This window comes from Solibacillus isronensis (genome assembly GCF_900168685.1).
Lineage (GTDB): Bacteria > Bacillota > Bacilli > Bacillales_A > Planococcaceae > Solibacillus > Solibacillus isronensis_A.
This window is the reverse complement of record NZ_FVZN01000012.1, coordinates 1-230,686: the sequence shown is the minus strand read 5'-3', so window position 1 is coordinate 230,686 and position 230,686 is coordinate 1. Positions and strand designations below refer to the sequence as shown.

At 36.3% G+C, this 230,686-nt stretch carries 221 protein-coding genes and 12 pseudogenes (1 of these 233 cut by a window edge); 121 read left to right on the top strand and 112 right to left on the bottom strand.

Going from position 1 to position 230,686, the window contains the following annotated elements; genetic code table 11:
- The 3 genes from B5473_RS06075 to B5473_RS06065 all read right to left on the bottom strand — a co-directional run.
- Window positions 1-260 carry the 5' portion of a sensor histidine kinase gene (locus tag B5473_RS06075; RefSeq protein WP_254865254.1) on the bottom strand. It extends 1,048 nt beyond the left edge of the window, so only the first 260 of its 1,308 coding nucleotides appear in the window; the start codon lies at window positions 258-260; the stop codon falls past the left edge of the window.
- A 123-nt stretch (window positions 261-383) separates the two neighbouring features.
- Window positions 384-1,094 carry a cytochrome c biogenesis CcdA family protein gene (locus B5473_RS06070; RefSeq protein ID WP_065217282.1) on the bottom strand — a complete coding sequence of 237 codons (711 nt, stop codon included), beginning with the start codon at window positions 1,092-1,094 and terminating at the stop codon, window positions 384-386.
- A 203-nt stretch (window positions 1,095-1,297) separates the two neighbouring features.
- Window positions 1,298-1,915, bottom strand: coding sequence for a YdhK family protein (locus B5473_RS06065; RefSeq protein WP_065217281.1), 618 nt, complete (start codon window positions 1,913-1,915; stop codon window positions 1,298-1,300).
- 220 nt (window positions 1,916-2,135) lie between these two features.
- Between B5473_RS06065 and B5473_RS06060 the strand changes: the two genes are divergently transcribed.
- Entirely contained in the window at window positions 2,136-4,061 is a 1,926-nt protein-coding gene (locus B5473_RS06060; protein ID WP_065217280.1) for a penicillin-binding transpeptidase domain-containing protein, read from the top strand.
- Window positions 4,062-4,738: 677 nt separating this feature from the next.
- Window positions 4,739-5,608 (top strand): stage II sporulation protein P, encoded by an 870-nt coding sequence (gene spoIIP / locus B5473_RS06055; RefSeq protein ID WP_079524082.1) that lies wholly within the window; start codon window positions 4,739-4,741, stop codon window positions 5,606-5,608.
- A 242-nt stretch (window positions 5,609-5,850) separates the two neighbouring features.
- Here spoIIP and B5473_RS06050 read toward each other — a convergent pair whose 3' ends face one another.
- The 4 genes from B5473_RS06050 to B5473_RS06035 form a co-directional block, all read right to left on the bottom strand.
- Window positions 5,851-6,480: a nitrite reductase gene (locus B5473_RS06050; protein ID WP_065217279.1), complete on the bottom strand. Its 630-nt coding sequence runs from the start codon at window positions 6,478-6,480 to the stop codon at window positions 5,851-5,853.
- Window positions 6,481-6,567: 87 nt separating this feature from the next.
- Window positions 6,568-8,985, bottom strand: coding sequence for a heavy metal translocating P-type ATPase (locus B5473_RS06045; RefSeq protein WP_079524081.1), 2,418 nt, complete (start codon window positions 8,983-8,985; stop codon window positions 6,568-6,570).
- Between the two features lie 72 nt (window positions 8,986-9,057).
- Complete coding sequence (gene copZ, locus B5473_RS06040) at window positions 9,058-9,264, bottom strand: copper chaperone CopZ (protein ID WP_079524080.1); 207 nt, start codon at window positions 9,262-9,264, stop codon at window positions 9,058-9,060.
- Window positions 9,265-9,333: 69 nt separating this feature from the next.
- Entirely contained in the window at window positions 9,334-9,666 is a 333-nt protein-coding gene (locus B5473_RS06035; protein WP_139377697.1) for a metal-sensitive transcriptional regulator, read from the bottom strand.
- A 256-nt stretch (window positions 9,667-9,922) separates the two neighbouring features.
- On the opposite strand from B5473_RS06035, the gene B5473_RS06030 reads away from it, so the two are divergent.
- Entirely contained in the window at window positions 9,923-10,252 is a 330-nt protein-coding gene (locus tag B5473_RS06030; RefSeq protein WP_065217275.1) for a four-helix bundle copper-binding protein, read from the top strand.
- Between the two features lie 435 nt (window positions 10,253-10,687).
- On the opposite strand, the gene B5473_RS06025 is transcribed toward B5473_RS06030, so the two are convergent.
- The 37 genes and pseudogenes from B5473_RS06025 to B5473_RS05850 all read right to left on the bottom strand — a co-directional run bounded on the left by B5473_RS06025 (window position 10,688) and on the right by B5473_RS05850 (window position 46,299).
- Window positions 10,688-11,104, bottom strand: coding sequence for a hypothetical protein (locus tag B5473_RS06025; RefSeq protein WP_079524078.1), 417 nt, complete (start codon window positions 11,102-11,104; stop codon window positions 10,688-10,690).
- Window positions 11,105-11,232: 128 nt separating this feature from the next.
- Entirely contained in the window at window positions 11,233-11,520 is a 288-nt protein-coding gene (locus tag B5473_RS06020; protein WP_065217272.1) for a hypothetical protein, read from the bottom strand.
- Entirely contained in the window at window positions 11,514-11,849 is a 336-nt protein-coding gene (locus B5473_RS06015) for a hypothetical protein (protein ID WP_139377696.1), read from the bottom strand. The genes B5473_RS06020 and B5473_RS06015 overlap by 7 nt, the downstream gene beginning before the upstream one ends.
- A gap of 93 nt (window positions 11,850-11,942) precedes the next feature.
- Window positions 11,943-13,106: a glutathionylspermidine synthase family protein gene (locus B5473_RS06010; RefSeq protein ID WP_176142033.1), complete on the bottom strand. Its 1,164-nt coding sequence runs from the start codon at window positions 13,104-13,106 to the stop codon at window positions 11,943-11,945.
- 55 nt (window positions 13,107-13,161) lie between these two features.
- On the bottom strand, window positions 13,162-13,401 hold the full coding sequence (locus B5473_RS06005) for a hypothetical protein (protein ID WP_065217269.1): 240 nt from the start codon (window positions 13,399-13,401) through the stop codon (window positions 13,162-13,164).
- Between the two features lie 5 nt (window positions 13,402-13,406).
- The gene (locus tag B5473_RS06000; protein WP_139377695.1) at window positions 13,407-13,958 is read right to left on the bottom strand and encodes a hypothetical protein; all 552 of its coding nucleotides are present in this window, start codon (window positions 13,956-13,958) and stop codon (window positions 13,407-13,409) included.
- A 99-nt stretch (window positions 13,959-14,057) separates the two neighbouring features.
- On the bottom strand, window positions 14,058-14,243 hold the full coding sequence (locus tag B5473_RS05995; protein WP_065217267.1) for a hypothetical protein: 186 nt from the start codon (window positions 14,241-14,243) through the stop codon (window positions 14,058-14,060).
- Window positions 14,244-14,446: 203 nt separating this feature from the next.
- Window positions 14,447-14,857, bottom strand: a complete 411-nt coding sequence (locus B5473_RS05990; protein WP_065217266.1) for a hypothetical protein — start codon at window positions 14,855-14,857, stop codon at window positions 14,447-14,449.
- 22 nt (window positions 14,858-14,879) lie between these two features.
- On the bottom strand, window positions 14,880-15,353 hold the full coding sequence (locus tag B5473_RS05985; protein WP_065217265.1) for a hypothetical protein: 474 nt from the start codon (window positions 15,351-15,353) through the stop codon (window positions 14,880-14,882).
- Between the two features lie 2 nt (window positions 15,354-15,355).
- The gene (locus B5473_RS05980; RefSeq protein ID WP_065217264.1) at window positions 15,356-15,790 is read right to left on the bottom strand and encodes a hypothetical protein; all 435 of its coding nucleotides are present in this window, start codon (window positions 15,788-15,790) and stop codon (window positions 15,356-15,358) included.
- A 147-nt stretch (window positions 15,791-15,937) separates the two neighbouring features.
- On the bottom strand, window positions 15,938-16,285 hold the full coding sequence (locus B5473_RS20415; RefSeq protein ID WP_176142032.1) for a hypothetical protein: 348 nt from the start codon (window positions 16,283-16,285) through the stop codon (window positions 15,938-15,940).
- A gap of 187 nt (window positions 16,286-16,472) precedes the next feature.
- Window positions 16,473-16,646 carry a hypothetical protein gene (locus B5473_RS20620; RefSeq protein WP_156732651.1) on the bottom strand — a complete coding sequence of 58 codons (174 nt, stop codon included), beginning with the start codon at window positions 16,644-16,646 and terminating at the stop codon, window positions 16,473-16,475.
- 578 nt (window positions 16,647-17,224) lie between these two features.
- Window positions 17,225-17,833 (bottom strand): hypothetical protein, encoded by a 609-nt coding sequence (locus B5473_RS05970; RefSeq protein WP_079524074.1) that lies wholly within the window; start codon window positions 17,831-17,833, stop codon window positions 17,225-17,227.
- 81 nt (window positions 17,834-17,914) lie between these two features.
- Window positions 17,915-18,403, bottom strand: coding sequence for a hypothetical protein (locus tag B5473_RS05965; RefSeq protein WP_079524073.1), 489 nt, complete (start codon window positions 18,401-18,403; stop codon window positions 17,915-17,917).
- Window positions 18,404-18,405: 2 nt separating this feature from the next.
- Entirely contained in the window at window positions 18,406-19,077 is a 672-nt protein-coding gene (locus tag B5473_RS05960) for a hypothetical protein (protein ID WP_079524072.1), read from the bottom strand.
- An 8-nt stretch (window positions 19,078-19,085) separates the two neighbouring features.
- Window positions 19,086-21,182: a M23 family metallopeptidase gene (locus B5473_RS05955; RefSeq protein ID WP_176142031.1), complete on the bottom strand. Its 2,097-nt coding sequence runs from the start codon at window positions 21,180-21,182 to the stop codon at window positions 19,086-19,088.
- Window positions 21,183-21,404: 222 nt separating this feature from the next.
- A complete protein-coding gene (locus B5473_RS05950; protein WP_079524070.1) occupies window positions 21,405-23,306 on the bottom strand; it encodes a hypothetical protein in 1,902 nt (633 codons plus the stop codon).
- 12 nt (window positions 23,307-23,318) lie between these two features.
- The gene (locus B5473_RS05945; RefSeq protein ID WP_079524069.1) at window positions 23,319-26,090 is read right to left on the bottom strand and encodes a hypothetical protein; all 2,772 of its coding nucleotides are present in this window, start codon (window positions 26,088-26,090) and stop codon (window positions 23,319-23,321) included.
- 4 nt (window positions 26,091-26,094) lie between these two features.
- Entirely contained in the window at window positions 26,095-28,107 is a 2,013-nt protein-coding gene (locus tag B5473_RS05940; protein ID WP_254865253.1) for a VirB4 family type IV secretion system protein, read from the bottom strand.
- Window positions 28,108-28,136: 29 nt separating this feature from the next.
- Window positions 28,137-28,925, bottom strand: a complete 789-nt coding sequence (locus B5473_RS05935; protein WP_079524068.1) for a hypothetical protein — start codon at window positions 28,923-28,925, stop codon at window positions 28,137-28,139.
- Between the two features lie 106 nt (window positions 28,926-29,031).
- Window positions 29,032-30,228 carry a reverse transcriptase domain-containing protein gene (locus tag B5473_RS05930; RefSeq protein ID WP_079524067.1) on the bottom strand — a complete coding sequence of 399 codons (1,197 nt, stop codon included), beginning with the start codon at window positions 30,226-30,228 and terminating at the stop codon, window positions 29,032-29,034.
- Between the two features lie 739 nt (window positions 30,229-30,967).
- Complete coding sequence (locus B5473_RS05925) at window positions 30,968-32,671, bottom strand: SNF2-related protein (RefSeq protein ID WP_079524066.1); 1,704 nt, start codon at window positions 32,669-32,671, stop codon at window positions 30,968-30,970.
- A 78-nt stretch (window positions 32,672-32,749) separates the two neighbouring features.
- Entirely contained in the window at window positions 32,750-33,874 is a 1,125-nt protein-coding gene (locus B5473_RS05920; RefSeq protein ID WP_079524065.1) for a hypothetical protein, read from the bottom strand.
- 219 nt (window positions 33,875-34,093) lie between these two features.
- Complete coding sequence (locus B5473_RS05915; protein WP_079524064.1) at window positions 34,094-34,972, bottom strand: hypothetical protein; 879 nt, start codon at window positions 34,970-34,972, stop codon at window positions 34,094-34,096.
- Between the two features lie 56 nt (window positions 34,973-35,028).
- Window positions 35,029-37,284, bottom strand: coding sequence for a DNA polymerase III subunit gamma/tau (gene dnaX, locus B5473_RS05910; RefSeq protein WP_079524063.1), 2,256 nt, complete (start codon window positions 37,282-37,284; stop codon window positions 35,029-35,031).
- 32 nt (window positions 37,285-37,316) lie between these two features.
- The gene (locus B5473_RS05905) at window positions 37,317-38,153 is read right to left on the bottom strand and encodes a ThiF family adenylyltransferase (protein ID WP_079524062.1); all 837 of its coding nucleotides are present in this window, start codon (window positions 38,151-38,153) and stop codon (window positions 37,317-37,319) included.
- The gene (locus B5473_RS05900; RefSeq protein WP_079524061.1) at window positions 38,150-39,262 is read right to left on the bottom strand and encodes a hypothetical protein; all 1,113 of its coding nucleotides are present in this window, start codon (window positions 39,260-39,262) and stop codon (window positions 38,150-38,152) included. Before B5473_RS05900 ends, B5473_RS05905 begins: the two co-directional genes overlap by 4 nt.
- Window positions 39,263-39,611: 349 nt before the next feature.
- On the bottom strand, window positions 39,612-40,136 hold the full coding sequence (locus B5473_RS05895) for a DUF3916 domain-containing protein (protein ID WP_079524060.1): 525 nt from the start codon (window positions 40,134-40,136) through the stop codon (window positions 39,612-39,614).
- 44 nt (window positions 40,137-40,180) lie between these two features.
- Window positions 40,181-40,390, bottom strand: a pseudogene (locus B5473_RS21190) (colicin E3/pyocin S6 family cytotoxin); the annotation flags it as partial.
- A 580-nt stretch (window positions 40,391-40,970) separates the two neighbouring features.
- Complete coding sequence (locus tag B5473_RS05885; protein WP_079524058.1) at window positions 40,971-42,188, bottom strand: hypothetical protein; 1,218 nt, start codon at window positions 42,186-42,188, stop codon at window positions 40,971-40,973.
- The gene (locus B5473_RS05880) at window positions 42,185-42,655 is read right to left on the bottom strand and encodes a hypothetical protein (protein ID WP_079524057.1); all 471 of its coding nucleotides are present in this window, start codon (window positions 42,653-42,655) and stop codon (window positions 42,185-42,187) included. Before B5473_RS05880 ends, B5473_RS05885 begins: the two co-directional genes overlap by 4 nt.
- A 12-nt stretch (window positions 42,656-42,667) precedes the next feature.
- On the bottom strand, window positions 42,668-42,994 hold the full coding sequence (locus tag B5473_RS05875) for a hypothetical protein (protein ID WP_079524056.1): 327 nt from the start codon (window positions 42,992-42,994) through the stop codon (window positions 42,668-42,670).
- Between the two features lie 30 nt (window positions 42,995-43,024).
- A complete protein-coding gene (locus B5473_RS05870; protein WP_176142030.1) occupies window positions 43,025-44,161 on the bottom strand; it encodes a hypothetical protein in 1,137 nt (378 codons plus the stop codon).
- Window positions 44,154-44,627: a hypothetical protein gene (locus B5473_RS05865; protein ID WP_079524054.1), complete on the bottom strand. Its 474-nt coding sequence runs from the start codon at window positions 44,625-44,627 to the stop codon at window positions 44,154-44,156. Before B5473_RS05865 ends, B5473_RS05870 begins: the two co-directional genes overlap by 8 nt.
- Window positions 44,628-44,640: 13 nt before the next feature.
- Window positions 44,641-44,970: a hypothetical protein gene (locus B5473_RS05860; protein ID WP_079524053.1), complete on the bottom strand. Its 330-nt coding sequence runs from the start codon at window positions 44,968-44,970 to the stop codon at window positions 44,641-44,643.
- 66 nt (window positions 44,971-45,036) lie between these two features.
- Complete coding sequence (locus tag B5473_RS05855) at window positions 45,037-45,933, bottom strand: 5'-3' exonuclease (RefSeq protein ID WP_065217232.1); 897 nt, start codon at window positions 45,931-45,933, stop codon at window positions 45,037-45,039.
- A gap of 12 nt (window positions 45,934-45,945) precedes the next feature.
- Complete coding sequence (locus B5473_RS05850; protein ID WP_079524052.1) at window positions 45,946-46,299, bottom strand: hypothetical protein; 354 nt, start codon at window positions 46,297-46,299, stop codon at window positions 45,946-45,948.
- A gap of 435 nt (window positions 46,300-46,734) precedes the next feature.
- Between B5473_RS05850 and B5473_RS05845 the strand changes: the two genes are divergently transcribed.
- From B5473_RS05845 to B5473_RS05830, 4 genes are all read left to right on the top strand, one after another.
- The gene (locus B5473_RS05845) at window positions 46,735-47,691 is read left to right on the top strand and encodes a hypothetical protein (RefSeq protein WP_079524051.1); all 957 of its coding nucleotides are present in this window, start codon (window positions 46,735-46,737) and stop codon (window positions 47,689-47,691) included.
- 14 nt (window positions 47,692-47,705) lie between these two features.
- Window positions 47,706-48,083 (top strand): hypothetical protein, encoded by a 378-nt coding sequence (locus B5473_RS05840; RefSeq protein ID WP_065217229.1) that lies wholly within the window; start codon window positions 47,706-47,708, stop codon window positions 48,081-48,083.
- A 47-nt stretch (window positions 48,084-48,130) separates the two neighbouring features.
- Window positions 48,131-48,598 (top strand): hypothetical protein, encoded by a 468-nt coding sequence (locus B5473_RS05835; protein WP_079524050.1) that lies wholly within the window; start codon window positions 48,131-48,133, stop codon window positions 48,596-48,598.
- Window positions 48,599-49,073: 475 nt separating this feature from the next.
- On the top strand, window positions 49,074-49,313 hold the full coding sequence (locus B5473_RS05830) for a hypothetical protein (protein ID WP_079524049.1): 240 nt from the start codon (window positions 49,074-49,076) through the stop codon (window positions 49,311-49,313).
- Window positions 49,314-49,601: 288 nt separating this feature from the next.
- Here the strand turns inward: B5473_RS05830 and B5473_RS20615 are convergent, their stop codons facing one another.
- Window positions 49,602-49,751, bottom strand: coding sequence for a hypothetical protein (locus tag B5473_RS20615; RefSeq protein WP_176142029.1), 150 nt, complete (start codon window positions 49,749-49,751; stop codon window positions 49,602-49,604).
- 633 nt (window positions 49,752-50,384) lie between these two features.
- Between B5473_RS20615 and B5473_RS05825 the strand changes: the two genes are divergently transcribed.
- From B5473_RS05825 to B5473_RS05800, 6 genes are all read left to right on the top strand, one after another.
- A complete protein-coding gene (locus B5473_RS05825; protein WP_079524048.1) occupies window positions 50,385-50,651 on the top strand; it encodes a CD3324 family protein in 267 nt (88 codons plus the stop codon).
- Between the two features lie 269 nt (window positions 50,652-50,920).
- Entirely contained in the window at window positions 50,921-51,685 is a 765-nt protein-coding gene (locus tag B5473_RS05820; protein WP_079524047.1) for a hypothetical protein, read from the top strand.
- Window positions 51,686-51,724: 39 nt separating this feature from the next.
- Window positions 51,725-52,081: a GNAT family N-acetyltransferase gene (locus B5473_RS05815; RefSeq protein WP_176142028.1), complete on the top strand. Its 357-nt coding sequence runs from the start codon at window positions 51,725-51,727 to the stop codon at window positions 52,079-52,081.
- A 106-nt stretch (window positions 52,082-52,187) separates the two neighbouring features.
- Window positions 52,188-53,045, top strand: coding sequence for a hypothetical protein (locus tag B5473_RS05810; RefSeq protein ID WP_079524045.1), 858 nt, complete (start codon window positions 52,188-52,190; stop codon window positions 53,043-53,045).
- 134 nt (window positions 53,046-53,179) lie between these two features.
- Window positions 53,180-53,587, top strand: coding sequence for a hypothetical protein (locus tag B5473_RS05805; protein ID WP_079524044.1), 408 nt, complete (start codon window positions 53,180-53,182; stop codon window positions 53,585-53,587).
- Window positions 53,588-53,713: 126 nt separating this feature from the next.
- Window positions 53,714-54,055, top strand: coding sequence for a hypothetical protein (locus B5473_RS05800; protein WP_079524043.1), 342 nt, complete (start codon window positions 53,714-53,716; stop codon window positions 54,053-54,055).
- A gap of 1,093 nt (window positions 54,056-55,148) precedes the next feature.
- Here the strand turns inward: B5473_RS05800 and B5473_RS05795 are convergent.
- Both B5473_RS05795 and B5473_RS05790 read right to left on the bottom strand, forming a co-directional pair.
- Window positions 55,149-56,722, bottom strand: a protein-coding gene (locus tag B5473_RS05795; RefSeq protein WP_139377693.1) for an IS3 family transposase whose coding sequence is annotated in 2 segments (ribosomal slippage) — window positions 55,149-56,083 and window positions 56,083-56,722 — 1,575 coding nt in all. Because the reading frame shifts where the segments join, the coding sequence is not laid out codon by codon here.
- A 45-nt stretch (window positions 56,723-56,767) separates the two neighbouring features.
- Window positions 56,768-57,196, bottom strand: coding sequence for a hypothetical protein (locus B5473_RS05790; protein ID WP_079524042.1), 429 nt, complete (start codon window positions 57,194-57,196; stop codon window positions 56,768-56,770).
- Window positions 57,197-57,304: 108 nt separating this feature from the next.
- Here B5473_RS05790 and B5473_RS05785 point away from each other — a divergent pair, with 108 nt between their 5' ends.
- Window positions 57,305-57,715 carry a hypothetical protein gene (locus B5473_RS05785; protein WP_079524041.1) on the top strand — a complete coding sequence of 137 codons (411 nt, stop codon included), beginning with the start codon at window positions 57,305-57,307 and terminating at the stop codon, window positions 57,713-57,715.
- A gap of 123 nt (window positions 57,716-57,838) precedes the next feature.
- On the opposite strand, the gene B5473_RS05780 is transcribed toward B5473_RS05785, so the two are convergent.
- The 22 genes from B5473_RS05780 to B5473_RS05675 all read right to left on the bottom strand — a co-directional run bounded on the left by B5473_RS05780 (window position 57,839) and on the right by B5473_RS05675 (window position 86,411).
- Entirely contained in the window at window positions 57,839-58,474 is a 636-nt protein-coding gene (locus tag B5473_RS05780) for a hypothetical protein (RefSeq protein WP_139377692.1), read from the bottom strand.
- A 29-nt stretch (window positions 58,475-58,503) separates the two neighbouring features.
- Window positions 58,504-58,779, bottom strand: a complete 276-nt coding sequence (locus B5473_RS05775) for a hypothetical protein (RefSeq protein ID WP_079524039.1) — start codon at window positions 58,777-58,779, stop codon at window positions 58,504-58,506.
- A gap of 101 nt (window positions 58,780-58,880) precedes the next feature.
- Window positions 58,881-60,155, bottom strand: a complete 1,275-nt coding sequence (gene ltrA / locus B5473_RS05770) for a group II intron reverse transcriptase/maturase (protein WP_079524038.1) — start codon at window positions 60,153-60,155, stop codon at window positions 58,881-58,883.
- A 562-nt stretch (window positions 60,156-60,717) separates the two neighbouring features.
- Entirely contained in the window at window positions 60,718-60,978 is a 261-nt protein-coding gene (locus tag B5473_RS05765) for a hypothetical protein (RefSeq protein WP_065217216.1), read from the bottom strand.
- A 142-nt stretch (window positions 60,979-61,120) separates the two neighbouring features.
- Window positions 61,121-62,239 (bottom strand): DNA polymerase III subunit beta family protein, encoded by a 1,119-nt coding sequence (locus B5473_RS05760; RefSeq protein ID WP_079524037.1) that lies wholly within the window; start codon window positions 62,237-62,239, stop codon window positions 61,121-61,123.
- 107 nt (window positions 62,240-62,346) lie between these two features.
- Window positions 62,347-62,820, bottom strand: coding sequence for a single-stranded DNA-binding protein (locus B5473_RS05755; protein WP_176142027.1), 474 nt, complete (start codon window positions 62,818-62,820; stop codon window positions 62,347-62,349).
- A 47-nt stretch (window positions 62,821-62,867) separates the two neighbouring features.
- Window positions 62,868-63,068, bottom strand: a complete 201-nt coding sequence (locus B5473_RS05750) for a hypothetical protein (protein ID WP_065217213.1) — start codon at window positions 63,066-63,068, stop codon at window positions 62,868-62,870.
- 232 nt (window positions 63,069-63,300) lie between these two features.
- Window positions 63,301-65,172, bottom strand: coding sequence for a group II intron reverse transcriptase/maturase (ltrA, locus tag B5473_RS05745; RefSeq protein ID WP_079524035.1), 1,872 nt, complete (start codon window positions 65,170-65,172; stop codon window positions 63,301-63,303).
- Window positions 65,173-65,910: 738 nt separating this feature from the next.
- Window positions 65,911-67,074 (bottom strand): toprim domain-containing protein, encoded by a 1,164-nt coding sequence (locus tag B5473_RS05740; RefSeq protein WP_079524034.1) that lies wholly within the window; start codon window positions 67,072-67,074, stop codon window positions 65,911-65,913.
- A gap of 923 nt (window positions 67,075-67,997) precedes the next feature.
- A complete protein-coding gene (locus B5473_RS05735) occupies window positions 67,998-69,482 on the bottom strand; it encodes a hypothetical protein (RefSeq protein WP_079524033.1) in 1,485 nt (494 codons plus the stop codon).
- A 930-nt stretch (window positions 69,483-70,412) separates the two neighbouring features.
- A complete protein-coding gene (locus B5473_RS05730) occupies window positions 70,413-71,240 on the bottom strand; it encodes a hypothetical protein (RefSeq protein ID WP_176142026.1) in 828 nt (275 codons plus the stop codon).
- Between the two features lie 500 nt (window positions 71,241-71,740).
- Window positions 71,741-73,600, bottom strand: a complete 1,860-nt coding sequence (locus B5473_RS05725) for a hypothetical protein (protein ID WP_079524031.1) — start codon at window positions 73,598-73,600, stop codon at window positions 71,741-71,743.
- Window positions 73,601-73,613: 13 nt separating this feature from the next.
- Window positions 73,614-75,032 carry an AAA family ATPase gene (locus B5473_RS05720; RefSeq protein ID WP_079524030.1) on the bottom strand — a complete coding sequence of 473 codons (1,419 nt, stop codon included), beginning with the start codon at window positions 75,030-75,032 and terminating at the stop codon, window positions 73,614-73,616.
- 101 nt (window positions 75,033-75,133) lie between these two features.
- A complete protein-coding gene (locus tag B5473_RS05715; RefSeq protein WP_079524029.1) occupies window positions 75,134-75,970 on the bottom strand; it encodes a hypothetical protein in 837 nt (278 codons plus the stop codon).
- The gene (locus B5473_RS05710; protein ID WP_079524028.1) at window positions 75,942-76,571 is read right to left on the bottom strand and encodes an NYN domain-containing protein; all 630 of its coding nucleotides are present in this window, start codon (window positions 76,569-76,571) and stop codon (window positions 75,942-75,944) included. The genes B5473_RS05715 and B5473_RS05710 overlap by 29 nt, the downstream gene beginning before the upstream one ends.
- 365 nt (window positions 76,572-76,936) lie before the next feature.
- Window positions 76,937-77,251, bottom strand: coding sequence for a hypothetical protein (locus B5473_RS05705; RefSeq protein ID WP_079524027.1), 315 nt, complete (start codon window positions 77,249-77,251; stop codon window positions 76,937-76,939).
- 23 nt (window positions 77,252-77,274) lie between these two features.
- Window positions 77,275-78,435, bottom strand: coding sequence for a hypothetical protein (locus B5473_RS05700; RefSeq protein ID WP_079524026.1), 1,161 nt, complete (start codon window positions 78,433-78,435; stop codon window positions 77,275-77,277).
- Window positions 78,435-79,307, bottom strand: a complete 873-nt coding sequence (locus tag B5473_RS05695; protein ID WP_065217421.1) for a S1 RNA-binding domain-containing protein — start codon at window positions 79,305-79,307, stop codon at window positions 78,435-78,437. The genes B5473_RS05700 and B5473_RS05695 overlap by 1 nt, the downstream gene beginning before the upstream one ends.
- A 158-nt stretch (window positions 79,308-79,465) precedes the next feature.
- Window positions 79,466-83,050: a type IV secretory system conjugative DNA transfer family protein gene (locus B5473_RS05690; protein ID WP_065217420.1), complete on the bottom strand. Its 3,585-nt coding sequence runs from the start codon at window positions 83,048-83,050 to the stop codon at window positions 79,466-79,468.
- A gap of 289 nt (window positions 83,051-83,339) precedes the next feature.
- Window positions 83,340-84,419: an RNA-guided endonuclease TnpB family protein gene (locus tag B5473_RS05685; protein ID WP_065217419.1), complete on the bottom strand. Its 1,080-nt coding sequence runs from the start codon at window positions 84,417-84,419 to the stop codon at window positions 83,340-83,342.
- 4 nt (window positions 84,420-84,423) lie between these two features.
- The gene (tnpA, locus tag B5473_RS05680; protein WP_065217418.1) at window positions 84,424-84,822 is read right to left on the bottom strand and encodes an IS200/IS605 family transposase; all 399 of its coding nucleotides are present in this window, start codon (window positions 84,820-84,822) and stop codon (window positions 84,424-84,426) included.
- Between the two features lie 161 nt (window positions 84,823-84,983).
- Window positions 84,984-86,411 carry a hypothetical protein gene (locus tag B5473_RS05675; protein ID WP_065217417.1) on the bottom strand — a complete coding sequence of 476 codons (1,428 nt, stop codon included), beginning with the start codon at window positions 86,409-86,411 and terminating at the stop codon, window positions 84,984-84,986.
- A gap of 959 nt (window positions 86,412-87,370) precedes the next feature.
- Here B5473_RS05675 and B5473_RS05670 point away from each other — a divergent pair.
- The 3 genes and pseudogenes from B5473_RS05670 to B5473_RS05660 all read left to right on the top strand — a co-directional run.
- Entirely contained in the window at window positions 87,371-88,585 is a 1,215-nt protein-coding gene (locus B5473_RS05670) for a hypothetical protein (protein ID WP_065217416.1), read from the top strand.
- Complete coding sequence (locus B5473_RS05665) at window positions 88,585-89,199, top strand: hypothetical protein (protein ID WP_065217415.1); 615 nt, start codon at window positions 88,585-88,587, stop codon at window positions 89,197-89,199. Before B5473_RS05670 ends, B5473_RS05665 begins: the two co-directional genes overlap by 1 nt.
- A 143-nt stretch (window positions 89,200-89,342) precedes the next feature.
- A pseudogene (locus B5473_RS05660) lies at window positions 89,343-90,230 on the top strand (IS3 family transposase); the annotation flags it as partial.
- 526 nt (window positions 90,231-90,756) lie between these two features.
- On the opposite strand, the gene B5473_RS05655 reads toward B5473_RS05660, so the two are convergent.
- Window positions 90,757-91,164 (bottom strand): hypothetical protein, encoded by a 408-nt coding sequence (locus tag B5473_RS05655; protein WP_139377690.1) that lies wholly within the window; start codon window positions 91,162-91,164, stop codon window positions 90,757-90,759.
- Window positions 91,165-91,276: 112 nt separating this feature from the next.
- Between B5473_RS05655 and B5473_RS05650 the strand changes: the two genes are divergently transcribed.
- On the top strand, window positions 91,277-91,798 hold the full coding sequence (locus B5473_RS05650) for a hypothetical protein (protein ID WP_065217413.1): 522 nt from the start codon (window positions 91,277-91,279) through the stop codon (window positions 91,796-91,798).
- 454 nt (window positions 91,799-92,252) lie between these two features.
- Here B5473_RS05650 and B5473_RS05645 read toward each other — a convergent pair whose 3' ends face one another.
- Window positions 92,253-92,840 (bottom strand): N-acetylmuramoyl-L-alanine amidase family protein, encoded by a 588-nt coding sequence (locus tag B5473_RS05645; protein WP_065217412.1) that lies wholly within the window; start codon window positions 92,838-92,840, stop codon window positions 92,253-92,255.
- Between B5473_RS05645 and B5473_RS05640 the strand changes: the two are divergent.
- A pseudogene (locus B5473_RS05640) lies at window positions 92,829-93,278 on the top strand (IS3 family transposase); the annotation flags it as partial. The gene B5473_RS05645 and the pseudogene B5473_RS05640 sit on opposite strands and share 12 nt — an antisense overlap.
- A gap of 159 nt (window positions 93,279-93,437) precedes the next feature.
- Here the strand turns inward: B5473_RS05640 and B5473_RS05635 are convergent.
- Window positions 93,438-94,169, bottom strand: a complete 732-nt coding sequence (locus B5473_RS05635) for a hypothetical protein (protein WP_065217411.1) — start codon at window positions 94,167-94,169, stop codon at window positions 93,438-93,440.
- Between the two features lie 1,263 nt (window positions 94,170-95,432).
- On the opposite strand from B5473_RS05635, the gene B5473_RS05630 reads away from it, so the two are divergent.
- From B5473_RS05630 to B5473_RS05480, 31 genes are all read left to right on the top strand, one after another.
- Window positions 95,433-96,227 carry a hypothetical protein gene (locus B5473_RS05630; protein WP_065217410.1) on the top strand — a complete coding sequence of 265 codons (795 nt, stop codon included), beginning with the start codon at window positions 95,433-95,435 and terminating at the stop codon, window positions 96,225-96,227.
- Window positions 96,228-96,336: 109 nt separating this feature from the next.
- On the top strand, window positions 96,337-97,359 hold the full coding sequence (locus B5473_RS05625; protein WP_065217409.1) for a hypothetical protein: 1,023 nt from the start codon (window positions 96,337-96,339) through the stop codon (window positions 97,357-97,359).
- A 127-nt stretch (window positions 97,360-97,486) separates the two neighbouring features.
- Complete coding sequence (locus tag B5473_RS05620; RefSeq protein WP_065217408.1) at window positions 97,487-98,830, top strand: hypothetical protein; 1,344 nt, start codon at window positions 97,487-97,489, stop codon at window positions 98,828-98,830.
- A gap of 45 nt (window positions 98,831-98,875) precedes the next feature.
- Window positions 98,876-99,850, top strand: a complete 975-nt coding sequence (locus B5473_RS05615) for a hypothetical protein (protein ID WP_065217407.1) — start codon at window positions 98,876-98,878, stop codon at window positions 99,848-99,850.
- A 5-nt stretch (window positions 99,851-99,855) separates the two neighbouring features.
- Complete coding sequence (locus B5473_RS05610; protein WP_065217406.1) at window positions 99,856-100,644, top strand: hypothetical protein; 789 nt, start codon at window positions 99,856-99,858, stop codon at window positions 100,642-100,644.
- A gap of 7 nt (window positions 100,645-100,651) precedes the next feature.
- Entirely contained in the window at window positions 100,652-101,482 is an 831-nt protein-coding gene (locus B5473_RS05605) for a hypothetical protein (protein WP_079524023.1), read from the top strand.
- Window positions 101,469-103,373, top strand: coding sequence for an ATPase, T2SS/T4P/T4SS family (locus B5473_RS05600; protein WP_079524022.1), 1,905 nt, complete (start codon window positions 101,469-101,471; stop codon window positions 103,371-103,373). The genes B5473_RS05605 and B5473_RS05600 overlap by 14 nt, the downstream gene beginning before the upstream one ends.
- Window positions 103,370-105,427 carry a hypothetical protein gene (locus B5473_RS05595; RefSeq protein ID WP_079524021.1) on the top strand — a complete coding sequence of 686 codons (2,058 nt, stop codon included), beginning with the start codon at window positions 103,370-103,372 and terminating at the stop codon, window positions 105,425-105,427. The genes B5473_RS05600 and B5473_RS05595 overlap by 4 nt, the downstream gene beginning before the upstream one ends.
- Window positions 105,428-105,503: 76 nt before the next feature.
- Entirely contained in the window at window positions 105,504-105,962 is a 459-nt protein-coding gene (locus tag B5473_RS05590; RefSeq protein ID WP_079524020.1) for a hypothetical protein, read from the top strand.
- A gap of 54 nt (window positions 105,963-106,016) precedes the next feature.
- The gene (locus tag B5473_RS05585) at window positions 106,017-106,385 is read left to right on the top strand and encodes a hypothetical protein (RefSeq protein ID WP_079524019.1); all 369 of its coding nucleotides are present in this window, start codon (window positions 106,017-106,019) and stop codon (window positions 106,383-106,385) included.
- 12 nt (window positions 106,386-106,397) lie between these two features.
- Complete coding sequence (locus tag B5473_RS05580) at window positions 106,398-106,961, top strand: hypothetical protein (RefSeq protein WP_079524018.1); 564 nt, start codon at window positions 106,398-106,400, stop codon at window positions 106,959-106,961.
- A 2-nt stretch (window positions 106,962-106,963) separates the two neighbouring features.
- The gene (locus B5473_RS05575) at window positions 106,964-107,959 is read left to right on the top strand and encodes a hypothetical protein (RefSeq protein WP_079524017.1); all 996 of its coding nucleotides are present in this window, start codon (window positions 106,964-106,966) and stop codon (window positions 107,957-107,959) included.
- A gap of 16 nt (window positions 107,960-107,975) precedes the next feature.
- On the top strand, window positions 107,976-108,569 hold the full coding sequence (locus tag B5473_RS05570) for a hypothetical protein (RefSeq protein WP_079524016.1): 594 nt from the start codon (window positions 107,976-107,978) through the stop codon (window positions 108,567-108,569).
- Window positions 108,570-108,653: 84 nt separating this feature from the next.
- Window positions 108,654-109,766, top strand: a complete 1,113-nt coding sequence (locus B5473_RS05565) for an S-layer homology domain-containing protein (RefSeq protein ID WP_079524015.1) — start codon at window positions 108,654-108,656, stop codon at window positions 109,764-109,766.
- Window positions 109,767-109,771: 5 nt separating this feature from the next.
- Complete coding sequence (locus B5473_RS05560; protein WP_176142025.1) at window positions 109,772-112,978, top strand: DUF5704 domain-containing protein; 3,207 nt, start codon at window positions 109,772-109,774, stop codon at window positions 112,976-112,978.
- Between the two features lie 174 nt (window positions 112,979-113,152).
- Complete coding sequence (locus B5473_RS05555) at window positions 113,153-114,145, top strand: GGDEF domain-containing protein (RefSeq protein ID WP_079524013.1); 993 nt, start codon at window positions 113,153-113,155, stop codon at window positions 114,143-114,145.
- A gap of 11 nt (window positions 114,146-114,156) precedes the next feature.
- Window positions 114,157-114,564, top strand: coding sequence for a hypothetical protein (locus B5473_RS05550; protein ID WP_079524012.1), 408 nt, complete (start codon window positions 114,157-114,159; stop codon window positions 114,562-114,564).
- A gap of 116 nt (window positions 114,565-114,680) precedes the next feature.
- Window positions 114,681-114,920, top strand: coding sequence for a hypothetical protein (locus tag B5473_RS05545; protein ID WP_079524011.1), 240 nt, complete (start codon window positions 114,681-114,683; stop codon window positions 114,918-114,920).
- Window positions 114,921-114,931: 11 nt separating this feature from the next.
- On the top strand, window positions 114,932-115,450 hold the full coding sequence (locus tag B5473_RS05540; RefSeq protein ID WP_079524010.1) for a hypothetical protein: 519 nt from the start codon (window positions 114,932-114,934) through the stop codon (window positions 115,448-115,450).
- 43 nt (window positions 115,451-115,493) lie between these two features.
- Window positions 115,494-116,240 carry a hypothetical protein gene (locus B5473_RS05535; RefSeq protein ID WP_079524009.1) on the top strand — a complete coding sequence of 249 codons (747 nt, stop codon included), beginning with the start codon at window positions 115,494-115,496 and terminating at the stop codon, window positions 116,238-116,240.
- A 299-nt stretch (window positions 116,241-116,539) separates the two neighbouring features.
- Window positions 116,540-117,661 (top strand): hypothetical protein, encoded by a 1,122-nt coding sequence (locus B5473_RS05530; RefSeq protein WP_079524008.1) that lies wholly within the window; start codon window positions 116,540-116,542, stop codon window positions 117,659-117,661.
- Between the two features lie 860 nt (window positions 117,662-118,521).
- The gene (locus tag B5473_RS05525; protein WP_139377689.1) at window positions 118,522-120,495 is read left to right on the top strand and encodes a DnaB-like helicase C-terminal domain-containing protein; all 1,974 of its coding nucleotides are present in this window, start codon (window positions 118,522-118,524) and stop codon (window positions 120,493-120,495) included.
- A gap of 132 nt (window positions 120,496-120,627) precedes the next feature.
- Window positions 120,628-121,134 carry a hypothetical protein gene (locus B5473_RS05520; protein ID WP_065217388.1) on the top strand — a complete coding sequence of 169 codons (507 nt, stop codon included), beginning with the start codon at window positions 120,628-120,630 and terminating at the stop codon, window positions 121,132-121,134.
- 211 nt (window positions 121,135-121,345) lie between these two features.
- Window positions 121,346-121,618: a hypothetical protein gene (locus B5473_RS05515; RefSeq protein WP_065217387.1), complete on the top strand. Its 273-nt coding sequence runs from the start codon at window positions 121,346-121,348 to the stop codon at window positions 121,616-121,618.
- Between the two features lie 250 nt (window positions 121,619-121,868).
- On the top strand, window positions 121,869-123,071 hold the full coding sequence (locus tag B5473_RS05510) for a DNRLRE domain-containing protein (protein ID WP_079524007.1): 1,203 nt from the start codon (window positions 121,869-121,871) through the stop codon (window positions 123,069-123,071).
- A 305-nt stretch (window positions 123,072-123,376) separates the two neighbouring features.
- Window positions 123,377-126,751 (top strand): RHS repeat-associated core domain-containing protein, encoded by a 3,375-nt coding sequence (locus B5473_RS05505; protein WP_079524006.1) that lies wholly within the window; start codon window positions 123,377-123,379, stop codon window positions 126,749-126,751.
- The gene (locus B5473_RS05500; RefSeq protein WP_065217384.1) at window positions 126,742-127,038 is read left to right on the top strand and encodes a hypothetical protein; all 297 of its coding nucleotides are present in this window, start codon (window positions 126,742-126,744) and stop codon (window positions 127,036-127,038) included. The genes B5473_RS05505 and B5473_RS05500 overlap by 10 nt, the downstream gene beginning before the upstream one ends.
- A 627-nt stretch (window positions 127,039-127,665) precedes the next feature.
- Window positions 127,666-130,638: a DNA polymerase III subunit alpha gene (locus B5473_RS05495; protein WP_079524005.1), complete on the top strand. Its 2,973-nt coding sequence runs from the start codon at window positions 127,666-127,668 to the stop codon at window positions 130,636-130,638.
- Window positions 130,639-131,181: 543 nt separating this feature from the next.
- The gene (locus tag B5473_RS05490) at window positions 131,182-131,739 is read left to right on the top strand and encodes a matrixin family metalloprotease (protein WP_065217382.1); all 558 of its coding nucleotides are present in this window, start codon (window positions 131,182-131,184) and stop codon (window positions 131,737-131,739) included.
- 23 nt (window positions 131,740-131,762) lie between these two features.
- Window positions 131,763-132,335: a hypothetical protein gene (locus tag B5473_RS05485; protein WP_065217381.1), complete on the top strand. Its 573-nt coding sequence runs from the start codon at window positions 131,763-131,765 to the stop codon at window positions 132,333-132,335.
- Window positions 132,336-132,370: 35 nt separating this feature from the next.
- A complete protein-coding gene (locus tag B5473_RS05480) occupies window positions 132,371-132,808 on the top strand; it encodes a hypothetical protein (protein WP_065217380.1) in 438 nt (145 codons plus the stop codon).
- A 129-nt stretch (window positions 132,809-132,937) separates the two neighbouring features.
- Here B5473_RS05480 and B5473_RS05475 read toward each other — a convergent pair.
- Window positions 132,938-133,459 (bottom strand): annotated as a pseudogene (locus tag B5473_RS05475) (DNA/RNA non-specific endonuclease); the annotation flags it as partial.
- Window positions 133,460-133,691: 232 nt separating this feature from the next.
- On the opposite strand from B5473_RS05475, the gene B5473_RS05470 reads away from it, so the two are divergent.
- The 6 genes from B5473_RS05470 to B5473_RS05435 all read left to right on the top strand — a co-directional run bounded on the left by B5473_RS05470 (window position 133,692) and on the right by B5473_RS05435 (window position 138,021).
- The gene (locus tag B5473_RS05470; RefSeq protein ID WP_176142024.1) at window positions 133,692-134,051 is read left to right on the top strand and encodes a hypothetical protein; all 360 of its coding nucleotides are present in this window, start codon (window positions 133,692-133,694) and stop codon (window positions 134,049-134,051) included.
- Window positions 134,052-134,244: 193 nt separating this feature from the next.
- Complete coding sequence (locus B5473_RS05465) at window positions 134,245-134,736, top strand: hypothetical protein (RefSeq protein ID WP_065217378.1); 492 nt, start codon at window positions 134,245-134,247, stop codon at window positions 134,734-134,736.
- A gap of 111 nt (window positions 134,737-134,847) precedes the next feature.
- Window positions 134,848-135,369 carry a hypothetical protein gene (locus tag B5473_RS05460; RefSeq protein WP_139377686.1) on the top strand — a complete coding sequence of 174 codons (522 nt, stop codon included), beginning with the start codon at window positions 134,848-134,850 and terminating at the stop codon, window positions 135,367-135,369.
- 676 nt (window positions 135,370-136,045) lie between these two features.
- Window positions 136,046-136,348, top strand: a complete 303-nt coding sequence (locus tag B5473_RS05450) for a hypothetical protein (RefSeq protein WP_065217375.1) — start codon at window positions 136,046-136,048, stop codon at window positions 136,346-136,348.
- Between the two features lie 683 nt (window positions 136,349-137,031).
- Entirely contained in the window at window positions 137,032-137,766 is a 735-nt protein-coding gene (locus tag B5473_RS05440; protein WP_065217373.1) for a PadR family transcriptional regulator, read from the top strand.
- Window positions 137,767-137,832: 66 nt separating this feature from the next.
- Window positions 137,833-138,021 (top strand): hypothetical protein, encoded by a 189-nt coding sequence (locus B5473_RS05435; protein ID WP_065217372.1) that lies wholly within the window; start codon window positions 137,833-137,835, stop codon window positions 138,019-138,021.
- A 473-nt stretch (window positions 138,022-138,494) separates the two neighbouring features.
- Here the strand turns inward: B5473_RS05435 and B5473_RS20840 are convergent.
- Both B5473_RS20840 and B5473_RS05425 read right to left on the bottom strand, forming a co-directional pair.
- Window positions 138,495-139,320 (bottom strand): annotated as a pseudogene (locus tag B5473_RS20840) (AraC family transcriptional regulator).
- A 112-nt stretch (window positions 139,321-139,432) separates the two neighbouring features.
- Complete coding sequence (locus B5473_RS05425) at window positions 139,433-140,008, bottom strand: recombinase family protein (RefSeq protein WP_079524004.1); 576 nt, start codon at window positions 140,006-140,008, stop codon at window positions 139,433-139,435.
- Window positions 140,009-140,156: 148 nt separating this feature from the next.
- On the opposite strand from B5473_RS05425, the pseudogene B5473_RS05420 reads away from it, so the two are divergent.
- A pseudogene (locus B5473_RS05420) lies at window positions 140,157-142,439 on the top strand (Tn3 family transposase); the annotation flags it as partial.
- 160 nt (window positions 142,440-142,599) lie between these two features.
- On the opposite strand, the gene thyX (B5473_RS05415) reads toward B5473_RS05420, so the two are convergent.
- The 5 genes from thyX (B5473_RS05415) to B5473_RS05395 form a co-directional block, all read right to left on the bottom strand.
- Complete coding sequence (gene thyX, locus B5473_RS05415) at window positions 142,600-143,295, bottom strand: FAD-dependent thymidylate synthase (RefSeq protein WP_059040594.1); 696 nt, start codon at window positions 143,293-143,295, stop codon at window positions 142,600-142,602.
- 86 nt (window positions 143,296-143,381) lie between these two features.
- Window positions 143,382-143,879 (bottom strand): DfrD/DfrG/DfrK family trimethoprim-resistant dihydrofolate reductase, encoded by a 498-nt coding sequence (gene dfr / locus B5473_RS05410; protein WP_059040595.1) that lies wholly within the window; start codon window positions 143,877-143,879, stop codon window positions 143,382-143,384.
- A 232-nt stretch (window positions 143,880-144,111) separates the two neighbouring features.
- The gene (locus B5473_RS05405) at window positions 144,112-144,495 is read right to left on the bottom strand and encodes a DUF6262 family protein (RefSeq protein ID WP_059040596.1); all 384 of its coding nucleotides are present in this window, start codon (window positions 144,493-144,495) and stop codon (window positions 144,112-144,114) included.
- Complete coding sequence (locus B5473_RS05400; RefSeq protein ID WP_079523970.1) at window positions 144,488-146,524, bottom strand: tyrosine-type recombinase/integrase; 2,037 nt, start codon at window positions 146,522-146,524, stop codon at window positions 144,488-144,490. Before B5473_RS05400 ends, B5473_RS05405 begins: the two co-directional genes overlap by 8 nt.
- Window positions 146,524-147,612 carry a tyrosine-type recombinase/integrase gene (locus tag B5473_RS05395; protein ID WP_254865247.1) on the bottom strand — a complete coding sequence of 363 codons (1,089 nt, stop codon included), beginning with the start codon at window positions 147,610-147,612 and terminating at the stop codon, window positions 146,524-146,526. Before B5473_RS05395 ends, B5473_RS05400 begins: the two co-directional genes overlap by 1 nt.
- 140 nt (window positions 147,613-147,752) lie before the next feature.
- On the opposite strand from B5473_RS05395, the pseudogene B5473_RS05390 reads away from it, so the two are divergent.
- Window positions 147,753-148,454 (top strand): annotated as a pseudogene (locus B5473_RS05390) (Tn3 family transposase); the annotation flags it as partial.
- A gap of 265 nt (window positions 148,455-148,719) precedes the next feature.
- Window positions 148,720-151,452 (top strand): ATP-dependent DNA helicase, encoded by a 2,733-nt coding sequence (locus tag B5473_RS05385; RefSeq protein ID WP_079524002.1) that lies wholly within the window; start codon window positions 148,720-148,722, stop codon window positions 151,450-151,452.
- Window positions 151,453-151,540: 88 nt separating this feature from the next.
- Here B5473_RS05385 and B5473_RS05380 read toward each other — a convergent pair whose 3' ends face one another.
- The 12 genes from B5473_RS05380 to B5473_RS05330 all read right to left on the bottom strand — a co-directional run bounded on the left by B5473_RS05380 (window position 151,541) and on the right by B5473_RS05330 (window position 160,825).
- Entirely contained in the window at window positions 151,541-151,792 is a 252-nt protein-coding gene (locus tag B5473_RS05380; RefSeq protein ID WP_079524001.1) for an AbrB/MazE/SpoVT family DNA-binding domain-containing protein, read from the bottom strand.
- Window positions 151,793-151,863: 71 nt separating this feature from the next.
- Window positions 151,864-152,796, bottom strand: coding sequence for a hypothetical protein (locus B5473_RS05375; protein ID WP_079524000.1), 933 nt, complete (start codon window positions 152,794-152,796; stop codon window positions 151,864-151,866).
- Between the two features lie 21 nt (window positions 152,797-152,817).
- The gene (locus B5473_RS05370) at window positions 152,818-153,555 is read right to left on the bottom strand and encodes a hypothetical protein (RefSeq protein ID WP_079523999.1); all 738 of its coding nucleotides are present in this window, start codon (window positions 153,553-153,555) and stop codon (window positions 152,818-152,820) included.
- Between the two features lie 13 nt (window positions 153,556-153,568).
- Window positions 153,569-154,597, bottom strand: coding sequence for a conjugal transfer protein TrbL family protein (locus tag B5473_RS05365; RefSeq protein WP_254865252.1), 1,029 nt, complete (start codon window positions 154,595-154,597; stop codon window positions 153,569-153,571).
- A complete protein-coding gene (locus B5473_RS05360) occupies window positions 154,597-154,848 on the bottom strand; it encodes a hypothetical protein (protein ID WP_079523998.1) in 252 nt (83 codons plus the stop codon). The genes B5473_RS05365 and B5473_RS05360 overlap by 1 nt, the downstream gene beginning before the upstream one ends.
- A 21-nt stretch (window positions 154,849-154,869) precedes the next feature.
- On the bottom strand, window positions 154,870-155,367 hold the full coding sequence (locus tag B5473_RS05355) for a hypothetical protein (protein ID WP_176142023.1): 498 nt from the start codon (window positions 155,365-155,367) through the stop codon (window positions 154,870-154,872).
- Window positions 155,368-155,399: 32 nt separating this feature from the next.
- A complete protein-coding gene (locus B5473_RS05350; RefSeq protein ID WP_079523996.1) occupies window positions 155,400-156,482 on the bottom strand; it encodes a peptidoglycan DD-metalloendopeptidase family protein in 1,083 nt (360 codons plus the stop codon).
- Between the two features lie 14 nt (window positions 156,483-156,496).
- Complete coding sequence (locus B5473_RS05345; protein ID WP_079523995.1) at window positions 156,497-158,371, bottom strand: VirB4 family type IV secretion system protein; 1,875 nt, start codon at window positions 158,369-158,371, stop codon at window positions 156,497-156,499.
- A gap of 11 nt (window positions 158,372-158,382) precedes the next feature.
- On the bottom strand, window positions 158,383-159,057 hold the full coding sequence (locus B5473_RS05340) for a hypothetical protein (protein WP_254865251.1): 675 nt from the start codon (window positions 159,055-159,057) through the stop codon (window positions 158,383-158,385).
- Window positions 159,047-159,514: a hypothetical protein gene (locus B5473_RS20835; RefSeq protein ID WP_254865250.1), complete on the bottom strand. Its 468-nt coding sequence runs from the start codon at window positions 159,512-159,514 to the stop codon at window positions 159,047-159,049. The genes B5473_RS05340 and B5473_RS20835 overlap by 11 nt, the downstream gene beginning before the upstream one ends.
- Window positions 159,445-159,669 carry a hypothetical protein gene (locus B5473_RS05335; RefSeq protein ID WP_079523993.1) on the bottom strand — a complete coding sequence of 75 codons (225 nt, stop codon included), beginning with the start codon at window positions 159,667-159,669 and terminating at the stop codon, window positions 159,445-159,447. Before B5473_RS05335 ends, B5473_RS20835 begins: the two co-directional genes overlap by 70 nt.
- Before the next feature lie 214 nt (window positions 159,670-159,883).
- On the bottom strand, window positions 159,884-160,825 hold the full coding sequence (locus B5473_RS05330; protein ID WP_079523992.1) for a replication initiator protein A: 942 nt from the start codon (window positions 160,823-160,825) through the stop codon (window positions 159,884-159,886).
- A gap of 276 nt (window positions 160,826-161,101) precedes the next feature.
- Between B5473_RS05330 and B5473_RS05325 the strand changes: the two genes are divergently transcribed.
- Window positions 161,102-161,422, top strand: coding sequence for a helix-turn-helix domain-containing protein (locus B5473_RS05325; RefSeq protein WP_079523991.1), 321 nt, complete (start codon window positions 161,102-161,104; stop codon window positions 161,420-161,422).
- A 116-nt stretch (window positions 161,423-161,538) separates the two neighbouring features.
- On the opposite strand, the gene B5473_RS05320 is transcribed toward B5473_RS05325, so the two are convergent.
- From B5473_RS05320 to B5473_RS05310, 3 genes are all read right to left on the bottom strand, one after another.
- The gene (locus B5473_RS05320) at window positions 161,539-163,056 is read right to left on the bottom strand and encodes a primase C-terminal domain-containing protein (protein WP_176142022.1); all 1,518 of its coding nucleotides are present in this window, start codon (window positions 163,054-163,056) and stop codon (window positions 161,539-161,541) included.
- Between the two features lie 499 nt (window positions 163,057-163,555).
- Window positions 163,556-163,900 carry a hypothetical protein gene (locus B5473_RS05315; protein WP_070778459.1) on the bottom strand — a complete coding sequence of 115 codons (345 nt, stop codon included), beginning with the start codon at window positions 163,898-163,900 and terminating at the stop codon, window positions 163,556-163,558.
- Entirely contained in the window at window positions 163,897-164,730 is an 834-nt protein-coding gene (locus B5473_RS05310) for a ParA family protein (RefSeq protein WP_079523989.1), read from the bottom strand. The genes B5473_RS05315 and B5473_RS05310 overlap by 4 nt, the downstream gene beginning before the upstream one ends.
- Before the next feature lie 280 nt (window positions 164,731-165,010).
- On the opposite strand from B5473_RS05310, the gene B5473_RS20610 reads away from it, so the two are divergent.
- Window positions 165,011-165,181 (top strand): hypothetical protein, encoded by a 171-nt coding sequence (locus tag B5473_RS20610; protein ID WP_176142021.1) that lies wholly within the window; start codon window positions 165,011-165,013, stop codon window positions 165,179-165,181.
- A 43-nt stretch (window positions 165,182-165,224) separates the two neighbouring features.
- Here the strand turns inward: B5473_RS20610 and B5473_RS05305 are convergent, their stop codons facing one another.
- Both B5473_RS05305 and B5473_RS05300 read right to left on the bottom strand, forming a co-directional pair.
- Window positions 165,225-165,494, bottom strand: coding sequence for a hypothetical protein (locus B5473_RS05305; RefSeq protein WP_079523988.1), 270 nt, complete (start codon window positions 165,492-165,494; stop codon window positions 165,225-165,227).
- Window positions 165,475-165,711: a hypothetical protein gene (locus B5473_RS05300; protein ID WP_079523987.1), complete on the bottom strand. Its 237-nt coding sequence runs from the start codon at window positions 165,709-165,711 to the stop codon at window positions 165,475-165,477. Before B5473_RS05300 ends, B5473_RS05305 begins: the two co-directional genes overlap by 20 nt.
- 217 nt (window positions 165,712-165,928) lie before the next feature.
- Here B5473_RS05300 and mobQ point away from each other — a divergent pair, with 217 nt between their 5' ends.
- From mobQ to B5473_RS05280, 4 genes are read left to right on the top strand one after another with little or no spacing between them, the layout of a single operon-like run.
- Entirely contained in the window at window positions 165,929-167,989 is a 2,061-nt protein-coding gene (gene mobQ, locus B5473_RS20830; protein ID WP_079523986.1) for a MobQ family relaxase, read from the top strand.
- Window positions 167,990-168,018: 29 nt separating this feature from the next.
- Entirely contained in the window at window positions 168,019-169,983 is a 1,965-nt protein-coding gene (locus B5473_RS05290; RefSeq protein WP_254865249.1) for a VirD4-like conjugal transfer protein, CD1115 family, read from the top strand.
- 18 nt (window positions 169,984-170,001) lie between these two features.
- On the top strand, window positions 170,002-170,226 hold the full coding sequence (locus tag B5473_RS05285; RefSeq protein ID WP_023559429.1) for a hypothetical protein: 225 nt from the start codon (window positions 170,002-170,004) through the stop codon (window positions 170,224-170,226).
- On the top strand, window positions 170,216-171,829 hold the full coding sequence (locus B5473_RS05280) for an ArdC-like ssDNA-binding domain-containing protein (protein WP_254865248.1): 1,614 nt from the start codon (window positions 170,216-170,218) through the stop codon (window positions 171,827-171,829). The genes B5473_RS05285 and B5473_RS05280 overlap by 11 nt, the downstream gene beginning before the upstream one ends.
- A 69-nt stretch (window positions 171,830-171,898) precedes the next feature.
- Here the strand turns inward: B5473_RS05280 and B5473_RS05275 are convergent, their stop codons facing one another.
- Window positions 171,899-172,060, bottom strand: coding sequence for an IS3 family transposase (locus tag B5473_RS05275; protein WP_226320904.1), 162 nt, complete (start codon window positions 172,058-172,060; stop codon window positions 171,899-171,901).
- Window positions 172,060-172,197 (bottom strand): annotated as a pseudogene (locus B5473_RS21185) (DNA/RNA non-specific endonuclease); the annotation flags it as partial. The gene B5473_RS05275 and the pseudogene B5473_RS21185, both read right to left, overlap by 1 nt.
- A 499-nt stretch (window positions 172,198-172,696) precedes the next feature.
- Here B5473_RS21185 and bcrA point away from each other — a divergent pair.
- The 10 genes and pseudogenes from bcrA (at window position 172,697) to B5473_RS20825 (ending at window position 181,110) form a co-directional block, all read left to right on the top strand.
- Window positions 172,697-173,236, top strand: a complete 540-nt coding sequence (gene bcrA / locus B5473_RS05270; RefSeq protein ID WP_079523985.1) for an efflux transporter transcriptional regulator BcrA — start codon at window positions 172,697-172,699, stop codon at window positions 173,234-173,236.
- A gap of 11 nt (window positions 173,237-173,247) precedes the next feature.
- Entirely contained in the window at window positions 173,248-173,565 is a 318-nt protein-coding gene (gene bcrB / locus B5473_RS05265) for a quaternary ammonium compound efflux SMR transporter BcrB (RefSeq protein WP_079523984.1), read from the top strand.
- Window positions 173,566-173,582: 17 nt separating this feature from the next.
- On the top strand, window positions 173,583-173,927 hold the full coding sequence (gene bcrC / locus B5473_RS05260) for a quaternary ammonium compound efflux SMR transporter BcrC (RefSeq protein ID WP_003725292.1): 345 nt from the start codon (window positions 173,583-173,585) through the stop codon (window positions 173,925-173,927).
- A 199-nt stretch (window positions 173,928-174,126) separates the two neighbouring features.
- Window positions 174,127-174,702 (top strand): annotated as a pseudogene (locus tag B5473_RS05255) (recombinase family protein).
- 150 nt (window positions 174,703-174,852) lie between these two features.
- A complete protein-coding gene (locus B5473_RS05250; protein ID WP_003725288.1) occupies window positions 174,853-175,209 on the top strand; it encodes a glyoxalase superfamily protein in 357 nt (118 codons plus the stop codon).
- Between the two features lie 1,288 nt (window positions 175,210-176,497).
- Entirely contained in the window at window positions 176,498-176,956 is a 459-nt protein-coding gene (locus B5473_RS05240; protein WP_079523983.1) for a JAB domain-containing protein, read from the top strand.
- 459 nt (window positions 176,957-177,415) lie between these two features.
- Window positions 177,416-178,084 (top strand): restriction endonuclease, encoded by a 669-nt coding sequence (locus tag B5473_RS05235; RefSeq protein WP_079523982.1) that lies wholly within the window; start codon window positions 177,416-177,418, stop codon window positions 178,082-178,084.
- A 33-nt stretch (window positions 178,085-178,117) separates the two neighbouring features.
- Complete coding sequence (locus tag B5473_RS05230; RefSeq protein ID WP_079523981.1) at window positions 178,118-179,539, top strand: competence protein CoiA; 1,422 nt, start codon at window positions 178,118-178,120, stop codon at window positions 179,537-179,539.
- Between the two features lie 589 nt (window positions 179,540-180,128).
- Window positions 180,129-180,587: a JAB domain-containing protein gene (locus tag B5473_RS05225; RefSeq protein WP_079523980.1), complete on the top strand. Its 459-nt coding sequence runs from the start codon at window positions 180,129-180,131 to the stop codon at window positions 180,585-180,587.
- Window positions 180,588-180,759: 172 nt separating this feature from the next.
- Window positions 180,760-181,110, top strand: a complete 351-nt coding sequence (locus tag B5473_RS20825; protein WP_079523979.1) for a DUF6075 family protein — start codon at window positions 180,760-180,762, stop codon at window positions 181,108-181,110.
- A 72-nt stretch (window positions 181,111-181,182) separates the two neighbouring features.
- On the opposite strand, the gene B5473_RS05215 is transcribed toward B5473_RS20825, so the two are convergent.
- The 3 genes from B5473_RS05215 to B5473_RS21140 form a co-directional block, all read right to left on the bottom strand.
- Window positions 181,183-182,643 (bottom strand): Msr family ABC-F type ribosomal protection protein, encoded by a 1,461-nt coding sequence (locus tag B5473_RS05215; protein WP_079523978.1) that lies wholly within the window; start codon window positions 182,641-182,643, stop codon window positions 181,183-181,185.
- A 107-nt stretch (window positions 182,644-182,750) separates the two neighbouring features.
- Entirely contained in the window at window positions 182,751-183,935 is a 1,185-nt protein-coding gene (locus B5473_RS05210) for an MFS transporter (protein WP_217349712.1), read from the bottom strand.
- Window positions 183,936-184,324: 389 nt separating this feature from the next.
- Window positions 184,325-184,369 (bottom strand): erythromycin resistance leader peptide, encoded by a 45-nt coding sequence (locus B5473_RS21140; protein ID WP_106408210.1) that lies wholly within the window; start codon window positions 184,367-184,369, stop codon window positions 184,325-184,327.
- A 314-nt stretch (window positions 184,370-184,683) separates the two neighbouring features.
- Here B5473_RS21140 and B5473_RS05205 point away from each other — a divergent pair, with 314 nt between their 5' ends.
- Window positions 184,684-185,289 carry a recombinase family protein gene (locus B5473_RS05205; protein WP_079523976.1) on the top strand — a complete coding sequence of 202 codons (606 nt, stop codon included), beginning with the start codon at window positions 184,684-184,686 and terminating at the stop codon, window positions 185,287-185,289.
- Between the two features lie 358 nt (window positions 185,290-185,647).
- On the opposite strand, the gene B5473_RS05200 is transcribed toward B5473_RS05205, so the two are convergent.
- From B5473_RS05200 to B5473_RS05185, 3 genes are all read right to left on the bottom strand, one after another.
- Window positions 185,648-186,403 carry a hypothetical protein gene (locus B5473_RS05200; RefSeq protein WP_079523975.1) on the bottom strand — a complete coding sequence of 252 codons (756 nt, stop codon included), beginning with the start codon at window positions 186,401-186,403 and terminating at the stop codon, window positions 185,648-185,650.
- 88 nt (window positions 186,404-186,491) lie between these two features.
- Window positions 186,492-187,430, bottom strand: a complete 939-nt coding sequence (locus B5473_RS05195; protein WP_079523974.1) for a hypothetical protein — start codon at window positions 187,428-187,430, stop codon at window positions 186,492-186,494.
- Between the two features lie 783 nt (window positions 187,431-188,213).
- A complete protein-coding gene (locus B5473_RS05185; RefSeq protein WP_079523972.1) occupies window positions 188,214-189,626 on the bottom strand; it encodes a restriction endonuclease subunit S in 1,413 nt (470 codons plus the stop codon).
- Window positions 189,627-189,974: 348 nt separating this feature from the next.
- Between B5473_RS05185 and B5473_RS20605 the strand changes: the two genes are divergently transcribed.
- The 7 genes and pseudogenes from B5473_RS20605 to B5473_RS05155 all read left to right on the top strand — a co-directional run bounded on the left by B5473_RS20605 (window position 189,975) and on the right by B5473_RS05155 (window position 196,536).
- On the top strand, window positions 189,975-190,112 hold the full coding sequence (locus B5473_RS20605) for a hypothetical protein (protein ID WP_176142020.1): 138 nt from the start codon (window positions 189,975-189,977) through the stop codon (window positions 190,110-190,112).
- Window positions 190,113-190,261: 149 nt separating this feature from the next.
- Entirely contained in the window at window positions 190,262-191,677 is a 1,416-nt protein-coding gene (locus B5473_RS05180; protein ID WP_079523971.1) for an MFS transporter, read from the top strand.
- A gap of 583 nt (window positions 191,678-192,260) precedes the next feature.
- Window positions 192,261-192,344 (top strand): annotated as a pseudogene (locus tag B5473_RS21045) (MLS leader peptide); the annotation flags it as partial.
- 48 nt (window positions 192,345-192,392) lie between these two features.
- Complete coding sequence (locus B5473_RS05170) at window positions 192,393-192,476, top strand: 23S rRNA methyltransferase attenuation leader peptide (RefSeq protein ID WP_001814874.1); 84 nt, start codon at window positions 192,393-192,395, stop codon at window positions 192,474-192,476.
- A 124-nt stretch (window positions 192,477-192,600) separates the two neighbouring features.
- Window positions 192,601-193,338, top strand: a complete 738-nt coding sequence (erm(B), locus tag B5473_RS05165; RefSeq protein ID WP_001038790.1) for a 23S rRNA (adenine(2058)-N(6))-methyltransferase Erm(B) — start codon at window positions 192,601-192,603, stop codon at window positions 193,336-193,338.
- Window positions 193,339-193,692: 354 nt separating this feature from the next.
- Window positions 193,693-194,247: a recombinase family protein gene (locus tag B5473_RS05160; RefSeq protein ID WP_000576156.1), complete on the top strand. Its 555-nt coding sequence runs from the start codon at window positions 193,693-193,695 to the stop codon at window positions 194,245-194,247.
- Window positions 194,248-194,250: 3 nt separating this feature from the next.
- The gene (locus B5473_RS05155) at window positions 194,251-196,536 is read left to right on the top strand and encodes a Tn3 family transposase (RefSeq protein WP_439848467.1); all 2,286 of its coding nucleotides are present in this window, start codon (window positions 194,251-194,253) and stop codon (window positions 196,534-196,536) included.
- 109 nt (window positions 196,537-196,645) lie between these two features.
- On the opposite strand, the gene thyX (B5473_RS05150) is transcribed toward B5473_RS05155, so the two are convergent.
- The 5 genes from thyX (B5473_RS05150) to B5473_RS05130 form a co-directional block, all read right to left on the bottom strand.
- On the bottom strand, window positions 196,646-197,341 hold the full coding sequence (thyX, locus tag B5473_RS05150) for an FAD-dependent thymidylate synthase (protein ID WP_059040594.1): 696 nt from the start codon (window positions 197,339-197,341) through the stop codon (window positions 196,646-196,648).
- Window positions 197,342-197,427: 86 nt separating this feature from the next.
- Window positions 197,428-197,925: a DfrD/DfrG/DfrK family trimethoprim-resistant dihydrofolate reductase gene (gene dfr / locus B5473_RS05145; protein WP_059040595.1), complete on the bottom strand. Its 498-nt coding sequence runs from the start codon at window positions 197,923-197,925 to the stop codon at window positions 197,428-197,430.
- A 232-nt stretch (window positions 197,926-198,157) separates the two neighbouring features.
- Complete coding sequence (locus tag B5473_RS05140) at window positions 198,158-198,541, bottom strand: DUF6262 family protein (protein ID WP_059040596.1); 384 nt, start codon at window positions 198,539-198,541, stop codon at window positions 198,158-198,160.
- Window positions 198,534-200,570 (bottom strand): tyrosine-type recombinase/integrase, encoded by a 2,037-nt coding sequence (locus B5473_RS05135; protein ID WP_079523970.1) that lies wholly within the window; start codon window positions 200,568-200,570, stop codon window positions 198,534-198,536. Before B5473_RS05135 ends, B5473_RS05140 begins: the two co-directional genes overlap by 8 nt.
- Window positions 200,570-201,658, bottom strand: a complete 1,089-nt coding sequence (locus B5473_RS05130) for a tyrosine-type recombinase/integrase (protein ID WP_254865247.1) — start codon at window positions 201,656-201,658, stop codon at window positions 200,570-200,572. Before B5473_RS05130 ends, B5473_RS05135 begins: the two co-directional genes overlap by 1 nt.
- 140 nt (window positions 201,659-201,798) lie before the next feature.
- On the opposite strand from B5473_RS05130, the pseudogene B5473_RS05125 reads away from it, so the two are divergent.
- A pseudogene (locus B5473_RS05125) lies at window positions 201,799-202,500 on the top strand (Tn3 family transposase); the annotation flags it as partial.
- On the opposite strand, the gene B5473_RS05120 reads toward B5473_RS05125, so the two are convergent.
- Complete coding sequence (locus B5473_RS05120; protein ID WP_079523968.1) at window positions 202,477-203,361, bottom strand: hypothetical protein; 885 nt, start codon at window positions 203,359-203,361, stop codon at window positions 202,477-202,479. The pseudogene B5473_RS05125 and the gene B5473_RS05120 sit on opposite strands and share 24 nt — an antisense overlap.
- Window positions 203,362-203,596: 235 nt before the next feature.
- On the opposite strand from B5473_RS05120, the gene cas5c reads away from it, so the two are divergent.
- The 17 genes from cas5c to B5473_RS05040 all read left to right on the top strand — a co-directional run bounded on the left by cas5c (window position 203,597) and on the right by B5473_RS05040 (window position 218,471).
- Complete coding sequence (cas5c, locus tag B5473_RS05115) at window positions 203,597-204,325, top strand: type I-C CRISPR-associated protein Cas5c (RefSeq protein WP_079523967.1); 729 nt, start codon at window positions 203,597-203,599, stop codon at window positions 204,323-204,325.
- Window positions 204,326-206,176 (top strand): type I-C CRISPR-associated protein Cas8c/Csd1, encoded by a 1,851-nt coding sequence (gene cas8c, locus B5473_RS05110; RefSeq protein ID WP_079523966.1) that lies wholly within the window; start codon window positions 204,326-204,328, stop codon window positions 206,174-206,176. It abuts the gene before it with no gap.
- Window position 206,177: 1 nt separating this feature from the next.
- On the top strand, window positions 206,178-207,032 hold the full coding sequence (gene cas7c / locus B5473_RS05105) for a type I-C CRISPR-associated protein Cas7/Csd2 (RefSeq protein ID WP_079523965.1): 855 nt from the start codon (window positions 206,178-206,180) through the stop codon (window positions 207,030-207,032).
- Window positions 207,033-207,445: 413 nt separating this feature from the next.
- On the top strand, window positions 207,446-207,811 hold the full coding sequence (locus tag B5473_RS05100; RefSeq protein WP_176142019.1) for a hypothetical protein: 366 nt from the start codon (window positions 207,446-207,448) through the stop codon (window positions 207,809-207,811).
- A 166-nt stretch (window positions 207,812-207,977) separates the two neighbouring features.
- Window positions 207,978-208,145 carry a hypothetical protein gene (locus B5473_RS20600; RefSeq protein ID WP_176142018.1) on the top strand — a complete coding sequence of 56 codons (168 nt, stop codon included), beginning with the start codon at window positions 207,978-207,980 and terminating at the stop codon, window positions 208,143-208,145.
- 467 nt (window positions 208,146-208,612) lie between these two features.
- Entirely contained in the window at window positions 208,613-209,509 is an 897-nt protein-coding gene (holA, locus tag B5473_RS05095; RefSeq protein WP_079523963.1) for a DNA polymerase III subunit delta, read from the top strand.
- Window positions 209,510-209,523: 14 nt separating this feature from the next.
- Complete coding sequence (locus B5473_RS05090) at window positions 209,524-210,408, top strand: hypothetical protein (RefSeq protein WP_079523962.1); 885 nt, start codon at window positions 209,524-209,526, stop codon at window positions 210,406-210,408.
- Between the two features lie 87 nt (window positions 210,409-210,495).
- The gene (locus tag B5473_RS05085; RefSeq protein ID WP_079523961.1) at window positions 210,496-211,098 is read left to right on the top strand and encodes a hypothetical protein; all 603 of its coding nucleotides are present in this window, start codon (window positions 210,496-210,498) and stop codon (window positions 211,096-211,098) included.
- 226 nt (window positions 211,099-211,324) lie between these two features.
- Window positions 211,325-213,127, top strand: coding sequence for a hypothetical protein (locus B5473_RS05080; RefSeq protein ID WP_079523960.1), 1,803 nt, complete (start codon window positions 211,325-211,327; stop codon window positions 213,125-213,127).
- Between the two features lie 169 nt (window positions 213,128-213,296).
- Entirely contained in the window at window positions 213,297-214,085 is a 789-nt protein-coding gene (locus tag B5473_RS05075; RefSeq protein ID WP_079523959.1) for a hypothetical protein, read from the top strand.
- Between the two features lie 280 nt (window positions 214,086-214,365).
- Window positions 214,366-214,632 (top strand): hypothetical protein, encoded by a 267-nt coding sequence (locus B5473_RS05070; RefSeq protein ID WP_079523958.1) that lies wholly within the window; start codon window positions 214,366-214,368, stop codon window positions 214,630-214,632.
- Between the two features lie 603 nt (window positions 214,633-215,235).
- Complete coding sequence (locus B5473_RS05065) at window positions 215,236-215,436, top strand: DUF2187 family protein (protein WP_079523957.1); 201 nt, start codon at window positions 215,236-215,238, stop codon at window positions 215,434-215,436.
- A gap of 12 nt (window positions 215,437-215,448) precedes the next feature.
- Window positions 215,449-215,931, top strand: coding sequence for a hypothetical protein (locus B5473_RS05060; RefSeq protein WP_065217365.1), 483 nt, complete (start codon window positions 215,449-215,451; stop codon window positions 215,929-215,931).
- Entirely contained in the window at window positions 215,916-216,278 is a 363-nt protein-coding gene (locus B5473_RS05055; RefSeq protein WP_065217364.1) for a hypothetical protein, read from the top strand. The genes B5473_RS05060 and B5473_RS05055 overlap by 16 nt, the downstream gene beginning before the upstream one ends.
- 600 nt (window positions 216,279-216,878) lie before the next feature.
- Window positions 216,879-217,295: a hypothetical protein gene (locus B5473_RS05050; protein WP_079523956.1), complete on the top strand. Its 417-nt coding sequence runs from the start codon at window positions 216,879-216,881 to the stop codon at window positions 217,293-217,295.
- Window positions 217,296-217,307: 12 nt separating this feature from the next.
- Window positions 217,308-217,769: a hypothetical protein gene (locus B5473_RS05045; RefSeq protein WP_079523955.1), complete on the top strand. Its 462-nt coding sequence runs from the start codon at window positions 217,308-217,310 to the stop codon at window positions 217,767-217,769.
- A 36-nt stretch (window positions 217,770-217,805) separates the two neighbouring features.
- Window positions 217,806-218,471, top strand: coding sequence for a hypothetical protein (locus B5473_RS05040; RefSeq protein ID WP_079523954.1), 666 nt, complete (start codon window positions 217,806-217,808; stop codon window positions 218,469-218,471).
- A gap of 32 nt (window positions 218,472-218,503) precedes the next feature.
- Here the strand turns inward: B5473_RS05040 and B5473_RS05035 are convergent, their stop codons facing one another.
- On the bottom strand, window positions 218,504-218,707 hold the full coding sequence (locus B5473_RS05035; protein WP_079523953.1) for a hypothetical protein: 204 nt from the start codon (window positions 218,705-218,707) through the stop codon (window positions 218,504-218,506).
- A gap of 110 nt (window positions 218,708-218,817) precedes the next feature.
- Between B5473_RS05035 and B5473_RS21040 the strand changes: the two genes are divergently transcribed.
- The 20 genes and pseudogenes from B5473_RS21040 to B5473_RS04935 all read left to right on the top strand — a co-directional run.
- Window positions 218,818-219,294 carry a M23 family metallopeptidase gene (locus B5473_RS21040; protein WP_139377682.1) on the top strand — a complete coding sequence of 159 codons (477 nt, stop codon included), beginning with the start codon at window positions 218,818-218,820 and terminating at the stop codon, window positions 219,292-219,294.
- A 13-nt stretch (window positions 219,295-219,307) separates the two neighbouring features.
- Window positions 219,308-219,757: a lysozyme gene (locus tag B5473_RS05025; protein ID WP_079523951.1), complete on the top strand. Its 450-nt coding sequence runs from the start codon at window positions 219,308-219,310 to the stop codon at window positions 219,755-219,757.
- A gap of 214 nt (window positions 219,758-219,971) precedes the next feature.
- Window positions 219,972-220,175, top strand: coding sequence for a DUF6366 family protein (locus B5473_RS05020; RefSeq protein ID WP_065217360.1), 204 nt, complete (start codon window positions 219,972-219,974; stop codon window positions 220,173-220,175).
- A 64-nt stretch (window positions 220,176-220,239) separates the two neighbouring features.
- Entirely contained in the window at window positions 220,240-220,902 is a 663-nt protein-coding gene (locus B5473_RS05015; RefSeq protein WP_231918733.1) for a hypothetical protein, read from the top strand.
- Window positions 220,903-221,029: 127 nt separating this feature from the next.
- Complete coding sequence (locus B5473_RS05010; protein ID WP_065217358.1) at window positions 221,030-221,356, top strand: DUF1827 family protein; 327 nt, start codon at window positions 221,030-221,032, stop codon at window positions 221,354-221,356.
- A 20-nt stretch (window positions 221,357-221,376) separates the two neighbouring features.
- The gene (locus tag B5473_RS05005) at window positions 221,377-221,658 is read left to right on the top strand and encodes a hypothetical protein (RefSeq protein WP_065217357.1); all 282 of its coding nucleotides are present in this window, start codon (window positions 221,377-221,379) and stop codon (window positions 221,656-221,658) included.
- 48 nt (window positions 221,659-221,706) lie between these two features.
- A complete protein-coding gene (locus B5473_RS05000; RefSeq protein ID WP_065217356.1) occupies window positions 221,707-221,922 on the top strand; it encodes a hypothetical protein in 216 nt (71 codons plus the stop codon).
- A gap of 57 nt (window positions 221,923-221,979) precedes the next feature.
- Window positions 221,980-222,657, top strand: coding sequence for a hypothetical protein (locus B5473_RS04995; protein ID WP_065217355.1), 678 nt, complete (start codon window positions 221,980-221,982; stop codon window positions 222,655-222,657).
- A 55-nt stretch (window positions 222,658-222,712) separates the two neighbouring features.
- A complete protein-coding gene (locus B5473_RS20770; protein WP_065217354.1) occupies window positions 222,713-222,922 on the top strand; it encodes a hypothetical protein in 210 nt (69 codons plus the stop codon).
- Entirely contained in the window at window positions 222,895-223,059 is a 165-nt protein-coding gene (locus B5473_RS20765) for a BRCT domain-containing protein (RefSeq protein WP_079523950.1), read from the top strand. Before B5473_RS20770 ends, B5473_RS20765 begins: the two co-directional genes overlap by 28 nt.
- 204 nt (window positions 223,060-223,263) lie before the next feature.
- A complete protein-coding gene (locus B5473_RS04980; protein ID WP_065217353.1) occupies window positions 223,264-223,710 on the top strand; it encodes a hypothetical protein in 447 nt (148 codons plus the stop codon).
- 125 nt (window positions 223,711-223,835) lie between these two features.
- Window positions 223,836-224,471 carry a hypothetical protein gene (locus B5473_RS04975; protein WP_065217352.1) on the top strand — a complete coding sequence of 212 codons (636 nt, stop codon included), beginning with the start codon at window positions 223,836-223,838 and terminating at the stop codon, window positions 224,469-224,471.
- Between the two features lie 62 nt (window positions 224,472-224,533).
- The gene (locus tag B5473_RS04970; protein WP_065217351.1) at window positions 224,534-225,370 is read left to right on the top strand and encodes a hypothetical protein; all 837 of its coding nucleotides are present in this window, start codon (window positions 224,534-224,536) and stop codon (window positions 225,368-225,370) included.
- A gap of 380 nt (window positions 225,371-225,750) precedes the next feature.
- Window positions 225,751-226,173 carry a hypothetical protein gene (locus tag B5473_RS04960; protein WP_079523949.1) on the top strand — a complete coding sequence of 141 codons (423 nt, stop codon included), beginning with the start codon at window positions 225,751-225,753 and terminating at the stop codon, window positions 226,171-226,173.
- 171 nt (window positions 226,174-226,344) lie between these two features.
- On the top strand, window positions 226,345-226,470 hold the full coding sequence (locus B5473_RS21035) for a hypothetical protein (protein ID WP_269454599.1): 126 nt from the start codon (window positions 226,345-226,347) through the stop codon (window positions 226,468-226,470).
- Complete coding sequence (locus B5473_RS04955; RefSeq protein ID WP_079523948.1) at window positions 226,451-228,613, top strand: type IA DNA topoisomerase; 2,163 nt, start codon at window positions 226,451-226,453, stop codon at window positions 228,611-228,613. The genes B5473_RS21035 and B5473_RS04955 overlap by 20 nt, the downstream gene beginning before the upstream one ends.
- 221 nt (window positions 228,614-228,834) lie before the next feature.
- Window positions 228,835-229,104 (top strand): hypothetical protein, encoded by a 270-nt coding sequence (locus B5473_RS04950; RefSeq protein WP_065217346.1) that lies wholly within the window; start codon window positions 228,835-228,837, stop codon window positions 229,102-229,104.
- A gap of 28 nt (window positions 229,105-229,132) precedes the next feature.
- A complete protein-coding gene (locus B5473_RS04945) occupies window positions 229,133-229,519 on the top strand; it encodes a hypothetical protein (RefSeq protein ID WP_065217345.1) in 387 nt (128 codons plus the stop codon).
- A gap of 462 nt (window positions 229,520-229,981) precedes the next feature.
- A complete protein-coding gene (locus B5473_RS04940) occupies window positions 229,982-230,260 on the top strand; it encodes a DUF1871 family protein (RefSeq protein ID WP_065217344.1) in 279 nt (92 codons plus the stop codon).
- Window positions 230,261-230,475: 215 nt separating this feature from the next.
- A pseudogene (locus tag B5473_RS04935) lies at window positions 230,476-230,686 on the top strand (helix-turn-helix transcriptional regulator); the annotation flags it as partial.

The following is a 230,686-nucleotide window of genomic DNA, read 5'->3' as shown; positions in this document are numbered from 1 at the left end:
TCTACAAAAAGTTGGTACTTTTCTTGCAACATATAGGATTTATCGGAACTACCAATAATGCTTCCTGTCCGGTCTATTATCATTACTTTACGATTTTCATTTTTTTCCATTAAAACTATATGTTTTATCGTTGTATCTGAATAATGTTCAATAAGAACATCTCTATGATTTGCACCATTTGCCAATAATAATGAGAACTCTTCTTCTACCCTATTACTAATCATATTTTGATGAAGGTAATACATCAGAAGTGATTCCATTATTAGCACTACTATGAAAAAACAACCCGCTAATTTTGTAGAAATTCTATTCACTTTTATTTTTGCTCTCCCTACATCAAAAAAATCTTAAAACATAAATAGATTATAAGCTAAATTAACTTTCTAAAATCCTGTGAATCCACCGAAAAATGGCGTTAATAAAGCAATAATTTTTGTCATCCAATCAAAATACAATAAAATTCCCATTATTATCATAATAAAGCCACCTAACTTCATAAAAATGTCACTACGTTTTTGAAGAAATTTCATTTTCCCAATAAATAGAGACATTATTAAAAATGGTATCGAAAAACCAAGTACATAAAATAACATATACCATATGCCTCTATCTGGATCCGAAATACCTAAAGCAATAACTCCTGCCAAAATTGGTCCAGTACATGGTGTCCAACCTGCAGCAAACCCCATACCGATAATAATTGTTCCTAAATATCCCTTTGGTCGTGATTTAATTAAAAATTTTTTTTCCGATTGAAGAAAATCAAATTTGAGGAATCCGAGAATTACTAAACCAAAAATAACAATAATAATTGCGCCAATTTGTCTAAGTAAATCTTGATACTGAATGAAAAGTGTTCCAATAATAGAAGTTGAAAATCCTAACGCCATAAAGATTACAGAAAAGCCTAGTAAAAAAAATAAAGTATGTAATAATGCTTTCCGATTTAATATGCCCTTTTCTTCCTTGAGTTCGTTAAAGGAGATTCCCGTAATATAAGATAAAAATGCCGGGTAAAGAGGTAGTGAGCATGGAGAAATAAAAGATAAAAGTCCTGCTCCAAATGCAAGAAATAGATTTAATTGAGTAACCACATATTTTCACTAATCCTTTCTCAAACCGTATTTATTATTTAGTAATAGGTGATGATAGTATAAGTAATAAATATGGAGAAATTATGCAGATAATTAATTTATAATTGTTTAGTATAGATTAATAGATACGAAAAAACCTAACATAGAAATATGTTAATTTAAAATAAAAAGATGTCCACCTATTGATGGACACCTTTATGACTTTATTTAGTAGATAGTTCTTTTTCTGTTACCCATTTGTGATTTTTTACTTGTTCTCCAGTTGCTGAAGTATAATCAACCATATAAACAGTTGTTTCTTCAGCAGAATCTATTATAGCAGCTGCTCCTTGCATTCCTTCCATATGATCAGCATTAAGTGTTACTTCTGATCCCGGTTCCAAAGGTGCTTCACCAGCATCCTCTGTTTCTTCATGAATAACCCACTTATGATTTTTAACAGGTTCTCCTCCTGTAGTAGGTGTATAGGAAACAGTATATACAGTTGTATCATAAGCTCCTACAATTGTTGCTTCAGCGTTTTTCATACCAGGCATGTGATCAGCTTGAATAATTGCTGTACGTCCTACAGAAAATGTAGGATTTTGAGCTTCTTTCAAATCTTTTGGAACTTCACCTGACCCAGAGTGATTCATTGTAGCGTGATCCATGCCTGTCTCACTTTCATTATCAACTCCGACATCCTGTTCCTTTAACATTTCGTTTGTTTCTTCTTGTGTGGATTCATTTTGAGAAGTATTTTCATTCCCTTCCCCGCTACATGCAGAAAGTGCTAAGGCAGCAGAGATAGAAATAATTCCAATCATAAATTTATTAGCCATTGTAAATCCCTCCTATATTATTATGGTATTTACCCCCGGTTTCCTAAACTAAACGTGGACTGTTGGACGGATGCATACTTGCTTTGCCCATTTATGAGAACTTACTAGCAAAATCAGGGGTTATAATCCCGAACGGGTCAATACCCTCGAACATTAACAAACAATTGAATATAATTTAGTTTAAATTCATAACGTGTAAAAAAAGAGGTGTTAACTTCGAATGAAGTGGGTATCTACCAGTTCAAAAAAACGCTTAAGTTTAATAATTTCTGGATTAATCTTTTTTGGTATAGTCGTTGTTATCAGACTGTTTTATGTTCAAGTTATACAACATGATGAACTAACAGAACTTGCGAAAGAAAACTGGGATAGAGAAATTCCGTTTGCTTCGGAAAGAGGGGAAATTGTAGATCGTAATGGTGAAGTTATTGTTACAAATGAACTTGCGCCGACCCTTTATTTTATGCCTTCACAAAACGATAATATTGAAGAAGCAGCAAAACAAATTGCCTCGGTGTTAGATTTAGATACTCAAAAATTGTATGAGAAAATGAACAAACGCGTTTCTATAGTAAAACTTGCGCCAGAAGCAAAAAACATTACGTATAAGCAAGCTGTAGAAATTCAAGGTCTTAATATAGACGGGCTGTATAGTGGAGTAGATTATATAAGACAATATCCATATGGAAATTTATTATCTCGATTTATTGGATTTACTGGGTATGATACTCAAGGACTTGCGGGTATTGAATATCAATATGATAAAGTATTAACTTCTAAAGATGCAGCGATTCGACTATTTACAGATGCAAAAGGAAATCCTTTACCTCATGTTGATGACGAACGGCGTAATGGTGAACAAGGAGCAACCGTAGAACTAACCATTGATTTGGAAGTGCAAATGGTTGTTGAAAGAGAATTATCACAAGCGATGGAAAAATATGATGCTGACCAAGCTTTAGCCATTGCGTTAGATGTTAATACTGGAGAAATATTAGCACTGTCATCTTTTCCTACTTTTAATCCTGCTAATTTTGAAGACGTAGACCAATCAATTTATAACCGAAACTTACCTGTATGGATGACATATGAACCAGGTTCTACATTTAAAATTATTACACTAAGTGCAGCACTTGAAGAAAATGTTGTAGATTTAGAAAAAGATATGTTTTATGACAAGGGATATACAATGGTAGAAGGAACAAGGCTTCGTTGTTGGAAACGTGAAGGACACGGCAGTGAAACATTTTTAGAAGTTGTAGAAGATTCATGTAACCCAGGTTTCATTGAAATGGGTCAACGTGTTGGTTCTAAGAAGCTCTTACAATATATAAAAGATTTTGGCTTTGGTAAAAGTACTGGTTCGAACATTACTGGTGAATCCTCAGGGATTTTATTTTCTGAAGAAGGTTTTGGACCAGTGGAACACGCGACGACCTCGTTTGGTCAAGGGATTGCCGTTACACCAATCCAACAAGTCCAAGCCGTTGCGGCTGCAGTAAATGGTGGGAATTTATATACTCCGTACGTTGTATCAAAAGTAGTTGATTTAGAAACTGGTAATACCGTACTTGAAAATAAAACAGAATTGAAACGTACGGTGATTAGTGAAGAAACTTCTGCAAAAGTTCGCGCTGCATTAGAATCGGTTGTTGCAAATGGTTCTGGTCGAGCAGCATTTCGTGATGGTCTTCGCATTGGAGGGAAAACCGGAACCGCACAAAAAGTAATAGATGGTCGTTATAAAGACGGAGAATATATCGTATCATTTATTGGATTTGCACCTGCCGATAATCCAAAAGTGGTTGTATATGTTGCTCTCGACAATCCGAAAAGTTCCACTGTTTTTGGAAGTACAATTGCTGCGCCAATTGTTGGACAAATTATAGAAGATATCGCACCAAAGGTTGGTATTCAAGTTAACCGTGAAGGTCAACTTGAAAAACAATACCGTTGGGGAGACCCGTTGACGGAGAGAGTTCCAAATTTAATAGGATATTCTGTTGATGAAATCAAAGAATTACAGTATTCCTTTAAAATTGAAATACATGGTGAAGGAAAAATAGTAACATCACAATTACCAGAGGCAGAAAATATTATTGAAAAAGATGGTACCATTCATCTTTTTTTAGATGATGACAATTAATTTATAGTTGTTAGGTTTATTTAGGCAGACCTAATTTAGAGAGACGGGATTTAGCAAGAAATACTCATTGAAATGTGCGAACTTTATTACGTTTCTAACTTCAAAACTAATGCTATTAGTTGGTATCCTATAACAAGTATTACTATATCTATATGAATCAGATTTCTAGTTTATAGTAATGCCATCCAAACCATTATATATTTAAATTTATATAGGAAATAAATGCCAAGTGATTTGCTGCAACTTAAGCCTAAGAACAAACCCCCTAAAAAGATTGCAGACTATATGGCGACAAAAATAAAAGGTTTCGTCGGTGAGCGGTTTTAGTATTCGGATAATTCGTCTTAAATCGTTTGCTACTCAGCACTCTGGCACGATTATGAGCGAAACACTTGCATATGCAGTTATTTATCCGGTTCTAAATTTTAAATATTCGCGGCATTTTCACTTTTCAATATGCTCGTGATGGTTTCTATACAAGCCAAATATAATGCAACCAACCTTTTCTGGAGTTTTAATTGATATGCCCAAAAGAGGTGTACTTTATTTTATAGAGGCTAATTCAATCTGTTGGCAATTTAATTCATATAAATAGATCACGTAACAATCAAGCATAATTGATTGTTTTGAATAATAGTTTTACCTCATTCATATAGTGGTTTAGAGGTGAGTTAAACGTGCCAAATAAATTAATTGCTTTTTTGGGATTTATTTTACTATTATTTTTTTCGCCGTTTGTTCCAGTAATTCTTTTTAGTTCCCTTCCTCAAAATTCAGACATTATTGTAAATCAACCTGAAATTAACCAAGAAAAAAAAATAGTTGGAGAAAAATTCGATAGTAGTAATCAACTTGTCTCTTCGTCAAGTAAGACAACCATTTTGAAAACTAACGACCAAATTGAAACTAAAAAAGCATTAATTCTTTTCACCCATTCACACGAAGCTTTTATTCCTATTGTAAAAAATGTAAGTGGTCAAACAACTGTTTACCATCCACAGTCGAACATTACAGCATTTGAAGATGTAATAAAAAATTATTTTGAACTTAATTCAATCAATGTAGAAATTCTTGCAGTGGATACAATGGATAAAATGAAAAAAACAAATCGTAGTTTCTCAGAAGCATACGATGTTGTTCGTCCATACCTAGTAACTCAACTTCAAAACAGCAATTATGATATAATTATTGACCTTCATAGAGATTCCACAAAAAGAAAATTATCAACACTAAAATATAAAAATGAGAATTATGGAAAACTTTATTTTGTTGTAGGTGAAAATAATCCGAATTACATAACAAATAAAACCTTCGCCGAGGAAATTTCATCTTCTTTAAACGAATATATACCTGGAATTTCCCGTGGTGTTATCAGTAAAAAAGGGGAGCATGTAGACGGTATCTATAATCAAGATCTTGCAAAAAACATGATATTAGTTGAAATGGGGGGGATAGAAAACACGCAAGATGAAATTAATCGTACAATATCTGTCCTTTCTAAAGCCATCTCCACTGTCTTGCAAAAATCATCTTTAAAGGATTTATAACTATATTGTATGATTATCATATTTAAAAAGGTAAGGACTTGAAATGATTTGAGTGGATGACTGTGTTTTAAAACATGAAGTTTGGAGAGTATTTATTCTTTGTAAATTTCCTAAAGCAACAGGCACAAAAGAAGTAAAGGAGTGAGACCTATTAGTCACGACTAATAATTCTCACTCCTTATTTATAATAACCTTTTGAATTAGGGAAGTTAGCACAATTCCCTATTAAAAAGTAGAATTCATTAAACCTTATATCTATTCAAGAAATCATTTCCACCCATACGTTTTAAAAACTTATGGAATGCTTCTCGCTTTTTCCCTAATTCCGAATATTCTATAATAATTTTTTCTACGGTATCATACAATTCTTCCGGTGTAAGATTCTCAACCATCAATGAACCAACTTCTGCGTCTTTCCCTTTTGCCTTTCCACCTACATACAAATTGTAATGGTCTCTAATCTTCATAACACCGATGTCGCTTAACATAGGTTCCCCACAACCAACAGCACAACCTGTATAAGCAACTTTTAGGGTAAATGGAACAGGCTTTCCTGCAATACGACGATTTAATTCCTTTGCAACCGGCATTCCTTCTTCTTCGTCCCCTTTGCAGAAATTGCAGGTTCTTAGACTTTTTACAAAGTTGCCAACTGGATAACAAGCTAATCCTACATTCTGAAATTCCTCTATAATTTCTTCAATTGAATCTCTCGAGACTTCTATATAGAGTTGCTGGAAGGTAGTTAACTCAAGTTCTTCGTCCTCATTCATATATTTTAATATGGTAACAAGTTGTTTTGAGTTAAGTTTTGCTCCAAATCCTATTCCTCCATTAATAGCAATCTTTACTTTTATACCGCTATCCTCCATATGGTTTTACCACCTTCCTTAAACGTTTTCCACAATAATTAGGGTTATATCTGCCGCTAAATATAGCGACAGATGATATTGATTATTTTATTTTTGTAAATTAACTCTTTGTAAGCGTAATGCGTTCAATACTACTGACACCGAACTGAATGCCATCGCTGCGCCAGCTACCCATGGCGCAAGTAACCCTATTGCAGCAATTGGAATACCAATCGTATTATAAGCAAATGCCCAGAATAAGTTTTGTTTTATATTACGCATTGTTTTCCTACTCATTATGATTGCATCCGCTATACTATTTAAATCGCCTCGAATAAGTGTAATATCTGCAGCTTCCATGGCAACATCCGTACCTGTACCAATAGCCATTCCTATATCGGCTGTTGCAAGCGCAGGTGCGTCATTAATACCATCACCAACCATTGCTACTTTTTTGCCCTGTTGTTTCAGTTTATTTACTTCTTCTGCTTTTCCCTCAGGGAGAACTTCTGCAATAACTGAATCAACACCTACTTCTTTACCAATGGCTTGGGCTGTTCGTTCATTATCACCAGTCATCATGATTACTTGAATGCCCATTTCATGTAAGCGATGGATCGCTTCTCTAGATGTATCTTTTATTGTATCTGCTACAGCAACTAGACCTGCATAATGCCCATTAATACCTGCTAGCATTGCAGTTTTCCCATTACGCTCTAATTCTTCCATCGTAGGGAGAACGGATTGTATATTAATTCCATATTGCTGCATGAGTTTACGTGTACCAATAATCACACCTTGACCTGAAACTGTTGCTTGAACACCATATCCAGGAATTGCTTCGAAAAATTGAATGTTACCAAGATCAATACCTTTTTCTTGAATCCCTTGAACAATCGCTTGTGCTAATGGGTGCTCTGATTGTTTTTCTGCTGCACCGATTAGTGACAAAAATTTTTCTTCGTCGTGACCATCAGCTACTAAAACATCTGTTAATACAGGTTTACCATGTGTAACAGTACCCGTTTTATCTACTACTACAGTGTCAATGCTTTGTGTTTGTTCTAAATGTTCTCCACCCTTAAACAAAATTCCAAATTCTGCTGCACGACCGCTTCCTGCCATAATGGAAGTTGGTGTTGCTAAACCAAGCGCACATGGACAAGCAATTACAAGAATGGCAATTAACACTTCTAGTGCTGGTGTAAACTCGCCGGGTTTAATCCATATAATCCATACTAAGAACGTAAAAATTGCAAATCCTACTACGATGGGTACAAAAATACCTGATATTTTGTCGGCCATACGTTGTATAGGTGCTTTTGAACCTTGTGCATCTTCTACCACTTTAATAATTTGGGCTAATGCTGTATCACGTCCAACTTTTGTTGCTGTCATTTTGATGAAACCATTTTTGTTAATGGTTGAGCCGTATAACAAGTCACCTGCTTTTTTATCCACTGGTAAGCTTTCACCAGTTAACATTGATTCATCAATAGCACTTGTTCCTTCCACTACTTCACCATCAACAGGAATTTTCTCGCCCGGCTTCACTAAAATAATATCTCCGGTTACCACTTCTTCTAACGGTATTTCTTTTTCAATTCCATCACGTACTACAATAGCTGTTTTTGCTTGAAGACCCATTAATTTTTTAATTGCTTCTGATGACCGTCCTTTTGCCTTTGCTTCAAATAATTTGCCTAAAACAATAAGTGTAATTAATACTGCACTTGTTTCAAAGTATAAGTGTGGCCCGTGGTGTGCTCCAGCAGTTACAATTGCTTGATATACACTATAAAAATAAGCTGCCGAAGTCCCCATCGCTACAAGTACATCCATGTTAGCACTGCCATTTCGAAGTGACTTATATGCCCCTACATAAAACTGTTTACCGATAATAAATTGTACCGGTGTTGCCAATAACATTTGAATCCACGGATTCATTAAGAAATCAGGTACATATAAGAATGATGTAAACGAAAAGTGTCCGACCATCGTCCATAATAGTGGTAATGATAAAATCGCTGAAAATATAAATTTACGTTGTTGGTCTTTAATATGCTTTTCACGGTGATCTCCTTGCCCTCTTTCATCTTGCTTTTGGTGTGCACCGTAACCTAGCTTTTCAACTTTAGAAATTATATCTGAAATCGTGACTTCTGAAGGATTAAATTCAATTGTTGCCTTTTCAAGTGCTAAATTGACATTCGCAATTGCAACACCTTCCATTTTGTTTAATCCCTTTTCTATACGAGTTGCACACGCAGCACAAGTCATACCAGTAATCTCGAATTCCGCTTTTTGTTTGATAACCCCGTAACCAAGTGCTTCGATCTTCTTTTCAAAGTCAGCTTCACTTAGCTTTGAAGGATCATATTTAATCGATGATTTTTCAAGTGCTAAGTTAACGGTTGCTTGCTCGACACCTTCCATTTTATTTAATCCTTTTTCAATCCGCATTGCACATGCAGCACACGTCATTCCGGTAATTTGAATGCTAGCTTCTTTTGATATTCTACTCACGAATTTCCCGCCTCCCATATACCATATAGGGGTATATATTTTTGAAAATGAGAGAGTGCTGTGAAAGCACTCTTATTCTACATCGTATCCTTGATCATCAATCGTTTCTTTAATCGTTTCAATAGATACTTGCGTTTCATTAAATGAAACTTCTACTTGTGCAGCATCTAATTTTACTTTTACTTCGTTAACTCCTTCTAATTGACCAACACGTCCTTCGATCGCCTTTACACAATGCCCACATGACATTCCCTGTACATTTAATGTTACATTTTGCATTTATTATTTTCTCCTTTAAATAAAATTTTATTTATTCAAATTTTAAATACCAGAGGTATTTTTAAGTTTTTATTTTTTCATTAACTTTTGAATTGTTACCACTAATTCGTCGAGTACCGCTTCATCACCTTCTGAAAGGCGATCAACTACACATCCCTTTAGATGACCTTCTAAAAGAATTTTGGCTACACTATTTAATGCAGATTGTGTGGCAGAAAGTTGTGTAATTACATCATCACAATAAACATCTTTATCTATCATTCCTTTGATTCCTCGAATTTGGCCTTCGATTCGATTTAATCGACTTGTTAAATCTTTCTTTACACGTTCCGGGTGATGACTTTTCCTGCATGTTTCATCAGATCCAGTATGACCTTCCACATCTTTCACTGAGTTTTCCATTATCATAACCTCCTTACTTTAAACACAATATAGCATACCCCCACACCGTATGTAAAGTGGGGAGATAAAACAAAACGTTCACTTTCTTTATTATTCCATTCCTTATCGCTTTTTAGTTTCAACAATTTAAGAAATTTTACTCTTTTTACTTTCTATAAAATTTTTTCACCTTCTACAAAAAAAAAATTTTATTTCGGTTATTTTAAAGCCTTTTTGGGGTAATATAATACGGTATTAATCAAAGGAGGGAAATATAATGGCACATGAACAATATCAGTCTGTAATTGATTCACTTCATGAATGTATGATTGCGTGTAATCATTGTTATGATGCTTGCTTAAAAGAGGAAGATATGAAAATGATGGCGGAATGTATTCGTCTTGATCGGGAGTGTGCAGATATTTGCGCTTACTTCGAACAAGCGATAGGAAGAGGTACGCCGTTTATTTCACAGTTCGCAGAATTGTGTGCAACAATTTGTGAGGCATGTGGTAATGAATGTAAAAAACATAATCACGAGCATTGCCAAAAGTGCGCTGAGTCTTGCTTTAAATGTGCAGAAGCCTGTCGAAAACTCATTGCTTAAATTCCCCCTATAAAAAAGGAGGGTATTTTCTACGGGATACCTCGTTTTTAATGATTAGAACGCCAACCTTTTAAAGGTTGGCTTATTTTAATGTTTTGTACCCGATGGTATATATCAGTCAGAAATAAAACATCACCAAAAGGAGGACTTCTTTTGACAAGCACTACAAATGATAGAATCATTAATAATTACAGGTGTCCTTTTCCTATAACCCCATTTTAAGCAAAGAGTTTGTGCGTGCAGAATCGGGCCTTGAGGTCATAGACCATTATGTCCACCGTTATCCTGATTCCGGACTATAAAGACCACCTGTATGTTGTTTTTTAGATGGATCCTTAATTAGGTGTTTATCATATAATTAATCAATTGTTATCCCCCCCCTGCTTACTATAACCACTACCGCCTGTCGAAGTAGTGATGTCCATGTTGCAAACTTTAGTCTAAAAATTCTAGATAATCGTTTGGCTTTATAATTATTTCTGTACCTTCTTTGGCATTAGCCCTGCCCTCATTAAATTTATTTTGTTTTAATTTCCCCATAACCAGGCTCGGATGGCCAATCAGTTCATCATCCTTAAAAGTGAAATATTTAAAGTAACGTTCAAAGACGACTAGCGTAAAGTAATAATTATCTTCATTCATATTGAAGTACCATACGCGCGGTAATCGAACAATTTTAGTGATTGTTCCATGTACAAAATATAGCACATCTAATGCTAAATTCTTCATAACTTTTGTGTGAGCTGTTTGTTGGTCTACAATTAATTCACTAATTGGAATTTTAAAGCCATTAATCGATATGATTACTGAGGCTAATAGATCCGGTTCACCAGTTAAAAATAGTTTTTTCAAACCTTTTAATGTAGTTAAAGTTTTAGGCTGCTTGGGACCATCATTAGGTACTTTTAAAGTTCTTCCAGTTACCTCTTGCTCGTTTGGTCGGCCACGGTCCTGGGCAACATATTCAGGATCCAGTTTATTTAAGTTAGCCTTACAACAATCGGTTCTACCTGAGTAATCATTTCTTTCTGCAGCTGCATTATTTTCCCTACACTTTCAGTAAAGGTCATTGGTGCAGCGAAAGCACATCCCTCTAAATGTACTGATGCCCCCTTACCACTCGTTTTAAAGAAAGCAACTTTGTTACTTTCCTTTACGAAATGGACCGGTGCTCGACAATCCATACAGAAAATAGGGGTTTGTTGAGACATTTCCTGAAAGTCCGTGGCATTAACAACCGTATTATCTGCTAATTTTGCGGTTAACATGATTCTCTCTCATTCCTCCCGATTCGGGCTTTACAGTGATTGATTTTTTCGATATTAGCAAACGATACAGGTTGTATTTTGCCTGGATATTGACTTTCTACTAATTCGAGTACCTCTGTTTGTAAGTGACCAGTACGATACGATAGTTTACCAGCAACTATTTCCCCATACTTTGTAAAAATGGTATACAATTTTTTATCCAATGGATCACTTAGTATGTCATACACCGTTAAAGGTTGTAACGTCACTATATTTGGTTCTGAAGAATCTTTTAAGCGTGTTTGAATGGATTCTACGTAGTGTGACTGCATATCTTGTACGTTTAGCACACATCTATTAATTTTCATAACAATCTTTTTGTGAAATTCGATTACCACAAATGTTCACACTTGTATTACCTGACCAAAATTTTGGTCAACACATTAAGATTTAATGCCAATCGGCAAAAAAAACGCATCATTTTCCGTTAATGTAGCATCTGCGCGGCAACCGATCGCCCCCACAGTCCCATTAATAATAAAGCTGCAGAATAAATAATGTACTTCTTGCTCACCTTGATTTGTCTGTATTGTAACTTTAGGCTGCTCGACATACTTTTGATAAAACAACAGGTATTCACTAGGGTTTTCATGCTTCGATTGAGCGAGCGTATTCCCTTTCCCATCTAAAATCTTTACAGTAGCCCCTTCACTAGCGAAAATAGACTTTTCAACATATGGCTCGTTGTTAGCTAGGAACGTATCCGCCTCTAAATAGGATGGTAAGAAGTATTCCTCAATCCATTCATGCTCTTCTTCCGTAAAGAACGCATTTTCTTCATGTAAGCCCCAGATAACGCTCATAACAGCCTTGTTTTCCATTAAAAAGGCACTTGGAGGGTTAATGATAAAAAGCTTCTTAGAAAGCACTAATTCAATTAGCCAAAGCCCTATTGGATTCTTTTCACTATCTTTTTCTTTTAACATATATTCAATGAAACCTGTTGGACGATATAAAATATCAACCTTCTTCCCGGTATCATCATATACACCCTCACCTTTTACGATTTTCAGCTGTTCGAACGGTACAAAACGGGCACCACCTACAGAATCTTGTAATAAAAGCGTTGTGTGAACATCCTCTCGGGAATTGGCACATGCCGTAAATACAATGTTAGGGAACGAAGCATATTTATTTGTTCGTACAGCTAGATTGACCGCCTTTTCTAAATAACTAAGAAGTCCCTCGTTTGGATCACGCAACCCGAAATGTTCACATACAGCCCCATTGACGCTATAGGCTTCTTTAAGGAACGTCGATGTATCAGCATTAATTTCAATGCATTTAAAGGAATTACCGCTAGGGATAAGGTCAATACGAGCAATTACAGTTGGGACAGGTAAGGTTTTCATTCGCACAAAATTAATTGTTTCAATTGGATAACCCATATCGCATAACACATTGGGGTGAACAGTTTGCAAGAGCGCGGTCACTTTAAAGAAAATAGCGGTGATTCGTTCCGAAGCTAATCGAAGGGCAGAAACTCGTTCCTCTGTAATCGGCATAACATCATATAACGCATATTCGTGGTCCTCTGTATCAGGCAAGAAACAGGGAATTTTATTATAAAGTTGTTCTCGCTTCAACCGCTGTTGAGCGAGATCATAATGTGATTTCATAACCATAATCTATTTGCACACCTCGGTAATGTTCAATTTCAGCTAAATGTGGCTCTTGTAATACCGTATATTGCTTAAAGTAAGCAGACGTATCACTATGCCATTGTTCATGATATTCATTCCATTCATTAATATTGGCAGCATGGACAACTGGCTCATTAACATGCCCTAAATTACCTGTAACGGTAACGCCAATTAATACAAGTTTAGTTCGAGTAGCCATAACGATTACTTCCCTTCCAGGTACATGATTTCAAGTACTTTTTTAGATGGTTTCAATGAATAGATACTGTCATTGAAACCGCAAATATGATTAAAAAACATCGTATGTAATATTGAACTTCCTACAAAATAATTTATTTCCCGATTTGTAGGAGCTGGCACAAAGCCCTCATTGTTCAGCTTTTGCAAGTAATAAGGAATATCTTCGGTAATACGCGTAATTAAGCCTTTTTCATCAAATTCACCGCTTAAATGACGCTTTATGTAAATATCGAATGTCTCAATAACAATCGTTTTTAATTGCGCTAACGAATAGGAAGAAACGAATGATTTAAATGATTCATCCACTTTCCACTGAAGTTCAGGGAGCTTTATATTGAAAGCATGTGCTTCATGCTCAATCATAGCCATAAATTCATATGCTGCGATTTCAAGCCACAAATCATAGGTACTATCAATGAAGTTTTCCTCGTCCTTTAAATTTAAATAACAGATACGGACAGTAAATGCCGATACGTCGTCAGTTGGTAGAACATTCACCTTATGCCAATTCTCCAATATATCAAGCTTATGAGTTCGTCGCTTTTGACCGCGCTTGCGCCCTGCAGCGTTCGACTGGGTAATTAAAATTTTCCGCCTAGTTAAGTGTTTTACGATCTATTTTAAGTAGGCTTTATTTGGTGTGATGATGCCATGCTTGGAAGCAGTCGGACCAATCATCATAACATCCTCTGTTGCGGCCGTATTCATAAGAGCCGATAAGTACACTTTATCTTTATAGGTTAATTCACGCTCTAATACCGGCTTTAATTCGTACTGGCAATAATTAAATGCTACGTTCATTGTGCCCTCCCCATTCCAATGCGATATAGTTACTTATTTCTTTATGGTTATCAATCAGGTTCGGTTGATTTTCTTGTAGATACCAAGCCCTCACCAAAAATGCGATAGCAAGACAACCCAACCCGATATAACCGATATATTTTCGTTTCATAAATACCTCACTTCTGTTAATGTCTAGGATCCGATGACTTGCTGATCCCGGTTTAATAAAATGCTGCAGCCATATCAACCAATGTTTTCATTTTTAATATGCCAACCATGCCATACCCGAAGAAAATAACCGCCTTCCCTACAAAGTACGTTAAAATCCCTTTAGACTGTTCCTCGTTATAAACCATAATGCTATCGACTGAATAGAAAAATGACAGCAAGAATAAAATCAGGAACGGTGTAAAGTAACCAATAACAGTGTTATTAGTACCTACAATGAGGAATACCACGACTAGAACAATGATTTGTACAGCTATAAAGACAGTACGAACGCCCTTTGTTCGCTCATACGGTTCTGTATTTCGATTGAAAATAAGCTTCAAGATTAAAGCGATTAACCAAATTGCCCCAAGTGATAGGCTATATAGTGTAAAAAATGATGCGTTTTCCTGTAATACGTCCAAAAATCAAACCAACCTTCAACTATTAAATTTTAGCTATATAGTGTTCGAAGCCTGTATGAAGCGTTACACCTGCATATCTAACCGGTGTTGTAGCTTTAAATACCTTCACTAACAATAAGAAATTCACAATATGGTCTACATATAGCTTTTTGTTCAATTCACTATCATTTATTCGAGCACATGCATTACTGAAAGGTATACTCAATTCCCATGTAATCGCGTAATAATAAGCTAAATCCTCTTTATTCTTGCTTTCGCTCAGACTACTTGAAACCTCTGCTAATTGCGTTTGCATAGCCATGTTCTTGCTCATAACCTCTGAATGTATCTGTTGGAGCTCACTTGTCGTTAATGATAATAATTCAGCTTTCACCTCTGAAGCGTCAAAACGAGCCTTACGTTCTGCCAGTCTCTTGCAAAGACGATAAAATGCCTGGTGAAATGTTTCTGCGTCCGTCAATTTCCCACTAATACGCGGATTTAATAATGTAACCAATCCTAATACCTCCTATCTGCATAACGCGAAGCGAACTGTACAGCTTTAAAATCCGCGCCTATGTTCCGAGTTGAGGGATTCACACTATATGGTTGAGGAATACGCGTCCATTCAATACCCCAATGCTGACATGCATCACATGAAATTAAACTAAAACCGAGTAACGTATCGTAATAATCTGTATCGGTAATAAACTTCTTTAATTGCCGTTCAAACAGTCTGTCTTTTTGAACACTGGGCGCCATTAGATTTATTTCGAAACGGCGTACATTTTTAGAAGGGCACTTATCATTTACGCAACAAGCTGCGCGGCTATATTCAAACAGATGATCATACACGCTTATAATTGTAATAAAGCGGTGGCTATCTGAAATATTCATCCAATCATAATCCAAGCGTTTGTAGTGTTTTAAATTATGAATTCTTAATTTACACATAAGGCTTACCTCCACTAATCAATAAAAAAAGCACGCAATAAACCCGTTAAGGTCTATTGCGTGCTTCGCGATAGATAATACAATTTTATATAATTATTAGATACTTTTGCTTAAAAGTATTACTAATAAGCTTAGAAACCTATTTTATTATAACTTAAAGTCCGATGAATTTCCAAAGAATTTTTCATCGTTAAATAAATGTTGAAGATTGTTCATTTCTAAAGCTTCTGTTCCAAATTCATAGTTCGTTTGTTGAATATGCTCACACAACGTAACCAGCTCTTTGTAATCGAAACCCGATGCATTCAATTTATAGATTTCTTCAAATTGAGCATTTAAGAATGTAATGCTCTTATAATACGGTTTCGTTCCTTCAAGAACATTCTGATCGATATATGAAACATCGTTAAATTCAATTTCCTTACGTACTTTCCCCTCAATAACCACAAAGCTTGAAATGCCTACATGTATTCGAACTGTTTTTTTTAAAGGCAACCATTTAAAACTAAAAATAAGACTAAAAATGATTAAAGCTATGTAAAAGAAATTTATTTCTAAGTAAAGTCTAATTCCAAAAACGCCAGCGATAAGAATAAGAAAGTAGATCGTTAATATCACTTTATTCGACTTGTTTTGTTTCTTGTCTTTAAACTCAAAATCCCTTTTTATAGACATAGGCTATTTATGAAAATTTCAGCGTTTTTCCTGCTGCGTTAGGATTAACATTATTAGATTCGAATAAATGAATAATATTAGATTTTTTGCTATTTGAAATAAACTCATACTCTCTATTATCATCTACCCGTCTTGAAGTTTGAACACCGATAATTTTAAATTTGCGCTCTTTTTGTACCATAATTCACATGCCTCCGAATTCGATTGTTTCTTAATTTTTACAATGATTCTTCTCTTTAAAATGACTGCTAAAAACAGAAAGAACCTAAAACGATAGACGTATCCCGTCTATTGCTCAAGGTTCTTCCTTAGCTTTAAAATAAGTTACTTAATGTTACTTGTGTTTCTATATGCTTTATTCAATATTAATAAATAGTTATTAAAAAGTAAACAAAAACCCCTATAAAATTAAAAATTATTCTTTTTTTAAATACAAGTTTGGAAAATATTATAATTAATGCATTAGTAGCACTTAATTGTTAAATCTAGCCTATCTCTACATATTCTAAGTTTAGTATTTATATAGTCTTATTTTAAGGATAAAATTATTATACCTCACATAGTAATACAGTGTAATATTATTTCTAATTATGTTATATTTTTTGAGACTGTTGTGAAGAAGAAACCTAAATTAAATGAATTAAAACGTATGTACTTAATTAGAAGGGAACTTGCAAAACATGTTAATACAAAATAAATAAAACGCCCTCCAAATTGATTTGTGGAGGGCGTTTTTATGATTCAAAATAACTTCTAAAATTACTTAAATTGTTTTGGTAAGTGCTTACTGCAATAGTAATAACGAATGCCTTTACTTTGAATACGCTTCGCTTCGTCATCTGTTAATGTAGAACCACAAACCAAACAAGGCTCAGCCTTAACGACAGGAACGCTATTGGCAGCTCTTACAAGCTCGTCAAACGATTGATCAACCACTGAACTATTACTTTCTACTTTAAATGGCGTTTCAGTGTTCACAAATGCTTGAATAGTTGGATTGCTGCCCCACTCTCGACTACTAGCAATGTCTCGCCAACCCATCATAAATTTATCGCAACAATCTCTGAACGCGTCTGATTCAGCCGATGATATAGCATTTTTAATACTTGCAGGTTCAACCTTTTGTAAAGTTGCGACACCGATTCCTTGTCTTACAGCATCTAAGAGCTGTATTTCACCTCTAACCGTAACGATCATATGTTGAGTATCAATTACAGGATCGCTAATTACTCGCCAATTCCACATCTCCCCAGCAACTTGTTCAAAACGTAACATATAAACTTGTGAAGGGATATATGGGCGGCGCCCTTGATTTAATGAAGCTTTTCCAAAGCTGGCTTGTAATTTCTGTACTACTTCCTCATACATAATAAGTCACTCTCCTAATTACTCTATTTTACAGGAATCTAAGGCAAATGAAAAAGCACATCGAAAACGATGTGCTAAAAATCAAGAAGTTAATAATCGGACAATACTCGGTCCAACCTGTAGTAAAAAGAATAGAACGGGAACACCGATGAAAATACCGTAACTGATCCGTTTCCGACCAGGGATGCGTGTCGCATGATGTAGGGTAACGACTGCAATTAAAAATACGATAACTAGCAACGGATAAACAATCAACTTAATTCCTTCATAAAGACTAGATCCGACATATTTAACAGTTGAATCAAATTGTTTTAATTGCGTAAGTTCGGTTTCAGGTAACAATCTGTCAATCATATAGTGATAAGCGAGTACAGGTGCATAAATACTGAACATCACTAAGATCGGACCAAATACCGTTGTCACAAAGGCGAGACGCTTTTTGTGAGGGTTTTTAAAAGCATACAGGAACATAAAGATACCAAACAAGAACATCAGTCCTCCGATGAAAACACCCGCCAATTGCCCGTAATACAGTACGTTTAATATTGGCTCTGTTGCATCTACTTTCACTTTTACTCAACCTCACTTTCTATCGCGTCAATCATATCCCAAATCGACGTATCTATATAATATTGCTTGTATTTCACTTGCTCTTCGTTTTCTGTTTCACCTGTGTAATCGCTAATGCTTAACTGATCAGTTTCCTTTTTAACTATAAAAACAATGTTTACAGGTGTATCAAGTGCGCTGTAATAAATATTTATGCGAACGCGTTGCTTACCGCCCATCATTTTATTACCGCCAACAACCTCAATTTTATCAATCGTACCGTTGCGACTTAAACGAGTCATTGCTTCTTCATATAATGCAAAGATTTTATCCAATTCGCCGGTCTCATTACGTTCTGAAAAATCGCTAGCAATCATTTCAGGTGTCATTACGCTTGTCATCATGTCATCATCCATGCGATTAGCACTCATAAAAAACATATTGATCACGCTATCTAAATCTGAAATGTTAAAATCAACGGTTGTTATCTCACCGTCGTTTAGATCGGCCATTTGTTGCCATGTATCGCTATCTTTCCCGCCTATATCGCCTTTAGGAATAGCCGGGAAGAAAATAGCTTTAATTAATACCCCTAAAATTAAAATACCGATAGCCAAGCAAACCCATTTGATCCACGCATTACGTTTCAACAAGCGACTGATTTCTTTTCGTATTTCATCAAATATTATTTTCAAATAAACACCTAATTTCCTTTCAACTCGCTCATTGCAGGTAGTAAAGAGAGCGGGTTCATGTTCGTTTTCCCATAACTAAACTGACCTTTATATACTTCAAAGTGTAAGTGTGGACCACTGCCGCGCCCTGTAAAGCCCATGTACCCTATAATTTCACCTTTTTGAACAGGCTGATTAATATGAAGACCTGAAGCATAGCCATTTAAATGAGCATAGTTTGTATAATAGGTTTGGCCGTTTAGATTGTGCTTGACGACCACATACAAGCCCCAGTTCGTTTTGTAGTTCTTCTGTTCAATTTTATAAATGGTTCCTGCCATAGCTGAAACAACCGGTGTACCTGTACTGTTGGCTATATCAATGCCCCAGTGCATTTGCGGTTTATTTGTTCCATAAATACCCGGAAGAACTCGGTAGCCATACTTACTTGTAAACCTTCCGACAGTCGGCCATGTGACGTCACCGGCTGTAACAGGTATCGGGGTCGCTGAGTCACCAAATGCCACGCCATTACTCATTCCGGATTGGAAAGCTAAATGCATGGCGTATGCTTCCGATGCGTACCGTTGCGCGGCTGGATACATATAATTAGCCGGTCCTCCGTTATATGAAGCGAATGCTTTCTTGATAGCAGCTTCATTACCGCTGACATAACCAAGTGATTTAATGTAAGTTGCTGCAAACATCATGGCATCTCGTAAGTTCCATGGATCCGCTTTGCCATCACCATCACCATCCATGCCCTTACCACCATATTTTTTAATATTGGACAGGCTATAAATGACATCTATATTGCTCGTAATATCACCAACGCTAGTAGAGGTAACCAAACCAGAATTTCTTATCGACCAGCCAACCCACGTAAGCGGAACTACCTGGAAATGGCCTCTAGCACCAGCACTAGATTTCAAATTCCTATCTGTTGCTACTGGATTACGAGAAAAGGAGGTTTCAATACCATGAATAGCGGCAATGGCACTCCAATCAACACCTGTTTTCTTTGCAATTTCTTTGTAAATCTCTTCATATTCAGCTGGGTACCATCCTCGGTTATTTACACCGTTATACCCAACAACACCGCCCCATGTAGCACTCGCTAATTGTTTAACATAGAGGGTAATACAAGCATCCAATCCCTTTTTATCTTCATTCATACATTTCGTAAATTTGGTGTATTCAATGTCGGGCTCTGGAAACGCAGGATCGGCAGCCTTACCAATTTCAAAAGCAGTTTCTAAATCTTGTGCTTTCACTAGTTTAGTATGCTCTCCCTTTTCGGCATCTTTCATTAAGATACGTACTAATTTAGCAGAGTCCATCATGACTGTTGGCATGGACTCTACTAATAAATAGAGAACCGTCTCTGTCACGACGGTTGTTGTACAATCACCGCTACTGTGAGTTGAAGTGCTTGTCACAGCGCTTTCTTCATATTCAAGCGTCACATCTGAGTAACCCATACTTACTTTGTCAGCAACAGATCGCTTCGGTAATACTTTTTTATTAACTGTCGGACCAGAAGTGGTTGTCGATGTATTTCCTTCTTCATCAACAACTGTACAGACCGATGTAGAGGTAGTCTTTATGTATTCTTCTATAGGAACAGCTTTCTCTAATATCTCCGGCTGATAAGCCTTAGATTTTTTAAAGTAATACTTTAATTCTTTATTTTGTATCTCTTTATATTTCTCTATTAAAGCCGCTTTGTCGCTGGCATCGTCGCGTTTATATTTGGCATGCCAGGGTCTAAAAATAGAATCCATTGTATCAAAGTAATAATGAATGGTCGGAACCGCATAACTCGGCTTTATGGCACCGGCTAATTGTTCAATCCAACCTGCAGTAATCCCCGGATATGGGTCGCCACTTTGCATGTTTGAGAAATAATCATTTAAAGTTGTTGAAGCATTTCCACCGATATTTTCTTGGAATGTAGTTTTCACTGTTTCATCGAAAATAACTTCGGCGGCAGTACGCTCGTTACCGCGCTGGAACAAGTCAAAGGATGAAACACTCTGTAAAACAAGTAATACCAGGACAATGACTACGAGTGCTACAAGGACATAAGGCCCCACGATTGCTAGTAACCATTTAAACAAGCTCATAATTACTTTGGTTAAAAATGAAACAATAAATTTACCGAAACGAAAGATAGATTTACCGTTTTTAGCTAGGAATTTCCCGGTATTAAACGCACTCTTCCCCTTATTACCTATGGAATCGGTAACATCGGTACTATGGTTATTATCACCATTTTTAGAACTCATAATTTCACCTCTCAATAAATAAACAATGCGAGTAGCATCTGACTACTCGCATTGTATTAATTAGGCTTTTCCATTAGATAAATCGTGCATTGCTGATCTATTTAATTCTGAGCTGATAAAATGCTCAGGAGAATAAGCACTTGAATTAAATGCGGTGTCTGTATGGCGTGTGCCGTCGTTGCCCATAATAGCAGCCTGTGAATTTGGTTCATAAAGCGAACTATTAAGTCCTTCTGTATTACCAGAAAGAGAGTAGTCTTGCACGCGTGTTTCACCGTCTTTTAAGTTTGGATCGGCAGCACCTAATGGAGAAACGAGCTTATCTTCTTCACCATTGTTCATATAGAATCCGCTACCTTCATTCGTTTGTCGGAACTGTAATGTAGCATCGGGATATGTCGCCGCAATCTCTTGTAACGTAATACCCGCTAAACCACCATCACCTGTAGAACTACGTATCAATTCGTCTGATACGCCACTCATTTTTTCACCGATTTGGCGACCTGCGTTACCCATGCCGAGCATTGTTCCGAACGACTCGCCCATGTTTCCGTAAAGAGTTCGTTTATCTTGCATGTTATTTAAATCAAGATATCCAGATTTAACGTTGCCGCGAGTATCCATAAGCCCTTTTGCACCTGCAACAACATTACGAGCAGTTTGTAAGCCTTGATTGCCCGCCATTTGACCGAGATTACCACCAAGAGCCATACCGCCCCCGCCGACTACAGAGCCAGCCATTGTACCCGCAACACGCCCCGTAAGACCTGCAATAGTTTTAAAAGTACCAAACGTATTATCGCCCTTTGCAAGAGCCGAAATTTTAGACGAACCAATACTTGCTGCCTTACCTAATTTCCCAGTGCTTGAATTCGCTAATTTTGCTATCTGATTGCCCGAATTACTAGCCTGATTGACAGCCATATTGACACCACTTGTCATACGTTGACCAGCCATAACAGCAGTTGAAGCCGCACTAAACGAGAACAACGCCATAGCCATTGAGCTAATTGGTAGGAATAAGATTAATAAGAACAGCTCGAATATTTCCGAAACCTTATCAACGTCAATCATGATTAAAATAGCAGCGAAATATAAAGCGTGGAAACTCTGCATGAGCACAATACCTGCAAAATCCACAAGCCATCGCATGAAGATTTTTCTCGTAGACGGGAACAATAGACATACAATTGCAAAACCGCCAAATATCATATACACAGCGATTAAAAACAATCGAAATACATAGACAACATTCAGGAACAATATCATGATCCAGTTAGCAAGCAACAGAATAATATCCATAAATGTGAAGCTATCTTTTTCAGCAACTATATTCAGCGCACCAGATGGATTGATACCTTGCTTATCTAATACACCTTTAATATCCGAAACCAGCGCTTGATTAAATTGTAGGAAGTATTCAACACCGACCCAATAGCCAACTAATAGCGCGGCTACGAGCATAAAGTACAATAATTCTTCACCTAGTCGGAAACTAGCATTAACCATTAACTTTAGACCAATAATCAAGATTGCTAATGTATAAAGTAAAACTGCAGAACTCGTAAACATATTAAATAAAGGCTTAACGACAGTGTCATAAACTTTTGTAGGGAAAACACCAAACGTTAAATCTACTCCATTTATTAATTTGTTTATGGTGCCCCCTTGAAACCAAGTACAATAAGGATTACCAAACACAAGTTGATTCAAGGTATTGAGGCCGAACAAATTCATGACGACCTCAATTGCGTCAAGCATAAACTTTTCGATTAAGTTAGCGTATTCTTCACGAAATTCATCGAATTTCTTTTGAACGTCTTCTTCTTCGTAAGTTGGCTTTTCGCATTTTTGTTTAGTTTCTTCACCGTTTTCGGCATAGGCTGTACTCATGCTAATCGGACTTAAAAATGATGGGAGTAATAAAAATAAGACAAGCAGTATTTTTATATATTTATTCAAAATAAAGCCCTCCTAATGTACCCCTTTATGTCGATTACCTAATACACGATGGGCTTGTTTCACCCATGAAGCTGATTCTTTTGTTTCTGTTCGTGCTGCAAAATCACCAACATCTTTTGAAACTGCTTCGGGTCCTCTATAAACATATGTTTCAGGGTTAAACTTCTTAGGATCGAAAGCAGAATCTTTATATCCAGTAACGCCGTCCTTTGTAACTTCATTGATAACGTCATGGAATCTTGCACCGCCAGTATTTACGATTTGTGCATCGCTTGTACGCATTAACGAATCTGTTGAACCTGGTAAACCTGCAAGCTCTGGACGTTCAAATGATGAACCACCGTCATTAGTGCTTGGAGAAGGTGAAGCCTCAACATTCGTTGGTATAGCTTCCGCCGTAGTTGTTGGTACAGCCGATGTATCGAGTGTCGATTGTGAAATCGTAGGAAGCTCATTTAATCCCGCTACATTCTCAAATGCTGAATCAGACGATGTAAATACAGGACTTTCACTATCTGACGTTTGAAGCGGTGACGATGTATCTGCTGTTGTGCCTCCAAATGTTGAAGTATCTAATGAAGAATCGCCAGCAACCGATGTAGCCATTGGTGATGATGTATCTACTGCTGTTCCATTAATGATTGAAGTATCTAATGGAGAATTGCCAGCAACCGATGTAGCCAATGGTGATGATGTATCAATTGCACCACTTGAAAGCGTAGAACCTTCTAAACCGCTTGTCGGCACACTTGCTACTGAACCAACAGGCTCACTTAATGGCGATTGACCTACATTTTCACTACTTGTAATAACTGAATTTCCTAACGCGTCTGATAATGAAGAATTACCCGCGTTAATTGGGTCTGTTCCAGCTGTAGCCGTATAAGAGCCATTTGCTTGTAACTGATAGTCTTTAGACGGATCAGTTAAATTGAAGTCCATTACACGTGCTTGTCCGTTTGCAAGGTTTGTGTCGGCGGCACCTGTTAAACCGACTTGTTGCCAACCTTCCGCACCTTTCATGTACATAGCAGACCCTTCATTTGTTTGTACAAACTTCATATCCGCGCCGGGATTAAGTTTCCCTAGTGCATCGTATGACATTGGAAGTGTCTTACCATTACTATCCACTAAACCTAACGAAGCACTATTCATCGCTGCTAAATTCGAAGTACTACCACCTAGATTCGACATTAAATTACGACCAATCGAGGCCCCTTTTTGACCTGCTAACATTAAGCCGACTGATTCACCGATTGCACCGGCAAAATGACGTCCTTGTGAAGCAACTGCGAAGTCACTACCTGCTTTTCCGGCAAGTAGAGAACCTAAACTAACGCCTGATTGTGAAGCAAACTGTTTAGCTTGCGATAGTGTATTCGATAAACCGGCGATACCCGTTCCGATATTCATACCCATTTGTGGAATACCGCCGCCGATAGCTTTACCAATACCGGCCCCGACTGCAACACCCGCTGGACCCGCAACCATGCCGGCAACACTACCGGTAGCAGCACCCATTGTAGACATTGCATTCTTCACCGCACTAAACGCTGGAGAATTTTGACCTGTTGCAGCCGTAGAAAGAGCTGTTTGCATTAGATCACTACCGGAGTTTGTCGCAAGCTCTGAAAGGCTAGAACCTCCAACACTTCCGTCAGAGTTGATTGTATTGCTTGAATTACCCAAGAAACTGCCTCCACGTAGTACATTACCTGCTTGTGAAGCTACCATATAGGTACTCATGATACCGCCCAAGCCGAGCATACTCATTGTCATACCTGTTTTCGTTGCACTATTCCCAAATTGCAATAACTTAGAAAGCAATCCACTGACAGGAATAAACATGATTAATAGACAGATTTTAAAGAATGTACCTGCACCTGCAGCTGAAAACTGAACGATGGCAAATAAAACTATGGCATGTATAGATTGCAGGAAGATATTTCCGGCTAATTCCTTCAGCCACGTTAAGAAGAATCCGCGAGTTTTATTGAATAATAGACTGTAAATCGCTACAAACCCAATCGCCATAAGAATTAAAATAATAACCTTACGTGAGATATAGATAAAGTTGACGATGACCGAAAGTACCCACTCAACCGCAATTAGTATCATTAACGGTGCAAAACCTAACCCAATGCTATAATCTTTCCATGAAGCAGCTATCGAAATCGCTTTAAAGTTAGCGTCTGGAATTAGGTCTTTAATGCTTAATACAATGGCTGCATTTGCTTCAAATAATAGATTTATGAGCAAGTCATAACTTACATAAAGCAATAACACAAACAGAATCATTTTCCATGAGTTGAAAAATTCATCAAGTGCGGCACCGCGCATTGGCGTAGCCATTAGCTTTAAAGATGAAATTAAGATAGATAGAACGATCATTAAAATTGCTGCGCCTTTAAAAATATTCATTAAAGGATTAATAATTTTGTCCATTTCTTTATCCGTAAAAACACCGTTACTCGACATTTTCACATTCTTATCTTCATTCCATGAACAGTACGGGTTACCAAATACTAAAACACCCAAACTATTAACATCACCAATTTTGAAGAAGTGTTGGCTTTGTGAAGCGATAAAGCTTTCAACCATGTTGGCATCTTCTTCTTTAAACTTATCAATCTCAGTATTCAAGTCATCAGATATTACGGGTTCACCACAAGCAAAAGACTCAAATGAAAATGTTTCTGCAGCACTCGTTGGTGAAGCATTAAATACGAAACCAACAGCAATGATGGCTATTAGTGCAAATATAACTTTGTTGGCATACTTCATTTAACTACCTCCCGCCATTAACGAGAGCATCAACTGAAATGTTTTGGTTCGTATTGATATAGCGCCATTCTGAAGGTGTTGGCACCGATTTAAAGTAAACAATTTCCTTACCGGCTTTTAAAATAACGTCGCCTGTTTCAGCTGTACGGATCATACCGCCGACATCATCTGAGAAACGGAAGGTCTTTAAGATTGGCTCAATATCTTGGTCTGGCTGTTTCATAAATGCGACGGTGCTAAGTTGCGAAATAACATCTTTCGCATCACGAGAAATTTCAAACTTCTCATAACGTTGTGAAACGAGTGTTAAAGATACGTTCCACTTACGACCGCGCGCAGATAAAACTTTAAAGAAATCAACCATTGAAGGATAATCAAGCATCATCCAAGCTTCATCTTGAATTACTCGTTTTTTAGTTTTTGGGTCATTTACAATGAAACGGTTCCAGATCCACGTCATTAATACATGCTGTGCCAATGCTCGCTCTCCACCTTTAGTAGATAGCTTCGAAATATCGAAATCGACAATGGCTGCTTTGTCTAATGCGTCCTCTGGCATTTTTTCACCTGTAGAAGTAATAATGTTCGTTTGACAATCGAATAAACCAAATACATTCCCATGAACAAAACTCTTAATAACACTTTCGATTAAGCCGAGTCCCGTTTCCCCTTCAGCATTTTTCTTTTGGATCAACTTATAAACATCGGAAACCTGTGGCATACGCTTATAACGGCGTTCATATGTAATCTCACCTGTATCACTAATAACATCGACCGTTTCATATAATGAGTCCGGTTGCTCTGTAATACGTGCTACATCACGATACAAGTACCATAAGATCTCGTCTAAAGCATTTAGCTCATAAGGTGTAAGGAATGGTTCAGTTGGATAAGCAGACTCTTTCATTACTTTAAAGAACTCAATCATTTCTTTTACTTTTTCATGTAAGTTTACTTTTTCAACAATGTATTCGTCTGGTTGATATCTGTTCATTACTTCTTTTTCTACATAAATATCAAACGGATTGATTTGACTTGAAGCTTCTTTGGATTGCTCACTTCGTAATTCAATAACAACCCCACCGAGAGCATATGTAAGGCCGCGATACTCAGGCTCAACATCAATGATTACCACTTTACCGATACCATCCATGAAGCCTCGCCCGATTAATTGCTTAACGAATACCCCTTTACCCGCCCCGGACTCACCAAAAATGCCAAGGTTATAGTTTGTTAATTTACGGTCAAAGTTATTGAAATAAATGTATTCGTTACCGAAAATTCCGATTGGCATACCGCCATCGTGATTTAATGTTGACGATAAATGCGGGAACAATGCTGTTACACCTGTACGGTCAATGTTTCGGTATGAACGTTTAATGTAGTTTGTAGCTAGAGGCATTGTTGATAACCAACCCTCTTTTTCGCGGTCGTAACAGTTTACAAGTTCAAGTCCGTTACCAGAGGCCGCCGTTTCTAAATTGACACTCGCTTCATTCAGATCATCTAAATTAGGTGCATAGATTGAATTTGAAACACTTACATAGTACAAACCATTTTGATTCAATCGAATTTGCTCACGTAAAAATTTAGCATCGATGTATTCTTGGCGTACCGCGTCAATTTTCCCCTGGTCGCCACGTTTTTGAGCACTATAAATAACGGCTTCAAATTCATCCATTTTATCTTTTAACTTACGAACAGCTTCGGGTTTCGATATTGGATCGACATGAATTGAAACATCCATATCCCCGCCTTTTAACAATGGTTCAAGCCAGTTTACACCTACAGTAGATGGATACCCACTTGGCTTTAAATAAGAGGCGCGGCCATAACGTTTACTTCCCAAACCAACTTGCATTTCAAAATGATCATCGTTGAATTTAATCCCCTCATTCGAGATATTATCCATTAACGATGGCTCTACTACGTCTAATTCAGGATTAGCTGGTTCAGGAATCGTAGCTTTTTGAAACTTGCGTGGCTGTCCTTCTTTTAATTTCTTTCTGCCAAACATAGTTACTTAACTCCTTTATAGCCCTAGTCTTATTTATCAGACCAAACATCCATAGACATTTCTTGTTCAGGCTCGATTTGTTGATTGTGTACATTTTGTTGCGGTTCTACAGGCGGTGGTGATTGAACAGACTGTTTCGGTTGAACAGGCTGAGTCGGCTGTAAAAACGGTTGTGATTGTACAGATTGTTGTTCCATTGATTCTTCAACAGCAAGTACCTCGTTCATTTGATTAAACTGCTCATAATCAAATGTCAGTTCATCATGCTTTTCAGCTGCCTCCACGTTAAACTGCTCGTTATATTCGTAATAAAGCTCTTTAAATGCCTCTGGATTAGTGACTAAGCTTTCGAAGTCTGGCAATGTTGTTACATCCATTGAGACGAAATGAGATAATTTTTCCTTGTCTAACACATCATTCATTGGATGAATTAACATACGGTCACGATTCAATGCTCGTTTGAATACTTCTGCAGTTTCAATTGTGCTAAGGAGTTGAGCATTTACTTTGGCACGACGTAAAGCTGAACGGATGATCTCGGCGCGGCTCCAAACATTCTGATAAATGATTTGCTCACGTTGCTCAGGCGTTAATTTGGCCATTTTAGATGGCTCATACGCATACTTAACGATGTAATAGAAACGCAACGTAATACGGAAATCATTTTCTGTTACGTGTTGAATATGATTCAAAACGTCGCGGTTGTATTCCGCTGCGTGTGGGTTCACTTTACTTAAATTCTTTTCAAAGCGTAATCGTTCTTTTGAGAAGTCCTGTGGTACGGCTTGCCCTAACATTTGGAATGGGAAAGAAACCATACTGTAAAGTTGCTGATAACCTTCAAGTATCGCTTGACGCTCAGAAGGTTGTAGTAAATGGAAGTTTACAAAGTCTGTACTTAAAATTGCTATATACTCATTCTTTTCACGAGTGATAACGCTTTTTCACCTTTTTATGCAACTCATTAGCTTTCGCTTTAAGTCTAATCGGGTCCGGTCTACTTGTAGGTAGCCATCCATATCTAATTGCCTTCCAATCCTTCTTACTTTTATCTCGTCTGACTTTAAAGTGAAGCCCCAGAAATTTGATTGGCTTTTTGCGAATATTCGTGATTACAGTTTTTTCATGTGACAGTTCGAGTTTGAGCTTGTCTTTAAGGTACTTATCAATCCGGTACTTAAATTTCTCAGCATCACTCTTGTTCTTGCACATGAGGACCCAATCGTCTGCATATCTTATTAGGTAGCATGGTTTGAGTTTACTGTATCGCTCTAATGCGCGGTTCTTCCTTTTATCAACGCTTATCTCTGGGTTCATCTTCTTGTTTTCCCATTCGCGGGTAATCCATTTATCCATTGCATCTAGGTAGGCGTTTGCTAATAGTGGGGATAGGATACCTCCTTGTGGAGTGCCTATTTCTGAACGATTAGTAACGTTCATGATTCCCGCTTTGAGCATTTGTTTAATAATCATTAAAACCCTTTTATCCCTGATACCGAGTCCCCATAACCGTTTAATTAATATGGTGTGGTTTACATTGTCGAAAAAGCCCTTAATATCTCCTTCTACAACCCAATGATGTTTAGCGTGATAGGCAACATGGGCAACTCGTGCCATTGCCATATCTGCTTGTCTCATTGGTCTAAATCCATATGAATGTTCGAAGAATTGAGCCTCTAATATTGGTTCGATTACGATTTTGATACATTGCTGTACTATTCTATCGATCATCGCCGGAATACCGAGAGGGCGCATTTCCTTCTTACCGGGTTTAGGTATGTGAACTCTTTTTACTGGAATAGGTTTGTATCGATTAAATGCCTCTTTGACGCGTTCTATAACGCTAAGATAGTCCTTTTCTAAAAAGTGAATTCTAATGTCCTCATTATCTGTTCCGCTAGTTAAACTGCCTGTATTAGCTTTCAATTTGTGTATCGCGGTTATGATAACTATGTCAGATTGAATAATTTCAAGTAGGTTCTTGAAGTTGGGTAAATTCCCCTTTTCAATTGCCTTTTTTGTGTCTAGAAAGAATTTATCTAGTAAATTTCTTAATTCAGTCTCATTATTTAAAGTTACATGTTCTTGAACCACTGAAATCACTCCTTTCGGGGAAATCATTGGCTTAAATCAGTTATGCTCAATGGCTTCCATATATCGAAAGTAATGATAATACTGTCCTTTTTATTGAAATGCTAAATTTCAATCATTGACTATGCCCCTTCGCTCCGCATCCATTACAGATGTTTCAACACTACTACGGGCTGCTGCCACTGAGATTAAACAGTCATTTCCTACTGTTGAGGAACTTCGGATTTTACACTCCTTAGCATTTCCTTCTCAGCTTCCTTTGTTCCGATGAATCTAGCTTTTATCATAATGACCTTAGCTTCCCTCTATAACCCGCCAATCATCTCTTCGCCCATTGTTGGGGGACTCGAGACTCTAATCCCTTACCGGATTAGTTCAGAAAAGTGCGCGAGCCGATACCCTTTTTCCGAGATTGGACCTCACTAGGAGGCATATATCTTCTATATTAGATATATCAAACGTTTCGAGCCGTACATCCGAGGATTTGTTCCAACGCTTCTGCGTTCTCTAAGCCTAGGTGGTTAATTCCACTAGTCATTTTATAGCCCCCCGCATACTTCACTAACCACTTCACAGGTCTGTTTTTCTGCGCCTTCAGCGAGCTCCCATACGATTGTCTGTAAACAACTTTCGCACGTCGCAGTTCTTAGGGTATTGGATAGCCAACATTCTTTCCAGATAGGCACTTCCCCTATCAAAATCAATTCATCAGTTAGATATTTAGAGTAAATATCCTCTAGTTTTTATTCTTTGTCTCCAAAGAGGTTGTCTAGAAACAAAGCACACCGGCTCCTGTCTTCATCGTCATAACTAAGCACGATAACGGGTCTTTCGGGTCTTGGAATCGACGTAGCAATTCATGGCGTTCATGCATTGGTACGCTGCCATGGATATAGCCAACTTCATAACCTGGAGCAACCATGTTTAACAGTACACCTAGTTCTTCACACGTTTTTTTATGAGCCGTAAAGATAAGCATTTTACGGTTCATCATCGCTTCTTGCTGAATTTTATCTTGAATGAATTGCAGTTTTGAAGGTGTTTCGTCATTTTGTACATAGTCCGGGTGCAACCAAGGGCATGATGCCGTTTGACGTAGTTTACCTAACCATTGAGAAATCTCAATTGACGAGTATTTACTACGTACACCTTTCATACGAGCAAGCGCTAATTCGTCCTCATACATTTTGAACCATTCACCAAAATCTTTAAGCGTTTGAGCATATACTTCTTTTTCGTTCTCATTTTGAGCAACGTGTAAACGACGGTGAACAGGCTTTGGAATACGGATTACATTCGCAACATCATCATCCGTTTTTTTACGGCGATACATGACTAAATCGAGTAAGCTCCATAATTCCTGGGTAGATGAAACACGACTACTAATAGCTGTGCTATCCATTAAGGCCTTTTTATCCGCGCCTCCGTAAATTGTTTTGAAACAACGCTCTCCATAAGTTCCAAATGCCTCAAATGGCTCTAATTGAATACGATTCCAGAAATGAACCTTGTCACCGAGCATCCAAGCAAGTAACCAAAACAGATCACTGGCTCCGTTTTCAGCTGGCGTACCGCTAATAACAACGCGTGTACGAGTTTTAATCGCCATGATTGATTTGCAACGAGTTGTACTACCATTCTTGAATAGATGGCCTTCGTCAACTGCTGCTGCCTTATATGAACGATTAAAATACTTGAACAATGGCTTTCTACGGAAAATTAATTCAATCGTGCCGTCCTCTAAAGTTTTGGTTTTCTTAGTTTCTGAAGCCCAACGCTCATAAGAAACTAAATGAATACGTTTAGTGCTCTTCATATCACTTGGATTATGAAGGACGATGTAATCATCGGCTAAACCTAGGTTCTCAATTTCAGCTTCCCAGTCACATAGGTTACGTGACATTGTAACGATTAGGATTTTAGTATTTGAAGGATCAGCATATAGCCCGGCAATTGTTGTGCGCGTTTTCCCGAGGCCCATATCCATCCCATTCAATAAACGTTTACGTGAACCGATAAGCGCGGCTCCTTCGATCTGATAATCGAATAATTTAGTCGTGTCATGTAACACGCCGCCAAAACGGTCTACTACTCTCGCATAGCTACGAGCATAAGCGTTTGTTTCTTTATGCTCGGCAATTGGTGTGTTGAAATCATCATAAGAACGACGCGTTTTTTTGAAGTCTTTATTTAGCTCGTCGAACCCGTTAAGAGTTACGTTTTTAGCTAAAAGATTTTCTATCGCTTTTACTTCAGATAAGTCCTGGACACCACGATTTAGCATGATGTTGTAGTTTAATGAAGACAGTTTTTTATAACGGTCACGTTCATGCCCTTTCATTAACGCAATGCTATGCTCAAAGTGAACACTCGCACTATTCATTAAAAAATTCACATAATTGTTTACTAAATAATCCTTTTGTTTCCCTAAAATAATCTCATTCTTTTCCTTTGATAAATTAATCTCTAACATAATCTGTTATCCTCCTTAAAAATAAAAGGAAGATACGATCTAACGTCGCATCTTCCTTAACTAAGTTAAAAGCCAATGTTATTTGCTTACTTGCCCTAACATTACTTTTACATTTTCAATTTCAATTGTTCCTGCGTCGGCAGATTCCGCTTCTAAAGTAACAGAACCTAAGAATGTAACGGGAGCGCCTGCAGCATTAATACAAATGAATACTTCATCTGATTTTAAAGCTGTTAATGCACTTTCGATCGCTACGACCGATAAAGCAAAACCCGAAGATTCCCCTTCACAAACAACGCCTAAGCTTTGTTGAAGTACATTTTCATAAATAGCTAGGTACTTACCATTGGTATGAGTAAATTTAATGGTACCTAATGCCCCTGATAATCGTTTAACGCGACGAGCAACTTCTAATAATTCGAGTCTGTCAATCTTCCAAACAAATGGAGAATTTTCATCTACATATAGTTTTGAAGTATCAACAAATTCACCGTCAATAATTCTTGTAATAATTTTTGTATTCGGTGCTTGGATTAATAGGCGACTGCCATCATTTACAAGTCCAACAGTTACAGCCTCTTTAACCAGCTTATTAACAGCTTTCATTGCTTCTTGTGGAATCGAAAAGCCTTTCGATAACCACTGACCGTCAACTACTTGATTAATAGCACGTACAGCGTCAGAAGCCTCTACAACAAGTTTTCCCTCTGCATTTGAACCAAAGTGAACACCTTTTGTAATTGGGTAAGTCGCGGCTACTTCTGAATCATTCGATGAACAGAAATGAGCGAATATACGACTGTAATAACCCCAATCAAGAGTGATTGAATCACCTTCAACCTCTGGAACTACAACAGCTTCTAACTTGCTTGCATGTTCTGTAAATAAGATCAGTCCGTTTGAACGTCCCCACTTTATAGAAACATGACCGTTTTGAATTCCCCCGAATACTGCTTCAACATCATTTGGTAAAACGCCGATTTTTAATAGCATTTCATGAGCCGATGCAATAAATTTAAAATCCTTTTTCACAATTGCTTTAACTTCTTTTTCAACTTCAACCAAAGCATTTTTTAATACAAATTTTACAACTCCATTTTCAGCGATAACACCAATTGAAGCGTCTTCGTCTCTACAAAATTTCGCTGCACCTGCCATTGATTCGATAACCTCTTTAACGTCGTTTGCCTTAATATAGAACATAATAATGTTCCTCCTTAAAAATTTTATTTATTGATAATGTAAGAGAACGCAAAAAAGCACTATCAATAAATGAACAGACTGAACCCTTTGAGAGTTTAGTTGTTACACTTAAAGATAGTGCTTAAAAATATTCATTCCTTAGGAATGAATAAAAATTAAAAATTAAAAGTTACAAATATCAATACAGCAATTATACCGTAACAAGCGGTTGCTTACAACTTATTTATTACGGATTACTAACTCTAACTGCGACACATAATGCCCGTTAGAATAGAGATTCTTGCTGAAATCATTTATTAATCTATTAATCTGTAAAATCTGTTGCCAATCCATATTAGGTAAGCTGCCCCAAGCGGTAGCGTCGCCCTTTTTATGAGCTAATAACGCCTTGCCGTATGATTGAAGCAATCTCGAACTGAACAACTTCTGGTCTTTGTTTTCAAACAGTTTATCCCACGACTGAACGGAAATTAATGCTGCTGCAGGTGATTGTGTAAATAAATCTTTTACTACGGCAACCCACTGATCCAACTTTTCCTCACATTCTTTTAGTAATGCTAACTCACTTGCAAATTCAGACAATACCGCTGCGGTAGACAATTGAATATTCAATGTATCTAAATCCCCGGCAATTGAAGAAATGACAGTCGAGCCGACATTAAATGTTTGAACGCGACTCAAAATTGTATCGAGTAGCAATTCCTTATGTTCAGTTGTCATTAAAATATTTACATTCTGCTTAGGTTCTTCAAGAAATTTCAGAAGTGCATTGGCAGCCTGTGGGTTCATCTTATCAGCATGGCGGATAATGAACACTTGACCATTGCCCTCATAACTCTTTAAAGCCCCTTGATTTAATAGCTCACGAATTTGGTCCACTTTAATATACTGGCCTTCTGGCTCAATGAAAAAGACGTCCGGATGATTATTGTTAGAAATACGGTTACATGTAATACACTCGGCATTATCGCACCCACACAAAATCTTCTTACTTAACCAACGCGCAAAGCTTACTGAATCAACGCCTGCAAATAAATACGCATGACGTAGTGATTTGTCACTGATTTGTTTTTCAAATAATCGTTTTAATTCATTCATATTAGTCACCTTAAAAAAATAAGGGAATAGCTAACTATCCCCTTAAATCCCTTCAATTATAATTTCGTCACTTCATCGTACTTTGCTAAAACAGTCTCCCAATCAGCTTGTGTTAAAGCTACATAGTTCAATGGTTTGTATACATCAGCAAAAGCCTCTTTAATATTCTTTTCGTGAATTAGCTTGTTAATCAACGCGACTTGGATCTTGTTCTCATGAACAATAACCAGGCAATCGTCATTTATTGCTTTTACACTAAATTCATTAAAGATACGTTTCGTTGCTAAATTTTTATTTTGTAATTCAGCAACAAACGTTGGCTTTATTTGTTCAAACTCATTTAACAGTCCTGCTTTCGCTGTTAAGATCGTGTTTAAAGCTAAAGTTTCTTTATCTGAAAGATTTACGCCAATACCACGATTTTCAAGTGGTGTCGGTACGTTAGAAATTGAATGTTCTTGTACAGGAGCTTGCTCTACTACTGGTGCTTGTTCGAATGCTTGTGGCTCTACAATTGTAGTAAAGCTTTGCGGTTCAACGTTTGCAGTACCTAAGTCAAAACCTTGTGGCTCAACTACTGGTGGTTGCTCAAAGCCTTGCGGTTCAACAGTTGCCTGTTCAAATGCTTGTGGCTCTACGTTCGCATTACCTAAATCGAAACCTTGTGGCTCGACTACTGGTGGTTGCTCAAAACCTTGTGGCTCTACAAGCGTATCAAAGCCCTGCGGTTCAATGGCTGCCTGTTTAAAGCTTTGTGGCTCAACAACAGACGACTCATTTAATTCAGGTAACTTTTCTGATTCTACAGCAACATTAAAGCTTTGTGGCTCACTAGTACGCTCAATTTCAACACTTTCTTTATTGTCAATTGGTAGCTCAGTCGCCCAATCAGTACCGTTTTCAGCTAATTTTATAGCTTGCTCTATGAAACCGATTGGATCTTCAACATCAACACTTTCCGTTACATCACTCTCATTAATGAAAGGTTGTTGCGGAATGCTATTTTCCTCAACTTTCACCGCGTCATTACCTAATTCAAATGCAGGTAATTCATGGTGAGTTGGTTCAACCGGAGCAAAGTTTGTCGGTAATGATTGCTCGTTAGTAACGATAGGCTCGTTAATCGTTTCAATCGGCTCTACAGGTGTAGTTGCAACGTTTGTTAATGAAATATTACCGTTACCGATAAGACCGCGCAGCTCGTCGATTTGAGCTTGTAGTGATTTATCAGCACCCGTAACCATATCAATGATTGTCATTTCCATAAGTAATGACAGGTCATGATGGAATTTCATATCATTCACTGTTTGCTGTAGCTTTTTCATGTATGCGAATACTGCATCATTTGAAATCGCATTGGCAACTTCTGCAAAGTTTTTATCCGTATGCCCTTTCTTTAGATCGGCCTTACCTTGTAATTTACGGAATACAAGAATATCACGTAAATAGATTAGTAATTCCTCAACAAAATACTTTGGCTCTTTGCCTTTATTGAATGTTGAATTATATAGCTCTAATGCTGATTCCAGTTCTTTATTCGCAATTTTTATAAGGAGTTGACCGATAATTCGAACGTCAACGGAACCTGTTAAAGCTAAGACGCTATCAAGTGTTACAACTTCATCCGTATTAGAGGCCATGCTTAACGCCTGGTCTAATAAGCTGACAGCATCACGTAAGCCACCATTGGCAACTTGTGCGATTAGGTGTAACGCTTCTTCATCCATTTTACGATTTTCCTGTACTAAGATATGTTGTAATCGTTGTACAATCGTCGCGCTCGTAATACGAGAGAAATCATAGCGTTGGCAACGTGACAATACAGTTGCAGGTAACTTGTGCACCTCGGTTGTAGCTAAAATGAAAACTACGTGCTTTGGTGGCTCTTCCAATAACTTTAAAAATGCGTTAAAAGCCTGAGTTGAGAGCATATGGACTTCATCCAAGATAATCACTTTGTACTTACCGTTTAATGGCATAATACTAACGGTTTCTTTTAGCTCACGAATATGATCAACACCGTTGTTACTTGCTGCATCCATTTCATGAATGTCGATAGGATTTTCACAAGCGGCACATTTGCCACATGGATTAATTCCTTCTGGTTCATTACAGTTGATTGCCTTTGCAAATAATAAAGCCGAACTCGTTTTACCTGTACCACGTGGGCCAGTAAATAAGTAAGCATGGTTCACAGCATTGTTTTTAATCGAGTTTGCTAATGTTGTAGTAATATGTTCTTGCCCTACTAAATTATCAAATGAAGATGGGCGGTATTTACGGTAAAGTGCTAAGTTTGTATTTGTCGTCATAGTTAAAATTCTCCTTAAAAATAAATGTCGTATTAGTTATTCATTAACTCTTTTAATTTTCGTTTCATTTCACTATTCACATAGGTTGGTGCGGATACACCGTCACGTGAATTGAAAGTAATTTCATTTTGAATTAGCACACCTTTATGTAGCAGGTTGTTAATTAAAACATTCGTCATTTCTGCAGCGTAGCGATTGGTTTCGACACGTTGAGGATTGTTGATTGTTTCCGCGCATGATTGCGTAGGAAATACTGAATCATGGTCCTCTAAAATATCGGGATATAATAAGCCTACGGGCGGCACTACTACTTCCCCTTTAACTTTTAATCCAGCTACGACCTGTCCTGAAAAGCCACTATCAGCAATTAAATCTGTTACTTGCTGGAATGGGATATCTTTGTCAAATTCTTCTTTAACCCGAACACCTTCAACACCCACGTCAATATACAGTAAGTTCTCCGCTTGCATGAAATACTCATGCATTAATTGGCGTGTACGGTTATTATCGACACATCCTACTAAAATACGAAATGCTTCTGTATCATCACCGAAAAGGGTATCTAAATGTTCAAGCTCGGTAACGTACTCGGTAGATGCTAAAACATCCAAACTGTAATGTTCACCATAGCGATCTGCTAGAGAATAAACCTTGTATTCGCCTACTTCATCAGAAGAAAATAGTTGATTACGAGTATTTTTCTGCTCTATTTTATCTCCGTCCACAATCATATAGCGTAAGCCTTGGATTCGTTCGCGGAAATTATTATAGGTTTGCAAATTGTTTCGTACAAAAAACGAACCATTGGCGCCGGTTCCGATCGTTACTTGATTGAATTTTAATTTCTGGTTTTTGTCTAAAATAATCATAGGTATAGTCCCTCCACTACAGTTACGTTTTGTTTCCAATCCGCAGGATAGCTCACAGGCTCCATACCAAGACTTAAATCGAAAATATCTTCCGCTTTAAATGGTACTTCGTGCTCGCCCATCTTTGCGCGGAAAACTGTTTCAATTTCATCCTTATTTAATCGACCAAACACACCAAAAACACCAAATGACGTATTAAACGATTGCTCGTTTTTATTATCCGTTTCTGAAAAGAAAGCACGCATAACATTATGACTGTGCACTTCTAATACAGGGATATAACGCATTGATCGGTATTCGTTCGTGTGTTCGAACTTAATAGCGACTGCTGTTACACGTTGTTTAGGACAAGCAACAACATACTCCGCTTTTTCAATATCATAATACACTCGCAACGCGACTTCATATTGCTGATTCTCCATTACATACGAACGGAAAAAAGCGACAATCTGTGCGTAAATGCTCCCCGGTATCTTTTTGAACTTCCACTCGAACGTGTTAGTCAGTTCAGGCATATCACGAAACGTTACATTGTAACGATCCATAACCTCGAAAACGAACTCGTCTTCTGCTTGCCCGATACGTGACAACATACGACCGTATGGTGCATCAAATAAGGCAAATACCGATTTATCTTTGCTAATGACATAGCGATAAAACTTTTTTGAAGCAGCGGCATCGTCAACATTAATGAAAAAGGAAGGCGTAAAACGCCCTCCTTCCTCACCGATGGCACCCTTTGAGCCAGCAAAGGCGTCAGGGAACAATCGTTTTTCATCTTTATCCATATCCCACTTCGTACGTGCTGCACTAAATTTCGGGAAATGGCGTTCAATACCTTGTCGAACGATCTCTAATGTTACTCCGTCTTCTGGAATATCATCTTCATCAACAAAATCACTCACTCGGAAAGCTTCAGTAGGGAAATGAATCGTCCACTCAGCAGTCACTTTAAATTCTTCAATCGGTTTTGGTTTTTGTTTCGGCTTTGCTGCAGTTGTTTTAGCTTTGGCTTTTTTATCTTCCTCCGCGTTTAATACAGCTTTTTCTTCTTCAGTTAATACGTCCTCTACTCCAACCACATCAAAAATTGATAATTCTTTAGTCATTTTAAATGACCTCCTTAAAATGTTTTGTTATCTTATTTGAATACAAAAAAGCACCCAATCGATAGATAGCAAGACAGACGAATCCCTTGAAAGAGTTTCGAATGTTGCAACTCGATTGAGTGCTAAAGAAAGCCGATATACCAGTGGTTTCGGCAAATAGTCAATAAAAAAAGTAATCAAATAAAATATAGGTTAATTATATCTAATTAATAAGGCCGTTGCAATAAGTTATTTGAAGTAATATAGTTCAACAAATAATCAAACTTAATTATAAACAATATAAAAAAACGGAACAGTCATCAAATATACTGTTCCGTACTATTATATGCAAATCTGATAATCTTTTTATTTATAAAGAAAATACTTCTGGTATGATTTCACCTATAACAAAAAATCTATTTGTTATTTCATGTTCACGCCCGTCTTCTTCTTCAAGTAAAATCTCTTCAATGCTTACTACACTTACATTTTGAGGGTAATTGATATTCAGAGTTTTTTTAATATCATGCTCTGGAACAGCAACTTTCCAACGTTGCCACACTGAATTTCTCACATAAAAATCTCGATAACTTTCTAGATTTTTATGAATAATAATTTGAGAATTTCTAATTTCATCAGGATTAATTATTAATGTAATTAATGTATCAGCATATTCGGAAGGTTTGTTTTGAATTAAATAAATTGTATTATCAATCAGCTCTTGTAAAATATGGCTACGCACTTTATGTGAGTAATCTAATAAATCACTAGAAGCAGGCACATAATAATTGAAATAAGAATCATTATAAAATTCGATTGGAAACATCTTAGCGTTTTTTTGAATTTCCAAGATTACGTTACGAATTTTTCTTTTTAAGCCTCGTTGCTTCTTCATACAGTTTATTCCACCTTCAAATTTATTAACTAGAATACTTGTTGTTACAGTTTAATAGTACGACCTTTTACAGCCGGTTTATACATTTCGCCATTAAATGGATCCATACTGCCTAAGTGTTTGCCTTTACTATCATAGACTTCAATATCTTGGTGAGTATAATCCCATTCATAGTAGCGTTTTTTACTTCCGGATGCTCCGTTTGTTTTAATGCTTCCGCGATAAGTTTTAAAGCCTTTCCAAACATCACTATACTGTTTAAGAGACTTACCAAGTAATTTTACTACAACTTGTTTTCCGAATTTTTCTCCAGCTTCCTTTAAAGTGCCACGTACAAGAAATTGTATTATAGTATTAACTACAATTGGTATGACCATAGGTTGTATTTCAGAATCTTCGACATTAATATATTCTAATTCATCAGTTTCAACAAATTCTTTCTCGATTATAACGCGTTCTACAATGTCTTTGTTCTCTTGAATATTTCCTGCTGCGTAACCTACGCCTCCATAAGAAACAAATATACTTAGAGCTAATAGTATTGATAATAGTTTTTTCATATTAACACCCACCTTTGTTATAATAAGTAAACGATAACATATATATACTTTTATTTCGGTTAAGATGGTGGAACCTAAGAAAAGGTGTAATAACTATCTCAATAATATACAAATCCGACAAAACAAATCATTTTACGAGAATATTACAGCATACACATTAAAATGGTAAAAAAAAGACTGTGCCTCCAATAATAGCGGAAGCACAGTCTTTTAAAATATATAAACAATTTCGGATATTTTATAATACGAAATAGAGCATCTAAATTAGTTCTAATTAATAGAATTCACCAACGGTTACATTTAATGGCGTCAGTGTTTCATCGTCAAAATCGAGCCCCTCATACTTTTTAAACGATTCGTAGCCCCCATTACTTAGGTGACTGTTATTCGATGTGCTTAAAAATGCGTCTGGAAGCTCATCGCATGGAATCCCTTTGAAATTGAAGCAAAGTTGACCTGTTGAAAAAACGTTTGAAAACGGGTACTTGTAAAGCTGTGTACCTTCGTGAATCGATTTGTTACCTTTTGCGGCAGCTAATTTCGCGTCAATGACTTCGAAATGCTCATTAACGGTGATAGCAAAAATAAGACGCGGAAAACCAACTTTTTCTTTGAACATAACCGACTGAAATTTAGTAAAGTACCGATTTTTAGGTAAGTCGTAATAGAACACGTTCCCCTTATTCGTATGTGCCATAAATACGGCATTTTTAGGTAAAGGTGCAAAGAAGCGCGCTTCTTTTTGAGTAAAACGGTCTTTTTTACGACGTGCCAACTCGTCTTCTAATACAAATTGGTCTAATTCGGAAATCCCATTCAGAAGCCATGCTCGCATTTCATTAGGGTTAGATGGTGTTGAAACCTCACTTAAAGCTAATTTAATTAAGCTTTTCCTTAATGGGCTATTATGCTCGTTTGAAAGCAATATCTTTATTAGCTCCGTAAAAGCACTAACATGGGTCTGTGAAAGTTCTTCATTTGCCGATGCAAACTTTAATTTCGTTCCCCATAACATAATGAAATCCATTAATTGTGCTGTTGGCATTTCTTTAGCACTTGCTAAGGAAATCAATTCGCGTAAAGGGCCAGAAAAATCAATTTGATTTTCTCTTAATTTCTTGGACCACAACAGAATTAATTCATTGAAGTGTTCTACTGAAAAGTTTTCAGCATTTACTTCACAATGCTTTAGAATATTTTCAACATTAATCGCACGACTGGCATTAATCAGTTCACCGTTCAGGTATTCTAACATTACATCAACAAACTCACTCGCCTCGTTATCGACACTCGTAGCTTGTTCTAATAGCAATGAAAACTCGTCAATCCGGTCATGAATAAGTACCGATAAAAGCGTATCGATTGGTAAATCACTTGCAAACATTTTCTGTAGTTCCAAAATGTTTACTGTACGGGCACCAACCTTTAACTCGTTTTCATAACGCTCAATTACAGGGTTTTTATTTGGTTCAATATTAATTTTAATCGTCATTTTCTTTTCTCTCCGATCTCAGAACAATAGTTGTCAAATTTCAATAATTCTTTTGCAATCAAGTGATTTTCGAAGTCGTAGTCCTCTAAATGAAGATAGAGAAAACCATGATCCTCCCATGACGTACACTTTAATGATTGCAACTCCTTAAAAAGCAATTCTAATTTTTCATCTATTTCATCAAGCCCCAGGTCCTGAATACGCTCATAACTATACAGATTTATGCGTAGCGTATCGTTTTCCATATCAGCTTCTCCTATTCCAGTTTCCTCAATAAATTCCATTAATGCTTCCCATAAGTCATCGTAAAAGTAGCCGACAAACTCATTATATTGGTGAAAAATGCGGATATTTGAAGAAACAGGCCTCTTTGTATAGTCTTCAATCATCTTGCAAATGATCAATTTATCAATGGTTTTAAGCATTGTTACATGGTCGTCTTGTGATACAGCAGTATTAATTTTCATACTCTCTCGCTCCTAGAAGAATTTCTTTTTATTATTAGTCTTTAAGTGCCAAAGCTCATACAATGTGCTGTCGTCCATTAACGTATAATGGGTTGGTTCAGCATCTTTTTCACCCAAGCAAAATTCCATATCGCCCTCAAAATAAACAGAGACGCTACAAAGGTTTTCTCTAATCGCGAGTAAATCGTCTATGGTAATAGAATCAAATAGCTCTCTCATATCGCTAATACTTGCTCTATGATTTTTAGGGAAAGCTTTCATAAATTCTACTTGTCTTAAAAACGCTTCGTCATGTTCAGTACGCGGTTCATCAATAAAACCAACTAATTTGTCATACATATATTTTCCTCCAAAAATAAAGGATACGTTTTATAACGTATCCTTCAATTTGCCTTTTAATATTAATTTTTCATCGTCAAAATCAGCGTCTTTGAATTCCTTTAGGTAATCCATAGCACCAGAAGTTAAATGGCCCGTATTGTTTGCCATCAGAAATCCACTCGCTGCAAAGCTCATATCGTCAAAGCTAAATGTACTTTTCTCTCCCCAACAAACCTCTCCACAGGAATAAACGTTAGAGTATGGATATTGGTAAAGCTCTGAATCGCCATTGAATTGCTTGCCATCGTCTTTAAGTGCATATACACGCATGCTATGAATAAAACCAGCACTATTTACAGTGTAGAAAAATGCTAAACGTGGGTGTCCGATCTCCCCAATAAATTGATTATGGAATTTGATACGATAACGTGCTTTTTTCAACTCAAAGCCATACACTGTACGCTTATTCGTTTTAAAAACGTATGAACAGCCAGAAGGAATAACCCCTTCAAAGTCTGTCACTTCATGGTCTGTAAGAACCTCACGCGTACTTTTAACAAACTCGGAATAATCAGTAGGTGAAAACCCAGCAATTATTGAATACAGCAGGTCTTTTTCAACTTCTTGCTGCTGCTTCGTTAATGACCGATACATAAATTTAAACATCGACATTCTAGCTATACGTAATTTCTCATTATTCTCTTCGTTTTCAACAACAGGTGTTTGTAACAACTGGCTCATTAGATTTTTCGTTAGGTCTAACATGTTGGCATCGAATTGAATACGAGAATCCGCAGACAATCTTTTCATAAACTCATTCAATGTCCTTGTATCAATAGATCGGAACGTCCAAACGTTCTCCACGACAGCTCTAAAAATTTTAACGAGTCCTGGGTCAAGTTCGTTATTTTCACCTGTATTTAAAAAATGACTAGGTACATGACGTATGACAGTCGCTAAAAAGTCCTCAAAAATTCCTTCATCATGCAAATTTGAAAGTGAAGATTCGAAATCCCTGTGCTCTAATAATAGTGACATTAAAGCACCTGGAGTTAAGTTCGCTGCCATACTCCCAAAATAATCAGCGGGTAACATTTGGCGTGAACCAACCTTCGTATCATTTTCATAACGTTCCATTTTGATATGTTTATTATCCTCAAAAATAGCAATTACTTTATTAGTCATTTTTCTCATTTCCTTTTCTTAAAATTAACTCGTAATATTCCTTAAAAAATTGGCATGGTCTACCACGATAGTAGTTCATATATAGGGTTACACCTGTTTCTGAATAAGTCTCAAACTCAACTGGCTCACCGGTTTCCTCGTCAAGAATTTCCTCATAGTAAAACTCGGACCAACCATCACAAAGTGCTTCAACAAGTGACTCCATTTTGTTACGAGGCAAGTTTAGATTTAAATGTAAGTAGCCTGTTTCATCGTCCCACTCGAAATCGGAGTTTGTAACATGTAAAAATTCAAGTAAATCTTCTAGATACCCCTCATTTTCGTCACTGGAAGACCCCATATAAAATTGCAAATCCCATTCAATATTTAAGAGCTTACAAACCTTCGCTATCATAATTCGTGATAAAGAACGAATAATAACGTTCTTGTCACCACTACCAATTGCACTTTCATAATAAAAAGCCATATACTTTTTCTCCTTAAAAAAACTTCTTTTTCGATTTTGGTCTAAGATAATAGTTCGTCGCGTCGGATATATTAGCAGCGTTGTAAAATTCGTGTGCTAGCTGATACACTTCAGGCTCGGCAAATTCATTTTCTTCATACTCGCCAGCCTCGTAAGTGTACATTTCATACACAAGATCAAACGTATTGATTAAATCGTCTAGCGACCAATCTTCCAACTGATCCTCTATATCAGAAGAGTGTTCGTATTTACCGAAATACAAGGTTGAAATAATCTCTACAGATTTATTTGTGTAAAGCCCGAATTCGTTTTGTCCCCAAATTTTATCTACGTCAACTTTCATAAAAAATCTCCTTCAAATAGCAAAAGGAAGCACATTTAAAATGTACTTCCTCATACTTTCTTATAATTAGAAACGATTTAAATAAATGCCAAGCGACGAGCACACGCTTTTAAGCCCGTACTCTGAAAAATGATATCGTTGGACCTTTATAAATTCATTTATCTTTAATGTCGTTAAAACCTTGCAGAATGCAGCTGTTTCCACACCCACTTCATCAAAATACTTTTCGTATCTGAATAATGGTTTAGGGAAAGGCTTTTTAATCGCTTCGATTGTTCCAAAATGTTCAATCAACGATTTTGCACCTTTTTCACCGATTCCTGCAACGCCTTTTATATTATCCGAGCTATCACCAGCCAATGCCTTTACATCAACAATTTGAACTGGCTTCAAGCCCCATTCTTCCTCAAAACGTTCAGGAGTATAATACACATCCTCTTTTCCCTTACGTGCAACAACCGTCACTTCTGAGCTAACTAGCTGTAGAAGGTCTTTATCGTTACTTAAAATGTATTTATGTCCGTTTAAATTGTTTGCGGCACTCGCGATTAGATCATCGGCCTCTAACAATTCATCCGTAAATACAGGAATTTGAGCATGACTTAAAACCTCTTTTAAAGTTTCCATTTGTTCTGTTAAACCGGGTGGTGTAGGTTTAGAATCTCGATTGGCTTTGTACTCGGGGTACAAATTCGCTCGGAAACCGCGCCCTTTATCAAAGAAGAACACTAATTGAGCATTTAACTTCTCTTGATATTCTAGCACCATGTTTAAAGCGAGACGTACAGCTGGAATAAGCTTTCCGTCTGGTGAACGCTTGTCAACTTTCTCTGTCACATAGTAAGTACGGTTAATTAAATTATTCCCGTCTACTAAAATCCAGTCATTAAAAAAAGGTTTCTCCTTTAACGTATTGTCTTTGTTCATGCGGATAAGTTCGTCAAATAAATTCATCTGTAACATAGTAATCTCTCCTTAAAATAGTGTAAACTGACCTGTCGCCTCAATAAAATCAGGCTTTTTAGCTGATTTCGGTTGTGGAGCCGACGGAGTTTCTTCAAGTTCAAATAAAAATAAATCGTCATGTTGATTGGTAGCAGTTGGCTCAGGAACAGTGACAGGAAGCTCAAAAAGCGTTGGCTCAGTAACTTCAACTTTCTCTGTTTTTACCTCTTGCTGTAAGTCATTACGTAGATCGCGGTTAAGATAAGCACCGCAGAATAATTTTTTGTTAGGTTCTGTAGTATCAAATACACATGCACCTCGCCCTAAATCACACTGTTGCCAATATGCGCAGCAACTAAATCTCGTATAATCCTTGTTTTCCAATAGAAAGCACCTCCTAAATTTTTAAAGCATTTTTAAGCATAAAAAAACGCTTATTTAAGAGATTGATGGGTTTTTAGACATAGTAATGCCTAAAGATCAATCGCCTAAATAAGCGTTTTCGAGTAATAATGGCTCAATCCAATGGCTGAGCAAAAATAAAAAAATAAGTAAAAGTAATAATAATCAAAGTATAGCACGAAACCTTATTTAAAAAAACTTTATTTTAATACAAATATTTGATACGCTTTCATTATAAATATTGTTATTTTGTTATTATTTCTTTTTCCTCTATCCATTGGTATAGAGTTCCTTTTTTTGAAATCAAGCACGCTAAAATTGGCTTATTATGCCCTTTTTAGCGTGCTTTTTTTTATTAGACAAAAAAACATTATTTATAGAAACTGACGAGAACCTATTTTTAAGGAGTTGAATTGTATGCTTAAACCCTTAGTAGCAATAGCAGGACTATACATTGTATTGGTTTTGCTTGATTTAGCACAAGGTACGAATTACAAACACATTTATTCAGATTTTATTATGGAATGGTGGCAGGTCTTACTCGCTTTATACATTTTACCTGCCGTACTGAAGGTAAACAGAAAATACAAATACAAGGTGTTCGACACACTTCGTTTAAAGCAATTTAAAGCCGAAAACAAACGCTTTAGATTTACGAGCGAAATGTCCTCACTATTGACTTTGTACTTACTGGAACCTCCACGTGCGCACAATCCAGAACTTGGCTTCATAGCAAGCGACAAATTCTATAAAGAAGTCGTTACTGCTTTCCACGAAAAACTAGCCAATGCTTCACGCGCTACAAAATCTACCCCTGACAAAAGAGCTTTTCACTTACTGATAATCGGTCCCAAACTTTTAATCAGACATTTCATTTATCTAGTAGCCCCTTTCGCATGGATCTTCTATGTAAAATTACAGCTGCAACTTACGTTCATATCGGACTGGCCAGTAATCACATTGCCAGTTGTAATCGCGTTGTTCCTTCGAACAGTCTACTTTGTGCAAGCAAACATCGTTTACTCGCCAATTGAGCTAAATAAAAAGCTTGTAGCAAATGATATGAATGAAAGCACACCGCTACACACTGTATTACCAAATACAGCACTAGGAAATGAAATCGTATCTGCTCAAAAGGTTGAGGCAGAGTACCGCCAACGTTGCTCATTTATTAGCCGAAACATACCGATTCCTGAACATGTTGAGCCTTTCCGCCATATATATTTCCCACATGAAATATATCCAACGAATATAAAGCTCAATACAAGCCAAATGAAGCCTGTTCCGAGTAATCATCAACAAGTGCAAACCAATGACGAAAACACCGCGCAGGAGAGCTTATATGCTTCTGTCGTAACGATTAAATTAGGTTAAGGAGAATATAGAAAATGACAAAAGTATATTTATTAGTAAGAGCAGGCGTAATGTACACAATACCGCATGAGGATGTTGAATTATCAATCAAGGCAACCAAGAAATCCAAGCTGGAAGTGTTAGCCCAACATATTGATCGAGAACACCCTCCCCTTATAACATTCACTGATTTAGAAAATAACTTCACTGTATTATCAGACGATGACGGCTTAATGGCTGGCGAACACTTATATATGGTGAAAGATATTGACGACCGCGTTTACCACATTCCCGGCACATGCATATTTGCAAAGTTAGATCAGACACATAAAGTCGTACCTCTAAACGACGAGGACTTGGCTTATTTACGAGCAAATGTCCCCCTTCGTTGCTGTGCAATGCCTGAAATGTAAGAGACAGACCATACAAATAACAGAACCATATTAAGGAGATAGAAAACATGACAAACATTAAAGAAATTTCAAAAGCCGATTATTTAGAGCAACATTATGAGCATGGTTGGGATCATTTAGCGTATCCGATGCTACGACTGTCGAGCGTGGTTGGTATCACAATGGAACTAGGTCGTGACTTTGGCTATGGCGATAAAATAATCTTCGGTATGATTTTAGACAATGATTATTACGTAGCATTTTCCATGAATGATGAAGATTTAACGATACAAAGTGCCATTGTTCATGATGAATATGATAATGTCATTTGTCGTGGTAAAGTAAATTGGCTGAAAGAAGATGATGAACCTGTAAACATGGTTGAAAAATTAACCGGTTATTACAATGCCTATGCCAAGCTATACGATGTAGCACCATTACAAAATCATGGAGGTTGGCTATTAAAAGATATGACGGTAAAACATACCGATGAAAATATGACGGAAATTATTGAGCATTTTATGATTCGCAATTAAAAAGTAAAACGAGCTGCAGCGTCCATGTTGGAATTGCTGTAGCTCGTTTTTTATTCATTCGGACAAATATTTATATTTTAGTACAATGACATAAGCTCTAACCCCTACGCCGTTTAGAATACCACTAAGCGATTACTGTTCTTTTTTATCGCCTTTAAGTGCAGCCCTTTCAGAAAAGCGTTTCGAATGTTGTACACCCCAATCTGGCCCTAACATTAAATAAAGCACTTCTCTTATTTAAGAAAAGCGCCCAGATTGTGGAATACTACTAAATAATATGTTCGAATGGCTTAATAACCTTTTGATTCTAAGTAGTAGTACAAAACCATTCCAATCAACATATTTATAAGATTTACTAAAACCACTGCTATCAGTATTATTTCTAAAATCCTAACCATCCCCCCCATATTTTGGTTTAAGTATGTTATAATTTCATAAAAATTTTCAGTAATTTACTGAATTGGGAGATGATTACTTGAATATAAAAACTTCATATCAAGCAGCAGTTGAACTAAACGTATTAAATTGGGATGCTATTAACATAGGTGAGACAATTACCGAAGTTAGAGACTCACAAAAAATTTATACAAATGACTTAGTTGAAATACAACAAGTTGTAGATTTTGGTCGAGTTACAGAAAGGTCACATAAAATACTTGTTATTTTTAACTTAAAAAGGGATTTAGATAATCTCGGAGAAAAAATAATACTATGAGTTGTTTTCAACATCGGGAACAATAGCTTATCCTACATTTATAAAGGACTTTTGCGTAAAATAACACAGAAGTCCTTTTCGTAGTCTCCCTTCTGTGATAACGATAGTTTCTGAATCAGCTTCTAGCTTCCATTTATTCATTAACTCAACTCCTTACTCAACAATTTGGTTCAAATAAGTAATACCATTTATTAAGATGGAAACTAAAAAAGACACAATTCCTTGATATAGAATTGCGCACGATTGTTGAATACTCATAAGATTCTCTTAGCTGGTTTTGTTCAATAATTAATTAAATAATTTTAATGAACTGAGCCCCATAACATAACCTCCACCAATACCAATCGCTATGCCAAAAAGTGTCCATTGTGATATGTAAATACCGAATAAAAATAAAAATAACCCCAATAATCCTAATAGACCTATTTTTTTATTCATTAATTATTAGTCTCCTATTCCCTAGAATATTCTCACAGCATCCTCTGTCACTAAATTATAACAGTTATTCTTCCACTATTCTGACCGTTAGTTAATTGTAATACTTCATAATCTGAATTGCTTTATACAATATGTGATTTCCTCAACAATATGGCCCTATAACGGATAAACGCGACCTTTTTATTGAAGAAACGCGCCCAGATTGTGGAATAAGGGTTCGTCATATTCATGTGGTCTACTACCTTACATAAAAAAGAAGCACAAATACGATTTTGAGTACAGGACTAGAAAATTATGTTACCAAACGTCGGTTTGGGTGCATCTATACTCTGTAAATAGATAGTTGATATGTATTTTAGTTTAATGAATTCTATTATTCTGATTTATTGCAATTTTATTCGTATATTCAGTTATAATAGACAATATTAGTTTTGAAAAATTGGTTTGGAGGTGAAATTGACAATGACATTACATAACATCAGGCTTACTAGTGTTGAAACCCATGCAAAGTCTATTATTAGAAAAGCGAAACTTTGCATGGGCATTCATCATAAAATTAATCGCTCAACTACTTTTTAATAATATGGCTTTGCACCTTATTTATTTTTAATTCAAAATAAGGGAGCGAGCTTTATGAATTATAAAAACGCAAACGAGGTTATACCTCAGCATCTATTAACTGAAATCCAAAAATATGTACAAGGTGAGACCATTTACATACCGAAACACCCTATAACACGTAAGAAATGGGGCTCTAAAAGCGGGATCCGAGCAGCCATTGACGAGCGTAATTTACAAATTCGACAAGCCTTTTCAAATGGTGAAAATGTAGAGCAGCTAGCCATAACCTATTTTTTATCTATTGAAACGATTAAGAAAATAGTTTATGCAAAAAAATAGATATAGTTATACATCTTATTAGGCTATCTAGCTAAGTGGCTAGATAGCTTTTTGTCATTGTAGGTAGAAAACAATTACTAACTATTTTTTACCTATCAAATATAAATTAAGCACGCTATCCTAGAAAGAGATTCGCAAATGAAGGAGCATAAGCCGATGCAAATGAAACCATTACTAGTTATTATCATTGTATATTTTTCAAGCATCGTACATACAGCCAAATTTACTATATTGAGAAGTAATTAATACGTAAGGAGTTATCAAAATACATGAAACAAATTTTTGCATTTGAAAGTATCGAGGAATATAAAAATAATGCCGATAGCATAGCCATTTTAAATAATAAATTAACACAATATAAACAACGTCTGATTAACGAATTTGAATTAAAAGAGCTACCTAAAACAATTGTATGGACAACGAGCGAAAACGCCATGACTGTTTTCTCGAAAAAACCGGTTCCGGCATATACGAACAAGGACACAATTTTTATAACCCCTAATGTGGAGGACTGGAAGGAGTTTTATCTTTCTCTTTTAGAAAACGAAGGGCTACCTTCTAGCGATGTAATGAGACAGTTAAAGCACTATTTTCAATCTATGACAATTGATGATGTTTTTTGTGTATTAGCTCATGAATTAACACACCACATTGAGCTATTTCCAGATGAATTTGAGGATGCGCGAACTGATAGCATTTGGTTTGAAGAAGGTATGTGTGAATATCTATCTCAAAAATTAACATTAACGGAGCAGCAATATAATGATTTAAAAATAGTTGAGCAGCTAATGATTGATCTATTCAAGAATAAGTACGGCAACTTCTCTTTAGATGCATTTGGTACAGGCAGCTACAATGAATCATCTGTTGCATCCGTCATGTTAAATTATTGGCGAAGTTCGGCGGCAATTCATTATTTAGTAGAACATTGCCATAGTGGCGATGTCATGAAAGTATTTAAGCTTTATCATGAGTGGCATGAAAAAAGATGCGAAACATCGCTAACCGAATTTTTTGGCGTTAGCCATTTTTAGCCGACTCGAATCATTCAATAAATTTTAGGAAGCAATCTTTTGATTTGGCTAAAAGAAATTAACGAGGACAATTTTGAAGAATGCTTACAATTACATACGAGCGCAATAGAGGCTGGACTTGTCGATAGCGTTGTGCTATCTCTAGCTGAAGCGTGGCTGCTTTACGACGGTGCTCGCCCGTTCGCTATTTACGAAGATTCTACAATGGTCGGCTACGTTTTAATGTATATTGGCAATAATAACCCTCAAATTATTAACTTTTTAATTGATGATCGCTTTCAAAAAAGAGGGTACGGAACGGAGGCAGGTAAGCTTTGTATCGATTATTTATGCACAAATTATGAAGCGAAACGAATTTCGTTACCAGTAAAGCCGGAAAATAGAAACGCGCAGTAATTTTGGCTACGCCTCGGCTTTCAGCTAACGGATGATTTAGAAAGTGGTTATCGTTATATGCGGTTATATGTGAGAGAAAATGAGCCTATTAATAAGGAGTACCATCATGAGTAATTATTCGAGCATTATAAACTTAGCTCATATGCATCAATATAAAATCGATGAACAGCTAAAAAAGTCTTTACAAGACGTGTACTGGCGTATTGAGTCCAACCATTATCACGACTTAATTGCTGAAATTGAAGGCCAAACAATTAAAAGTCTAGGCATAAGTTGGGGCAACCCCAACCACCCACTTGCTAAATATATTCACTTTTCTAGTAATGCGACAGAGGAATTGCTGAACAAAATGCTTACGATTCAAGCTCCTTATGATCGAATTGTTTTTTCATGCTGGGAAGATGAAGTCGAAAAAATAAAGCTTTTGCAGATGTTCCCTTTCCAACTTTTCCGAAAAACGTATATGGAGAAATATGAGATACACACGTTGGTAGAAAAACTAGACGACATAGCAGTACCTGAAACATTGCTTTCGCTCAAAAAAGTATTAACACAACCTTCGTTAGAGGAAGAATTATTTAAACTTTTGAAACACAGCTATGAACAAACTCATTTAGATAATCCTGCACAAACAGAAGATTGGCTCGCTTGGAAAGAGAAATTATTAGAGGACAATCCCGATTTAGAGTTGAGTTTTGTCGCTATTGAAAATTATCGGGTTGTTGCTTATCTATTCGTCCATCCTATTGATGAAAAACATTATGAAATGGGTTGGGTCGGTCAACAAGGGAATGTGAATTTGCTACCTATCTTAAAGAAACAGCTTATCTCCTTACAAAATAAAGGTATTAGGAGCGTAGAATTCGAAGTTGATACAACAGACTATAACGCTTGGCAGTTTGCAGACTTATTGGATTTAAAATCAAAAAAAGGTTGGTACTCTTATATTTTTAAAAATAACTAATTAACCTTGAAAGTTCCCAAACATCGCTTTGGGAATGTTTTGAATTATAATTAATAACATATTCCGATTGCATAAATTGCAACTTTTTTCTATATATTTTGTCTATTTAATCATTGAAGAAAAGGAGGGTGTATGTGAAGAAAATTATAAAAATAAATCTAATTAGTATCCTATATGCTTTATCATTATTTATTGCAATTGAACTTATAATCAACGTATATCGTATTAGCAGGATAACTAGATGGAATTTAGATGCTGTTATGATGATTATTCCTGTAATTATCTTAGTAGGACTTATATTATCGACACTATTAGTTATATTTCTTACAAAAAAATGGGTGTTAAATAAAAAATTCGGTTACTGGTTAGCCCTTATCTGGTGCCCATATTTTATTCTTTTTTATTATTTATTTACCTATTTGTTTCCCCTAAGTTCTGGTGAAACATTGTTTCCAATCTTTAATATTTTGATATATGGCATTATGGTGTTATATCCATTCTATATATTAATTATTAACCGATATGTTACATTAGAAAAATAAATCTAATGATTTTTTTATTAGTTTGTATTCAAAATAACGTTCCCAAATGACACTTTGGTAGCTTTCTTTAACTAACAAAGCAGTTTAGTTCAATAAGGTCTGATAAAATCCATGTGGAGGGGAAAAATGATATCTAAAATAAAAAAATTTGTTAGTTATTTTATATTTAAGATTGGACTGAAATCAAAACAAAATTCGGTGGGATGGACAACCTTTGCACCATTAAAAATCGTACCTGAATATACGAATATAGATTTAGAGAAAAAACAAGTTACAGGGGTAGTGAAATATAATGGTGAAGTATATTTAACTGTATTTGTGGATGTTCAAAATAATAAAACAAAGACAAAAGGAAGTTTGAGAAGGATTGCTGAATTAACAAAACCTTTTAATAAAAATAACTATATTGAAATGATTGAATCTAAAGCTAGATATTTAATTGAAAATGGAATAACAAATTCAAAATAATATTACGCTAATCGTTAACTTCTAATTTAATAGACGGGGGTTTAATTCAACAAGAACTAATAATGTATACATAAATAAACCGAATAATGTTCCCAAATGAAAGTTTGGGGACGCAAAAAAAACAGACAAACGTTATTAAATCAACGTTTGTCTGTTTTTTTATGGAACATTGTTTATACGCTATTTTATGCAAGTCTCCTAAACCCTTGATATAAGGGCTTTTTGCTTACTGGGTATGATCTTTAATTTGCATAAAAACTTGTATAGCCATTCTTTTATCGTTATAAATCTGCATCTTTTTTTTACACTCCCCCAAAAAAATGTTGCTCCACAATATGGCCCTATAACGGAAAAACGCGATCTTCTTATTGAAGGATCGCGCCCAGTTTGTGGAATAAGGAGGACACCTTATTATTGTTACCAAACGACTTATTGAGGACTTTATTTCTTTAATCGATTGCTTTCAAAAATAAATGAATTATAATTTAAATAAATCTTGAGTTGCTTGGAGTTAGTAAATGAAAAATAATAAAAGAGAAAGACAGGACGGCATTTTTATTGAGTTGTTAAGGGAGCTTACCAGTTCCATATTATTTGTAGTGGCTTGGAACATTTTAATGTTTGTACCTAAAATGATTATTCGCTTATTAAAGAACATTTGGTGAGTTAGTTAGGGACTCTAAGCTAATGATCATAGGGAACCAAATCCCTTATTCAAATGATATATATGGTAATGTAATGTGGAAGGGAGTTAAAAAATTCTACGTTTATAAACATTCTTTTAATTTTATAAACAGTTGAAGAAAGGTGGATTAATTTGGATAAATTTATAAAATTTATTGTTGCAATATCTTTAGTTATTTTAGCTATAAATAGTTTCTTTATATCTTCATATTTAAAAAATATTGTAGAATTAATGGCAGGTCTAGTTAATTCACACTAATAAAATATTACTTATCGAATTACATAAAATTTATATTCATCTCCATACAAAAATTGCATTCCCAAATGTTTTGAGTCAAAAGAAAAATCAGTAAACGTTGTTGTATGAACTGCACCCTGTCAAGTAGACAGTGTAAATAATAAAAATGCTTTAAGCGGCTTGAGACCTGAATTCTATAGGACTCAAGCCGTTCAATGTTTCTTGATATCGTTCGTTGTTATAGAATTTTATGTATGTATCAATCGCATGTTTTAACTCATCGTACGTCTCAAATTTTTGTAAATAATACTTCTCTACTTTTAGAGTCCCCCAAAACGCTTCTATCGGTCCATTATCAATACAGCGGCCGACTCTCGACATACTATGTGTCAGATTTGCTTTCTCTATGATTCGCTTGAATTCTTTTGATGTATATTGATATCCTCGATCACTATGCAAGATAGGAAACTCCTTTTGATTTAACTGGCGTATAGCTGGTTTAATGGTCTTGAAAACTAAGTCATTATTATTTAAATGTCCTAATTTGTAACTTACAATCGACTTGTCATAAAGATCAATAATCGCACTTAAATAAGCCTTTTTACCATTTCCATACTGGAATTCAGTTACGTCTGTACACCATTTTTGATTTGGCTTTTTGGCCGTAAATTTGCGTGCTAATACGTTCTCAGCTGTGTAATCTGGCGTTACCTTACGGTACTTTTTCGGACGGCGTCGAATAACTGCCTGTAATTCGGAAATTTGCATAAGACGATAAATACGTTTTTTATTTACTTTATTTAAGCCCTCCATTTCTCTTTGGCGATTGATTGTCATCGTGATTCTACGATAGCCGTAAATACCATTTACTTGTTTATATAAATGATTAATGGATGCTACTAACTGTTTGTTTTCCAATTCTTGCGATGTAGGCTTGCGGTTTAACCATTTATAATAAGCTGCTCGTGATACGTTAGCTAATTTACAAAGTAATATAATCGGAAATTTTTCTTTTTCTGCTAATTCTTGAATAGCTAGATAATGACCCTGCGTACGAATTTTACTTAACGAAGCCTCCTTTCGATTTCCTCTAACTTTTTTAAAAGTAAATTTTCAGCACGTAATCTTTCATTTTCACGTTCTATTTGTTGGATTTTTAATCGTAATTTATCTTCTGGTGTACGTTCATCTACTGATTTTATTCGCCCACGGCGATCTTCAAGAGATTCTTCGCCACCAACTTCAAACTTCCGTACCCACTGGTATACTTGTTGGTAAGTCACATTATATTGAGTTGCCGTTTTTTTATAATCCTTTTGATTCTTTAGACAAGTTTTCACAATTTCAATTCGTTCTTCTAGAGTAGTTTTTCTTCCTTTAATCATAGTTTGGCTCATCCTTTGATTCGAGTCTTTTAATTCACTATGACTATTATAATTTTTTAACCACTTATTGAATACTGAGTAACTACTGATTCCATATTTGATAATAATTTCGTACTTTGAATAGTCTCCTGTTAAGTAATCTTCAATAGCGTTTTTTTTCAATTCTTGTGGATAGATTGTATTTTTCGCAGGACGAAGTAATGCGTTTAAGCCTCCAAATTGATATTTAGCCTGCCATTCGTATAATCTACTTACATTCAGATTAAACATGCGACAAATTTCTCTTACAGAATAATGACCTTCCTCTAAATATTTAAGAACCAAAATTTTGGTATCCAATGAAAATCTATTATTAGACAAAAAAATGCCCCCATTTCGTTAAACAGATTATATTTTTTAATCTGTCTACTTAATGGGGAGCATATCAAATTGAGTGCTACCGTAAACGTTTTCAACTTGATATCCATTTGCCCATTGCATGTGAGCCATGAATATATGACAATATCTCTCACTAGTCAATCGTATTTTTGAACCTGCATCACTTGTGGCATTTTGATCTGACCATCCACTACTGCTTTGAACTTCAATATCACTTTCGTTAGTAGAATTTTCAATTACCTCAACGGAATTTATTGAACGAGCATCTACACCACCCCGACATTGTCTATTCGCTTCAAATTTTACTGCGTCATTCAGTAGTTCTAGACTATAAGGCTGAATTAACTCATCTGAAGTACCTTCCATGTTGTTTATCTCTGACATTGATGCCTTAGTAGGAGTCGATACCGAGATAAATGTAATAATCATTGTAAAAATTACTATTAGTTTTTTCATATAATCCCTCCTAAAAGTATTTTACTATAATTACTATAAAATGTAAAATATATCAATTTTTATTGATAGTGTATAATGTTTATAGACTATCCAATTGGGAGGTAAATAATGAAAAAAGAAATACTTAATTTTGATTTTACAAATGGTACTACAGTTAGTGAAGATGATGTAAGTTTTTATTTCAATGTAATAAATGACGATGCCTTGTTTATTCAATTTGTAAGAATATACTTTGAAGAAGTTGAGAAAAAATTATATGTTTTATTTGATATAAAAAATAAATTTGAACAAAATATTCTCGTAAAATTTGGAAGAGATGAGAATGAAGATGGTGAAACAATTGAGTCATTAGAAGTTCCGTCAATCCTTATCAAAAAAAATGAATTAAAACAAAATGTTATAGGTTATAACAAACTAGGAGATCTTGAGCGTTCTCTTTATATAGAGATTAAAGTATTTAATGAAGCTCAAACTGAAATTGTCAGGCATTTAGGTTTTAATATAAAATTCTTCGCCTAATACAAAGGTATTTAAAATAAATTTTAACACCTAAAATAAAAAGGATTGCTACGATTTCATAATGAAGCGTAACAATCCTTTGTTATATTTTTTAAGTAAAATTACTCGTTATATTTGGCTTTTTCATATAAAGCTATGATTTTCATGTTCAATCCAGTTCAAATAATGCAAACTCATGGATTCCTCCATATGAAACCTTTCACTTGTGAAAATGCAAATAGTAAGTAATTGTTCAACCTTTTCAATGACGCTCTGAAGCTCAGGCGTCCATTCTAAGCTGTTCCACTCGGTTAAGGTGATATACAAGTCCTCCATATTTACATTACTCTCATAACGCATTTTAACCATGCTCTTAACGAAATGTGCTGCATGTTCAAATGACATATCAAATATTTTTGAAACACTGTTTAATAAGCTATGAAATTCTTGATAAGCCATGTTTGCGTAATCGACGGCCATATCAAACTCATATTCACTAAATGCTTCATTCATCATTTGCTGTTGCCATTGGATACGCTCTAATCTCCCCGATAAATCTTGGTACCAACGTTCTTTTGAAACGAGCTCACGTACCTTTTCAAGTAGATCGTCATACGTCACTGTAAATGCTAGTAGCCCCTTACTGCTTTTATGCTCTAACTTTTTATAGCCAGCTTTCAAGTAGCAATAACCCGCATTTGAGGATTTCACACTTTTCTGGTCCACATACGTAAGCAAAGTCATTGGTGCATTGTCCTTTTTGAAATGTTCAAAGGTCATTAATGAAGCAAGGATAATTAAATCACTGCTCAAATGCTCACTTTCATTACGAAATAAGGTGCATTCAATCGCTGAAAAGCAATCGTCACGAAATTTAGAGTACCAACCAACAAAACAGCATCACCGGCAGCTGTACGCAATACGTAATTCTTTCCTGGTCGGCAAAAACTCGTGGCCCCTACTGTCTGCCTAGAATAATGGCGATCGGCTAATTGGCGACAAGTAACATCTGTCTTTTTCGTCACCTGCCATAAAGTGTGTTTTCCATCTATAAAATCTAGCATTAATTGATAATTAGTCGTCATAGTTCATCTATCTCCTTAATCGAGTAGAGAGAAAATAAGTTAACTTATTTTCGCCCCTCTCACAACACCGTACGTACGGTTCACGTATACGGCGTTTCAATTTATATTACAGTGTAGACTTCTAAGTACCGTTCTAAAGCAGAGGGTATGCCCCTCTGCTTTAACCTTTTATTTGAGATTGCTCTTTGAACAACTTTCGATAATCCGATATACCGATAACCTTTCCTACAGTATGTTAAGCCTTTGGCTTCTTCTTCAGGTATCCCTAGTTGAATTAACGACTTTATCTGTTTCCTCGGTACTTTCCATTGTTTCCAAATGATTACCCTTATTCTTGAGCGTAACTTCTCATCAATTCGGCCCATTGCGGTTTTCATATTTGCGATTCTAAAGTAATTTACCCATCCAAATATGACTTGTTTTAGTTTCAATATTCGGTAGTCTAACGGTATGCTCCAGTTTCGCTTTGTTAGTTGGCGAAGCTTTCTTTGAAATTTCTGCACTGACATTGGATGTGGTCTTACTTGATAGTTCTTGTTTTTGGAATCGAAATAATATCCAAATCCCAAGAATTTCAAATCTTTTGGGCGAGCGATTTTACTCTTTTCTACATTAACTATCAATCCTAATTTCTTTTCTATAAACCTCACGGTTGATTCCATCACTCTATTTGCGGCTTTCTCACTCTTCACGAAGATAAGGGCGTCATCCGCGTATCTCACGAATTGGAGTCCTCTACTTTCAAGTTCCTTATCTAGTTCGTTCAACATAATGTTACTCAACAGTGGGCTGAGGTTTCCTCCTTGCGGAGTTCCAATTGGTGTTTCTTCATATTTGCCATTTACCATAACCCCACTGACCAAGTATTTCCTTATTAAAGAAATGACATCTCCATCATCTATTGTAGTGGATATAATTCGCATGAGTTTATCATGGTGGACAGTATCGAAAAATCTTTCAAGGTCAATGTCCACTATCCAATCGTATCCGTCATTCAGAAATTCCAAACTCTTTATAATTGCCATCTCACAACTTCTTTTTGGTCTAAAGCCGTAACTGTATTCACTGAACTGTTTTTCAAATATCGGACTAAGTACTTGATGTATAGCTTGTTGAACGACCCTATCCACTACTGTTGGTATTCCCAGTTTGCGCATCTTTCCATTTTCTTTTGGGATTTCCACTCGTAAGGCAGCTTGTGGTTGGTATTTTCTTGTTCTGATGCGCTGACGTAGCTCATCTTTATTCTCTTTCAGATACTTTTTCAGTTCATCAACCGTTATTCCATCGACCCCACTTGCACCTTTATTTCTATAGACGCGTAAGTAAGCTTCATTCATATTTTGGTTACTTAGAATCTTCTCCAATAGTTGCACACTCGTTTCTCCTTCCCTCTCACGTAGTAAGTAATATCTCCATTTTGGTTATCCTTTGAGATACGCTCATGCTTTCACCATTAACACATTCGGAGTTCGTCACTTACGCATTCGTGGCGTTGAAACACTATAAATTGTTCAGCCCTTCATGACCAAAGGTCATTACTATGGCTTCTGCTGACTTCTTGCGACTAACCGTTTTCGACTGTACTTATGTACATCCGCAAGACCTCCCAGGGTAAGACAACTATCTTTCCTCTTTTACTCGCCTGATTTACCCTACAAAGTTACGCACATCTTTTTGGACTTTGACTTGTTATGGAGCCTTATCCCTTTGTAGAGCCTTGGTATCAGATTTCTGTTCGTCGAGCCAAGATTTTATTCCACGCTTCCTCCAGCCCTTACCTCACGATAAGTACCTTGCGCTTCCTTAGTGGTTGGTCGATGTGTACCCCCACAGTGGACTTTCACCACCTAGATAGTTGCCATGCCTGGCACACATAAAAAAAGCAGCGGTATATAAACCACTGCATATCTCGTATATTCTCCTTAAAAATAGCTTTTAGAAAGCTTTTAACACTTTTACCGCGCCATCACGAATCGTTACATATAGTGTTGCTAATCCGTTGAAAGCGGTTGGCTCTAAAACTTCCTCTAAAAATTCTGCATCTACATTTACAGCATAATGATGTTCCTTACTTTCCTCATTGAATGATAAAAAGTTACCTTTTGAACGTAAGTGACGGTAAAAGAAAGATTTATGTTTGTTGTTAAGACGCATTTCTAATTTTTCGATGTTTGAAGTTGTAGTTGTTTTTTTCATAATTTAATATTCCACCTTGTCATGTTTAGTTGCTCGCAATAAAGAAAAAGACACTCTATTCCATTAGCAAAGCTGAATGAAAATAAAGTGTCGTAAGAACCGTTCTTTAAAGCGGCTTATTCGTATTTGTCGTGTTTAAAAATTAAATTCGTGTACCCATAATCACTTGTTGTAATGAAGGAACTGTGCTGACATACAATTTTGGACCATCAAATGTTAAGATGATCGTTTCATTGCCTGTAGCAATTGCCTCTTTCAAGAATTGTACGTTGACGTTAAACGTTTCAGGTAATGTTCCGGTTACTGACGCAATCGGTAAAACAGTACTGAACTCACCGCCCTGGTGAATACATTGTACGTTTAAGCCCGATTCTACAGCTGAGAAACGAACGATCTTTTTAGCATCGTCCTTTTCTTTCGAAATACCACTGAATGAGTCGATTAATTTTAGTACATTTTTAAGTGATTTTACATCAACCTGTGCTCTAAATGACTTTTCCGAAATACTGAATAATGGTGCTACATTTGGATAAGTACCATCTAACAGTTTTACATATACAGTTACATTTTCTTGTTTTAATACAAGGAAACCATTACCGATTTCAGATAAGATTTCTTCTTCACTAAACAATGATAACGCGTCTGATAAGTATTTATTGTGCACAACGATTGAAGGGATTTCGTCAGTTTTTAATTCGATATTGAACAATGCAGCGCGGCGACTATCTGTACCTGTAGCGATTAAACGCTCCCCATTTGAAACAAGGTTGATACCTCTAAGTTGTGGGCGCGATGCTTTATCACTTGATTCGCACGCATAACCTATGTTTTGTAAAAGCTCCGTATAGAAGCTTTTTGGAAGTGTTGGCAAATATGGCTTTAGTTCACAAGTCGGTGCTGGCGTAAATACTTCATCAGATTTTAGATTAAGCTTTAAATTAACCGATGTAGTTCGAATGTTAAGAGCATTATCCGCGACTGATAATACAACTTCGTCCTCCACTAAGTTAGAAAGTACGCTTAAAAACTGTAAATCCAATAGCATTTCACCTGGTTGTTCAACCGTAAAAATAGTAACTAATTCATCATTACCAACGATGCTATCTAAAACAGTTTTCGATGCAAAAATATCACCGTTCCCGGATTGTAATACCAAATGGTCCTCTGCAGCTGTCACTTTGATAACATCATTTTTAGCGTTCTTTGATAATGAACGAATTTCCTTAACGATAACTTCTTTATTTTTTAATGTGATTTTCATATATATTCTCTCCTATTTTAAAAACGAACAGTTCTAATAAGCTAAAATAAGCTCGACTGTTCGTTTTCTATAAATTATTTTTGTCAGATTAGTGTTGTAGTTTGTAATTAACGATTAAAACCGAAGCCATCAGGTGAGCCAGCATTTGAAACAGCAGGATTATAACCCTGTTGTGACGGTTGCTGATTCTGTTGGTAAGCTTGTGATTGAGTTTGTTGATTAGCAATAGAAGGATCAGCCGACTGTTGAGGTTGAGTAGACGTTTCCTTTTTATCTAAGAAACGAATTTCTTCAACAACAATGTCATGGCCATAAACGGTTTTGCCGTCTTGACCTTGGTAATTATTAGACTCGTAACGACCACGTATTGAAACCAGACTCCCCTTGCCTACATACTTAGAAGTATTTTCAGCGTTTTTTTGCCATAGCAATAGGGGCATCCAGTCAGTACCTTCTTTACCGTCTTTAAAAATACCATCGTTCACCGCAAGCGTTACGCGTGCATAAGGTATACCTGAGCCGCTAGTATGCTTTAATTCAACATCCTTTGTTAATCGTCCTACCGCTGTAATTACGTTCATTTCAATATCTCTCCTAAAGTTTATTTGTCGTTTTATTATTATCATGATTAAAGTTCGTGAATGTTTTGGAATGTAACAGCGCGTTTTGAGCCATTTCTTAAACTCAATTCGATAGGCAGCTTACGATTCTTAATTAAATCATCAAGCCCCTTGCCATCTTCAATATTCCAAGTCCAGATCACGTTTAAAATATCTAATTTAGATACTTCAACTGAAAAATCACGAACAATGTTATAAAGGGACTGCATTTTTTTCTGCCCTTTTAATGTGTCGTCTTTAGATTGAAGGATGTGACGCGTCTTCTATCCGACCGTTAGGTTGAGGAATCGAAGATAGCGTCTACCCATTACGGGCTGGATAGGTAATTTTCGCCTTCAGCTCGCCTGTTAAGGTTACTCATTTTCCCCCCACTCACACCGTACGTGCGACTTTCATCGCATACGGCGTTCCATCTTAATTTTGCTTACAAGCATTAACGTCTTATTTCGTAGCCTTTTCCCTAAGTACTAAGATTTTCTTCCAAGTTTTCGGACTTACTATGCTAGAAAAGTCTTTATTAGAGTGAATCATCTTATGACAACCTTCATGTGTTGTAGCTAGGTTATTCACCTTGTTAATTAGGGCGATTGGTAATTTGCGGTTGATGTGATGTGTGTTCACTTCATATGTTCTGACGTGTTCACCACATATGCGACATTTACCTTTGTCCCTGTTATAAGCGTAACAGCGATTCATAACGTACTCGAAATTTCGGAAAGTGTTGTTGATTAAAGTTTTCTTAGACAACTGAGCAGTGATTAGTTCGTCTGCTCGTTCTTTCAGTGGCTTCTTACCAGTTCTTGATTGGTAGAGTGTCCTTCCATTTTCGGAGTAAGGCGTTTCTAATGGGTTTTTATATGTTGGTTTTTGGAAAGAACAGAAACCTATATTTGTAACACCGATTAGAAGTCCGTTGTAGCGAATAGCTGGAATTAGTTGATTGCGGTTTTCGTGAACAGACAATAAGTTGTTCACCGATTTTGCAGGTACTATTTCTACGTTTATTCGCCTTCGGAGATACCTTGTCACCATGAACGCTAGGTGATGTGAGTACTTAGCTAATTCTTTATTGATTAAGGTTGCATTGTTGTAATATTGGATAATTCCTCTAATAGTTAGGTTAATAATATTGATTTGGTGAACGATTTCCTTTCTGGTTTCACAAGACTTAATATCTCGTATTAATTTCTTAATGCCAGCGACCTTTTGTTTAACTTTCTGTCTGTCAGGTCTGGAAACTGTTATTAATTTTTTGTTCACCTTACCGCTATTTTCTCTTTTCATAGCTTTTATCTCGAAACCTAGAAAACTTATGGCTCGCTTAGTAATGTTAGTGATTAAAGTCTTTTCCTCAGATAGTTCGATTTTTAATGTGTTCTTCAAGTAGTGGTCGATTCTATATTTCCACTTTTCAGCGTTAATTTTTGAATCTGTAATTAGAATCCAATCATCGGCATATCTTACAAAATACGCAGGTTTAAGGTTGGATGACGTTCTTAGTGCACGTAATCTGCTGTCGTTGTCCTTGTAATTATGTCGCGTTTTCTTATTTTCCCACTCTCTTGTTACCCATGTGTCGAGGGAGTGAAGGTAAACATTTGCCAGTAAAGGAGAGATAATTCCTCCTTGTGGTGTGCCTATGTTATTTTTATCCTTCTCATTTAATATTCCCGCTTCAAGCATGGCTTTTATTATCATTAAAATTCTTCTATCTTTTATTCCCATGTTCCACAGGCTTTCAAGAAGTTTTCTGTGGTTAATGTTGTCGAAGAAACCTTTAATGTCGCCTTCGATCACCCATTTGTAGCCGGTAGTTGAAACCAATGATTTCGTTCTGGCAATTGCTTGACTAGAATCTCTATATGGTCTAAAGCCGTATGAATGTTTAAAGAATTGTGCTTCAAGTATTGGCTCTATTACTAATCGAACGCATTCTTGAATGATTCGGTCAATGATAGTTGGTATACCTAAAGGTCTCTTCTTATTTGAGTTGGCTTTATTGATATAGACACGTTTTACCATTTGTGGCTTATAGTCTAAAATGAGCGATTGAATCTCGTTGATTACTGTTTCGTAACCTTTCTGCAGGTAATCATCAATCTTCATACCATCAACACCTGCCGTTTTACTTCCTTTATTGGCTTTAATGTTGTGTATGGCTGTTGTGATAGTTACTCTGGACGAGACGACCTCTAACAAGTCCTTGAAGTGTAACCTCTTGTTTTCGTCAGTTTTCTTTTTAGCTGTTGAATATAATTCATCTTGGAATTTTCTTAAATCCTTTTCATTTCTTATAAAATGGTTTCGTATCATTAGGAAGAATCACTCCTTCCTTTTGAAAAATCGGTTTTGCACAACGGCATCCCATTTAATTGACGTAATATCTTGTTTGCAATGTAATTAAGACTATGCCCCTTTGCTCCACAGGCATTACTCTGCTTCAACGCTACTACGGGCTGCTGCCACTAGTATTAAATGGTCATTTCCTACCATCGAGGTTTCATAGTTCTCCTACAAACTCCACCTAACTAGCTTCTTCTGTTCCCATTTTCTTAGCTTTACTTCATTGTTTTAGGCGCACCCTTTAACCCGTTAGTTACTTCTTCACCCACAGCAGGCGGATTTGAAGCTAACAACCTATATTGGTTGAAAGTCGTCATAATCGGACACCAGATTATGACCACAACTAAAATCTTTTTCAAGACCGAATGGCTTGTTATTCGCCAAACTCGACATTACGAGTCGTTAGTAAGGGTATTCGTTTCAACTTTTTTATAAAGTGTACCTCGCCATGACAATTACTAGCCCCCCGCATATTTCACTAACCGCTTTTCAGGTCTGTTTTTCTGCGACTTCACCGAGCTTCATACAAAATGAGTTTTAGGATTTCATCTCGCATGTCGGAGTATTAGGGTAACCATGCCTGCTTTCATGTTAAGTAGGGATTTCACCTACCAATTCAGAAAATGAGTTAAATAACGTTTTCTCTATATAAGAGAAAGTATCGCTATTCCTAGGCTTTTCTACTTGTATTTCTACAATGTATTGGGCTTAGAACAGAACGCACGTATCCATGTCATAAGCAGTGATTAGCTTCTTAACATATTTCCACTCTTGCAATCTCATTAGAAATTCCTCATAGTTCCCGGCTCCTGGAAGACCCACAACCGGTAAACCAAATGTTTTAGACGAGATGTATGCTTTATGCTCTCCCTCAGTTACGAGTAATGACTTCATAGGACAAACTTCTGTAATGTGTCGCCCTTTCGACCATACTTTCATTACTGCAGGAGGCACAGCGATAGACATTGGCGCTCCACTTGAAGCACCATTTCGTCTTAAATACTTAATATTGGTTTCACTTTCAACATTGTGCTGAGAACTGAACCAAATGTATTTAGGCGATCCCTCGTCTTTACGAATACGTAAACGAATGATATACCCGTATTCATCAAATACAGGAATAAAATAGCCCTTCATACTCGTACAAACATAATGCCATTTGCCTTTAACAACGCCTTTTTCCGTAGAAATTTCACCCGCTTCACCTAAATGAGCAGGGAATTTCGACTGTTTGTAATAATCGGGTTGAAAAATTTGAGAGAATCCTGGTACTCGTTCAAGAGGATAATTTTTCTCCATGAGCGTTTTGTAAATTGGTAGCCATTCATCATAAGTTGGAACTGATCTAAACATATATAGATTCAATTCATCTTGACGATAGCCGCGCTCTAATAACTCTTTATGATGTTCAGTACGTAAAGGACACAGATTTAAAAATGCTCGATATACAGCATCTAAAATACGTGGTTCTTGTGGCTGTAAACTTTCGCTCACGACTTTTACAGAAGGAACGTAGTCTTTATTACCAGCAACGATTACTTTGCCTGTTTCATCATAAATTTCAATCTTTAAAAGCTCTGCAATACCTTGAATTGATTGCTTGAATACACCATCAGACTTACCAAACTTATGCCAAGCAAAAAAGCCGATCGCATTATTAGCCGATGTATCAGTACAAGTAAAACATTTCATGATATTCTTTCGTGTTTCGATGCAGCAATGTTCCATAGCACCTTCAGCGTGATCAGGATTAGGACAAGGAATAAAAATCTGTTTTCCGATTTGCTTCATTGGTAATCCTAACGCTTGTGCAACTTCAACCATTGGTACATTTCTAATTAGGTCAATGCTTTCTTGACTAATTTTCGCCATTATAAATAGCCCCCTTAAAAAAATTTAACCTTTAAGACGCAAAAAAACGCTCGATTAAATGAAGGCATGACAAATAAAGTCATAACAATCACTCAATTGAGCGTTTTCAATAAAAGAACTCTATTCCTGTGGAATAAAGGTATGTTAAAAAATAAAAAAGTCATAAAAGTTAATAGAATTAGTATAGCTAATAAAATTAAATTTGTCATTAACAACTTTTTTAAACGCTCAATTCTTTTGGTATTAACTTTTCAAATTATCTGGAACCATGCGAAAGACTGCCATTGCTCAGGCAATTTCTTGTCCTTGATTTATCCATAGTTACAGCTGCGAACCAGTTCAACACTGGCAGATAAATGTTATGTTTTTAAAAATGCTTAAATAGGCTGTAGTCTTTGTTCCGGAACCTTTTGTAATTTCTCCATGAAAAAGCCCCTTCCAGCTACAAACACCGCGCCCAATAAAATAATACGGCTTAATAATTGTTTAAAAGTCTTTATATTTATAAACATTGATTGAATAGCTTTTTAAATGATTATGTACAAATGGTCCCCATATAAAGCTATCAATCTATTCAATTAGCAAATTAGATCCTAGTAATATATAAAGCTATAAATATATAAAGCTATACTCTATTACTGGGGAAATTCTATGGATACTCTATTAAGAATAAGCTGAATAACGAGTAAACATTTGTATGCTATTAATCTACCCTGGCATATAAATGTTTATTTATATAGCGAAATGGATAGATTAATTAGGGTTAATAAATTGCTATAAATCTATTTAATATACACATGGCAGTAATACTATGAAACTCTATTAAGAATAAGCTGAACTACCAGTGAACAAAATAAGCTAGTACGAGTAAATAACGATTTTCATAGCTTTACGGCATCAACAATTGGTTTGTATTAACGCAGTCAATTATGGAGCCGGGGCGCGGCACTCAACTGATATTCGAGCAATACTTCTTTTGAAACAAAGGGCATTATTGCACTCGACTTAGGTTTTTTAGTTTTAGATACTACATTTGTTGTCATTTCATTAGTTGTTGTAATAGCTGATTCAACAGCTGGTTTCGGTTTACTCTTTAAAGTTTGGAGCAGTTTATCGAGAACCCCTTCTTTAAGCATCTTCATAAGCTTTGTTACATAACTTTTAGATACCTTCAAAAGCTCGCTGACTGCCGTATTTGTGCTTTTAGGATACGTAGCGCGGATTAGCTTCAATTTCGTTAATAAACGTAAAAGCTTAGTTGAACGGCGTCGATTATATTCTTCTCTTGATTTACCCCCTGCCAAACGACGAGCTTTTTCTTTGGCTTTACGATTACGACGTTGTTTTTCCTCTTTGGATATGAGGACTGACAGGTGTTGCATTTCTGCCTCTGTAATTTCAAACCATTCAATCAGAGTTTCATTGTATAAGCGTAAGTGGTCGTTTGTATCGGCATAGCGGATCGCACTTATTGTACGATTGTAAACCTCACCCGATTTTAAAGGCTTAACAAATAAACCATTCAGTTCCTCAATTTTCTGAACAGCCTGCTCCTTACTTCCAGTTAGCAAATATGTGTAATGGCGCGCAACAAATAGCAAACGCTCACGATGGCCTTTCATGTTCCCATTACGTAATTTGATAAGAGTTTCAAGGTCATTTAAACGCCCTGCTAATAATGACTTTACTGTAAACCACTTAGGTAATTTTTTCTTTGGGCGGTCTAATGAATCGCTATCTGCGTTTGATTGAATTGCATAGTTTACGTGCTCAACTGCTTTTTTATCTGTGTTGTTTGAAAAGTATGTAGTAAATGTTTTTAAATCCATTAGTCGGTCATGTAAATAGTCATAACGGACAATTTCGTTCGACTTAGAATTAATTGAAGAAGGTAATCGGAATACACGTGCTGCATCGGATGTAGACGATGGATCGGCGCCAAAATCTTTAAGTAACTCAAAGATTTTACGCTGAACTTTACGCCAACGGTCGATAGCTAGTCCACTTAAAGGTTCACAATGCCATTCTAAAGCGAAACCACGTCCTGAATATAAAATTACATTCGGTTCTGGTAGCTTCGAGTGAAAGTAATCGGCTTTAAGGACCTCCAACACTTGTTCAGGCTTTAATCCTAAGTTGTGACAATCAATATCGATGTAAAAGTTATGTATTGTGCGTAGCTGATTGTTACGACGTAAAGGACGGTAAAAACTATTAAGTGAAATATACGAGTCATAGCATACATATGAGCGAATCATTTCAGGTGTAATGTCATCTAAATAAACATGCTGCTGATGAACAGAATCACTATGTTGATATTTACGCAAAAATGTTACGTAACCGTCTGTATCACGATGTAAAATTTTAATGTATTTTAGTGGGTCAATTTGGTTATAAAGTGGAAACATAATTTCGCTCCCCTTCTAGAAAACAAAGGGTAGTGAAAAATAGATTTTTGAAAATTATAAATAATTCTGCAAAAAAACTAAATTTTGTCATAAAGAGCCCTCTTTCTGTTTGTTTGGTAAAAATTACAGAAAGACAGAAAATTAGTGTAAAAGCCTTGAAATTTGCGAATAAAAAAGCTAAAATTATAGTAATTATATAAAAAAGACAATATTAAAGACGCCTTACGAAAATGTTTTTTTTCGAAAGGATAAATTTTAGTTTTTTATTCTATGTGTAGGTCTTAACGACTTACCAGAATGACTGCGAATCATTCTAAAACTAAGCTCTAAAACACGATTATTTCTGTCTTACTAATGCAACTGCGAATTGCATTAGTGCTACTAAGGCGACGGCTGCGAACCATCGTCTTTTTTTCATGCTTTTTTCTAGCAAAATAGCGATTTATAACAGCGACGCCTTAATTTTGGCAACAAAAAAGGCATACGAAACTGAATTTCGTATGCCGGTGCTTCCGATCAAATAGAAAATAAGATTGCTAATATTCAATATTGATTACAATTATTGAATAAATTCTATTATTCGTCAAGCATATATTAAGCAGCATACGATTTTTTATCTTCCGTACACCACCGCTAAGGTTTAAATCTGCTAAAAAACATTATTAAAATAAAACATTTGTGTTGCAAATCAATAGATACGTATTGTATACTTTGATTTGTAAATAATATTTAATAGCGAATCACTTTAGTCGGGGAGTCGCTGTCAACGATCTGAGCTACCAACTCAGGTCGTTTTTTATTTCTATTTCTATTAAACCGTTAAAGATTGGAAATGTCAACAGGATTAACGCTCTAAAAGCCCTAAATAGCGCATTAAAAGCGAAAAGCAAGTCTAGGTTAAAGTACCCCCTGGACTTGCTTTTCTTTGCCTTAAAGAACTCGTAAAGAGCCTTTTGCGGCACGTAAGGCAGACGTAATAACGCCTACACTACCAATCATTAAAGTTGATAGTAAATTGTTGTCTTCATTCAATACAGTTAAAATACTTTGGTCGATAATTCCTAACATAGTAATAACCACAGTATAGACAGTAAATATTGCCCCTACTACGATATTCCATGATTTAATCTTCTCTTCGTCACCTTCACGTTTAAAATCGAAATTTTTAGTTCTTTTGAAAAATGGTAACTTACCATTCGTAAAGATCCATTCCACAAAGTACATAACAGGTCTGTACGTAATTAGTATTACAAAAAGGAATACTCCTAATACAATCCACAGGTTATTCGTAAACAACATAACGAAGTTCACAACGAAAATCGAAATTACACATTGAGTGAATACTTCAGCAATTTGTAACACAATAATACCTGTAACGCTAAGGCCGTTATAAACCTCACGACAGAAGCATGGTCCTGCTAACAAGCGACGAATAATGCCGTCATTTGAAGTATCTCTCGATTCATCGTTATTTTGAGCATTCATTAATCTGTAGTCTTGGTCAGATAATGCCATTAAGTAATAACCTAAAACATTCATACCAATTGAACCACTTAATAAAACCAGTGTTAAGACGATGAACGGTCCTTGTAAACCATTAAAAGTATTCTCCGTCCATTCTTTAAGTGCTGTTAATGCATCAACATTGTATGAGAAGAATGCTGCCCCTCCGATTACTGCTAAAAATAGTGCAGTAACAATTAATGCTTTTACAGTATCTCTTGTCGTATTTTTATTCATAATTAATTCACCGTTCACTCTAGTCCGGATAACTTCGATCCGACTTATTTAAGAAATCTCTTAAATAGCGTTCCAATGCAGAGTGCCTTTATCTATGTCGTATAAAAATTTGAACGCAAAAAAGCACAAATGATTTTTGGACATACAAATCCCTTTAAAGGTTTTTGATGTACACAAAAATCATTTGTGCTAAAGAATAATCATTCCTGGGGAATGAAAAAATGCAAATAAAAAAAGTTCAAATAGATATAATATCAATATACCATTTTTTACACATATAGACAATAAATTTTACAGTTAAGACACGAACTAAAATGTACTGAAATAACAAAAACATAGTGGTGATAGTGTGTGTATAATCTATTCAAATTATACACACACTGTAAACACAAATAGTTTTTTCTACTATTATCGTTAATTAATGCATTATTATTAACCGCGCGAAAATGCAGTAATATCAACGGTTAATGCCTTATCAACACAAAAAACGATGGCGCAAAATGCACCACCGCTTAGTACTAACCTCGTCGCAATTTAATGATACGAAGTACAATGTTTTTAAAGTCTTTCACAAGCTGGCGCTCGGAATGGACTACATTGTTTCCATAAATCTGTTTAGAAATATCATATCCGTATTCATCATGACCTACGAATAAGCAAACGACATCGATTCCACGCTTTTTAGCATTTGCTATCATTTCTTTCATTAGATCAATGCCCTCATCCCCAACAAAGCAAGGTGAACCATCACTAATCATAACAGCAAGCTTAATCGCTTTATCTTGTTTATCTGCTTTATCCAGTAAGTATTGTAAAGCTACAACATCCCTGTTAGCATAGCCCGGCTCCACTCCACCAATCGCACCTTTTGTACGTAGTGTAATTTTGTCGGAATCTTTCAATTGGCAGATTGTTGTATCATCGTTCCAATCTGAATAGAAAGCAAAAGCTTCAGTAGAGATACTATTAGCATTTTCATCAGCAGCACTTAAAACAACCGTCAACGCCTCTTTCATGTGATCAATAACGCGTTTACCGTCGTTACCCATAGAACAGCTCGTAGAACCGCTTATATCGTTCATACAACCGATATAAACGTTGCCAGCAGGTTTCCCCTCGACTTTCTTACGGTAAATCTTATTATCGTTACATTGAGTTGCACGCCAAATTAGATTTGTTTTAATGCGTTTGCCTTTGGTACTAATATATTCTTCATCTTGAACAGGCTGCAGGAGCAGGCGGAAAGCTTTACTCAGCCCCTTCACCTTCAGACGATTTTCCTCATACATCGAAAAGAACTTTTCAGCATCAAGGTTTTTAACTTGGCTTTCAATAACCTTTGCAGACTCATTATATTGGCTACGGTGTGTTGCAACCGACATAATGTTGTCCTTCTGGTTTTCAGCGTCAAGTTGATCATCCACTTGCTCTTCAACATGTGCCATTTCGTTTTGTGCAATTTCCAATACACCTTCGAAATTAGGTTTAGCAGGTGGTTGTGGCTTATCTTCATTTTCAGGTTGTTCTTCCTGATCTTCGCTTTCGCTATTCATAAGCGCCATAACACGATCTAAATTCGCCTCAATCTCATTTTGTTCCGTCTCGGTATTCGAATTTTCATTCTTAGTACGAGCATTAATGCTGTACGATTGTGTATCTTTCTTCTCGTCTTGGATCCATTCATAAATCGTCGGCCATACCGCGCTCAAAAGCTCATAAGTCGCTGTTAAGTTATCTTTTGTAGAGCGTTGGCAAATAATATTATCGATTAATGATTGGTTATCATCGACTAACTGCTTGGCTTCTTCGATATATTCGGCATCATCGACCATTTGTAATAATCGACGTAATAAGCAAGCAAAGAAATCATCCACTTTACTTTTACCAACATCCGGGGTTTCAACAAAGCACCATTCATAGTTCACGAAATCAATCGCATCAGCTGTAAATGGATAGTCGAGCTTTATAAAATGCTCTAAACGACCATCAGCGCAAAAATTACTTAAGTCACTGACGATGTTTTGAGGCCATTTTCGATTGTTTTTCCAGTCGTCCTCGTCATTTGAACTGTGGTCTTCAATCATTTGACGATAGATATTCATATCATCATACAGTTTATGACCCATTTCATGATAAGCGAGTCCAGCTTGGATAATGAAGCGTTCCGGGGTAGTGTATTGACGGGTTGGGTGAAAGTTTTCAACATCATACCGAACGTACATTGTTGTGCCATCCCAATAAGCCGTTTCAACGCCCGGTGCCGCCCATTGAAACTTAAAGTCGTTCGTTTTGAACTTACGACGAAGGGATCGCACTAATTGGCGACCCCTTACTTGTTTAATATGATTTTGTCGGTTTGCAGATATAGTTATTGTCATTGTCGTTTATCTCCTAATTGGCTAAGTCTGGATTAAATAAGATTTCGTCCGGCGATACAGGGAAGTCTTGAAGTTTTATATCATTAAATACTTCACGAACCGCTGCTCTTGCCTCACAATATTCTTCTACTTCTTCAACTCGGTTAAGGATATAGGCTTCAACCGCGCGAATGCGTGAAGTTTGGTTATATCCGAAAGTAAGGAAGTATTTCGCTGCTTTAAAGTAACCGCGTAGCGTATCTGTATCAGTTGCCAGTCCTTCTATATGAAGCTCTTTTAAACCTTCTTGAATGGCTTCTAAGAACTCTAATGCAGCAACGTCAACTAAACCTGTTTTACGGGTAATAAGCTCTTTAAATGATGCAGTTTTCGTTAAACGTAGAACGGCAAAACGGTCCTTAAATGCTTTGTTAAGCTTTTGAACCCCTTCATAGCCCTCACCAACGTTCATCGATGCACAGAATAATGTATGTGGATGTAGCTTGTAGCTGCCTAATGGTGTTGAGATTACACCGTTATCATCAAAGAATGAGTGGAATACAGAAGTCACATCACCTTTTAAGAAGTTTACTTCGGCAAAGTTAATTAAACCCCCCTCGAAACTAGCTCTCGTAAGGTTTGTTAGCTTATATGTACTCTCATTATTAATGAAAGCAGGTTCAGCAATTAATGTTTCCTTCGATTCGTCTTTGTTCCCAACGACGATATTTACCGGATAACCAAAAATCCAGCTAACTGTATTAATTAGCGTGTCTTTCCCGGTTCCAGCATCACCAACTAAAATTAAATGCTCGCCCATAAGGATATGCGTAATCGCAATTTCAAGCATTTCACCGTTGTATGGCGTGTCGGGTTTAACTGGCGGCATTAAGTAATCGTGCATAGGAATTGTCGCGTGTACAAGCTCACGTTTATCGAATATCTTATTTTGTAATGCGATAGAAAAACGTTGGTCGTCTAAGTGTTCTTGGATTTCTTTCCAACCAACATTTGCATCGCGTTTCGTCGTAGTTGAAGCGGTTTGAACAGAAGTATGTACAGGTGCGGGTGCTGGTTTACTTTTTGAAATCCCTAACTCCGCGCTCTTGTCAGTCCATGAAACTGCGTTAAAATTCGCTTCAAACGTTTCAAATTCAGGTGTCTTCGCTTTATGGCTCATATGTTCAATTTCATGGCCGAAATGCTTTGCGACAGCTGTTAAAACAACTGTATGCGTACAAGAAGTCCCTTTTTCAGCATTTTTACAGTGGTGAGCGATCGCTTTTGTACCGCCTGCTACGTAAATATAGCCTTTAGTTTCAATGTCTTTGAAAGTAACACGTGCATAGAAATGTCCGTTTTTACCCTCATACGTTTCCACTTGATTTAAAAAGTTCTCTGGTTTGCAAGCATGTAAAGCCGTTTGTGAAATTGATAATGTTGTAAAGTTCATAATAGATTCTCTCCGATTCCTTAAAAAATTATTTGTCGTTTGTCTCTAATCAATAAAAAAAGACGAGTTACGGGTATCGTAATCTCGTCATAAATAAATGGTTAAGCCGCTTCGTTTATTAGTTCAGTGGCATTGATACAGTTATTTGCTGAATCATACCAACCGACTACCTTAAATGATTTATGAAGGAAAATTGAAGATCCTTCCTCAATCATATTTGAAGGGAACCATAATAATACTTCGCGTCCATCAGGTGCTAACACCCGGCTAAATAACAATCCGTTTGCCCCATTCTCTAATAGTGTAGGTGGTTCCTGTGCAGTCAATTCAAACTTATATAAGGTTTGTTTTTGCTGAACAGGCGCGGCATTGTTAGTCGGCTGATTTGAAGTTTCTGTCGTATCAAAGTATAGGTCTAATTGTGAATCGCCTACGCCATTCCCAATAAGTCCATAACCTAAAAAACCAAGAGCTCTACCAATGGCAGACGTTTGAGCTTTAGCGAATGGATTCGATTGGTCCACACCTTTAGCCTCACGCCCGAGTTCAATTACCCCCGTAGCAGATCCATAAATCTCTGAATCCACTGTAACGGAACAAATTAAAGTGTCACCTAACGGGATGAACTGCGGTGCGTGTACATGGAATTGCTTATTAGCAGCTTCATGTTCATCACGTAGCATCTTCAAGCGGCCATCGACTGTAACATAGGGCTTGAACACCTCGACATACGTTGAGTTGTTGAAACTTGAAAGTCCTAAGTTGTCATAGCCATTCACGTTAAATTCCTTATAAGCAATCTTCTCTTTTTGAGGTAAGAGCACTAAGAAATTGTGATACTTTGAATCAATCGAAGCAAGAGCTTGCTTGATCTCCTGACTCATGATGTTTCGTTTGTTTTGGGCTTTATTAATAAGCCACTGCGGTAATTGTGTCATTGTAAACCACTCCTTGTCGGCTTTTTGCAAAGTCTCTGTCGTATTTAGAAATGATGTAAGGCTTGTTCTGATCGATGTAGCGAACAGCTTTTTGTGCTGCCAATGCTTCAACGATACTTTCCAGGCTAATTACTCGATCTACAACCGCGCTCAGTTCTTTGGCAGGTGTATGGTTGCTTACAATTAAATGTACGCGGGCACCATTGGCCTGTGCTTCAACTACGGCTGGAACAAGGTCACTATCTGCTGAACAAAGAACAATGTCTTTAGCTCCGCTAGATGCCTCCTTATACAGCTGTAAAGCGATAAGAACGTCAACGCCTTTCTCAATGTTTTTCCGTCTGAAATCAAGTACAGTAAAGCCTTCTAATAAGTTCACACCGCGCTCTGCAAGTGAATTAAAGAATCGTTTACGGTTGCTGTAGAAAACAGACTGATCATCGGACACATTCGCACAAGCGAAATAAGATTGGGTCGGTGTATTCAAGATAGAGGATACTAACTTGAAAAATACTCTCCAATCCATGCCCTTCACGTTAATTTTGTGTAATTGGTGCATGATGTTCATTTCATCAACAATTACGGGAACTTCTTTCGTCATAAAACTTCCTCCTAAAAAATACTTTTGCTAAATGCTCGAATAACGATAAATCGTCGATAAAAAGCCGAGAAATTAGCGGTCAAATACAAGTAATTCAATCTTTTCATTAAAAAAAGGCAATAAAAAAACGCCTATTTTAAAGATTGATAAGGTTTTTAGACATACGTGTGCCTAAACATCAATCGCTAAAATAAGCGTTTTTCGAGAAAAGATAGCTCAATCCAATAGTTGAGCAAACAGATAAAGAAAAAGAATAAAAATAATATAACTACATTTTAGCATAAGGTCGGGTTAAGTACAATTACAAAAAGCTTGCTACACATAGTAACAAGCTTCAGTAAGGTTATAAAGAATAAGTAAATTGATTACAGTGTTTCGCGCGGGAATAACACGATGTTTGAACCGCTCTCTTGCTGCTTATAAGTCAATTGAATGCGTTCCGGACAGTGTTCTAATAACTCGGCAATTAATGTTTTATCTTCAACAATGCTAAGTAAATGTTCATCGTCATTATCGAAGTCGGGTTGGTTTTCAAAAAGGAAGAAGTTTAAAGTATCTTCTAATACCCCGACGAGATAATCCTGCTCTTTATATTTCAAGTGAAAGTTCGTTTTCATATCTAATAACTGTTTAGTGTCGTTATCTTCTAAGACGATTTTTAAAAAGTTCTGCATTTGCAAGTTGTAAAGCCTCCTACATAAGATTAATATTCGAAATCGTCGTCCTCAACAACATTGGTTGAATATGGATTATTAAATGTTTCAAAATACTGAGACGCGGTCATGCCCTCCCAAGCTCTTGTTAAGAAAGGAATACGAGCTTGTACAACGCCGTCAACATCATTGTAAATATAGAAAATATCATCACTTTCACGTTGGATCAAACGCTCGTCTGTCGTATAGCGAACGACTGTAGAAGGTGCGTATTTTTCAATCAGCTTATTCACGTCTGGAATACGTGAAACATTGTCTACAATCATAATCATAATTTCAGGACGTAAATCATCACCTAACACATTCATGCCTTTTTCGATGAAGCGTAAGCGTTTAGAAAGTGTTTCGTACCAGTTGCTTTCAGGTCGCATAACCTCTAACCAAACAGTACGAATATCCCCTTCTCCGCGAATTGTCTTAATAACTGCGTGTGGTGATATATATTGCTTGCTGTCGATTGAGTAGCTTTCATTGGCAGACCATGAAACAACGCGATCGAGTTCATGCAGCTTACAATAAAACTGCGCTGAAATGACTTGGCGGAAGAATGGTGCCATTGAAGGTGCTGTGCCGGGAAGGTAATTAGTCGGAACTAATCTAAATTGGCTCGGTGTTGAACCATTTTTACCTAATAGTACATGAGCCGCGCGAGCCGCACTTGGAGATAACGCATAAAGGTAGGGTTTATGGTTTTCTAATGCAATGGGTGAATTCCAGTTAAACGGAACAAGAATACCGTTTTCAATCCATTTTTTCATATGATTTTTAATGCGTGCATTTGATTCAGTTACGCCAAATACGACGCGGTTAATTTGAATACGTGTTGCCACGCGGTTTTGAGATAAAAACGTCAGCAATTTGATTTCATAATCACTAAAGTTGTTGTCCATCATTTTCACGTTGTACCAATACGTACTATTACGGATCACGTTTTGGTCTGAACGTAAGAAATTCAATTGAGCGTAAGGGTCACTAAATAATGAGAACTGTTCCCCGTTCGGTGGTAAGAATTTTAATACGTCTTTCGGAATGTTGAGTGACACGTAAGGACTTGTTGCGCTATAAGTCGGTGCCAATGGTCCAGAAGGTTGTAACTGTTCAGTATGTTTCTGAACAGCTACATCTTCCATCGATAAGTTAAACTCAGACATTAAAATCCACGACGCTCTGAACGAGCGATTTGCCCCATATATGGTAGTGAAATACGGCCGCGCACATGCCCTTTCGCTACATCAACATCAACTACTTTAAATAACACTTCGCTACCGTTTTTAATATGACGAGCAACGTTGGCTGTTGGCAATTGAGCTAAAGCTGTTAATCCATAAGGTTTTAATGTTACGAAAATTACTTTACGGTCAAGATCAATGTTATTAATAGTGGCTCCGTAAGTCCCGCCAGGCTTGTAAGTCCCGATTGCTTGTATTGGGTCCATTTCTAACGCTTTTTTACTGATATGTACGTCACGTTTTTCTTTATCAACTTCCATAATACGAACGCGGATACTTGGTGTTTCATTTAAAGAAATTTCACTGTTTAGGTCATGGATATATGTGTGGCTGTAGTCGCTCTTGTGCATACGTAATTTAACGCCATGAACATTTAGGAATACAAACATAGAGTCAACGCCTGTTACTAATGCATCGTAGATTTGCCCTGTTTCTACACGTTTCCAGAACTGTTCTACCTTCATCGCATTGGCAGCTTTACGGTCTGCTACAAAGAATACGCCATCATAAAGGTTCGTATCTGTAGTAATAATGTCTTTAATCATTACGTCAAACTGCTTATTAGTGAAGCTGTCTAACGATTTATAATTATATTCATCAACCAAATCTAATGGGATATAGCCAAAAATATTTTCAAATACAACTTTTAAACAGAGTGTACTTTCTTTCCCTAGTGTTAATTCCTCATTACCGATACATTCTACACGTAGATAACGATTCAGGTTTTTAGCTTCGTAAAGACTCGACATAGCAAATGTACGAGTTTCGATAAATTGTTGTTCATTAACAAACATAGATAACCCTCCAAATTGGTTTATTAAACAAAAAAAGGAACACCAAACCATACCTTTACCAAAAGGCATGGTTCGGTGCTCCCGAACGATTGTTTAATTTAGTTTTTTTATTGATAGACTTAATATATATCAAATAAGTATAAAAAATCAAGAGTAATTTAAATTTCTAATTCGATAATACGTGGTTTATCTGGCGCTTTCGGTGGTTCATTAGCCGGTTTTTCTTCAATTGGTTCAGTAACTTTCAGTGATGGATCTTCTTTACTTGCTGCGACTTCCTTTTGAAGTTGGTCTAACATATCACTTGAATGCGTATCAATGACACTCGTTTGAAATGCCTGCTGTGTTGATTCCTCTAAAATAAATGGCTGTGGCTCAATCACAAATGATTCCTCGCTAGGTAGAATTTGTTCAAGCGCGGTTGCTTCAGCTGTATAAGGCAATGGCTCAATAGGTGTAACATCAATGAAATTAGGCATTTCTTCTTGAATTTCAGACTCATTTAATGTTGTTACCCCTTGCGAAACCGCGCTCAGAGGCATCGAAATGTCATTTAGTTGAGTAGTTGGTTGTTCAAGCGCACTCTCAGGCTCTTGTACAGGTGCTATATCTCCAACTGAAAGGTCTGTTTTTTCAAAAACAGGGAAATGTTCAACATTTTCAACTGGCACAGGCTCATTGTATATCGGTTCATCATTAACGATAACGTTATTAACGATAGATAAGTCTGTTTCTTCAAAGACAGGAACATCATTCGAGGGCATCCCCTCTTGAACAACTGGCTCACTTGGCTCATTAACCATGATTGATAAAGTCGTTTCTTCAAAGACAGGTGCTTCATCAGCTGGAACAAATTCATCCTTCGTTGTTTCAAAGCCGATAGATAAGTCTGTTTCCTCAAAAACAGGTACTTCATTTGTTGAAGTTGGCTCTTGTTCGTTCAGATCACCATGTACAGGGAAATCAATTTCATCATTTCCAACTGGATTTGTTTCAGTCGTTGTTTCTTCCTCTTCTTCTAATAATTCAAGCCAATCGTTTTGCTCGGTAGTCATTACTGCCTCGATTGCATGACCAGGAGAAACTTCTTGTACTGGCTCACTTCCCATTTCCTTTTGTGCTGCAGGTTGCTCATTCACAACAACCGCGTCATTTAATACGACGACATCAGCAGGTACAGCAAAGTCATTCAACGACATTTCCTCACTCGGTTCACTACCGCCGAAAACATCATCACTGTTCTTTTGTGCATCTTCCGCTTTAGGTGAATGAACAGGTTCAACATGTGCTACAAGCGGTTCTGCTACCTGTGGTGTATTAACTGGCACCATAATAGATTCTAATTCATGCGTAGATGGGTTCGTTGATTCGGCTTGATTTTCCGTTACGACTTCCGATTCACTCACAAACTCATTTAACGCTTGGTTAGCTTCTTCATTAGTGGCATCATCCATCATACTGCCATCTGATTTACCAATGTAGTTTTTGCTATTAGAAATAGCGCTCACAACATTAATTTCTCTTTCATTCGTTGACTTAATATCAGATTCAACCAGCTTCATAAAGCGTTGAACAAACGCGGATTCATGAACAAACTCACCAATAGCATGTTTTGGTTTCGCTATGCTGTTACGCTCGTCTACGATCTGAACAATCATTTGTTTAAATGGCAGCTCTCTAATGTCAGTAGGTGTAAAGCGCGGCATAAGCTTCTTCTGTGAGTTCATACGCATACCCCAATTTTGATTATCCGTAGTCATTGGTGCGCCTGATTCATTGACTGATTCTTCTACCCGCAATTCCTCACCAAATTCTTTAGAGAAGTATTCGTTATCGTCAACTGGACCGCGCCCGAATACCGTCTTATGTGAAGCGTTACCCATAACCGTTTTTCGGTAATCCGTCCCAACAGCATCTAACTGAGCGATCGACTGCATGGCGATAACCGCGCCCACTTTGTAAGAACGCCCTAAAGTTAAAAATCGTTGGAATGCATCATTAGCGTATAACGGGAATTCATCCACGTAAAAAATACAAGGGATACGTCGTATGTTTTCCTCTTTATTCTCTTTAGCACGACGGAATACGGCTGCTTGGAATTGACGTATAAAGAATTGGCCGAACATCATTGAGAGTTCGTCCAGCTCGCCAAGCGCGGTGTTTACTAACACGATTCCGCCCTCACTTAACACTTTATCCGCGTCAAATACTCTGTCGCCCTCTCCACTTGTAAATAAAGCACGTAAGCTATCCTCATTGACTAAATCATTCAGATACTTTTTAGCACCTGAAATATAGTTTTCCTTTTTGTTCTCAACCATTTGCTCCGGATGGTGTCTATGGTTCGGTGGATAAGGAACAGGCTTGATTTCATCTTTGTCACGAAACGTCTTGTAATCTAATACTTGGTTAATAAAGTAGTTGACGACTACCTCATATGAATCCAGCTCTTTTAATTGGATAGGCGTAGCATTTGTATTACGTCTGTTCTGCTCAATAAAAGCGGAAACATGCTCTACAACATTTGCAAGCTCGCGCGGATCGTCAATCAATTGCTGAATGATACGGATGTTTGTTTTGTTCCCGTATCGGATTTTAGCTAATAAGGTAATGTTTTTACAGACCTCATTTTGTTGGTCTTTAAAGAATTGGTCTTGGTCGCCGGTTAATGCGGAGATTGTACCTTGAAAAGTGTTCGCTACAATATTACGCTCCCCAATAAAAGGATTGTACTTATAGGACATTTCTTTAAATGGATCAATCACGATAATCTTTTCATCAGGTATGCCGAGCTTTTTACAGATTGTCAGTACATCGTCTACAGCATCCCCTTTTGGCTCTAAGAGAACCATCGACATATCTTTTGTACCGGTCGCAATCTTTATCAAGTCTTGGGCTATACGTAAAAGTAAAGTTGTTGAAGTTTTACCTGAACCTGTTGCCCCAATAATCGCCTCATGTAAAAAGCGTTCATTTTCTTTAATAACAATTGGCTTACCTGTATCAGACTCATAACCTACAATAACGTCAATGCTCTCTAACTTATATTCATGTGCATATCGTTTAAAGTAGGGCATTTGCCAATCCATGAAATGATCTTGCAATAAATCTTTATTAATCATGTAATCCCGCGCTTGTACGAACACACCCAATGCACTAATAATGATTGGGGCAAAGAATATGATTAGTAAAAATGAGTTTAAGTTATCTGTTAGCAAAATCCCTTTATGACTTTCCATTACGTTTAATGTTGTTAAGTAATCGAAATAATTCTCATAGACGAATTTTGAAAAGACCGCCCAACACATTACATGGAATGGTGCTAGGTTGAATAGCGCGGACCGCTTTCTCCCCTTTGGCGTTTTAGACCAATCCTTCTTAATGACTGGCCCTTCCTTTTGGGGAATGGTAATCGTTGTATAATGCCACGATACATAAGGCAGCACCCACAAGATGATAACCAACCACCAGGGAAGTAAGTTAATTGGCGAAGCTTTAACAAAGCCGAATAAGTTCATTAGCCATGAAATCAAACCAAACGGCAAGATAAGGAATAAACTTATATATGTAGTTGTAGTAGCGATTCTAAAGTTGGTTTTAAAACGAAATTTTTCTTCTGCTAATGTTTTCTTAATAGCCGATTCAAATATTGATTTTCGTTCTTCTACTTCATCGAGCAACATTGGATCAACTACTTCACTTGGCTTACGCGACCGCTTTAACTGTGGAAGTAATTGTTTCATACCCTTCTCCTTTCTTTATAAATTATCGTAAAAAACAAAAAAACACCGTACCTATCCCTATGGATAAGTGCGGTGCTTCCTCACTAGAACTAATGTTAAGTAAAAATCATGAAACTGTCAATGTATTCTTATAGCGTTGAGACTCCCACGGCTAAAGCCGCAAGCCTTACACCTTCGGTGTTGAGATGGGATTCTTGAGTGATTTAACGTTCTCAATCCATTTCTGTTTCGAACAACCCTCAAGGTTAGGGTATCTCATTACCCCTCCTAAGACAGTGCGTATAGCATCTTAGGCTGATTGACTATTACCATCAACCACAGGCGCATATCGAATATTCATTGCGCCGACTATATCTCGGTGTTTCTTAAAACCACAATTACATTTGTATGTACGGTCTTTCGCTTTGTTCCTTTCGGAACAACTAGGACAAGTTTGACTGGTATAAAAAGGGTTGACGAACTCCACTTGTATCCCTGATAGGTTTGCTTTGTATTCGATATATTGTGCTAAACGATAAAACGACCATATATGAAGATTCTTTTCGTTTTTACGGCTTGTTCTTGCCGTCTGTCTTATGTTTGCTAACTGCTCTAAGCGAATAACAGAAATTTTATGTTCGATTGCAAAATTAACAATCGAACGACTAATTTTATGGTCTTGGTCTTTCATATAACGTTGTTCTTTATCGTTTAAACTTTTAATAGCGGCTATTTTCTTGCGTTTGCCCAAGTTTTTTCTGGTAGAACGAAACTTACGTTTTTTAAATTTATTCATTCTTCCGTTACCGAAAAAACTGATTTTATCATCACTTGTTACAGCTACAGCAGGAACTTTAATCCCTAAATCAACGCCCATAATTTTTGTCCCATTTTTAAAAACAGGTTCACTTGTTAGGGCAATTTGAGCAATCCATTTTTTCTTCTTTTGCGTGATGCGAAGCGTCCCTAATTTATTTTCTGTTAACGCTTTTTGAATTCGATTATTTTCGTCTTTCATCAATGCCCTAATGGGCACTTTCTTAACTTTACCATCAATATAAAGAGGCATTGAAATACTAGTCGAATCAAATGAATAATTTTGGTTGTTCCAAACACAAACCAATTTCTTCAATAGTGGAACAATAGAAAACTTTTTCTTACTTACTTTGCTAAAAATGCTTTTCGCATCTTTAATCGCTTGGTTTTTCACAGCACTAGGCAAATCTACTTGTACATCTTTGCTCGTCTTCTTAGTTGTTTGTTTTACATTGACCATTTCATCTACAAGATTATTGATAGTTTGGATGTAGTTCTCGGACATCGCCTTTAGAATTAGAGCCTGTTCTTTTGATGGCATTAATTTAATTTGTAGTGTGAACGTTTGGCTCAATGTATTAACCTCTTTTCTTTTGCTGTTCTACATATCGTTTAATTGTTTCGCTAGAAACATTGCCCACCGTTGATACGAAATAAGAACGTGTCCACAAGCTCGGGAGGTGTTGCAGATGCGGAAACTCCTCTCTTAAAATTTTCGAAGACACCCCTTTAATCTTAGCCATTATATCTGCCGGACTAAGTGTTGGCAGCGTATTTAAAAACATGTATGCGTGGTCTCTATCACATTCAATTGCAATGATTTCGGTATTCAAGCTATCGCAGATTTCTTTAACGATTTCTTTAAATCTTTTTTCTACCTCATTATTCAAAAAAATTTTTCTTCTATAACGAGGACAAAATACAAAATGATAATTCAATAGAGAGACTGTCGTATTTGTATGTCTATAATTTTCCATGGCTCAATTGTATCAGTTAATAAACATAACAACAACGAAATGAACAAAAAAAGAAGAAATACATTTTAAATACTTGAGGCGTCAAGAACCGTAGGTTCAAAAACGACACTCCGTATTTGACTTCACTATCATCCCACAGCTAAAGCAGTGGGCTTTCTCGTTCAGAAGTTCTGTAATGAACTAATTGGCACCGGTTCTCCGCGCTTATATAAAACAGGCATTGCCGGATTTGAAATCTGCATCACGTAATACTCCTGATAGAAATGTTCACCGTCTCGCATAGGGAACGTATCTTGTATTTCACGTGGGAACACTGGGTAATGCTTTCGATAAACGACAATCGGTACAATATGCTTTTGACCTTGAAACGCATCGCGCAATTGCACAACCGTTTTATTAAAACGTTCAATGGCTTTCTTCCATGCTGTTATACATAATCCCTCAATGTTAAAGAACATATACATATAGTTCTGATTTTTTTCATAACGAGCCAACGTGTCCCCTGTTCTCTTATCATACGCTTTGAACATCGCATTATCTTTTGTTGTATAGGTAAAGGCTCCATTAAAGTCAGGGTGCTTTAACACGGTACTTAATACATTCGCAAAATCTTGTTTGTATTCAGTACGCATTGTAACAATTGTGTCCTGTAAAGTTTCATCGGTACATGTAATCACTTCAAACGAATCTGAATAACTCCGACAAGTCATTTGAAACGATTCAACGAAATTCAAATGACGCAGCTGTACTTGTAGATCACTTGGGTATTTATCTGAAGGTAAGATAACTAGCATCCCTTTGTAATATTTCAATTCATCTGTTTCAGCCATTTCATCAAGTCGGCGCTTTAATCGTCCAAACTTCTCCATTAGTCGATTCCCGTATTCTGTTTTCATATCGAACTCTAAATAAAAACGTTCGGGTGAGCTATACACTGATAGTTTCCCATTTCGCTCTACCGTATGTAAGGTTTTAAAATCTTTATATAATGATTGGTTTAATTGAACTTCCCCATCAGGCTTATACACATGTGATTTCTTCACTTTCGTATTTCGGGGAGCTGCATGGAGATTATCACGTACGGAACACACGTTCGATAACCTTACGCCCCCTATAGCCCAATTGTTATTTTGTTTCTCATTCGTATCTAGTTCCGCCAGTCGATTGAGTGACATGAGCGCGGTCATACATGAAACTTGGAAAAGCGAATGTTTGTTCTCTAACATTTTATTGTCCCGCTTACGCCAGTCAAAATACCCCAACTCAAAATCAAAACCCGAGCGTATGTTCTTATCCCTCACTGTGATGTGCATATGGCTGTACATGAACTCCTGACCATCCTGTGTTAGCTGCAAATAGAATGTGTCCTGAATGTTCGAATATTCCGATATGACATAGCCGTTATCTTTCAGCAACTTTACCGTCTTCTGAATGGATCTTTGCTTCACTGGAAAGTCCTTCGATTTAGGGTGAATGTCAGGGTGAAAATAAGCTACTAATTGCTTGATTGTAGCAGCACGTAATTTTAGTAGCACCTTCATTATTTCTATCTGTTTTGGTGAAGGTTTTTTTGCTGTAGATGGCGTCATTAAAATCCTCTTTTCTATGTCCTTAAATAAGCTTTAAAGTCCCTCTTAAATTGCCGAGAGAATCAATCTTGAAATGTTATACCTCGTGACTCCGATTTTAACACAATAAAGTTCGGAGTTACAAAGTTGGCGAACGGACTACAAGCGAGCCCTTGCTATCACTGAGTTTTTGAGTTTATACACTGACGTCTATTACTGACGACCAACGGTGACGGGTTACGTCAGTATTGGTCGTCAGTGCAAAACGTCAGTGTAAGCCCTCTTTCCGACACTGAAAAATGCTACAAAAATCACCTGATTATAGTTAGGGATCGGTAGCAGTTGCAGCCATTTCCGCTGGATAATTTCATGTATATTTAGTTTGTTTTTAAGCATGGTTTAAGGTGGCTTTTGAGGCTGAAATGGGAACGTATCTAAGCAAGTAATTGAGCTTGATTTTTTGATTATTCATTGTGGATTTCGAGTATGACTTTATAGTTTGAACTTAATAATATTGGACATGTGACTATAAGTGATCAGCTATGGTTATCCTAAAGAAACATACACCTATTAGATAGTCTTCTACTAAAAAACATACAAAATATATTAAGAAAAGTATTGAGTAAATATGGAGTTTATAAATATATTTTACACACATTATATTCATTTTATATTGAACTACTAAACACATACAAAACACTTTATGTATAGAATGTGTGTATAAAATTTGAAATTCCGTGTTGCAATTGTAGGTATATTCTACATACCTTTTAAAGATAAAGTATACATATTGTATTGAGTCGTTAAACACATTGTATTTAATATATACGCACAAAGTATTTATAATGTGTTGAGAGTATAAACATGATATGTACACACTCTATTGACATAGTGTTGAATTTAAGGTAAAATTTATATGTACTATTTTGATAGAGATAAGTACAAGAAACCAATTTTATATAATTAGGAGAGATAGAATTATGGCAAAGAAACGTAAAACTCGTCGCGGTGGCGTTGACGCTGGAAATGGTGAAGCTAAATTTTGGTTCGAAGGAGCTCAAGCGGGTATCGCTATTCCTACAGCGGAGATTGAAATTTTCCGCAACAATGATAAATTTGCAATGTTAGCGAACAACGATGTTACATATGAAAATATTCACGAAAGATTAGATGTTACATTTGTTTCTTCAAAAGCATTAGAAGAAACGAATCGTAGATATAAAATTGGTGGTCACACTTTATCTGAAAATGGTGTGAAGCCGGATGAAACAGAATTTGAATCTAAAAAATACGCTTCTGAAATTATTGCTCGTTCTGTATTAGCAGGTATTTTAGTAGATGCTCTGAAACAAAAACATCAAGAAGTAGGTTCTTGGGATTTCAAGAGTGTTAAAGCTTCATATGACATTGCTCTTGCACTACCATTAATGGAGATTAATCCAAATTCATTTTCATCACATGCATTACGCTTTATCGGTACGCATGAAATGATCTTCCATTTCCCTAACGGCCAAAAAATTGAAGTTACAATTGAAATTGAATTTGCAAGCACATTCCCCGAAGGTGCAATTGCAGTTTATCCGATTATGTACAACCTAGATGGAACGTATAAGCAATATACAATAGAAGTAAACGGACAAACGATTACTACAGATTTAAGCCAATATAAGATTTTATTAACTGATATTGGGGCTGGTACACTCGATTTAGCGGTAATGAACGGTGTAAATTACGACTACAATAATTCAAAGTCTTTAGATTTAGGCACAAAAGAAGATGTATTCAGTATTATTGAACAATGGAACGAACATGACCCATTAAATAAAATTGATTCTCTAACGCAATTTACTAAGATTTATAGCTCTAAAGATGATTTCAGAACAGAAGCATTAGTGAACTTTGCTAGTCCACGATTAAGTGCAAACTCGAAAAAAATTGGTACTGAAGTTAAAAATATTTTCAAAGATTTAGGCTCAAAATCCGTAAACGTCTTCTGTGGTGGCGGTTCAATCTTATATAGAAGTCACTTAACTAAGATCATGAACTCTGACTCTAAATACCAAGGACGTACAATCTTCTCTGAACACGATAAATTTACAAATTCGTTAGGTTTATTAATGATGATGCTTCATGAAGCCTTTGATCAAATGAAAGACCAATACATTAGTGAAGTTCAAGGTCAAGGACAAGCATAATGACAAAAGAGCAAGATAACGCAAAAGGCGCAGAGCAAGGAAAAAAACCTAACAAAAGACGCTCGAAAGTACTAGGTCATGGGGATAGATTTCAAACGTACATTGGTACAGCAGCTCATGAAGATTTGATTTCATTTATCAACAAACAATCGGATTTATCATCAACTGTACTTTACGGCTTTCTAGTGCTACAAGCGAAATATGGTGACAGAGATATAAGAGATTACCTACCTAGAACTTTCAACCCCGAAGTCTTCCAAGAGGACTTCATCAATAAGTTTTTAGGTGGTAATCACAATATTGCTAGCACCCTATTAAGTGAGGATGCACCAGTTATAGAAAAAAGTACGGCTAGTGAAAATATAGTAAAAAAAGAAAGTTACAATGAAAATGACGGTGAGACTGTCGAACTGGTAGCCAAAGAAAGTCCAGGAGATACAGCAACTCCAGAACCAACTGTACATGAAGGGAATAAAAACCATAACCTACAAAATACTGACAGTTCAGGCGTTGCATCATCTGACACAACCTCGTTGCAATCAAACAAAACTGGCGGAATGAGTATAGGTAATATGGCAGAAATGTCAAAGGCATTCACATTTAATAAGAAATAATAAAAAAGGTAGTTAGGTCAACGTATGAACTGAACCCCGAATAGTGGACACTTTAAAAAAAGTGGACCTATTCGGGGTTTTTCTATTTTCTTCACCGAAAATCCCGTTATACTGACCATACGATTTAAGGACGGGAGAACATCATGAGTAAAATTATTTTTAATGAACATCAACGCAGACAAATTGAAGCGAATCCAAACGTGGCATCTGTTTCAGATCGCTCTATTCAATATACAGCTGACTTTAAATTAAAGGCGGTTCGGGAAAACCTGGCGGGAAAAGGCCCTGCTCAAATCTTTAGAGAAGCTGGATTTGATTTAGATATTATTGACCTAAAAAAAGCCCAAAGTGCATTGAGCCGTTGGAAGTCTATCTATAAAACACTTGGTGAACAAGGGTTTTTGGAAGAGCGTCGCGGAAAAGGCAGCATAGGTCGCCCTCGTGCTGATAAACTAACAGCGGACAAAAAGTTAGAGAAAGCTGAAGCGCGTATTCGACTTTTAGAAGCGGAATTAACCCTTCTAAAAAGCTCGACGAAATGGAAAGGCAGGCTAAGAAGAATCGGTTCTAACACCAAGAGAAAAATATCAGGCAATTAACGAAACGATTCGACTGTATCAACTCAAAAACATGACACGCTATTTATGCCAAGTAGCGAATGTCAGTCCAAGCGGTTACTATAAATGGCTTCGAAATGCGGAAAAGGATGCACTTCGTGAAGAATCAGATTATCAAGATTACTTATTACTGAAATCGATAAATCGATATATGATAAAGAGAAAGGAAAGATTGGCTATCGTGGATTTTATATGGCATTAGTTGATGTATTAGACCAACCCATGAATCATAAAAAGATTCTTCGTTTAATGCGTTAATTTAATTTATATGCGAAAATTCGCCGTGCGAATCCCTATCGCCACTTAGAAAAAGCGACAGCGTCACACTGCCGTATACCGAATCATTTAAATCGCGAGTTCAACCAAGATGAGCCAGGAAAAGTATTCTTGACCGATATTACATACTTACAATATTGCCTTACTTCCCTTATTTGCTACATTCGACAACATAATTTCAAGATGGCTAAGAAAAAAATTAGAAGATTATAAAGCTGATAAGGTATATATCCCACAATTGTGGAGTAAATTAAATAATAAAAATTTAACAGTAAAAAAGAAATTATCAAAGAGTCTTGATGGTCTTCTGCAGTATCAATTCATTTCCGCTTTCATCAAGATTTTTGATAGTAATAGTAAATATTTAAATCGTAATTCTATTCTACATGGCAATTCTAACTACGATGGAATCGGAAAAAAAGAATGTTAAAAAATGTACGCATTATTACATGCCTCATTAGATTTAATTTATATCGAACCTTTAAAAGTTTGTTTCGGAAATAATAAAAAGAAATAAAACTTACTTCATATAAAAAAGCCCCCTACCAAAAAGGTAATGAGCTATTTAATAATTATTAGACCCTATTTTACGTTTTGGATAAACGCCAGAATTGGATAACTCTATTGATTAAATTGGTATTGTGTTGATATTTATTTTTTCCCGTTAAGAATTAATCACTTTTCCAGTACCTGTGCATCTTTTCTTGACTGAGTCATCTTCACATTCCACTTTAACACCATAATATCCAGCTTTTTCAACTTTTATATATTGTGTGTCGGTAAATGGTATTGGTTCACTTACAGCATTTCCAGAAGAATCTACTAATGTGGTAACTAGATTAAATTGACCACTAGAATAATTACTTACTTCTAAATAATCACCTGCTGTTGCGTATAGAGTTTCTGAATAAACTGTCCCTGATCCATAACTAGTAACATTTACTCCCTTGCATGGATTACCAGCTACATTAGAACAATCAATTTTTGAATATGCCGCTGATGCTGTTAATACGAAAGAAAATACAAGAATTAGGCTTAAAACAGTTGAAAGAGTAAACTTCGATTTTTTCATCATATATAACCTCTTTTCTTTTTGGTATAAAATACTAATTCTTCAAAAAACCCTTTTTTGCGTATATGTTTTTTTAAAATTGTAATAATAAGAAAAAAGGGATTGATTTAAAATGAATAAATTAACTTTTTCAATTTTTGCTGCCAGTGCTATTCTGTTCTTGTTTGTTAGTGTTAAAATGTATGCTGTAGAAGATACGCCTTCAAGCTTTGAAAAAAAATATGCTGAAGTGGGATATAAATCAATTGAAGAGTCCGTTAAAGAATTTCAAGAGTTTTGTAAATGTGAGGTAAGATTACCTAAAGCATTACCTCCAATTCCTTTTACTCATGAATTCGGTAAATTTTCAGAAGACAAAAATTATATAAATGATACCTTAGAAATTCGATATGTACATGAAAATAAAACTGAAAATATCTTTAAAATAGATATTAAATTAATTGATAATGAATTAGAATTTAAAGGAAAAGAATATTTACTCGAAGATGGCACGAAAGCAGTGTATTTTGAACGTGAATACTTTAATTTTATGTTTTTTGAGAAAAACAATTTACAATTTCTAATGGGAATTAGTAATAAGATTACCGACATTGATCCGGGAGAGGAATTGGTTCGGATAGCAAATTCTATATAATCTACAAATTCATATTAATCAAGCAAGCAGCTAAAAATGCTGCTCCTTTTATTTTGGGACGAGTTAATAGGAGCGAAAGGAACATTATGTATAAATGTATAAAGAAGCAATCAATTTAGGGTTCAGACATCCTAAAGTAGTAAATTACAGTCAATATTAAATGATTTACTTAATAAGTATTCTAATATTGCTGCTTATTTATGGGGGATTACAAATTGCATTGCATAAGTCAGTTATAAGCCCAATTTTTAATAGCCCATTGATTAAATTTTTCAATGGGCTATTATTTATTAGAATGTTCGATTAATTACTGCAGCTTGATAGCTAAGCAGTTGCGCATCATTGTATTGATTAATTATTGAATCAGTATAGAATGGTTGGATTAATTACAAACTCCTTTTTACCGTTGACCGTATACAGTTTGTTACGTGCTTTTTTTAATAAGTCTCTAATTTCATCGCGTCCTTTCGGTTAACATAACTTCATCATCTCCTGTCGGGTTAGTATTTTCAGTTGGTGACTTCGGGGTTATCGTAGTAACACCAAAAAAATTATTAATGCCTTCAAATGTCAGCTGAGCTTGCTTTTCAATTTCAAAAGCTATAATTTTTTCATCATCTAAGTTACTGATAAAACCGTATTCAATTAAAATCGCGGGCATGTTTGTTTCACGCACCACTGCGAAATTTGCGCGTTTCATACCTCGGTCTCGAAAACCGATTCCATTAATGATTGCTTCGTGCAAGGATTTTTGTAATTTCACTGTATTAGCACTTACAGGACCATTGAAAATAAATGTTTCAAAGCCTGTTGCAGTTTTGTTTACTGCGCTATTATCATGCAGAGATATAAATATATGTGCTCCCCAAGCATTTGCTAGTTGAGCCCTTTGTGTAAGAGATAAATACGTGTCCGTGCGTCTCGATAGCCTTACTTTATATCCTTTTGCGATTAATTTCTTTTCTAAAGCTAGAGCTACTTTTAAAACATTTTCTGCTTCCTTGGACTTCGTTCCAATCGCCCCCGGATCAGAGGTGGTCAAACGGCCTATTTATCTTGTGTAAAAGACGTCGCTACAAGAGAAATTGTCGCCTATGCGCTATCAACAACACTTAAAATATCGATTGTGTATGAGACACTCGAACAATTAACGATTGATTTAGATGGGAATCTTCATCCGGAAGCCATGATTCATTCCGATCAGGGTTTTCATTATACGCACCCAGAATTGCAACAGCTTGTGAAAAAAATGGGACTGAAACAGTCGATGTCACGCCGGGGAAACTGCCTAGATAATGCCCCTATGGAATCGTTCTTTGGGCATTTTAAAGATGAAGTCGATTATAAGGAAGCTGAAAACTTAGCTGAATTGCATACGTTAGTCGTAGAGTATATGGATCATTATAACCATACGAGAAAGCAATGGACGTTAAAAAAGATGACTCCGGCAAGTTACCGAAGTCATCTAATCGCAGCATAGGCACAACTACATCCCTTTTTATTAAACTGTCTACAAAATGGGGTTCAGTTCAGTAATTGATCTAACTACCTTTTTCTCTAATTAACAAACCAAACGAGAGTTTATTATCCCCTACTGATTATGTTGCTCTGTTACCAAAATCGCACCCTTATATTATATTTAATCGACATCGACAACGGGACTTAAGTGTTCTGGAAAGTCCCTCCAAAATTCAATAATAGCGTTGGAGTATTTATTAAAACTAACTTTCTCGATATCGAAAACAATCTCAGCATTGGTTGTTAGCTCAACGTCCATGACTCTCTTGTCACCTAAGAAACCTTTTAAGAACAAGTCTGGGTTCTTTTTATACAACCTAGTAGCAGCACGACCGTCACCATGCTTGTATGTATTAACAAGATCAGCTAATAGTTCAATCGTTTCCCATTGGGGAGTCTTTGTTAAATCATATTTTAGATATTCGTATGCTTTCTTTATTTCCCCCATATTAAAACCAAATTTTGAAAATTCATCTACTAACCTAATCGGACTTGTACTATGGTTTAGCTCCTTGTAGACAAAACCTCTTAATTGTTGTTCAAAGATTTGGTATGTTGTAGCTAACAACGACAAGTGAAAATTATATTCCATGATTTTTTCCGATCTATAAAATTCATAAGCTTCCATTTCGATATCTTCAAATATGTCACTAGGATCAACTACCTCATAATTGTAAGCAGTCGCATATTCTTCACGCAATTTTTCTTTGTATTCGTTTGCTGAGTCCTCAATATTATTGAAAAGGGTTTCCATTGTAGAAGCAAACTTTTCTTGTATTTTCTCGTGAATTAAAATGAATTGCCCTCTTTTATATTTAGTTAGCCACACATTTAATTGAACTTGTTCACTCATAAGTTCGCCTCCTTACATTTTGTTTAATTTTTATATTCTTATATGAGCATTTACCGAAATGCTCTAAGCTAATTTGGCCCATAATGAGGGTCACCCATCAATTGAATGTTTATAGTATCGTTGCTGCTTTACATTAATTATATAGATTGGTAAATAGATGTAATATCCATTTAATTTATATATTACCATGAAATTAAAAAAGTTCACTATATACTCGTTTTGAAATATTTCTTAATAAGTAGTTATTCGTCAAAATCCAGATTAAGATAAAAAAAGCTGCAGTCAATTCATATAGGTTTTACGAACTATTATAATGAATGCCTGACTTTCACTTTTAAATTTACTAATATTCCTGTTCTCGAATAAATAGTTTAAAGAAGTTCCTCTATTCATTTTCTAACCATTTACTTTATAAGCGACTTAACCATTCCAATGCTTAAACAATGGAATTTAGTTATTAAGTCACCATTATAACGGGTATGACGCAGAAAAGTTCTATTTGAACTAATGTAGCCCCTACTTTGTAAGAATAATTGTCTCCCCTCTTAGTCAAATTTTATATATTTATGAAAAAGTATTCAATTTGTGTGTCAAAAGAGTTGATAAAGTGTTTATATTATGTTGTATATATATTGATAATGTGTTGAGAGTGTACGTAGAATATGTTGAAACTGTGTAGTGTATATAGTGATAATTTAAACACTAAGCGTTATAAATAACATTTTCGAAACGATTATTAGTTATTGATCATTAGATTATGTAGTATCAAGATCAAATTAGGATAAATAAATACATACTATTATCGTTAGTTAGCTAACATTGGGTTATCGATAAATTATTTAAAGAATATCGAATTAATTTAATGATAATAAATTATCTAATATTATCGTTAATGAAAGTATAAAATTTTATCGTTATGTTATTCGAATAATATCGAAATAACGCAACGATAAGAAAGAGAGATGTATTATCGTTAAGTAGAGATTGAAATATTAACGATAAATTATTTGAATAATATCGAATTAATTTAATGATAACAAATTAGCTAATATTATCATTAAAGAAAGAGTTAAATATTATCGTTACGTTATTTGAATAATATCCAAATAACGTAACGATAATCCTTTTTGTGTTATTATTTTTTAATGATTTTAAGGTTTTTCTATTATTGATTATTAATGTTTAGTTGAAAAAGGGTGAGAAAAGTTGTTCTAACAATGTTATAATCATCCTAAGAAATATATATATTAGGAGGGGTCTGGTTTGAGTGCAAAAGATACGACAGAATTAGAAATAGTTGACTCAACTGTAGAAAATGAATCAGAACCAATAACTACAAATTCAATGGAAGTCTGGAAAGTTTCGGAGTTTACGGAGAAGGTGAACCAGCATTTCAAGGATATTCATAATGTAGACATAAAAGTTACATTAAATACATTGAATAATTATTTCCGTCAACTTGAAAGCCAAGAAATTCACTTCTTAAACAGAATCAATTCGATGAAAGTGTATAATATGCAGGATTTAAAAGTTGCAGAATTCATCATTATTAAGCGTACAAAAGCATTAAATAACGGAATTGTATGGCAAATTCCACAGATTATCGATAGCCTAGCAACTACCGATTTAGTACGTTCTAAAGAAAAAGCTAATGAGGATTTAAAGTCAGAACAGCAGGGTATTCCTATAGAAGCTTTAAACGAGTTTAAGGAGCAATTAGAACAATTATTTGCCTCTGAAATTGCTAAATTAAAAGAACAAAACAGACTATTAATTGACACACAAAAAGAAAAAGAAAAAACGCAGGTAAGAGATACCACGTTAGAAATACTGGCACTTCAAAAGAAATTAAGACTTACCGCAATTGACGAGTGGGAGAAGAAGGATGCTAAAGAGCGATTTGAAGGTTGGCTGTTCAAGCGTGAACGCGTGTCTGAACGGGATCGATTTATAGAGGGATATATTAGCGATAAACTAATAGAACACCTTAACGATAACCTTAACGATAGCATTAACGTTAATGAAACAAGCGATATTAATAATGAAGATAAGTCATAGTTGCTAATAATTTAATATTCAACTAAAATCAAAATGAATTGTTGACGAAGAACGCAACACTCCAAAAGGGGAGAGTTGCGTTCTTTTTTCTTATATAAGGAGGATTAATATGGAGAAAACTAAGATACACGAAAAGTATGTAGGGCAGCCATTCGCAATCGCATACTTGCCTGAGCAATATAAAATTGTGTGGGATTGGCGTAATGTTGTTCATGCACGTATAGGTTTTATGCACGATAATTTTGAGCATGGCTTTATTCGTCATGTAAAACATTATGCTCGTGCAAATGATACGAGAATCTTACATATGACAACTGAAGATATTAGCAATCGCTTTATGGAAAGAGATACTCTAGACATTCTAAAGCTAGAAGAAGCTCCAACTTATGAAGGAATGGGGCATTTAGAGCGTATGCGAATGGATATGGTTCAATTATTTTTTAAAGCCGTATGCTATGCAGAAGGTACGACAAGAACAGAATTAATTCCTCAAATGCAATATTACCGCGATCAAGAGGGGCCGATAATGGGTTATTTGCGAGGGATTATGAATATGACGGACCCCGTTAAGCAAAATATTCTGTACGGGCACATTGAACGTATTCGCATGGTTGAAATGGGTATAATTTGCAATGAAAATGACGGTGTATCAGACTTTGTTTACCTGGTGAAAGGGAATAACCTAGCTGAACTAGTTGAATCATTTATTATCGGTGTTTGGACTATTTTCGCAATTCATTTAAACCGACAATCCGATGAAGTAGGGATGCAGCGTATTTTAACATTAGTTCAATTGGGAGAAGATTTAGTAAAGAGAGAAACGGATAGTGTAGCAAAAGAAATCATTTTAGCTGGCGTCGAAATGTTAGCTGCTTTAACTAAACCGTTATTAGATAATATGCACTTGATACCTTATCACGCATTATTAATCCAATCATCATCATTATTCCCGAACATTTATAAGCCAATTTCGCATATGTTCTATGGGAAAATGCAAGTATCAGACTTCAATTTAGCTGAAGGACATACGAATGTTATTCCGTTCGGACCTAATGAAGTTATCCTGCGAAGTGGTGTTATTTATAACAATGAAGAATTTATCGGCAGATTAAAAATTTGTGTTGCTGATTAATTTTTAATATGTTAATATCTAAAAAGTAAAACATTTAATTAAATAACTAAAATTACAAATGCGAAGCACGCATTACCCTTATAGGGGTAATGTGTGCTTTTTTTTGTTTTTAGGGCAAGGAGGACGCATGAATCTTGTAATCGCAACCTCTAATACATCGTTTGCTCAGGTACTCGAACAGAAGTTTCGAGAACAGGGTGTGAAGGTGCTGGACATTGCTACGTGCATTGAAGATTTATTAGAAACCGTCGCTGAACATTCAGAGATAGACGGAATCTTAATAAGTACCGATTTGGCACGTAAAGGCAACGATCCACGTTTGGAAATGTTAAGTGATACCATTCTAGCGGTAAAAAGGCACAATGGTTTTGATAAAGTCCCATTTACAGTGTTATCAGATTATCCTGAAGGACATCCACTACTTGCGGAACTGTTCGAAATGGGGATATACAACTTCTTTTTAAGAAATGAAGGGAAGTTTACGGTAACAAAGCTGATTGATTCATTTAAATCGCCAATGTCATTTTCACTGGCATTAAGATTTAGAAATGCCAACCCTTCGTATCCATGGCGACGTGATCTATCTAAATACGATTCGATAAACATTAACATTCATGCGAAAGAGCAACAAGTTCAGAAGGATGGTGGGGGTGAAGATGCCGAGAGTAAAAAGCCAGGCATTAAAATACCAAACATTAAGATTCCTACTATTAATAGAGAACGTGCCGAGCATGAGGTTCATGACGAATGGGTATTCCAAGATAACACGCAGCGTAATACGAGCGACACAATACTAGGAACAGTAATTATTGCAGTTGCAAGTGTTGAAAGGAATTTAGGTTCGACAAATACAGCTTTAAACATAGCGAAATATCTGTCTGAACAAAATTACGATGTAGCGGTGGTTGAGGGAAATACTTCGTCGGACTTTGATAGAATCCATTGTCTAATTCACCTAGAAAACCTGCAAATTGAAGATATGGAGTTTGAATTTAAAGGCTTCGATCATTTCAAGTATCGAGAAAACTTCGATGTAGCTCAGGTTTATAAGCATTACCAATATGTTGTTTTGGATTTAGGTGTGTTAAGAGATTCACCATATGAAGACGAATTTTATCGTAGTCACATGCAGGTTGTCACTGTATCAGCAGACGAGTGGAAGTATCACTGGATTGAACAGTTCAAACTTGAATATGAATTAGACGACAGAACAAAATTTGCGGTAGCAAATGGTAATGAAAGCGCCGTTAAAGAGCTTTCGTCCCGCTTAAAAGAAGAAGTTTTTTTAATTGGTAACACGATTTCACCGTATCACGTAACTAAAGATAATGAGGATACATATTCAGACCTTTTAGGTGGCTTTAATGAAGAATATACCCCACGCGAGCGAAACAATAAACATTTGTTGATTGCAGTAGCAAGCTCAATTTTAACAGCGTTGGCATTTGTCATTTATATGACGTTCAAATAATAACAGAAGGTGGTGAAACCCACTAATTTGTTATTAGTGGGGATAATGAAAAAGAGTAGTATTCGTACAAAAAACTCGAAACTAATTTACGCAGGTTTAGCTGGTGCAACAATCATGTTAGGAATTTTGGCGATAGCCGGATATTTCTTATATGACAATATGCGCGATGCAGAAGCCAAGCGGATAGGCGAGTATAAAGCAAAAATGGAAGAATTACAGTCAGTAGCAGATCAGAACCAAGTAGCTTACGCCGTCAACGGTGACGTTGAAAAAGGTGAAGTTATTTCAGAAGCTATGCTAACTAAAGTGTACGTGTCGGAAGCAGCACATTCAGAAGACGTTGTATTATTACCGCACTTACAAAATGACAATGAGTATTACTTATATGCCAAAACAGATTTAAAGGCGAATACAGTCTTAACTAAATCAATGGTGTATGAAGACGAGGCAATTACTGACGATGCTCGTGAAGCGGAATACAGCTTTGTTGAATTACCAACGAATATTGAAAACAACAAATATGTAGATATTCGTATTCAATTCCCGTCAGGTGAAGATTACATTCTATTAAGTAAAAAACGCATTAAAGATATTTCAGGTATTACTTTACGCATTGACGTATTAGAAGATGAAATTTTATCTGTAAGCTCAGGTATCGTTGACGCGTACTTAGAAAACGCGAAAATCTATGCGATTCCATATTTAGACGAGCACATGCAAAATAAAGCGATTGAAACATATCCATTAAAAGATAATGTACTTGCTTTACTTAAAGAAGATCCAAACGTAGTGAATAAAGCTAAATATGTTTTAGAGCAACGTAACCGTACAGCTCTTGAAAATAGCTTAGATGCTTTATTGGACGAGGAAAAAGAAGCAGTTAAATCTGGTAACACCAACACTAGAACTAACAAAGAAGCAGCTGACGCTAAAAAAGCGGAAGAGCAACGTCTGAACGCAATTAACGCACAAGAGGCAGCACAAGTAGAAGAACAAGCTAACTTACTTGAAGGAGAGTAATTCGAATGAAGATTGTTCAATTTATGGGAAACCGTTCTAAAGCTGACTTCATTATTTACTTAGCTCATTCGATTAGTGCTATGAAGAAACGTGTACTAATTGTAGATGCAACTTCCTCCTATGAATATTACTACGGTATTATTCGGAAAGTTGAAGAAAATGAAGTTTTATACGATTTTAACGGTTTTGAGATTTTAGCGACTGGCAAGGCCATTACTAACATTGATTGGGAGCTAGAGAAAGCCAATGAATGCATGGAAAATTACGATTACATTCTAATCGACGTGAATAAAATCCAAAAATCAATTATGGCTTTACCAATTGAAAAGAGTTATTACGTGAGTGATAACATTCGTACAAATATTATGAAGGACATTGATTTATTACATGATTACGCTGATTTATCAGGTATCACAAATATCCATCAATTGTACTTTGAAAGCACGATCCACATTAGCGAGGACTACATTTCCTTACTAACAAATGGTCGCTTCAACTTTGTTCAAAACGTAGATACGTTTGAATTTGCAGAAAATCAGGACTATCTAAAAGAGTTCATTCAACATGAAGGTTCTGTGCCATTCGATAAGTTGAGCAAAAATTACAAGTTAAATGTAAAAAGTGTTGCAGCAGAAATTACAAATGATGCAATTGTTGATTACGATGTAGTGCTTAAAACAGGGCTGTTCCAACGTATTTTCAATAAACGTAAACCATCAAATGTAAACAATATCAGCAACTCAATTAAAGCTCTACCGCCTGTAATGGCCGGAGAACATATTAAGGAAGGGTGACAAGTAGATGGGTAAAACGATTGTGAGCTGGAGCCCAATTCATGGACAAGGCGCTATCACATCGAATGTTGCAGCATTAGCAGCGTACTCAGCTTTAACATCCTCGAAACGTGCATTAATCACGCACACTCAACTAAATTATTCATCTTTAGAACTTTTATTCGGTAAGCAATTAGTTACTAGAGAAGGTTTTGAAGATGCGGGCATGGCTGCCCTTGAACGCTTAATTAAATCGAATTTATTAAAGCCAAACGCGGTTATGGATTATACCGAAACCATTTATGCAGATAAGCTCGATTTATTAGGCGGTTCAAATTTAGAGGATATTATAGATGACAAAACGTTGAAAGCGATTTTAAACATTACAAAAGATGCTTATGATCACATTTGGATCGATGCTCACAGTGGGCGTAACAGTGAACTAACAAGACTTATTTTAAGTAAAGCCGACTTAGTTATTGTAAACCTACCGCAGAATCGATTCGTGTTAGATCGCTTCTTTAATGGTATGGACTTCCCGGAAGAATTAAAAGGAAGAAACTACATTATCGTAATTAGCCAATATGATAAAAAATCGAGCTTTACAACTCGCAAAATTAAACGAATGTATAAAACGCAGGCGCCGATCTTCCAAATACCTTATTCCCAGCAATTTAAGGATGCCTGCAATACGTTAAATGTAACTGAATGGTTTTACCGATTACATAAATCGACTGTAAAAGATTCGGCTGCTTCAAACTTTCGTGATGAACTAGAAAACATTGTAAAGTACATTCATAAAACTCTAGCCGACGTTGACGCTGACGTTGAGGAAGGTGAAATGAATGATACAAACTAGCTCACTGAACCTTTTATTAATTATAGCGATTGGATTGTTCGCATTAGCCTTCATCTTTTTGAAGCTTACACAAGCTAGAAAAGAATCAGAAATTGCGAATAAAAAGAAATCGTACATTCCACAACAAGAATTAACAGTTGAGGAATTGAAAAACTACGTTAGTAAGAAAATGATTGATATTACTACGAAAAGCCTGTATTTAGACAACGTTACCGAAGAAGAATTTAAACGTAGTCAGAGTAGACGTAAAGAATTGAAAAATGCTTTAAAGAACTGTAATACAGGTGATCTTTCTGCTAAAACTTACGTGCGTGAGTACATTTACGACCTCTTGGTAAAAGATAAAAAAATCAATGAGGAATTAGTTGGGTTAGTCATTCCATTTGATAATTCAGCCGAAATGACAGCTCGTGAAAAATTTGAAACGATGCTGTATGTAAATGAAAAGAAACATGGTTACAAAGCGTTATCAGCTATCATTGCCCGTTATAAATGGGATGTTAAAAATGAAACTGGTAGCTATATCGTTACTGAGGACCACATTCACAATGCGTATAAGCAAGAAATGAAAAACCAAAAGCTTTCATATCAAGATAAGATGCGAATTGTTTCACAAGTCGTATATAGCCATTACAAAGGGTTTGGCCTTATCGATGAAATTCGAGATATGCAAATTGACGGTGTATCAGCTGGTGTAAGTGGTTATAAATCTCAAACAACAGTAAATGAAATTTCAGATGATGATTTCTTATCAATGGCAAAAAGTAAAGAAACCACATTTTCTAACCTACGTAGTATTTGGGTGATGAATAAAGGTAAAACAATTCACTTTGCTTTCCTTGAATTTGATTCGGAATCAGAGTTACGCCGAATTGTTACAAATGCTTATAAATACGGTTATCCGGGCCAACTTTCTGAAACAAATCCAGCCATCATTAATGAAATGGCTGACGGTTCACGTGTTACTGCTGCAAGACCTAAACTAACAGAATCATGGGCTGTATTCATTCGTAAAAAATATGAAGCTAAAAAACTAGGCTTACCGGATCTTTTCAAACAAGACAATTCACAGATTGCAATTGAATTACTTCGCCTACTAATGCGCAGTAAAAGAACAGTAGCCGTAACAGGGGCGCAGGGTTCTGGTAAAACAACGTTATTAATGGCTTTAATAGAGCACATTCATACAGAGTTAAAGCTTCGTATTCAAGAAACAAAATTCGAATTAAATCTACGTAACCTCTATCCGGGCCGAAATATTTTAAGTTTCCAAGAAACAGAAACGTATAGCGGTCAAGATGGATTGGATTTACAAAAGAAAACTGACGGTGACGTTACGGTGTTAGGGGAAGTAGCAACGGACCCTGTTGCTGCATGGATGATTCAAACATCACAGGTAGCTTCTGAATTTACACTATTTACTCACCATGCCAAAACATTTAAAGACCTGGTATTCGCTCTACGTAACTCATTATTAAAAACTGGTATGTTCAGTAACGAGCGTGTAGCCGAGCAACAAGTAATCAGTGTACTGGAGTTCGATGTTCATATGGTTCAAATTCATGCAACAGGTGAGCGTATTATCGAGCGTATTACTGAATGTGTGCCAATCGATCAAACAGATGAGCATTTAAAAATCTTAGATCGTTTGGACGGCTCAAAGGAGAAGGATGTACGAGCTTTAATTAGCCTCGCAACAACGTTCTTCCAGCAACAGACTCAAACACAGCAATTTAAAGAAAATACAATTCTTGAATATCGTGACGGTGCGTATGTCGCTGTTAATCCGATCTCTGAGGAACGTATGAAACGCATGATGCTTCATTTATCTAAAGAAGATGCTGAGGACTTTAAAGAGCTTATGAGTAAGTCATGGGGGCTTGCACTATGATTCTTTCGATATTGCTAATTGCTATCTTTGTTGGGTTGATAATCTACAGCATTACGCAATGTCAAAAGTTCTTTCAATTAAGAAATGAAAGAGCTGCAGTATTAGGTGAGAAAAAGGTACGTAATAAAAACTATTCAGTGAAGTTTACGGCCTTTGCGTTGAAAAGTTATAACTTCATCGAACGCATCCCTGTACTTCGCAGATTTCAAGCAAAGATTCGCAAAAAGCTTGAAACTTTAGCTGTATATGATGAATTCACTTTACGCAAAGAAGTAATGAAGATTATCTTCGCAATTTGTGCGTTAGTCGTAATCGTATTAGGGTTTCTCTTGGTAATACGACCATCATTTTTAGTTGCCTTTTGGGTATTTGTTGGGTTCCTATTATTATCAGGAATTTTAGTAGACTTCTTTATTTATAGAGTAGAGCGAAAGCTTTTAAAACAGTTAAAAGAATACATCAATCGCGTTCGCTTTTATTATCAATCTACGAAAATGGTAGACGAGGCAGTATTTGAAGCGATTCACGATGCAGGTAATGAAATGAAACATCACGCTGAGCGTATTGATAAAATCGTCAATAGCTTAGACGTGGAAAAAGAACTGGCTTTATATGAAGACGTAGCACCAACACGTTACTTACGGGTGTTTGCTGGACTTGCCGTACTTGTTAAAGAGCGCGGCGATAAAGTGACAGATGGAAAAAGCTCATTTTTAAATGGCTTAACCGCTATTAATAAAGAGCTAAATGCAGAAATATTATATCGCTCGCGTTTAAGCTATGCGATGCGTAACTTACCCTTACTAGCACTAATCCCAATTTTCTTTGCATTGCCTGTGAAAAATTGGACTGAGGGAAGTTTCCCAACAACAGAAGCCTTTTACGATTCTCGTATCGGTCTGTTTTCAGAAATTGGTGTGTATGGAATTAGTATTGCTTGTTACTTAATTTTACGTAAAATGCGTGAAATTTCAGAGAGCACAAAAGAATTTGTCCCAAATAAAGTTAAATGGGAGCGTTGGATTTTAACGAAAGTTAAAGGTGCGATGTTACTTTGTAAAGCATTTACGCCGAAAAAGTATTCACGTCGCTACAACGATACTGAACAGCTAATTAAAGATGCTAATGAATCTATTACGGTGTATGAACTTACATTACAAAAGATTGTTAGTGCTGTAATTATATTTATTCTTGCATTTGGTGTTTTTGCTTACTCACACGTAAGAGAAAAATCAGTTGCATTACAAGGTTCATTCGATGGTTCAATTTTCACCGAAACTTATACGGCAAAAGAATCTGCCTTGTTACAACAACAAACAGATTACGACCGAGAAGTAATTGAAAACATTAGTAAGGCAAAGGTGCTACCAACCGAAGAAGAAATTGTCCTTGCTATTGCAGACCAACTTGAACTAGATCCATCAGACGAGGAAGTTTTAAAAACATACAATCGTATTATGGATAAATACGTTAAGTACTCGAATGCGTACTTAAAATGGTATGAAGTTTTATTAGCGATAATCTTTGCTTACATAGCTTATCAGTTGCCTGCAATTATATTAGGCTTCAAAAAACGAGCACGATTAAAGCTTATGGAACGCGAAGTATACCAATTATTAATGCTTATTTCTATCTTAAAAGACTTTGACGGAATGAGTGTAGCGGGAATACTTCAATGGTTAGAACGATTCTCTATTGCATTTAAACGTTCGCTAGAAATTGCTATCGAGGAATTTGATAGTGGACCAGAGGAAGCATTAGAAAAGTTAGGCGAAACAAATACGTTCGAGCCATTCGTACAGATTGTAGAGCGTTTAAAACTTACATTAATTCGCTTATCAATTGCAGAAGCATTTGAAGATATAGACGTTGAAAGAGAATATTACCTAGAAGAACGTAAGGAAGATCAAACACGCGAGATTGCAGAGAAAACTCAAATGGGCTCTTTCCTTGGTCTGGCACCAATGATTTCATTAATTTTCATCTATTTAATATTCCCGATTATCTATATCGCTGTAACAAATTCAAACCAAATGATGGAGTTGTTACATTAATTTATTAATTTGTGGGTGGGTCCACTTATTATAAAAAATAAAAAAAATAAAACGAAAAGAAAGAAGGAATTTCAAAATGTCAGAAACAACAGCAACCGCGCTCAAATTTGCAGCGGGAATCATCTTAGCAATCGTGTTAGTAGGTATCTCAATCATGGTATTCACACCTGCAGCAGATTCAGCAAAATCAGTAACAAACGATTTCACAAATAATACAACAGAATTACAAGATCAAAAATACTTAATGTATGACAATACAGTGGTTTCAGGTTCACAGGTTATCAACGCTATCCGTAAATTTAAAGGTCAAGAAGGCGAAATCGGTGTAGAAGTAACAACTGGCAAATCTACAAAATGGTACTTAGCAAACTTCACTGGTGACGAACTGACTAAGGTAGATACGGATTTATTAAATGCTACAACAAACACACATGCAGATTACATCAATCCAAGTGGCATGTTCGATGCAGAAATTGAGCGTGATTCAAATGGAGTTATCCGCGCGATTAAGTTTAATCAACAAAAACAAAATTAATCCTTTTTTACGAAAGGGGGAATGGGGGCTGCTTAGCGCGGCTCCCAACCTTTTATGAATAAAACAGTAAGTGAAGCGATTTGGTTTGCCCTAGCAACTTTAACATTTAGTCTAGCTCTAGCTTATGCATTGACGCCATTATTTCAAATACAAAAAGAGTTTGAAATTTCTCCTGGTACGGAAGGTTCTGTATATGTAAAACAAACTGAAATTCCAGAAGCGCCCCTATTTACAGGTGCACAAATAATCAGCTCAATTTATAAGCTAGATTTTGACGAAACAACTGTAAATGTGGACGGGAACGTGTTTGAGCGACAAACAGATTTAAAAACAAAGCAATCAATTATTCTACCGTATGCAAAGTACAAACAAACCATTCAATATTCAGGATCAGGTACACGTATTAATTACACAATGCAATAAGGAGTGACATAAATGCCAAATGCCATAAGTAAGATATTCGCGGTCATATTAGCCGCTCTCGTTATGTTTTACTTTGTAACGTATCAGCAATACAAGAAACAAGAAGACCTCGCTTATATACATACATATCAAGAAGTGACAAAGTTTGTAGATTCTATTCGTTTAAAGGGCTACATTACACCGAAAGAATGGGAAGAATTTGAGCTTGGGCTACACCAAGGAAGTAATGTACTATACGACATTGAATTAGTACATGAACAAAAGAAGTACCAACCTGTTTATACGAACGCAACGGCTATTGAACCGGCAAAATTTACAGGTAAATATGAAGTGCAATATGACGAGTATTTTAAAGAGCAATTATTCGAAGTTTTATATGATGAATCCGTTCCTTATAATCAACGCATGTACAAATTGCAAAAGGACGATTACTTTACTGTAACAGTTCAAAATAAAACGAAATTCCAGTCTACTATGCTACTTAGTATGCTAACAGGTGGGAAAGCAGGCACAAATGATACAACGATTTATTTCCCATATGGCGGGATGATTTTGAACGAAGATTGGAATGATTAATTATGAAGTTAAGCCATTACATTATTTTGTTCCTTGTTATATTCACTGTGCCATTGCTGTATGTAGAGTTCAAATATAGCTACGCTAAAGAAACAACAGAACTAAACCATAAATTCGAATTAAATATGACGACAGCAGCACAAGACGCCATTAACATATTGCGTGTCAATGCGATTCCACACATTGAAAATGGTTATGATTCTTATAAAATTCTGCCTACGGACTTCCAACCTGCGTATGAAGCGTTTGTAAAAACTCTCGCTAAAAACTTTGGATCAACTGATAAATACACAATTAACCGTATGGAACATTACATACCTGTTTTCGCTATCGTTGATTTCGATGGTCTTATGTTAAACGTTTATCAAGAGAAAAAAGATGCTCAGGGTAATAAAGTTGCCGAGCGAACTTGGCTACCTAAAGTTCCATTTGTTTATCGTGATGAAGAAGGAAACATTATCAACTTTACGGTTGACGATGATTTAGTCGTGTACGATGTACAATTACAGGAATGGGTAGAGGGTACGCGTCAGGAATTATTAAAGGATTCATTACTGACAATCGATTTTTTAGAAGATGCGGAAAAATTTGAAAAAGTACGTCGCCAAACAATTGTAGATACAGTTCAAGAGCAAATCGCGTATTACATTAATGAACATAACGTATATGCGAAGCAATTAGACGTTACTTATACATTTGCACTACCGCTTATCGACAATGAAGAATGGTACAACACCGTCGATGATATTTCGATTCTAGCTTTCTTCCAGGGTTATCCGTCGAAGTTTGATAGCTATGAATATCAAAAATATGCCTTTGTTGGCTCACGTATTAACTACACTGACCGTATTTACGCGGGCATGGTTGGCGGAGAGCATAAATTCTGGCGTTCATCCTGTGAGGTAGCGGCAACGCCTACCGAAGTATTTAGTTCAAAGAAAGATGCAGCAGCGCGCGGTTATCAAGAGCTTTCATGCTTAAATCCGGCTGTTCAATAAAAAGGAAGTGGATTATATGGGAGAATTGAAAATTGAAAAACTGCGGGTCAATATTCCGTTAGGTAAAATAACCACAAAACTTCAAGCGTCTATATATAGGAAGAAAGACGGTGAGTTTGTTAAGAGCAAGGACTTCATCAAAATAAATACAACATTAAATTTATTCGGTGTAGAAGATGGTATTTGGGCCAATATTGGTGAAGGTCGATATGTTACTGAATTAAATAGTAGTCATTATGATATTAGCTACGGTCTAGTAACAGCTTTAACCGATTCGGTCCAAACTTGTTCCCGAAATGGTTTCATCATCAGGAAGATTAAAAGCGGTACTAGATTAAAGGTAAGAGATATGTGTCGCCTTAACGAAACTGAAATTCTTTATAAAGTAGGTGATAAAGAATACATCCATAGTTCAATGCCGATTACATTCGTAATGGGGGAAATGCTCATACAGGAAGACGGCTTATGCCATTTAGAAAATGATTATGTATTACGTGCAACTAAAGGTGAAATTTTGCCCTATATGAACGTACGACAAAATGAAGTGCAATTGTTGACGGGTGATTGGGTCAATCCACACTCAATTAATGCGAAATTGCTACTGGACTAGTTCCCTAGCTTTTTTGATTGATTACAAAAGAGTTGTTATTATGACGATATAACAAATACAACTTACTTCTTGGAGGAAACAATTATGAAAAACAAATTATTATTATCAGCAATCGCATTATCAATCGCAACACCGGCAATCGTAATGCCGATCGGTGGAACAACTCACGAAGTTGAAGCTGCTACATATAAGAAAATATTTAAAGACGTTACAACGAAAAATGTAAACTACGACATTATTCATTCAATGGCTGCAGAAAGAATTATTAAAGGTTATGACGATAATACATTCCGAGGCGGAAATGCCATTACACGTTATCAAGTGGCAACTTTAGTCTATCGCTATATGGGTGAAAAATTACCGGTGGTTAAACCTAACGTGAAAATCCCAAGTGATGTAACACCTAAGAGTGATCACTACGATGCAGCTGTCGCTTTATTAAAAGCTGACTTATTAAAACCGGATGCTAACGGTAAGTTAAACCCGAATAAGCCGATTAGCCGAGCGGAAATGGCAAAAATCCTAGTTGTAGGTTTTGATGTGAAAATCAAAGCACAATACGACTTTGCTGACACAATTGAGGGTGACGCGGAAACACGCGACTATGTACGAGCTCTTTATTCGAATGGTATTACAACAGGTTATTTAGAGGATGCTACGTTCCGTCCTGCAGAATCATTAACACGTCAACAATTCGCGGTATTTATGCACCGTTCAATTAATATTGATCCAAACTTTGAGGCAAAACCAATTGAAATACCTAAAGAAGAGGGAGTTATTGAAATCCCAACGACTGGCTATAATCCTTATGAATTGAGCTTAGAAAAAACGCCAGCTTCTGAATATGAAAAGTACAGTGATAAATATTCAGATATTAAAACAGATAAGTTAAAATCACCAAAAGTAGGTAATTTTTCAGCAGAGGAATTATATAATTTTCAATCGCAACAATTATCAATGTATAAAGAATATTTAAAGGCGGATAAAAATTTAGGTGTACCATCAACATCTTTACAAGAAATATTTGTTGAGGCTTTTGCAAAAAGCGAAGGTATTACAACAGGTGAAATGGTGAAAATCTTAAATTATGTTCAAAGTACCGGTGCGGTTTATAAAGGTAATAAAATGGCCATCTACTATAAGTTTTCAGATATTAATAATGCTTATTCATTCTACCTGGTAGAGAGAACTAGATAATGTATATGAGTTATAGTTCTCTTAGAAAAACAGGAATAGCATTATGTATTTTATTCCTGTTTATATCTACCTTATTAATTCCAAATGTGGTAGAAGCGGACGAGTGGTCAAACGCCTATGATTATTTAATTCCTGCACCTTCTCAATCTGTAACCTATGAAATAATTGAAGAAAACGGAAAACAGTTAAAAAGGTACTCCATTAAAGGTATACGTTTAGACGACAATCCTAAAATTTTTAGTACTCCATATGGTAAAGAGTCGATTTATGATATTTATACTCGAAATCCAAATGCAGTAGGAACTTATATTCAAGAACTGTACACTAAATACTCTTTTAACGACCCATCAATTAAACAACATACAGGTTGGGCTCTTGACTTCAAAAAATATCAAGGTTCATCATGGGGAGATTCTCTACCTGCAAGTACCACTAATGGGTATATCAACGAATGGTACTCTTTAGATGAAGTGAAAAATGGCTTAGCTGAAATGGAGCATTTGTTTGATGCAGATTTAAAAGCAAAACTAGCATCAATGAATAAAAGTGAAAAGGTACTAAAAACAACATCTGATTCAAGAGACGCACGTATTCGTAAATGGCAACTACCAGTTGGTGGTCTTTATAGTCCAGAATCAGGCAAAACCAATCCTCAAACGGGGAATATGTTTATTTTGTACTATGATAATGAAGTATTCCTTGATGTTACTTTACAAGTAGATGTTGAATGTAAGGAAGACTGTGGACCACCTCCAACACCACCACCAACTACGGGCGGTGTATGTACAATTGATTTTAGTGCTTCAAATGCTTCATCAATGAACCGGAGTTATTTACAAGCATCACCGAATGGCTCAATTTATTCAAGTACAGGCGAATTTGATGCCGTACAAGGTATTCCAACATCGGAAAACTTAACTGTTGAGGCAAGTACTGAAGAATATCTATTTGACCAACAATTCCAACAAAAGTCCGGTAAAGTTACATATAGCGGCATTAACGCCAAAAAGGAAGTAACATTAAAGTGGACGGAAGAAAAAATAACAGGTACAGGGAAAGATCAAAAAAAGGAAAATATACCGAAAAGTGAAAAGGTAACCGTTGAGACTACTGTAAACGGTATTCAACGTAATTTCTCTTACTGGGAATCACCTAGATACGATGTGTGGAAAGCTGCTTCTGCAGACTTTACAAACTACGCATTACCGAATGGTTCTCAAAATGTTCCTGTTTCCCTGTCAGTGACGGCAAATGCTAGACATAGTAGCGTTATAGAAAATCATGTATTCCCTAAACCATGTCCTGAAATCGTTTTACCTGCTACTACAGTAGATGGAGGTAAAACAAAACCATCACCGCCGGACATCTCAGGTGAAGCAAAAGGAGCGGCCGAAGCGGCTATTGGTCAACCAGATGTGAAAAATGATTCAGTTACATTTAAAGGTAGTACTTTAATGTCGGATGCCATGACAACATCAAATGGTCCGACGCCATCGAACACACCAATGCCTAGTCGTGTAACAGCAAAACGTAGTAATTTAACGATTGATCGAACAAAAACAAACTATTTCCGCGCTCCAAGTACAGGACGATTTAATTATAGTTTAGTGTTCTCTTTGGGCGGCGCATCTAATAAGAGTTTTAATTTTGGAGTTAATGATGTAACGGTACATACACCGACAGTTATTTATGCATCAACTTCTGACGACAAAGAGCATGACCAACGAATTAATCCGCCATTACGTTCAACGCCGGTTAATTCAGATACAGAAATAGCGGCATTAATTTTAGACCGTCAATTTACTGTTAAGATGCCAACAACAGGACAGCATCGAAATATACCTGGTTATGGCAAACGTGATTATCAAAAATGGATTAAAGAGAAAATGGTGAAATTCCCATTCGATGTTTATTCTGAAACAAAACAAAGCTATTACCCTGCTAATACGTGGATTAAAGTACCTGTAGATATGCAGGAGGCAAAATTCTATATGCCTGTTTGGGTAACGGAAGGACGCTATAAAGTAGAATTTAAGGCTATCGCGGAAAACGCACCTGCTAGTAACGGTATGGAAGAAAAAGAAGCCAATAAGACGATTCCAAATGGCAACGTTGAAGGGCATCCATCAGCCGCGCATACAGCAACAGATTCATTAACAGTCGATGTTGTAGGTCGCTTATATGACTTACAAATTACCGATGTAACGGATCACAATTGGCAGTACATGTTTAGACAGCTTGATAACTTAACACCGACTGGCAACAAATTCAATGTTGGCTTGAAAAACATTGACGGTGCTGTTAGAGGAAATGTTGAGCGATTCACTTTACCTTTATCACACGCAAGCAACACGAACGGTTTAATTAACAATGCTGTTAAATTAGGTTATACGTTCAAATTCGATGTGAAAACAAAAGGTGATATGCAATCCAATACAGACGCGATTCGCATTAAGCCAACGTTCTTCTTTGTAAGTAACGATGGACGCAATCGCCAGGAAGTAGATTTATATTACAACGATAACCGCAACATTTTTGTAAAAGTTGGCTCAACAGAGGACAACATTTATCGTGAAGTCGCGTTAAATGAAACAAGTCGCTTTGTGCCAAACAATGAGCTAACAAACAATGCCTACCAATACTTTGATAATGCAGAGCGTTACGGATTAAAAGAAATTGCACAAGATTATTTCCGTACAGGCTTTGCTACTCACTATATGAGAAAAATGTCTAAAGAAGCGGTGCAAACTGGACCTTACGCTTGGCAATTACTCAATTGGAAACTTCGCACTTTCCGAGGACCAAATGAAAATGTGGTCGGAGCATCAGCTACGATGGTTCCGAAACCAGACTTAGTAACTAAAGAGCAAACGTGGTACGGCGAGTACAGCTTACCATCAAAGACATATGCAATCCCGAAAGGTTCTAATTTAGCAACAGTAGGGGCAGTTGACGATACACATAGTATTTTCCTTAAAAATGGCTACATTGTCGTAAACTTCGATGTGCAAACGATCAATGAGGGCGACACAGCGAATCCTTATTTAAGCTATACAAAAGCTAAATACATGAGTCAATGGCGCATGGAAGGTGGAAAAACGCAATTTACTGACGGCTACGGTTACGATTTCGCAGTTAATGAAGGCGATATGATTTACTATCATGCCAATCAGTCAGTTGAACTCGATTTTTCATCTAGCGTTACTCATTAATAGTACAGACCCTCTCTATTCATATTAGGGAGGGTTTTTGTCCTGATTATAAGCGGATAATGGTGTCTTTAGATACTTTTATATCACAAATACAAACAACGCTAAATACAGGCTTCTGAGAGGTTTCACGATGTATGTAGAACGCGGTTGATTAAACATAGGAGATTAAACAATATGACACTAACATTATTAATTTTAAGTGCCATTTTCGTATTCGAAAAAATTAGTATAAGCAAAAAGGTTAGCAGCAGCATGGCACAACTAGACACAATCTTGGCAATTACAGGGTTTGTTATCATAGCTGTTGGAACGTTTGGCATTGAGTTAGAGGTATTTTCCAATGTAATAGCTATAGGATTTATCGCATTGGGCGCGGCTATGATTGGTGTGGGTACGACAATTAAAGCTGATAGCAAAGTTGATATTGTAATGGGCGTATTCGCGGTAATGCTTGTAATTCCATTTGCGAACTACGGTGGTGCGTTCTGTCTAGCTTTATATCTTTTCATGATTAAAGGGAAAGAAAAAGGAGCTGAAGCGCACATTTTAGGTGTCGCTATGATGATTTCATTTATTGCTCTGTTATTAAAATCAGTAGAGCTTGCCAGCTTCGTGATGATCGTTTACTTAATTACATTAAAAATGGCGCACTTAGAAACCATCATCAGTATGCTACGTCATGTTGGGAATAACGTAGTAACCGATGCCTTAACCGGTTTATTCAATCGTCGCTGGATGTTCAAACAATTAGAAAAGCTGATTGAAAAGAATGGTGAAGTAGGCGTTATCTTCATCGACATTGATAACTTCAAGAAATTAAACGATACAAAAGGGCATGATTACGGCGATCTTGTATTGAAAAAGATTGGCGAAATTATGCGACAAGAAGTTGGGGCTACAGCTTGGGGCGTTCGTTATGGTGGCGAGGAATTAGTTGCACTCGTAAGTAAGGAAGTCCGTACTGAAGCTCTCGCTAAAAAGATTTTAGAACGAGTACGTAAAGAGGTGCAAGTAACATTAAGTGTTGGTGTGGCTTTATTAGACGGACAGGAAATGACGCCGGACCAAATTATTAAAGTTGCTGACGAGCGGATGTACTACTCTAAAAACAACGGTAAAAACCGAATTACTACAGGCAATCAAGCAGAGCCAGTAGAACAACCATAGAAGGTGAAAATATGCATGAGGAAATCGTTCGAATACATCATCATGCCAGTGAGCGAAAAGCGATCGGCTTCAAATGGGAAGTCTTTAACTATAGAAACGTTCTTGTTTCAGGTGATTATGAAGTACAGGACATACAGACCGATGTTTTAATTGATATGAGCGTACCGTCCATTTCATTAGTTGAATTGGTCGAGCTGCTTGTCTATTGCAGGCGTAAGGGCTATAAAGAAAACCATTATTTCACATCGGATGTAGAGCCTTTCCAACAGGAGAATGAAGCTGAAATGGTTTGGTTCTACTTTGATCAACAATATGAAAATACACTAACTTACTCTTATTCCTCGGAAAAAATCATTGCGATTTATCACTTATGCGAGTTTGATAAGTTTATTGTTATGAACATAGAGGCAAGAAGATAGCATAAACACTCAGGTAAACGGTTCCACTTAGCCGTTTACCTGTTATCGTTTTTTAACAAATTCCGCGACTTGTGGCATTATAATATAAATTATAACTTTTAGGAGATACAGACAAAATGTTAGCAATCAATCGCGTAGAAGAATTATTAATTATACCGCTAGAGCCTGTGAAGGAATTTCAGTTTGAGGGAAGGTATTACGAGCGGATTTTTATAAATGGCCAATATGGTGATTTATTTTATAATGAAGCGGAACGTCAGGTAATACATGTTCAAAATGGGAGTGTAAAAGTAGAATATCGCATTTTAACGCGATTAGGTGAAAATACATATCAATCTGGATATTTCGGAAATTAAGGAGCGCTATTATGAAAGTAAAGACAAATGAAAAGCAGGCACGCAATAAAATCGTGCAAAAACTTATATTAAGTGTAGTAATAGAATTTATACCAACCGTCATTATTTTATCAGCAATAGACGCTTTATATTATTACTGGGGCGATTCATGGGCTATCTCTTATACAAGCAACATCGATTTCAACTTTATCTATCTAATGAAAGCGTTCATCCTTGCTTTATTACTTGGCCGTCTTACATTAACATTTAATGAATATCGTGAAACGCGTGTGGTACTATTCGATCCCGAACGAGATTTAAACTTTAATGTCGGCTTTAAGCAGTACATAGCATTAAACATCTGTATTTTACCGTTAGCATACGTGATCGCAACTTACACAATGTTTGCAAATTCCGTTTTAAGTTTCAGCATTTTAATAGCTGCGGTGTATATTGTAAGCGCGGCGCGTGCTGTATTAGAAATCGCATCAGACTTTTATCAAAAGTTGCTACTAGCGTATTATAAAGACCAAGAAGTTGAAGAAAATTAAACTTAAAACATGGTATGATGAACAGGTTAAAGGGGGCAATTTTATGAGTAATGAAACCAATGATAATAAACAATCAGAAATAATCTCCCACAGGGAAGAACTGACTCGTGAAGATAAGTCGAAGGAAGAAAAAGCATTAGAATTAAACAATCGTATTGACGAGCTAAAGAACGACTATAATTCGAATGTAGCAAAAGTAGAAAATGTTAAATGGTATAACCGTAAGCATGTATTAGGTATTTCAGGACTGTTCCTCTTGCTGTTTATTGCCTTATATATAGAAGCACGTACAATCGAAATGATACCGACGCAAATTTCAGTTGGTCTTCAATTTGGGGTAATCTGTGTATCGGTATTAATGGTATTCGTAGTGGAGTCGGGCAAAGTTTTTAAGAAATATGCTGAAAAACTTAAAGCAACTCACATCAAGCGATTAGATGAAGTAAAATCTCAACAAAATAATGATTTGTCAGCAGCTTTGCATTTGGTAAATACAGAAAAAGAACGTGAAAGTAAGCTATATGCGATTCGATTAGCTTTAACAGCTTTCGGTAGTATGGTTATTGGTTTTGTTCTGTATGATGGAACGGAATTTATTCAGTCGAATACACCTGCATTTATTATGACGACAATTGTATTGGTCTTTACAATAAGCTATACAGTAAATGAGTTTTTAAAGTTAAGAGCAACGAACAAAGTGTATGTGGCATACCGTAAGCAAATGGATCTTGTTATAGAAGAAAGTGAAAAATACTTTGAAAGTTTGTTTAAATCAAAAGAAGCACAATAAGGCGACTCACAAGCCTTGCTGTGCTTTTTATTTTGGTCTTATAGTCTGTATGGTTAAAGCTTCAGCCTCGTCTTTCTGTTTAGATTATCAGCTCGGCAAATACCTATTGAAAAATTCATTGCTTATGAATAGATATGTTACAGACTGTTTAATTCACTTTAATTATAAAGGTTGCGCGCCAGGGATTCTATGTTAATGGTAAAATGACAGAGATAGCACTTGTTGGAGTTATTGATATTTATAATTACTTCATGTTTAATGGATACATATGAATGCTATAAAAGGTGAGGTGAAAGAATTTGAACGATACTTTAAATGATAAATTAATAGAGGCTGCCAAACGTGACAAGCAACAAACCATGTTCGATGATGAGTTTGAAGATGGGGCAGAAGAAACAACTACTAAAAGCCCTGTAAACGATGGTAACGAAGATTCTTTTAAAATGGAACAGTTATTTAATAATCCAACCATTATGACGCAAACGCCTCAAAAAATAAAAACACAAACGATTAATAATAATATCCTTACAATTGACCCTGTCTCACGTAAGATTTTCGGAAATGAAAACTTGAATAACTCTATTATTGAAAATTCAACGACATATGAAGAAATGGTTGCAACAGGATATAACAAAGATGAACAGCCAATGCATGTGTTACTGACGTTGAATTTCGATGAAGAGGGCATTAAAATTATGAAACCTTTATCTATTTATGAGCGCCGGGTTCATGATGTCATTGTTTCGCTGTATGCTATTGGGAATACCTGTATTACCATACCCATGATTTATAGAGCGTTGACCCAATCAAAAAGTCGGACGAAGCAACCGACAGAAGTAGCGCGGAAAAAGATTGAAGATGCCGTTGATATGCTTTCGAGAACACGTGTAAAAATTAATGTTAGTGAGGAAATGGCGCAATATAAGGACATAGATCGTGCTGAGTACGAGGGGACAATCATTGCGATTGAATCATTAACTATTCAAGAGAAGGGGCATGAAGTTCGATACTTACGTTTTTTCCGAGAGCCGATTCTCCTTACATACTCCCGAGCAAAGAAGCAGGTTGTTCAGGTTGATCAAAAGTATTTTCAATTTGAAGGGAACAAGGGGGAAATGGTTCATGTACTTGCCGGCTATCTAATGTACCGGATACAGTACATGCAGCGTGTTCATAAAAGCAAACGAACACGTACACATCGTACCATTCTATTTAGCACCATTTATAAGCAAATCAAGTATACACAAGATAAAGATTCCGTATTAACAAAGCGTAAAATGCTCTATTATCGAACATTATGTAACGATATTTTAAAAACATGGCAAAACCTCGGATTAATAAGGGAATTTACCTTCCATAAAGAAAAAAATGAAGTTCGAAGCATTATTATTGAATTAGATGATGTGATTAAAATTAAGTAGAAAATAGCTCAAGGATGATCTCTCAGATTATATCCCTTGAGCTTTTTTATTTATAATCATCAACAATTTTCCGCTGATTGCTGTGAAAGTATGTCTAGTTTTACGTAACCCCTATACTTTTTAGCCAAAAGTATGTCTAGTTTTACGTAACCTCTATGCTTTTATAGACGAAAATATGTCTAGTTTTACGTAACCCTTATGCTTTTTTAGCAAAAGTATGTCTAGTTTTACGTAACCTCTATGCTTTTATAGACGAAAATATGTCTAGTTTTACGTAACCCTTATGCTTTTTTAGCAAAAGTATGTCTAGTTTTACGTAACCTCTATGCTTTTATAGCTGAAAATATGTCTAGTTTTACGTAACCCCTATGCTTTTTATAGTCAAAAGTATGTCTAGTTTTACGTAACCCCTATGCTTTTTATGGTCATAAAGTATGTCTAGTTTTACGTAACCCTATGCTTTTTATGTTTAAAAGTATGTCTAGTTTTACGTAACCCCTATGCTTTATATGTTTAAAAGTATGTCTAGTTTTATGTAACCTCTATGCTTTATATGTTTAAAAGTATGTCTAGTTTTATGTAACCTCTATATTTTTATAGTTAAAAGTATGTCTAGTTTTACGTAACCCTAAAATTTTTTTGAAAAATTTTTATGTCTAGTTTTACGTAACCAGTAGTCTAGTTCTGCGTAACCCCTAGTCTAGTTTTATGTAACCAGTAGTCTAGTTTTACGTAACCCGCCACTGTTCGAAAAAAAGCGCCAAACCCTTTACTGGCAAGGATTACAGCGATTTTCAATTTTTTACTTAAAATATATAAAATATATTAAATCTTTAAAATGCAATCTATTAAAAGCGAGATTGCTATTTTTATATTGCTGTTTTACACTGTACTCAAAACAGCGAGAAAGTAGTACCTGGGGGGTAGGTTCAGTCATGAAAGTTATCGACTTAGAAAAACAAATTGATCTATTCTCTTATATTTCTAAAAGCTATCACTTAAAAAAGAGTGGGCGCGGAAAATATTATTTTATCGAGCCTTGTCCAGTTTGCGGTCATAAAAATCACTTTGCTGTCGTACCCAGCACAAATAGTTTTGTCAGTTTTTCTAACTGCTGCACCGGGGGAGGACCTTATAAATATTTAATAAGTGTAGAGGGACTAGCTCCAAATGAAGCTTATAAAAAATTATGTGACCTGGCGGGTATCGCATTACCTGAGACGGATGTAACTGAAGATCGACTAAATGAATATAAAGAAACCCAAAAACAGCCGTCTTTAATACAACAAGTAGACAATCAACAAAATTTAAATGAATTTGTGAGCCAAAACTTCATAACGTTTATTCATCGGTATGCGAATGAATGGTGGGATTTCCAAAAACAACGGTATATATCAAATGACAACTTAATTAATCACCAAATTTTCATTTACAAATTTACAGATGGATTAAGAATTGTTTTCCCCGTTAAAAAACAGGGGCAAATTATTTCCTATTCGGCTAGAGCCTTAGAAGGACAAGAGCCGCGCTATCTCAATTCAGTTGGTCCCAAAGTTGAAGGGGATTTCTTTGGAGTCGATGTTTTAGAAAGTGACAGTAAAGAACCAATTATTTTAGTTGAAGGACAAATTGATAAATTAAATTTAGAAGCAATGGGGTTTCGGAGCATTTCAATAAATGGCACGCAAAATTATCCAGCTTTTATTGACTATGTGAAAAAAACAGGGCATTACGATACAGAAATTTTCATCAATGGTTTTGACAATGATATAGCTGGCGATAAACTATGCGAAAACAGTTTTTTTAAAAGACTTGCGATCCCCAAGCAATTTAGTGATATAAATGAGTGGTATGTTCATTCCATAAATGAACTTACAGAAGAAATGAAAGCACAAGGCAGCCTCGAATATACGCTATCTGAATCCAGCATTTATAAAAGTATTGCCAAGCAACTTTATAATCCGAGCCGAAAAGATAACGTTCTTGATTATTTAATGGGGGATTATCAGAAGGATTTAACAGCCTTTGACGATTGGCGTTCAACAAAAACCGGTTTCCACAATATTGATAAACATATTAAAAATGTAGAGCCGGGACTATATGTGATTGGAGGCGTTCCCTCCATCGGAAAAACAACGTTCCTCCTACAGCTTGCAAATGGACTTATACATAATAGCGATCGGGACGTCATTTTATATTCGTTAGAACAGAAAAAAGTAGAACTCGTGAAGAAAGAACTGAATCGTATTCAGAATTTAAATAAGTCATTAAAAACAATGGAAGATACCATGATTGCTTACGCCCCAGTTGCAGCGCGGTTCTCCATCGTTGAAGGTGGCTTTAATACAACGGTTACTTACATCAGGGATTATTTAGAGCATTTTATTCGAATGAATAAAAAAGCCCCGGTCATTATGATTGATTATCTCCAAATACTAGGATCTGAAAATGAATTAATGAATGACAAAATGAAAGTAGACCGTAATGTTATTACATTAAAGCAACTTTCTAAAGATTTACAAGTACCAGTATTTTTAATCAGCTCGTTAAACCGCGCAAATTATACGGAAGTCCTGAGTTTTGAGAGTTTTAAAGAAAGTGGCTCAATTGAATACTGCGCGGATCATGTATGGGGCATACAATTAGACCTCGTAAATGAAATCAGTAATAAGTCGAGTCTGACAATCAGCCAGAAACGTAAAAAACTGAATGATGAAAAAGCGAAGGAAATCCGAAACGTGGAATTACTCTCATTGAAGGGGCGAAATATAATAGCCAGCTTCAGCGCAAAGTTTAAATACCATGCTAAACAGGATTATTTTAAAGAAATGTAAGTAAAATAGTTCAATCCTTATATAAGTGATACTCAATCTGCTCACACATATCACTCTTAACTATACTAACACATTGTTATTAAAAAGGTCTGAACCCTTGATACAAAAGGGATTTAGACTTTTTTCTTTATTTTGTTAGGAACGGAAAAGGCAATTAACGCTACTACTGTTGAAGTAACATTCGGTGATAATGTTAACGCTCTTAAATTCGCTATTGAAGGTCTTGAAGTTAAAAATGCTGCAGTTAAACAAACTGACGCTAAAACTGTAGTATTAACTACAGCTGCCCAAGAAGCTAACAAAGAATACACAGTAACTCTTGATGGAGTTAAACTTGGCACATTTAAAGGCGTTAATGTTGCAGTTCCTACAAAAGTTACAATTAAAGATGTTGACGGCGACCGTTCACACCAAGGTGTTATCGGAAAGGAAGTAACAGTTCGTGCAGAAGTTACTGTAGCTGATGGTCAATCTAAAGCTGGTATCCCTGTAACATTCAACGTTGTTAACAACAACTCTAATACAAACGAAAAAGTTGCTTATACTGATGCAAATGGTGTAACTACTTACTCTTATACTCGTTACTATAATTCTGAAGATAATGTAACTGCTTATGCAACTAGCATATCTTCAGTATAATCTACTGGTAAAGTATACTGGGCTAATGCTCTTCAGTTAACAGTAACTGATACTACTAAAGAAGAGTCTTTAACAAATGGTGGTAAAAAAGTTTACCAAATTAACTCATCTAAAAATGCAGGTAAATTTGTATTTGTTACATTTGCAGAAAACTTAGATGTAACTCCAGATAAAGTTACTAAATCAGTTTCTGCTGAAGGTGTTGCAACTTATGCATGGTAAAGCAAACTTAGTATTAACTGGATCGAATGCAGCAGTAACTCCTATTGTATACGAAGGTGTTCTTGTAACAGATTTAAATGATGCAGGTACTGTAGTGGGTGACGATCTATCAGAATTTACTTCTGTAGTTTACGATGCAACAGCTTTACAATACAAAGCTTCTAAAGTTTCATTTGATTTAAAACACAGCCTTGGTTTAACTTTACAAGCTGAAGGTGTACAAAACGCTGCAAATCATACTATAGCTGGTACTGGAAAATAATTCTTATTAGCTGTTTTAACTACTTATTATCGGGCCTAGATAGGGTTAATGTAATTTTTCTTTTTGTTTGGACTACAACTATTTATACTGCGTTAGGAAATATCATCAAAGAATAAAGGTATTAAGGACTGATTCTAAATGCTTACTTTTTATCAATTAATTGATTTTATAGAACCATTCCAATAAATGTTCATCAAATATATAATAAATCAGATTGAAAAATCTAATTTTATTATTAAAGGAGTAAGTAATGTTTAATAAATTCCTCAATCTTTTAGTTATCGTTTGCATGCTTTTTGCATTTGTTCCATTTGGAAATTTTGCTGAAGCAAAAAATAAAGACAACTTAAAAGAAGAAAAAGAAACAACCAAAGAACGGTTAGAATTAGTCGAAGAAAGAACCGCACTATCCAAAACATATGATAACTTAGATGGTACCTTATCTACGGAAATCACACAAATACCACAACACTATCAAGATAATAAAGGGCAATGGAGAGAAATTAATAATAACCTTACTTCTACCAAAGAAGGTAAAATTAAAAACAAAGAGAATTCATTCATTGTTGAATTCGACGAAAAAATAAATTCTCATTCAAAAGGTATGGAAATCCATGAGGATAGGTATAAGGTGAATTTACAGTTAGCGAAAGTCGCAAATGAAACAATAGAAACTCTGCAACCTTCTATAGGCGATATTACGGATAACCAAATCACGTATGAAGAAATATTTGAAGATATTTCTGCCATATATACGATTGGTGAAAACTATGTCAAAGAAGATATAATATTAGAATCTTATCCCCAGAATGGATTACCAGAAAAGTTTTCTTATACATTAGATTTACAAGGTCTAGCTTATAAAGCAATAGATAATCGAATTTACCTTCTTGATAAGGAAACAAAGGAATCTGTCTATTTGATTGAAGCCCCATTTATGTATGATTCATATAAGCCAAAAGAATTCAAAGCTGTTGCAGAAATAGATTCTGTGCCGGAAGAAGCGAAATCCTATAATCTTACACTAAACGTTAAAGAAAAAGATAATCAACTAATAGTGGACTTAATACCAGATTTAGAATGGCTATCTGCACCAGAAAGACAGTATCCAGTCGTTATTGATCCGATGATAACGCGCCTTCAAGGGAAAAACGATATGGTAGACACTACTATTAGAAACAGTTTCCCTACAACAACTGGAGGAAACGATAAAGAATTAGGTGTTGGTACAGCTGGCGATGGTAATACAGTTCGAAGTTTACTTCGTTTTGATTTGACGTCAATTCCTTCAGCTGCTGAAATATTATCGGCTAATTTGAATTTATATCTAACATCAACTAATAATTCAGCCGCAGCGATAAACATTCGCCTTCATGAGATGACGAATTCATGGGAGGAGAATGAAGCTTCTTGGAAATATAAAAAAATTCTCCTTACACTCAGTGGAATGTAGCAGGTGGAGACTTCAGCAGTGAAAATATTGATATAGCTAGAGAAATTAAAGAAGTACCGGCAAACATAGAAGATTCTTTAAAACAATGGACGATCCCGAATGATGTTGTAAAACAATGGGTCACTAATACTCAAAAGAACTATGGAGTAATATTAAAAAGTTCCACAGAGTCTACTAAAATATATAAAAAATTTGCAAGTAGCGAAGGTGTGTATGACCTTCAGTATCAGCCAAAAATAGTCGTTACTTATAAAACGCCAAGTAGATTAGGTCTGGAGGATTATTGGGATTATACAAGCCATCCATTGAGTAATGGCACACAATTTGTAAACTTAGGTACATTAAATAACATTCTGCAATATCAAGACTTTTCACTATTAAATCATGCTGGTTTTGGTTTAGATTTTATTCGTACGTACAACAGTAAAGACTATGAAAAATCAGCTTTCGGTTACGGGTGGACATTTACCGGGGACCAAAAGCTATTTATTGGTACAGGGGATAGCAAGCAAGATATTCAGTATAAAGATGAAGATGGTACCATTCATACGTTTACTTATAAAGCATCTACTAATAGCTATGAATCGCCGCGTGGTCTATATGATGTCTTAAATGTTACTGATAACATCTATACCATTACTACTCCGACAGGGCTTGTAACTAAATTTGAAGTAAAAGAATCGGCAGCAGACACTAATGTAAGAGTGGCATATATAACAGAACAAAAAGATTTAAATAATAATGCAATTACCTATTCTTACAACTTAAAGAATCAGTTAGAATCGATTTACACAAGCGCAGATTCCACGCATCAAAAATTAGTATTTTCGTATAATCCTTCTAACTTGATTTCTAAAATTACGCATAATAATCAGGTATATACTTATACCTATAGCAATGATTATTTAATAAAGGTTACACAAAAAAGATCTGTTACAAATACGACAGATACAACTTCTACAGAATTTTTCTATACAGAGAATAATCAATTAGCCCAAGTTAAAGATGCGAATGGAAATGTAACAACATTTATGTACAATAGCGCATTAGATTTGACCGAAGTTTCACGAAATGGAGTAATGGATTCGACAATATACAAATTGGATCGTCCCACAAGTAAAATGACCGTTACTTCACCTGAAGGCTTAAAAACTGAATATACTTTAAACGGCAACTTTATTGTAACAGAAATCCTACAGCCATCTGGAGAGCGAACAGCTTATGAAATCGATGACAACTATAATGTATTAAAAGAAACAATTTTTTACACAGATGGGACTAATGCCATTCAAAGCTATACGTATAATACAAAAGGTAGCATGTTAACAAACATAGATCCCAATCAATTAGTAACAACTTATACGTATAATGCAAAACAATCAGTATTATCAGAAACGGCACCAGATAAAACTGTTATTGCTTACACCTATGACAATAAAGAAAATTTGATTTCTATAAAAGCGCTAAATGGGGATATTACCACTTACATGAATAATTCTATGGGTGATTTAGTTAAATTAACCTATCCAAATGGAAGTACAGAAACCTATACGACTAGCTACGTTAATGGAGAAGAATCTACCGTATATAAAGACGATGTTTTAGGAACTACTTCAACGATTGTTACGGATATGTACGGAAATACAATTTCCAGTACGGATGAAAAAGGTCAGCAAACAAATTACAATTATAACTTGAAAAATGAATTAACAGCCGTTATTGATTCCGAAGAGAATAAAACATCCTACACGTATGACGGGAACGGCAATCTTTTAACGAATACAAATGCATTGAATGAGACAATGGAGCTAACTTATACGCCACAAAATCAAGTTGCAAAAGAAACCAACGCACGGGGTCAAGAAACATCATATAGTTATAATAAGGATGGGGACTTAACAGGTATTAAAAAAGCAAATAATGATAAAATTGCCTATACTTTTAAAGCTGATGGTACAAGCACCATCACAGCGAATGGTGTCTTACAGTATACGACGCATCCAGATGGACTTACTACAACAGCTATTAATCACAATGCAAATGAGACAGTCCACTATACAGCTAATGAGGATGGCATGTTGCAAACTGTGCGCTTTAATGATCAGTCACCAAATGACGTGCATTACAGCTACGAAATAGATAAATTGGCTAACGTACAATTCGGCAAATATAAGCTAGTTTATCAGTACAATTCAAATAGCCAGCTGTCAGCTATAGTTTCCAACACTTCACCGTTAGCGACCTTTGCCTATGACAAAAACGGATTAAAAACAAATACAAGCTTTGGTAATTCAAGGTCGGCCATAGAAAACGGGTATAAAGGGACCAGCACACAACTGCAAAATGAAAAGTTATACACAAATACCCTCACAACGCCATGGAAAACGAATGCCTATAGCTATGATGCCAACGGGAACATTACAGCCGTTACAAGTGGCAGTGGGACTACTTACTATACGTATGATAAGCTAAATCAATTAACTCAAGAAAAGCTGCCAGACGGCCAAATCATTCAGTACCAATATGATAAGGTCGGCAATCGTACGCAAAAAACGGTTACAAAAAATGGAGTTATAACAACTATATATACCTTTAACGAAGCGAACCAAATGACAAAGGCAGGGACGCAAGACTATACTGTTGATCCAAATGGTAATCTTACAAATGACGGTCGATATCAATATGAATGGAATGCCTTTGATCAGTTAACAGGTGTTAAGACAATTGATGGGGTCAAAGTTGCAGAGTACAAATACGATGAAAATGGTCGCCGTATTTACAGTAAGGTAGAGTCGACAGAAACATACTATCGTTATGATGGAACAAGTAATTATGTGTTGTTTGAAGAAAATGCCAGTGGCGTCATTACAAAGACCTACACGTATGATATAAACGGTCACCCATTAACGATAACGTATGGTGATTCAATTTATTATTATTTAACGAATTATCGCGGAGATGTACTAGCTTTAACCGATGCAAGCGGAACTGTTGTTGCAGAATATACGTATGATGCATGGGGAAATATTTTATCGCAAGCAGGAACGATGGCAAGTGTGAATCCTTACCGATATGCGGGTTACCGCTTTGACGAAGAAACAAAGCTGTACTACTTAATGGCTCGTTATTACAATCCGGATACAGGTGTATTTTTGTCACTGGATCCAGTGCGTGGCGATACAATGAATCCGATTACGATGAATGGATATAATTATGCAAATAATAATCCAGTAATGATGGTGGATCCAAATGGTGAATCTACCTTTTCAGTTACTTTTAACAGAATAAAAAATGCATTACTATATGGTTTGGGTAAATGGATGAGTTTTTATATTCCAGCTAGTTTATATAATTCTCTAAAAAACGGTAGTATTGCCCCTTATCTTCTTTTTGGAGAGAAAATATTAAATGGTGTTAAAGCAAGTATAAAAGCTTATATTAATGGGAAAAAAACTTTTAGTTATTTAGTTGCTGACATAAAAAATACTATGGCGAATTCAAGGCAAGAACAACAATTATTACTTAAAAATGCACAAAAGCAAATTCGGAAATATAGTGCTAAAGCAGCAAGTAAAATTCTGTTGAAAACTGTCTTCACTTGGGGTGATCTTGGTATAATTGGTTGGTATACCGGTAGTGGCTATATAAATAGATATGGGTGGAAACAAGCATGGAAATAAAAAGGTCAAATGAGTTAAAACATTTTATATTTGGTGGTTATACAATCGGTTTTATAATGGGATGTTGGGTTGTTATTATATCTGAAAATAACCCTACGATAAATTTAAGCTTTTCCTTTGAAAGTATTTTCTGTATTGTAGTGGTTTTACCATTATTATATTGGGTGTATCGTTATTCAGGAATGGTTTTTAATAATCAATCATTAAAAATTAAATTGTTATATTCATTTATTTTAATTTTAGGTATTTGTTTTGGAATATTCTTTAGTGAATTGCTTTTTGATTGAAAATTTACCTGTAATCTTAGGGGGCAGCTACAAAAAGAAGAATAGGATCAGTGGATGGTAAGGAATGAATTTTGAAACAGGCTCTAATTAAGTAAATCATGAAAACTTGATTAGCAAAGTATGAGTAAGCAGTTTCGCAACTAGAGCCAAAAATCCATGACCATTAAAAACGAAAAAAGCGTCCGCTTTACTTGCTTTTAAACTAATGAATTTCTGTATCCACTTTTAAGTGCTGCGCTCTACGAAGTGCGTTGTCGAGGTTTTAAGAACTTGAATTTCCTCTCATTTGATGTATTTAAGTAAAGGCTCGTTGCTTCTATGGAAGTATTTCCTAACAGGTCGCGTAAATCGCTAATAAGGCCGGTAAATTTCATTAACACTTAACAATAAGTATCAGGAATGCTATAATCAAAATAGAATTTTTGTTATTTTACTTTTACTTTTATGTTGCTAAACCACTATGTCGGTTCAGCTCTTTTACACTAACTACTATTTAGTGAACACCGAAAACCTACAAGGGATTCGTCTGTTCACCGATAGTAGTTTTTTTCGTTTTCATAGAAAAAGAGTGAAGCAACATAATTCGTAGCAATAATTCTTAAACATTTTTTAAGGAGAGATACGATTATGTACATTAATGTTAAAACTGAGGAAAGTATTTTAAAGAGCACAATTCGAAGCGAGGCGTTAGTATCGTTTTTAAAAGAACAAGGAGCTACAGGATGTGCGGTCACAAATGATAATTTATTTGGTTTCATTAACCGTCGTGATTTGTTCAAGAAAGAAGGATTAAATTTAGTGCCTGCATTATCATTCGAGTTAGATACAAATGATGTGTTGCCACTACAAGTTTATGCGATGAATGAGAAGGGCTATAAAAACCTTATCAAGCTATCTAGTGCTATTAAAATGTCACCGAAGGAGAAATGTTCTTCTGACGATTTAAAAGCGTATAGCGAGGGTTTAAAAGCTGTTATTCCTTTCTATTTAGGAGATTGGCCCAAGTATTCTAATTTAAATTGGATTACGCCTATTTATTCAGAGGGAATTTACTTAGGCGTTATCCGTACAAATGGAGAAAAGCTTCAGATTGAGGAACAAACACAAGTTGTTGCAGCTGATAACAACCTACCAATCATTGCAATGCACAATAGTTATTTCATTAGACCCGACCAAGCCAATGCTTACGCATTAGTGCGCGGTATCGACGCAGGTTCGATGGGCTATTTAACTGAGGAAGATAAAAATAGCTACATGCCAACGCAAGTTCAACTGTCACAATGGTTTAGCGATAAACCGCTTTGGCTTGAAAATGCACGTTCACTAATTGCATCAAGCAATATTAATTATCCTGAAAAGCGATTCCATATGCCTCAATTCCCGTTAGCAGAAGGGAAGAATGATGCTGATATTTTAAGAGAATTAGCGACTGCAGGTTTAAAAGTACGTATAAACGGTGGAGTTTTTGGTGATATTCCTAGTAAGTACCAGGAACGACTAGATTACGAGATTTCTGTTATCAATGGGTTAGGCTTTGCCTCTTACTTTTTAATGGTTTCTGATTTTATTAATTTCTGTCGTAAAGAAGGTATCTTAACAGGTCCCGGGCGTGGTTCGTCAGCAAGTTCTTTAGTTGCGTACAGCCTATACATTACCAATGTTGATCCATTACAGTATGACTTGCTCTTTGAACGCTTTTTAAATCCGGAGCGTATTACTATGCCTGATATTGACGTTGATATATTGGATACACGACGCGTTGAAGTCGTACAATATTTCGAACGTAAATATGGTTCACAACATGTGGCTCAAATTATCACATTCGGTACGCTTGCGATGAAAGCGGCTGCTCGTGACACTGGGCGTATGCTTCAAATGGAGCCAGCGGAATTAAAGCAAATGTCTACATTACTAGACCGTACAAGAAAAACGACTTTAAAAGAAGCTTATGAATGCTCACAAACATTAAGAGATTTCGTAAATAAATCGGATCGTAATAAGCAATGGTTCAGCCTTGCTTACCAAATTGAAGGACTTACTCGAAATACTTCAACTCATGCTGCAGGTGTAATTCTTACACCGCAACCCCTTGTAGAATATGTGCCGGTTACAAAAGGTACTGATACAAAGCACATCACACAATGGGATATGAATGAAGTGGAGAGTCAAGGCGTTCTGAAAATGGATTTCCTCGGCTTATCGACATTACGTGTCATTGAGGAAGTTTTACAATCACTTGAAAAAACTTACGGAATCAAGCCAACGCTACATACGATTCCATTGGATAACCGCGCTACATTCGAGCTTTTACAGAAGGGTGCTGTTGAAGGGATTTTCCAATTAGAATCAGAAGGTATGCGAAACGCGCTTATGTCGGTAGAGCCAACATCAATCAATGACATTATTGCAGTAAACGCATTATATCGTCCGGGCCCAATGGAATTTATTCCTCAATACGCGGCACGTAAAAAAGGTGAAGTTCCTGTGGAATTTGTAGACGCTTCAATTCAAAACATTTTAGCGGATACATACGGGATTATTATTTACCAGGAGCAGATTTTACTTATTGCTCGTCAATACGCTGGCTATAGCTTAGGGCAAGCCGATTTACTACGTCGAGCGATCAGTAAGAAAAAACGTGAAGTATTAGAGGCGCAACAAAAGCAATTTGTTGAAGGTGCTGTTAAGCAAGGGCATACAGCTGAAAATGCTACGGCAATCTTTGAAGTAATTGTGCGATTTGCTGAGTATGGTTTCCCAAAATCACACTCGACTGCATACAGTATGATTACTTATCAAATGGCTTATTTAAAAGCGAATTATCCTTCACACTTCTTTACTGCTCTATTAAACAAAGCGGTTGGCAACGTGTCTAAAATCAAGACGCTTTTAGCTGAAATGAAGGAGTTAGGCGTTGAGGTATTACCTGTCGATGTAAAAATGAGTTCACATGAATGTAAGTCTGAGCAAGGAAAAGTTCGTCTCGGCTTTAATGTCGTAAGTGGAATTTCAGTCGCTACAGCTGACACAATCGCACATGCGACAAAGAGCGCGGCGACAGTGAACGAATTTAAGTTTACAATGAATGTTCAAAAATATGAAAAAGAAATTGAGTCACTAATTAAAGTAGGGGCATTTGACACATCATATGGAGCAGATCGTAATAGCTTACTAGCAGAAATAGCAGCTGGTGGCGACGATTTAAGTTTCTTCTTTGCCGAGCAAACGGAGAAGGAAGTTGCAACGACTTCTAATTATGACTTAGAAATGAGCGTATTAGGATTTTCGTTAGAGAAACATCCAGTGGAAGCGTATCGTGCTAAAGGATATGAGCAAATGCTTAATAAGCTTACTGAAAACGAACAGGTGCAAGTAATTGGTCTGATTGAAGAAGTAAAGCCTACGATAACGAAAAAGAATCAAGAAATGGCCTTTGTAAAGCTGTCTGACGAAACCGGTACAGTCTCACTTACTGTTTTCCCAAATGTTTATGCAGCCAACAAAGAAAAATTGAATAAAGGGCAAATGGTACAGGTTACAGGTAAGGTTGAAGTGAAGTACAAAAAGACTTCAATCGTGGCAAATACTATTAAGGCTTAAATATTACTGAAGGCGTCGTATGATTAATTTTATTAATTGTATAGACGCTTTCTTTCTAAATACTGATGAGAGAGGTTATGAAGAATGTTAAATATCGTTAATGAAATGCAGGAAATGTTCGATGAAATAGAATTGAGCAATGTATAAAGGGCGTTTCGAAAATTATTCGAAAGCTATGTTGATTTAAACGATCCAGTTATTGAACAACGAGACAATGGTGAAAATGTGGAAATTATCTAAACCATCAAGAGTATGTTTAATACTAAAGCTCTTACGATATGGTTTGCCTTTATCTAAAAAGGCTCGAACCTGACTTTCTCCTTTTGAAGATGTAAGTTAATAGTTAACATTAAATAAGAGGATTTTATTTGTAATAAATACATAATATGGGAGGTATTTCTACTAAATATATAGAAATTTAGTATAGCAGTAAAAAAAGATTCTTTATAGGGAGGGCATGGAAATGTTTTTCAACTCGACTGTAAAGAGAGAAATTATTCGTTTTAGTATTAGAGTTAATAATATAAGAAAGGAGGAAATGTTATGTTTAGCAAGAAAAGAAGAATAATTCCGTTATTCTTGATTGTAATGATTACATTTTTCGGCACCGGGCAAGTACTTGCATATGTAACTACATCACCATACAAATTAAATGGTGGAATTTCAGGTAAAACTTTTTATGTTGGTGATCCGAGTGGCAATTGGGGTTCATCCATTCGTTCAGGAGTAACTGCATGGAATGCTACTTCAACAGGGGCTTCATACGCAGAAAAGTCAACTAATAATCAAACGCTTGATTTTTTTGTAGGTAACTTTGGAAATGTTAGTTGGTGTGGATTTACTTACTATTTAGATTCAAGTGGAAATTATATTAATTATGGCGGATACCCAAATAAAAACTGGTCTCGTAACTCTGTTCAGATTCAAGAGCCTCCTGTTAGTGGCTGTCCAGCATATTCTAAGAAGGCAACAGCTGCACATGAGATGGGTCACGCATTAGGATTAAAACATAGTGATAAATCTGGAGTTTTAATGAGTAGTCCAACAGGTGCAGATACTCCAAAAACTGATGATATCAGTGGTGTAAATGCTCTTTATTAAACTAAAGGATAAGAGGTGAAAGAGTGAAAAAGAAAATCTATATGATAGCTCTAGCTTGTTCAGCGATTTTAATGTTTTTGGTGGGTTGGGCTACAGCTACACCTAAACCTATGTATGATGCTGCTCCCTTATCTTTAGCTCAAGAGTATACATCTATAGCTCATATGACAAAGGAAACACCTTACATTGCTGAAGTTGAAGTAATTACTGATCCTGAAACAATTGATTATGAAGGACTCTTATTTTCTAAAAACCAAGTGAAAGTTATAAACGAATTGAAGGGATCTTTAGGAACAAAGGAAATTACGATTCTTGATAATGGTGGAGTGTACCAGGGAAATGAATATGCTCTAGGTGGTATGCCGTTGTTACATTTAGGAGATAAATATCTTTTGTTTTTGTATGAATATCAAGGGCCAGTGACCGATAATAAATCATATATGATTCAAGGTGTGTGGCAAGGTAAAATCAAATTAACATCATTTGGTCAATTAGATTATGTTGGACCAATTGAAGAAAGTCATGGACTTCAAAATGATATTAAAAAGAATAATAAATTGAATAGTGTAAAAACATTAATGGAAAATCTTGAATAAGATATCTTTCATCTCTAAGGAAGGGGGCGGAAAGTGTGAAGAATTTTCTTCGCCTTGTTCCGTTGCTAATGTTATTGTTTTTAGGTGCTTGTTCTTCAGACACAGAGGTAATTACAGTTGATAGCAATGAAGAAAGTAATTCAGAAATCTCCCCCCCACCTAAACGATGGGAAGGACCGAAATTGGATGCGGTTATATCTTCAGATATACCGCATTGTGGAAAGTCCTCTATTGCTGAAGAACTTGGTTTCCCTGGTTACATTAATATCACATGGGAAGAAGAGACAGCTGTATATCACTCAACTACAGAAATGATTGAACTGGATTCAAATATAAAGGAAACGGGATATCATCTTGACACCTTAGCTCTTTGGAAAAATGCCAAGTCAAAGAATAAGGTATATATTGGACAATATGATGGCAAATCAAAACCTGAAAAAGTTCTTGTATATGACCTTGGAGGTTGTGAATAATTGAATTATAGGAAAAGAACCTTCCCTTAGGGGGAGGTTCTTTTTATTTTAAGAGGGTTGCTTAATTAGCCACTTATTTGGAGATTTCAAAGATTTCATGCCTTATCTATTCAATATGAAACCAAACTTAGCATTCAATACCCTTCCAAGTGAATCAGCAATGACATGTCCTTCATCTAAAACATCACTTTCGACACCAGGAACCTTTGCCTCATCAGGATAATATCTTCCAGACGATAAGAAAGGTTCGTTACGCTCATCTTGTAAAATGATTTCGTCAGCAATGACACGTACTAATTGGCCGTATTCATTCGTAAATGCCCAGTACTCACGATCACCATAACCAATGTCTACGACAACATTAGGTTCACGATAACCAGATAAATCCCCACCACCCACTTCAATAAGTTTGTATCCTGAGAACAGTTCATCATTTTGTTGGATTGGCGTTTCTTCTACTACTGGCCCATCAACAACCGTAGTGACAGTTTTCTCCTTTTCAATAACTTAATTTTTATTAGCTATGCTTGCTTCTTGGGAAGCTGTTATTGTTTCTGCATTTGTGACAGGTACATCTTCTTCTACAGTAGTACAACCAACCATAAGAATGGTCATTACTAGTAAGATTGAATAATTTAATCCCTTTTTCATTTTAGGATCCTTCTCTGTGTGTTTTCATACTGCTCTAATAATATCAGTGCTTTAGGTTACCTATTGAAATGAATTGTAATGCTTCTTACGCATCATACAAACGGATTTTCATGATGTGTGGGATATAAATCCTTTTATCCCCTTGAGGAGAGAGAATTGTGATATAGGGTGTATTCACGGGCAGTTTTTTTATTGTTCCTTCGACAGTGTAGGATTCACCATTGTTCCAATAATGAATAAGGACCATACTATGCGTTTATACGGCTGTTTGTATTTGATGGGCGAGTTGCTCTCCCTAAACAAGAAAGGGGGTGGCGACATTAAAAGTAAGCATAACGGAATGGCAATTCTAACACTTCCGATCACTGTACCACTAGCTATTATCTTTGCTAAAGGCAGCTTATCAAAACCGATAAAAAGTTTATTCAATGCTGAAACCACAGCGTTCATACTTATCCTAATGGTGACAGGTCTTTATCTGTACCCGTTAGCAAGTGGCTTTGGCATCCATTTTAAATGGGAATCAAAGCAAAAACATAAATCTGTAGAGATATGGATTGATAATCGTAAAAACGAAAAAAAACAACCATAATGAGCGTGTGAGCTAATCAGGTCGTTTTTAATCGTGATTATTATATTGGGAGAGATAACAGTTTAAAGTACTGGCATACTTTAAAAGCTATTACGTTCCCCTTGCATGATGTAAGGGGATTTCTTGTTACTAAAAAGATAGCACATATACATTGTATTTTCAATTATTCAAATTAATGAGGGAGTACAACCTTATGGGAGATATATATAAATTCGTACCGCCTACAAATAGCGTTCCGGAGGCTGATAAGCCATATAAATTTGTCTTCACCAAGCAGTTTAACAGCAGCCAAACAAAGCCACATATCGTTGAAATCGAATTTCAAGTGAAGGATCATGCATTTAGACAGCGCATTAGCAATATTTTTGATACGAACAATTTTGAAGTAGCTTATTGCTTTAAAAGTGAGATCGTTGCTGGTGAATTACAGGTAAACGGATTTGTTGACCTGACACATTGGCATATGGCGAACGAAAAAATCATGCTATCAGTATGCACGAATGAATTTTTTGAGCCTGCAGGTAAGTTCAGTTTAGTCGAGTTTTCTACCGTAACCGTCGAATTTACTTGTGAACGTTCATCTGAAGCATTTATTCAAGCTTTCGAAGAAACGGTATTAGCCTTTATTGATAAAAAATACGACGACTACTTGAAGTTAAAAGCTCGTTTGTTAAGGAGAGAATAGCGTATGCCTACATACTATTTCAGTGTGATGATAAAAAATGAAGTTGTATAAACGTATGGAATATATGGACTGACGCGGAAAGCTGCGGAAAATACATTCATACTTAATCAATTGACCCCATTAAAAGAGCTCGGGGAATTGGAGTTTGATCAGATTACGAAAGAAGAGCATATAACGTATCAGCAACAGCTTATTCAGAACACAGTGAAGTACAACGACCAATTGAAGAAAGATCAATATGTTGAGAAGCTCAACCTGGCATTACAAAAGGCAATTAATTATGATGTAACGCGACTCGAAGAATATTTGAATGAGCGTGATTTAGATGAAGTAAGACAACGATTATTAGATGGGTTGCTGCAGGCGTTTAAAGCCATTACATTGCAAGATTTATCGGATGCCAAACACTACCGTCATTTGCAATTCATCTTAATGGATATGCACAACGATGTGGAGCGAGAAAAAGCGGTGTTCCCGGACCGAGAAGGGCAAGTCAAAATATTAGCCAATATCATTAATGAAATCCGCTCCATTTTAACGGTAGCAGTCGAAAATCAAGAGATGTTTGATTGTTATGAATTGTTCATACTGTTTAATACATTCGAAAATTATTATGAATACATAGGTGAATGAAAGTAGGGGCGTTCAATGAACGCCTCTTTTTTGCTGTTTAAATACGAATTAATCGACAAAATGCAACAAACCTTAATCTGCTCATTTTAATGTTTAATTACTTTAAATAGTCAAAATTATTATAGTTAAAGCAAACATTTGATAGAATATAGGTCTAAGCTAGTATTACATAGGACTTTTCAATATTGTATTAATCGACAACCACATGTATAATTACAATAGACCTCGATAGACCATATACGGGAGGGAACACCCATGTTTTTCTCTCCCGTCCGTTTGTGTATTCCTGACGCGATGTGTTGCGTCGCGTGCACGCTCTAGTTTCTCCTTACCCTGCGGTTTTTTTTTGGCCACAGATAGATTGAGTTTATTTTCCGAAGGAAATTTCCGTTTCGCTACGCTCATGAAGATCCAACCTACCAACCACGCACCCATCCCACGACGACGAGTAATTTCTCGCCTGGGAGTGCAATGGACAACGACGGATGGCTTCCCGTTCATCCGCAGGGTAAGGATAGATTAGAGCCGAAAGGGATCGAACAACCCGAAGCAAACCAAAACAAACGGCCCCGGGCCCACTCGGGGTGGTAAACAATGTTTGTATATGGGCTATCGAGGTGAGTTGTCGTAATACATAAAATGCAGTAAAAGCAATAGTTCAGGAGGATTTTCTGGTATGTCAAACATTTTACATCAAACACATTTAGATTCCACCCTTCTTAGAGATTGTCGCGATGTGCTACAGATCGTTAAAACGAAATACAATAATCAACTTTGCAGAGTCGAAAGCTTACAGTTCGATTATGAACACAATATGTATAAGAATAATGCCGCCGATGTCGGCAAATTTCCGAATCGTTTCCGTATCGCCGTTAAATTTCTAATTGATAACCGCGTTCTTGAACCAAATGAGTGCCTGGTTAAATTAAATAATGAGCGGTTACATGAATTCTTCGAAAAGCTGACGAGTAATTCTTAACAGGAAGGGTTTATCCGGAACCAATAGCAGTACATAATCGTTGGTGAAGGGTATTCACTCAATCGTACCGATCCGAAATGGTGAATCTCCGGATGTTCAACGCATTAAGCTTAAAAGAGGAAGTTAGTTATGAAAATTATAGATGCAGAGTACATTATCAAAAAATACAACGAGGGTACACCATTTTCGCCGCAGGTAGTTCAGGAAGCTCAAAAGACACTTCTCGGTTCAACCCCGGTGAATTACAACTGTAAAACATGTAGCAACGAATTTTACACTGTACAAGGTAGTCCAGAGCATGAAAAACAGCTTTGCTACACATGTTTAATCGAATTATGTTGCCAATAGTTCCCTCCGGGGAACTTTTTTATTTGTTTTAAAGTATTGGTGGCAAAAAACAACCAAATTTTTACCTTACTAATACGGTTTTAAGTATTATTTTTCTCCAGCTTCAATTCCTTCTTTAAATTCTACATACTTATACATAAAAACTTTTGTATTTTTATGTAATTACTTCCAATTTCCATTTTTCTATTGCTTTTGTTGTATTTTGTTTTATTTTTTTTTAGTATCTTTAGTAATATTTTTTTTCATTCTATAGATAGTATTGAAATTTATTATTCGTTATAATGTATAAATAACTGCCCCCAGTTTCCGAACGATTATAGAAGGAGGGGAATTATATGAACGCTGCGGTTAAAGAGGAAAGGTTCAGTATTAAAGATACGATTGTCGCATTATGGTTATATACAGCTTCTAAAGAAGAAACGAACCCTAAAGCACTTTATGATCTTTATACGACTGAGTTTGAACATAGCAAAGGCTCGTATGATTACATTGCACGTATAGCGAAAGAATTAGAAGCTAAAGGCTATTTAGCCCTGAATATGGATAAGCACATGAAGTTTTATCGAACAACTAGCGAAGGCAAAAAGGCATTACACTCTATGACGGTGCAATATGAAACACTTTTTACTGAATTACAAATTGTGCTTAATCGTATCAGTGATATGCTTTCAAATCATAGCGGCAGTGTTCTTTTAGCTGAAAATGAGCTACCAGCAGCGCTTCGCACTTACTTTTCAAAATTAATCTCTGTTAAAGACCTCGTACGCTACATGGTGTTTTACATTGGTTCGAATCGAACAGAATTTTATGCTGCAGAAGTAAATGAGCAACTTAAATTACGCTTTGGCTGGCATGTGTCTAACGGTTATTTATACGACATTGTACGAGAAATGGAAACTGACGGAACAATAAAGGGTCGATGGGAAGATACTGAAAAACGCACGAAACGACTCATTCAGGTCACTGACGAGGGAATGATTTTTAAGAAGCGTGTAACGGCCGATCTCTTTACACAAGTAAAGAATGTACAGAAATACATAACCTCTATGCTGAAATTCATCAGGAGCTAATCAATTTTTGTCATAAGTGCTGGTCGTTTGTATAATGAAACAAAAACAACTAACAGGTGATTAAAAATGACGACTTTTGATATGGCAGTAATCTTACAAAAAGCAGTAATCTTGAATGGTATTATTGCGAAAGGCTCTCCGAAGGAACGTAAAATGGCGATTATGGAATTTAATGAATTACGTCCGACGATTGAATTAATTGCTAACAGCAATCCAAATGTGTTTACTAATCGTAATACAACTGAAATTTTTTAATAGAGGTAAATATATAGTCTTATACACGCTGCAGGTTCTTCCTTGCAGCGTTTTTTTATTTTTACAGCAAATAACTAAGGATCGTCATATTCATGTGATTTCCTACTTAAAATGAAGTTGGCGTCGGTTTTGAAAATATTACCTCAATTAATGGAACAGAAAATTCTAAAAATTTAAGGTAAAATATTTTAAGGTTGCAGTATCTTTAAAGGGGGCATAAACTTGCGTTGTAAAGAAGTATTTTTTTCTCCTGAATCGGGAGTAATGTTGAATTTAAATTATTTGCTTCGTGATTACAAAGCGATCGCATTATATCGGCAGTCGCCGGTAATAGGGGTAGCGTCAGGAAAATGCGGATTTACAACGATAAGGAATTTCCAATATAAAAAGCCTGATTTCCCATCACCTAAATTGAGAAATTCGGCTCTTTTTTCGTTACTCCATAAACAGCATTCTATTACTGAATATGTAATTTACTTCGGGATAACAGGGACCCAGAGTTCGTGTCTTGGTTTATGCTTCGGACCGTAATAACATTCTATACACGGTAAATTTGCAAGTTCATACTCGGAGGTAGGGACCCACTCGGAATATAAACGTTTCCATGCATCCACTATGTTCGGAAAAACTGCCCATGTACTTGCGGGAATAATAAGCGTCTCCATATTTTCTGGGGATTCCCCATCGTATCTTACGCCCATAAAATAGGAAAATTGTTCATCTGTTATGGCGGCTTCTTTTCCGCAAACCCCCAGAAGGCTTTCAAGCGTGCATTTTGGATTTTCCCATGACATATCTACTAGTTCTTGCATAAATCCATCTTTTTTCGCAGTGTTCCAAAGCGTAGGGATTGTTTTAAATGCTCTGCTTGTTTTTACTGGCTTACTTTTTCCAACAATTCTTAATTCAAAATCAAGGTTTTCAATTCTGTACTCCATTTCGGTATCTCCTTTAATAGAAATTTGAAAGGAAATTCTGGGAAAGGCTTTTAACTGTACCCCTCTATACTCCATGCATTTTTTGAAAAGCACGTGAGAAAGTATCAGAAGAAACATAACCATATTTAATTGCCACATCAATGATCCGGATATCACTTTTTTGAATTTCAAATGCTGCGAGTGTTAACCGTCTACGTCTAATATATTCTGATAGCGATATACCAGAGATTGAAGAGAACATTCTTGAAAAATGAAACTCAGAACAATTAGCTGCTTTTGCAATCTTTTTGTAGTCTATTTCTTCATCCAGACTATTTTCAATGTAGTTTAACGCATTGTTCATTCTTTCTAGCCAATCCATAAGTTTAATCCCTTTCAATATTTACTATAAAACAAAATAGATAATAATTGCCGACATTTCATGCCTAAAAATGTTGGTGAAAAAATACACCTTTTGATAGAATCAGGACAAACTATTTGTTTCCTTCCGATAGCTTTCTATATAATGAAGCCCTAGATACATTAGTAATTTCGCAAATTTGATTTACAGTCATACCGCCTTCTTTATATAGTTTTACTGCATAATTCATTCCTGCGTGATTTTTATGATATTTCTTTAACCGGCCTTTAAACTTGCCTTCTTTCTTAGCCAGCTCAATCCCTTCACGTTGACGCATACGGATAAGATCTCGCTCTAATTGATTAACACCAGCCATTACCGTAATTAAGAATTGACTGTAAGGATTATCTTCTGATAAATCTAGCCATGAATCCTTGAGTGATTTTAAGCTCGCCTTTTTACTTCGTATTAAATCAATCAATTCAAATAAATCCTGCGTACTTCGAGTGATCCGAGTTAAGTCTGTAACATAAATGATGTCGCCTTCTTGTATATCCTCTAACATCTTTTGAAGTTGCTTACGATCTTTTGTTGCTCCGGAAACTTTTTCTTCAAAAATAATATCCATTCTGATTTCGTTCAGTTGCTGAACTTGCCTTGAAGGATTCTGGCTAGTTGAACTGACACGTATATAACCAATTTTCCGCAAAATATCACCTCATTTTTTGAGACAAGTCTTATGAGACGCTCTTAACTATGATTTTATCAGTCTCCTACACTTGTATCAATAGAGTACACTCTATTGGTATATAATTGTACTAATAAACTGAATAATTGCAGAAATAGGATGATACAATATGAAAATTGCAAGGGGAAGAGAATTACTTACGCCAGATCAAAGACTAGCTCTAATGCAAATTCCTGAAGATGAGTGGGTGCTAGGAACCTACTACACCTTTTCCAAGCAAGATTTAGAAATTATAAATAAACGAAGAAGAGAAGAAAACCGGTTAGGGTTCGCCGTTCAATTAGCTGTTCTTCGGTACCCCGGTTGGCCGTACACTCATATCAAAAGCATTCCAGATTCGGTCATACATTATATAACAAAACAAATCGGTGCCAGTCCATCTTCACTTAGTCTTTATCCTCAAAGAGAAAATACACTTTGGGATCATTTAAAAGAAATTCGAAGTGAATACGATTTTGTAACTTTTACCCTAAAAGAATACCGAATGACATTTAAGTATCTTCATCAATTAGCTTTGGAAAATGGTGATGCCGTTCATCTTCTACATGAATGTATCGACTTTCTAAGAAAAAACAAAATCATACTGCCTGCTTTCACTACACTTGAAAGAATAGTGTGGGAGGCAAGAGCGATGGCTGAAAAGAAGCTATTTAATATGGTGAATCAATCTCTTACAAATGAGCAAAAGGAAAAACTTGAAGAGATTATTACATCGCAGCATCCATCAGAATCCAATAAAACAATATTGGGTTGGTTAAAGGAACCACCTGGCCACCCTTCACCCGAAACATTTCTAAAAGTAATAGAACGACTCGAATACATACGAGGAATGGAATTAGAAACGGTACAAATTAGTCATTTACATCGCAATCGCTTGTTACAGCTATCTCGCTTAGGTTCAAGATATGAACCTTATGCATTCCGTGACTTTCAAGAAAGCAAACGATATTCAATATTAACCGTCTATTTATTATATCTTACTCAGGAGTTAACGGATAAAGCATTTGAAATTCATGACAGACAAATACTCAGTCTATTATCAAAAGGTCGTAAGGCACAGGAAGAAATCCAGAAACAAAACGGTAAAAAGCTAAATGAGAAGGTTATACACTTTACGAACATCGGACAGGCTTTAATCAAAGCAAAACAGGAAAAGTTAGACGTTTTTGAAGTTCTAGAATCGATTATTGAATGGAATTCTTTTGTTTCTTCGGTGGAAGAAGCTCAAGAGCTTGCACGTCCTGCTGATTATGATTATTTAGACTTATTACAAAAACGATTCTATTCACTTAGAAAATATACACCCACGTTATTAAGAGTATTGGAATTTCAATCTACAAAGGCAAATGAGCCACTTTTACAAGCTGTAGAGATTATCCGAGGAATGAACGAATCTGGGAAGCGAAAAGTACCTGAAAACTCACCGGTGGATTTTATTTCAAAACGATGGAAAAAGCATTTATACGAGGATGATGGTACAACAATCAACCGTCATTACTATGAAATGGCTGTTTTAACGGAACTTCGGGAGCATGTTCGGGCAGGAGATGTTTCCATTGTTGGTAGCAGACAATATAGAGATTTTGAGGAATATTTATTTTCAGAAGATACATGGAACCAAACGAAGGAGAATACGAGATTATCAGTTAGTTTATCATTCGAAGATTATATGACGGAAAGATCCAGAAGCCTTAACGAAAGGTTAAAGTGGTTAGCTGCCAATTCCAACAAGTTAGACGGGGTTTCTCTTGAAAAAGGAAAGCTATCACTTGCACGCTTAGAAAAAGATGTTCCAGAAGAAGCAAAAAAGTTTAGTGCAAGCCTTTATCAAATGCTGCCAAGAATAAAATTAACTGATTTACTCATGGATGTTGCTCATATAACAGGGTTTCATGAGCAATTCACCCATGCTTCCAATAATCGAAAACCAGATAAAGAGGAAACAATCATTATCATGGCTGCCCTTTTAGGAATGGGAATGAATATTGGTTTAAGCAAAATGGCTGAAGCAACACCCGGACTTACATATAAGCAATTAGCCAATGTATCTCAATGGCGCATGTATGAAGAAGCAATGAATAAGGCCCAAGCCGTATTAGTAAATTTTCATCACAAATTACAATTACCTTCCTATTGGGGAGACGGTACAACATCCTCGTCAGATGGTATGAGGATGCAGCTAGGTGTTTCATCACTACATGCAGATTCAAACCCACATTACGGAACAGGAAAGGGAACCACCATCTATCGATTTACAAGTGATCAATTTTCTTCTTATTACACAAAAATTATTCATACTAATTCAAGGGATGCCATTCATGTTTTAGATGGTTTGTTGCACCATGAGACCGATCTAAACATAGAAGAGCATTATACAGACACAAATGGTTATCAATACCTTTTTATAAAAAAGTTAGAATTTAATTGTGTTCTTTCATTATAGACATGTATTTAAAGAATGATTAAAAATGACTAACGACTCAAAGTCGTTAGCCATCATCTTCCATTAAAGCACTTAAATAAATGGAATTAACAAGAACCATCCTTACTTTTTAGTTATATTTGAGGAGAGCGTCAAGGGACAATGGAAACTTCTCATGTGCTAATTCCTGCACAGCTTCAGCAAGAACTCTAATTTCGTATTGGGCATCCTCTGGGAGTCTTAAATTCAAGAAATGGGCTACACCTTGAAGAGAACCAGTCCAATAATATCTCACAAACATAGAGTAAGCAGGAAGAAATAATCGAGCTTGTTCTGGAGCCACACCAGCTTCCATGGCTTCTTCATAAAGGCGTTCACCTTCAGCAATATGCTCTTCAAGCTTCTTTGTAAAAACTCCTCCAGATAATTCACTTAAATTCTCGCCAGAGCCTTGTTTTGAATTTGCTGGTTTCGATCTCCACTCATTAGCATTAGGTATGTAAAACTCTGGTTCTTCAGTAATATAACGACGAGAAGATTCATTCCAAGCAACGAATGGGTCCTGAAATCCAGAACCAATGATATGCTTCCAATGTTGTCTTGCGACGTAAAGAGGGACGTAAACTTCAAATTGAAGTGAAGTGTGTCTGAATGGACTTGTGTGACCTTCACGAGCGAGAAAGTCAATGAGTCCCTTATCTTTATCGTCAAGAACGTCCTTTTTCTTGTTATAAGAAACACGAGCTGAATTTGTAACAGATAAGTCGGAACCCATGTAGTCTTGTAAGATCACATATCCACCATTTAAAATGTCAATTTTTTTCATTTTCCAAACCTCTCTCTAACCAAAAATTATTGTTGCTTAATATTTTAATCATTTTTTAAAAGTTTTACTTAAAATCTCTGAAACTGTTAGCTTAATAAATTTATTCTTTTATAAACATGAAAATAGTAGTTATATGGGTTTTTTTCATTCATAATTCCTTTTTCAACAGATTCTTCTTTCCATTCATCAAAATTAACTTCAGGAAAAAATGTGTCTCCCTCGAATTCATGATGAATTCTTGTTATATACATTTTTTCAACATAAGGTAAGAACAAACTATAAATCTGTTCTCCACCGAAAATAAAAATCTCTTCTTCATCTTTACATAACTCAAAAACATCTATAATTGAATGGGCAATTTCACATCCATCAAAATTAAAACCTTTATCTCGTGTCAGAATAATATTCCTTCTGCCAGGTAAAGCTATTCCGATAGACTCAATGTTCTTTCTACCTAATATAATTGAATGTCCATTTGTAGTATCTTTAACATACTTCCAATCATTCGGAATTCTCCAAGGAATGTCATTCTCTTTACCAATTACTCTATTCTTATCCATCGCAACAATTAAAGAAATCTTCATATATACTCAGCCTTTTTTAACTATTTTACCTTGCAATTTTTTATTTCTATTGAAATTTCTTTTTCCACTAAATGACCCTATATTTTAAGTACAATCTTTCAAAATCTCTTCGATATTTTAACATAAATATTCATGAATCCGATGTCATTGTACAAAAAAGACATTCAACATTTTTATGGCTTCGTCATATTACAAGAAAAAAATCAACAGGGAAAGGAAAAAGAGTGGGAACTTAAATATCCTCATACATTTTCCCATATTGAATTTTCAATTGTTCTTTAATTTCTTTATTTTCCTTTTCTAAATGCTTGACTCGCTTCCGTAAGGAAGCGATAATTACATCTTTTGATGCGTCACTCATATTCCTTTTAACTTGCTTTATTGAGGGGAGACCCTCTTGTTGTTTGCGAAGTGTTTCGATTCGATCTCGGAGTTTTGTATTTCTGTATAGAAATGCCTTTGAAACCCCTGATTCTGCAGATATAGAGTTAAAATTGATTTTCATTTGTTTTTTTATCATCTTTTTGATCGCTTCTTCAACTTTTTGAATGGACTTTTCCGTTTTCAACTTCGCATATTTTATAATACCTTCAGTATTTGGGGTTTCATTAGACATTTTGCATCACCTTCTCACGTTCATCTCCAACATACTCACGTCTAGTTTTATCTAAACCAAAGATTCCACCAGTATGTAGTAAACCATTTGCTAATTCTTTATATCTTTTTAATTTGGGTTCAATTAACTCAATGGAACGTAACCTTCCGGATTTTTTGTATACTTCAATATCAGCTTCCATTTTAGATATCTGTTCTTGATAATAGTCGAGAAAAGTCTTGTCAACGTGAAAACTTCGGCAGTTGTTTTTAATACATGGTGGTTCCAATGTCTGTTCAAGAAAATCACAATGAAGTTTTGGGCTTTTTACACAAAACCCATGATCTAAACGAATGGAGTCCATGTTGTGACGTATCCACTCCAGTTCAACTCCATTTTCTTTAGCCTGTTGAGCTAAATCAGCGACAATAACTTCTCCACGTGTATCTAATCTTACTGCGCCATTATCTCGAGCCTTTTCCCATTCATCACGGAGTGTCTGGTCATGAATTTGGGCATAGACTAATGTCATTTCAGGACTGGCATGTGCCATCAATTTTTGAACATGAAGGATATTCATTCCGTTATTAATCAAATTAACACCGTAACGGTGTCGAAATGCATGATTTTTAAACCAATAAATTTCTCCATCCTTGTCCTTAATATTACATCTGTTAGCTAGTTTATTAAGGTTCAGCTTTATGGAATCCTGCGATATGGGATTACCCATCCTTTTCCCTTTAAGTACTGGAAACAAATATTTCTTAGGGTTCGTGTCTAAAGAGGATCTCTTTTTTGTAATTTCTTGCTGCACCAAGACAACATTAGCAATTTCTTCTGAAATAGGAACTTTATGATTTTTATAACTTACTTTTCTTTGATCTCCGATAATCCACCAGCCATCTTCTTGTTTTACTAAGCAGTCAATTATAAGTGATAAAACGTCACTAATTCGAAAACCTGTAGCTTCCATTAGAAGAATTATAGGTATATGATCTGAGGAAAGTTGGTTAATATGGCAAACTAACTGTTCCCATACTTCATCCGGAATATATTTAATTTCATCAGCCTTTGCTCTTTTCTTTTTAGGAATATCCTCAATTGACAATAGTGAAATAACTGACTTTATCGGAGCTTCTTCCCATTCGAATTTTTGTATGTATGAGATAAACGTTTTAAGGTCTATTAAAAAACGATTTACATAATTGTGATCTGGATTAATTAAATATTTTCCTTTTTTAATAGTAGAATGTCGCAAGTATTCAATATACTCCTCAATATCCATTCTAGATAGCTGATTTAATTCTTTCCACTCAGGATATTTCTCCTTCAAAAAGGTGAAGAAAAACAAAAGTCTATTTAAATAACATATTGCTGTAGAAAAGCTAATGGATTGCTGAACAACTAGGCGAGTCTTTATATATTTTTTAAATAATTGTCTATAAGGTTGCGGAATTTTCGAAAAGTCTAATGAATATCTACTGATTGTATTGTTATAATTAATCTTCAAATTTCGTACATCCCAACAATCCTTATCTGTTTCTTCTCGTTCGTCATAAAAGTAATAATAAAAATCATAAACTTGAAGAAATAGTCTAATATACAATGATGGTTGAACTGTTGGTGACATCCACGGTGATGACTTTTTCCGGTGTACAATCTCAACTGATTTTCCTTTCTCTACAAGAAATGTTCGATACTCTATTAGAAACTTTTCTTTCGGAATATCAATAATAGAATCTAAATCAGCATAATATCGAGAGATGAATTCTGTAAAAACTTTAAGACATGGAGAATAATGCATAAAAGCATAGATAATCGAGATCCTTGTCTCCTGTAACCCCTTATAAAAATAATATTTTAATTCATTTTTTAATCTAAGATTGTGTACCTTATCAAAAATCAATTTTCTATTCCAATCATAATGTTTATCCAAAAAGGGACATTCTTGTACATCCCACACATCATTTGCCCAATATCCAAGTAATGGTTCATTTATCTGTTCCAAATGATGGGGAAGGGGTTTTATTTTGAATGTGTTCTGTATCATTATTTATCTCTTCTTCCCATTTTTTTATTTGAATGAGCTTGTTCCCAGCTTTCACGTATGGTTTCATCGGATGCATGGATATAAGTCTGTATGGTTGTTTGAACGTGTGCATGCCCTAATAACCTCTGTATGATGGCAATATCAACTCCTGCTGCGTGTAACTCTGTGGCATATGTATGCCGGAGCATATGAGGGGTAAAATCTATTCCTGTTTTTTTCTTCATCCGTTTAATTAAAGAACGTACAGAACCATCAGTCATTGGTTTACCACGATTTGGTCCAGTTAAGGTGATAAAAACATAATTGCTATCAATTTCGTAAGAATGATAGTCTATTAGATAATCTTGAAAGAGATTCATAGTCTCAATAGACACATAAACTTTTCGTTTTTCTCCATCTGGTGTTTTGGATTTCCTCACCGTAACAGCGTTTTTACCTATATCAAAATCCTCTACCCACAAAGAAAGGGCCTCTCCAATCCGTAATCCTCCTTCATATAATATACGGAATAATAATTCATCCCGTATATTGCTGCACGCATCATGGATCACTTGGATTTGATTTTTACTCAAAGTTTTGATTAAACGCTTTGGTTCCTTAATCTTTAAAATGTTTTTATCATAAGAATTCCCTTTTGTAATGTGATGAAGGAAAGGTTTGAAAGTCTTAAAACGCCCTGGGGCTTGCTTTATTAATTGATCATTTAAATTCCCCCCGTAATCCTCATTACGAGTCAAATAGTCATAGAACCCTATGACACACGTTATGATGGTATTGACCGTTTTTTCTGATCGTTTCGCTAAGGTTGCTTCAAAATAAATGACTTTTGTAGATTGATCAGGGATTCTCAGCCAACCGATGAATTGAGCTAAAATATCAAGGTTTACTTCTTGATATTCTAATCTACACTCCTCTAGGAATTGAAAGTAAAGCTTTAGATGGTAACAGTATGACTTTAGTGTGTTTTCAGCTTTTCCAATGTTATCTAAATACTTTATATACTTTGCAACTGAAGTAACTGGATGCCCTCCATTGTCAATTAACAGATATCTTTTCTTCTCATGAATGAGAACTTCTTGTACTTTCAAAATTTCCCCCCATGTCTAAAATCATTTCGTTAGATACTATATATCCATAAAATTCATAGTACATATAATGAATCTATAAGGAAATAAAAAAGAAGTAGTTGATAACATGAGATACGTTAATTACTACTTCTAATACTAGTACAATTAAAAATGGGTATTCTGATCAGGTGTTTGGAATGACCGCATTACTAGGCTTTGATTTTGAACCTCGCATCAGAAATATAAAAAAATCACAATTATTTTCTATCAAATCACCTTCCTACTACCCTAACTTATCAGAAGATATAAGCGGAAAAATCAATGTAAAAATTATTGAAGAAAACTATGATGAAATTAAACGAATCGCCTATTCGATTCAAACAGGAAAAGTATCTAGTTCTTTACTATTAGGAAAGCTAGGCTCATACGCACGTAAGAATAGAGTAGCTCTTGCACTGAGAGAACTAGGTCGCATTGAAAAGAGCATTTTTATGATAGATTATATTACAGATAGTGAGCTACGGCGAAGGATCACTCATGGACTAAATAAGACAGAAGCGATTAATGCTTTAGCTAGAGAACTATTTTTTGGGCGACGCGGAAAATTTATGGAGCGCGATATTCGCCGACAACTTCAAAGTGCTAGTGCGCTTAATGTGTTAATAAATGCAATAAGTATATGGAACGCCGTCTACTTACAAGCAGCTTATAATTATCTCGTCAAAATAGATCCCGAAGTAACTAAGTATATGAAGCATGTATCTCCTATTAATTGGGAGCATATCACTTTTCTTGGAGAGTATAAATTTGACTTGTTATCTATTCCTAAACACTTAAGAGAATTGAATATAAAAAATAAATAGGCCTTGAAACATTGGTTTAGTGGGAATTTGTACCCCTTATCGATACAAATTCCCACTAAGCGCTCGGGACCCCTATACCTTCTAAGAAAAGATGGGATTATGTAGAATAAAAGGTTAGAATTTTAATAGTAGACTAAATATTTCTATTTATAAGTTAGGATGTCAGAGTATTAGCACAATGTAGGTGTTGGTGTTAACTAAAAATATGGTAAACGAACTTCCTATACTAGAGATTTAATGGTAGAAGTTTATTGGAGGTAGTAAAATGTCGGGTGAAATAACTTCTCAAATAGATACACAGATTTTAAATATTAACAGGGTTATTTGCCGTCACATAGATAGTCTTAGTACTTCGACAAGGGGCGCAGTATCGCAAGATATTCTTTCTCAACTACGGAATTTTGTCGAGCATATAATGCTGAAGTATTATGCTAATGGTGAAGACATCGAAAACAGCTATGAAAATATCTGCAAAGCCATTGTCTTTGTTAAAGCAAAAGGAAATTTAAAAGTCTTAAAAAGGTTCCATGATTATTTACAAATTGTCGCATCCCACTATACTCTTGACGAAGAAAATTCAGAACGCTTAATGCTGAAATACTATGAGTACCTTATGAGACTCAAAAACCTCCTACAGGATAGTTTTTCTCTAAGTGTTCTGGAGAATCTTGATACTTTCCCATTGAATTTAGATGCAAACATGCAGGGGTATTATGAGAAAATTTCCGATAAAATAAACAGCTCTATTGGCCAGGGTTACGACAATTCAGAGAAATATTACATTCAAAAGATTAAGCCTTTCTTTATAGATCAGCAAATTTACTATGAGGTGACCCTCACTCCTGCCAACGATTATGCGAGCAAGTCAAATCGGATTATCGCATTTACGAATTTAGAAATATCAGATAACTACGCTGTCACTTTGGACTTGGCTCACAATAGCATTGAAATCCTTGGAAAAACTATGCCTATAACTCTCATTGTAGGTTGGCAAGTCGCAATTCGAAATTGTGAATTTAGTAACTTCACAAGAATCGTTAGAGGTAGACCTATCAAGACTGGATATGCTGAGCAAAAGGGCATTTCAAGATTTTTAACTTCAACAGGGTTTAATTTGACTGAGCTCGTTGATTTCTCTGATACCGAATTTGAAAAGGTTAGGAAACTAGCGACGCAAAGTGCAAAGAAGGTTATATTCTTTGATGACTTAGAAAATTGCCGCGAGATATTAAAAGCAAATGCTCCTGGTAGTAATCTGCTGCGCTATTTACTTTTCCATATGAATAACAAGGTAATTAAAAACCAGTCGCATATTTATTCAAATAATTATATGTCTCGACTTTATGTGAAAAATAGCTGTATCCCATTCGATAAGATGCCTTTTAACACCTCGCCAGTTGGTCATAATCCAAGACTTGGAGATTTATTTGCTTGCATTGATTCTACTGAAAGACAACACGAGATACTTGCCCGTTTGGTTAAGAACAATACCGAAATTAAACAACAACTTTTCACTCCATTAAAGGATATTGTTGGTTTTGATCATATTACAGAACTTGTAGACACTTATAATTCTACTTTATGGCATGGACATTTTGAAAACAGCAAGTTAATGATTAAAAACGGTCATATTTTTATCCATGGTTATAAAGACAATACTCAATTCATTATTGAAAGACTTGCAGATCTAGCGGGAAGTGGCGTTCAAAACTATTCAAATTCTGTGAATGCATGGTTAAATCAACCTAACCATGGTGTTGACTGTAATGAGAAGAAAGAAATTTTAACCCAAATGTTTGAACACTCACATGTGGCTTTAATGTATGGATCGGCTGGCACAGGGAAGTCTACCCTGATAAACCACCTAGCACATTTCTTCGCTGATAAGAGAAAACTTTTTTTAGCCCAGACTAATCCTGCTGTCGATAATTTAAAGCGACGAGTAACAGCTGCAAATTGTACTTTCTCAACCATCACAAAATTTTTAAAGAGTCGGAATAACGCTACTGACTATGATTTACTCATAATTGATGAGTGTAGTACTGTAAATAATCGGGATATGAAAGATATTCTTATTAAGGCTACATACAAGCTTTTAGTTATGGTCGGCGATTCATATCAGATAGCTTCTATTCAGTTTGGCAACTGGTTCAGTATGGCACGTGAATTTATTCCTGACACCTCTGTATTTGAATTGACTAAACCATATAGAAGTAATAATGAAAAACTCCTCAAATTATGGGATAGAGTACGCAACATGGATGATAACATTCTTGAACTTATCACACGTAATGACTACTCTACTTCATTGAACGTTTCAATCTTCGACGCCACTGAGGTAGATGAAATTATTTTATGCCTTAATTATGATGGCCTCTACGGAATAAACAATATTAACCGCTTTTTACAAGAAAGCAATTTGAGTACCCCTGTATCGTGGGGTATTCAACAATATAAGGTCAATGATCCAATTTTATTCAATGATAGTGGTCGCTTTGCACCATTGATTTATAACAATATGAAAGGATGGATAGTAGGCATAGAAATTATTGATAGTGGAGAATTTACTGAACGTATACAGTTCGAGATAAAATTGGACACAGTAATTAATGGTGTAGACGCATTCAATCAAGAATTTGATCTATTGGAAAGCTCAGATAGCCAAAATTCTATTATACGTTTCTCTGTCAATAAACTTGAAAGTGAGGATGATGATGACGACAGTGCTTCAAAAGCTGTAATTCCTTTTCAAGTCGCATATGCTATATCTATACACAAAGCACAAGGTTTGGAATTCGACTCTATTAAAATCGTAATAACTGATGAAGTTGACGAACTTATAACTCACAATATCTTCTATACAGCTATAACCCGCGCGAGAAATAAACTTAAAATTTATTGGACACCTGAAGTAGAGCAAAAGATATTAGGTAACATAAAACCCAAGAACAATAACAAAGACATACAGCTATTGAGAAGGTTAACTCAAGTGCCCTAATTAATTTATTTTCATCACTAATGATTTTTATAGATGGTTGAAACAAAAAATACTCTTCGAGTACAAGTTTTTTGTACTCGAAAAGTATTTAATCTGCACTCATATATTTCACAATCTGTTTTAATCCTTCTTTACTGATCCACGCCTCACCAATCCGAATCGCCTCGTCCGTTACTTTACCTGTGACAGCACATACGTATCTTTGCCGGTGTGGTTCAATGATAATTCGTCTCTCATCATGGGTAATATCCACCCGATCCCCTTCTTTTAACTGAAAGACATCTAAAATCTCCTTTGGAATAACCATACGTCCATGATTCGTTATCCGTTTTGTATGCACATCATCCCCCCTCACTTCTATCCTTCTTAGATTCTCTCGAAATCAAGTAAACTAATTATAATCGATTTTTGCTATTTTTGATTCATAAATTGAGTACTCACGAAATATTCTATATTCGGTTCATTATAGAAAGCATTCTCTTCCTTTTTCCCTTCAGTGGCTTGTGTCAGTGCAATGTTCAATCCAAATGCTAAGAGTAGTATGATTGCGATTCCCACAAATAGTTTTGAGTTACCTTGTTGGTCAGCCTTTTTAAACTTCTTTTTAGAGGTTGATGGTTTAGCATTCTGAAATTGCACTTTCTCTTTCACACGTTCACGAAATTTTACAAAACTGCTGCGCTCGTTCAATAGCCTTTCCCGTTCTAATTCCTCCACTCTATGTTGTTCCTCAAACTGTTCTATCTTTTCTTTTAAATACCCTTCTATTTCATCAAGTGAATTGAGTTTCAGGAAAATCGTTTCCGCAAATCGAATTACTTCTTCACTTGGTTCTAAGAAATCCATCCTCTTTGGTCTATCTATCAGCTCATTTAGCTTGGTCAAAGAGATGATAATCAATTCTTTCACCGCAGATACAGGATCTTTATTGTCAGCAATAGGCATGACGTCATTTTCGATGACCATTCCAAATAATTTTTTCTCTTCTCGATTCAATACAAAATTCTCTTTCTGCCAGAGAATCTTAATTTGTTGATTTTTTGCTAGCTTGATCAGATCTAAATAAAAAGGAAGTTTCTTTTCAAATTCAAAAGCACGGAGTGCTGTAAATGCCATTAATCCTGTCACATCGTATTCATAGCGTACTTGTCCCGCCTGGAAAGTGATCTCTTTGACCGGCACTAAAGGTGTCGATTCTTTGATACGTACAAAGGACTTTTCGTAAGCTTGTTCAATCATTTCCATATCGTCTGTTCCAAAAGCCGTCAGAGGCTGCAAAAAATAAACTGAATCTTGATTGATCTCGATAGTCCCTACACGGTTAGCAATCGTTCGAATGACCATGTTCGTTCACCGCCTTCATCACTATTGAAGTTCCGGATAAAGATTAAGAACTTCTTTGACTTCATCTCGATACTCTTCTTGTTCGGACTCTACTTCGCCTTCAGGTACGTTAGATTGGATTTTGTTGTATTCTTCATCAAACTTTCTAAGATCAATGGACTTTAAATCTAAAGCTGGATGGGAAGTGACCATCAATTGGCCATCTTTTGTTTTTACAAACCGAACCTCAGCAGATTCTTCTTCCTCAGTATTTTCATATTTGTAAGTAGCGTTAATAAACACTAATTCCGTGACATTAAAGTTAGTGGATCGATACTCTTCAGTATCGCTCACCTCGACCTCCATTGTTTCTATCCCATCGTATTCACAATGACCAAGACTACATGGTTCACTACTCAATGTATTAAAGTAAATTCTGATATTCTCTTCATCAGAATTACCAGATACAAAAGCATCTCCATAGTTTTCTTCAAGTTCAGTAAAAACCGTCTTTGAAGCTAATTCCTGAACTGACTCATTGAACGTCTTCTCATCTTCGAATTTTAGCTCTTTGTCTTCTATTTTTTGATTTACCTCTGATTCTAGATCTGCCAATCGTTCATTTAGAAACAAGACCATATCTTCAGCTTTTTGAATATCTTCATCCGTAAAAACTTCTTTACTATCATTTGTTTGATTCGAGCCCTCATCATTCGAATTACATGCAATCAATAAACTCATCATAGCTAGTAGAAATAAAACTAAAAGTACTTTCTTCATGTGTACATCTCCTTTATCTTCGGACTGCGTATCTCGCCACATATTTTACGGATGAACCTACAGACCTTGCAGTTCCTGTAGATGCACCGAACTGATTCAGAAGAGTAGGAATTGAAAGACCTACTAAGAAAAAAATCATGCCTACGACCATATTTCCGTCTTCTAAACTTACCAATGTTTTGATACCCAATACAAAACAAAGTAATTGAAGTGTCAATGTTAGGATGTTACTCACGACTGTCTTCAACCATAGATTAAAGAAATTGTATTGGTCGTTCACGATTGTTGGAATCGCCAGGACTCCTGTAATGTACAAGATGACGAACAACACAGTGCGATATAAGACGGACAGGAAGAATACAAACAAGATTGCTGACACTACAATCATCAAAATCAGACCGTACCCAACTGCGTTCACAGCCATCACCTGCATAATGTCATAGTGCGTGGCCGGAGACGTCAACATTGTCTCCGTCAACAAATGTGTCAGTTCCAAGAGCCATTCAAACAACTGTGAGTAGATCCCTAGTAGAATACCTCCTGTCACAATAGCCACTAACTTGTCTTGAAGGGAGTTCATCCCCTCTTCGCCGTTACCACTGTATAAGATGATAATTTTTGTAGTCTGCCACAAGATAAAGATGGCTGCAATCGTCCACGCCAAAGTCTTAAAGTTAAGCATATATCCTTCATAGACTGGATTTCCCATAATAAAATTTGAGTCTATTTGGAATTTGCTAAAACTATCAATCGCTCCAAATACAAAACCACTGATTGTAGTGAAGAAAAATCCATTGGTGTGACAACCTATCTCATGCCACTTACACTCAAATTGATTTGTATCATAATCATATTTATCAAGATAAAGGACATTCTCCATGTAAGACTCTGCCCTTTCTACTTTCTCATTACTCGATTGGGTTTCTTTATAATCTTGAAGTGTATCTTCCAAGAATTCTCCTTGTTCTGCGAGTACAATATAGGGAAAGAGAAATTGTAGAATGATCAATGCTACTAACAGAAACTTCATCGACTTCGGCATCACATCACCCCCTGGTTGAGTACCGTCAACACGATGACGAGCACCGGGACGATCAAAATCATCGCATATCGGACGACGACACCTTTCTTGATCTCGATGATCTCTTTCTCACTGAGTGGCTTGCCGTACATCAATTCATAGCGTCTTTCTTCTTGCTCGATGGCTGACCTTGAAAGTCGCTGTATCCATCCATCTATCTTTTTTTGTACGTCTTGTTGAATGGTGACAACACGTTGTAACGTATCTTTCATCTCACCCATCCTCTCTCGACATCATTCGGTTCCTATAGCCTGTTCAATTGAATCCCCTGACACGAGTGGCTCTAAATCATGTGAATCGACCTTCCACCCATCCTCTTGAACCCATTCGATCTGTGACATCAGATACATGACTCGCTGCTGTTCTTCTCCCACACCTGTCAGTGTGACACGGTAGATGGCGTAGACCTTGTATCCCTCTTCTTGAGGTCTGACGGAGATGTTGAAGACCTCGAGTTCTTCTGTATTATTCTGGTTGTCTTCGTACATCGATTCTTCATCTGTCATTTCGTCTTCCACTTCTATTCGGTAAGATTCAGTAAAATAATCGAGTGCCTCCCCTTCAAACAAGGCATCGAGGAACGCCTCTGTCTCGGAATAAATCTCTTCTGTCTCACCAGCATCCATCTCTAGACGCGCTACCTGCTCTTCTAAGCGTTTATTTGTTTCTTGTGTGTCTTTGTTGCTGAAATAGAGATTGAAGCTCACAAGAGCCAATATCAGCGTGCTCATCCCTAGTAGAATCGTTGCTAGGTTCAGTTGCCTCACTCGTCATCACCTTCCCCTGTCGTCAGATAATCCATTGGATTGACCCGGTTCCCGAACATCCGGTCCGTATGGATCTCAAAATGGAGGTGGTCTCCAGTTGATCTGCCGGTCGTTCCACATTCCCCGACCTTTTCGAGTTGCCCGACCATCTGGCCAACTTCGACATCGATCTTGCTGAGATGGGCATATAAACTGAAGAGCTTGTTCTCATGCTCGATGACGACGACATTTCCGTACGTACTCAGATTTCCTTTTGAGTATTCCGCAAATACGACACGGCCGCCTTTTGTTGCAAAAATCGGGTCCGGTCGACGACACGCAAGGTCCACGCCTTCATGCGCTTTAATCTCTCCTGTAACGGGATGTACTCGGATCCCGAAATTCGAGTTGATGACAACATTCGGGATCGGTTGGACAAAGTTTCCAACGAGCACTTCACAGTTCATCGTCAATCCACCTAACGAGCTAACCACTTTCGTGACGTTCGGGACCCAGTGGACATTCAAGTTCGTCGGGTCGTTGCTAGCTCCTATCGGTGCATAGACCGAGCCAAGGTCTGTGATCGTCACTAGACCGTCTTTGATGATGCGATTGTGTAAGGTCTGTCCCATCGATTCGATGCCCTCTTCAAGCGTGTCGAAGACGAAGAGACCACCCGCCCCCATCAACCCTCCTGGATTGTTCTTCTCCACGACAGCTGAGGATGTCCCATACCCCGTCTCATGAAGTGCGATAGCTGCCATGAGTACTGGATCAATCCCCTGCTCGTTAGCAACTCGTATGAACACGTCCTCTTTGCCCGAAAACACGCCTGCTGAGGCGAACTGAGCCGACCAGAGTTCTTCATTGATTTCTCCGTCTACAGCGCAGTAAGCGCCTCCTACACCGCCTGAGAGAGCATTCAGATTACGGTCAGGGTCATCTAGGTTGAAATCTTCACCTTTACTCGCAACAGACATGAAGACAGGCACCAAGATCAACAGAAACGTCACGCCTACCGCAATCAGTCCAAGCGGACTGAACAGTATCTTCGTCAGTAAGATCGAACCGATCGTCTTTGCTGTCTGTCGTGGATCCATACCATCATCCCTTTTTACATCGTGAGTTCGTTGATACTTTTTTGTTCAAACCAAAGTTTCTCGGTCACTTCGTTCAACTGGACCTCGAGTTTGATCTTTTTTGAACCGGTGTAGAAGATGCCCTTTCCGGCCTGTTCTTTCTTCTTTCCATCTTTCAGAATCAGTGTCGAGCGCTCTTCTTTCGAGAACGTGTTCCCAAGCTCTTCTTCGAGATACTTCAATTCTTCTTCACTCATCGGAAGATACAGACGCTGCACGGACTGTGTGATGATCGCCTTTCCGTAGTTCCGGTTTTCATCACGTGCCGACAAGAAATCTTCAACCGATTGAGACGCTGTCGTGATGCCACAGTTGAAGGAACGCAAGACCTTCATCATGAAGTAGATGAATTCCATCGCCTTCGGCACCTTCGGGTCAGCAATCACATGCGCCTCATCGATAAAGATATCACTCGGTTCACGGTCGCCACTCATGATCTCATACGTCGTATGCGACAATATGTTATAAAAGAGGATCCGCTGAATCTTCTCGTTGTTGCTCATCTCTTTCAGGTCGTAACAAATCAGGTCGTTTGCGATATTGACGTTCGTTGGTCCATTGAACAGTTCCGAATAGATGCCGAATACATAGGTCTCGAGTGTCGTGTGAAAATCACGGATCCGGTCGTAGAGTGGTGGGTCGTCTTGCTTGTCTCGCTCGATCAATTTGTACAGGTCCTCTAAAATCGGATAGTCCGTGACTGATAGACGGTTCACATCGGTCGTCTCATCGATTCCCTTCTCTTCGTAAACCCTTTGTATATACCGACTCAAGATGTCTTCCTGTAGATCCGTCATCGAGTTATACATAAGTTTGAACATGACCAGTAGATTTGAAATCTTCGTCAGCAAGATGTTGCCGAGCTCCGATTCTTCCATTTGGATCTTCTCGCTGATCTTCGGAAGGTCCATCGGATTGATGCGATTTCCCCCTTTCAGTTGGAACTTCACCCAGGCACCACCTAGATCCGCATAATTGCGTCCGAACTCCCCTTTTGGGTCGACTGTGATGACCTTCCGGCCGAGCATGTGTTTGTTCGTCATGTTGGCAAATAGATAGGTCGACTTCCCGATACCCGAGATTCCGATCACGAACTCGTGACGGTTCAAGAGCTTTGTATCGTCGATGATCACGACATTTCCAGTCGTCATGTTGCGCCCTTTGATAAGCCCAGTCTCGGAGAACATCTCGTTCTCATGGAAGGGGAAAAAATAGGATATGGCTTCGGAGTTACTCATCTTGTACGTGAGTGACTCGACCTTGTTGCTGTTGAGTGGGAGAAATGAGCGAAAGGCGTCTACAGCTCGGTCTGTCGGATTGTGAATGATCCCAATCTTGGAAAACTTGCTCTTGACGGTCGTGGTCAGTTGGTCGAGTTCATCTTGTGAGCTCGCCACTAAATGGATGAGTGTATGGAAAAGGAAGATCTTATCGTTGCGATACGAAAGGTTTCGTAACATCTCAGACGCACTCTCGATCTGTCCTTCGGACTCGATGATCGTCTGTTCATCTGCAAATCGGGTGTTCATCTTCATGCGGTTCTGTTTGATGCTCTTGACGAGCTGCGAGCGTACCTCGCCGAGGTTGTATTCTTGCAGGTAATGGACAAGGGAGACGTTCTCCGGGATCTCCGTCACCTGTTGGATCTTGCTCTGGTCCTGAATCGGGTCGTAATCGACAATCAAGAGCGTCCGAGTGTAATTCGATCCGACTCGTACCGATGAATCGTATTCTGTGATGTTATCCGGGGCAATGGCCGTGAGTAGTGTCTCATTCATGCCACTGACCGTATCTTCAAATGTCATCTCGTCCTGTTCTTTTGGCTGTAACCATCTCGGCTTCCACACCATGCTCCCACCTCCTATTCGAATCGGTCGTTGAGTAAGGTCTTGTACTGTTCGACAAGTGCCTTGGCTGTGTTCTTTCCGACCACGACATCCAGTTTTGCATTCGTCTTGTGGACGATGTTCTGTCCTTGCGCCTGCGCATTCTCAAAATCGATACATGCATAGTAGAACTTCAATAATTCATCGTTCTCTAAGATCTTCACATCGAGTTTTTCGTATCCTGACAGCATCTGTTCAAGCTTTGTCTGCAAGATGTTGGCCGTCGTCTCTAGCTTCAGATAGTCCTTTGGGGAATTGGAGAACGGTTTTGAGATCACGAGATACCGTTTCCGGGTCACCATGTTCTTTGATTTCTGGATACGGTCGATCTGATTCGCATACCCTTGCTTCAACATGCGCTTCGCATAAGATGAGTCCTGATCCACCTGTTCGTTGAACCACATCAAGTAGTTCGTCAGATTGATCGGCTGCGCCACCTGCATCAGTTGGATCTGTTTTTCACCTGTATCATTGATGAACGCTTGATAGGCCGACAGCACGTTCTCTTTCGCCAGCTCATTCATAAGAGACAGATTGATGGATGAGACCTCGAGCACTTTGATCAATCGACCGTCTGAGGATTCGAGACAACCGTTTGCGATGTTCGCAAGTCCCAGTTCTGTCCGAGTATCTCGTTCTTTACGGTTCATCGGCAAAGCCCCTTTCGCATAATGGAACTCTTTCTGTCTGTGACGTGCTCGTAGTTTCCAGATCACCTTGTACTGGAGAAGTGACAGGTTCTTCCGAACCGGATGCTTGTTGAGTTGGAACACTGTCACGAGCATAGCTGGAACGAATGCCACGAGTAAGAGCTGCTGATTGAAGATGTCCGTCCTGTAGAACACGTAGGAGATGATTACACCAAGTACAAGGAAGGGTGTCACGATAAACACATCTTGGAACGAGATGTTCCCGTAAAGATATTTCTTTGTATCGATATTGAGAGGTAGTTCGACCTTCCCTCTCTCTCGCAATCGTTCTTGTCGTTCTAAATACGAGTCTGAACGCATCGGTATCACATACTTTCTTACGTAGTCTTATAGATTCGTCTGGATGTAGTCGATCACTGGTTTTGCGAGTAGGAACAAGACGACTCCGACGACACATAGCTTCAAACCGTTCTTGAACTTGGGTGATGACTGTTCATCTCCTGCCCATACTCCAATCGCACAGATCAGTAACCCGATCATGAAGATCGTGATGAACGTCGTCTGCATATCTGCGAACAATGTGTTTAAGAATCCAGAAATTCTCTCGAACATTTTTGCCACCACCTTTCTCTGTTGTCTAAACTCTAACACAGTTGCCTAAATACGGGCAATATAAAATCCCATATTTTTACCATTACTTTTTAACCCTTTTAAAATCCCAAAAAAAAACAGATTTTTTCGTTTCAAGTGCCTTTTTTCTTACAACAAACGACATTTTCCCTATAATTACCTATAGACAATTTTACTTATAAGTAAAAAAGAGAGGTCACAGTGACCTCTCTCTACCTAGTCTTTCATATAATCTTTGACGTTCCTGTTCAATCTCTTCTTCACTGATAGACTCTATGATCGGAGAAGAATCATTAGTTTCTTTCATCCATTTTGGTATAACTTCGACACGACCTTGAGGAACAAACTCTTTCGACTGATTTACAAGCCAGCGTCTCTTGTCCCCCACCGCCTTCGTCAGTCTCGCTGTGATACTGTGGATCTTCCCGGGAGTCCGTTCGAGCGAATACTGCAAGGCATCCGCATACTGATGGACTGACAGCACCTCCTGATGTGCGAAGTAATGGTTCACTATATCCTTCAAATCAATTGCATCATCCATCAATCTCTTTTTGTTCTTCATAAGGGCATCCAGAATAGCTTCAGGTAGGACGTGTGTATCTCTTAATTGATTGATCTTATATTCAGTATCACTAAAATCAGTATCGTTAAGTTCAGTATCATTAGTGTTAAAATCTTTAACTTCTTGAGGTAAAGAATCTTTACTTCTTGAAGTTAAAATTTTTGACTTCTCTTCTCCCCCAAGGGATTGAGGTGTATCATCAAGCTTTTTGAGTTGCTCTATATCGGTCAGGTCAGCCGTAGGTTTTAGTAAATAGAGTCGGTTCGACTGAGAAAGACCCATGCGTCTCTCTTCCAAAAGTTCCGCTTGGTTGAGCTCTTTTTTGATTTTGATGACAGTTGGTTTGCTGCAATTCAGGATATCTCCAAGTTGTTGATTTCCGTAGAGAAAAAAGATGTTTCCCTCTTCATCGAACCACTGGTTCTTAATGGATAGGTCCAATCGGTCCTGGAGTATTGAAAAAGCGATCTTGGCATCATTGCTGAGCTTCTTGTAGCGCTCGTTCGTAAAGAATACCTTCGGCAACCTATAGAACCGCTGTGCTACTTCTTCACTAATGTTGTACTTGCCTGACATGTTTACTGGTCCCCTTCCACTCCCTAAAAGAATGGAGGTCCATGAGCATTTGAACCTTAGCAGACGCGCAAGATCGAACTATTCGCACCAACAGGTTATATGCTATAATTAAGATATATTAATCAAAGGACCTCTCTACTTGCTTGCACCTTTATTGACCGTCGCCAAACTATCAATAGGGGTGCTTGTAGGGATTTTTTTATTTATAAGTAAAATTATTGGACTTAGTATATCACAGATTATGGAACATACAATCGTTCCGAAAGGATTTTTCATATGACGTCTCAATCACAACCTAATATCTATGAAAAGATTGGTGGGGCTCTAAAATCCATTCGTCTTGAAAGAGACCTTACACTTAAAGAAGTCGAAAAAATGACAGACATCAATATCGCTACTATCTCTCAGATCGAGAGAGGCGTTAAGAATTACTCACTTGGTTGGATCATTCACTATGCAAACACACTTGGCTTCAATCCTGAGGAAGTGTTCATCAGAGCATTTCAAGAAGACTTCCAGAACAAACAATTAGATAGATTATTTGAACGCTTTGAAGAATACCTTCCCGAAATAAAAAAGAATAACGACAACACCTAAGACATCCGGTTTTAAGCTGGATGTTTTTTTATTTTGATAAAAGAGATGGATGGATAACAGATACAGATGAGAGTAAAAAGCACACGTATACAGATATGTATTGGCAGACTGGACAATTAACTAGAGTTCGCTCTCTCTTTCGGTCCTCGCCTCGCATCTTGTAATTTTGTATAAACAGCTAGTTGATTTTGTAGTTCCTCGATGGCTGTCTCATTCTCTTTTTCAGTCAAGAATAGCTCTAGGTTTACGATGTATTGAATTCTGTGTGTCTTTTGATAACTGAGCGCACACTGAAGTAGCACAGCAACAGAGGTGAGTCCTGTCTTTGCTGCACGTCCTTTTCCAATTCGTTTGATCATGATCTTTGTAGATTGACGGATGACCTCATTCAACGTGCTGCGAGGGATTCCGATTGCCTCACAGATTTCGCTCTGAGTCGTCCAGTGGACCGGTCGGTCCAGTTGCGTCATCTCGTCGATATAAGATAGCACGTCCTCTTCCCACTCTTCATAATGACTACGTACACGATCTTCACGCTCTTTCTTGAACTTATACCATCCACTTCGTGCTGTTTCGATCTTTACATCTTTTTTGATTCCCCATGTATCCAGAAGCTCTTGGATGTATGTCTTGCTGGCTCCTTTGAAACGTCCCTTATAAGCACTTCGTACGATCTTCTCGACCTCTGTATGACGTACTGGATTCTTGAGTCGTGAGTTGTACTCATCAAGTAGATCAAGAGCCTCGTCACTCCCCTTTCCTGCGCTATAGCAAGCAAGGGCCAATGTGAACATGAGATTGTCACGACCAAGCTGCCCTGAAGTTCCTTTGACGTCTTGTGTACGTAATAATTCACGGAACCACGCAGTCTCGGTCACATCATTCTCTCTTCTTTCTTGGGACACGACAAAAAGACCTCGCCCACGGTCATCGTCTTGACGTCTCGACCAAGAAATGAGGTTTCCAAAATCAAATACACACTCTTTTGAGAACCAACGTACATTCTCTTTTTTAGGTATACGGAAAAAGCCAAAGTCATTACATGAGACGTCTACCCCATGCAAGACTTTCGCCAAGCTCAATTTGATGTTCTCTGAGATCCGTTTGGCCACCTTCAGACCTCGGAAGTCGTTCTTGTTGCTGATAAAGAGTGGTTTCTCCAATACAAAATAGACCTGGTATCCTTTCGGAGTCTCCAGAACCATTGTTGGAGCACCTATGCTGTGCTCAACTGCTGCAGATAAGATGTCTGTGTACGACTGTCTCTTTGAATCGATATCGACCACAAAGGTATTAATCTGTTGCAGGTTTTTCTCTTCATGACCTTTTATGTATCTTCTCTGATCGTCTGTATACGTCAGATAGTTGAAGACATTCGGACTCCAATGAGAAAGTGCATCCATATCTTCAGTCAAAGACTCAAGAGATGTAACAACATATCCTTTTACACCGCTAGGTGTTAGAAGGTCCTCTTTAAACCGGACAACTGGGAGAGCACCTTTTTTGGTTTTCCCTTCAACTTTAAATGCTTTAACTTTTAGGGGAAGGTTGGTTTTGGAATTCTTAAGCTTGTATGTATAAATTCCTTGCCCGAGAATAATGTTCAAAATATGATTCATTCTACTTTCAAACATGCTCTTGCCCCCCATTTAACAACTATCAATCAATCTAGTTGTAAAGTATAAGAGAGCTGGAACCTTGATACAATAGGGTTTGCAGTACATTCCTCAAGTCATATACTCGTATACCGGTATACTGGTATATGCATATACTAATATACTTGTATACTCATATATGCATATACTGATATACTCGCATACTGGTATACGAGTATATGCGTATACTGAAATAAAAATTTTTTTCTTTATCCAAATTCAATTGAAATGTAACAAAACCTTAAACAACAACGATTTCAGGGTTTATAAATTAATAATTATTTTTAATAAAGTATACCGATATACTCATATACTGATATATGCGTATACTGATATACGAGTATACCGGTATATGCGTATACTGATATACGAGTATACCGATATATGCGTATACTGATATACAGATATATGCATATACCGTTTTAAGTTTTTCATCATAAAAAAGCCTTAGCACAAATTTTGCGGCTAAGGCTTTTCACTATCCACGTGATCTATAGAGTTCTATGATAATATCTAGTTGTTTCTTTTCATCTTTCGTTACATGAGCCGAAACATATTCTTCAATCATTATATCTAATAAATCATCAACTGTTTCTGCTTTATTGAGACTAACCAAAGCATTCAATCTATCTCTAGTAGTTTTTTTCACTCTAACACTACTCGGTTTGTTTTTAGGTGACTTTTCTTTAGCTCTTCTTGTATCTATCTTAGAAGTGGTTGTAGCTGATTCTACTTCCTCAAGTTTAAATTGAGTAGTTGGCTCTATTGGTGTTCCTCTCTCCAATAGCTTCTTTTTAGAGGGGTTATTTAAAAGGTTACTCATACTGTTTCAACTCCTTCAAGTTCCGCATTTAAACGAGCAAGAAATTCCTCAGCGATTTCTTTATAACTTTCATGTACTTTACGATCGTGCATATCTTCGTCAGTAATCCCCGTAATATCAAAACGCTTTAGACGCTCCATGTTTTTCACGACAATATTAAATAAATTTTCTTCTCCGAAAATCTCTTTAGCATTCTCTAAGGTTGCCACATCTACTGCAGCACCATTTTTCAAGAGAACTGGAAGAATTCCAATTATGTCTAAATCCGCACCGTAGTTATCAATCAACGATTGTAAGTACTTAGTAAATACTTCTGCACCTTGTAAACTTCTTTCCTGTGTTTGAAGAACTACCACTACAAAATCTGATGCGTACAATGCTGAATCCGTAATAATTGATATAGTAGGAGGCACATCAATAAAAATGAAGTCAAAGTCTTGCTTAATTGAAGATATTAACTTAGAAAAGTACTGGACTCGATCAACTTCATCAGAGAATTTTTTCTCTAAAAATCTTGGATATAAAGCAAAATCGCTAAAACTTGGTAATAAATATAAATTGTCTTTGATTTCAGTTACGATTTCCTCAAGGTTTTCTTCTTGAATCGCTGACATCAATGTTTTATTGAAACTGACGATATCACCTGAAAGTTCGGTCTTAGTTTTTAAGTATAGACTGGTAGCATTAGCTTGTGGATCCTGATCACTCAAAAGCACTTTAAAACCCATGTTCGATAAAGCGTAAGCAATCATGGTGCTATTTGTTGTTTTACCAGTCCCACCTTTAAAATTCCCAAAGGTTACAACCGTTGCTCCGTTCTTTGCTTTCATTAATATTACCTCCTCTATTTATAATTAAATTCCATTATATGTTTACTTCTAACGTATACCAGTATACCATAGAGGAAAAGTTTCAACAAATTTTATTTAAAAATACTGTATATTCTAAAATTTAGTATACCAGTATATGCGTATACCGATATACTAGTATACCAGTATACTCATATACTGGTATACGAATATACTGGTATACATAAGTAAAAAAGTTAAAGCCGATGAGTGAGTTCAATTAGTACAATAAGAATCAATAAAAAAATTGAGGTGTATCATAATGTCATTTTTAGTCCGTTCTAATAATGGGGAAGTCATCTCAGAAGGGGAGAAGGAAGTAATTTTCGAAGACCGTAAGGTTGCTGAAAAGAGAGCCAATGAATTAACGCTTCTTTCTGAACATACCTGGAATGTGATTCCGCTTTCCGATGTCCTTGAAGAGGATATTTAATTTTAAAGAGCACGCCCACCTGTTAAAAGGGGACATGCTCTTTTTATTGTTTTACATTCTTTATCTTACCTTTCACGAATTCCGAGAACGTCTTAAATATCTTCTCGCGTTGTTCTAGCGTGAACTCTTCTAATCCAAAATATTTCTCCGCAAGTGCACCAGTCTCGATGAGTCTCTTGGTCCTTAACTTTCTCTGTTCCCAGCTCGCTCTTCGTTTTGTCTCGTTCTGTAATTGATTCTTCTTTCTCTTCAGTTCTGTGATCTGTTGATTCAATTCTTTTGATTTGATCAGGTTATCTTGTGGTGTCTTCATGACCATCCCACTCTTCTGAAACCGTGTCTTTTCCGTTCACCTGTCCTGCCAGCATCTGAATCCATTCGATAGCTTCTTTTTCTGAACTTACATTCCAAGAACGCAATAGCTCAGCCCCGATGTTCTGCTGCATCTGTCTCTCCAGGTTCTTCTGTCTCTCTTTCAACTTCTTGATCTGTTCTTCGATGCTCGTGATCTTTTCAATGTTGTTTGCCATGTTTTTCACTCCTTTTTTATTTATAAGTAAAAATTTTAACATATAGATAAAATTATTTCAGTGAAAAGGAAAAAATATGGTATAATGAATCCGAGCTTCCAAGCGAGTGCCCAGTTATACACCACCCAAAATTCGGGGTGGTGTCCTGGGGCAAAGTCCTTCGGAACTTTGTTTGTCGCCTTCGGATGTATGTAAGAAAATAGAGAGGTGAGAGACCGTGAGTTACTTCCGACTACAAGCCAACATCATCAGCAAGAAGAGCCAGTCCGTTGTGGCCAGTGCGAGCTATCGCAGTGGAGAACAACTCTACTCCGAGCGTGATGAAGAGATGAAGGGCTACAAGTCACGAGAAGTTGCTCCGGTCTCTTTTATTTTGAAGCCGGACCATGCGCCTGAATGGACACTCGACCGTGAAAGATTATGGAACGAGGTCGAGAAGATCGAGAAGGCATGGAATGCGCAGCTTGCACGTGAAGTGCTGGTCGCTCTTCCTATCGATCTATCTGAAGATGCCCAGCAAGAACTCATTCAATCATTTGTTCAAGACGAATTTGTAGAAGAGGGGATGGTGGCTGACGTCTCAATCCACAGAGATAAAGAACACAATCCTCACGCCCATATCTTGCTCACGGTCCGACCATTCAATGAAGACGGCTCGTGGGGACAGAAAAAAACTCGTCAGTATGAATACGATAAAGATGGTCAGATTTTACGAGACGACAACAACAACAAAGTATTTAAAACTATCGACTCGACCGACTGGAACGAACGAGAGACGTTACTCAGATGGCGTATGGCGTATGCGGAGGCAATCAACGTAAAGTTTCAAGAACATGGCATCAAGAAGAGTGTGTCAGCCCTCTCATTTGAAGAACAGGGGCTTGATAAGATTGCTCAGGTCCGTCTTGAACGAAACGAATATCAATATGTGAAACGGATGGAAGAGAAGGGGATAGAGGCGAAGACGTTCTATCATCAATTGAACCTCGAAATCCAGAGAAAAAACGCAGAGATTGAACAGCTGAACAACAAGATCGTCGACCTGTCTTCACGACAGAAACAGTTCAACGTCTCGGCACTTATTCACAGGTACAGAGGAGAAGTCACAGCGCAACTTGATGAAGACTACTCGAAGAGTCTACGGTTCATGCAGAATCGTATCAAGAGCAGCTATTCATTCAGTACCGTTCACGGCCAGCTCCAATCTCTCTACACCTGGGAAGAGCGAAAAGTCGAACCAGCCGAAGTAGAGAGAGAGGTCACACACGCTGTACTCAATGCCTCACACCAAGCATTTAAAGAAAATGATTCTGGCGCACTTCTCGCTCAAGGGTTTCATCGAAAAGCGTTCACACCTCGATTCACAGATCGACTCGACGCATTCGACATTTTGACGAATGATGTCGAAAAAAATCGCCATACAGTGGACCAACTTATCGGACATGCTGAACGTGTTTACCGAACCGAGAGTCTGATTATCCATAAGGCATTCAATGAACTCTATCCAGACGTTGATGAACGATTCGCTTATAACGACCGGATCGTGACTCATAAGAAAGATATTCTTGAGAAACTATCTAATCAAAACTACAATCTAGTCCCATCTTATGAAGAGATGGATGAACATCTGGAGAACTCAGAAATCCGAAAAGTCTGCAGCCAATCACGTGAAGTATGTGAACAGATCCGTATCCAGTCTCGACTACTGATCAAACTAGGAAACAAAAAAGAGCAACTCGTAACGGATAGGAAAGACCTCGATGCCATCTACGAGACATCGATCAAACTGAACACGACACATCAGCTCATTGAAAAATACGAAGCAAAAGCAAGACATATCGACCTGCAGGTCAACGACCTATTGAACCTGACATTTGCAGACAGCAAACCGAAACTAGTCCGTGAAGTCGAGAAACTTCCTCTTGAGATGAAAGGGGACATCTTGCACCATTATGCAAAAGGAACAGAACGACATCGTCCTTCTCTTAAAGAGTGCCTTGGTAAAGCCCAAGTACTGCAAGAAGAACGAGAACAAAAGATGCGCGCTTACCAAGCGAAAGTAGATGGTACGTTCACGCGAAAACTTGATGCTGACAAAGGAATCTTGACGCACCTACCGACAGGTCGAGCAAGCGCTGAACTACTGGAGAGCCTCATTGTACAGGCTGAACAAGACCGTACACAACAACGGAACGACACGCCATCTACGGCGATACGGAACAAGAAGATCAAAGATAAACAGCTCCGTCGGGAGCTCGGACTCGAAATCGAACTGTAAAGTCAAACAGACGAAAGGCGTGAACTTCTATGAAAAAGACTTTCCAAAAAGGGGCTGGCCTCAAGATATTCGTAGCATTCGTGCTGTCATTTTTAGTCGGATACGCAATCACCGGCCTTCTCCGGTTCTTAAATGGTGGGGGAACGTTGAACACGCTCCTCCTCGACTTCAAAGGGACCTTCACATTCCTGATGGAGACGGACCAGCGTTCTCAGCTGTTAGTGGCCATCCTATCTATCGTTTTCTTTGGTTGGTTCCTCTCGAAGATGCGCTTGAGAACGATCTCCTATGAAGACGCCCATGATTTTGGGGTCCACGGATCGGCACGGTTCACGAAACCGGCTGACGTATTGAACGGCAAGTATTTCTCTGAAAAGAACCGGTATCAGACGAAGCAACCCGAGAAGACCCTTCAGCAACTCGAAAACGGTCTGATCGTCGGGAAAGTTCCTGATAAAAAACAGCTGATGATCATTCCACGCTCGACAGAGATCGATAACCGAAACGTCTACATCGTCGGTTCCAGTGGGAGTGGTAAAGGACAGTCTTACGTCATCCCGAACCTCATCAACAATCGAGAAGAGACATTGATTGTGACGGACCCGAAAGGGGAACTGTTCGAACAGACCGCAGCAATCAAACGCAAGCAAGGCTATAAGGTCTACCAGATCGACTTCATCAACTTCAATCAGGATAACTATAACTTGCTCGACTATGTATTTGATGACCAAGATGCGCAAAGCGTCTCCGTCACCATCGCCAAGAACTCGACGAAAGACGGAAAAGAAGACTTCTTCATGGAGCGTGCACAGAAGATGCTTGCCGGACTCATCGTCTATTGCAAGACCGAGATTCCGAACGCAAGCATGCAGGACGTACTCAATGCTTTCAATGAACATGTCGCACCTGATGAGGAATCGTTTCGGAACTGGGTAGATGAAGACCTTGGTCCACATCATCCGGCCTATCAGTTACTAAAAGGGCTCACAACGCTTGGAGGCAACACCCGAACAAGTGTCACGTCATCCTTTGCTTCACAGGTCAGCATCTTTACGCTGAAGAAGATCAGTGAGATGACACGTACAAGCGACTTCAACTTCCGGGAGTTCCAAGAACAGAAAAGTATCTTATATGTAAAACTGCCGATGGATGAGAACCCGTTCACAGCGCTCACATCCGTATTCTTCGACCAATTGATCGCACAGTTCTATAAGATGGCTGATGAGAACCGAGGAAAACTCAAGATCCCGACCATCTTCTTGTTAGATGAGTTCCCGAACATCGGAAAGATCGACAAGTACGGTCGCGTGCTCGCTACCTGTCGAGGTCTCGGTCTATCGATGAACACCATCGTCCAAGACAATGGCCAGATCGAATCGTTGTATGGAAAAGAGATGGCACGTTCCATCCTCTCGAACCATGACGCGTTATTGTTCTTGCGAAGCAAGGACATGGAGACCATCAAGTACTTCTCACAGCTTGCCGGGGAGACGACAGCGAAGGTTCAGACCGGTTCCTCTAGCCAAAGTGGGGGCTTCATGAGTGGAAAATCCAGTTCCAGTCAAAGTACGACCGAGCAATATGTAAAGCGCTCGTTGATCTCAGAAGGGGACCTTGCCAGCATCGCCAAGAACGACTGTTACCTGTTCGTCAGTGGACTCTATCCATTGAAACTACAGAAGGCATGGCAATCCGAAGTATTCGGAGATTATGTGGAGCGTCATACAGCAAGTGAACCGGTACCAAGTGCAGTAAAGAAAGAGGCTGCATTCACGAAACCGTCCGTTCCACAGGTCACGGATACTGAGACGAACGTAAACGGTGGACGTTCGGTCCAAATCATCGAGGAAGAGATCGATCAATCTGACCTGTTCGACCTGACAGATGAGGGACTTGAAGAAGAATGGGAAGAACAGCAACAGAAAAGAGACGACCTCTCGGTCGAAGAACGCCTGAAGGAACACGAAGCGACCGACCTGCGGACACTCTTATAAGCGAAAGGGGAGAAGGATATGCTTGTCACGATCAGTGAGATACTCGCAAGTGATAAACGGATATTGAGCTTTTATGACCCAGTGCCGTTCGAGGCACTTACATATGAAGGTCTTCTCGATCTAGAAGAAGATGTGAGGGATTATGCAATCACCTGTTATAGCCCGGTCAAGGTTCCTGGACGCAGTGAACCTCTCTACGAGGCCTGGTATATTCGAAAGGACGTGATGAACTATGTCGACTAAAGTAGACCTTACAGAGATCAATGAACGTCTGGAGAAGAACTTGGAAGAGATGTTCACGAACGGTCGCTTTCAAGAGATGCTGAATGTGATGGCAAGTGGACACCATTATTCGTTCAACAATGTGGTCATGATCGCCTCACAACGTCCAGACGCTACGATGGTCCGTGGATTCAAGCAATGGCAAGCTCTTGGTCGCCATGTCATGAAAGGCGAGAAGGGAATCGATATCTTGGTACCGACCTTTAAGAAAATCGAGGTCCAAAAAATCAACGAACAGACCGGGGAGGTCTTGCGTGACAAGAACAGAGACCCTCAATCTGAAGTACGCCAGAGTATTACAGGATTCACCATCGGAAAGGTATTCGATGTAGCACAGACGGATGGCAAAGAGATTCCGAACGTACGTGACTTCATTCAAAAAGACCTACAGTCACCCGAGTCGCTACAGGAACTCTACGACCGATTCATCCAACAGACGAATACCAATCTTCAGGAACTCACGATCCGTGAAGAAGAACATGCAGACAAATCATACGGAGGCTACTACAGCCGAAAGGATGAGGAAATCGTCATCAACTCAGCTGTTGCCAAGACGACCGAGCAAAAGTTTCGAGTCCTCATCCACGAATACGCACACAGTCAGTTGCATCATAAAGAGAGTGCGATCAAAGACCTTCCAAGAGGACATAAAGAGGCGCAGGCCGAATGTGCTGCGTATATCGTCTCTCAGTATTACGGACTGGATACCGACCTTTCTTCTACCGGTTACATCGCTACATGGGCTCAAGACTTGAACCTTGCGAAACAGGCGATCAAAGAGGTACAGGACGTCTCGAAAGAGACGATCGAATACATCAACGGCATGCAAAGTGAGAAGATCAAAGAGTTCTATCAATCCATCGATCCAGAACAGGTCAAAGAATCGATTGAATCCAAGCTAGGTGTATCTTTTGAAGACAAACCGACATTACAACTGTTTGACAGCAAGAACGGATTAGTCATCTACGCAAAGGTCGAACAGAGTGAACGTGACCAGCATCATTTCTTACGTACCAACACAAACCGGATTCTACCGATTGATGAGCTGACTGAACGCTATCATGTACTGAATGTATTAGAAAACAAGGGACAGCTCGTGGAAGAATACAAAAAGGTTGAGGATATTGTAGAAGTGACGAAGCTTGAAGAAGGAAAATACGCTGTGACAGTCGAAGGTGGAGGAAGCTCTCAACGGTCCTTTTTCAAGAAATCCGAGGCGGAACGATTCATCGATAAATCAGGTATTGCACAGTCTCTTAATACAGATAAATTCTTGAGTCAGACAAAGCATAAGGATGCACCGAGACTTGAACAACTAAACTCGAACCACCTGAATGCTCGACTTGCGAAGGTACTAAAGCAACCCAATCTACAAGCTGAATCAAAACATGGTATCACGATAGGATGGGAACTTGTGAAGAATCCTCAGATCCAATCAAAAACAGATTTTGAAAAACATCTAGATGGTTTGAATCCACATCTAAGTTCAACGAAAGAGTTAAAGAGTACCTTCCTTCAATTAGATCGAGGCACGAGGGAAAAAGAACACGAAAGAGAAAGATAATACTTAACCCCCTCAGACAACTGAACTGCGCGCTGTCAAGTAGATAGTAAAAAAGAAAAAAGGGTAGAACTAAGCTGCGACCTGGTATCGATACTCTATCGGTGCCAGGTTGTTTAATTTCTGTTGATAGCGTTCCTCATTATAGAATCGCATATAGCAATCGACCTCCTCGACCAGTTCCTCATAATCTTTATACTTCTTCAATTCATAGCTCTCGCATTTGAAATACAATCTGGATATGTGATGATTGCCTCAAAGTCAGTGACACCACCTGCACTTCGAATCAAACTCTCCATATAGATTTGGTCGCCATGGCGGTTGAGCGTGCTGTCTTGAGGAGTAACATTGTAAGCATTAGACACACCACCAGTATAGGATATTCTTTTAAGAGATAAAACCTTTTATCTGTTGATACACCTCGATTTGAGCGATGAATAAAACTAAATGATGAACAAAACTTAAAATTCCTACACTTCTATCGTAGGGTTAGTGTAAGAAAGATGCGTATTTACAACCTTAATGAATCCAAGAAATACTATTTAAGCAAGATTTCTAGGATTTTTGTTTGCGTCCAAACTTTTATTTGGGAACGTTATTTTGAATGATTTTGCATACTTCATAAATCTTTAATGAACTAAGGTAACTTGAATTTTGAGGCGCTTCTTCAACAATGGCGCTTCTTATATGTAATAAGGACGCTGGTTCATATGTCAGAATAGCGCCCTTTAACAGAATCATTTTCTAAGAAACAATACAAACTTTGATTCTGGAACATCCCTATCAAAATAAATTCAAGGTAAGTTTATTTTGACAAAAAACCGTCCGGACGGTATAATAATCTCATGGAATAATAAAAGGAGGGTAATCATGTCAGCAAAAGGACAGGACAAAAGAGCGCATCTACTAAATGCTGCAATAGAATTCTTAGGTTCAAACGATTTTGATACTTTGACATTAGAAGCAGTCGCAAAGCAAGCCAATGTTAGCAAAGGTGGTTTATTGTATCATTTCCCCTCAAAAGAAGCATTATATGCTGGAATAACTGAATTTATTTTTCAAGACTTTGTATACCGATTTAATGAATTAGCTGAGAATGATCCTATAGAAAAAGGAAAATGGACTCGCGCCTTAATACATGCCTACACTGATGATTTAAACAATTCTCAAGTTCTAAATATAGCATTTCATTCTTTTTCGAAATTGAATCATACTGTTACAGAAAACATCCTTGTCCACTTCGAGTATATTCAATCAAAAATTGATGAGGATGGTATTGACTCTGTACTAGCAACAACAATTCGGCTTACTCTCGATGGTCTTTATTATTCCGAGTTCTTTAAGTTGGGACAAATCAATTTTGACTTACGAGAAAAAATCATCGAAAAATTAATTGAATCTACAACCTAGGAGGATATCACATGAATCCATATGTATTATTAATTAGCTCAATCTTATTTGAAGTATTCGGAAGTTCTATGATGAAGGCATCAAATGGCTTTAAGAAATTAGTCCCTACAGTTGGTTTAGTAATAGGTATGGGGAGTGCTTTTTATTTTCTCTCCAAAGCATTAGAACACATTCCGTTAGGAACTGCTTATGCAATATGGTCTGGTGCAGGTACTGCTCTTACTGCGATTGTTGGTATTCTTGTTTGGAAAGAAAAGTTTAATCTAAAAATATTACTTGGCTTACTAATCATTATAGCTGGTGTTGTGGTACTTAAATTGTCTCATTAAAGGAAGGTTGATGGATTATGAAAGGGTATGTTGCATTAGGAATTGCGATTATTGGTGAAATATTCGGAACATCTATGTTGAAATTATCTGAAGGATTTACGAATATATACCCCACAATTGGAGTAGCAATTGGCTTCTTCATAGCGTTCTATACATTATCATTGTCTTTAAAAACTTTGCCTTTAAGTTTAGCTTACGCAATCTGGTCAGGTGTAGGAACAGCTCTGACAGCTTTAATAGGTGTTTTGGTGTGGAATGAACCATTTAATATTCTTACATTTATTGGTTTAGTTATGATTGTCGGTGGAGTAATTATACTTAATCAAAGATCTGCTGACACGAAAACAAGCACTTCTCATTAATTAAATGGTATGAGTTCCTTATTGGTATGAGAACATCTTACTTCTTAGAGGGGCAGCATCCCGATTATACGGATTTACAATGATAAAGCAGGAAACCTTGTACAATAAGGTTTAATCTATTGAGATATAATCGAAATTACGTCAAATAAAGCGATTTAGTGTTTTATTGTATGACTTGTCTCAAAAACGAGGTGAAATTTTGAAGAAAATCGGTTATGTACGCGTCAGTTCGACTAGCCAAAATCCTTCAAGTCAATTTCGGCAATTGAACGAAATTGGAATGGATATTATTTATGAAGAAAAAATTTCAGGAGCAACAAAAGATCGTGAACAACTTCAAAAAATGTTAGAGGATTTACAGGAAGGAGACATTATTTATGTTACAGATTTAACTCGGATCACTCGAAGTACGCAAGATTTATTTGAATTGATTGATTTAATACGAAATAAAAAGGCAAGCTTAAAATCACTTAAGGATACATGGCTAGATTTATCAGAAGATAATCCATATAGTCAATTCTTAATTACGGTAATGGCTGGTGTTAACCAATTAGAGTGAGACCTTATTCCTATGCGTCAGCGTGAAGGAATTGAGCTCGCAAAGAAAGAAGGGAAGTTTAAAGGACGGTTAAAGAAATATCATAAAAATCACGCAGGAATGAATTATGCAGTAAAGCTATATAAAGAAGGAGGTATGACTGTAAATCAAATTTGTGAAATTACAAATGTGTCTAGGGCTTCATTATATAGAAAGCTGTCGGAAGGGAAAAAATAGTCGTTCCCTATTCCATTAAAGGGCCATTTAATGGAGTAATTTAGGTGTTCAAATGAGGGAATTTGATATAATGCTTATTAAGCTATAGAGCAAGAGAATATAACTTAATGATTGGATATAAGAGGTATAACATAATATGAGGAGGTCAATATGCAAAAAGTAATTCCTGCATTACGCATAACTGACTATACAAGAAGTAAGGAGTTCTATATAGATGGGATGGGTTTTCAAATTGACTGGGAACATCGATTTGAACCGCATTTTCCTGTTTTTGCGCAGATCACCAAAGATGAAATGACTATTTATTTGACTGAACATACTGGTGACTGCCAAGTAGGTGGATTAGTACACTTTTTTGTTCCAAATGTTGACAACTGGTACAGCGAATTAAAGAGCAAAAAAGAAGTCCGTATCATTGAGCCTCCAAATGAGGATCTTGAAGGGCTTCGCATGATGACAGTCGTAGATCCTGATAACAATCAATTACGCATTTGTACTTGTTTATAAAAAATCTCATCATATAAAGGTGTCGTTTCAGCGATAAAATAAAGTACAGGTACTGGAAACTAATCTACCATTAAAGGGCGCTTAACTTTAACAAGAATACAAAAGAAAGGAGCAGGATTTTTAATATCCAGCTCCTTCTTTATTGTTAAATAATGCAATTCTTTTTATTAAGGACGCTATCTACAAACAGTGATTAGCGTTCATTGTATTGAACTGGAGGAAGAATTACATATTGTAGGAACTTATTGATTATGAAATAATTGGTATAAAGTGTGAGGCACTGTCATTTAGTAGAATAACACATTATAGGAAAATAAATATTGAGACCCTTAGGTTTTGGCATACCATTTATCATACTGGCAATATTTATTTCTAAAGTGAAGCTACTAACAAAGTATTCTTCAGGTTTCTTGAAACTAGGTGGAATATTAATGATAGCAATTGGGTTAATTCTATTCTTTAATAAAATGTTTTATTTATATATTTGGATGAATCGAATAATAGAATTATTTGAATAGGTAAAATCGGTTGTGACTTTAGCATCTTCCATTATCGGGCGCGTTTCTGGAGTAACTAAAAAAGTCCAATTTCTCAATTTTAATACTGAGAAATTGGGCTTTTTAATATTGTAATTTCCTTAACGTTGTAAATCCGCATTTTCCTGACTGTACCCCTACATGGATTGATTAGTCGAATAGTCATCTGTAAATAAATTCAATCTATATGTTCATGATATCCCAAGTATATCTATTTGTAGATGTATTTCTCAAGATTGTTTAGAAACTAGTTAATCTATTTCTTTTGGGCGACTGCACTAGAGCGACTAAAAGTGCATCAATTCGCTCTACGTGTCGCTTCGTCCTAAAAAAGCCGAGAATCACAGGCTGTATCCTAACGGACAGCCTATAGATTCCTGTCTTTCTTTTCACGGACGAACGAGTCGGAAACCCAAGAGCATGCCAATCAGAGGGTAGCCAACAGCTGGCTACCTTTTCTTGTCGTTATTTTTTGCTTTTGGCCACCGGAGCGTACACATCCACAGCCTGTCTAAAGACCAAATACGGACAGATTCCACGGCTTCGCCCTATCCCTATTTCGTCTCAAGACAGGAGATCTCAGTTCAAGGGGCGAAAAACTTTTTATACCGGCTGCGCTAAAAACTTTTGCGCTGAGACCCTTGACCGGATCTCTAGGTGGTGTATCCGTCCTCCTTACCAAAAGGCAAAAAATAATCCCTTTTGGGACTACTTCCGCCCGGCGGACCAAAAATTGAAAGGGAGCGATACACATGCAACTCGAAAAAATCATTGAAATCACACGAATCAAACAGGAAATCAAAGAGGTCGAGGAAGCGTACAAAGACATCTTGCCTGAGAGAATCAAAGGAGCAACAGATGCACTCGATTTTGCACAGGCACTCATAGGAGATGAAGACCGTGAGGTGTTCCTCGTCATGTGTCTCAACATCAAGAATGAGATTACAGTCGTCCATCGTTGTCACGTAGGCGCTTTAGGAGCAAGCATCATCCATCCACGCGAGGTCTTCAAGTCAGCTATCATGAGTAACGCCCACAGCATCATTGTTGCCCACAACCATCCATCCGGTAACTGCCAGCATTCTCCGGAAGATGTCAAAGTCAGCGAACGGTTGATAAAGGTCGGTGAAATATTAAATATCGAAGTTCTCGACTCGTTGATAGTGAGCCATCAAGACGCTGTTTCTTTAAAAGAACTCAGAGTCATCTGAAAAAGCCCTCCTCTGAGGGCTTCTCAGAGGATTTTAGGTGTACACTTCATTCATCACAAAACAAAAAAGTAAAGGCCTCAGAATGCGAATCTCAGCATAGAAGATTCACATTCTGAGGTAAATACGATTGAATTTCTCAAGTTCAAGGTGGACGAAGCATCTAAACGAGGTTTGCTCTACCTAGATACTTCGTCTTGATCGTCTAAGAGCATGGACTGGATTTTTCGGGTCCATGCTAGCCATCTGACTAGCGCCCCCTTTAAAATCCATTTTTATCATCGTCCTTCCCCCTAAGATAACCTGTATCTCCATATAAAAACTGGAATGCTTATATCTCTTGAAAAATCTATTTCATTTTAAAGATTAGTTGTATACTTGTATCAAAATCTATTTTTGTAATATCATGCCACTTCATTTGATTGGCATGCTTTTATAATTTCTTGGAATGAGGGGAAGATATTGAATGGACTTCAATACATGTTCGAGGAGTATACACGGAACGAATGGTTGATTATTGCTTTATTGCCTTTGCTTCTTATGAGCATCTTTGCATTGAGTCGATCTGTTACTCTTTCAAAGAATGTACATATAAAAAAATATGTCGCTACAATCGATCCTGAAAGACTCGCAAGTCATATCCCTTCAATGAAGGATGTTAAGATACTTCAACAGCAACTCAAGACTGAAGGTCTGGACCATTCATCACTGACTATTCGACAGGCCATCACCTTTGCCGTCGGAGAAAGACGGAAAGAAAAACGTTCAACTGTAGACATCGCTTCCATTGATACGATGAGTGGCGTACAGTTTGAAAAATTTCTTCACTCCTATTTTTCTCAGAATGGATACCGAGTCTCCCTTACGAAGACATCAGGTGACCAAGGAGTCGACCTGATACTTTATAAAGAGGAACGCAAAATCGCAGTCCAGTGCAAACGATACAAGCCCTCAAATAGAGTGACGAACACTGCTGTCCAAGAAGTTTTGACAGGAAAAATCTATTACGACTGTACTGAAGCATGGGTTATCACAACATCGACCTACACACCTCATGCCATTCGGCTTGCTAATAAGGTAGGTGTGCGATTGATAGACCGTGCTGGACTTATCAAATTACTAAAAGATTGATTCATAAATCTTATGTCTGAGGTGAATAAGTGAATGTTTGTAGCTGTCGACAATGCTGGAAGAAAAGTAAATCCATTAGATAATAATCTAGATGAATTACGTCTCATGTCAAACTCTAAACAGTTGCTGTGTCCAGAGTGTTTGACAGGTGTACGTTTCGCTGCAGGACCACGAGTCACTGCTCACTTTAAACATATCCACCTCCTTGATTGCACATATGATTCAGAACCTGAGACCGCTGAACATTTAAAAGGTAAGATGTTGATTCGAAATTGGTTGCTCGAACAGTTTCCGGAAGCTCAAGTAGAATTTGAATATAAGATAAAAGAGACCAATCAACGTGCTGATGTCATAGCTATTTTGCCAGACGGTAAAAGAATGGCCTTTGAGATGCAGTGCTCCAAGATACCAGGTTCGGTATGGAAAGAAAGGCATGCCCTCTACAAGTCTGCGGGTATTCAAGATTTTTGGATACTTGGTGAAAGCGTACATCGATACGGCAAGAGTGAGGGGATAAAGGATGCTTCAAAACATCAACTGGTATCTCTTGCTTCAGCTATTTATGAGGAGAAGAATGCTTTATTTTTTCTTGATACAGATTTCAAAAGCTTTAGAGCTCTCTATCAACATAAGATGAGTTACTGGCATTCAGATACTATCATCGTAGTTCACGAAGAAGGATTCTCTTTGAATGAAGCTAAAGTATATAAACAATTTATAGGTACTGATCGAATACGAAATGAATTTAAATCTTGGTACACAAGAAAGTTAGAAGTTGAGCAAGAAGAAAAGAGAGAAGAAGAAAGGGAGCGAAGAGAAAGAGAAATCAGCGAAAAAAAGAAAGCTGAGGCAATCAAACTCAGAGAGAAACTTACATCTGAATATATTCGTTCATTAAACTATGATTCATTGGAATCTGTAACAAAGATGATGACCTCGACTGAAAAAGAATACTTTGAAAGGTTGCTGAAGAAACACGGGTTTTCAGATGACAATTTCCCAGGAGTGTTTAATGTATTTACCGATTATAACTATTTGTTCCGGACCCCATCTCATCTATGGCAGCTTTGGATATATGACAAGTATATCTATCGTAAGAGCCCCACATTTCAAAAAATCTGGGTACCAAAGATTAAAGACGAGATGTATCGACTGAGAGAAGTTGGTGTCTTCCATTTCAATTATACATATGGTGATGATCATTTTTCATTCGCTATATACGACTATCTCAGAAAACTCTCTTCACTTGGAATCGTTGAGAAACTTGGTTATACAACAAAGTATCAACAAGTCATAGTAAATAAGCTTCCACCTTTGACAGGTCCAGATGTACATCGTGATGTGGCTTTTCATTTGTCATTCGAAAATGATGCTCTTCTTATACAATCCGCTCGAAAGAAAGAGATTGAAGAGTCTTTTCTATTTTACAGAGAGCTGGTTGAGAAATCGTATTGATGATTTTTTAGATGATATTTAGTTTCTAGATCGAGATTATATAGACTTTCTTGTTTTAGATACAAAGGATTTCTAGCTATAGCATTTTTATTTAGGTACTATATCGGGCGACTGCACTAGAGCGACTAAAAGTGCATCAAGTCGCTCTACGTGTCGCTTCGTCCTAAAAAAGCCGATAATCACAAGCTGTATCCTAACGGACAGCCTGTAGATTCCTGTCTTTTTCTTCACGGACGAACGAGTCGGAAACACAAGAGCATACCAATCAGAGGGTAGCCAACAGCTGGCTACCTTTTTTTGTCGTTATTTTTTTCTTGTGGCCACCGGAGCGTACACACCCACAGCCTGTCTAAGGACCAAATATGGACAGATTCCATAGCTTCGCCCTATCCCTATTTCGTCTCAAGACAGGAGAGTCCAGTTCAAGGGGCGAAAAACTTTTTATACCGGCTGCGCTAAAAACTTTTCCGCTGAGACCCTTGACCGGCCCTCTAGGTATTGTATCCGTCTTCCTTACCAAAAGGCAAAAAATAATCCCTTTTGGGACTACTTCCGCCCGGCGGACCAAAATTGAAAGGGAGCGATACACATGCATTTTGAAAAAATCATTGAAATCACACGGATCAAACAGGAGATCAAAGAAATCGAAGAGTCATATAAAAGTTACCTACCGGAGAAGATAACGGAACCCATAGATGCCATCAAATTTGTTCAGGCACTCATAGGAGATGAAGACCGTGAGGTGTTCCTCGTCATCTGTTTGAACGCTAAGAACCAGGTCATTACCGTACACCGCTGTCATACAGGGTCATTAGGTGCCAGCATCGTCCATCCTCGGGAGGTCTTCAAGACAGCCATTATGAACAATGCTCACAGCATCATCGTTGCCCATAATCATCCTTCAGGTCACTGTCAATGTTCATCGGAAGATGTTAGTGTGAGTGAAAAATTGGTTGAGATAGGCAAAATTTTAAATATCGAGGTCTTGGATTCTTTGATTGTCAGTCATAAAAACGGAGTCTCATTGAAAAAACAGATGTACATCTGATAAACCCTCTCCGGAGGGTTTTCAGTTTATTAAATTTCAACACTAGCCACCCAATTATTCTAAGGCGTTCCTAAGAAAGCTACCATTTAGAAGGCTGGAAATGATATGCTAATTGTAAGATTACATTCAAAGAAAAACATTAAATGAAGAGAGATGAAAGGGGCCCTAAACATTGTCATTGTTTACAGAAAGCCATCACATATTGTATAACGAAGCGCTACAAAAACTTAACTCTTATCAACAGAGGAGCCATGAATACCAGACGCTAATCTATGTCCTTACTGGTAATGACGAACTTGTCAAAAAAGCTCTTCCTTACCTAACTGATGGTGGGTTCAGTTCGGACAGATGCTTTAAAGAACAGGATTTTTCAAGGGGCACGGCAAGTCTATTGAAGCTTGCAGTCCATCTATATAATGCGAACGAAGACTGTACACCACTTGAACTCGTTGAGAATCTCGATTCAGATTCTTTCCAACTGGCGATGAATGCTGTCTACTTAAGAAAATACGGTTTAAAATAAAGCACTAAAACCTAAGAAGAGTGATTTTCGTCACTCTTCTTAGGTTTTTTAAAATGTAAAAATAGATAAACACTATAGAACCGTTAATTTTTTTTTGTCAATTTTATATCGTAAATCCACTACATTTTGCACAAATACCTCATCATGTGAAACAAGCAATATCGTCCCATCATAACTCTTTATAAAGGTTTCTAGCGCCTTAATAGCATGTAAATCTAGAAAGTTAGTTGGCTCGTCTAATAAAAGTATATTAAATGCTCCGAGAAAAAGAAGACACAACTGTAAACGTATAGCCTCTCCACCACTTAACGATGTCAGTTTCTTTTGAATATCTGTACCTGTGAAATCCATAGTATGGAGAACAGACCTCAAAAATCCTTCATCAAAATCTGAATGTTTTTTTACATATTCAATTAGAGTGTCATCACCTGTAAATCGATAACTAGTTTGTTGAAAATAACCTATCTTTGCTTTTGGAGAGATTGTTAATGCCTCGTCTCTTCGTGCAATCAACTTTAGTAAAGTGCTTTTCCCACTTCCATTCGGACCTAAAATCGCAATCTTTTTTCCTCTTGGAAATTGGAAGCTTGCTTCATCTAATAAAATTTTTTCTTCAACTTTTATAGTTAATTGATTTGCCATGACAGGAAAAGAATTGTGTAATTCCAATGTTTCTTGTTTGGGAAAGATTATACTTTTTTCAATTCTTAAAGGATCAACTTCTTCAAGTTGCTCAATCCTTTGCTCAATTGCTTTCGCAGCTCGGTGTACTGATTTCTGTCCGGTTCCTTTTGATTTAGATTCAAACATTCTGTTTGCTTTAGATTTACTTTCCTTTTTTGACATTCGACCTGACTGTGTAATCTTTTCCGCTTTTTTCATTTTATCTTGGGCAGCTCTTTCAAGACGACTCTTTTCTTTCTGAAATTGTTCTCTAGCCTGAAGTTGCTGGTTCCGCTCTCTTTCTTTTTGTTTCGCATAGTAACTATAGTTCCCCGTATAGACGCTTACCTGTGCGTCCTGAACTTCCCAGATTGATGTAACCAGCTCGTCAAGGAGCTTCCTATCATGACTTATAATAATTAACGCTCCATAATAGTATCGAAGCTCATCAATTACAAAGGAAGTACCTTCCGAATCAAGGTGCGTTGTTGGTTCATCTAGTAAAAGAGCTTCATGATATTGCGAAAATAGTTGAACTAATTTTAACCTCGACTCCTCTCCACCACTTAAGTAATTCATGTTCTGTGGAATGTTCAATTTCCCTAATAAAGAATAATCATATTCACTATCTAACTTTTCTGGTGTTTCCATTTGCTTAAAGTGACCGAACTCGACAGCCTTTAATACTTGACCTTTTTCAGGCTCAATCTGACCCGTTAGTAATTTCATTAGTGTAGTCTTTCCTGCACCATTTTTCCCAACAATCCCAATACGATCAAATTGATGAATAGCTAAATTTTCAATTCTCAAGACCTCTTTATCTAAAAAGGAGAGTTCAATATTTTTTAGTTCAAAACAAATTTTTTCCATTGTGCTACCTCCGAAATTTTTAATTTCGTACCGATAGCCATAATCGATACGAGCCTTACTTCAAGCCCGTATTAATAAAACAATAAAAACTGCATTACTTTCTCCTCCTAGTTCATCTTATAAGTGATAATCGCATTTACCACGATCAAACATCCTGTAACAGCAAATAATACGGCTATATCCGTGACTTCTGCAATAATTCCTGCCACCCCAAAACCTAAGGGTGTTGCAAGAAGTGACAGACTCGTTATAAAGCTAAATGCCCGTCCCAACAATCGAGGTTCAATTTCAGTTTGGATGAACGCATAAAATGGCGCTGAAAACAGCGGCCCCGACAGCCCCATAAAAAAACTTAGTCCAATAAATATGAAGAAAGCTGAGGGAACCAGCAGACCTGAAATCAGTAAAGCTCCACCTAATAAGGCCATACCGGCGGCCATGGTTTTTCCTTTACTATATCGATCTCCTACGAATCCCACCAAAACTCCCCCAAGAATTAAACCGATTGCAAATGTGATTTCTACAATTCCGGCTTCTATGACGCCTCTTTCGAAGTGATTACGAACCATTAGCGGAAAGTACGTTCCTAATGGAATGTACAGCACCGCTACGATGGTCATCACGATGACTAACTTAATTAGGAGTCGGTGCTGAGTAACCGCCTGATAGCCTTCTTTCATTTCCGTCACAAAGCTCAACGGTGCAGCGCTTTTATCCTCTGTCACTTTTGGAATATGAATAAACAAAAGAATGGAAGTGGCAATAACTGCTCCCAAGATGTCCAACAGTAATACCCATTCTATGGTGGCGATAGCCAACAATGAGACCCCTATTGCTGGTCCCACAATATTAGTAATCGAACTTACCATTTGCCCCCATCCTGCCACTTTTGTGTAATGTTCCTCAGGAACTAACAATGGAATAGAGGCCTGCAACGACGGTACGTGGAAGGCCGTTGCTATGGAACGTAAAATCAGTACTGAAATGATCAATACCAGGCTAGGCTCTTGGAAGTACATCGTGATAAATAGTATGAAACTTCCGAAAGCTACCGTCATATCAGCTAAAATCATCATCATCTTACGTGAGTAGCGATCAATGATGGTTCCGGCTATGGGTCCAATAAGCGCTTGCGGCAAAAAACCGGCTACTCCGGCCAATGCCAGAACAAGTGGCGAACCTGTAGCGTCGGTCAACCACCAGATGATACTAAATTGAACAGCAGCACTGCTCAATAGAGAAAAGAATTGTCCGGTGTATATAGCAAAAAGTCTTTTTTTCCAATTTTTCATTTCAATCGATACCTCCTGATCATATAGCGTATCGATTTTTCATCGATACGAGCTTATCGCATAAACAAACAAGCTCGTATCAATAGAAAAGCAAAGTCATCATGAGTAATTCCTCCATTCTCCTAGAAAATAAAAAACTCACAGACGGGTTATCTGTGAGTAAAAGTAAAGGGGATTCTACTAATCAATTTATACAAGGTAATTAAAGACAGTTTTTAGTACATAGTCCATCAAATTCTTGATTAAAGAAAACTACAGAATTATAAAAGGTAGAGTTATACACTCTTCTTTAACTACTATACCTCTATAAAAAAGTGAAGATTATTAAAAAAGGACAGACTTATCCCGTTTACTCTGATTTCACAAACAGAGCCTTTGAACGTATTCAATTACTGATTCAAAGTTGGGAAACGAAGTCTAATTGAGTGTGTCATTTTTTAATAACCCTCCTAATAATATTTAACTACATAAACAATTATATGCTAATTAACGAAGTTAGTCAAAAAGCTCTAATCAGAAACTGCATCTTTATAAAAACCATATATATATAGAATATCAATGACATATAAACTACACTTGACGTTCGTAAAAGTAGACTTTTACGAACCAATCTTAAATCTATCGTTTCAAACAAAATAAACGTCCGTAAATATATAAAAAATATTTACGGACGTTCATTTTATTTCATACACTTTTACGAACGTTTTTAAGTTATAATTAGATAAAACTGTAATTTCGGAGTGATACGATGGAAAATCGAAAATTTGGTTATATTCGAGTGAGTACAAAAGATCAAAATGAAGGGCGCCAATTTGATGCGATGATCAATATGGGAATCAATGAACGAGACATTTACATGGATAAACAAAGTGGGAAGAACTTCGACCGTCCACAGTATCAACTATTGAAACGGATCATTCGCAAAGGTGACGTGCTATACATTCATTCATTAGATCGGTTTGGGCGCAATAAAGAAGAGATTCTTAAAGAATGGAATGACCTGACCAAGAATCTTGAAGCTGATATTGTTGTTATGGATATGCCGTTACTAGATACGACACAGTATAAAGACAGTTTGGGAACATTTATTGCTGACCTTGTGCTGCAGATCCTTTCTTGGATGGCCGAAGAAGATCGAAATCGAATTCGAAAGAGTCAACGAGAAGGTATAGATACAGCACTAAAAAATGGAGTTAAATTCGGCCGGCCAGAGATAAAAATATCTGATGAGTTTGTGGAAGTATACAATAGATGGAAAGCTGAAGAAATTACAGCGGTGAAATCAATGGAGTTATTAAATATAAAGAAGACTACATTTTATAAGCTTGTTAAGCTACACGAAAAGAAAAAGTGAGTTGAGAAACCGCAAATCGCTCTTTGTCATTTTTATTAATTACAAATAATGATATGATTTTAATAATTACCCATCTACATACACCATACTATTCAAGAAAGAGGAATTACTATGAATCTGAATATACAAGTAAACAAAATCTATAATAAAAAAGAAGAGCGATCAGTCGAAGGGAAAAAAGTCTCTCCACCTATCCCTAAACCCAAAAAATAATTTCACTTGTCTGGGAGGAAATACAATGAAAAAACGAGCAGTTTCATCTACTACAAAAAGCAGACCAACTTCAAAAAAACCAGGAGGTAGAATCAAGAATTCTGTTGATGCACAGAAAGTCTCTCCACCTCCCAAGAAAGTATAGTTATTTGAATCTTTTAAAAGGTGTAGGTTTAGGTTTCTCTTTAGGATTATTGAAGTCTAATTCTTTTACGATAAATCCAGAACTAAAGTCCACATACACCTTTTTTATTTCATAATCATTATTATTTTTAATATCATCCTCCCAAGATTCGGTATCCTCTAAAACAAGTCCCTTGATACTTTCAAATGGTCGTGAAGCTTTTGTCATCGACCCTACGATGAATTTCTCGGGACTGTCTATTTTATGTACTATGTAAACCGCCTCTTTAACTCTTTTGCTTCTTGCCTTAAGCTCAGAACTTTTTTTATCTTCAGAATTAATTTGCTCTTCGTCAATTTTAATAAAGAATTCTTCCCAAACAGTAGAACCATTTGAATAATTTGCAATATTTCTAGCGTTACGAGTCTTATTGATTATTCGGACAAGGGTTCTGTGCCCCCATACACTCCAAATGACACTAAAAACATAACTTATGACTAAACTTATAAAAAGAAATAAAGTTAAATATTTCAAATCATTAGTAGCATTACTAAAATCCTCAATAGTTAAAATAGACTTTACATTACCGAAAACCTCTGCCCATAAATTTAATAAAAATAATGTGCTGAAACTTACCGGCAACCAGAGAAGAGCAGCAATGCCAGTGAGTTCTGGAGCAGAGTGCTTAGTAGGAGGTACTAAGCCAAAAGCTTGCAACCAGAAGTAAGTCATGATACCTGGCAGAATAAAAATAAATGTACTTATAAAGTTTTCCAATTGTATAACGCCACCTTTAGACAACATAGAATTTCACATGATTTAACAAATTTCCATACTAGTCCTTGAAGATAAGTTCTGACAGAATTTAAAGATCCTTAAAATACTCCATACAATTTTCACAAAATGATGCTTCAAATCCCATTTTACTTTCATTTCTAAAGACAAACCTTTCATTACACCTTGGTCCTGGACATGTTGTCAAGTCATCTTGTGTGGGCCTTATTCCACAACTCAGACAAATATATTGATCATCATACAGATGCAAAAAAGTGTCCCAATCACAATCAGGGCATTCATATAAAGGGGACTCCCCGCCGTCTTTAATATGGCTATATGTATCAACAAACATTTCAATATATTGAGTTGTAAAATTTTCGATATTCTTATCACAAAAATAGCAATGTGCGTCGCTTTCATCTATAAACTCTACAGTTTGCTGACTGCATATAGGACAATCTAAAAGTAGCTCAATTTCCTCTAACTTCTCTTCTATAACAATCATTTTTTCTTCTATATAGTCATCAAAACTACGTAAATACTCTTGAATCTCTAAATAAGTACTATCTTCGGATTCTAAAAATCCCTTCTCAACAAGTTCTAAATTAATAAAAGGTATTAGAAACGTGAATAGTTTTACAATATTGGATTTTAAAATATCTGAAGATATTACAAAATGATAATGTTCGGCCTTATTCCTTTCTTTTCTAAGCCATTCCATCTTTTCTAACAATTCATTATCAAATTCAACACCCACAACATTCTTTAATCTAGTAATCAAATTTTCATGATTTACACTAGCAAAATCTCCAGATACTAATTTTGATTTATCCGCCTTCTCTAAATTACTGAAAATTAAAGACCAATGTTCTTGAAATAGTATTTCCTTTAATAGCAACTGAGTTCCAGCATGTAAATTAATTAATGAATACTTTAGATCTTCGTCCTGATTCTTTATAGTTTCTAAAGATTTTGAAATAAAATGCATACCATTCTGAAGTAGATTTAAATTGAATTGAATCGACATTTATGTCTTCACCCTTCTTTGCACAAATCTATAGGCTCAATTATGTTTATACAAATTTATACTAACTCTATCAACCATAACTTTAGCACTCCCTATTCTGTAATGAGCCTAGTATTACGCCACTTCACGCGATAATTCATGGATTTTTTCTTTTATAGGTCTCTAAATGTTTTTCAGCGCGCTTTTTAATTTCAAATATTAATGAGAAGTTGAGTACATAATTTGTTTCATCTGAATAAGGATCCACGATTATATCTGACATAACTTACAACCCTTATTTAATGTTAATAAATCTAAAAGTGAGTTGGAAAACCATAACTCACTCTTTTTCCGTATTACGATTGAGTAAACTGACTTCATACCCTTCTAACTCTCGGGTAATTAAGTCTAACAGAGAATCCTTTATAATTTCTTTAGTACACTTATTATCTGTCTCTATCATGATAGCAATCCCTAATAGCTCCGTTTTCATCATACTTACCAAATGCAGAGTGTATAAATCCATATGATGCTCAACCACCTTTACTAATTGGAGTTAGCATATCAGAATTAATATCTGTTAGGTGCATTGTTACCAATTTGGTAAGCTTTTATTTCTAATATTCACAGATAGAACTTTTGAATAATCATTAAATATTATCTTGAACTTTGGAATCTGTGCTGTATTGAGAACTGCTTTTTAAAACAATGGTTTTGAAATATGTTTTGCGACAAATTCATATAAAAAGGAGAAGATTTTTATCTCCTCCTCACACGTATCAAAAACCATCGTTATTAAAAGGTTTATAATATTCTTTTTGTCATTCTTAAAAGCTCTTCAATTTTAGCAACAATTCTTTTCTGTTCTTTAAGGGGTGGTATAGGAATTAATAAATTATTAAAATTTGTGTCGTTTATCGCAGGATAAGTAGCTCCAAGCATTTTAGCTCCCACGCTGTAATTAAAGAAAGGAGACTTCAATACGTAATATAGAAACTTATTATTTATATAAATTGGTCTCATTACAACAAATGCTGTACTCGCAATAGCCGGATGCTCAAACTCTCTATCAACTATGGCGATATTTTGCAAATATGGTCTTACTGTAGAATAAATCACATCACCAGAATTTATAATTTTCCTAGCTCGAGACGGTGCTTCAAGTGGTGAGATGATACTATACTCATCCCTTATTCGCCCCTTACTATTATCTATCGAGGAAACGTCAATATAACAAAACTGTACTTCTGGTTTTACTTGACCTTCGTTATAATAAATCTCTTTAATCCTCACCCATTCCCAACTTCTAGGTATATCGAATGGAATTTCCTCATCATTTATAGGAGGAAGAGATTTTTCTTTCTTAATTACTTTTTTTTGTACTAAAAGTTCTTTTTCTTTACGAATATGTTCAATTAATATAGTTGCAGACTCTTCATTGGGATCTTGTTCCACCAATTTCCCCTGCATAGCATAGTCTAGAATTGAAATTTCAAGTTTTGATGGAAATGTCTCATTAATTTTTACAGATTCTTCATAAAGCAAATCATACTTTTGTAATTTTAAAACTAATTCCTCTATTTTCTTTACTATGCGCTTTTGTTCATTTAAAGGTGGCAACGGTAAAAGTAATTTCTTGAGATTTTGGGCATTAACATTCGGTTGTCCCGTTCCTGCTGACATTCCTCTAAGTTGTTGCCAATATATTTCACTTTGAAGAAAGTAAGTTAAGTACATTTCATCAATATCAGTTAGAGGTTGAACTCTTATCAGATACGATGCAAATACAGATTCTTCCTTGACATCGGTTATTAAAAAGCTTTTACCAATAGTTCCTCCTGTACGAGCTATCAAAATATCTCGATTCTTGAGAATAATTGAATCTATTTTTTTTTCATCTACATTACAATAAGGGACATTCGCCCAATCTACATAATTATTTTGAATATCTGTAATTCGCAATAACTTTGCGTTGCCTTTGTCTTGAGCCGATGCAGTATAGCCATAATGAACTTTTGAAGATATTTCTCCTAACCTTACCCATTTCCAACTTTCAGGAATATCGAATGGAATATCCTCTTCATTTATTAGGGGTAAGGGCAATTCCTTCTTAATTAAATTTTCCTTAATTAGCCTTTCTTTTTCCTCGCTAATTCTTCCTAGTAAAATTTCGGCTGATTCTTCGTTAGTATCTTGTAGAACTAATTTACCTTGCATTGCATAGTGTAGGTTTAAAATAAAGTTTGATCAAAAAAATCTCATATACCCGTATTTTACTTGCAAATAAAAGAGCCCATTTTGAAAAAAAGATTGATCAAAATGGATTCTTCTCCATCAGATTTCAATTTGGTTTTTATAAAAAAGTTTAATCATTTTAATAAATTCCAGAAAAGGATACATTTTTTATTCACATTATTTGTTATCTCGTTCTATTCCATCAATCCATAGCCATACACTTAAATATCCTACTGTTAATCAAACTTACATACTTTTTAAATCTTGTTTTGCATACATATTTATGATACTATTCTAAGTAACCATTTTCGTAAAAGGAGGCTAAAAGCAATGGAAGCGGTATTGATGAATACAGTATGTGATACAATCATTAAAATTTCTGGAGATTTAAATACCACAGGATACGTATGTCCTTTTTCAAAAGAAGAATACCGCAACCGAAGCTTTTTCAAGCCTATTTTTCGTTGATACGAATAAATAGATTTTAGCACGTAAAAGGTATCGGTTAATATATAACCGATACCTTTTTATTTTTGTCGAAGTAGAGGTGACAATTATGGTGAAATCAATTGATATTGCCTCCTAAAATAGTAATAAAATTTTAGGAGGCTGAAAAAATGAGTAATCAAATAAAAAATAACTATAGTGAACAAAACCATGATTCAAATAAACTTTTAATAGTTGTCCTAGCCCTTTCAGTATTAATGGCTGCCATTACCGTTGATATGGTCACACCCGTTCTAGGTATGATAGGAACAGATCTGGGGGGATCTGAAGCTCAAGTTAGTTGGGTTGTCAGTGGTGTCGCCCTTGTACTTGCAATAGCGATTCCATTTTACGGACGTATGTCTGATTTTCTAGAAGTAAAAAAGCTATTCACAATAGGTATTTTAACCCTAACAATCGGTAGTTTAATTTGTGCCCTTGCTCCTAACCTGTCTATTTTAGTATTTGGAAGAATGGTTCAAGGTGCTGGAATGGCTTCTATACCTGTGCTCTCTGTTGTAGTGGTATCTAAAATTTATCCACCAGGACAACGCGGTAGCGTTTTGGGAGTTATTGCTGGTTCTATTGGTATTGGAACTGCTGGGGGGCCGATCTTTGGTGGCATTATAGGTCAATGGTTAGGCTGGCATTCTCTTTTTTGGATTGTATTTTGTTTAGGATTATTAATCGCCATAGGTGCGCAAATTTCTATGCAAAAAATGGTTCCAACAGATATTGAAGAACCAAAAACCTTTGATATCGTAGGAGGGATTTTGCTCGGACTTACAGTAGGTTTATTATTGTTAGGTATTACGCTTTCTGAGACCTACGGTTTTGGATCTTATCCAACAATAGTAAGCTTAACCATCTCGCTGTGCGCCTTAATTGCATTAATTTTTCGAACTGCAACAGCTAAGCAACCTTTTATTCCACCGGTTCTATTGAAGAACCACTTATATGTGAGTTCTGTTTTAATCGTCTTTTTCTCGATGTTTGCCTACTTCTCCATACTTGTGTTCGTTCCGTTACTTGTTGTTGAGGTCAATGGATTGACCCCAGGAGAAGCAGGAATGACACTACTTCCTGGAGGTGCGGCTGTCGCCATTTTATCACCAATGGTAGGAAAGTTATCTGATCGTGTTAATCCTAAAATCCTCTTAATTACAGGTTTGGCAGTTATGGGGATTTCCACATTATTCATGTCAGTATTTGCTGGATTCTCACCTATCTTTTTTTCGATTGGTGTTTTAGGTATTGGAGTTGCTTTTGCGTTAATTAACTCACCTGCTAACAATATTACAGTAGCTGCACTATCCAAAGAGCAAGTTGGAGTGGGTATGGGACTGTTTCAAGGTGCACTGTATCTTGGTGCCGGAACTGGTGCAGCATTAATTGGGGCTTTACTGTCTGCACGTCGTGAAGTTGGCAGTGCTTTAAATCCACTTTATCGGTTAAGTGCCCCTCACTATTCCGATATCTTTTTAGTGGTAACAATCATCACAGCAATTGCTCTTGTCATAACATCGACTTTGAACCAAAAGTCATAATTAGATGGGAAGCTGGGTCAATTTACTAGCTTCCCTTTTTAGTTTGTTTGCTTTAGTTGTCTGTAAGACATAATCTAAAAATCCTTTTTCCACTGGCCAAATTTTGAAAGGACAACAAAATACTTTTTAAAAGAATACGTTCTAAGTATGCACCTCTATTTCTTTTAAACTAACTTATTTAACAATAATTCACTCCTATGTCGAACACCTTTAGAACTATGCTTCGCCTTCATCACAATAACATCCTGATTTTCAATAATCTTTAATGATTTACTCGTCCAAGTGCCATTGTCATTAATGGGGTCCCGAGCGCCTACGAGGAATTTGTATCGATAAGAAATAGATTTAAAAATTTCGCTGTTATTTTGTACATTTAACTTGACGGTGACATCTCTCTATTGTGAGTTATTAGTGGTACAGTTTTCAACCGTTTTAATTATAAAAAAGTGGTGCATTTTTAAATTGGCACAAACAGGTAACGGTTATTGCAGGTGTATTTCTTATCTATGGGTTTAACATGGATTTTATCATTAAAATCATGAGTATTGTCCGAGAGTGATTGGTCATGCGTATGGTTAACCCTAAAGTTATGGAAATAAGACTTAGAAGCAAACTTAAGAGTGTGTTGATAGTGCATTATCTTAAAATTTTGTATAATAGGAATTGAAGTTAAATTAGATGCTAAAAATTTGTAATTAAGAAGGAGGGATTCGTCATGTTGGTATTCCAAATGCGTAATGTAGATAAAACATCTACTGTTTTGAAACAGACTAAAAACAGTGATTACGCAGATAAATAAATACGTTAGATTAATTCCTACCAGTGACTAATCTTATGACTTTTTAAACAGATAACTAAAATTACAAACAAATCGTTTAACTTCTGTATTTATTTATAGATGTAATCACTTCAGGAGTGATTACATGAACAAAAATATAAAATATTCTCAAAACTTTTTAACGAGTGAAAAAGTACTCAACCAAATAATAAAACAATTGAATTTAAAAGAAACCGATACCGTTTACGAAATTGGAACAGGTAAAGGGCATTTAACGACGAAACTGGCTAAAATAAGTAAACAGGTAACGTCTATTGAATTAGACAGTCATCTATTCAACTTATCGTCAGAAAAATTAAAACTGAACATTCGTGTCACTTTAATTCACCAAGATATTCTACAGTTTCAATTCCCTAACAAACAGAGGTATAAAATTGTTGGGAATATTCCTTACCATTTAAGCACACAAATTATTAAAAAAGTGGTTTTTGAAAGCCATGCGTCTGACATCTATCTGATTGTTGAAGAAGGATTCTACAAGCGTACCTTGGATATTCACCGAACACTAGGGTTGCTCTTGCACACTCAAGTCTCGATTCAGCAATTGCTTAAGCTGCCAGCGGAATGCTTTCATCCTAAACCAAAAGTAAACAGTGTCTTAATAAAACTTACCCGCCATACCACAGATGTTCCAGATAAATATTGGAAGCTATATACGTACTTTGTTTCAAAATGGGTCAATCGAGAATATCGTCAACTGTTTACTAAAAATCAGTTTCATCAAGCAATGAAACACGCCAAAGTAAACAATTTAAGTACCGTTACTTATGAGCAAGTATTGTCTATTTTTAATAGTTATCTATTATTTAACGGGAGGAAATAATTCTATGAGTCGCTTTTGTAAATTTGGAAAGTTACACGTTACTAAAGGGAATGTAGATAAATTATTAGGTATACTACTGACAGCTTCCAAGGAGCTAAAGAGGTCCGTAGCGCCTACGGGGAATTTGTATCGATAAGGAATAGATTTAAAAATTTCGCTGTTATTTTGTACAATAAGGATAAATTTGAATGGTACCATAAACGACCGTTTATGGTACCTTTTCATTTTCCTGCTTTTTCTAAATGTTTTTTAAGTAAATCAAGTACCAAAATCCGTTCCTTTTTCATAGTTCCTATATAGTTATACTTAATGAGTTATGGTACATTTAAATTATAAAATTAAGGAGGTTTTTTTATGATTTTTGGCTATGCTCGAGTGAGTACGGATGATCAAAATCTTAGTTTACAAATTGATGCACTTACTCATTATGGAATTGATAAATTATTTCAAGAAAAAGTAACTGGTGCGAAAAAAGACCGACCGCAATTAGAAGAAATGATCAACCTACTACGTGAAGGAGATTCTGTTGTCATTTACAAGTTAGATCGAATTTCACGATCAACTAAACATTTGATTGAACTTTCTGAATTATTTGAAGAACTTAGTGTCAATTTTATATCTATTCAAGATAACGTAGATACTTCAACGTCTATGGGAAGATTCTTTTTCCGAGTTATGGCTAGTTTAGCAGAACTGGAACGGGATATTATTATTGAACGAACTAACTCTGGTCTTAAGGCAGCCAGAGTCCGAGGAAAAAAAGGGGGCCGTCCAAGTAAAGGTAAGCTATCAATTGATTTAGCTTTAAAAATGTATGACAGCAAAGAGTATTCTATTCGTCAAATTCTTGATGCCTCTAAATTAAGCAAAACAACCTTTTACCGTTACCTCAATAAAAGGAATGCTTAAGATATGGCTATGAAAAGAATTTTAACTACTTCACAGCGTGAACAACTTCTTTCTGTAGACCACTTATCAGAAGAGGATTTTAAAGCGTATTTTAGTTTTTCTGATTATGATCTGGAGGTTATTAATCAACACCGTGGAAAGGTCAATAAACTAGGATTTGCGATACAACTTTGTTTGGCCCGGTATCCTGGGTGTTCTTTAAGTAATTGGCCGATTAAATCAACCAGACTAACTTCATATGTGAGTCGACAGCTCCATCTTGATGCAATTGATTTAAATTCATATGATCATAGAAATACACGTGCAAATCACTTCAACGAGATCTTAGAAGTATTCAACTATCATCGATTCGGTAGTGCTAATACACAAAAACAGTTAATAGAATATTTAATTGAACTAGCTTTAGAAAATGATGACTCTATCTATCTAATGAAAAAAACAATTGATTTCTTAACTCGAAAAAGAATTATTTTTCCATCTATAGCTACACTTGAAGACATTATAAGCCGCTGTCGAGATAAAGCAGAAAACAACTTATTTTCAATATTGCTCTGTTCATTAACAGATATACAAATTGAAAAACTAGAGAGTTTGTTTCAAATTTATGAAGAGACGAAAATAACTAAACTCGCTTGGCTAAAAGACATTCCAGGTAAGGCAAATCCAGAAAGCTTTATGAGTATTTGTAAAAAAGTGGAAGTGATTGCTTCCATGGGACTCGGGACAATTAATGTCTCCCATATTAATCGGAACAGGTTTCTTCAGCTAGCTAGACTAGGGGAAAATTATGATGCATATGACTTCTCCCGTTTTGAGCTTGAAAAAAGATACTCTTTACTTATTGCTTTTTTAGTCAATCATCATCAATATCTGATCGATCAACTGATTGAGATTAATGACCGCATTTTAGCAAGTATTAAACGCAAAGGGACACGTGATTCACAAGAACAGTTAAAAGAAAAAGGAAAATTGGCTACTAAAAAATTGGAACATTATGCTTCTTTAATTGATGCTCTTCACTTTGCAAAAGATAATGATAGTAATCCTTTTGACGAAATTGAACGAATCATGCCTTGGGAAGATTTAGTACAAGATGGAGAAGAAGCTAAAAAAATTACAGGTAATAAAAATCATGGCTATTTAGAAATGGTTCGAAATAAAGCTAATTACCTCCGAAGATACACGCCAATGTTATTGAGGACCCTTTCGTTCAAAGCAACTCCGGCAGCAAATCCAGTCCTCATGGCCCTAACTCAACTAACTGATTTACACAATAGTGGTAAAAGAAAAATACCGGCAGATACTTCTACTGATTTTGTGAGTAAAAAATGGAAAAGCCTTGTTCGGCCAGAAGAGGGGAAAATAGATCGGTCTTACTATGAGTTAGTAGCTTTCACCGAGCTAAAGAACAATATTCGATCAGGAGATATTTCAGTTGAAGGAAGTATGATCCATCGAAATATTGATGATTACTTAGTTGATTTATCTGCTTGTATTGATTCAGAAACTATTCCAGACACGTTTGAGGACTATTTAAAGGATCGGGAAATAATTTTAGATTTACAGCTTCAATTTTATTCGACAGTTGATAAGAGAATTTCAAGAGCAAACCTTAAAAAGTTGGAAAAAGTTACACCTAGCGAAGCAGAAATATATAGAAAAAAACTTTATTCAATAATTCCTAAGATAAGGCTTAGTGATCTTTTAATTGAGGTGGACAGTTGGACCAACTTTTCACAAGAATTTAGTCATGATTCTACAGGGAAACCGCCGAGTGAACAAGAAAGAAAAATTATTTTTGCTGCTTTGCTGGGTTTAGGGATGAATATTGGTCTTGAAAAAATGGCCCAATCAACTCCTGGAATTTCTTATTCTCAGTTAGCCAATGCCAAACAATGGCGCTTTTATAAAGAAGCTCTGACTCGTGCTCAATCTGTTTTGGTTAATTATCAGTTAAAGCTTCCTGTTGCAGACTTTTGGGGTGAAGGAAAAACCACTGCTTCAGACGGAATGCGCGTCCCAGTGGGCGTCTCAGCTCTAAAATCCGATGTTAATCCACATTACAAAAGTATGGAAAAAGGAGCTACAATGATTCGATCAATAAATGATAGGCATACGACTCATCATATCGAGGTTGCTTCAACTAATACAAGGGAAGCTACTCATACCCTTGATGGCCTACTTTATCATGAAACAGATCTAGATATTGAGGAACATTTTACTGATACAAATGGTTATCAATACCTTTTTATAAAAAAGTTAGAATTTAATTGTGTTCTTTCATTATAGACATGTATTTAAAGAATGATTAAAAATGACTAACGACTCAAAGTCGTTAGCCATCATCTTCCATTAAAGCACTTAAATAAATGGAATTAACAAGAACCATCCTTACTTTTTAGTTATATTTGAGGAGAGCGTCAAGGGACAATGGAAACTTCTCATGTGCTAATTCCTGCACAGCTTCAGCAAGAACTCTAATTTCGTATTGGGCATCCTCTGGGAGTCTTAAATTCAAGAAATGGGCTACACCTTGAAGAGAACCAGTCCAATAATATCTCACAAACATAGAGTAAGCAGGAAGAAATAATCGAGCTTGTTCTGGAGCCACACCAGCTTCCATGGCTTCTTCATAAAGGCGTTCACCTTCAGCAATATGCTCTTCAAGCTTCTTTGTAAAAACTCCTCCAGATAATTCACTTAAATTCTCGCCAGAGCCTTGTTTTGAATTTGCTGGTTTCGATCTCCACTCATTAGCATTAGGTATGTAAAACTCTGGTTCTTCAGTAATATAACGACGAGAAGATTCATTCCAAGCAACGAATGGGTCCTGAAATCCAGAACCAATGATATGCTTCCAATGTTGTCTTGCGACGTAAAGAGGGACGTAAACTTCAAATTGAAGTGAAGTGTGTCTGAATGGACTTGTGTGACCTTCACGAGCGAGAAAGTCAATGAGTCCCTTATCTTTATCGTCAAGAACGTCCTTTTTCTTGTTATAAGAAACACGAGCTGAATTTGTAACAGATAAGTCGGAACCCATGTAGTCTTGTAAGATCACATATCCACCATTTAAAATGTCAATTTTTTTCATTTTCCAAACCTCTCTCTAACCAAAAATTATTGTTGCTTAATATTTTAATCATTTTTTAAAAGTTTTACTTAAAATCTCTGAAACTGTTAGCTTAATAAATTTATTCTTTTATAAACATGAAAATAGTAGTTATATGGGTTTTTTTCATTCATAATTCCTTTTTCAACAGATTCTTCTTTCCATTCATCAAAATTAACTTCAGGAAAAAATGTGTCTCCCTCGAATTCATGATGAATTCTTGTTATATACATTTTTTCAACATAAGGTAAGAACAAACTATAAATCTGTTCTCCACCGAAAATAAAAATCTCTTCTTCATCTTTACATAACTCAAAAACATCTATAATTGAATGGGCAATTTCACATCCATCAAAATTAAAACCTTTATCTCGTGTCAGAATAATATTCCTTCTGCCAGGTAAAGCTATTCCGATAGACTCAATGTTCTTTCTACCTAATATAATTGAATGTCCATTTGTAGTATCTTTAACATACTTCCAATCATTCGGAATTCTCCAAGGAATGTCATTCTCTTTACCAATTACTCTATTCTTATCCATCGCAACAATTAAAGAAATCTTCATATATACTCAGCCTTTTTTAACTATTTTACCTTGCAATTTTTTATTTCTATTGAAATTTCTTTTTCCACTAAATGACCCTATATTTTAAGTACAATCTTTCAAAATCTCTTCGATATTTTAACATAAATATTCATGAATCCGATGTCATTGTACAAAAAAGACATTCAACATTTTTATGGCTTCGTCATATTACAAGAAAAAAATCAACAGGGAAAGGAAAAAGAGTGGGAACTTAAATATCCTCATACATTTTCCCATATTGAATTTTCAATTGTTCTTTAATTTCTTTATTTTCCTTTTCTAAATGCTTGACTCGCTTCCGTAAGGAAGCGATAATTACATCTTTTGATGCGTCACTCATATTCCTTTTAACTTGCTTTATTGAGGGGAGACCCTCTTGTTGTTTGCGAAGTGTTTCGATTCGATCTCGGAGTTTTGTATTTCTGTATAGAAATGCCTTTGAAACCCCTGATTCTGCAGATATAGAGTTAAAATTGATTTTCATTTGTTTTTTTATCATCTTTTTGATCGCTTCTTCAACTTTTTGAATGGACTTTTCCGTTTTCAACTTCGCATATTTTATAATACCTTCAGTATTTGGGGTTTCATTAGACATTTTGCATCACCTTCTCACGTTCATCTCCAACATACTCACGTCTAGTTTTATCTAAACCAAAGATTCCACCAGTATGTAGTAAACCATTTGCTAATTCTTTATATCTTTTTAATTTGGGTTCAATTAACTCAATGGAACGTAACCTTCCGGATTTTTTGTATACTTCAATATCAGCTTCCATTTTAGATATCTGTTCTTGATAATAGTCGAGAAAAGTCTTGTCAACGTGAAAACTTCGGCAGTTGTTTTTAATACATGGTGGTTCCAATGTCTGTTCAAGAAAATCACAATGAAGTTTTGGGCTTTTTACACAAAACCCATGATCTAAACGAATGGAGTCCATGTTGTGACGTATCCACTCCAGTTCAACTCCATTTTCTTTAGCCTGTTGAGCTAAATCAGCGACAATAACTTCTCCACGTGTATCTAATCTTACTGCGCCATTATCTCGAGCCTTTTCCCATTCATCACGGAGTGTCTGGTCATGAATTTGGGCATAGACTAATGTCATTTCAGGACTGGCATGTGCCATCAATTTTTGAACATGAAGGATATTCATTCCGTTATTAATCAAATTAACACCGTAACGGTGTCGAAATGCATGATTTTTAAACCAATAAATTTCTCCATCCTTGTCCTTAATATTACATCTGTTAGCTAGTTTATTAAGGTTCAGCTTTATGGAATCCTGCGATATGGGATTACCCATCCTTTTCCCTTTAAGTACTGGAAACAAATATTTCTTAGGGTTCGTGTCTAAAGAGGATCTCTTTTTTGTAATTTCTTGCTGCACCAAGACAACATTAGCAATTTCTTCTGAAATAGGAACTTTATGATTTTTATAACTTACTTTTCTTTGATCTCCGATAATCCACCAGCCATCTTCTTGTTTTACTAAGCAGTCAATTATAAGTGATAAAACGTCACTAATTCGAAAACCTGTAGCTTCCATTAGAAGAATTATAGGTATATGATCTGAGGAAAGTTGGTTAATATGGCAAACTAACTGTTCCCATACTTCATCCGGAATATATTTAATTTCATCAGCCTTTGCTCTTTTCTTTTTAGGAATATCCTCAATTGACAATAGTGAAATAACTGACTTTATCGGAGCTTCTTCCCATTCGAATTTTTGTATGTATGAGATAAACGTTTTAAGGTCTATTAAAAAACGATTTACATAATTGTGATCTGGATTAATTAAATATTTTCCTTTTTTAATAGTAGAATGTCGCAAGTATTCAATATACTCCTCAATATCCATTCTAGATAGCTGATTTAATTCTTTCCACTCAGGATATTTCTCCTTCAAAAAGGTGAAGAAAAACAAAAGTCTATTTAAATAACATATTGCTGTAGAAAAGCTAATGGATTGCTGAACAACTAGGCGAGTCTTTATATATTTTTTAAATAATTGTCTATAAGGTTGCGGAATTTTCGAAAAGTCTAATGAATATCTACTGATTGTATTGTTATAATTAATCTTCAAATTTCGTACATCCCAACAATCCTTATCTGTTTCTTCTCGTTCGTCATAAAAGTAATAATAAAAATCATAAACTTGAAGAAATAGTCTAATATACAATGATGGTTGAACTGTTGGTGACATCCACGGTGATGACTTTTTCCGGTGTACAATCTCAACTGATTTTCCTTTCTCTACAAGAAATGTTCGATACTCTATTAGAAACTTTTCTTTCGGAATATCAATAATAGAATCTAAATCAGCATAATATCGAGAGATGAATTCTGTAAAAACTTTAAGACATGGAGAATAATGCATAAAAGCATAGATAATCGAGATCCTTGTCTCCTGTAACCCCTTATAAAAATAATATTTTAATTCATTTTTTAATCTAAGATTGTGTACCTTATCAAAAATCAATTTTCTATTCCAATCATAATGTTTATCCAAAAAGGGACATTCTTGTACATCCCACACATCATTTGCCCAATATCCAAGTAATGGTTCATTTATCTGTTCCAAATGATGGGGAAGGGGTTTTATTTTGAATGTGTTCTGTATCATTATTTATCTCTTCTTCCCATTTTTTTATTTGAATGAGCTTGTTCCCAGCTTTCACGTATGGTTTCATCGGATGCATGGATATAAGTCTGTATGGTTGTTTGAACGTGTGCATGCCCTAATAACCTCTGTATGATGGCAATATCAACTCCTGCTGCGTGTAACTCTGTGGCATATGTATGCCGGAGCATATGAGGGGTAAAATCTATTCCTGTTTTTTTCTTCATCCGTTTAATTAAAGAACGTACAGAACCATCAGTCATTGGTTTACCACGATTTGGTCCAGTTAAGGTGATAAAAACATAATTGCTATCAATTTCGTAAGAATGATAGTCTATTAGATAATCTTGAAAGAGATTCATAGTCTCAATAGACACATAAACTTTTCGTTTTTCTCCATCTGGTGTTTTGGATTTCCTCACCGTAACAGCGTTTTTACCTATATCAAAATCCTCTACCCACAAAGAAAGGGCCTCTCCAATCCGTAATCCTCCTTCATATAATATACGGAATAATAATTCATCCCGTATATTGCTGCACGCATCATGGATCACTTGGATTTGATTTTTACTCAAAGTTTTGATTAAACGCTTTGGTTCCTTAATCTTTAAAATGTTTTTATCATAAGAATTCCCTTTTGTAATGTGATGAAGGAAAGGTTTGAAAGTCTTAAAACGCCCTGGGGCTTGCTTTATTAATTGATCATTTAAATTCCCCCCGTAATCCTCATTACGAGTCAAATAGTCATAGAACCCTATGACACACGTTATGATGGTATTGACCGTTTTTTCTGATCGTTTCGCTAAGGTTGCTTCAAAATAAATGACTTTTGTAGATTGATCAGGGATTCTCAGCCAACCGATGAATTGAGCTAAAATATCAAGGTTTACTTCTTGATATTCTAATCTACACTCCTCTAGGAATTGAAAGTAAAGCTTTAGATGGTAACAGTATGACTTTAGTGTGTTTTCAGCTTTTCCAATGTTATCTAAATACTTTATATACTTTGCAACTGAAGTAACTGGATGCCCTCCATTGTCAATTAACAGATATCTTTTCTTCTCATGAATGAGAACTTCTTGTACTTTCAAAATTTCCCCCCATGTCTAAAATCATTTCGTTAGATACTATATATCCATAAAATTCATAGTACATATAATGAATCTATAAGGAAATAAAAAAGAAGTAGTTGATAACATGAGATACGTTAATTACTACTTCTAATACTAGTACAATTAAAGCCGGTTACACAGACCAAATATTCGGATTGACCCACTTATTAGGATTTAAATTTGCTCCAAGAATAAGAGATATATCGGACTCAAAATTATTTACGATAGATAAAGCAAGTGAGTATCCAAAACTAGAAGCTATTTTACGTGGACAAATAAATACAAAGGTCATTGGAGAAAATTATGAGGATGTTTTACGATTAGCCCATTCAATAAGAGAAGGAACAGTCTCAGCATCCCTTATTATGGGGAAACTAGGTTCCTATTCAAGACAAAACAGCTTAGCTACAGCCTTACGTGAGATGGGCCGAATAGAAAAAACGATTTTTATTTTGAATTATATATCGGATGAATCGCTAAGAAGAAAAATACAAAGAGGATTGAATAAAGGGGAAGCCATGAATGGGCTGGCAAGAGCTATTTTCTTCGGAAAACAAGGTGAGCTTAGGGAACGAACGATACAACATCAATTGCAAAGGGCCAGTGCCTTAAACATAATTATCAATGCCATTAGTATCTGGAATACCCTACATCTAACCAAAGCAGTTGAATATCAAAAACAATCTGGTAGTTTTAATGAAGAATTATTGCACCATATGTCGCCTCTAGGTTGGGAACATATTAATTTGCTAGGAGAATATCATTTTAATTCCGAGAAAATGGTCTCGTTAGATTCTTTAAGACCATTGACCTTTTCTTAACGTTGTTAAAAATTGGGGAATCGTCTTGAAAATGTGCTTAGCGTTGTAAATCCGCATTTTCCTGACGCTACCCCAATTTAGAGAATGGTCGTATTCAGGATCAAATATGCTCTTTGCATAAATAGAGGGAGCCTCACTAAGATCTACTATTCGTAGTTCTTTTTTTGCAAAATGGCCATAAACTATCTTGTCATCAATTTTTGGGCAAATTTCTTCTTTACACGTAGACTTATCAACAGAACCATAGAAGTATGAGATGCCAGCTGGGTTCATCCTGAAAGATTTAGAAAGATTTCGGGGCGGAGGGCCACAGACTTCCTGCATAGTGTTTAATTGACTCAACATTTGGTCTGGATTTGAACGTGCTCGCCAAATAAGCGTACCAATAGGTATTAAAGATTCCATTTGTTTAAGAAATTTTTTAAAGGTATCAAGCATATATTCACAGGAAACTCGAATATCAAAAAATCGATTTACATGCTTAACGAGATATTTGAATTCAGCCCAATGATACCGAAAATGATTATTATCACGATCAACATAAAATTCATCAATTTTTACGATTTCCGCATCCCCACCTTCCCACTCATCATAACCGCCCTGAGCAATTTCACGTTGTGATGGCCCGCTACATGTGAATAAGTCTTGAATTAGACCAGGTATATTTCCTGTGTCATCTAAATCTACAGAGAATATATCCTCATCATATCGCAGAACATCCTCTATTGATGTAGCCACCCCAAGAACATGGTATGGTACATAATCCGTCGTCGCATTTTTATAGACTAATCCAAGTTCTTCGCGGATTAACTCACCTATTATATCGATATCAGATACATAGGCATCTTCATGTTCGTCCATATTGCAGTAGGTCAAATGTCAATTTCATTTTGTTCCTTAATGACTGCTTTTATAAATTTATTGTTGAAACAATAAATACAACATTTCAAAACAATCAACTCCCCGTTATAAATAAATCGATTAAACCTTAATAAATAAAGTGGTACTTTTCTAATATTTCCCTCCAATTCAATTATTGAGTAAAATAAAGTATGATATTAGGTAATAATTATTAAAGGAGGTTCGGATTCCCATTATGTTAAATAACCCCAAACCCTTACCGACCATAGACTTTGTTGTACACGGTAAAAACGCTCTTTTCACCGAGCCTTTTTCTAAAAATGGTGGAGAAAAAACAACCGCGCTTATTCCAACTTATGATGCAATGCGCGGAATAGCTGAATCAATATACTGGAAGCCATCTATTAAAATCGTTATCGAAAAAGTGCGTGTTATGAACAATATTCAAACCTGTTCCAAAGGGATGCTGACAAAAAATCAAAATGGCTCAAAGGGCCTTTTTAATTACACTTACTTACAAGATGTGGCTTATCAAGTAAAGGTGCGACTTGAGCCAAATCTAGCTAGACCTGATTTAAAAGCGGATCAAATTATGAAAAAGCACAATGAAATTTTTAAACGTGCGGTAAAAAAAGGCGGAAGGTTCGATGTGTTTTTAGGAACTCGTGACTGTATCGCATATGTTGAGCCTTGTGTTTTTGGAGAAGGGGAAAGCTACTACGATACGAGCGACATACTTGACTTCGGTTTAATGGTACATAGTATTAATTATCCTGACAGTTCTACGGACAAGTCTTTTTATACACGTTTTTGGAATGCACAAATGACTGATGGGGTTATCCATTTTCCTAGTCCTGAAGAATGTATCGTTAAGCGTCCCTTAACAACAAAAGAATATTCGTTCACACCAATTAACATAAAATCCGCAGATGAAGAGTTAAACGGGTTAGAGGGTGGTGAATAAATGAGCTTTTTATTTAAAACGCTTTTGGAAACTTATAATGCTAACCAAGAAATTGTAGGGAAGATCCAATATAAGCGTAATGGCATGGAATATATGCTTTTACCAGTATCACATTCCACACAAATCGCAGCAATAGAAGTGACAATTGCGTTAGATGGTACATTCCATTCAGCAGAAGTAGTCACGGAAAATAACAATACGGTCATTCCCGTTACAGAAGAGTCTTCTAACCGTACTGCGAATATAACACCACACCCGTTACACGACAAACTTATGTATGTTGCAGGTGATTTCCTTCTATATACCGGTGACGCTAAAAAAGCAAAAGGTTTTCCCCTATATATAGAGGCATTGGCTAAGTGGGTGGAATTTCCTTTCGCAAATAGTGAAGTAACAGCCTTGTATAATTACTTGTCTAAAGGAAGATTGATCGAGGATTTAGTACAATCAAAAGTCATTCTATTATCGGATGACAATAAAATTCAGAATAAGTGGACCGGTGCTCGTAATGAAAAACCACCGATATTTTCTAATGTAGCAGCTCCTTCTGATAGTTTTGTTCGTTTCCGGTTTATTGATGAAGATGGGGAAATTACAAATCCCTGGGAATCAGAAAAACTCATTCAAAATTTTATAGATTATAGTCAGTCACAACTAACTGATTTGGATGTCTGCTACATCACAGGTGAGTATGCTCCTACAAGTAATATACAACCATCTAAAATTCGTTCCGGTGGCGATAAAGCGAAATTAATTTCAGTAAACTCAGCGAATCCTTTAGGATATTTGGGACGCTTTACGGATAGCAAGGACAACTTCGCAATTAGCTTTGAAGCCTCTCAGAAGGCTCACAACGCCCTCAAATGGCTCATAATTAAACAAGGGTTCATAATTGATGGTCGGACGTTTCTAATATGGAATAAACAAGCAAATTCAGCTATTAATCTATTTGAATTTATCTGGAGTAATAAATCACAAGAACAAGTCATGGAATTAATAGATGACATTTCAATGGTTGATAATTACTTTGTCTTAATATTAGACTCTCAAATAATCGGTAGATTAAGCGTTCTTTCTTTCAAGCAATTCAAGGGGTCTGAGTTACACGCTAATTTAATGAAATGGTTCCATTACTGCAGCTGGCTTTTACCAAACATTTATAATGAAGAATCGGGAAAGTTCGAAAGAGAAATGGGCACACCATCCTTAAAAAGCATTATTAATCATGTGTACGTTAGGAGTGTCGCCGCAAATAATGACACACTTTACAAGTCTTATATACGGGACTTTTTAGAACAAATACTTAACGGTAAAGAACTGCCGCGCACGTTGATTAATCCTGCCTTTAATAAAATAAAAAATCGTCATTCATACTCAAGTTTCGAATGGAATAAAGAATTGGCTATATTCTGCTCACTATTAAACTACCAGGCAAAAGGAGAAATCGATTTGGCACTAGATCACACTAATCAGGATAGAAGTTATTTATACGGCCGCCTATTAGCAGTTGCAGAGGTTTTAGAATATGCCACTTATAAAAACAACGAATATCGAGAAACCAATGCTGAACGGCTCACATCACAATTAGCGATAAAGCCTGCAGTTACATGGGAAATTTTAAAGCAAAGGATTCAACCTTACGAAAGAAAGCTGGGGAAATACAATGCACGCTATCAAAAAGTACTAAATGAAATTATGGCGCTTTTTAATATGGAAGATTTTATTTCATCTAGACCATTAGAGCCGCAATATTTATTGGGCTATTATCAACAAAAGCATGCACTATACCAAAAGAATGAAGTTGCTAAAAAACTGACGAACAAACCACACTTGTATAAAAGGGGAAATTAAGATGAATAAAAAAGACTTTGCGATTGTATTCACTGTGAAGAATGCCAATCCTAACGGAGATCCGAATAATGGAAACCGCCCTCGTACAACTTACTCAGGACTTGGGGAAATTACAGATGTTTCTTTAAAACGAAAAATACGCAACCGCTTATTGGATAATGGTTTATCCATCTTTGTACAATCCGATTCAAAAACTGTTGACGAATTTACCAGCTTAAAAGATCGTATGGCCAATGTAGAGGAATTAAAAAAAGCTGTGACAAAAGAAGACTATTCAAAAATTGCATGCTCTAAATTTTTCGATATTCGAGCTTTTGGTCAAGTTATTTCTTTTAAAGGAGAAGATGCAGACGGAAAAAAAACAAAAGGGCTTTCCATCGGCATCCGCGGTCCAGTCTCAATTCAAAATGCTTATTCAGTTTCACCAGTTTCTATAACAACCAATAAAATTACTAAATCCGTCAATTTGGAAACAAAAGAGGACGGGGGACTAAGTGCCGATCGTATGGGAGACAAACATTCCGTAGATTTTGGTTTATATGTAGCCTATGGCAGTATTAATGCTTATTTAGCAGAAGATACGAATTTTACAGAAGAAGATTGCAATGAAATTAAAAAAGTGCTGCCATCCATATTTGAGAACGACAGTTCCACAGCACGTCCCGAAGGTTCTATGGAAGTTGTGAATGTGTATTGGTGGGAACACGAAAATAAAAGTGGACAATATTCATCAGCTAAAGTGCATCGTTCATTAAAAGTTAAAGAATTATCCGCATCGCCCCAATCCATCGAGGATTACAATATAACTGTGGAACCCCTTCAAAATCTGAAAGTCGAAGTCCTGGAAGGGTTCTAATTTCTTAGTGCGAATCAGGAGCTCACATAATTATGTTGGACGTTTCGCACTTCCTGACCAATTATAAATAGCGGTTAGATATGGCTTTCTGATTAACCCTAATCTAATGCGTTGATATTTTTCTGTCATTTTTAATAGCTTATTTTGCAAAATGACAGTCACGTTCCGTTTGGAGCGTATGGGTTGAAATTTATTGGATATAGAAGAAGTGGGAGTCATCACGTTCCGTTTGGAGCGTATGGGTTGAAATTTATTGGATATAGAAGAAGTGGGAGTCATCACGTTCCGTTTGGAACGTGGCGGTTGTATACAATTAGTGTATAATGAGTGACCCCTAAAAAAATTCCAATATAAAAAGTAAGGTGGAATTTTCAGAAATGTTAGGTATAACCTATGTTTCATTATTAAGATGGATGAATAACAGTTTTCGACCCAACCGAAGAAATGTATTAGAGTTAATGTATAAATTGAATCAGACTTTATATAACGCAGTTTGCAATTTTGAATCATTTAAGCTAAATATTAGTGAGATTGAGGCGAATAATCTAAAAAAGAGAGTTAGTAAACTTGCATTCAAGCTAAGATTATTGGAAGTAGTAGAAAATAATGAACCGAAAAGTTTATCTATAATCGCTAAGGAAAATGGTTATGACGCAAAATATGCTCTAAGACATTTTCCGGAGGTATCTTTTAAGATACAAGAGAATTATTTGGGCTCTATGGAAAGAAACAGTAAAGAAAGTGGAAGTAGAAAAAATTCTAAAACAAGCCCTTATTAGAGATGTACCTATAAGCCTTACAAAGTTATTAGAAGAATCTAATATTACAGCAAGGGTAGCAAGATTATATGAACCAGAATTATGTAAAAAAGTTAGTGCCAGAAATAAAGCGTAATTAAGTGAACAAAAAGAAAATCGGATTAAAAATATTCTTGAAAGAGTTCGATTGGCTGCTAATGAATTACATCAAGATGGTATTTTTCCTAGCAAATCTCGTATAAATAATAAAATTGGGAGAATAGTCTTTTTAGAGACTGAGATTCGTCAAGAATGGAAAGGAATAGTTGAAGAGTTAGGTTATGATATTAACAGGTATAAAAAGAATAAACCATAACATTTCCTAAAGTAAAAAAATAAATCATAAAGCTTCCTAAAGCCCCTTTTTTAGTATAAAGAAAGGGGCTTTTTTATTTAGATTTAAATTTTTAATAGGGTAATGAAGTATAAAAGTGCTTGAAACCGTTGAGGCTCTAAGTGTGGAAAGCTTATGGTTTACTATGTTGAAATTATATGGTTTACGTCACAATTGAAGGGTATACAGCCCGCCGCCGCGAACGTAAGTATTAAAATCCTTGAAACTACTTGATATTAGCCATTTTTGAAGGTAATATTAATGTATTGCTATTAACACTTATTAATTTTTAATTTTCTATTATCCAATCATAGATTGGAGAGTTATTTTTGAAAGCACTTTTTAGAGTGATATTTTAAGACGGGATAAATCTGTCTAAATACACTCCTGAAAAGTGCTTTTTTGTTTCTTAATAGCAATAAACCATTTTTTAAGGAGAGATATTGATTATGAAAGTTTATTTAGTGTATGGTGAGGAACAGTTTTTACTAGACGAGTATATTGAAGGATTGAAGCCAGCAGATACAGACAGTATTGAAAAATACGATGTGCGTGAAATGGATATGAATGAAATCATTTTCAATTGCTCACAAGGATCTCTATTTTCGTTTGGTGAGAAGTTTATCATCCTCAATGATGTTTATTTCTTAGGAACTGAAAAAGCTCCTGAAAAGGCGACAGAGGCGTTACAAGAATTCTTACAAAGTGATGCGGAAATGACAGTTGTATTAAAATGTCCTTTCAAACTGGACAAACGTAAGAAGGTTGTTAAAACGCTATTAAAAGAAGCTACATGTTTTGAAGGTAAACCAATGTATAATACTGCGGGCTGGATTAACAAACGTGCTTCATCAAAAGGATTAAATCTAACGTCGGATGCGGTTAAGAAGATTAGTGGTACATACAGCAATCTATACATGATTGAAAATGAGCTAAATAAGTACAAATCGTACTTCGGTTCATTATCTGTAAATGCGGCTGCTCTCGAAAACATCATGACTCCAACATTAGAAACAGATATTTTTAAACTGATTGATTCAGTAGTAGATCGTAGCTATCGTGCAATTGAGCAATTAAAGGACTTAACGCTAAATGGGAACGATGAAATTAAAATTAACCTATTAATTAGCTGGCAGTTACGCGTAATTGAACAGGTTTTACTTGGTAACAAGTCGATTGACGTTCATTCGTTCGTTCTATCGAAAGCACGTGAGCAAGCTGAGGCATATGAGCTATCAGAAGTATCACGAATGCAGAAGGAAGTTACTGAGTTAGATATAGCTATGAAGCGCGGTGAAGTGGATAAAGCAATCGCTTTAGAAACGATGATACTCGGTTGGCTGTAAGGAGGGCATTTTGTATGAACAACTTACAAGCACCGAACATTCAACACCAATCCAATACTGCTGTATTTCTAGTAGATGTTAAATGTAAATCATGTGAAGCCATTACACGTGCGGCTGACATTGTTTTTGGGACTGATAATGCTATTTGTTTCGAAAACATCATCAATGCGACTTACGATTGTTCAGGTTGTCAGAAACAGCAACCGTATACAGTTGAAGACATTGTCCGAGCCAACCGCGCTGGAACGATGGCCGATCACTTCATTGAATCATTCCCCACAAAGAATATAGACCCTTTGCATACAGGTTTATGGGTAAACACTCATACAAATAAAATGCTCTTTGTACAGGACAGCGTACCAACGTTCAGTAATGTACAAAACGCATTATTTATCCCCTTAGCAAATGAACTCGACATTATCGAGCTTACCTATCAGCTGGCATATGACTTGAATAACAATCCTTGTGTACCAGAAGTTGTACAACAGCTTTTAAAACAATGGAATGCGATTCATCCGTTTATGCTAACGCCTGACGAACTTATTCGACCAGGAGCCATTTTCGACGTGTGCCAATTGACGATAGAGAAATCTCTACCGAAACTAACAGCACACCGAACATTCCTCGGCAGTAAGCTCAACCGCAAAGCCTACTTTTTAGATAACGACAACCTCAATTTACTAACAGACCCACACATTTTCAATAAAAGTATACCTGTTACATTAAACAGCGTTTGTAAGATGATATTTCATGGAGGCAAAAGCCTGCATCTATTTGTCGTGACTCAATCAAGTGAGCCATACCTTTTAGGGAAATACATTGAAGCAAAGTGGGATGAGGAAACGAATATTTGCACGCCTTTGGCTATTTACGATGAAGCACCTAGCTTTATGGATTAATCGGCACGTGCCCCAATAATGACAAAACAGACAATACAAAAATACGACTTAACGCGGCACCGCCGCTTTTTCAGGAGGAAACCAATTATGAAACAATTTTTTAAAGTAGAAATCCAATCAACAAAAGACCAAGATATGCACGCAGCAGCGGAATTAACGTTCACTTATAAGGATTACCGTAGCTCATTTACTGTTTGGTTAGAAGATGAATACTTTGATAATGACGACAACAACTTCGCAACAAATGTATTTCTTTCAGCTGTTCCAACAGAACGCCAATATGGTGATCCAAACTTTGATAACCTGGTTCAAATTAGCATTGACGAACTTTTCCTTAACCATGGGGGAATTTCAGCTCTAATTCGTGAAAGTGTTGATCAAGAGAAGGATTTTCATATTGAAGTACCATTAACTGAAATGGCCTTTGATTTAGAATACATTTTATTCGATGAAATTATAGTCGCGTTATTAAATCAACAATATGATAAAGACCGTTACAAACAACTTGTAGGGTACTTAGCAGATTTAATTACGTACAACCCTGAGCTTTCAATTGAAGGTGTTGACTATGTAGCAAATATGCTACGTAATAAAATACCGGAATTTGGGGTAGATTTATTCGAGCGAAACAATTTTGAGAAAGTAATTTCAGCTTTGACGACAGCCGAAATTCAAAAACGATATGCTTAATTAATAGCATACAAAAAAGAAGCCGATCCGCATAAGCGCGGTTTGGCTTCTTTTTGTTATGTATTACTTCACTATTAGGTGTTGAATAAAGTGGTTTTTATGCTATAACTGCTTTTTTCAAATATAGTATCTAATACATTTATATTTATATATAATAAAATTGTAAATTGTGTTATATTTTACAATTTTCAATAATTAATTATGTATTAGAATAGAGGCAATTACAATGTCGGTTGATTTTGAAGTTCGAAAAACTCTTAGTAATTTAATAATAGAATCTAGCAAATCACCAGAAGATGAAGTACTAACGGTGTCTAAAGAAAAACAACTCGCGTTTCAAAGTGTAAGAGATGTGATAAATTCAGTGGCACATCTAAAGAAAACGGCTATATCAAATTTAACAAATTGCCCTTGTTGTCATCATTTAACTGAATGTATTTACGAATTTGAGGGGAACTTTTATTGCTCAGATGAATGTGTAAAAGAAACAGTATTAGGAAATAAAGTTTCTGCCTTATGTAAATATACAGGACTTAGTATTGATGAAGTAAAGTTAACAATTGATAAGAATAAGTGGACTTTAGATACTTTGGCAGGGCAGATTGATATATACAATTCCGCTAAATATCAAGGATCTTATGTACCTACAGCTACCATTACAGCATTTAAAAATGCTGGTATTTACGATAAATTATACACGAACTTAGCAAAATACAATACGTTTCAAAGTGTTAGAGATGTGATAAATTCAGCGGCACATCAAAAGAAAACGGCTAAATCAAATTTAACAAATTGCCCTTGTTGTCATCATTTAACTGAATGTACTTACGAATTTGAAGGGAACATTTATTGTTCAGATGAATGTGTAAAAGAAACAATGATATTGGTCAATAAAGTTTCTACCTTATGTCATTATACAGGACTTAGTATTGATGAAGTAAAGTTGACAATTGATAAGAATAATTGGACTTTAGATACTTTTGCAGAGCAAGTTGATATATACAATTCCGCAAAATATCAAGGTTCTTATGTACCTACTGCGACCGTTACAGCATTTAAAAATGCTGGTATTTACGATAAATTATACACAAACTTAGCAAAATACAATACAATGCGTGGCGGAACAGGCGGGTTTAAGGGGTTTGTTTTTGAAGAATTACATGCTGCAAAGGCAACACTTTCAGGAACACCTACTAAGGTTTTATCTAATAATAGTATTGCAGATTTTTTAATTATAAATTCTGATGGTACTAAGGTATTAGGACAAGCAAAAGCTGGTTATAAAAACACTTATATTGATTTCACTAAATATCAAGGACAAACTATGGTTGTTGACAAAGGAAATACTCAATTAATACAACGAGCTAAATCTGCCGGATTAGAATTAATTGAATCAGATGTAAGTTTAAATCAAACCACACGTTTAGCAGATATTATGAAACTAGAAAGCAAAATTCTTGGTACATCTAATGCTAAAATCACATCCAAAATATATTCATTAAATCAAGCAGGTCTTTCATCTGCGCGAACAGGTGGGGCAGCGGGTGCTGGTTTCAGTATTGGAACCAATATCGTTGAAGTTTTTTCTGGAGATAAAGATTTATCCGAAGCAGGTGTCGCTATTACTCGCGATACAGCGGTTGCTACAGCTTCAAGTTATGCCATTGGCGCATTAGCAAGTACATCCGTTGGCGCTGTCGTGACTGGAACTGTTGCCACAGCTGCTACTACTGTTGGTACAGCAATTGGCAGTACTGCTATTGGCAGTTCTATAATGGTTGGTGCAGGAACCATCACTGGAGTTGCGACTACTGCTACTGCCGCTGCTACTACAGCTGCTACTGGTGTTGTAACTGCCGCTGCGACTGCTGCTGCTGGAACAGCTATTGGTAGTACAGCTGTTGGTGGAGCAGCAATTGCCGGAGCCGTTGCTGTAGGATCAGCGGCAGTTGCGGCAGCACCAATAGTTCTAGGAGCGGCAGCTATTGGTGGAGCCTTTGCTTTAGGAAAGAAAATTTTAGGTAGATAAGATATATTGTACTAAATCATTTATAACATTATCAGGTTCATAATCCTGTAGCTTTGAAATAAAGTTTGAGCAAAAACACTTCGTAAATATCTTATTTTACGGTAAAAAAGAAGAATTTAAATTGAACAACAAAGATTGTTCAATTTACTTTGCTAGGAGGAAATTTATAATGAAAAAAAATTCTAAAGATGAAGTTTTACCTATTGAAAATGATGTTTCTAGAATTAAGAAGGGCTATGAAGAATCACTAAAAGAAATTGAAGTGTCAGCAGCTGATAAAAAAAACCTTTTATTGGATAGTATTTCGAATGTAATAAAAGGAGAGATAAAAGAAAAGGCTCCTTTATTTAAATATTATTTTAAAGCTCAAGAAGAATATAGTAGAAACATTGAAGAACAAAAGCAGATTGAAGTATTTAATGAATTATTCAGTAGAGTTGATGACCTCGCAGAATTTAAAGAAAAACTACAGATAATGCTAACCGAAGATCAATATGGCCTTATGTTATTTAACAAATACAAGCGTATATCAGAAAGTACACCATTTGTAGAAGAGGGAATTAAGATTTTATCTTACACGTTAGAAAAATTAGTTAATGACGATTTCAAAAATAAGTTCTCACAGCATAATTATTTCTTAGAAATAATAGATAAATTATCTATTCAAGCATTAATATTACTAATTGATCACAAAAATTGGCCCGAACAAATTCAATTGAATTCAAGTGGCCGATATGTGTTAGGTCAAGCAATTGTTGAAGATTGGTATGCTCACTATGCAATGGAATACAATACGAAAAGTGGAAGACAACTTGATGTGATGTTACTTGAATTAGCTGTTCGTGAACTATATTCAAATGGACTTTTCACTATCTATCAAGATGGAGCAAATCATTCAGTCGCATTAACCATTCAAGGTGCATCCCTATTAACTTATATTTCTGAAGAAGATAAATAAAACCTCCATAAAAAACGTCATACTGCTATTAAAAAACGAATATCAGCAAGTGAATACATAATTTGCTATACAGCACAAAAGATATTTGTTACAATACCTGTATATTATTATTCGCTTATTTTTACTTTTAAATTTCACCCATCTCACAGGGAAGGGTATTTTTTAGCACTTACTGATTAAGTGTAACAACCGAAACTCTTTAAAGGGATTCGTCTGTTCGCATTTATCAGTAGGTGCTTTTTTGCGTTTAATGATAAATAAAAACTCGGAGTGATTATTTATGAAATCGACATCTATTGAAAAATTTAGAGAGTACCAAAAAAACAACAAAGGACGTAGACGCAGCCAAGTTTCACCGGTTATTTCTTCACAATCGGACAAAGCAACACATTTTGAAATTGGCGGCAACTTATACGAAATTTCTGTTGGTGGTTTTACAAAAGCTATTACACATGGCATTTTACTGTTAGTAGGTGGTTTAGCAGTGTTTACATTACTATTCCTAGCTGTTTTCTTCTTTGCTCAATTAGTTAAAGGCAATCTGTAATATCTAATTTTAGACAAACGACAAACGACAATTATTTTTAAGGTGGATTTAATTTAATACTTTTTCGGCTAAAAACAAAGGTTTTAACACTATATCTACAGGGGATTTATTTAGTAATCACAATCCGACACTGGCAACGAAGTCCGTTCGGGTTGATATTGGACCTAATAATGTTCGCGACTATAAAGCATTATTAGTTCGATTAGCGTTTCCAAAAGCCAATCTGGTGAATTGGTGCGCACCCATCAGAAAGCATTTGGGAAAACAATCGTAATCTGTTCAATGATTCTATACAATGTGCTTATCTCTTAATGGCGTTATCCGGCATTAAGTGTTAGGCTTCCTTGTAGAGTGGATTCAATCTTTTAGCTAAACAACAACCATTACTTTTTGAAATAAGCGACGAGTGTTCCTAGCTCGCCGCTTATTTTATTTACAAACGATATAGAGATTTTCGAGTTGAACATAGGACTGAAAAAACACCTGCAATCTAAAAGATTACAAGTGCATTTCAGGATTTAGGCTTATGGCCTCTATATATATCAACTTGGCTAAGTTTCTATATTTATATTATATATCAAATATGAAAGAGGGCAATGAAACATGGCAAAAAATAAAGCGGTAGAAGGTTCAAAAGTGAGATGGTATGACGCTAAACGTGAGGAGACATTAGAAGGACAAATTATAAAGTTCTACACTAACTCCGCGTTAATCGATCTTACTACTATGCAGGATTATGACAGATTCGGGCTTGGCACATTTACAGTCGTATCGAAAAAACGCCTTGAAGTCACTCAAGGGTAGGGGTACGAGTATATGTTGGTAACGCAAGAATATGTGACGACACGACACTTACACAATCATACGGTATCTACAAAAGGTTTTGCCCCGTTTGATTGCTATATTGAAAATGACACACCAATTTACTTTACTCTGGACCAGCTAAAAGAGTTGATTCCTTATTTCAACCACAATAATGCAGAATATAATGTAGCGATTAATGAAGAATTAAATATCATACATATTCAGCATTTAAACAGACTTGGTTCCCCAATGGATGTAATCAGCCCTATTGAAGCGGTCGATGAAATGACGCAACAGGGTTTACAAGTATTTGAGTTGGATTTTGGTTGGAAATTAATTGATCCCTATAATACAGCTGTATACAAGTGCGCGGTTATGGTACAAATAGCAAAACACCTGATTCAAGAGAATCAGGCGGATACTTTTGCAGGGGCATCAATTGACGACTTAAAAAGTTGGAATCCATACAATACGATGAAATGTATGCTGACTTAGTTGCACTTGAAACAGCTCGCCCGGAGTTCATCACTGAAATGTCGCCAACACAACGTATTGTGACGGCCATGAATGGGGATTTACAAAAGGTGAAGCACATCACGCCAATGTTATCACTTAAAAAGACAACGGATGCTGCTGGTATTCATGACTTCTTAAAACACGCACCCAATGAGCCGGTGATCCTTCAACGGAAAGAAGATGGATTAACCATCGTTGGCTCTTATGACAATCACCGCGCATATGAATATGTGACGCGTGGTAATGGTGAAATAGGAGAAAGTTGCATGAGTGCATGTTCTCAAATTAGCAACTGCCTCAAACAATCAGCTTCCCTAACAAATTAACATTACGTTTTGAGGTTGTCGTTCCTTTCGAGGGCGTCATTAGTAGTTTGTATTAGTCGCACATAAAGTCCATGAATCCCATTAAACGTTGATGTAACAATGTTTGAGGGGATTTGCTATGTGAGAACGTTTATTCGAGTAATCGTTAAAAAAAGAGAAAAAGTAAAACTACACTACACAAATACTACACTTTTACGACTTTTGGTGTCTTATTAAAAAATGTTGATGTTGATTGGAATTGTATAATATTTAATATTGTCTAAGTTAAAAATACCCATATTAATAAAATAAACTGTACTTAGAGTTAAGCGAGGTAAATTAAATTCATAAAAGAAAAAATGCAAAGAAGTGTTTCGTGAAAAAAATACCCACATTTTTTCGAAAGGTTAGGGTATGATAATTACAATACAAGTCATACATAATTATGACTCCCCATATATTACATTGAAGTTTAGGAAGTGGGGAAACTTATTTCGTTGACGCAAGCAAAAAAATATTATTGAGAAATTGAGCAATTTGTTTATTTCCAAACATAAGTGGAATAATGTATTATGTAATTAGGGAATATAAATTAATGTTGGGAAGTATGGAGGTATTTGTATGCCTTATGTGACAAATTTTATTTTTAAGCATTTAGAAAAGGAAACAGACAAAGGTTCAAAGATGCTACAAGTGATATTTTTAGATTCGTTTCCTAATAAGTATTCATTTAACGTTCAATTTACTATGGTATTTAAAAATAACTTTGTGAACCAAAATGGGTATTTAGAAATTTATAGACCAGATAAAACTTTGTTAAGTAAATCTGCATCTTTTATTGTTAGCGCTTCTGAGGAACTTAGTGAAGAAGAGAAACAACATGAAGATATTGAAGCTTTAACGGGTGTTGCTTACGAGTTAACTTTCAAGGATATTGCTTTTGAAAGACCTGGAGTTTATGTGGTTAAAATATTATGTAATGAAAAATCAGTAGCTGAGTTTGGAATTACAGTTGCATCAAAAGAATCTACATATTAAGGAGAGGATATTATGGTTTTTCAACATCAAGGTACAGCAATGTTTAATGTATTAATTGTTGGTACAGCTGCTTGTATTGCCCCTATGCCAGTTGTTCAAGCCGATTACTCTGTTGACTTAGGTCTATATAAGCATCTAAGCGATGAAAAGAGCGAATCCAGTATGGTATATGGTACATGGGTTGAATGCGAAAAAATAATTCCTTCCTTTAAAACTAAAAATATAGAAAAAATTGAAGTTAAATCTATTAGTTTGAATGAAGAAATTATTATATTTAATGATGATTATGAGGGCTCAGTTATCAATTCTGACTTTAATAAGATAGGTTTAGATATTGTAGAAGAGGCAAATTTAAAGTCTATTGATGAAGAAATACTCTTCTTTGACGAAGGACCTATAGAAATTATAGAAGATGAAGATTCTATAAATAGAGGAACTAGTGCTTTTCCTAAAGATTACCGATATTTATCGTGAAGTTAATTGTTCAAAGTATCAAAGGGGTTGTTTTAATTGTCGTATCCATGGTATAAAAGTCGCTCAAATCAAGATAAAATATCTCAAGGTGATATTATTTTAGGTTTAGTTGTTCCAGCCCCGCAATTTGACGCAGAAAGTCAAAGTTTAATGAAAACTGCATATAAAAGAAAAAATGTAATTGTTATGACGCAAGCTTGTGATTTAGAACAAGAAAAAGTAGACTTTGTTAAAGTATGTGAATTAGTACCATTAAATAGTTACATTGAGAATGAATTAATATTAAGCGTTCTTGACTCAAGAAAACAAGGGATTGAAGATTTAGCGGATATTGATAAATCACCGATTCATATAGATTATAATAAAAAGAGAAAATCAATTGATAAGTTACTAAACAAACTTCGGTCAGGCGGTTTTTTAGATTTGTATCTATTAAATGAGGAAAATCAAATTGGAATAATGGATGCACATATTGTTAACTTAAGAAAAGAATATATTTTACCTTATAAGTCTCTTAAAAGTTTTATAGAGAAGAATAATAAAGAGCGTCTGAGTTTACAACCACCCTACAGAGAGCATTTAAATCAAGCCTATGTAAATTTATATAGTAGAATTGGCTTGCCTCAAGATATAAAGGTGGAGAAATTTAATTTACAATATAACAATGACTTTAAATATGATAATTGGAAAAATCTATTATAACTTTTACACCTCATCGATAATACCCACAAACATTAATTTAACAATGTTTGTGGGTATTTTTCACCTACACGTCTTTGTTCTTGTTTTCGATAAGTTTGTTTATATAGCTTCAAAATATTTTCATCTTCTTTTGCACGAAGCTCTTTTAAAATATGCGCATAGGTGCTCATTGTTGTTTGTACAGTTTCATGGCCCAATCGTTCTGAAACATACTGGATATTAAATCCTTCATGCAAAACGTAAACATCCGGTAACAGGGAAAATCCAAAAACATGCGGGTGTGGAGCTGGTGAATATCAAAATTGCTAAGGCTCCAATCTTAGCCACAGCTGCTGGGTAATTACGCTTGGTTAAAACAACAAAGGGTGGCTACGGCAAGCACATCATCATTACTCATAACATGGGTGGCCAGGTATACGAGTCTGTTTATGCTCATTTAAAAACCTTCAATGTAAAAACAGGTCAAACGGTTAAACAGGGACAACAGATTGGGGTCATGGGGAACACAGGGATAGGTACTGGCATTCACTTGCACTTCGAGTTGCACCGTGGTCAATACCAATACGCAAACGGCAACTATCCAACATCATTTGATCCTTGGCCATGGATCAATCAGGATCATTTTAAGATGGGAGTTTCCACAATTGGAATAAGCCTAATTCAAAAATGGGAAGGATTTTACGTTGCAGCTTATTTATGTCCGGCAAAAATATGGACAATAGGCTACGGTTTAACTAAATGGCCAAACGGTACTCCAGTTAAACAAGGTGAGAAAATCACTAAAGCAGAGGCACTCATTTTACTTAAGCAACAAGTAAAATGAGCATGCTTCAGCTATTTTTAATTATGTAAAGATACCATTAACACAAAATCAATTTGATGCTCTCGCTTCATTTTGTTATAACATAGGGGCAAATGTTTTAGCCAAAGACCCAACGCTCACACGCTTTATAAATGCAAAGGATTGGGCAAACGTTACCCGTGTCATGCAGCTATATAAAAAAGCAAGTGGCAAGGTGCTCAAAGGATTGGTAGATCGTCGCAAAGACGAGATTTCATTATTTTTAAATGGATTGGAGGAAGAAAAAGTGTATAGTTCAGGGGTATTAAAAGCAGAGCATGAGGAAACTCGCTCAAGCGCAGCACGTCGAAAGATTATTGTTGAGGCTGCTATTGCAGCAGGATACAACAAAATTTGGCGCGAGAAATTAAAAGAAGGTACAATTACAGCTGATGATGTAGACGCACTAGCAGCTGGTACACTTGTAAAAATTCACAAAGGATGATTTCAATCCCGTTGCCTAAAGTAGATTGCCATAAATTTTGATTGTGAGAAATATATAAAATAGAAACTTAAAAAATCTGTTTTGTTGTCAAATATTTTAAGGTTAAGGGTATGGTACAAAAAGAAGAGTATTAAATTTTCATATTCGATTCTTCATTTATTATATAAAAGTGTTATAATTTGTATCAAAATACAATTTAAGGGGGATTTGTTATATGAATTCAAATGAAAAAGAAACTCCAGAACAAAAAAGGGAACGGTTGAGACAAAACGAATTAAAAAATAATCCTACAGGATCTCTAAATGATGGGGTAAATAGGGGAATGGGTGGAAACTTAACTGGCATGGGTTTAAAAGAAACAGGGGTTTTAATTATTGTTTTATTTGTTGGTTATATAATATATAAAATATTCTTCTAAATTTTCAGTGTTTTTTGTCATCTTTTATGTTATCGTGGAAAAAAAAGGAAGGATGATGAAAAAAATGTTGAAAAAAATCTTTACTAGTATTGTCGCTTTTTCTTTTTTAGGATTTTTAGGAATGGATTCAACCCAAGCAAGCAGTAGTTTATCTGGATTCGAAGCACCTGAGGCAAAATTTGTAGTTAGTGTTACAAATGATGAGACAGGTGAAACTACTTTATTAAAACCAATTTTATTAAAAAGTAAGTTAAATGATCAAATAGGAACATATTCTCAATCGGAGGTTGAAATAAGAAGCGTTGGTTATGAAGTATTTATTCCGTTAGAAAATCCAACATCTTCTGAAATTTCCCTTTTTGATTCTGCTGGAAGTAAGAAAACAGAAGCGGGCGTTACTGCATCTATAAACGTAGATTATAATTTAAGAGCAAGTAACACAGAGATCCAACTAACTAAAGTATACGGTAGCTGGTCTACAGATGAAAAAGTTTATGTTTTATCAAATAGAACAGTTAACGCACATTCAGGCTCATCTTTAGGCACAAGTCTTCCTACTAAATATCCAACATCTAATACTTTTTCATATACAACTGGATTTGGCTATAATAAGTTCGGAAACGGCGACGGAAGTCCAAGAGCTTGGTCTAGTGTTAAAGCACAAGTATCTGGTATGCCTTCATCTAGCGCAACAATTAGTGTAGAGGTTGTTTTCCCAGATAAATAAACCATTAAATCTATACTTTTAGAAAAGACCTTACCTATAAAAATGGTAGAGGTCTTTTTTTATTGAACAACAGGAACGTTTGTTCTATATTTGATTAAGGGATAAAATTATTATTGGGAGGATTAATATGAACATTAATTATCCGTTTGCTAAAGAAAGAATGTTTAGGGATATAACAAAACAAAGAGAAGATGTGGTAAAAATCACTGCAAATTCCTTAGAAGGAGTAACTGTTAATGTTTTTGAATGCAAGGGTACTTATATAATTTATAGCCAATCCAAAGAAGCACAGCATGCCAGTATTTCAAATGTAAGGCAGCCTGTGAAAGACTGGGAAATTGGTTATGCAATCGCTAGAATTTTAAAAGTTAATACTAGTGATACAAACATTTTTGTTACAGGGAATAATGTTGTTCATATACATCACGAAAAGGATAATATACTACTAAACTAAAGATAAAGGGGTGAAGAGTAATGCCAATAAAAAATGAGAATATACAAATAATATTTGGAACAGGAGATATTGGTGTTCAAATAGCATGGTCCAATGTTAAAAAGTCAGGAGTAGTTGAATTCATAGAAATAGAACCTAGACCTATTGGGAAAGAATTTACTACCAAACAAAAAACGATGAATGTAGGGGAAGCACCGGTTACTTTAGTTTTTAATGAGATTGAAAGTTTAGAAGCTGTTATTTATCAACTACAAAAATTAAAAGGGATTATGAGCAATGAAATCCCTACAAATAAAAAATAGTTTTCTATATTATTGTTAAAATGGATAAAGGGTAATCTGTTTGAGGGCGTGGAGTTCACATATGACAGCGAACGTATTGCTTTTGTAGAATCACTCGGCTTTGAATTTTCGGAGTCACATTATTTCTTTAAAAAGCAAAAAGGCTTAATAGAGGTTGAACGCCTACTTAAATTTATCGAAAAGTATGAGCATGAGGTACGACCAACATTGCCACACATGATTGATGGATTGGTATTGAAGTTTGATCGCTTAGACTTACGTTAAAAGCTAGGGACTACTAGCAAACATCCACGTTGGGCGGTTGCCTTTAAATTCAGTTCAATGGACGGTATTACACAACTGACGGATATTGCTGTCGCAATTGGTAAGTCGGGTCAATTATCGTTTACAGGCGTGTTTAATTGCATTGATATTGACGGCGTAGAAATTCGCCGTGCAACGCTGCATAACCTGGCCAACATTGAAACGAAAGACATTCAGATCAACGACAATATTTTAGTTAGCCGCGCCAATGATGTAATTCCTCAAATTGTACAATCATTCCCTGAGCAACGTTCAGGCAACGAGTTTAAATTCGTTCCGCCAACGATCTGCCCGGAATGTGGTTCTACATTAGTTAAGGAAGGTGAGCATTTATTCTGTAAAAACTCGGATAACTGTACACCGCAAATTGTTGGTAAGCTGGAGCACTTTGTTTCACGTAATGCCCTTAATGTAGATGGTTTAGGCGAAAAAGCGATTGAACTATTCTACGACAAAGGATTAATTGAAACGGTGGCTGACATTATCGAATTGCCGCGTTTTAAACAGGTAATTGTAGGGCTAGATGGCTTTGGTGAGAAAAAGTACGATAAATTAGTAGCTGGACTTGAAGCATGTAAAACTTCAACACTGGCACAAGTATTGTACGGATTCTCGATTAAACTGAACGGTCAGACAGCTTCCAAAGCAATTTCAAAAGTATTTAAAAACATGGATGAAATTTTAGAAAGTAGCTAAAACACCAAATGCACTCTACTTTAAGTTAATTCAGTTAGATGATTTTGGTGATAAAATGGCTGTAGAATTCGAAAAGTTCTTCCAAGAGCCGATGAACATTCATCAGATCGAACGTTTAAAGGCACTAAGTTTTACAATACAATCAGATTATGTGGCACCTGCAAGCAATTCATCACTTACAGGTAAAGTCTTCGTAATTACAGGTAGCTATCGAAATCACGTGACGATTTTAAGTCTATTATTGAAAAGCTCGGCGGAAAGGTAAGTGGTTCTGTAAGTAAGAAAACGGATTACTTATTAATGGGTGAGGATGCGACAGGTACTAGCAAACATCAATCTGCTGTAAATAATGGCGTAACAATTCTTTTAGAAGAAGATTTCAACGGTTTACTTTCACAGTAATCTGATATCCGCTTCAATAAAAAAGATAAGAAAATTCAGGTTTTCCAAGTTGTACATTGGAAAATTTGGCTTTTTTCTTTTATAATTCTATAATTATCCTTATGAATTCCACATACATTTTGTTATGGAAGAATACTATTAAAATGTAATAATTTTGACGATATACAATATAAGAATAATTATGAACAATCGAGGAGTCCCGCAATGCTAGATAAATTGGAAAAAACAAAAGGAAAAATCATCGTAACATCAAAGTTTAACGTGAAGCTCCAAGAAACAACGTGGTCTAAATACATTAAGGTTAAACGATACGAAAATGTAGTGGCCTTTATCAAAGATTATAAACGAACTATCTCACGTACATGGAATAAAAAATATAAGACTCAATTACAAATAAGTGATCTAATTCTCGACGAAGAGCTATATAACAATTTTACGCAGCCTTTCATTTTAAAAGAATACGCCTTGACGACAGATCAATTATACTCTCCGTTTTACGCGTTAATTACTTACAAAGAAACTGGGAAAATAGCTTTAATTCCTGCGAGTGACGTACATGCAGTAGACATGAAAAAATTAGTCTCGGATGTGCTTTGTGAATACGGGTACATTGATTCCATACCGAAGTATCAATTAAAAAAGCTTTCATAACTTTAATACTTATAGTAAAATTATAGTGCATTACAACTTACATATTATTAATAACAAAAATTGCGAAGCACGCAAATACGCTCTATATGGGCTTATTTGCGTGCTTTTTTATTTTGGAGGTAAGAATGTATAGAAAACTCATAATACCTGTAGTAATGGCTTCTGTTTGCGTATTAGGTGCCTGTGAATCACCGAAATACAATGAAGAAGTTGTGGTGGAAAAACAAGCGGTACAAAAACAATTAGATAAGATCGACGAAGAAAATACAACAGCCGTCGGCTCAATAGAGGGCGTGGTAGTTGAAGTAACAAAGGACAATACCCTTATAATACGTATGCCGCGCCGGGATGAAGAAACACCTGGTGGCTTACAAGTGAATCCAGAAGGCTTAATTGAAGTCGGATTTTCAACGTTAAACTTACCAATTGACGAAAAGTACCATGAAGCGCTTGAATCATACTTGCTGAACAAGGACGTTAAATTTGTAATTGATAAGCCTCAAGAAATGACAGCAAATAAAGTATTAGGTCAGATTCTTTTGCCAACGGGGGAAAGTGACAAGCCATATACATTAGTTCAGGAGTATTTATTTAATGACGGACTAATCGAAGCGAGTCCTCAATTAACCGAAATATACGAAGCAGTAAAGCGTTCTGACGAAAGTTGCAAGGCATTAATGAGCAAAAGTGAGATAGAGAAAGATGTATTTAAAGCAGTAACAGGCACAATTTCATGTGTGAAAGATGCTGCAGCTCTATAATAAAACTTGCTGTACCTACACGTTTCCGATATTTTTAATTTAAGAATGTGAGGGGTCAGAATATGAAAAAGAGTGTATTCGTATTAAATGAAATACATGATATAGCACCAGCTGTAGAGGCGCGGTTACTAAGTTTATCCGATACCATTTACTCAATATCAACGAAGGAATGGGATTTTATAGGGAAAGACGGCGTAGGCACTACACGATTTAATGATGTAAAAACATCACATCATGCTTTTGGTCGCTGGAATGAACGAATCGGACCATTCGCTACATATGATCAACTTGCTAATCTAATCAAATATATTTGCATGTATGAGCCGAGCCGCGTTGAAATGTACAACGCCAAGCAATTAAACGGAACCAAATTTCAATATTTCATTTTAGATAAAGACATTGTTGCGATTTTTACCATAGAGAACGATGTACTTGTCATACAAACGTATTTAGGTCGATTGAGCTTGAAACCGCAGCTGCAAAGTGTGGCTGAACTATACGACTTTATTGTGACTGAGCGTGACAATACGGACTTAAATGTACCAACTGAGGTGTTACAACTTCAACACCTACCTTACGGGCCTTTCCAAAGTATGCAGGTTGCAGATTCATTAATGTATTATCAAATGGAATTTAGTAATGAAAAAGTTGTGCTGAAGGTTGATCAAGATCCAAACAGCACATCATACACGTATACAATCGTTTTACTGAAGCATAGGCACAACATGAATTTGGATGTATTAGATTTAAGCACCATCTTAAAAATGAGCAATCGAAAGTTTGTAGCGAAATATATTTCAACGAATTATAAGGAAATGCCAGATTTATGTGAGCATTACAGTAATAAATCGTTGTTTAACTTCAAACAAAAAGTTTTGTATAACCGAGGTGAATATTAGTGGAATTTTATTGTGACGATAAAGGCGTTGTTCGAGGCTTATTCAAGCTCGACGATAAGGGGAGAACCTTTTTTGAGGTAGCCCGATATAAAGAAAGTGATAAGAAGCGAATTTATGAGATAGCCGATAGCATTACACCGGATACTCATGGAAAGGAAATCGAGAAACTGTTTGAGGGCATTGATTGTACATTACGTACCAAACGGCATTTTGTAAAGCCAAAACGATTTGACAGTAAATCAGCCCTCTACGTTTACGCTACTGTTTGTATTATGTTTGCAATAGTTGCTTATTGGACGACTTAACATTATGCAAACATTCGATTTTTGCGTAATTAAAAACACTGTTGTACTCTACTCGTAGAGAAAGGAAGTATTGAAATGACAGGACAATTAAACCTATTTGACTGGATAGAGCCAGCTACAAGTTCAGAGATTGCTGCTGCTAGCAAACCTATTGAGCAAAAAGAGCCTCCAATACTAATTGTTGAGGAATCAGTCGTAGCGAAACAACCCATTGAAATGAAGGAAGAATGTACCGAAGTAGCGCCTTCAAACGAGCCAGTTACGGAAGACAGTACGGTTAATCCCGAAGATATATATGTAGGTCAATCGTGTCGTATCATCTTACCCAAAAAGGACACTGAGCTATATGATTATCTGAAATACTACTTTCCGTTTGTAATTGACAAAACTGGCGACATTGAAGAAATTACATTCAATGCAAAAGGCGACTGCATTTGCAACGTAAAATACGCGGTACCAACCTTTTTTTTTCATTCTTCCGAACTCGTTTTTTTATAGCATTTATCGGATTTTATGATATAATTTACATCAAGTATTTGATATTAATATGATGTCAATTAGGCGAACGTAAAGAAGCACTTTACTAATGTTTTCAAAACATTGGTGAGGTGCTTCTTTTTTTCGTTTTTTTAAAATTCTAATAATTTAAATGGAGGTTTTTACTTAGCTATGAAGCAACAATTTAAAGGTTGGGACCCAAAACTACGCATGATGGTACTGCTAGGAACACTTTATGAAGCAGAAAAATTATATGAAGAACATGGAATGAGTACTTATGGATTTAATCATATGTGAAAAACGTTCGGTCGGTATTTCAACCGCCGAAGCGCTATCAACTTCTTTTAAAGAAGAAAAAGGCTACATTGTCTGTAACAACAATATCCTTATAACTTGGTGTATCGGCCATCTATTTACGATGGCTGCCCCCAAATCATACAATCCTGTATGGGAAAAATGGTCGTGGCATACCTTACCGATGATTCCAGACCGTATTAAGTTAGAAATTATCGACGATGCGCGCATTAAAGCGCAGGTGAGCGTGATTAAAAAGTTAGTGGAAAAGCCAGAAGTAACAAGGGTGGTAGTCAACAGTGATGCCGCCCAAGAAGGGCAATTAATCGCCGGCAATCTATTACGAATGTTAAGTGTTAAAAAGCCGATTGTTCGTATGTGGGTGTCGTCAATGTCTGTAAAAGCATTGCAGCAGGCTTATAAAAACGTGATTTCATGGAACGACCCGAGCCAAGTAAATTTATTAAAAAGTGCTGAAACGCGTACGATTAGTGACTGGATCGTTGGTCTTTCATTATCACGTGCAATGACTTTGTGGGCCCAAGATGCAGGTGTCGATTATAGCGAGGGCGGTAGCAGAGCTTTAAACATGGGACGTATTATTAATGTAGTCGCGGCAATGGTTTATGACCGCGAAATGGAACGTACAAAATTCAGTAAACGTATGTACTATCCATTGTTGGCTCAGTTCCAGCAAGGCGACACAAAGTACCTCGGTTATTTAAAAGCTGAAAAGGAATATGAGAAATCCGTTGTCGAGAACATCATTAATCAGATCCGCTCATTACCTGCGAATGTTGTTAAGAGTGAGAAACAAGAGAAAACAACACCGGCGCCCTTGCTATTCGATTTAGCGAGCGCGATTGCTGCAGCAAGTAAACGATTCGGCATGAAAGCCCCACACATACAAGAGGTGCTAAATGATTTGTACCTGAAAAAGTATTTAAGCTATATCCGGACCGACAGCCAGTATATTACTGAAAACGAAATTCCTTTAATGCATGAAACATTCGATTTGCTAAAAGACCGTTATCCTCACTTAACAGCAAATGCAGATAAGAAATATGTACACGCAGCAAATAAGCGGATTGTACAGCCGGATAAAGTTGCGGACCATCATGGAATTTTAGTAGAGCCAAAAGTTCCGACCGGTTTAAGTGATGAAGAGCAAAAGATTTATGATATGGTCCTGGAACGTTGCTTTATGCACTTCAACCCGCCATTTAAATACCAAAACACATCTATTCACACACGAATGGGCGATCACTTATTTGTTTCAACGTACAATGATACGATTGAGTTAGGGTGGAAAGCTTTATTGCCAACCAACCAAAAGGATAAAGAGAAGGAAAGCGCGGAGAATGAGGATGATGCCGCGCTCACAGGCTCACCAAACGTCGTAGTTGGTTCAGCTAACATTATTGGTGCAAAGATTGAAGAAAAGGAAACAGCTCCACCACCTGCTTATACAGACGGTTCATTAATCCTTGCTATGAGTAATGTATCAACTATCGTTAAGGACCCTGTAATGAAAGAGAAATTGAAAGAGCGCGGTATAGGTACATCAGCGACGCTTGCGGCAACTGTAGAAAAGCTATTGAATATTGGGTACTTAACTTACGACAAAAAGAAAGTAACCATTACTAAAAAAGGTGCGTTCATTGTTGAATCATTACGTAAAACAAAAATACAGGTATTAACTTCTCCTGAAATGACTGCTCAATGGGAGATCGAGTTAGAGAATATCCGTAAAGGAAAAAGTCCTCAAACATTCAATAATGCGATTGTAAACTTTGTGAAGTTAGCTGTAGAGGAAATTAAATCGATACCAAATGACAATGTGCAGCTGATCGACTATATAGGTGAGTGTCCAAAATGTAAATCTGGCCTTACACGTACTGCAAAGCGTATCAATTGCTCAGGTACTAAAAATGGGTGTGACTTCTTCTTATGGTCGAACCAATACAATAAAGCCGTATCAGATAAGATGCTGGAACAATTACTAACTAAAGGGAAAACAAATGTCCTTTCATTTAACACAAAGGAAGGAAAACCATACAAAGCTCAATTAGCACTAGAGGCACCATATGAACAAGGGAAATTAAAGCTTTTATTCGCGGAGGCGAAACCTAAAGTGAAAAAATGATAATATGAATTACTTTATGTAATTTTACAAACAGATTCTTTATATTACAGTTTAAAAACAATCTATTTAATTTTATTAAACTACTATAAAACACATATTATTTTTTGTTATTTTTCAAAGTTCTTATGTCTATTGTTAATAAATACTGTTAATATGAACTCACATTGATTTATAATTATGTGAGCTAGTAATAATTGGAAATTAACGCGGAGGGCATTCTAATGAATAAGGTTTATAAATTAACTAAAGACAAACTTAAGATCGAAGACAGCTATATCGTATTAACATCCCTTTTAATTATTCAACTTGATAATGAAGGGAAAGTTTCAGAAGTACGTACTGTTCATACTTCAAATGAAGAGTTTTTAATTGCTGAGGCTTCAGATGAAATTAAAGCGCTTCCGGATAGAGATAGCAAAGAACTTGAAAAGAGCGAATTTGACGAATTAGTAGAGATATATAAAAATAACATTAAAGATATCCAATCGTAATGAATTTATAGCAAATGAGGGAACTTTAATGATCTTACAAAATGAAAACACAATGACATTATTTGAACAATATGAATACACATCAAACGTTATTAAGCAGCTTCAACTTGAAAACCACATTGGAGAAATGGAATGGATTCAAATGGAGTCGTTTGATCAAATTCAGGACGCCTTTACTGACGTTTTAGCAACATTCAATGGCTTAACGAGTGCCAACATACCTTTAATTCACGAATCAAGAAAACAGTCTTTGAAAGACTATGTAAACATCAGTAATAAATTACACGCGTTTGTCCTGGAACAAGCCCGCCATGAGTTGCAAATGTCTTCAAAAGACGTAAATTACTTATTTAAAGAGGTTGAGTTTGCTGGAGCTAGATACTTCACAAAAGACAACCCTCAACGCTTGTTTTAAACCTTAGACTTATAATATTCGGTTATATCCATTTACCTGTAGCAATCTGCTGCAGGTCTTTTTTATGCAGTATTTTAGAGTGTTTGTGGCTCGAAGTGTAGCATTTTAATAAAGTTCGATTAAAAGTAAGTTGCAAACGCTGATTTTATACAGAAAGAAACCAAAAGTTTGAAACAAAGTTTAATCAAAACAGTTTGTTCTTTACTTATCTAGATTGGTTCTTATAAAAGAGTTTAATTATTTCGGGATGCGAATATTCAATTAAAGCGCCCAGATTGTGGAATAAGGGATCGTCATATTCGTGTGGTATACTACATTACATAAAAAAAGGACAAATACGATTTTGAGTACAGGATTAGATAATTATGTTACCAAACGTTGGTTTGGGGACTTTTATGTTTTAATTAAGAGTAAATTTTTAAGAAGCAGATTTTAGAATATTTTTTCAGGGAGAGATTCTCATTGTCAAATAAAGAATTAAAAGAAAAATATGATAAAACATTTAAATTAATCAAAAGAATCATTAATAATTGGGACCCCATCGGTTTGCTACCATCAGCACCTGATGATGAATATGAAATGGAAATAGGAAGAATTGTTTCTTTACTTAATAAAGCTGAATCTGTAAATGTTTTTGCAGCAGGAATTAGCAGTACCTTTAATAAATATTTTGATGTGAATATCACTGATGAAGAATGTCTGCCTGTTGCTCAAAAAATCTGGGAGGCAGTGGAAAAATAAATGAAATATTAAGTCTATAATTTTTCTGTATTAAGCTTTTAAAATGCACCCAAATCCCGCTTTGGGAATCTTATATCCGAAAATAATATACGTTATTGAGAATTGGAAGAGTCCAATTCTTTTTTTATTGTTTCATTCAAACATTCACTTGAATAATAAAGAAAAAGGAGTACAATATAATCAAATGAACGTTTGAATAAGAAGGAGCGATATTAATGAGTAATAAAGATACTTGTGAAATTTATTGTTATGACGAGGAAAAAGTCAATCGAATACAAGGTCAATTAGAAAAAGAAGACCTTTCTAGTGTTGCCCAATTGTTTAAAGCACTTGCAGATGAAAATAGAGCAAAAATTTCCTTTGCTTTATGCCAAGATGATGAGTTATGTGTTTGTGATGTTGCCAATATTATTGGTTCTTCTGTTG

Bases quoted from the DNA above. Each gene is read 5' to 3' on its own strand.
- B5473_RS05920 (WP_079524065.1), bottom strand. From the start codon at position 33,874: ATGTTCTATATTAAGGCAAACGACGTTAAAGAGGTTATCGAATCAATG.
- B5473_RS05140 (WP_059040596.1), bottom strand. From the start codon at position 198,541: ATGTCTAATGAAACCCCAAATACTGAAGGTATTATAAAATATGCGAAG.
- B5473_RS05775 (WP_079524039.1), bottom strand. From the start codon at position 58,779: ATGACGACTAATTATCAATTAATGCTAGATTTTATAGATGGAAAACAC.
- B5473_RS05735 (WP_079524033.1), bottom strand. From the start codon at position 69,482: ATGTTTCCACTTTATAACCAAATTGACCCACTAAAATACATTAAAATT.
- B5473_RS05810 (WP_079524045.1), top strand. From the start codon at position 52,188: ATGAGTAATTATTCGAGCATTATAAACTTAGCTCATATGCATCAATAT.
- B5473_RS05620 (WP_065217408.1), top strand. From the start codon at position 97,487: ATGAATCTTGTAATCGCAACCTCTAATACATCGTTTGCTCAGGTACTC.
- B5473_RS05315 (WP_070778459.1), bottom strand. From the start codon at position 163,900: ATGAGTAACCTTTTAAATAACCCCTCTAAAAAGAAGCTATTGGAGAGA.
- B5473_RS05760 (WP_079524037.1), bottom strand. From the start codon at position 62,239: ATGAAAATCACATTAAAAAATAAAGAAGTTATCGTTAAGGAAATTCGT.
- B5473_RS06020 (WP_065217272.1), bottom strand. From the start codon at position 11,520: ATGTTAACCGCAAAATTAGCAGATAATACGGTTGTTAATGCCACGGAC.
- B5473_RS05995 (WP_065217267.1), bottom strand. From the start codon at position 14,243: ATGAACGTAGCATTTAATTATTGCCAGTACGAATTAAAGCCGGTATTA.
- B5473_RS04980 (WP_065217353.1), top strand. From the start codon at position 223,264: ATGCTAGATAAATTGGAAAAAACAAAAGGAAAAATCATCGTAACATCA.
- thyX (WP_059040594.1), bottom strand. From the start codon at position 197,341: ATGAAAAAAATTGACATTTTAAATGGTGGATATGTGATCTTACAAGAC.
- B5473_RS05900 (WP_079524061.1), bottom strand. From the start codon at position 39,262: ATGACTAAAGAATTATCAATTTTTGATGTGGTTGGAGTAGAGGACGTA.
- B5473_RS05710 (WP_079524028.1), bottom strand. From the start codon at position 76,571: ATGACGAAAGAAGTTCCCGTAATTGTTGATGAAATGAACATCATGCAC.
- B5473_RS05225 (WP_079523980.1), top strand. From the start codon at position 180,129: ATGCATTTTGAAAAAATCATTGAAATCACACGGATCAAACAGGAGATC.
- B5473_RS05405 (WP_059040596.1), bottom strand. From the start codon at position 144,495: ATGTCTAATGAAACCCCAAATACTGAAGGTATTATAAAATATGCGAAG.
- tnpA (WP_065217418.1), bottom strand. From the start codon at position 84,822: ATGGAAAATTATAGACATACAAATACGACAGTCTCTCTATTGAATTAT.
- B5473_RS05790 (WP_079524042.1), bottom strand. From the start codon at position 57,196: ATGAAAAAACTAATAGTAATTTTTACAATGATTATTACATTTATCTCG.
- B5473_RS05135 (WP_079523970.1), bottom strand. From the start codon at position 200,570: ATGATACAGAACACATTCAAAATAAAACCCCTTCCCCATCATTTGGAA.
- B5473_RS05075 (WP_079523959.1), top strand. From the start codon at position 213,297: ATGAAAAAAAATTCTAAAGATGAAGTTTTACCTATTGAAAATGATGTT.
- B5473_RS05800 (WP_079524043.1), top strand. From the start codon at position 53,714: ATGATATCTAAAATAAAAAAATTTGTTAGTTATTTTATATTTAAGATT.
- B5473_RS05615 (WP_065217407.1), top strand. From the start codon at position 98,876: ATGAAAAAGAGTAGTATTCGTACAAAAAACTCGAAACTAATTTACGCA.
- B5473_RS05435 (WP_065217372.1), top strand. From the start codon at position 137,833: ATGACGACTTTTGATATGGCAGTAATCTTACAAAAAGCAGTAATCTTG.
- B5473_RS05230 (WP_079523981.1), top strand. From the start codon at position 178,118: ATGTTTGTAGCTGTCGACAATGCTGGAAGAAAAGTAAATCCATTAGAT.
- B5473_RS05915 (WP_079524064.1), bottom strand. From the start codon at position 34,972: ATGAATGAATTAAAACGATTATTTGAAAAACAAATCAGTGACAAATCA.
- B5473_RS05835 (WP_079524050.1), top strand. From the start codon at position 48,131: ATGACAAACATTAAAGAAATTTCAAAAGCCGATTATTTAGAGCAACAT.
- B5473_RS05780 (WP_139377692.1), bottom strand. From the start codon at position 58,474: ATGACCTTTGAACATTTCAAAAAGGACAATGCACCAATGACTTTGCTT.
- B5473_RS20770 (WP_065217354.1), top strand. From the start codon at position 222,713: ATGGCTGTAGAATTCGAAAAGTTCTTCCAAGAGCCGATGAACATTCAT.
- B5473_RS05180 (WP_079523971.1), top strand. From the start codon at position 190,262: ATGAGTAATCAAATAAAAAATAACTATAGTGAACAAAACCATGATTCA.
- B5473_RS05335 (WP_079523993.1), bottom strand. From the start codon at position 159,669: ATGTTCGAGAGAATTTCTGGATTCTTAAACACATTGTTCGCAGATATG.
- B5473_RS05330 (WP_079523992.1), bottom strand. From the start codon at position 160,825: ATGTCAGGCAAGTACAACATTAGTGAAGAAGTAGCACAGCGGTTCTAT.
- B5473_RS05740 (WP_079524034.1), bottom strand. From the start codon at position 67,074: ATGGCGAAAATTAGTCAAGAAAGCATTGACCTAATTAGAAATGTACCA.
- bcrA (WP_079523985.1), top strand. From the start codon at position 172,697: ATGTCAGCAAAAGGACAGGACAAAAGAGCGCATCTACTAAATGCTGCA.
- B5473_RS05570 (WP_079524016.1), top strand. From the start codon at position 107,976: ATGGGAGAATTGAAAATTGAAAAACTGCGGGTCAATATTCCGTTAGGT.
- B5473_RS05675 (WP_065217417.1), bottom strand. From the start codon at position 86,411: ATGACGCCATCTACAGCAAAAAAACCTTCACCAAAACAGATAGAAATA.
- B5473_RS05385 (WP_079524002.1), top strand. From the start codon at position 148,720: ATGTCGGGTGAAATAACTTCTCAAATAGATACACAGATTTTAAATATT.
- B5473_RS05310 (WP_079523989.1), bottom strand. From the start codon at position 164,730: ATGAAAGCAAAGAACGGAGCAACGGTTGTAACCTTTGGGAATTTTAAA.
- B5473_RS05120 (WP_079523968.1), bottom strand. From the start codon at position 203,361: ATGGACGAACATGAAGATGCCTATGTATCTGATATCGATATAATAGGT.
- B5473_RS05350 (WP_079523996.1), bottom strand. From the start codon at position 156,482: ATGGATCCACGACAGACAGCAAAGACGATCGGTTCGATCTTACTGACG.
- B5473_RS05970 (WP_079524074.1), bottom strand. From the start codon at position 17,833: ATGTATGAGGAAGTAGTACAGAAATTACAAGCCAGCTTTGGAAAAGCT.
- cas8c (WP_079523966.1), top strand. From the start codon at position 204,326: ATGAGCTTTTTATTTAAAACGCTTTTGGAAACTTATAATGCTAACCAA.
- B5473_RS05345 (WP_079523995.1), bottom strand. From the start codon at position 158,371: ATGGTGTGGAAGCCGAGATGGTTACAGCCAAAAGAACAGGACGAGATG.
- B5473_RS06035 (WP_139377697.1), bottom strand. From the start codon at position 9,666: ATGGAAAACTCAGTGAAAGATGTGGAAGGTCATACTGGATCTGATGAA.
- B5473_RS04960 (WP_079523949.1), top strand. From the start codon at position 225,751: ATGACAGGACAATTAAACCTATTTGACTGGATAGAGCCAGCTACAAGT.
- B5473_RS05870 (WP_176142030.1), bottom strand. From the start codon at position 44,161: ATGACTAATAAAGTAATTGCTATTTTTGAGGATAATAAACATATCAAA.
- B5473_RS05155 (WP_439848467.1), top strand. From the start codon at position 194,251: ATGGCTATGAAAAGAATTTTAACTACTTCACAGCGTGAACAACTTCTT.
- B5473_RS05050 (WP_079523956.1), top strand. From the start codon at position 216,879: ATGCCTTATGTGACAAATTTTATTTTTAAGCATTTAGAAAAGGAAACA.
- B5473_RS05930 (WP_079524067.1), bottom strand. From the start codon at position 30,228: ATGATTTCCCCGAAAGGAGTGATTTCAGTGGTTCAAGAACATGTAACT.
- B5473_RS05495 (WP_079524005.1), top strand. From the start codon at position 127,666: ATGTACATTAATGTTAAAACTGAGGAAAGTATTTTAAAGAGCACAATT.
- B5473_RS05860 (WP_079524053.1), bottom strand. From the start codon at position 44,970: ATGAAAGTTGACGTAGATAAAATTTGGGGACAAAACGAATTCGGGCTT.
- B5473_RS05575 (WP_079524017.1), top strand. From the start codon at position 106,964: ATGAAGTTAAGCCATTACATTATTTTGTTCCTTGTTATATTCACTGTG.
- B5473_RS06050 (WP_065217279.1), bottom strand. From the start codon at position 6,480: ATGGAGGATAGCGGTATAAAAGTAAAGATTGCTATTAATGGAGGAATA.
- B5473_RS05355 (WP_176142023.1), bottom strand. From the start codon at position 155,367: ATGAGCACGCTGATATTGGCTCTTGTGAGCTTCAATCTCTATTTCAGC.
- B5473_RS05605 (WP_079524023.1), top strand. From the start codon at position 100,652: ATGGGTAAAACGATTGTGAGCTGGAGCCCAATTCATGGACAAGGCGCT.
- B5473_RS05695 (WP_065217421.1), bottom strand. From the start codon at position 79,307: ATGTTTGTTAATGAACAACAATTTATCGAAACTCGTACATTTGCTATG.
- B5473_RS20620 (WP_156732651.1), bottom strand. From the start codon at position 16,646: ATGGTACAAAAAGAGCGCAAATTTAAAATTATCGGTGTTCAAACTTCA.
- cas5c (WP_079523967.1), top strand. From the start codon at position 203,597: ATGTTAAATAACCCCAAACCCTTACCGACCATAGACTTTGTTGTACAC.
- B5473_RS05585 (WP_079524019.1), top strand. From the start codon at position 106,017: ATGAATAAAACAGTAAGTGAAGCGATTTGGTTTGCCCTAGCAACTTTA.
- B5473_RS05470 (WP_176142024.1), top strand. From the start codon at position 133,692: ATGAATAAGGACCATACTATGCGTTTATACGGCTGTTTGTATTTGATG.
- B5473_RS05955 (WP_176142031.1), bottom strand. From the start codon at position 21,182: ATGAGCTTGTTTAAATGGTTACTAGCAATCGTGGGGCCTTATGTCCTT.
- dfr (WP_059040595.1), bottom strand. From the start codon at position 143,879: ATGAAGATTTCTTTAATTGTTGCGATGGATAAGAATAGAGTAATTGGT.
- B5473_RS05595 (WP_079524021.1), top strand. From the start codon at position 103,370: ATGATTCTTTCGATATTGCTAATTGCTATCTTTGTTGGGTTGATAATC.
- B5473_RS05465 (WP_065217378.1), top strand. From the start codon at position 134,245: ATGGGAGATATATATAAATTCGTACCGCCTACAAATAGCGTTCCGGAG.
- B5473_RS05665 (WP_065217415.1), top strand. From the start codon at position 88,585: ATGACAAAAGAGCAAGATAACGCAAAAGGCGCAGAGCAAGGAAAAAAA.
- B5473_RS05925 (WP_079524066.1), bottom strand. From the start codon at position 32,671: ATGTTAGAGATTAATTTATCAAAGGAAAAGAATGAGATTATTTTAGGG.
- copZ (WP_079524080.1), bottom strand. From the start codon at position 9,264: ATGCAAAATGTAACATTAAATGTACAGGGAATGTCATGTGGGCATTGT.
- B5473_RS05580 (WP_079524018.1), top strand. From the start codon at position 106,398: ATGCCAAATGCCATAAGTAAGATATTCGCGGTCATATTAGCCGCTCTC.
- B5473_RS05600 (WP_079524022.1), top strand. From the start codon at position 101,469: ATGATACAAACTAGCTCACTGAACCTTTTATTAATTATAGCGATTGGA.
- B5473_RS05875 (WP_079524056.1), bottom strand. From the start codon at position 42,994: ATGTATGACAAATTAGTTGGTTTTATTGATGAACCGCGTACTGAACAT.
- B5473_RS05065 (WP_079523957.1), top strand. From the start codon at position 215,236: ATGGCAAAAAATAAAGCGGTAGAAGGTTCAAAAGTGAGATGGTATGAC.
- B5473_RS04950 (WP_065217346.1), top strand. From the start codon at position 228,835: ATGAATAAGGTTTATAAATTAACTAAAGACAAACTTAAGATCGAAGAC.
- B5473_RS05060 (WP_065217365.1), top strand. From the start codon at position 215,449: ATGTTGGTAACGCAAGAATATGTGACGACACGACACTTACACAATCAT.
- B5473_RS05005 (WP_065217357.1), top strand. From the start codon at position 221,377: ATGCCAATAAAAAATGAGAATATACAAATAATATTTGGAACAGGAGAT.
- B5473_RS05170 (WP_001814874.1), top strand. From the start codon at position 192,393: ATGTTGGTATTCCAAATGCGTAATGTAGATAAAACATCTACTGTTTTG.
- B5473_RS05055 (WP_065217364.1), top strand. From the start codon at position 215,916: ATGTATGCTGACTTAGTTGCACTTGAAACAGCTCGCCCGGAGTTCATC.
- B5473_RS05715 (WP_079524029.1), bottom strand. From the start codon at position 75,970: ATGACACAATTACCGCAGTGGCTTATTAATAAAGCCCAAAACAAACGA.
- B5473_RS06030 (WP_065217275.1), top strand. From the start codon at position 9,923: ATGGCACATGAACAATATCAGTCTGTAATTGATTCACTTCATGAATGT.
- B5473_RS05320 (WP_176142022.1), bottom strand. From the start codon at position 163,056: ATGTTTGAAAGTAGAATGAATCATATTTTGAACATTATTCTCGGGCAA.
- B5473_RS05160 (WP_000576156.1), top strand. From the start codon at position 193,693: ATGATTTTTGGCTATGCTCGAGTGAGTACGGATGATCAAAATCTTAGT.
- B5473_RS05045 (WP_079523955.1), top strand. From the start codon at position 217,308: ATGGTTTTTCAACATCAAGGTACAGCAATGTTTAATGTATTAATTGTT.
- B5473_RS05980 (WP_065217264.1), bottom strand. From the start codon at position 15,790: ATGTGTAAATTAAGAATTCATAATTTAAAACACTACAAACGCTTGGAT.
- B5473_RS05360 (WP_079523998.1), bottom strand. From the start codon at position 154,848: ATGAAAGATACGTTACAACGTGTTGTCACCATTCAACAAGACGTACAA.
- B5473_RS05945 (WP_079524069.1), bottom strand. From the start codon at position 26,090: ATGAAGTATGCCAACAAAGTTATATTTGCACTAATAGCCATCATTGCT.
- B5473_RS05100 (WP_176142019.1), top strand. From the start codon at position 207,446: ATGAATAACAGTTTTCGACCCAACCGAAGAAATGTATTAGAGTTAATG.
- B5473_RS05865 (WP_079524054.1), bottom strand. From the start codon at position 44,627: ATGGCTTTTTATTATGAAAGTGCAATTGGTAGTGGTGACAAGAACGTT.
- B5473_RS06065 (WP_065217281.1), bottom strand. From the start codon at position 1,915: ATGGCTAATAAATTTATGATTGGAATTATTTCTATCTCTGCTGCCTTA.
- B5473_RS05855 (WP_065217232.1), bottom strand. From the start codon at position 45,933: ATGTTACAGATGAATTTATTTGACGAACTTATCCGCATGAACAAAGAC.
- B5473_RS05085 (WP_079523961.1), top strand. From the start codon at position 210,496: ATGAAACAATTTTTTAAAGTAGAAATCCAATCAACAAAAGACCAAGAT.
- B5473_RS05185 (WP_079523972.1), bottom strand. From the start codon at position 189,626: ATGCAAGGTAAATTAGTTCTACAAGATACTAACGAAGAATCAGCCGAA.
- B5473_RS05340 (WP_254865251.1), bottom strand. From the start codon at position 159,057: ATGAACCGTAAAGAACGAGATACTCGGACAGAACTGGGACTTGCGAAC.
- B5473_RS05285 (WP_023559429.1), top strand. From the start codon at position 170,002: ATGCTTGTCACGATCAGTGAGATACTCGCAAGTGATAAACGGATATTG.
- B5473_RS20615 (WP_176142029.1), bottom strand. From the start codon at position 49,751: ATGAATAAAAAAATAGGTCTATTAGGATTATTGGGGTTATTTTTATTT.
- B5473_RS04975 (WP_065217352.1), top strand. From the start codon at position 223,836: ATGTATAGAAAACTCATAATACCTGTAGTAATGGCTTCTGTTTGCGTA.
- B5473_RS05785 (WP_079524041.1), top strand. From the start codon at position 57,305: ATGAAAAAAGAAATACTTAATTTTGATTTTACAAATGGTACTACAGTT.
- holA (WP_079523963.1), top strand. From the start codon at position 208,613: ATGAAAGTTTATTTAGTGTATGGTGAGGAACAGTTTTTACTAGACGAG.
- B5473_RS05940 (WP_254865253.1), bottom strand. From the start codon at position 28,107: ATGTTTGGCAGAAAGAAATTAAAAGAAGGACAGCCACGCAAGTTTCAA.
- B5473_RS05300 (WP_079523987.1), bottom strand. From the start codon at position 165,711: ATGGCAAACAACATTGAAAAGATCACGAGCATCGAAGAACAGATCAAG.
- dfr (WP_059040595.1), bottom strand. From the start codon at position 197,925: ATGAAGATTTCTTTAATTGTTGCGATGGATAAGAATAGAGTAATTGGT.
- B5473_RS05725 (WP_079524031.1), bottom strand. From the start codon at position 73,600: ATGACAATAACTATATCTGCAAACCGACAAAATCATATTAAACAAGTA.
- cas7c (WP_079523965.1), top strand. From the start codon at position 206,178: ATGAATAAAAAAGACTTTGCGATTGTATTCACTGTGAAGAATGCCAAT.
- B5473_RS05700 (WP_079524026.1), bottom strand. From the start codon at position 78,435: ATGTCTGAGTTTAACTTATCGATGGAAGATGTAGCTGTTCAGAAACAT.
- B5473_RS05365 (WP_254865252.1), bottom strand. From the start codon at position 154,597: ATGCCGAAGTCGATGAAGTTTCTGTTAGTAGCATTGATCATTCTACAA.
- B5473_RS20835 (WP_254865250.1), bottom strand. From the start codon at position 159,514: ATGTGTCGTCGGAGTCGTCTTGTTCCTACTCGCAAAACCAGTGATCGA.
- B5473_RS05020 (WP_065217360.1), top strand. From the start codon at position 219,972: ATGAATTCAAATGAAAAAGAAACTCCAGAACAAAAAAGGGAACGGTTG.
- B5473_RS05555 (WP_079524013.1), top strand. From the start codon at position 113,153: ATGACACTAACATTATTAATTTTAAGTGCCATTTTCGTATTCGAAAAA.
- B5473_RS05535 (WP_079524009.1), top strand. From the start codon at position 115,494: ATGAGTAATGAAACCAATGATAATAAACAATCAGAAATAATCTCCCAC.
- B5473_RS05905 (WP_079524062.1), bottom strand. From the start codon at position 38,153: ATGATTATTTTAGACAAAAACCAGAAATTAAAATTCAATCAAGTAACG.
- B5473_RS05290 (WP_254865249.1), top strand. From the start codon at position 168,019: ATGAAAAAGACTTTCCAAAAAGGGGCTGGCCTCAAGATATTCGTAGCA.
- B5473_RS05370 (WP_079523999.1), bottom strand. From the start codon at position 153,555: ATGAAGAAAGTACTTTTAGTTTTATTTCTACTAGCTATGATGAGTTTA.
- B5473_RS05655 (WP_139377690.1), bottom strand. From the start codon at position 91,164: ATGAAAAAATCGAAGTTTACTCTTTCAACTGTTTTAAGCCTAATTCTT.
- B5473_RS05880 (WP_079524057.1), bottom strand. From the start codon at position 42,655: ATGAAAATTAATACTGCTGTATCACAAGACGACCATGTAACAATGCTT.
- B5473_RS05895 (WP_079524060.1), bottom strand. From the start codon at position 40,136: ATGAAGAAGCAACGAGGCTTAAAAAGAAAAATTCGTAACGTAATCTTG.
- thyX (WP_059040594.1), bottom strand. From the start codon at position 143,295: ATGAAAAAAATTGACATTTTAAATGGTGGATATGTGATCTTACAAGAC.
- bcrC (WP_003725292.1), top strand. From the start codon at position 173,583: ATGAAAGGGTATGTTGCATTAGGAATTGCGATTATTGGTGAAATATTC.
- B5473_RS06060 (WP_065217280.1), top strand. From the start codon at position 2,136: ATGAAGTGGGTATCTACCAGTTCAAAAAAACGCTTAAGTTTAATAATT.
- B5473_RS04945 (WP_065217345.1), top strand. From the start codon at position 229,133: ATGATCTTACAAAATGAAAACACAATGACATTATTTGAACAATATGAA.
- B5473_RS05635 (WP_065217411.1), bottom strand. From the start codon at position 94,169: ATGAGTGAACAAGTTCAATTAAATGTGTGGCTAACTAAATATAAAAGA.
- B5473_RS20605 (WP_176142020.1), top strand. From the start codon at position 189,975: ATGGAAGCGGTATTGATGAATACAGTATGTGATACAATCATTAAAATT.
- B5473_RS05080 (WP_079523960.1), top strand. From the start codon at position 211,325: ATGTCGGTTGATTTTGAAGTTCGAAAAACTCTTAGTAATTTAATAATA.
- B5473_RS05090 (WP_079523962.1), top strand. From the start codon at position 209,524: ATGAACAACTTACAAGCACCGAACATTCAACACCAATCCAATACTGCT.
- B5473_RS05765 (WP_065217216.1), bottom strand. From the start codon at position 60,978: ATGAAAAAAACAACTACAACTTCAAACATCGAAAAATTAGAAATGCGT.
- B5473_RS05885 (WP_079524058.1), bottom strand. From the start codon at position 42,188: ATGACGATTAAAATTAATATTGAACCAAATAAAAACCCTGTAATTGAG.
- B5473_RS05565 (WP_079524015.1), top strand. From the start codon at position 108,654: ATGAAAAACAAATTATTATTATCAGCAATCGCATTATCAATCGCAACA.
- B5473_RS05250 (WP_003725288.1), top strand. From the start codon at position 174,853: ATGCAAAAAGTAATTCCTGCATTACGCATAACTGACTATACAAGAAGT.
- B5473_RS05550 (WP_079524012.1), top strand. From the start codon at position 114,157: ATGCATGAGGAAATCGTTCGAATACATCATCATGCCAGTGAGCGAAAA.
- B5473_RS05650 (WP_065217413.1), top strand. From the start codon at position 91,277: ATGAATAAATTAACTTTTTCAATTTTTGCTGCCAGTGCTATTCTGTTC.
- B5473_RS05590 (WP_079524020.1), top strand. From the start codon at position 105,504: ATGTCAGAAACAACAGCAACCGCGCTCAAATTTGCAGCGGGAATCATC.
- B5473_RS05500 (WP_065217384.1), top strand. From the start codon at position 126,742: ATGGAAATAAAAAGGTCAAATGAGTTAAAACATTTTATATTTGGTGGT.
- B5473_RS05450 (WP_065217375.1), top strand. From the start codon at position 136,046: ATGTCAAACATTTTACATCAAACACATTTAGATTCCACCCTTCTTAGA.
- B5473_RS05720 (WP_079524030.1), bottom strand. From the start codon at position 75,032: ATGAACTTTACAACATTATCAATTTCACAAACGGCTTTACATGCTTGC.
- B5473_RS05820 (WP_079524047.1), top strand. From the start codon at position 50,921: ATGAAACAAATTTTTGCATTTGAAAGTATCGAGGAATATAAAAATAAT.
- B5473_RS05560 (WP_176142025.1), top strand. From the start codon at position 109,772: ATGAGTTATAGTTCTCTTAGAAAAACAGGAATAGCATTATGTATTTTA.
- B5473_RS04955 (WP_079523948.1), top strand. From the start codon at position 226,451: ATGGATTTAATCATATGTGAAAAACGTTCGGTCGGTATTTCAACCGCC.
- B5473_RS05825 (WP_079524048.1), top strand. From the start codon at position 50,385: ATGAATTATAAAAACGCAAACGAGGTTATACCTCAGCATCTATTAACT.
- B5473_RS05845 (WP_079524051.1), top strand. From the start codon at position 46,735: ATGCTTAAACCCTTAGTAGCAATAGCAGGACTATACATTGTATTGGTT.
- B5473_RS05750 (WP_065217213.1), bottom strand. From the start codon at position 63,068: ATGCAGTCCCTTTATAACATTGTTCGTGATTTTTCAGTTGAAGTATCT.
- B5473_RS05015 (WP_231918733.1), top strand. From the start codon at position 220,240: ATGTTGAAAAAAATCTTTACTAGTATTGTCGCTTTTTCTTTTTTAGGA.
- B5473_RS05195 (WP_079523974.1), bottom strand. From the start codon at position 187,430: ATGTCGATTCAATTCAATTTAAATCTACTTCAGAATGGTATGCATTTT.
- B5473_RS06005 (WP_065217269.1), bottom strand. From the start codon at position 13,401: ATGGCTACTCGAACTAAACTTGTATTAATTGGCGTTACCGTTACAGGT.
- B5473_RS05070 (WP_079523958.1), top strand. From the start codon at position 214,366: ATGAAATCGACATCTATTGAAAAATTTAGAGAGTACCAAAAAAACAAC.
- B5473_RS05490 (WP_065217382.1), top strand. From the start codon at position 131,182: ATGTTTAGCAAGAAAAGAAGAATAATTCCGTTATTCTTGATTGTAATG.
- B5473_RS04970 (WP_065217351.1), top strand. From the start codon at position 224,534: ATGAAAAAGAGTGTATTCGTATTAAATGAAATACATGATATAGCACCA.
- B5473_RS04995 (WP_065217355.1), top strand. From the start codon at position 221,980: ATGGACGGTATTACACAACTGACGGATATTGCTGTCGCAATTGGTAAG.
- B5473_RS05280 (WP_254865248.1), top strand. From the start codon at position 170,216: ATGTCGACTAAAGTAGACCTTACAGAGATCAATGAACGTCTGGAGAAG.
- B5473_RS05510 (WP_079524007.1), top strand. From the start codon at position 121,869: ATGTTTAATAAATTCCTCAATCTTTTAGTTATCGTTTGCATGCTTTTT.
- B5473_RS05240 (WP_079523983.1), top strand. From the start codon at position 176,498: ATGCAACTCGAAAAAATCATTGAAATCACACGAATCAAACAGGAAATC.
- B5473_RS05325 (WP_079523991.1), top strand. From the start codon at position 161,102: ATGACGTCTCAATCACAACCTAATATCTATGAAAAGATTGGTGGGGCT.
- B5473_RS05610 (WP_065217406.1), top strand. From the start codon at position 99,856: ATGAAGATTGTTCAATTTATGGGAAACCGTTCTAAAGCTGACTTCATT.
- B5473_RS05215 (WP_079523978.1), bottom strand. From the start codon at position 182,643: ATGGAAAAAATTTGTTTTGAACTAAAAAATATTGAACTCTCCTTTTTA.
- B5473_RS21035 (WP_269454599.1), top strand. From the start codon at position 226,345: ATGAAGCAACAATTTAAAGGTTGGGACCCAAAACTACGCATGATGGTA.
- B5473_RS05400 (WP_079523970.1), bottom strand. From the start codon at position 146,524: ATGATACAGAACACATTCAAAATAAAACCCCTTCCCCATCATTTGGAA.
- B5473_RS05625 (WP_065217409.1), top strand. From the start codon at position 96,337: ATGGAGAAAACTAAGATACACGAAAAGTATGTAGGGCAGCCATTCGCA.
- B5473_RS05010 (WP_065217358.1), top strand. From the start codon at position 221,030: ATGAACATTAATTATCCGTTTGCTAAAGAAAGAATGTTTAGGGATATA.
- B5473_RS05670 (WP_065217416.1), top strand. From the start codon at position 87,371: ATGGCAAAGAAACGTAAAACTCGTCGCGGTGGCGTTGACGCTGGAAAT.
- B5473_RS05755 (WP_176142027.1), bottom strand. From the start codon at position 62,820: ATGAACGTAATTACAGCGGTAGGACGATTAACAAAGGATGTTGAATTA.
- B5473_RS05545 (WP_079524011.1), top strand. From the start codon at position 114,681: ATGTTAGCAATCAATCGCGTAGAAGAATTATTAATTATACCGCTAGAG.
- B5473_RS05375 (WP_079524000.1), bottom strand. From the start codon at position 152,796: ATGGTCATTCGAACGATTGCTAACCGTGTAGGGACTATCGAGATCAAT.
- bcrB (WP_079523984.1), top strand. From the start codon at position 173,248: ATGAATCCATATGTATTATTAATTAGCTCAATCTTATTTGAAGTATTC.
- B5473_RS05205 (WP_079523976.1), top strand. From the start codon at position 184,684: ATGGAAAATCGAAAATTTGGTTATATTCGAGTGAGTACAAAAGATCAA.
- B5473_RS20610 (WP_176142021.1), top strand. From the start codon at position 165,011: ATGTCATTTTTAGTCCGTTCTAATAATGGGGAAGTCATCTCAGAAGGG.
- ltrA (WP_079524035.1), bottom strand. From the start codon at position 65,172: ATGATACGAAACCATTTTATAAGAAATGAAAAGGATTTAAGAAAATTC.
- B5473_RS05210 (WP_217349712.1), bottom strand. From the start codon at position 183,935: ATGAAAAATTGGAAAAAAAGACTTTTTGCTATATACACCGGACAATTC.
- dnaX (WP_079524063.1), bottom strand. From the start codon at position 37,284: ATGACGACAAATACAAACTTAGCACTTTACCGTAAATACCGCCCATCT.
- B5473_RS05515 (WP_065217387.1), top strand. From the start codon at position 121,346: ATGCATGGTAAAGCAAACTTAGTATTAACTGGATCGAATGCAGCAGTA.
- B5473_RS05305 (WP_079523988.1), bottom strand. From the start codon at position 165,494: ATGAAGACACCACAAGATAACCTGATCAAATCAAAAGAATTGAATCAA.
- B5473_RS05690 (WP_065217420.1), bottom strand. From the start codon at position 83,050: ATGAAACAATTACTTCCACAGTTAAAGCGGTCGCGTAAGCCAAGTGAA.
- B5473_RS05540 (WP_079524010.1), top strand. From the start codon at position 114,932: ATGAAAGTAAAGACAAATGAAAAGCAGGCACGCAATAAAATCGTGCAA.
- B5473_RS05440 (WP_065217373.1), top strand. From the start codon at position 137,032: ATGAACGCTGCGGTTAAAGAGGAAAGGTTCAGTATTAAAGATACGATT.
- B5473_RS05935 (WP_079524068.1), bottom strand. From the start codon at position 28,925: ATGGTTTCTTTCCCATTCCAAATGTTAGGGCAAGCCGTACCACAGGAC.
- B5473_RS05840 (WP_065217229.1), top strand. From the start codon at position 47,706: ATGACAAAAGTATATTTATTAGTAAGAGCAGGCGTAATGTACACAATA.